We start from the raw sequence: 225,616 nt of genomic DNA, 5'->3' as shown, positions 1-225,616 counted from the left end.
GGTCGCGGCCGGCCTGTCCCCGTCGCTGGCGGTCCTGCTGGTCCTGGTCCTGCCCATGGCGATCGTGGAGTCCGTCTCCGACACGGCCGGCACCGCCGTCCTCCAAACGGACCCACCCGCTCACCTCCGAGGGCGCGTCCTCGGCGTGTGGAGCAGCATCGGCACACTCTGGGGCCTCGGCGGCCCCCCGGCCCTCGGCCTCCTCATGGAACAGGCCGGCGCCCGCGGCGCCCTGGTGACGGGCGGCCTGATCATCGCCGCCACGATCGGCGCGGGTTTCGCCCTGCGCTCCCGCCGGACACCGGCCCCGGTGGTCCTCCCGACGAAGGACGGGGACATCACGGGACGGGCGGCGCTGGACACGGCGGCCTGACGGGGCGGGGCGGGGGGCGCCGCGTGCGCCCGCGTCGTACGACCCTTTTCTCCCCAGGGCAGCGTGCGGAGCGGCTCTACGGGGACCACCACAGGGCGGGGCGGCGCTGAGCACAGCCGCCTGAACGGGCGGCACGACACTCGGACCCCCCACTTGTGCCCGAGGGGCACCATCCCTCGGCGGGTCGCGCACCGCGACTGCGCGGGGCGCCCGCACTTCCTTCAGGCGGGCAAACCAGAACACAGCGGGCGCTGACCTCGCTCGGACGCCGAGGTCGTACAGGTGCTTCCGTGACGCGCGGGCGCTCAGCATGGCTGTCTGAGGCCGTAGGCACGCGACTGCGCGGGGCGCCCGCACCACGTGTGGGCAGGTGAGGTGGACAAAGCACGCGGCGGACGCGCCCGGACGCCGAGGCGGCCGTGCAGCCGCCTCCCGCAACGCATGGGCGGCGCTCAGCACGGCTGACTGACGGCGCGGAGCGGCCACCGACGTATCGCGTGCCCGCCTCGTACGGCCCCCTTTCCCCAGGGCCGCGGCTCAGGCGATGAGCGCCCGGCCCGGGTCGAGGCGTTCGTGGAGGGCGGGGCGGTGCAGGGCGGCCACCGGGGCGAGGAGGTCGGGGTGGCGCAGGAGGGCCGCTGCCTGGCGGTCGCGGGCGTCGGGGGACACCAGGCGCCGGAACTCGATCGGCACCCCGGTCGCATGGCCGCCGTCGGCGATCGCGGCAACCGCCATCCGCGCCAGCCCGGCGTCGGTGAGCAGGCAGGCCGCCCAGCTCGCCACGACCTCGTCCACCCAGGTGCGCCAGGCGGCGGCGTCGGAGTCGTCGTGCGCGGTCGCGTCCGCGCCGGTGATCCAGTCCAGGCTCGCCGAGCCGCCGGGGCCGGCCATGCCGACCAGGGCGGCGTCCGTCGGCGTCGGGTAGCGCAGCCACGCGGCGACCGTGACGGCCTGCCGAGCCTGTACCTCACCCAGGGCGGCGGCAAGCGCGCCTCCGCAGGCCGGGTAGGAGCGCGTCAGCCACTGGGTGGTCGCGGCGATGAGCGGGGAGAGATCTGCGAGCACTGCCGGTCCGTCCGAGGTACGGGAGATGGACGGGAATCCATCGGATGTACGGGAATCCATCAAACGGTAGCCCGCCACCCCGGGCAGCGGACATGCCTGAGACCTCGTGAACGGCGTGGCCTCGCCCACACCGGGACCCACCGGGACCCCGGGCTCAACCCACCCGGCCGCCTGATGCGCCGGTCGTCGTCCGGCCGGGCCGCGCAAGGTGGTAGACGTGGAACGCCCGCCCGATGACCGGCTGTGCCACGTTGCGCACCTTCACTCCCCCGCTGGTCATGCCGTGCTCCGTGCCGAGGTGGGCGTGCCCGTGCACCGCGAGGTCGGCGCCTGCCGTGTCGATCGCCTCGGCCAGCAGATAGCTGCCGAGGAACGGGTAGATCTCGGGAGGTTCCCCGGCCAGCGTGTCCGGCACCGGCGAGAAGTGGGTGAGGGCGATGCGTACGTCGCAGTCCTGCTCCTGAAGTTCCTCCAGTGAGGCCCGCAGCGTGTCGGCGCGCCGACGCGAGTACCTGACGAACTCCTTCATGATCGGCTCACCGAACTCACCGGCGCAGCGGCCCACGAAGCCCCCGCCGAACCCCTTCGTACCGGCCACGCCGATCCGCGCGTCCCCGTCGCTCACCACCGTCGCCTGCCCTTCCAGCACCCGCGCGCCCGCGTCCTGGAGCACGGCGGTGACCTCGTCCGCACAGTCGGCGTGATGATCGTGATTGCCCAGCACCGCGACCACGGGGACCGCCAGGTCCTTGATCTCCCGTGCCACCACCTGGGCCTCCTCGCGGGTGCCGTGGCGGGTGAGATCCCCGGCGAGCAGCAGGACGTCGGCGCTCTCGTGCAGGGTCTCGAACGAGGGGCGGAGCATGCCCTCGCTCTCGGGGCCCATGTGGATGTCCCCGACGGCCGCGATCCGGATCATTCGACCTCCTCGGCATGGTCGGGCGCGGAGTTGTCCACGATCACGATGTCGCAGTGCACCGGGTGTCCCAGCAGCTCCGCGCGAGCGGTGCGCAGGACGTCGTCGCGGCACTGGACGGACGGCACGGTGCCGGTCAGCAGGACCGCCTCGCCGCGGATCTCGATGCGCACACCCAGCTCGCCGAGGGGCCCGGCGGCCAGGTGGTCGGTGAGATGGGCCACGAGGTAGTCCAGGTTCTGCGCTGCGCCCGCGTCGGCGGCGGACTGTGCGCCGTGACGGCTCATCGGTGCTCCTCCCGTGGGGCGATCACCTTCAGGCGCTCCAGGAGGTAGAAGAAGGCGTCGGGCATCGGCTCGTCCCCGCAGCAGCGCCGCACCTCTTCCCAGTCGACCTTCTCCCGCAGGGCGCGCGCCGCGGCGAGCACCGGCCCGAAGTCGCAGTAGTGCTCCGAGAAGGGCTCGATCAAGCCGCGCATCAGATCCGTCGGCGACAGGACGGGCATGTGCACCGAGTCGACCGAGACCTCCTGTGCCCGGTCGAGGACCTCCGTGGTGACCGGGCGGTGCGCCAGCTCGAAGAGGATGTCGACGTCCTGGCCGAAGCACGACGTCTTCATCAGCCAGTCCTCCGGCGGCGTACGGACCGCGAGACCGGCTTCGGTCAGCGTCCGCGCCACCGCCTCGGCGTCCGTGCGCCGCACGCAGAAGTCGGCGTCGTGCTGCAGATGACCGCTGCCGCCATGGGCGTACACGGCCACGCTGCCGGCCAGGGCGAACCTGTGCCCCGTCCGTTTCAGCAGCGCGCCGACCTGCTTCGCCGCCTCGAGGATCGCCTGACTGCGGTCACGGGGAAGTTCCTCGCTGCTCAACGAGAGGGTCTCCCCCGGCGACTGCTGCGCCGGGCCCTCGCCGACCGGGCGCAGCTGGGAAATCCCGGTTCGCGGAGCGGGCGTCGCGCTCTCCCGGTTCTGCGTCATGACGCCTCCGTTCGCCGTCCGGCCCTCCGGCGCGGGCACCTGCCGGGACCCGGTGCGGGTTCGAAAGCCTCCGAGTACCCGGCGCTCCCGAATTCGATACGGCACGTCTTGGCCTGACTCACCGCGGGCGAGGGCGCTCCGGCCGCACCGCCTGTCCACGGGGTGAGGATCCGGTTCCGGTCGCGCTCGGTCGGGGGGGTTCCGCCGCGCAGGGCAGGGCATTGCCGAGGCGGATCAGCTCGCCGTAGGGCGGCATCCACCTGCTCGGGGAAGACCGGGTCGAGCACCCTCGGCCACGCGGTCACCTCAGCGCCGCGGCCACCCCGACTCCTCGGCCGCCTCGTCGCGGATGGCGCCCGCGTCGGTTCCGTCCAGGACCGGCCTCGACCTCGGTGCGCGTGCCTGGCGTCTGCGCCGCCTCCCCCGCGGCGGCCCCGGAGCAGCGCCGCCCGCCCCTGGCCCGCCTCCCCCACCCACCGACCGAACCGGTCAGCCGCGTCGCCGAGGCGCTGCGCGTCGCGCCCCGGACAGCGGCTCCGAGGGAAGTGACGGCGAGTCAGGCGCCGAGGCGTCCGCTCACGCCGCCGTGTAGCCGAGCTGGCGTCGCATGAACGGGGTCATGAGCGTCTTCGCCTTGGCCAGCGTCGTGGTGCGGCCGCCGAGGACCGCAGTCTCGCCGCCCGGCACGGGCAGCAGGGTCACTCCGTCGGCCGGGCCGAACGGGACGATGAGCGGCGTGCGGTGGATCGGCCGGTAGAAGCGGGGTTCCTTGCGGTGCTTGCCGGCGCTGTTCAGGTAGGCGCGGATGTTGTGGGCGGCCAGGTCCGCCTGGGCGAGCGCGGCCGGGGTGATCTTGAGTTCGGTGGCGTCGTTCACGTCGCCGACCGCGAAGACGTCCAGCCATCCCTGGACGCGCAACGCCTGGTCGACCTTCACGTGTCCCGACGCGTTCAGCCAGTCCCCGTGGCCGGCCAGGCGCAGCCAGAGCGTGTTGGGTGTGGTGCCGGTCGCCCAGAAGGAGCGGTCGGCCTCGATGACGGTGCCCCGGGCGTCGCGATAGGTGCCGAAGTCGTTGGCAGGGGACATGAAGGCGTCGAGGCGCACCTCCACGTCATGGGACTCCAGCCAGGTTCGCGCCTTGCGCCCGGCACGGGTGCTGCCCGTGGAGTGCAGCAGTTCCGGGCCGGAGTGGGCGAGCGTGACGCTGGCGTCCGGCCGAGCGAGGCGGATCTCGGCGCTGAGCTCGACGCCGGAGGGCCCGCCGCCGACGACCAGGATGTGCTCGGCGGCGGCGATGTGCTGCTGATGTGTGGCGAAGGACTTCGCCGCCTCCTCGGCGGTGGTGCCGGTGAAGCGGGCCGGTTCGGGGTAGTCGGCGCCGGTGGCGATCACCAGCACGTCGTACGGGAGCCGCTCCCCCGTCGCCAGCACCACCCGGCGCTCGGCGGTGTCGATGCGTACCGCCTTGCCGACGGCCACGCGGCCGTTGGTCAGCAGCCGGTCGTACGGGATGAAGGGGGTGTACGACCAGTCCCGCCGCACTCCGGCGCGCAGGGAGGCGATGCGATGGAAGAAGACCTCCTTGCGGTCGACCAGCGTGACGCGTGCCGTCGCGTCCAGTCGCTTCGCCAGACGGACGCCCGCATAGCCGCCGCCGATCACCACTACGTCGCCTTCACGCACGCCGCGTCTCCTGTACTGGGTGGGGAAGGAGGAGCGAGTGGAGCGGCGGGTCGGCCGCCGTCGGCCCCTCCCCGCGGGGAGCGTATCCCTTGAAACTTAAAGAGGTCGCTGAGGTGACGTGTGCATTACGTGAAGGCTGTGACATGAGAGGTGGCCGCCGACGTGGCTGCCGACATGGCGCACAAACGCCGACGTCCAGGCCGGCCCCTGCGGGCCCGCCTGGACGTCAGGTGCGGGGCGATCAGACGAGGTCGAACCGGTCCGCGTTCATGACCTTGACCCACGCCGCGACGAAGTCGTTCACGAACTTCTCCTTCGCGTCGTCGCTCGCGTAGACCTCCGCGAGGGCGCGCAGCTCGGAGTTCGAGCCGAAGACGAGGTCGGCACGGGTGCCGGACCACTTCAGCTCGCCCGTGGCGGCGTCACGGCCCTCGAATGTGGTCTGGTCGGAGGACGTCGACTTCCACGTGGTGCCCAGGTCGAGCAGGTTGACGAAGAAGTCGTTGGTCAGCGCGCCCGGGGTGTCGGTGAGGACACCGAGCTGCGACTGCTGGTGGTTCGCGCCCAGGACGCGCAGGCCACCGACGAGGACCGTCATCTCGGGGGCGCTCAGGTTGAGCAGGTTCGCCTTGTCGAGCAGCAGGTACTCGGCCGGCAGGCGGTTGCCCTTGCCGAGGTAGTTGCGGAACCCGTCGGCGGTCGGCTCCAGCGCGGCGAACGACTCGACGTCGGTGTGCTCCTCCGTCGCGTCGACACGGCCCGGCGCGAAGGGCACCTCGATGTCGACGCCGGCGTCCTTGGCGGCCTTCTCCACGGCCGCGGAGCCGCCGAGCACGATCAGGTCGGCCAGGGACACCTTCTTGGCGCCGGAGTTCGCGTTGAACTCCTGCTGGATGTTCTCCAGGGTGCGCAGCACCAGGGCCAGCTGGTCGGGGTCGTTGACCTCCCAGCCGCGCTGCGGCTCCAGGCGGATACGGGCGCCGTTGGCACCGCCGCGCTTGTCGCTGGCGCGGAACGTGGAGGCCGAGGCCCACGCGGTGCTGACCAGCTGCGAGACGGTCAGGCCCGAGTCGAGGAGCTTGGCCTTGAGGGCCGCGACGTCCGCGGCGTCGATGGCCTCGCCCTCGGCCTGCGGCAGCGGGTCCTGCCACAGCAGCGTCTCCTCCGGGACCTCCGGGCCGAGGTACAGCGACTTCGGGCCCATGTCACGGTGGGTCAGCTTGTACCAGGCGCGGGCGAAGGCGTCCGCGAACTGGTCGGGGTTCTCGAGGAAGCGACGCGAGATCTCACCGTAGATCGGGTCGAAGCGCAGCGAGAGGTCGGTGGTGAGCATCGTGGGCAGACGCTTCTTCGACGGGTCGTGCGCGTCGGGGATGATCGCCTCGGCGTCCTTGGCGACCCACTGCTTGGCGCCGGCCGGGGACTCGGTGAGCTCCCACTCGTAGCCGAAGAGGATCTCGAAGAAGTCGTTGCTCCACTGGGTGGGCTTGGTGGTCCAGGTGACCTCCAGACCACTGGTGATCGCGTCGGCGCCCTTGCCGGTGCCGAAGGTGGACTTCCAGCCCAGGCCCTGCTCCTCCATGGAGGCGGCCTCGGGGTCGTTGCCCACGTGGTCGGCCGGGCCGGCGCCGTGGGTCTTGCCGAAGGTGTGACCACCGGCGATCAGGGCGACGGTCTCCTCGTCGTTCATCGCCATACGGCGGAACGTCTCGCGGATGTCGCGGGCCGCGGCGATCGGGTCCGGGTTGCCGTTGGGGCCCTCCGGGTTGACGTAGATGAGGCCCATCTGGACCGCGCCGAGCGGGTTCTCCAGCTCACGGTCGCCGCTGTAGCGCTGGTCGTCGAGCCAGGTGGTCTCGGGACCCCAGTACACGTCCTCGTCGGCCTCCCAGACGTCGGCGCGGCCGCCGCCGAAGCCGAAGGTCTTGAAGCCCATCTGCTCCAGGGCGACGTTACCCGTGAGGATCATGAGGTCGGCCCAGGAGATGGACTGGCCGTACTTCTTCTTGACCGGCCACAGCAGACGGCGGGCCTTGTCGAGGTTTCCGTTGTCCGGCCAGCTGTTCAGCGGCGCGAAGCGCTGCTGCCCGCGGCCGCCACCGCCGCGGCCGTCGCTGATGCGGTAGGTGCCGGCGCTGTGCCAGGCCATACGGATCATCAGCGGGCCGTAGTTGCCGAAGTCGGCGGGCCACCAGTCCTGAGAGGTGGTCAGCACCTCGGCGATGTCCCGTTTCACGGCCGCCAGGTCGAGGTTCTTGAACGCCTCGGCGTAGTCGAACTCCTCACCGAGCGGGTTCGCTACGACCGGGTCCTTGGCCAGGATCTTCAGATTGAGCCGCTCCGGCCACCACTGACGGTTGCCGCCGCCCTGCGTGGGGTGCGCGGCGCGACCGTGCGCGACGGGGCAGCCACCGGTGCCCTCCGCCTTCGCGTCGGTGACGATCGCATCGGGGTTCTCAGCCATGGGAAACCTTCCGAACTAGGTGGATCACAGTGCTCGGGGTGCACTGCCGGCAGTGGAACAGTCGGGGCACAGGCCCCAGTACGTGACCTCGGCCTCGTCGATGGAGAAGCCGTGGTGGTCGGACGCGGTCAGGCAGGGCGCTTCGCCGACTGCGCAGTCGACGTCGGCGACGGCACCGCACGACCGGCACACGATGTGGTGGTGGTTGTCGCCGATGCGCCCCTCGAACCGGGCCGGGCTGCCGGCCGGTTCGATACGGCGGACGAGTCCCGCCGCGGTGAGTGCGTGGAGGCCCTCGTACACGGCTTGAAGCGAGACATGACCCACGCGATCACGCACCCCGGAGGCGATGGCCTCGACGCCGAGGTGGTCACCGGCCCGCACGGTCTCGAGCAGCGCGACCCGCGCGGCGGTCACCCGCAGGCCGGCACCGCGCAGCTCCTCGGCGGGGGTCGGATTCGGGGATGCGGTCATGGCAGACAACCTACAGCCCTAAACACGAATGATTCAAGAAAACGAATGATGAAAGTTTGGTGCGACGCGCCGGCCAGGGTCCAGCGGGCGGAGTCGGTGCGCCGACCCGGGCACGGCAGGCCACGGATGCCCGCAGGACAGGGAGACGTCGCGCCCTGCGCCATGAGCACCCCACGAAAGGGCTCGACCGGCTTGGCGTGTCCTTCCCTCCTGGATCCGCTCGGAGTCGCCGCGGTCGCCACCGGCACGCCTCCCTCGTCGACGGACACCCGCTGAGCCGCCGCCCGACGGCTCCCCGATTCCGTCGGCTGGCGCACATGGCACCCCCAGGCGCCCCCCAAAGCGCGAAAAAACGTCTCTTCGGGCATTGCGGCATGCCTTTCCGTCAAGGACTTGACCTGGCCGACATCCCACTCGTACTCGATGGAGGTAATCGCATGCTCGGCAGACATACCGCGGCCGGCCGCCGCGCCGCCCTGACCGTTCTCGGCACTCTCGTCCTCTCCGGCGTCCCCTCGGCCGTCGCGGCCGAGCCGCCGCCCGCGTCCAACGCCGCACACACCGTGGGCGCCGACCGGCCGCCGGCAGTGGTACTGCGTGCCATGGAGCGCGATCTCAAGCTGAAGCCGGGTCAGGCGGCCGAGCGGCTGGTCAACGAGGCGGAGGCGGGCGCTCGCGCGGGCCGCCTCCGCAACGCCCTGGGCAAGCACTTCGCGGGGGCCTGGGTACGCGGGGCGACGTCCGCCGAGCTCACCGTCGCGACGACGCATGCCGCCGACGTCTCCGCGATCCGGGCGCAGGGCGCGAAGGCCGCCGTCGTCAAGCGGCCGCTGACCGAACTCCAAGCGGTCAAGAAGAAGCTCGACGCGGCCGCCACCCGCACCAAGACGCGCGACACGCCGGTCTGGTACGTCGACGTGCCGGCCAACAAGGTCGTCGTCCAGGCGACGAAGCGGGCGGCCGCCACCGCCTTCATCAAGGCCGCCGGCCTCCAGGGCAAGGGCGTGGGCATCCGCCTGTCGGAGCAACGGCCGCGGCTGCTGGACGACGTGGTCGGCGGCGACGCCTACTACATCGAGAACTCCGCCCGCTGTTCCATCGGGTTCGCCGTCACCAAGGACCAGCAGCAGGGCTTCGCCTCGGCGGGCCACTGCGGCGACCAGGGTGACTCGACCACCGGCTTCAACATGGCCGACCAGGGCACGTTCCAGACGTCCAACTTCCCCGGCAAGGACATGTCCTGGGTGGCCGTCAACAGCAACTGGACCGCCACGGCCGACGTGAAGGGCGAGGGCGGCCAGCGCACGCAGGTCACCGGCTCCGTCCAGGCGCTCGTCGGGGCGTCGATCTGCCGCTCCGGCTCCACCACGGGATGGCACTGCGGCACCATCCAGCAGCACGACACGAGTGTCAGCTACTCCGAGGGCACCGTCGACGGCGTCACCCAGACCACGGTGTGCGCCGAACCGGGCGACTCCGGCGGCCCGTACGTCTCCGGCTCCCAGGCGCAGGGCGTGACCTCCGGTGGCTCGGGCAACTGCACGAACGGCGGCACCACCTTCTACCAGCCGATCAACCCGATCCTCAGCGACTTCGGCCTCGTCCTGAAGACCGCGGCCGCCCAGTCCGGCGCTGCCGCCCCGCAGGACAACGCCGCGGACACCTGGGCCGCGGGCCACGTCTACGAGGCCGGCGCCACCGTGACCCACGCGGGCGTGCGCTACCAGTGCCTGCAGACCCACCAAGCGCAAGGGGTGTGGTCGCCGGCCGCCACTCCGGCGCTGTGGCAGCGGCTGTAGGAGTCGGTCGTACGGCTCTTCCGGTGCGGGGGGCGGCTCCCGCACCGTCCGCTCCCGCCGGCAACCACTCCCCCACCACCTTCTACTCCACCCCCACTTCCCCTCCTACTCCACCGACGCCTCCGCGAGGAGCGCGTACGCGGTGGCGACGAAGGCGTCGCGGGCGCGGAAGCGGCGGGTGCACACCGCGGCCAGGGCCGTTCCCGTGTCGGGCCGGAAGCCCAGGAAGGCCTGCTGGCCGAGGGTCGCCCCGCTGTGGAAGTACATCGGCCCGCCGTTCGTGGGGTGCCGGAACCACGCCATCGTGTGCACGTGCCGTCGGTCCAGTCCGCGCCGGAGCACGGGCGTGCGCACCGCCCGCAGCGCGTCGGCCAGCGGGGAACCGGCCGGGTCGAGGTGGGCTTCGAGAAAGGTCAGCAGGTCGTGCGGGGTGGCGCGGACGGCACCCGCGGCCTGGAAGCCGCCGGCGTCGAAGGGGAGGGTAGGCGTGCGGCCGTCCTTGCCGTACCCGACGGCGTCCGTCTTCGGGTCCTCCGCCGCCAGGGCGGTGCCGCTCAGGCCGAGCGGACGGAGCACATGGGCGCCGAGCAGTTCCTCCCACGCCGTGCCGGTCGCGGCGGCGACGGCGTGGCCGAGCACGGCGACGCCGAAGTTGGAGTAGTGCCACCGGGTGCCGGGACGGTGCCGGGGGTGATGGCGCAGGAAGGCCTCGGCCACACGCTCGGCCGGGTAGCGGCCGTAGGGGTTGGTACGCCACGCGGGAAGCGCCCGTAGGTAGAAGTCGGCCGGCAGGGCGGGCAGCCCGGCCGTGTGCGTGATGAGGTGGGCGAGCGTCACCGGGTCCGGGTCGGTGTGCCGGGCCGGGTCCAGGCAGGCGGCGGCCGGCTCGCCCCCGGTCAGCAGGCCGCGCTGGATGAGCTGGGCCAGCAGGAGTCCGGTGAACGCCTTCGAGGCCGAACCTATCTCGTAGCGCAGGTCCTGCCGGGGGACCGGCGGGGGCGGGCCGGTGCCGCCGCAGTGCAGGATGCGGCGGCCGGACCGGGATATCGCGAAGACGGCGTCAGGCGCGTCGACGGCTTCGACGGCTCTCTCCAGCCGCTTCCGCACCGCCTCGTCATCGGTGCCGACGACGCCGCCCGCACGGGCGTGCTCCATCTCGTCCGCGACGCCCGGCCAGGGCGTGGACCGGCCGGTCATGACGGGGCGTGCGTCAGCTCGGCGAGGGCACGGGAGGTGGCCAGCACGGAGGCGAAGGCGGCGACCAGCGTGGGGTGGTAGACCATGTCGAACACCTCGTCCGGCTCACCCTCCGGCATCGTGCGTACGGCGGGCATGGCGCCGTCGGGCTGCTGCGCGGCGGCGAAGCCCTGCCAGGCCCGTTCGTCCAGGGTGGGGCGGGGCAGACAGGCGTCGACGACGAGGAGTTCGCCGAGCAGGTCCCAGCGCTTGAGGTCCAGCCAGTCGTCGATCCAGACCGGCAGCCAGGTGGCGAGGTAGTCGGCGATGTCCGGCGGCAGGCCCTCGGGGCGCTCTCCCCAGTCGGTGAGGTGGAACACCGTGTGGGTGACGTCGTAGGCGATGTGCCCGCTGACCGTCCAGGGCTCGGGCGTGTGGCCGAGCCAGGTGGAGCCGACGATGTCCGCCTCGGGCGTGCGGGGCGTGAGACCGAAGCGGCGCTGGAAGGCGGAGAGCCCGAGGCGCCGGGTCGGGTCCAGTTCGAGGGCCGCCCAGCTGTCGAGCCGGTGGTAGAAGGCGGTGGCCCGCTCCACCTCGGGCTCGCTGTACCCCAGTTCCTTGTACGGGAGGTACACCTCGAACGGGATCGGTGAGAGCGGCTCGATGCGCTGGCCGCGCACCAGCATGCGACCGCCGTCCAGGGTGTGCCGCCACGTGTGGTCGAGGAGCTTGCGCGCCAGGTCGGCCTGGCGCGATCCGGCCACGCCTTCGCGGAACAGGACCCGGCAGATCAGGGCGAGTTCGCCGACCGGTTTGAAGCGTTCCAGGAAGCCCACTTCCGGATCGACGTCGGGCTCCAGGCGGAATCCGTCGCGATGGGCCCACAGCCACTCCAGGGCGCGGACGCCGACGGTGTGCATCAGACGGGGGTCGGTCATCCGGGCACTCCCTGTCCGCCGGTGAGGCACTTGACGGTCTGTGCCGCCGCGAAGGCGGCCATCAGGGTGGAGTGGTAGCAGTGGCGGAAGTCCGGCTCGGGACCGGCTTCTTCGTCGCCCCGGCGAGCCTCCGGGAGCGCTCCGGAGGTGCACTGCGCCTCCGCGATCCGAGTCCAGGCGTCCTCGAGGGTGGGGAGGTCGGGCGGATCCGGGAGGCTCGTGGCGACCACCAGCAGCTCGCAGCTGAGGTCCCACATCCCGGCGTCCAGGCAGGTGTCGAGCCAGGGCGGCAGCCAGTGGGCCAGGTAGGCGGCGAGGTCCGCGGGGACGTCCGCGGGGGTGCGGCCCCAGTCGGTGAGGTGGAAGACGACGTGGGTGAGCGCGTACCCCGAGGAGCGCTCGAACGTCCAGGGTTCCGGAAGTCCGCCCAGCCAGGTGCGCCGCAGCGCCTGCGCGGCCTGCTCGGACCGGTGGATGCCGCTGCGCCGCTCGGCTTTCAGGACGCCGAGCCGGCGGGTCGGTTCCTGCTCGGCGAGCCGCCAGCTCCGGGTGCGTGCCGTCGTCGCGGCGGCGGCCTCGTACCCGGCATGCCTGAACCCGGCCGCGGCGAACACGGAGTAGATCTCCAACGGGTACGTCGCGAAGGGCTCCAGCCGCTGGAGCCGGCGGAAGAGCTCGCCCTGGCCGGTCTGCTGCCAGGCGAACCGCAGCAGGTCGGCCGCGCAGGCGTGCAGCGGATCCCACGGTGCGGTGTGCGCGCGTACGCTCGCGCAGGTCTGGGCCAGCTCCCCGAGCGGTTTCCACGTGGCGTCCACGTGGCCGTCCCGGGTGAGGGCGTCCTCCCCCAGGGCGAAGTACTCGCGGTGCGCGGACAGCCACGCGAACGCGGCGGCTCCCACGTCCCGGATCTCCTCGGCGCCGATGGCGGTCACGCCCACGGCGGTCATACGAGTGCTCCGGCCGTCCGCATGACGCGTGCCGCCTGTACCTGGAGGGCCACGCGGGGGTCGCTGCCGCCCATCAGTTCCACGAAGTCCAGCCCGGCCTCGAGGCCGAGTGAGTCCGGTACCCCGTCGAGCAGGGTCAGCCAGCGCCCCGCCGAGGCTGCCTGCTGCCAGTCCCGGCGGCGCACCGCCCGTACGAAGCCCCGGGCCACGTCGACCGGGCGGCGCCGGGCCGCGCGGGCCACCGCGCAGTCTTCTCCGGGCACGGCGAGGGGGGCGAGGACTGCGAGTTGATGCGTCAGCACCTGCCAGGTCGCCTCGTCGAGCCAGCCGGCGTCGGGTTCTGCGGTCTCGTCCCCGAGGGGCGCGCCGGATGTGCCGGGTGCGCCGGTCGGGGGCGCGTCGAGCCGCCGCAGTGTGCGGCCCATGGCCCAGTGGCTCCACTTGACGGTGGGGGCCGCGTCGGCGCGGGGCGGGAAGGCCTCCACCGTCTTCCGGAACACCGCGAGTGCCTCCGGGTCGGGTGGAGTGGGGAAGAGTACGTGCGGCAGCAACAGGTCTGCTCCCACCACGCGTACGGCCGCGAGGTCGAGGCTTCCCCCGGCCTCGTCCACTGCTCCGGTGCCGGACATGCGCACGTGGTCTCCACCCCGGAGGGCGGAGACCACGTCGGACGCAAGGTCCTGCACCGCGCCCTGCAAGAGGGCGGAAGTGCCTGACTGCTCCATTCAGCCGCTCCTGTTGGTCCGTCAGCCCTTCTTGGGGCGAGGGGTCGGCGGGGACAGCAGCAGCTTGGTGTCCGCGGAGAGCAGCGCCAGGGCGGCGCACTCCCGGCTGTCACGGTAGACACCGTCGGGTTCGGCGGGGTCAAGTGCCGCGTCGAGGTCGCTCCGAACGCCGGTGAGGTCCTCGATCGCCTTGTCCATGGAAGGCATATCACCATCTCCTCTGGGGTCAGCCATAGCCTCCACAACCCAGAGCACCACACAGTCACAAAGCGCGCATCTTTTCCCAGAAACCCCATAGGCCACTGATTCAACATTCCAGCCGATACGACACGCCCTGAACGGCGGCCGTCGAACCCGCCGACCGGCGCGCAGGCGGCTCGCGGCGCACCACGAACGCCCGCATGCAGCCGCCCAGTTGTTCACGGAAGAGTGAAGGCTGGAGGGGCGTTGCTCGACTCATCACCCTGGAACTGGCACCGTAAACGCGCATGAAGTCGACTAAATCCGGGCAAACTGAAAGCTCGGTGCGCTGGAGGCTCGTGCTGGCCAGCACCACGATGCTCTTCGTCGAGCTGGCACTGATCAGATGGGCGGGCGCCAACGTCGTCCACCTCAGCTACTTTTCGAACTTCATCCTGCTGGGATCGTTCCTCGGGATCGGCATCGGGTTCCTGATCCCCGCCGCGCGCGGGCAGTGGCTCAAACGCTGGACGCCGGTCCCGCTCGCGCTTCTCGTCGTCCTGGTACGCGCGTACCCGGTGCAGGTGCGGCAGAGCAGCAGCGAGGTCATCTACTTCACCGCCGTGAAGACCACCGGCCTGCCCCAGTGGGTGACCCTGCCGGCCATCTTCCTGCTGACCGCGGTCATCATGGCCGGCATCGGCAAGATCACCGCCGATCTCTTCCGCCAACTCCCCTCGCTCGACGCCTACCGCTACGACCTGCTCGGCAGCATCACCGGCTCGGTCTCCTTCGCCGTACTGTCCTGGCTGCGCGCGCCCTCGGTCGTGTGGGGCGTGCTGGCCGCCGCGGCCCTGCTGGTCCTCGGCGGGCGCCGCAACACCCTGCTGTACGGGATCCCCCTCACCGCGATGGTCGCCGCGCTGTTCCTGGAGTCGACCACGGCCGGCATCTCCTGGTCGCCGTACTACAAGATCCAGCTCAAGCCCTCGCCGACCACCAGCCGGACCTACTACATCTCCGCCAACGGGGTCCCCCACCAGAGCACCGCGCCGCTCCCGGTGCTGATGCGGGAGAACTCGCCGTACCGGCAGGCGTACGACCAGACACCCGACAACCCGCACAAGCGCGTGCTGATCATCGGGGCCGGCAACGGCAACGATGTGGCGGTCGCGCTGGCGCACGGAGCCGAGCGGGTGGACGCGGTCGAAATCGATCCGCGGCTGCAGGAGATCGGCGCGACGTTGCACCCGGCGAGGCCGTACGACGATCCCAGGGTGCACACCTACATCGACGACGGCCGGGCGTTCCTTGAGCGGACCGACGCCAAGTACGACCTCGTCGTCCTGGCGCTCCCGGACTCCCTGACCCTGGTGTCGGGGGCGAGCAATCTGCGGCTGGAGAGCTACCTGTTCACCCGGCAGGCGTTCGAGGCCGCGCGCGACCATCTGGCGTCGGACGGCGCGTTCGCCATGTACAACTACTACCGCAAGAGCTGGTTGGTCGACCGCTTCGCCGGCGACCTCGACGCCCTCTACGGCCACGCCCCCTGTATGACGACGTTCAAGCGGAACGCGGCCGTGCTGGTGGCCGGGATGACCCCCGCCGACCAGTCCTGCAAGCAGGTCTGGCAGCCCGGCGGCCCGGTCCCGGCGGCCGCGAGCGACGACCATCCCTTCCCGTATCTGCTCCACCGGACCATCCCCACGCTCTACCTGGGTGCCCTGGGCGCGATCCTGCTGGTGACGCTGCTGTCGGTGCGCCTGACCGGGGTCCGGATCCGCAGCACGGTCCGTTACGTCGACATGTTCCTGCTCGGCGCGGCCTTCCTGCTGCTGGAAACGAAGAACGTGATCGGCTTCGCGCTCTACTTCGGTACGACGTGGCTGGTCAACGCCCTCGTCTTCTTCGGTGTCCTGCTCTGCGTCCTTGCGGCGGTCGAGGTCCGGCGCAGAATGCGGCGGGTCAACCAGCTGCTGCTGCAACTGCTCCTGTTCGGCTCCCTCGCGGTGGCGTGGCTCGTTCCGACGCAGGCCGTGCTCTCGCTGCCCTTCGCCGGACGGCTCGCGGCCGCCATCGCCCTGGCCTTCGCCCCCATCTTCTGCGCCAACCTCATCTTCTCGGACCGTCTCGCGCAGGCCCCGGACCCGACGGCCGCGTTCGGCGCGAACCTGCTGGGCGCGCTGACCGGGGGCGCGCTGGAGTACCTGGCCCTGGTGACGGGCTATCAGGCGCTGCTGCTGGTCGTCGCCGCGCTGTACCTCGGGGCGTGCATCGCCATGCGTTTCACCGGGCGCAGACCGGGCGAGGAGGCGACGCAGGTGCCGGGCGAGACGGTGGCCGCCAAAACCTGAGGGCGGTCCCGCAAAGGCATGGCCGGGTGCACAGAACGAGAAGGACCCGCCGGGCGCGCCCCCGGCGGGTCCTTCCATGGTCCGGCCGACTCAGGCAGCCAGCGTGGAAACCCTCTGCCCGGTGGGCTTCGGTTCGAGGACGCGCTCGGCCAAGTACCCGAAGAACAGCCCGAACGCCGTCCACAGCACGGCCTGGACACCGATGGCGGCCAGCCGGAACTCCCACAGGTCGGTCGCGGGGAAGCCCTCGGGCACGTTCTCGCCGGAGGGCAGGAACACCATCGCGACGGTCAGCACCGCGAGGAAGGCCGCGCCGGCGGCGACCGAGGCGTTCCAGTTGCCCAACCTGCCTGCGAGGCGGCGGCCGAGCAGGACCGCCGCGGTCGTCAGCAGGACGCTGAGCGCGATCATCAGGAAGAACAGGGCGGTCCGCTTGTCGAGGGTGTCGGGGTTGCCGACCGCGGGCGGATTCGCCGGGTACTTCAGCATCGGCACCAGATACCCGGCCCCGAACGCGGCGACCGCGGTCAGCGCCGCGGTGGCGCGCGCCCCGAACCGGCCGATGCGGCCCAGCGCGAAGCAGAACGCCAGGGCGGCGATGCCGCCCACGGCGACCCCGTAGACCAGGACACCCGTGGCCAGACCGGCCGTGGACTGCAGGCTCCGGCCGACCAGTTCCTCCCCTCCTGCCTCGTGATGGGAGTGGGCGGATTCGAAGGCGATGGCCGCGTCCACCGGTCCCTCACCCACCAGATACGCGAAGATCAGCGCCGGTATCCCGGCGACGAGCCCCGCGAGCATGCCGCGCACCAACAAGGTGCGCACAACAGTGGAGTTCATCGGTGCTCTCCCCGCCTCAGTGGCAGGGGAAGCCGAGCAGGTGGCGTGCGTCGTGCACCCACTCGTGGACGCCCTCACCGGAGAGGACGGAGGTGGCGCCCTGCTCGGCGCCGACGAAGTACAGCAGGACGAGCATCAGGATGCCGAAGAACACCGCCCACGGGGCGATGGCCCGCAGCGGCAGCGGGGGGAGGGCCTGGGTGGTGGGGGTGGGGGCAGCGGTGGACTGCGCCATGGCGAGACCTCCTCGGGAACACGCGTCCCGCATTGTGTGGAGCACTCGACGACGGCGTTTGGGTCTGACTCACCACCGCCTCTCGTCGAGGGGTGGCACACAGTGGCGCGACCGTGCCGGATTTGCACCGGGCTTCCGTGGCGCCGTCGTCCTGTCGCCCAGATGGTAGGGGCAATAACGGATCCGGCCAACATGGCGTACGCCACCTACGATGGTCGGCCGATGCCGTGGACCTACTGCTGAGGGGATGTCATGACCGTCCGGCTGATGCTGGTGTGCGCCGCCGCGCCGACAGGACGTGAGGTGCGGTTCGCCGACGCCGTCCCCGATGAGCGGGCGCTGCGGCAGGCGCGGGCACTCGCCGACGGCCTGCCCTCGGCCGAACTCCGGTGCACGGCGCCGTCGCAGCGGTGCCGCCTGACGGCCACGGCCCTGGGATGGGATGCCGTGCCCGTGGCATCCGAGCTGCGCGAGCTCGACATGGGCCGCTGGCAGGGCCGCACCCTCGACGAGGTCGCGGCCGACGAGATGGACGCGCTCGCCGCCTGGTCGACGGATCCCCGTGCCGCGCCGCACGGAGGCGAGTCCGTGGCCGAGTTGTGCCATCGGGTCGCCGCCTGGACCGACGCGCTCGCGCCGGACGCGGGGCGTGTGCAGGCCGTGGTCGATCAGGCCGTGGCCCGCGCCGCGATCGTCCATGCCCTGTCCGCCCCGGAGCGGTCCTTCTGGCGCGTGGACGTGCCCCCGCTGGCCGTCGTCCAGCTCACCGGCCGGGGCGGGCGGTGGAACCTGCGGATGGGAACGGTCTCCGGCACGACGACCGAGGACGGCGGCTGAGTTGCCTCGGGTGCCTCACGTCTGAGGCTGGGACACCGCACCCGGCGCGCCGCGGATCTCGCGCCGCGACCGCCACTTCCCCTGCCCGAACGGAGTGACACCCCGCGGCTTGTACACGGCGAGGACCATCGCGAGCAGCAGCACGCCCAGCGTGAGCACCGAGTGCAGCACGGGCGAGAAGTTGCGCACCGAGGACAGCTCGGCCTCCGGGTCGGCTGCCAGGTGCGCCATGGATCTGAACGTCCCCATGTAGATGAGCAGTACGACAGTGGCGGCCACGTTGATCAGGAGCTTGAACACGACCCAGTAGTGCCGCAAGAGGCCCCAGGGCGTCCCCAGGGACTGGACGATGCCGGTGAGCAGCGCGGCGAGGGCCAAGGGGACGAGGGTGTACCAGGCGGCCGGCTCCATGACGAGGTAGACACCCCGTACCGTCGCCGGATGCCGGCTGGTCAGGCCGATCAGCGCCAGGACGAGAAAGGCGAAGACCGCACCGAGCCAGCCCACCGAGAACGTGACATGGGCGATCAGGGCCGACTTGCGCAGACGGGGCGGCATGGTCATCCGCTGCCCCCCGCGGCCGGCCCGGCGGGTGCGGTGGCGAGCGGCTCCTGTCCCCCGAGGTGGCGGCCCGGACCGTGATGCCCCGTGGCCAGCAGCATGACCACGCCGAGCAGGACCACGGCCAGCGCGACGAGCCCGGCCCCCTTCACCCATCGCGGCATTCCCTGGGGCGGATCGGCCATGAGGGGTTCTCCTGTCTCGCCCGGACATGGGCGGCGTGCCGTTCAGCGGCGTGTCGTTCAACAGCGCCTCGTTCAAGAGACTCCAGATTTATCGATACATATTGTCGCCGTCAAGCCACAACGTCTCACCATGGGCATCACGTACGCTTACCACGTGCCGAAGCTGTGGAACGAGACGATCGAGGCGCACCGCCGCGAGGTGCGCGACGCCATCCTGGACAGCACGGCCGCCCTGGCGGCCGAGAACGGCCCGCTGTCGGTGACGATGTCTCAGATCGCGGAGAAGGTCGGTATCGGGCGGGCCACGCTGTACAAGTACTTCCCGGACGTCGAAGCGATCCTGCGCGCCTGGCACGCGCGCGAGATCGCCGGTCACCTGGCCCGACTGACGGGTGTCCGGGACAGCGCCGACGGGCCGCGGGCACGTCTCGAAGCGGTGCTGGAGGCGTACGCCGCCATCACCCACGCATCCCACGGCCACCACGACACGGACCTGGGGGCGTTCCTGCACCGGGACGACGGCGACCACCTTGCCCACGCGCATCAGCACCTTCACCACATGGTCCAGGACCTGGTGACCGAGGCCGCGAAGGGCGGCGACGTCAGGGACGACATCCCGCCCGCCGAACTTACGCGCTACTGCCTCAGCGCCCTCGCCGCGGCCCGAACCCTGCCGTCCAAGGCCGCCGTACGGCGCCTCGTCACGGTCACCCTGGCCGGCATGCGCCCTCCGCGGAACTGACGCCCGGCAGAGGACCGGCAGTGGTCACGGGTCGGCGGTCAGCCCGTTCGGTGCATGTCCCGTTCAGTGCACGTGCGGGCCGCCGGTCGACTGCGGTTTGCCCCGCGGTACGAGGGCCAGGGCGACGACGGTCCCGGCAGCGGCCGCCACGGCGCAGACCGTGAACGCGTCGGCGAAGCCGCCCGCCGAGCCTCGCTCGAAGCCGGAGGCGGCGACGGTGGAGACGACGGCGACGCCGATCGAACCACCCACCTCGTGAAAGGTGTTGACGACTCCGGAGGCGAGCCCCGCCTCCCGGTGCTCCACCATGGCCAGAGCGGTGGTCGTGGCGGTGACGAAGACCGCGCCGAGGCCGAGGGAGGCGATCACGAAGCCCGGCAGGAGCCCGGCGTACACGCTGCCGCTCTCCGAGAGCCACGTCAGCGGGACGGTGCCGGCGGCCGCGACGGCCATGCCGGTGACGGCCGTGGGACGGCTTCCGATCCGGCCGACGAGGCGGGAGCCCAGATGGGCGCCGATGCCGGTGGCCACGGCGACGGGCAGGAAGAGCGCTCCGGTCCACAGCGGGCTGAAGCCGCGGATGTGCTGAAGATAGACGGAGCCGAGGAAGAAGTACGCGATCAGCAGGGCCGTGGCGACCAGCATCAGGAAGGCGCCGGCGAGCACCGGCCGCCGGGTGAACATCCGCAGGTCCATCAACGGGGCGCGGGCTGCTCGTTCGACCGCCGCGAAGGCCGCGTACGCCGCCGCCGCACCGAAGAGCGGCAGCAGGGTCGAGGTGTCCGCCCAGCCGGTGTCCCCCGCCTTGACCAGGCCGTAGATCAGGGCCGCGGTGCCCGCGGTGACGAGCAGGGCGCCGGGGACGTCGAGCCGTGCGGGCCGCGGAGTGCGGGCCGGGACGAGGGCGGGCAGGGCGGCCAGCAGAAGCAGCCCGACCGGCACGTTGACGTAGAAGACCCACTGCCAGCCCGGTCCGTCGGTCAGGGCGCCTCCGAGGAGCACGCCTGCCGCTGAGCCGGTGCCGCCGATGGCCGCCCAGACGCCGAGCGCCTTGTTGCGTTCGGTGCCGTGGAAGGTGGTGGTGACGAGGGACAGTGCGGCCGGGGACAGCAGGGCCGCGCCGACGCCCTGGCCGATCCGGCCGCCGAGCAGCGTAGGGGCGTTCTGGGCCAGCCCGGTGACCAGTGAGGCGGTGGTGAAGAGCGCGAGTCCGGCGAGCAGGGTGCGGCGGGCACCGAGGGCGTCGGCCAGTCGGCCGCCGAGCAGCATCAGTCCGCCGAAGCAGAGGGTGTAGGCGGTGACCACCCAGGTCAGCGTCTGCCGGCCGAGGTCGAGGTCGGCCGCCATGTCGGGCAGGGCGACGTTCACGACGGTGACGTCGAGGATCAGCATGAACTGGGCGAGGCAGATCAGCGCGAGGGCGGCCCAGCGGCGCGGGTCGGCGGGCGGGTGGGGGTCGTGTTCGGCCATGTGCGGCGCACCGGCTGCGGAGTGGGTCATGACGAGTCCCTTCACAAGCATGGGGTGTGGTGGCACATCGCAACTGAACCATACTGTTCAGTTCATGTGAACTCAACCGTACAGTTCAGGTGGGTGCTAGGGTCGTTCCATGAGCGTGGACAGCGTCAAAAGGCCGCCGAGCGGGCCCCGCGCGGAGCTCAAGCGGCAGGCCATCGTGCGGGCCGCCCGCGTGTTGTTCCTGCGGGAGGGCTTCGGCGTGGGAATGGACGCCATCGCCGCCGAGGCAGGCGTGTCGAAGGTGACCGTCTACAACCACTTCGGCAGCAAGGAAGCCCTCTTCACGGCGGTCATCACGAGCGCGCTCGACGAGCCGCTCGCCGGGGAGTCGTCGGCCGCGCTGGAAGGCCTGGCCTATGCCGAGGACCTGCGGGCCGCACTCGTCGACGCGGCCCGCACCTGGGTGCACGCCGTCCGGACCAACCACGAGGTCACGGCCCTGCGCAACCTCGTCGCCGCCGAAATCCACCGCTTCCCCGAACTGGGCGAGGCCTGGCGGCACCGCGGCACGGAGAACCACCACCCGGCGGTCGCCGCCGCCCTTCGCGCGCTCGCCGGGCAAGGGCGACTGCAGATCCCCGACCTGCAGGTGGCGATCATCCAGTTCTACGGGCTGCTGGTCTTCCCCCACCTGGTGTTCAGCTCCTACGGCACGCACATCGACGAGGACCTGACGGACCGTCTCATCACCAGCGGCGTCGACATGTTCCTGGCCCACTACGGCCCACAAGGCACATAGCGGCGACGGACCGAGCACGGCAGAGGCGGGCACCGTGCGGTGCCCGCCCCTTGTTTCCGGACGGCCGGTGGGTCAGACGGTGGCGGGCAGCGGCCCGGAAGCGGGCGGTGCCGTCAGCCGGCCGGTGCGGTGCAGGCCGTACAGGGCCGCCGCGCACGCCAGGCCCAGCGCGCACAGTGTGATCCACGGCAGGGCGGGCATCCCGGCCGCGCGGGCGGCGTCGAGCGCGGCGCCCGTGCCCAGGTTCCCGACGGTGATGCCGATACCGCAGATCGTGTTGTACAGCCCGTAGTGGGTGGCGACGAGGCGGTCACCGGAGAGGCGGACGATGGTGTCCATCTCGAAGGGGTACGCGATCATCGTGCCGACGGCCAGCAGCAGCGCGGCGAGCGTCGGCGGAACCGCCGCGAGCAGCCACACCCCGATCCCGGACTCCGGTACGGGCACGGCGGTGGCCACCAGCAGGGGCACGAAGGCCAGGCCCATCGCCGTCAGCCCCCGCACGAGCGCCTGCCCGGGCGCGTACCGCGTCTTGCACCACGCCGTCACCCGCGTCTGCCCCAGGATCGTGCTCAGCCCGGACACGGCGAACAGCACCGCCACCGCCGCCGTGCCGAACTCCCCGTCGCCGCCGAGCCGGCGCACCTGGAGCGGCAGCGCCAGATAGACCTGGAAGGACAGGACGTACGAGCCGATCATGGCGAGGGAGAAGAACAGGAACGGCCGGTTGGCGAGGATGCCGCGCCACTGGGCGAGCACGCCCTGACCGCGGTCGCTCTCCTTCCGGTCGGTCTCCTCGGCCCGCCGGGCGGGCAGCGCGCGGATCTGTACGACGCTCAGCAGGGCGAAGATCCCGGCCGCCACCAGGCAGGTGACGCGGAAGTCCACCCCGGTCAGCACCATGCCCACCAGCGGACCCAGCAGGATCCCGGCCTGGTAGAAGACGTTGAACAGGGCGAACGCCTCGACCCTGCGCTCCCCCGCGTCGGCCGCGAGGTACGCCCGTACGGCCGGGTTGAACAGCGCTCCGGCCAGTCCGGTGGCCGCGGACGCGGCCAGCAGGGCGGGCAGCGAGTCCACCAGCCCGAGCGTCGCGAAACCGAGGGTGCGCAGCACACACCCGGCGACGATCATCGGCTTGTAGCCGATCCGGTCGGCGAGCGTGCCGCCGACCAGGAACATGCCCTGCTGGCTGAAGTTCCGTACGCCGAGGACGAGTCCGACGATCCAGCCGGCCAGGCCGAGGGTGCCGGAGAGGTGGGCGGCCAGGTAGGGCATCAGCATGTAGAAGCCGAGGTTGATGGTGAACTGGTTCACCATCAGCAGCTGGACGCTGCGTTCGTACGACCGCACCTGCGGGAGCAGCCCCTTCACCGGCCCTCCTCCGCGGTGAGGGGGTCGACCACGGTGGTGCACCGGCTCCAGCGGGTGACCTCCTTCTCGTCCGGGCGGCCGATCAGCTCGGGTTCGGGCGCCGGTGGGGCGTCCAGCAGGCCGTGGGCGGCGCAGTAGTCGTCGTCGTAGACCGTCCCCAGGTAGCGCTGCGGGCCATCGGGGAAGACGGCGACGATCCGTGCGTCCGCCGGCATCGTCCGGGCCAGCCAGCCGGCCACCAGCGCGACCGCACCGACGCTCCAGCCGCCGGTGGCGTAGTGGGAGGCGGCCAGCCGGCGGCACGTCCACACCGCCTCGTGCGGGGCGACCCAGTGCACCTCGGAGAAGTTCTCGTAGGCGACGTTGCGGGGGTGGATGCTGGAGCCGAGGCCGCGCATCAGACGGGGTCGGGCGGGCTGGCCGAAGATCGTCGAACCGGTCGTGTCCACGCCGACCACGGTCAACTCCGGGTAGAGCTGGCGCAGGACGCGGGAGACGCCCGCGGAGTGGCCGCCGGTGCCGACGCTGCACACCAGGACGTCGATGTGGCCCATCTCGGCGGCCAGTTCGAGGGCCAGCGGGGTGTAGGCGGCGACGTTGTCGGGGTTGTTGTACTGGTCCGGGCACCAGGAGTCGGGGCACTGCTCCAGCAGCCGCTGCACGCGGTCGCGCCGGGCCTGCTGCCAGCCGCCCGTGGGATGCGGCTCCGAGACGACGTTGACCTGGGCGCCGTACGCCGTGAGCAGCCGGGTCATGGACAGCTCCAGGCCCGGATCGGTGACCAGGGTGACCGGATGGCCGTACACCATTCCGGCCAGGGCCAGCCCCAGACCCAGGGTCCCACTGGTGGACTCGATGATCCGTCCGCCGGGCCGCAGGTCGCCACGGGCCCGGGCCCGCTCCACCATGTGCAGCGCCGGACGGTCCTTGATACCGCCGGGGTTGAACCCCTCGAGCTTCGCCCAGAAACCACGCCCGGCCGGGGCCAGCGGCTGCGACACCCGCAGCAACGGGGTGTTGCCCACCAGACCGGACAGGGCGGACCGGCCCGAGGCGTCCGTGGCCTTGGTCAATGACTGCATGTCTGTGTTGTCACTCTCGCTCGATGAATGCAGAGGAATGCACTTGCGGGTTCATCTCGCGCCCATGGCGACGGGGCGGACCGTGGGTCCGGGCTCATGCCATGGATGCGCGGCAGCCGACGAGGCCGGTCGGCTGCGAGCGAGTGGTCTAGATCCGCCACCGCGACGTTCGGACGAGCGCCACGCGGCCGGTGCGTGCGCGGCGACGTCTGCGGGATGGATGCCGTACGAGTCGTCCCGCCGGCAAGGACACGGCGATGAGGACGACGACGGCCATCGCGACGAGGGGAAGATCCTCGCTCGTCTGGGCCGCGGTACGGACCATCGCGTCCGCCGCACAGTCTTCGGCCCCGTGCGGTACATGAGGCCCGTGCGGGTCCTCACCCGTGGCCATCGCCGAGAATCCGGCGGACACGGGCGCCGACGCATGCGCCTCCTCGGGCAGACCGTGCATGACGGCGCACAGGATGAGCGCCATCACGAAGGCGCCGCGGATCGCCGAACCGAGTCGGCACGACAGGGGCGTCGGCGTGGGGGAATGCGTCGGCACAGGTCCTCCGTACTGCTGCCATGTCTCCGATGAGGACGGAGTCGGGCGCAGACATGGGGTGGTGGCAGGACGGCTTCGACGGACGTGACGGCCCATCATGGACACGGGGGACGACGCCCGTCGCGCGGTGCCGGCCGAACCGGTGACATCCGGCGGCCGGTTGGAGGACTCCGGGCTCCTAGACCTGCCGCACCACGGAGGCTGCTCTGAGAGCCGCCGGAGACGCACCGTCGTGGGGCGCACCGGTGGTCGGCACTCGTATGGTCGCGGCGTCGTCGGCACTGGTCGATGCGCGAACCGACGTTGCACCACAGGGCGGTGCAAGGAAAGAACTCTGCTGGGGCTGCCCCGCTACGCAGTGCTCACCAGGATGTGCCGGCCCATGCCCACCGCCCTCGGTCGACGGTGCGGCTGGGGCGGTCGCGCTGATGGAGAGGTGTCCCTGGACGCTCTCGCTGTGCACGCCGTGTGTGACGAGGACGCCGAACAGGAGCACGGCCAGGGCCAGCACGCGCAGCAACGGACCCGCAGCGGAGCGGGTCCTGACGATGCGCCAGGGCGACCGAGCCGTAACCATGCCGTGATCCTAGCGGCTCGCCGGACCTATGAGACCGGCGGGACGGGAGTCCGCCGCTCGGTCAGTCGGTGAACCCGTCCCGCACGGCGTCGAAGACGGGACGGTACGTGCCCCACAGGGCTTCCGGAGCCGACAGATAGATGTCGTACTCCCGACCGCCCGCCGTGCCGTATCCGAGGTCGATGGCGCGGAAGGCGCGGGCGCGGTCGTGGAAGGTGAACTCCCAGACCGCGGCCGGTTTTCCGCGGAACATGGTCTTCTGCAAGCGGAGCCTGCGGTACGTGGGGTAGTTGGCCTTGGTGTTCGCCTCGATGTCCTTGAAGTGTTCGACGGGGTGCGAGCCCGCCGGATCCACCATGCCGATCGTGACGCCGGCCAGGCCGCTCGGGTCGGCGTAGGTGACCTCGTCGCTCGGCCCCTTCTTCGGCTTCCAGCCGTCCGGCACGGGGAAGGAGACGCCGAGTTGCCGGTCCCGGGCCACGTGGCGTAGAGGATCGCCGCGGCAGCGGACGCGGCCAGGACGGTCACCGTCGACAGCAGGACGCGCCGCCTCCGCTTCCGGTCCCTGCGGCGATCCCGTGCGCCCTTGTCCGACGGCGTCGGCGGGGTATGCGGCGTCGGGGACGTCCGTGCCGCGTCCGGTGTGGCGTCAGGCCCGTGGTGGGCGAGGGCGGCTGAGGACAGGGTCGTCGAGCCGCCGGACCAGGTTGCCCGCAGAGCCCGTTCCGTCTGCTCGGCCGTGGGCCGGTCCTCGGGGTTCTTCGACAGCAGGGTCTCGATGAGCGGTTCCAGCGGACCGGCCCGCCGCATCGCCTCGAGCGGCTCGACCGCGATGGCGTACGCCGTCTCCATGGCCGTGTCGCGGCGGTACGGCGGGTGTCCCTCGACGGCCTGGTACAGCGTCGCGCCCAGTGACCACAGGTCGGAGGAGGGACCGGGATTCTGACCGCGGACGCGCTCCGGGGCCATGTAGTCGATGGAACCGACCATCTCCCCGGTCCGGGTGAGCGTCGAGGTCCCGGCGGTCCGGGCGATGCCGAAGTCGGTCAGGACGACCCGACCGCCGTCGGCCAGCAGGACGTTGCTGGGTTTGATGTCGCGGTGCAGGACACGGGCCGCGTGCGCGGCCCGTACGGCGGCGATCATGCCGAGGCCTATGCGGGCGGCCTCCTCGGGTGGCAGGGGCCGGCCGCCGTGGAGAACGTCGCCGAGGGTGAGCGCGGGGACGTACTCCATGACGATGCAGGGCCGGCCGTCGTCCTCGACGACGTCGTGGACCACGACCACGTTGGTGGGCGACCCGGGCCGCGCTGCGTGCCTCGCGGCGGGTCCGCTCGTAGAGCGTGGCGACCTCGGCGTCGGACAGATGTGGCTGCGTGTGGAGCCGTTTGAGTGCGACCTGGCGGGCGAGCAGCTCGTCCTCGGCCCGCCACACCGTGCCCATGCCGCCGCGGCCGATGCGCTCGACCAGCCGGTAGCGCCCGGCGACGAGCCGTCCCTCGTCCGACACAGCCCTGTCCTCCGCCTGCTCTGCCCCCCTTCGTGCCACTTGGCCCTGCACAGTAACCGACCTCGTCGACAGGCCGGTGGGCGATCCGGCATCCGGAACCGCACCTCCGCGCGCCCTCGGGGTGGTCGTGGAAGGGGAGGCGAGCGGCCGACAGGCGAGGCCGGCCCGGCCGTGATCGTGGGCCGGGGACGGGGCAGGTTTTCCGTTGCGCGGCCGTGTGCGCAGCACGTATGCCGGGCTCGGCGCGGCGTTCGCGGCGGCCTGGCCCTCCCCCGTCCCAGGCGGGCACGCATCGCTTGGACGGCCGAGGAACTCATCGGATACTGGGCCGTGCCAGGCCGTGGTCGGCGCCGGCCGCGTGGTTCGTGGAGACGTGCCAGGTGTCGGCCCGGGCGGGCAGGCATCGACGTGCTGGGGTTCGACATGATCCGACGTGATGCGCTGGCGGAGTACGTTCGCGGGTCGCTGTGGGTGCTTCCCACGCTGTCCGTGCTGGGCGCACTGGTCGCCGGAACCCTGCTGTCCTTCGTCGAGACCGGCTCGGGGTCGCCGCTGGCGTTCCAGGGGACCGCCGACGACGCCCGGACGTTGCTGATCGGGATCGCCGGGACGATGGTGACGGTCATCGCTGTGCTGCTGGGCCTGACCGTGGTCGCGCTGCAGTTGTCGTCCACCCAGTTCTCGCCGCGGCTGCTGCGCAACTTTCTGCGGGACCGGCCCAACCAGATCGTGCTCAGCGTCTTCGTGGCGACCTTCGCCTACAGCGCGGCCGGCCTTTACACGGTCGGCGTCTCGGGAGGGAGCCGCTCGGAGAGCTTTCCCCGGTTCGCGGTGAGCGGTGCGATCGTCCTGCTCTTCGTCAGCCTCGGTCTGCTGGTCTTCTTCGCCGACCATCTCGTGCACTCCATCCAGGTCGACGCGATCATGACCGTGGTGGAGCGCAACACGGTGCGGGTGATCCGCGACAGGGTGTTCGCCGGCGGCGAGAAAGTCGGTGGAGTGCCGGAGGGGGCCGTGCCCATCGCCGCCCGGCGCTCCGGGTATGTGCAGGTGGTGCGTCCGCGGCTGCTGCTGTCGGCGGCGGCCGAGCAGAAGGTCTGTCTGCGGCTGCGGCCCCGGGTCGGCGAACACGTCGTAGCCGGAACGACGCTGGCGTGGATCTGGTACGACCCACCGCGCGATCCGCCGCCTGACCCCCAGGGGTTCGTACGGGTGCTGGACGCCGGAGTGCGTATCGGATTCGAGCGCACCCTGGAACAGGACGCCGCGCTCGGCATCCGGCAGCTGGTGGACGTGGCCTGCAAGGCGCTCTCTCCGGCGGTCAACGATCCGTACACGGCGGTCCAGGCCATCGATCACCTGTCCGTGATCTTTTGCACGCTCGCGCAGCGCCCCCTGGGCAACCACGTCGTCCGCGACGACAGCGGGGCCGTCCTGATCATTCCGGGGCGGCGGTTTCCGGAATACCTCGCCGTGATGTGCGGGCTCGTCCGGCGCTACGGGGCTCGTGAACCGACCGTCGTCCATGCCCTGCTTCGGTTGTTGCACCACTGCGCCGCCGTGGTCGCCGACGATGCCGAGCGGTGCGCGGCGATCGAGGAACAGGCCCGCGCCGTCATCACCGACGCCGAGCGGCAGGTCGCCCAGCCGGCCGACCTCGCCCTCGCGTACGCGGAGGCGGAATCCGTGCATCAACAGGTGGCCAAGAACCGGCGGACCGCTCACCGACCCGACCACCGACCGGATGAGCCGCGCCTTCCTTGACCGGTCGGCCGGGAGGCAGCCGAGCAGCCGCCACAGCGGTCGTACTGCCCGACAGGCAGCGCAGTTCAGCCGAAGAACACCTCGAACTCGTCGTACAGCGACGGATCGACCTTCTTGGTCTGCGCCGTGGCCTCGGCGAGGGGCACGCGGACGATATCGGTGGCGTGCAGGGCCACCATCGTGCCGTAGTCGCCGTCCTTGACCGCGTCGACGGCGTGCAGCCCGAAGCGCGTCGCCAACCACCGGTCGAAGGCGCTGGGGGTACCGCCCCGCTGGACGTGGCCGAGGACCGTCGTGCGGGCGTCCTTGCCCGTGCGCCGCGAGATCTCCTGAGCCAGCCACTCGCCGATGCCGGACAGCCGTACGTGGCCGAACTCGTCCAGCGAGCGGTCCCTGAGGAACATCCGCCCTTCCTTCGGAACGGCCCCTTCGGCCGCCACGACGATCGGCGCGTAGTTGATCCGGAACCGGCTCCTCACCAGTTCACAGACCTGGTCGATGTCGAACGGCCGCTCCGGGATGAGGATCACGTTGGCGCCGCCCGCGACACCGGCGTGCAGCGCGATCCACCCGGAGTGCCGCCCCATCACCTCCACCACCAGGGTGCGCATGTGCGACTCGGCGGTGGTGTGGAGGCGGTCGATGGCCTCGGTCGCGATGCCCACGGCCGTGTTGAAGCCGAAGGTGCTGTCGGTGGCGGACACGTCGTTGTCGATGGTCTTCGGCACGCCGACCAGGTTCACGCCCTGACGGCTCAGCTCGGTGGCCACGCCGAGGGTGTCCTCGCCGCCGATCACGACCAGCGCGTCCACGCCATGCCCGGCGAGCGTGTCCTGAATGCGCCGCACCCCGTCCTCGTGCTTGAGCGGGTTGGTCCGGGAGGAGCCGAGGATGGTTCCGCCGCGGGGGAGGATCCCCCGCACGCTGCTGATGTCCAGCGGTACGATCTTGCCCTCCAGGGCGCCGAGCCAGCCGTCCCGCACGCCGACGAACTCGAAGGCGTACTCCTGGACGCCCTTGCGGACGACGCTGCGGATCACGGCGTTGAGGCCGGGGCAGTCGCCGCCGCCGGTCAGCACTCCGACCTTCATGGCTTCCTCCCTTCCGCCGGGACCCCACACGGATCGTCTCCCTCCAGCGTCCCTCCATACGATCCACAGCGCCCACTCCACGCCCTCCAGCGCCGCTCCCCCTGCATGTCCGCGGCCTGCCGTGGGTCTCGCGGGGAACCCTCGGCGCATCGCACGGCTCCCGGCGACTTCCGCCGTACGGCATCAAGGCCCTCGCGCGCTTCGCCCGCGAGGGCGCACCGGACCCCTCGGCCGTGACCGTTCCACCAGAGCCGGCGGACCCTGGCAGATCTTCCTTCCCGTACGGCGAAAGCCCAGGTCAGCGAGGTATCCGGCGATGCGTCAGGTGGCGCAACACTTCCGCAACACCACTTTCCCTACCGGATGAGTATGGTTCCGGCCATGTCTCCGACCGACCGCATCCGCGAACACGCCGGCCAGGGCGCGACCACCGTCGCCGCCCACCGTGCGCGGCGCCGGCTGCGCGCGGACCGGGCACGTCAGCTCGCCGACCTGCTCCGCCACCAGATCCTCACCGGCGGCTTCCCGGCCGGCGCCCTCCCCCACGAGTCCGCCCTCGCCACCGACTACCGCGCCTCCCGCAACACCGTCCGCCAGGCCCTCGATCTGCTGCGCGCCGAAGGCCTCGTGGAACGGCTCCCCGGCGTCGGCACGGTCGTCGTGGCCCAGAAGTACCCCCATGGACTCGACCGACTGATGGGCCTCGCGGAAACCCTGCGCGAACACGGGCGCGTCACCAACGAGGTCCGCACGACGGTCCCCGTCCCCGCCCCGGCCCCGGTGGCCGACCGCCTCCACCTCCCGCCCGGTGCCGACGTCCTCTACATCGAGCGCCTGCGCCGGCTGGGCGGCCTTCCCCTCTCGCTCGACCTCACCTACATCCCCCTCGACATCGGCACCGCCCTGCTCGGTGAGGACCTGGAGAACACCGACATCTTCCGGCTCCTGGAGACGCTCACCGGCAGCCCGCTCGGCCACGCCGAGATCAGCCTCGAGGCGGTGAACGCCGACGCCCACTCCGCCGCCGTACTGGATGCCCCGCAGGGCGCCGCCGTACTCATGCTGGAACGCCTCACCCACCTCGCCGACGGCCGCCCCGTCGACCTGGAGTTCATCCGCTTCCGCGGCGACCGCATCACGATGAGCGGCCTGCTGCACCGCTCCCTCTGACACCCGCTCTCTGACATTTCCTCACTGACACCTCCTCACCGACACCTCCTCTCCCAAGAGCTCGACCTTCCCGGAGACAGCCATGCCTTTGGCGCCCCAGCGGGCCGACGTGCCCGTGACCATCGACGAGTCGAAGTGCATCGACGGCTGCACGCTCTGCGTGGACATGTGCCCGCTGGACTCCCTCGCGATCGACACCAGCAGCGGCAAGGCGTACATGCACGTCGACGAGTGCTGGTACTGCGGCCCGTGCGCGGCCCGCTGTCCCACCGGAGCCGTCACGGTCAACATGCCCTACCTGCTCCGATGAAAGGCCTGAACTCCCATGAAACGCACCGCACTTGCCGCATCCGCCGCCCTGCTCCTCGCGCCGCTCACCGCCTGCGGCGGCAGCGCCGCCGCCGGCGGTGACGGCTCCACCGTCACGGTCACCGTCGGCTATCAGTCCAAGACCATCAACACGGTCACCGCGGGCACCCTCCTGCGCTCCCTCGGCTACTTCGAGAAGCAGCTGAACTCCCTCGGCGACGGCCGCACTTACAAGGTCGACTGGCAGGACTACGCCACCGGCGCCCCCATCACCGCCCAGATGACCGCCGGGAAGATCGACATCGGGTCGATGGGCGACTTCCCGCTGCTCATCAACGCCGCCCGCGGCAAGCAGCTCGGCCGCCCCACCCACCTGGTCTCCGTCACCGGCTACAACCTCCGCGGCGGCCTCAACACCATCGTCACCGCCCCCGGCTCCAAGCTCGCCTCCCTGAAGGACCTGAAGGGCAAGAAGGTCTCCACGAGCGTCGGCTCCGCCGCCGACGGCACCCTCGTACGGGCCCTGCAACGCGCCGGCATCGACCCGAACGACGGTGTCGAGAAGCTCAACCAGCAGCCCGCCGTGGGCGCGTCGGCCCTGACCGCGGGCAGCGCGGACGCGCTCTCGCAGTTCGTCGCCTGGCCCGGCCTGCTCACCTACCAGGGCAAGGCGAAGGCCCTGTACGACGGCGCCCAGCTGAACCTGCCCACCTTCCACGGGGTCACCGCCCGCGAGGACTTCGCCGAGGACCGGCCGGCCGTGCTGGGGGCCTTCCTCAAGGCCCAGGCACAGGCCACCGACTACCTCAACACTCACCCCGTCGCCGCCGCCGAGAAGGTCGCCGAGGCCACCGGCCTGCCCGCCGAGGTCGTCTACCTCTACAACGGCGCCCACGGCATCTCCACCTTCGACCCGGCCGTCAAGCCGCAGCTCGTCTCCGCGCTGAAGCAGGACGTGTCGGTCCTGAAGGCGGCGAAACTGACCGGCGACGTGGACGTGGACTCGTTCGTCGACGACCAGTACGTGAAGAAGGCGCTCGGGGCGTCGTACGAGAAGCAGCTCGCGGCCACGCCGCCGGCCGCCGCGAGCGAGGTGTGGCCGAAGGGCGCCCAGGAGACCAGGACCTTCAAGTCCCCGGCGGAGCTGCTCGGTTACCTGGCCACCCACCCCGACGGGTTCCGCGCCGCCTACGTCCCCGACGCCACCACCGGCACCCTCTGGTTCGCCGACAAGGCGGTGTGGGTCGCCGACGGCGAGAAGCTGCTGCCGTTCGTCGCCCCCGCGACCGCGCAGGCGTACGCCGACGGACACGACGGGGCACGGGTCATCACGTACGCCGACGCCCTGGAGCGTGCCACGTGAGCCGGACCGCACCACGAGCCGCCCGCTACGCCCTGCGGGTGGCCGCCCTCGCCGCCGCTCTCGGCCTGTGGCAGCTCCTGACCAGCCTGGACGTCGATGTCTGGCTGCGCTTCTCGCAGTTCCCCACGGTCACCGACGTGGCCCACGCCTTCGCCGACCGCCTCGCCGGGGCGGACTACTGGACGGACCTCACCGACAGCCTGACCCGCATCGTCACCGGCTTCCTGCTGGCGGCGGTGCTCGGCGTGGCAGGGGGCGTGCTCGTGGCGCGCTCCCGGCTGGCCGAGGACCTGCTGGGCCCGCTGCTGGAGGTGGTCCGCCCGATCCCGGCGATCGCCCTGGTGCCCGTCGCGATCCTCCTGTTCCCCTCCAACGAACAGGGCATCGTCTTCATCACCTTCACCGCCGCCTTCTTCCCGGTCCTGGTCTCCACCCGGCACGCCGTCCGCGCGCTGACCCCGGTGTGGGAGGAGGCCGTGCTCACGATGGGCGGCGGCCGGTGGCGGATCCTCGGCTCGGTCGTGCTGCCGGGCGCGCTGCCCGGCATCTTCGGCGGCCTGTCGGTCGGCATCGGCGTCTCGTGGATCTGCGTGATCTCCGCCGAGATGATCTCCGGCCAGTACGGCGTGGGCTACCGCACCTGGCAGGACTACACGATCGTCAACTACCCCGGTGTCTTCGTCGGGATGCTCACGATCGGCGTCCTCGGCTGGCTCACCTCCACGGCCGTGGAGCTGCTGGGCCGCCGCCTGACCCACTGGCTGCCACGCACGTCGTACGTCCCCGGAACCCGGCCGGCCGCGACCGCACCGCGCGCGCTCGCGCCCGCCCGGCCGGCCCCCGCCGCCGTCCGCACCGAACGGCCCTCCGACCCCGAGGAGGCACGCGATGAGCACCTCGTCTGACACCCGGTCCACCCTCCGTGCGGCGGGACCCGAGTCGGCCCTCCATACGGTGGACAAGGCGCCGTCCTCCGTCCGCGGCACCCGGCTCACCCTCCACGCCGCCACGCTCGGCCGCCCCGACGCCCCCGTCCTGGCCGACGTCGACCTGGACGTCGCGCCGGGCGAGATCCTCACCGTCGTCGGCCCCTCCGGATGCGGCAAGTCCACCCTCCTGCGCAGTCTGGCGGGCCTGCTGCCCCCGCTCGCCGGAGAAGTCGGCCAGGACGAGCGCCCCCTGGCCGGCCCCTCCGCCGAACGCGCCCTGATCTTCCAGGAGGACGCCCTCCTCCCCTGGCGCACCCTGCGCGCCAACGTCGAACTCCCGCTGGCCATCCGCCGCGTCCCGCGCTCCGGGCGCCGCGTCCAGGCCGAGGAGTGGCTGGCCCGAGTCGGACTCGCCGACCATGCCCGCCAGTTGCCCCACCGGGTCTCCGGCGGGCAGCGCCAGCGCGCCCAGCTGGCCCGCGCCCTGGCCGGGCGCCCGCGCGCCGTCCTGATGGACGAGCCGTTCGGCGCCCTCGACGCCCAGACCCGGGCCGGCATGCAGGACCTACTGGTGCAGGTGCTGCACGGCACGGGCGCGACCGTCGTCTTCGTCACCCACGACGTGGACGAGGCCCTCTTCCTCGGCGACCGCGTGGCCCTGCTCGGCGCCGGCCGCCTCCTCGCCGTACGGGACGTACCGCGCCCGCGCGACCGTACGGCCCTCGGCGACCCGGCCCGCGCGGCCCTTCGCCGCGACGTCCTCACCTCGCTCGGCACGTGAAAGGCACCACGGTGAACACCCGCGCCAACCCTCCGTCGGAGGCCCTCCGGATCCCCGCCCTCGCCGACGCCGAGGAGCTGACCTGCGACGTCCTCGTCATCGGCGGCGGCACCGCCGGCACCATGGCGGCCCTGACCGCCGCCGAGCACGGCGCGGACGTCCTCCTCCTGGAGAAGGCGCACGTCCGTCACTCCGGCGCCCTCGCGATGGGCATGGACGGCGTCAACAACGCGGTCATCCCCGGCCGCGCCGAACCCGACGACTACGTCGCCGAGATCACCCGCGCCAACGACGGCATCGTCGACCAGACCACCGTCCGCCAGACCGCCACCCGCGGCTTCGCCATGGTGCAGCGGCTGGAGTCCTACGGCGTGAAGTTCGAGAAGGACGAGCACGGCGAGTACGCGGTCCGCCAGGTCCACCGCTCCGGCTCGTACGTGCTGCCGATGCCGGAGGGCAAGGACGTCAAGAAGGTCCTGTACCGGCAGCTGCGGCGGCGCGCGATGCGGGAGAGGATCCGCATCGAGAACCGGGTGATGCCGGTGCGCGTGCTCACCACCGAGGGGCGGGCCGTGGGTGCGGTCGGCTTCAACACGCGCACGGGCGCGTTCGTCACCGTCCGCGCGGGCGCCGTGATCCTGGCGACCGGCGCCTGCGGCCGCCTGGGCCTGCCCGCCTCCGGCTACCTCTACGGCACCTACGAGAACCCCACCAACGCGGGCGACGGCTATGCGATGGCGTATCACGCGGGCGCTGAGCTGACCGGCATCGAGTGCTTCCAGATCAACCCGCTGATCAAGGACTACAACGGTCCGGCCTGCGCCTATGTCGCCAACCCCTTCGGCGGCTACCAGGTCAACCGGCACGGCGAACGCTTCGTCGACTCCGACTACTGGTCGGGCCAGATGATGGCGGAGTTCGCGGAGGAAGTCGCGAGCGACCGGGGCCCGGTCTACCTGAAGCTGAGCCACCTCCCGGAAGAGTCGATCTCGGCCCTGGAGTCGATCCTCCACTCCACCGAGCGCCCGACACGAGGCACCTTCCACTCCGGCCGGGGCCATGACTACCGCACCCACGACATCGAGATGCACATCTCGGAAATCGGCCTGTGCGGCGGCCACTCGGCCTCGGGCGTACGGGTCGACGACCACGCCCGTACGACCGTCCCCCGCCTCTACGCCGCCGGTGACCTGGCCTGCGTACCGCACAACTACATGATCGGCGCGTTCGTCTTCGGCGACCTGGCAGGGGCGGACGCCAGCCGGTACTCGGCGTACGAGGGAGAGCTCCCTGCCGATCAGCTGCGTGAGGCACACGAGCTGATCTACCGTCCGCTGCGCAACCCCGACGGCCCGCCGCAGCCCCAGGTCGAGTACAAGCTGCGCCGCTTCGTGAACGACTACGTGGCCCCGCCGAAGTCCGGTGCGCGGCTGTCGTTGGCCCTGGAGGCCTTCGAGCGGATGCGCGACGACATCGCGGCCATGGGCGCCCGCACCCCGCACGAGCTGATGCGCTGCGCCGAGGTCACCTTCATCCGCGACTGCGCGGAGATGGCAGCGCGCGCCTCCCTGGCCCGCACGGAGTCCCGCTGGGGCCTCTACCACGACCGCCTCGACCATCCGCGGCGCGACGACGCGTCCTGGTTCCACCATCTCGATCTGCGCAAGTCCCCTTCAGGTGCGATGGAGTTCACGGCTCGTCCCGTCGCTCCCTACCTGGTTCCGGTCGACGGCTTCACCCCGGTCGGCGGCTCCTCCCGGAGCCTCGGCGAGGTCCACCCCGAACAGGTGGCGACGGCGGGAGCCCGGGAGGCGGCGCCGGTGGCGTGGGGACAGGAACCCACCGTGGCCGGCGCAGCCGTCCAGCCCCGCGCCGACGCGGACACGCCGGGCTCGCCTCGTCTGCTCGAGCTCCTCTCCCTCGCGGAGGACGAGCCCGAACTCTCCGTCCTGGCCCCCTACTTGGCGGACGCCGAACCCACCGTCCGCCGTACGGCCGTGACGGTCCTGACGGAGACCGTGCCGCCGGGAACCGGACCGGCCCTGGCGTCGGCGCTCGCCGACCCCGACGCGGGCGTCCGCGCCGCCGCGGTTGCCTCCCTGCGCGAGCTGGTCGAGACGCTGCCCCCCGAACCGGCCCTGCGGGACGGCCTCGCCACAGCCCTGTCCGAGGCCGACCCCGCCGTCCGTACCGCCGCACTGGACGTCCTGCGCGCTCTGCGGCTCGGCGACGCCGGTCTGTTCGCGGCCTCACTGACGGACCCCGACATCACCGTCCGCATCTCGGCCGTACGGGCCCTCGTGTCCGTCGACGCCGTCGCGGAGTTGGCCCGCGCGGCGGCGGCCGACCCGTCCCGCGAGGTCCGCGTCACGATCGCCAAGGCCCTCGCCACCGTGGGCCCGGGCTCGGGCCTCGTCCACTCGGCCCTCACCGAGCTCGTCGACGACCCCGACGCCCTGGTGCGGGGGGCCGCCTATGAGGCTCTGGGTACGACGGGCTGCCCGGCCGCCCTGATCCCACTCGCCGAGGCGGCCCTGTCCGACCCTGCCTGGCAGGTGCGGGCCGGCGCCGCCGCGGCGCTGTCCGCCGCCGATCCCGACCGTGCCGTACCCGCGCTCGCCAAGGCCGTCGCCGACCCCAACGCCGACGTCCGCAAGGCCGCCGTCCTGGCCCTGACCCGGCACCGTGCCACCGCGGACGCCCGAGCGGCCCTGTCCGCCGCGACGGCGGATTCGGACGCGGACGTCAGGGCCTATGCGGCGCGGGCACTGTGACCGGGCCCTCCGCCGACGCCCCGGATCAGCACGGCAGGGCTGCGGTGCACGCCGGAAAACCGCCTCTTCGAGCGCCGTGTGGTCATCAGCGGTCGGACGGCGGGACCGAGGGCCGTACGCCGAACCACTGCTCGGCGCCGTACTCCTCGAACCGCTCCACCTCGGTGAACCCCAGCTTCTCGGCGAGGCGCAGCGCGCGGTCGTTGGCAGTCCGGGTGCAGAGCACCACCGGCTCGCCGGGATGCGCGCCGGCGAACCAGTCGAGCACCGCTGCGCACGCCTCGGCGGCGTACCCGTATCCCCACGCCTCCGGCAGGAACAGGTAGCCGAGCTCGGCCTCTCCGGCATCCGGACGCACGTGCCCCGGACGTTCCGCGTCGCGCCGGTCGAGCGTGATCATGCCGATCATCGCTCCGTCGAGTTCGATCACGAAAAGGCCAGGGCGCCGCCCGGGCACCTCAGGCACCCCACGTTCCAGCTCATCACGCGGTCGAGGGCCACCGATGTAGGTGCCCACTTCCGGCGATGCGAACAACTCGATGAATGCCGCACGGTCCCGGGCCTCGGACTCGCGGAGCACGAGCCGTTCGGTCCTTGTCGGGGCGGGTGGCCAGGCCACGGGTCCGGGATCAGTCATGGCGGGCAAATTATCCGACCGTTCCGCGTTGCCCAAGCCGCCGCTTGCAGGCAGAAGTGCTCCCGGCACGCCGGGAGTTCGATCGTTCAGAAAGCGGTGCCCGTCTCCTCGGCCAACGCCTGCAGGAGACGGTCCTGGAACGCCTCGTCATGGACCGCGCGATGCGGCTGCTGCCGTTGGCAGTGGTACCAGTACCCGCCGGTCGTCAGGGCCTCGGGTTCGTCGCTGACAGCAAGCCACTCCTGCGTGCGGTGGCCGAGTTCCAGATCGTCCGGTGCACCTGGTCCGCCCATCTTGGTCGGCACCCAGCCCGGATCCACGGCGTTGCTCAGTACCCCGGGGCGCAGGCGGGCCACCGCGGCGGCGAGCGTCGTGACGAACAGCTTGCTGTCGGCATACGAGCCCGCGCTCTGCCCCCGCCAGTCCACTCCGGCAAGCGAAGGGCGCCCGCCCAAGTGCGAGCCGCTGCTCAGGTACACCAGCCGGCGCGGGCCCCGGAGCAGGGCCGTCAGCAGATACGGTGCGACGATGTTGACCGGCATGACCGCCGGTCCGCTCCACACGCCGGCGTTGTGGATGACCGCGTCGAGAGGCTTGGCGTCGTTCAGTTCGGCTGCGATGCGCCGTACGGCGTCACGGTCCGTGAAGTCGCCCATCACGAGGTGTGCCCCACGGTCGACGAGCGCCTTGAGGCCGGCCGCGCGCTCCTGGTTGCGGGCGTGCACCACCACCTCGTGTCCGGCGGACAGCAGCGAATCGGCCGCGGCACGTCCAAGGCCGTCCGCGGAACCGGTCACCAGGATCCGGCTCACGATCGCACCGCCTTCCGTACGCGCGATGTCCGGGTGAGCGCCGCAACCGGGAGCGTGAGGGCCGCGCCGGCACCGTGCATGGCTGCTCCTCGCATGGGAGTGCCTCCTTCCGTTCGGGCCGGCCGGTCCCCGGGTTCGTCCGGTGTGCCGAGCCCCTGCTTGGAACATGCTGCCGGTTCAGGCTACGAAGACCTGCTTCGCGGTCGTATGCGCCGCCATGGCCTTGGGCCGGCCGGCGTAGAAGGCGAGGGGGGTGATCACCTCGATGAGTTCGGTCTCGGTGACGCCTTTCTCCTTCGCGCACCGGCAGGTGAGCCCGGCGGCACCCGAGGGCATCGACGCCGAGATCGACCGCCTGCCCCGCCTGCGCGCCCGCCTGGCACGGCGGACGGGGTGGGCTTGAGCCTTGGTTCAAGGCGGGGCGGAGCGCATGTGCCTTCTCAGAACGCGGAGTTGGCGAACCAGTGGGCCAGCAGGTGCTCGTCCCCCTCGTGGGCCAGGGCCTCGGCCTTGTAGGGCAGTCGGCCGTAAACGAGCAGGAGCAGGTCGGCCGCGGTTCCCTGGACGGTCGCGTCGGTGACGGCCGTGGGCGGGTGGGCCGTGTCGACCCCGAAGCCGTCGGGCCGCAGGCGGACGACCCAGGCGTCGTCTCCGTCGGTCGTGCGGAAGCGGATGGTCCTGTCGGGGCCGCGCAGGTCGGCCACCTTGGGGGCGAAGAAGGTGGCGAAGGGCAGGTTGACGAGGAACTCGTCGATCCCGTCGACCGCGAGGGGGCGGTCGATGGCGGGCCGCAGGCCGAGTGCGAGCTCGGCGTCGGCCCGGTGCAGCAGGGTCTCGAAAAGCATCCGGCGTGCCCAGAAGCGGGCGTACTGGTCAACGCCCCAGGCCCACATCGGCAGGTCCGGGTCGGTGTCCGCGAAGGCGTCCGCGGCCACGGTGGCGCTCTCGGCCAGCCAGTCGGGGTATCCGTCCTTCTGGTCCGGTAGCCGGAGGTCCACCTCCCGCGTGCGCGGGGGCTCCTGGATCCGCGCTCGCAGCAGGGCCGAGAACCAGCGCTGGACGCTGCCTGTGTGCTTGACCAGGTCGGCCAGCGTCCAGCCGGGACAGCTGGGCACCGCTGTCGCCAGGTCGGCGTCCTTGACCGCGGCGACGAACCGGGCGGTCTCCGCCGCGACCGCCGTGCGGTGATCGACCGCGGTGAAGACGGGCGCGGGGTGGGTGTGGTCGGGCGTCGTCATCGTGCCATGCCTTTCAAAGGGACTGCGGATTCGAGCGGACGGCTGGTGAGGGGCGGCTTTGTCGCTGCTGGACCTGTCGACGGCCACAGGCGGGCGCTGTTCCATCCGCCTGCGACCTACACGCACATCGAGAGGGGCTAGGCGATCCATGCGCCGGTCAGGGCCTGCACGGCCGAGCCGTCGCGATCCGTGAGCTTCACCGCGGTGAACGCGCGCGCGGCGTCCGAGGTCTGGACCCGGAAGGCGGGCTGTCCGGCTTCGAGCAGTTCGACGATCGCCGCCGCCGCGTCCGCCGGTGTCTGTGCGGCGGCGAAGGCGTCGCGGGTGCGGGCCAGGTAGGCGGTCAGTGCGGGTGCGTACGGGCCGGCTTGCTCGACCACGGTGTCGCGGCCGGCGACGTTGCTGACGAACTCGCTGGCCACCGCGCCCGGCTCGACCACGCTGACGGATACTCCGACCGTCGCTGCGACCGGGGCGAGCGACTCCATGAAGCCCTCGACCGCGAATTTGGCCGCGCAGTATGCCTCGTTGAACGGTTGGCCGACCACGCCGCCGACGCTGGTGACGGTCACCACACGGCCCTTGCTCGCACGCAGCATGGGCAGGGCCGCCTTGGTGACATGCAGGACGCCGAAGAAGTTGACCTCCATGACGGCGCGCACGTCCTCGACGCTCTCCTGCTCGAGCGTGCCGAGGTGGCCGGCGCCGGCGTTGTTGACCAGCGCGTCCAAACGGTCGAGGCCGGCCAAGGAGGCCGTGACGGAGACCGGGTCGGTCACATCCAGCGCGCGGACTTCGACGCTCACTCCGGCTGCCTCCGCCGCCGCGAGCAGCGGGCCCGCCTTGGCGGTGTCGCGCATGGTGGCGATCACGCGCCAGCCGCTTTGTGCAGCGGCGACGGCGGAGGCGAGGCCGATGCCGGAGGAGGTGCCGGTGATCAGGACGGTCTTGAGGCTCATCTGTCGACCCTTACTTATGGATCATAATCAATATTTTTAATAACTATGTGCTATGGCATTTCAGGCTGTCAAGTACATTGCTAGGCTGATCTCATGCCCAAGCCATCCGATGAGCTGACCAGGGAGGTTGTCGGTCTCTTCGCGGCCATCAACCGTCGCTACGCGCAGGAGTCCGAGGCCGCAGCCACCGCGCACGAGTTGACCCCACTCCAGGCCAAGGCACTGCTCGCCACCGAGGATCCGGTCCCGATGCGCCACATCGCCGACCGCCTGCACGCGGAGCCCTCCAACGTCACCGCGATCATCGACCGCCTGGAGGCCCGCGGCCTGGTCGAGCGTCGCCCGAACCCGGGTGACCGCCGCGTCAAGCTCGTCGCCGCCACCGCGGCCGGTCGCGCCGTCATCACCGACCTCCGCACCCGTATGCCCTTCGCGGCCGCCCCGCTGGACCGGCTCAGCACGGAACAGCGCGAGTCCTTGCGCGAGCTGCTGCAACTGATGCTGGAGGCCTGACGGCGGCTGGGGTCAGGCGGTCGTATCCGGTTCCGACGTGGGGAGGTCGGCCGGGCTGGTGCGGAGCATGGCCTTGCGAAGGGCGTCGTGCTCGGGTGAGGCGGGCAGGGGGCCGCGGGCCGGGGCCTCGAAGGACTGGATGAACAGGGCGACGACGCGGCGCCAGGCGTCGGGGGCGGCGCCGGCGGTGGCGTTGACGACCCCGGCGTTGGCCATGTGGAGCAGCACGATGTCCGAGGGGTCGAAGTCCTCGCGCAGCCGGCCCGCGGCCTTGGCCCGGCCGATGAGTCGCACCATGCCCTCGTACGCCTCGTTGCGGCGCTGCTCCATGGCCTTGGCGGTGGGAAAGGACGTGGTCAGCACGTCGGCGAAGCCGTAGTCGGCGGCCTGCATCGCGCAGGCGGTCTCGAGGTAGCCGACGAAGCCGTTCCAGGGGTCGGGGTCTTCGAGGGCGGTGGCGACCGCGTCGGCGTAGGCGTCCATGCGGTCGGCGAAGACGGCGGCGACCAGCTCTTCCTTGGTGGGGAAGCGGCGGAACATGGTGGCGATGCCGACGCCTGCTTCGCGGGCCACGGAGGCCATGGAGGCGTTCAGGCCGTCGCGGGCGAACACCCTGCGCGCGGCAGCGATGATCCGGCCCCGGTTGCGCTCGGCGTCGCTGCGCAGCCGCTGGGCGGCGGTGTCGTCGGGGTGCCGGGAGCCAGGGGTCATGCCGGCCAGTCTAGCAATCGGATTGACCTATCCACTTTTGCTGCTAGCGCGACACCGGCAAGACGGATAGCCCTCCGCTTCTTGGTCCGGATAGGGCTATCCGGATCAAGAACGTGCTGCTCCACTCCCGAGATTGGTTCGAAAGGATCGCTGTGACCAGCATCGCCATCGTCGGAGCCGGCCCCCCGCTGGGCCTGGCCATCGCCCGCACCTTCGGCGGCCAGGGCATGGACGTCGCCCTGATCTCCCGTAGCCGTGAGAAGCTCGACGGCCTCGTCGGCAACCTCAGCGCCGGGGGCATCACCGCAGCCGCGTTCCCCGCGGACGTCCTCGACCGAGACGCGCTCACCGAGGCCCTCAAGGACGCCGCCGCCAGGTTCGGCCGCATCGACGTCCTGGAGTACTCCCCGCTCGCCATCGAGTTCCAGTTGTACGGGGCCATGGCCGCCACCCAGGCGGTACTGCCCGCGATGCGCGAGGCCAGCACGGGCACGCTGCTCTACACCACCGGCGCCGGCTCTCTCGACCCGCTGCCGGTCGTCGGTAACGTCAACGCCGCCGCGGCGGCACTGCGGGCTGCACACCACCAAGCGCGACCAGGCCGAGATCGTCTACAAGGGCTGAGACCGTTTCCCCATCCCCGCCAGGTTCACTGGAAGTACGCGCACGCCAGCCAGGTCACCGCCAACCGTGCCCTGGAGCTCCTCAGCCACCCTCGCGGCTGGCAACCGCGGGCCAGAGCACCAACGACGCCTACCCCGCAGATCCACCGCATCCTCCACCGCAAGTTCTCCACCCTGCTCGGTGGCCGCAACACCATCGAGCACCACGACCAGCTCATCGACGTCTGCGCCGGCGGCGACGCTCGCGCCGCCGCGGAACTGTCCGGACAGCACTGGTCCGAACTGGGCGGCCACATCAACCAGCTCTTCGACAACAACCAGTTCACGGAATCCGCGCTCGCCTGACCGTCCCGCATCTCACCCCATCGCGTCGGCGGCGTGCACTTTCTCCAGCCGGCGCTGCCGGTGCCGTGCAACCGGCTGACCCTGCGTGATCGCACCACCGCGAGCCGCGTCCGCCGGGCCACACCTTCGCGCAGACGGTTCATCGACAACGGCGCACACGACGGCACCGGGAGGGTCAGGTCGGCTCTTCGCCGACTTCCGCTGCGGCCATCAGCGCGGTCTCGTAGACGTCGACGACCTGCTCCACGGTCCGGTCGGTGCACTGCGCAAGGTCAGAGATCGCCGCGACCGCCCAGTTCGCCAACGACAGCGCGAAGGCAAGCAGCTCGTCGTCACCACGACCTCGCTTGACCCCCAGCAGGTAGGCCAAATTGAGATAGGGCACGAGGTCGGGATCCGAGACCTGCCCCCCACTCGTCCTCACCATCTCGATCGTGGTCCGCGTCGCCTCTCCGCGCAGCGGCAGCAGTCGGTCCCGTTCGGCCTGAACCTCGGCGATCACCCACTGGCGCTCATGCTTGTCCACGCTGTTCCTCCCGGACGTCGTCCCACCCAATGTGGCTGATCGGACGCCTTCTTACACCCCGTTAGGGCCCAACCGCGCAGAGTGTTGCCCTCCTTCGACCGCGCACTGGCCTTCGACGGCTTCGAGAGGTCCTTCCAAGCCGACACGCGGAACGGCTGCGCGCTGCATGCACACCAGTTGATCCCGCTCGTCCCATGACTCCGTGACGGTGAAGCCGAGCCGTTCGTACAGGGCGATGGCCCCGGTCCGCCATTTCCACACCGACAACCGCACGGTGCTCGCGCCGCTTTCCGCAGCATGCGCGAGCGCCGCGCCGGCAAGGTCGGACGCGACGCCCCGGCCCCGGAATGCCGGATCCGTCCAAAGTCTCTTGATCTCCGACCGCCCCTCGGCGGGGGCGGTCACCACCAGACAGCCGACAGCGGTGTTCCCGCTCAGGGCCAAGAGCACGACATCGTCGGCGAACGCTGTCCGCGGGTCCAGGACTTCTGCCCGGTAGCGCTCCGGCAACCCGTCCACGTCGGCAACGGCCTCGCCCTTCTCTGCCTGCGTCCGCAGATGATAGGCCGCCAACAATCCGGCCAGTGCGTCCTCATCGGCAGAGGTCCGGCCCGGCCAGCGGACGACGGCGACCTCGGGTTGATCAGTCATGACGCCAGCATCACATGACTTTCCCAACGGCTGGGAGACGGCTCCCCACGGCTCCCCCCTCGCCGTCTCGGAGGATGCTCAGTCGAGACAGAACTCGTTACCCTCGACGTCCTGCATCACGATGCACGACTCATTGACGCCATCGGCACGCAGTAGTCGCACGCGTACCGCGCCGAGCGCGACCAGTCGGGCACATTCGGCCTCAAGCGTGGCCAGGCGCTCCTCCCCCACGAGTCCGGTACCGACCCGCACGTCAAGATGCACCCGATTCTTGACGACCTTGCCTTCAGGGACGCGCTGGAAGAACAGTCGCGGGCCGACACCTGTGGGGTCACTGCAGGCGAACCATGAGTCCTGATCCTCCGGGGACTGGGAGCGGTTGAAATCGTCCCAAGAGGCGAACCCCGCCGGTGGCGGCGGTACGACGTACCCCAAGACCTCGCACCAAAAGCGAGCGACGCGCTCAGGTTCCGCGCAGTCGAAGGTGACTTGGAACTCCTTGATCGATGCCATCGGGCCACCGTAGCAAGGGGGCTCTGTGGCTCAATTCACGGTCAGCCGCCGCATGTTCACGAGAGGATGACTCTGGCGGGGCAGTGGTCGTGCTCGTACCAGATGCGCCGTTGCCCGATGCGAGTGGCTATGTGCCGGATGCGGTGAACCGCTGGTACGGCCGCTGTTGCGAGGGCAGCCCTGGGTGCGCGGTCATGCGTGTGGCTCTCCTTCCGGAAGTCGACCGCCCCTCGGCGCCCGCGCCGGTTTGACCCGCCGCGGGCGTCGACGGCGGGTCAGCCGGGCCAGGCGCCGGTCAGACGGCGGGTGGCCGTGGCGCCTCCGCGGTCGACGGCCGCTTTGACGCCGGCGAAGATCGCGCCCTGCAGGACGGCTGCCGACAGAACCTCGCGCCAGGTGCGGTGCTCGTCGGTGGCATCTGGGGCGTCCTCCTCGTGTCCGAGCCTTTTCCAGACCTGCTTGAACACCGTGCCGGCCAGCACACCGCTGACAGCGCCCATGGCCAGGCCGACCGGCTTGTAAGCGACCTTCGAGGCCTTCATCGGTGCCTCCTGGCACGTCGGACGAGCAGCAGCGCGATGAGCGCGCCGCCGGCGGCGGCGAGCAGCGGGGCGCGCTTGGCCCGCGCCGCTTCCATGCCCTGGCCGGCCTTCTCACGGACCGGTTCCGGGGCCTTGTCCCGGGCAAGCTCTGCGACGTGCACGGCCTTGTCGCGGACCTGCTCCCTGGCCGCGGCGGCCTTGGCGCGCACCGGTTCCGGGGCCCGGTCCTGCACGGCGTGCGCGACGTGCGTCGCCCTGTCCTTCAGCTGGGTCCTGACCTGTGTGGTCTTCGCGGCGACCTGCTGCTTGACGGCCGCTGTCTTCTCCTGGGCGCGGGTCTTGACGTCGGTCTTCGCCGCGAGCGCCTCGACGGTCTCGCCGAGTTCCTCACGGGTCGCCTCTACCTGCTCGCGCAGTTCCTCCGGGGAAGATGCGGCCTCATCGCCTTTGTGCGGCTTGTCCGGGGTCATCGCTGTGCCTTCTCCTTGATCTCGGCCACATCGGCCTTGACGCTGTCCATGGTCTGCTCGGGCGACGGCGGGGATGCCTTGCTGATCTGCTGCTTGCCGAGAGCCGCCATCAGCGCGGTCACGGCGGCCAGGACGCCGGTGACGATCAACGCCGCCACCCATACATCCATGGCGAGCGACAGCGCGGCGATCACGGTGGCCACCAGTGCCTGCAGGGTGAGAACACCCACCAGGCCGGCACCGCCGAACAGGCCACCGCCCTTGCCGAACCGCTTGCCCTTCTCGGTCATCTCGGCCTGCGCCAGGCGCATCTCGTCACGTACCAGCTGCGAGAGCTGCTGCGAGGCACGCTGCACCAGATCGCCCACCGGTTCCTGCGCTCCGGCACCAGTGCGGTGGGGGCTGTCTGCTGTCATGGATGCTCACCTGCCCTTCGTCGACGTTCCGGCAGGCGTGGCGGCCTGCGTTCGTGCTCGCACAGCCCGTGGCCTGCCCCATTGATCCGGTCGGCTTCCGTGTACCCCCGCATCAGCGCCTCACCGCCCGTCAGAACACGCGCCGACACAGCACATGCGGTGCGCCCCGGACCAGGGCAGCCGCGACCAGCCCGATCACGCCTCCGGCGGCCACGTCGGAGGGGTAGTGCGCCCCGCTGTGCACCCGCTCCGCGGCCACCATCACCGCCGACACCCCACACGCGGCACCGGCGGCGGGCCACAACGGCGCGACGGCCCCGGCGAAGGCGAAGGCCGCGGCGGTGTGCCCGGAAGGGAAGGAGGAGCTGTCCGGGCGCTCCTGGAGTTCCTCCTCCGGGACCCATTCCGGTGGCGGGCGGCGCCGTCGGTACAGCGGCTTGGCAACCGCGTTGGACAGCACTTGGGCCGTCGCCATGGCCGCCACTCCGGCGGCGGCGGCCGCACGGCCGCGCCACCCACCGAACGCGACCATCGCCGCGGCCGCCGCCCACCACAGCTTGGTGTGCTCGGCCGCCTCCTGCACCGCGGGCGCGACCTGCCGCACCCAGGGCGGCCCCCACCCGATCGCCCGTCTGGCCAGCCGGTGATCCCCGTCGTGCAGCTCAGCCATCGTGCCCATGACCAGCCGACTTCCCACCCGGGGGCCTCTCACACCGATGCCGTGGTCGATTCCGCTGTCCCCGCTGCCAGGACCCGCGGAGAGTGCCTTGGAGGGGCCAAGGAGGTGGCCCGCAGCGATCCCTCCGCCACCTCAGGATTCAGTGATCCTCCGCCACCTCAGGATTCAAGGCGGCGGCGATCCTCCTCGTCCCACTTCCGCGTGTCGCGCGGCTCGACGTACGGCTCCTCCTCGGCCGCGTGACCGCCGGCCACTGCGCGTTGCCGGGCCAACTCCGCATCGCACTCCAGGCCCAGCAGGACCGCCAGATTCGTGATCCACAGCCACACGAGGAAGATGATCACGCCGGCGAAGGTGCCATAGGTCTTGTTGTACGAGCCGAAGTTCGCCACATACAGCGCGAAACCCGCCGAGGCGATCATCCAGATCACCAGCGCCAGGAAACTGCCCGGAGTGATCCAGCGGAATCCGCGCACCCTGGCGTTCGGCGTCGCCCAGTACAGGATGGCGATCATGATGGTCACCAGGAGCACCAGCACCGGCCACTTAGCGATCGACCACACCGTCAGGGCCGTGTCACCCACCCCCAGCGCCGCGCCGATCTCCCGCGCCAGGCCGCCGGTGAACACGACGATCACCGCGCTGACCACGGCCAGGACCATCAGCACCACCGTCACACCGACGCGCACCGGCAGCACCTTCCACACCGGGCGGCCCTCCGGGACGTCGTAGACCGCGTTGGCGCTCCTGATGAACGCGGCGACATAGCCGGAGGCCGACCACACCGCCAGCAGCAGACCCACGATCGCCATGACCGAACCGATGCCGGCATTGCCCTGCATCTGCTGCACCGCGTTGCTCAGGACATCCCGCGCCGCGCCCGGGGCCAGGTTCTGGATGTTGTCCAGCACCTGCTGCGACGCCGACTGCCCGACGACCCCGAGCAGCGAGATCAACGCCAGCAGCGCCGGGAACAGCGCCAGGATCCCGTAGTAGGTCAGCGCCGCCGCCCGGTCGGTCAGCTCGTCCTTCTTGAACTCCTTCAAGGTGCCTTTCAGCACCGCTACCCAGGAGCGTTTGGGCAGATCCGTCAGTGCGTCCGGCGCCTGCCGCTCCACCTGCTCATCCGGCCCGGCCTCAGGTGCCCGCGCGGTCTCGGCCTTCTGGTCGGTCCCGCCGTGCCCGCCGTGCCTGCCATGCCGTTTCAATGTCCGTACCATTCCGCCCGAGTAACCGGCGGAACACCACCCATAACAGCATTGACGGCATATGTGGACGATGAGGAAGACCACGGCAGAACGGGCCGTATGCCGGGCGCGGGCGGGCCTTCACCAGGTGTCGACGCAGCGGCGTGAGCCGCGCTGCCGGGGCTCAGGGTCGTGCAGCAGCGTGCTGATCCAGCGTCGGGACTCGGCCGGGTCGATGACGTCGTCGATCTCGAAGACCGATGCGACGTTGAGGGCCTTGCCGTGCTCGTAGGCGGCAGCGACCCTGCGGGCGAACTCCCGTTCGCGCTCGTCCGCGTCCTCGATGGCCGCCAGCTCCCGGCGGTACCCCAGCCGCACCGCACCCTCGATGCCCATCGGCCCGAACTCGCCCGTGGGCCACGCCACCGTGAACCGGGGGATGCGGAAGCCGCCGCCGGCCATGGCCTGGGCGCCCAGCCCGTAGCCTTTGCGCAGCACGATCACCCCGAAGGGCACCGTGAGCGCCGAGGCGTGGACGAACATGCGGCTGACATGCCGGACGGTCGCGGTCTTCTCCGCCTCGGGGCCGACCATGAACCCGGGTGTGTCGCACAGAGAGACCACCGGCAGCCCGAACGCGTCGCACAACTGCAGGAAGCGGCTCGCCTTGTCGGCCGCGTCGGAGTCGATGGCGCCGCCCAGATGCCGCGGGTCGTTGGCGAGGATGCCGCACGGGCGGCCCTCCACCCGGGCCAGAGCGGTGATGACGCCGCGCCCGAAGTGCCGTCGCAGCTCCAGGACGGAGTCCGCGTCGGCGAGGGTGGCGATGACCGCACGTACGTCGTAGGCCCGCCGCCGGTTCTCGGGGAGGAGGTGACGCAGTCGGCGCTGGTCGGGGCACTCCCATTCCGTCACCGGGCCCTGGAAGTAGGACAGGTACGTGCGTGCCAGCCGGACGGCGTCCGCGTCGTCCTCGGCCTCGAGGTCGATGACGCCGTTCGCCCGCTGGACCTCGACCGGCCCGATGTCCTCCGGGGCGAAGCTGCCCAGTCCCCCGCCCTCGATCATCGCCGGGCCGCCCATGCCGATGGTGGCCTCGGGCGTGGCGATGATGACGTCGCAGCAGCCGAGCAGCGCGGCGTTTCCGGCGAAGCAGCGCCCCGAGCCGATGCCGACCAGCGGCACCTTCCCGCTCAGGGACGCGAACAGCGCGAAGGCCATGCAGTCCAGGCCGGAGACCACCGTGCCGTCCACATCGCCCGGCCGGCCCCCGCCCCCCTCGGCGAACAGGACGACGGGCAGGTGCGCCTGTTCGGCCAGCGCGAAGAGCCGGTCCTTCTTGCGGTGGCCCATCATGCCCTGGGTGCCGGCCATCACGCTGTAGTCGTACGACATCGCCACCACGCGGGCGGCCTGAGGGCCGAACCGGTCGGCCCCCACCGTGCCGACTCCGCCGACCAGGCCGTCGGCGGGGGTGCGGCGGATGAGGTCGTCCAGGGACCGGCGGCTGCGCTGGGCGGCGATGGCCAGGCCGCCGTACTCGACGAAACTGCCCGGGTCGCACAGGTCGGCGATGTTCTCGCGGGCGGTGCGCCGCCCCTCGGCGTGCCGCCGGGCGACCATCTCGGGGCGGTCGGCGTCGTCGCCGAACCGCTTGCGCGCCCGCACCTCCTCCAGATCGGCGCGTGGGGCGTCCGGATCCAGCCGCTCCTCGGGATGCGGCTCACCGTCCGCCGCACCGGTGGCCTCCATCACCACCAGCGGCTGACCGTGCTCGGCCAGATCACCCAGCTCCGCCCGTACGGCGACGATCACGCCATCGCCCGGCGCCTGGAGCAGGTGCTCCATCTTCATGGACTCCAGGACCACCAGGGTGCTTCCGGCCGGAACGCGCTCGCCTTCGGCGACGGCGACGTCGACGACGGTGGCCGTCATGGGCGCGGTGACGGTGAGCGTGCCCTGCGGTTCGCAAGCGTCGGAGGCCTCCGCGCCCTTCTCCGGGTCTGTGTCCGGGGCTGTCACCTGCGGGACCAGCTCAGGCAGGAGTTCGTCGAAGAGTGCCGTGTGCAGCCGCCCGGCGACGACCTCGGGTGCCTCCAACAGCCGCCGCAGCACCTCGGCGTTGGTGGCGACTCCCTCGACCCTCAACTCCGCCAGGGCGCGGCGGGCGCGGGCGAGCGTGTCGGACAGGCTGCCGGAACCGTCGTGGGCGACGAGCTTGGCCAGCAGAGAGTCGAAGCGCGGGCTGACCCGACCGCCGGGAAACGCGGCGGTGTCGACGCGCACACCCGGCCCGGCCGGCGGCCAGAAGACGTCCAGTGTGCCGGCGGCGGGCAGCACCGTCCCGTCGGGGCGGACCGTCTCGGCGTTGACCCGCACCTGCACCGCGCAGCCCCGGGGAGCGGGAGCCTGCCCCGCCCCGATGCGGTCGAGGCTCTCGCCGGAGGCCACCCGCAGCTGGGCCTTGACCAGGTCGATGCCGGTGACCTCCTCGGTGACGGTGTGTTCGACCTGGATGCGCGGGTTGGCCTCGAGGAAGTAGAAGCCCGGGGAGCCGTCGCCGGTGTCCACGAGGAACTCGAACGTGCCGAGACCGGCATAGGCGACCTCCCGGGCCATGCGCAGCGCCGCATCGCGCAGCCCGGCCCGCACCGCCTCGTCGAGGCCGGGTGCCGGCGCGATCTCCACGATCTTCTGCCGGTGCCGCTGCAGGCTGCAGTCGCGGTCGCCGTAGCCGACGACGGCGCCCGTGCCGTCGCCGAGCACCTGCACCTCGACATGGCGGGCACGCTGCAGCAACTGCTCGACGTAGACCGCGCCGTCGCCGAAGGCGTGCGAGGCCTCGGAACGGCAGCGCCGGACGGCCTCCTCCAACTGCCCTGCCTCGTACACCGCCCGCATGCCGCGCCCGCCGCCGCCGGCGACCGCCTTGACCATCACCGCGGCACCCTCGCCGAGGCCGGCCATGAACGCACGCGCCTCCTCGATGCCGGTGTCGCCGTACGTCGCCGGCAGCACCGGCACGCCGAGGCGCGCGGCGAGTTCACGGGCCGCGGTCTTGTCGCCGAGCGTCCGCAGCACCTCGGGGCGCGGCCCGACCCAGGTGAGTCCGGCGTCGGTGCACTGCTGTGCGAAGTCGGCGTTCTCGGCCAGCAGTCCGTAGCCGGGATGGACCGCGTCGCAGCCCGTGCTCACCGCCGCGCCGACCAGGGCCGCCGCGTCCAGGAAGGCACCCGGTCCCTCGCCGTCGAGCACCACGACCTCGTCCGACATGCGGGTGTGCAGCGCGTCCGCCTCGTCGCGGGAGTGCAGGGCCACCGTCAGCAGGTCCAGTTCGCGGGCGGCGCGGATCACCCGTACCGCGATCTCGCCGCGGTTGGCGACCAGCAGCTTGGCCAGACCCATCGTCACCGGTCCTTTCCGTAAGTATCGGCAGCGGCCGGGGACACGGCGAGGCGCGCGGCCTGCTCCAGCAGCTCGCCCTTCTTCACCTTGCCGGTGGTGGTCATGGGCAGGGCGTCGACGCACCTCACCACGGGCACCTTGTACGGGGCCATGTTCGCCCGCGCCCACACGCGCACGCCCTCGGCGTCGAGCGCGGCACCGGGGCGGGGCTGGACGAACGCCAGCGGCACCTGGCCCCGTTGGGGATCGTCCATCGGTACCACCGCCGCCGTCAGCACATCCGGGTGCCGGGCCAGCAGCGCCTCCAGCTCGGACGGGAAGACGCTCATACCCGAGACCTTGATCATCTCCTTGGTGCGGCCGAGGTAGTGCAGGCACCCGTCCTCGTCGATCATTCCGATGTCGCCGGTGTGCAGCCAGCCGTCACGCAGGACCCGGGCGGTGGCCTCCGGCTGCCGCCAGTATCCGGTCAGCAGGGAGGGCGAACGTACGAGGATCTCGCCGCGCTCGCCCAGCGGCAGCGGCTCGGCGCTCTCCTCGTCGACCACCATGAACTCCGTTCCCGGCACGGGCAGTCCGCAGAAGACCGGCTCGGTCAGCAGGTCGTGGTCCCCGTCCTGGAACCCGGTGGTGAAGGAGTCTGCGGTGTGCGTCTCGGTCATGCCGTACGCCGCCTCCTGCAGCACGCTGTGCTCGCCGGCCAGGGAGCTCCACCGGGCCCGGATCGCCGGCGTCAGCTTGCGCACGAACGACATGGCCCGCGGCTGCGCCAGGCTGGACAGGTCGGTGCCGGGCAGGCTCGGGTGCTCCATCAGCTCGACGTAGTTGTCGACCGTGCCCAGCATCAGCGTCACGTGGTACTGCTCGATGGCCTGCAGTACGGCTTCGGGGTCCCAGCGGGTGAGCAGCACGATGCCGCTGCCGGTGAGCAGCGGCAGCAGGATGCCGAAGTCCTCGCCGGCGATCCAGAAGACCGGCACGTAGATCAGCAGCACGTCGGGGTTGTCGCCGGAGAGGTCCATGCCGCCGGCGGCCGCCGCCGTCGCCGCGGTGTAGAGCATGTGCCGCTGGGTGTGTTCGCACCCCTTGGGCAGGCCGGTGGTCCCTCCGGTGTAGTTCAGGGCGGCGAGCGCGTCCAGGTCGGCCGGCTGGTCCTGGCCGCGGGCGCCGCCGACGGCCTGCCCCCACCCGCTGCCGGCCGAGCCGGCACCGGCCAGGCCGGGCGGCAGCGGCAGCACCGGATCGGTGGGGAGCATGTCGGCGAGGCCGGTGACGAGTACGGTCCGTACGGCGGTGTCGGGCCGCACCGTCTCGACCAGCGGTCGCAGGGTGTCAAGGGTGATCAGGATCTCCGCCCCGGCGTCGGCCAGTTCGTGCCGCAGCTCGTACTCCCGGAACATCGGGTTCACCGGGACGTGCACGGCTCCGGCGCGCAGGATGGCGAGCATGGCGACGATGAACTGCGGGCAGTTGGGCAGGAACACCCCGACGCGGTCTCCGGGACGTACGCCGCTGCGCTGTAGCCAGCCGCACAGGCGCGCCGTCAGGTCCTCCAGCGCCGCGTACGTGATCTGCTCGCCGTAGAAGGTGATCGCGACGCGCTCGGGATGGCGCCGGGCCCAGTGCCGCAGGTGGTCGGTGAGCGGCCGCTGCCCGAGCGGGTACACCACCTCCCTCGGCATCGAGGCAGGCCATACGCGCTGCTGACGGGCCCGTACATCGGCCAAGTACTCCTCCACGCGCGCGTTGTCCGCCACGACGGCCTCCACCTGACTCTGGGATACCAACCGGTCGGCATGTGCCGCATCACCGTAAGGGAGCCCGCGGGCCGGGACAAGGGTCCGGAGCCCGCCGCCGCTTGGCCATGCCGGCGGAAAACCCTGTTCACGAACCTTGGATCCCGGTCAACTAATTGAATGCGCTACAGGTGAATCGTTAATTGACACAGCCGGGCCCGTGTATTCGGCAATGGCGCTAATTCGGCTACAGGACGGCTTCACATCCCGGCATGCTCTGGGTGCCCAGACACCAAGGTCGATCATCGTGCCCTCACTACCTGCCTCATCCGGTTGTTCCGGTGATTGAAGCAGAAAGAAATTCGCACGGCTGCGAGATCGAAATTCAGCATCCATTGTCAGGAGCGGGTCATGAAGACAACGCATCATCGCACCGTGGCACTTCTCGCCACTGCGTGCGGTTTCACTCTGTGCCTCGCGGGCGTGGCCCACGCGGCCGTCGCACCGACGCCACACATTCTCGCCACGACGCTGGTGAACAAGACCGGCACCACCATCACGGTCACCGCCGGAGTCGGACGGGGCAACACGATCAGCGTCTGGCAGTCAGGCAGCAGCATCAGAATCAGAGACACCGGAGACACGGTCGCGCCGTCCGGCGACTGCACCGCCATCAGCACGACCGAAGTCGCCTGCAGAGCCGCCGACACCACCGAACTCGTGGTCAACGCCGGCGACCAGGACGACAACGTCACCTCCTCGCTGGCGGCCCTCGGCGTCACCCTCATCGGCGGTGCCGGCAACGACAACCTCTACGGCGGATCCGCCAACGACACCCTCGAAGGCGACGAGGGATCCGACTTCCTCTCCGGCGGCGCAGGCAACGACACGCTGACCGGGGGAGCCGAGCCGGACAGGATCTTCGGCGGTTCCGGCAATGACTCCATCGAGGGACGCGGCGGCTCGGACATCGTGGACGGCGGCGGCGGCAACGACGTGATCTACGGCGGCGGTGGCAACGAGCAGATCGTCGCCGGCGCCGGCAACGACTACGCCGAGGGCGGCAACGGCCGGGACTCCATCGACGCCGTGGACAACGTCAGCGGCAACGACTACGTCGAAGGCGGCGCCGACATGGACGACTGCCGCGCCGACCTGGGCGACAACGTCAGCGGATGCCCCTGATCAGCGCGAGTGATCAGCACGCCAGTACCCGTACACGGCGAGACAACACGAAAAGGCGGGCACCGATGAGAACACGAAACATCAGCACCACGGTGGTGGCGATCGGCGCACTCACCTGCGCCCCGCTGACCGCCGCCTCGGCCGCGCCCGGTGCGGCCCCCGGCGCAAGCCTGGCCGGCACCACGGTCGTGCAGGAGGTGGGCGACGCCCTGGTCGTCATGGCCGCCCCGGGTGTGGCGAACGACATCACCATCCGGCGTCAGGGCAACGTTGTCGTGGTGACGGACGCGGGGGACACCGTGTCCGCCGTCGCCCCGTGTCAGTCGACGGGGACGCACACGGCAGAGTGTCCGCTGCCCGTCACCTCGATACGGGTCAACGCCGACGACGCCGATGACAGCGTCACCATCTCCCCGAATCTGGAGGCCGTCGGAACGGTGATCGGCGGTGCGGGCGACGACCGCCTCAACGGCGGCCCACGGGCGGACCGGCTCGTCGGCGACGACCCGGCCGCCACCGGACTGCGGGCGACGCCGGGCAACGACACCATCAACGGCGGTCCGGGCAACGACACGATCTCCGGGCTGGCCGGCAACGACACCATCAACGGCAATGCCGGCAACGACACCCTCAATGGCGACGACGGCAATGACACCCTCGGGGGTGACCAGGGCAACGACACCCTGACCGGGGGCCGCGGCAACGACACGCACCTCGGCAGCGAGGGCAACGACACCCTCAACGCCGTGGACAGCGTGATCGCCAACGACAGCCTCGACGGCGGCCTCGGCTTCGACACCTGCAACCGCGACACCGGCGACACGGCCACCAACTGCCCCTGATCAACCACCCTTCATGCGGCCCGACATGGATCGGGCCGGAGGCGTCGCCGGACAGCCGCACCGGCTGTCCGGCGGCAGGTCCGTACGCGCCTACCGCACTGGTTGTGGCGCGTGTTGTGCGCGCCTGAAGCGTCCGGGAGCGACGCCGAAAGCGCGCTTGAAGGCGTTGGCGAAGGCGAATTCGGAGGTGTACCCGACCTGTTGGGCCACCGCTGCGAGCGGATCGTCTCCGTCGCGCAGGATCCGAGCCGCGGTGCTCAGCCGCCACCAGGTCACATAGGCCATCGGTGCCTGTCCCACCAAGTGGGTGAACCGCCTCGCGAAGACCGTCCTCGACATGCCGACGCGATGGGCGAGTTCCTGCACCGTCCACGGGTGCGCCGTGTGGCGGTGAATGTGGTTGAGCGCCGCGGCGATCGCCGGATCGGTCAACGCGGCGCACCAGCCGGCGGAGGGGCTGCGCGAGGTCTCCTCATCCAGCCACGCCCGCAGGACGTAGACCAGCAGCAGGTCCAGCAGGGCAGGCAGGGCGGCATCCGCTCCCGGCCTTGAGTCCCGCACGTCCGCGCCGAGCAGATCGACAGCGGCCCGCAGCGCCGGGTGGCGGCCTGGTCCCGCGGGGATGTGGATCACCTCGGGCAGCGCACGCAGGAAGGGGTGCACCTGTCCCCGGTCGAGCCGGTACGCACCGCACAGCAACACCGCCCCGCCCGTGCCGTGTTCGGCCCGCGGATCACTTGCGCCACCGTCCCTGCGCTCCGGGTCCGCCTCGGGCGGCAGGAGAGCCGGAACCTGGTGGGGATCACTGCTGACACCGTGCATGGCCCCGTGCGGCAGGAAGACCACATCACCGGCGGTCAGCAGCAACGCCGCGCCGTCGGGCGGCAGGAGCCAGCAACTGCCGTCCAGCACGATGTGGAACCCCGCGCCCGGGTAGGGACCGAACCGGTTGCCCCAGTCGCCGACACGGCGGGAGTGGGTGAACTTGGCACGGCCGACCCTCATCGTGGCGATCACATCGCTGACAACGTCCACGCGACGACAGTACCGGTCCGCCGCGGGCCGGGACGATGACGTATGTTCTGGCCCACCACACGTATGGGAAAGGCCAGTTGGGTCTCCGTATCGTCGAGATCGACAGATCCCGACCTCGACACGCAGGAGCATCGATCGTGCCCGCATACGTCGTCATAGACCTTGATGTTTCCGATCCCGCCGGATTCCAGCAGTACATCGACGGTGTCACTCCGCTCATCGAGCAGTCCGGCGCCCGCAACCTGCTGATCGACGACAATTCCGTCGTCCTGGAAGGAGACTGGGAGCCCGCCACCCTGGTCATCCACGAGTTCTCGTCCAAGGCCGCGCTGCAGGCGTTCTGGGACTCGCCGGAGTACCAGCCGCTGAAGGAACTGCGCCGTAAGTACTCCTCGGTGAAGGTCGTCGCGGGACAGAGCCCCGACGTGCCCTGACAGGACATCGCCGAGCCCACTCCGAGCGGAGAGATGCGGCTGTCAGCCGACGGCGGATTGAGACAACGCCGTACGGACTGCGTATCGCTCCACAAGGAAACCGTGAGCCCCCTGGCGGCCCGGCTCCCCCAACACGCGACAACGACCCAACACTCCTGACGTTGGTCGAGGAGGACTGCCGATGGCATTCGACGAGGCCGAACCGCTTCGAGCCCGCACGCCGGGGGGTGACCCCGCGCAAGAAGTCCAGGACTCCTTTCAGACGGTTCTGGACGCACTGGATGCCGCACGCGCCGACCTGTACGCGATGGAGGAGGAGTACCGGCGGACCGCGGACCGACGGACACCGGGCGTGGAGGTTCGATCCGAGCTGGTTCCGGTCCGTCCGCAGGGCCTCTTACCGTCCGTCGCGGACCCGCCGCACCCCGGTCGCGTGCACCGGGCCCCGCAGGCTGCCGCGGTCGAGCCGCTGTGGTCACGCGGTATGCGACCGGAGGCAGTCCCGCCACCAGAGGCGGCAATGCCTCCCGCCACGAGCGACGGCGACCCGACGCGCCCCGAGCCGGACCACCTCATCGCCCCGCCCTCCCTCGCGCCACAGCGCCCCGACCCCGTACGCACGTTTGAGCCAAAGGGAAGCCGAGGACATCGGCGCGTCACCGGCCGGCGGCACACCCGTGTGGCCGGAGTCTTCGGGCTGGGTGCCGTGAGCGGATTGATCGCTGCCTCTTGGCTGCTCGGCAACGGCCATTCCGCGCCGGCGGTGCCACCCGCCTCACTGGGACAACCGGACCTGCCACTGCCCGAGACGCCCACACCCGCAGTCCCGTCCCCGCCTTCCGGGCAGCCGGGCCGGCCGACGCCCGGCGACACCTCTCTTCCCGAGATCCCGGGCACCGGGGTACTGCGCCACGGCGACAGTGGCCATGGGGTGTACGAGTTGCAGGTACGTCTGCTCCAGATCCCGCACGCCTACCCGGGCGGTGCCATCGACGGCCGCTTCGGCACCGAGGTGCAACAGGCCGTGGCCCGATTCCAGGAGCGGTACGGCATTCGCGGGGACGAGACCGGTGTCTACGGCGACAACACCCGTCACGCCCTCATGCTGCGCACGAAGTAGTCGCGAACAGTCCTGCGTGGGAAGCCGGGCAAGGCCTGGGCGGACCTGCCCCGTCATCGCCGCTTGCGGCGCAGGACCTTCGCCCCGTGCCAGTGGCACACGTTGAGAAGTGTGCCGTTCCGGCTCTGCCCGTCAGCCGCGGCTTGCGGTCTCCGGCCGAGGCCGATCAGCCGAGCAGTTCCGCACTGCCGGCCGGTTCGCGCCGCTGTTGTCCGTTGATGCGGTGCCGTTCGACGGACGAGCGCCGGTAGACCTCCTGCCGCACCCGCTGGATCTCACCGATGGGCCGGTGCTCCTCGCGTGAGCGCCACGGTGTGATCGACGTGGCGTCGGCGGCCGCCACGTTGGCGTCCCCGCCGATGTCCTGGCGCGGGAGGTCCACCCGGGCGACGGTCACCCACGGGGACAGCTCCTCGGGCCACTTCACGGAGGTGTTGTCCACCGGCATGCGGGCCAGATCGGTGTTGAGCTGCACCTGGAGCTCGAAGGAGTGGTCGCGCTCCGCCACCTCGGCAACGAGGGTGCGCCGGAACGCCTCGTTGTCCGCGTGCACGTCCACGATCTGGTGCGTGAGGGAGGCCATGGAGTCGGCCGTCGGGACGGTGCGGATCTTGGCGATGTGATCGCCGTACCGGAAGGCGCCCATGCTGTTGTAGGTGTACGACAGCAGGTTCCTGCGCGGGACCGTGGTGAACGACAGCATGGCGAACAGTTCGTCCCACAGCCAGCCGTCGGGGTCGGTGAGCGTGCCGCGGCGGGTCAGGAACTCCGCCATCCATGTCTTGCGGCGGGCGGGGTTCGCCAGACCCTCGGGCAGCTCCGCGAACAGCTCCTCGATGACCATGTAGTCGTAGGCGGTGTTCGCGAAGAAGACCTCGTTGTTGATCAGGTTGAGGTCGAAGGTGCCGGTGTCCGGTTCGTCGGCCAGCAGTGAGGGGCCGGGGACCCCGAACAGCTTGATGCCCATCCCGCACGCCGCGCCCAGCTGGTGGTCGGGACGCTGGTGGCCCAGACCGTTGGAGTAGCGGACGACGGCGTCGTACACGGCGGGCCGGGCGAAGATGCCCTGCCCGTGGAAGCCCCGGTTGTCACCGACCGTGACGGTGGCCTTGAGGAGGCCGTAGGTCTTTCCGTGAGCGGTCCGGACGGCACGGCCGACGGCCTCGCGCTCGACCGAGGCGCCGGTGCGCCGCGCCACCTGGGCGACCACTGCATCCAACTCCTCTTGATAGGACGGGCGTTCAACGGGGTGGTAATCCTCGTAGCGGACGGGATCCATGGTGCTGCCTCCCTGTACTGGTGCTGTTCCCTCCAGACGCTAGCCAGCAATTAAATTGTGCACAACATAACTGGTTGTGATGAATCACACGTTGCCGGGGGCAACCACATCAGGGGCACCCCCTGACGCGGCACCCTCTCCACCACCGACCGCAGCGGCTCAGAGTCCCTTCGCGATGCTGCTCACGCATCGCGCGCGCGTGCGGGAAGGCTCTTGGAACCTCGGCCATACCGAAGGCGAGGCGCGGAACAACCTGTAACCCAGCAAGGTGACATGCGGGCCGGGATGCGGTCGTGTGGCGCGCCGGTGCCTCCCGTCACCAGGGCCGGGTGTTTTCGTCGGTGCCGGGAATGCCCCCCTCCGTGCGGCGCCGTCGAATCACCGAAGGAGAGATCGTCGTGGCAGGAAGTGTCGCCGAGAACCGCGGGACGGTGTACGCGCAGCTTGTCAGGGGTCAGAAAGCGCTGGTGACCGGTGCGAACTCGGGTATCGGCAAGGCGACTGCCATTGCTCTGGGCCGGGCCGGAGCGGACGTCGTGGTGAACTACGTCGTCGGTGCGGACGAGGCCGAGAAGGTCGTGACGCGGATCGAGGGCTTCGGAGTCCGCGCCTATGCCCACGAGGCCGATGTGTCCGACGAGGACCAAGTGGTCGCCATGGTCGAGCGGATGGTGAAGGAGTTCGGCACCATCGACATCATGGTGGCCAACGCCGGCCTTCAACGGGACTCGGCGGTGACGGAGATGACGCTCAAACAGTGGCAGAAGGTCATCGACGTCAACCTGACCGGACAGTTCCTGTGTGCGCGGGAGGCCGCCAAAGAATTCGTGCGGCGCGGTGTCGTACCGGAGGTTTCCCGGGCGGCAGGGAAGATCATCTGCATGAGTTCGGTCCACCAGATCGTCCCCTGGGCGGGCCACGTCAACTACGCCTCTTCCAAGGGCGGAGTGGGCATGCTGATGCAGACCCTCGCCCAAGAGCTGGCCCCCCACGGGATCAGGGTCAACGCGGTTGCGCCCGGCGCCATCCGCACGCCGATCAACCGCGATGCCTGGTCCACCCCTGAGGCCGAGTCCGAGCTCCTCAAGCTGATCCCGTACCGCCGCGTGGGCGACCCGGCCGACATCGCCAACGCCGTCGTCGCCCTGGCATCCGATCTGCTCGACTACGTCGTGGGCAGCACGCTCTTCGTCGACGGTGGAATGACGCTCTTTCCCGGCTTCGCCACGGGAGGCTGAGCGCCGGTGGAGGACCATGTCACACCCCGCCGGGTGGTGATCCTCGGCGGGGGTTTCGCCGGGCTGTTCGCCGCCCGGGCCCTGCGCCGGTCACCGGTTGCGGTGACCGTGGTCGACCGTCGCGCCCACCCCCTCTTCGAGCCGCTGCTCTACCAGTGCGCTGCCCGAATCCTGTCGGAGGGCCAGGTCGCGCAACCGCTGCGCGCGGTCCTGCCACGCCACCACCGCGTGAGCTGCCTGCTCGCCGAGGCCACCGACGTGGATACCGGCGCCCGCCCCGTGCACGCCAGGCGGGCCGACGGCGAAGCCCTCACGCTGCCGTACGACGATCTCATCGTCGCGGTCGGCATGCGCCAGTCCTACTTCGGACACGGCGAGTTCGCCGCGCACGCACCCGGCATGAAGACCCTGAACGACGCGCTGGACATCCGCCGCCGGGTCTACCAGGCGTTCGAGATGGCCGAAATGGAGTTCGAGGCACGCACCGTGCTGTGGAGGGCGGGTATCGAGGCGCCGCCCATCGCCGCCGCGCCGGCCCGGGCAACCGGCGCCACCCAGGGCCGGGCCGGACGCATCGCCGTCGAACCCGACCTCACTATCCCCGGCCATCCGGAGATTCGTGTGACGGGGCGACGTCATGAGCCTCCGCAGCGTGGTAGGGGCGGTGCTCTGCTGGTCCGTCCTCGTCGCCTCCGGCTCACGACGCGAGCGCGCGTGCACCATGTCCGGTGCCGACGCGGCTGTCGGCCGCGACCGCGGACGCAAGGCGTCCTCGCCTCCTTTCTGAAGACAGCCCGGGCCATGCCTCCCCCCGCCCTCGCCACCTGTCCCAACTCAGCCCGCCCCCTCACGCGGGGGCGCAGACCAACGAGGCGCACATGCTCAGCACAGCGATCCACTTGGCGAACACTCCGCCACAACTCCTGCCGGCTCGCGAGCTGATGGCCTTCACCCTGGCCTCGCACATCCTGCTGGTCCCCTTCGGCGTGGCGCTTCCGTTCATCACCCTGCTGATGCACTACCGGGCACTGCGCCGCAACGATGCCGTCGCCCACCTGCTCGCCCGACGCTGGTCGGCGGTGATGGCAGTGCAGTTCGCCATCGGCATCGTCACCGGCACGGTGCTGTCCTTCGAGTTCGGCCTGCTGTGGCCCGGCATGATGGGCCGCTGGGGTGACGTCTTCGGCCTGGGGTTCGGCGTCGAGGCATGGGCGTTCTTCCTGGAGGCCGTCCTGATCGCGATCTACCTCTACGGCTGGCGTCGGCTCAAGCCCTGGACACACTTCTGGCTGGGCGTTCCGCTGCCGTTGGCCGCGCTGTTGGGGTCGTTCGGCATCGTCGCGGCCAACGCGTGGATGAACACACCGCAGGGGTTCCGCCTCGACGCCCAGGGCAATCCTGTCGAGGTCGACGTGCGGCAGGCAGTCTTCACACCGATGTTCGGACCGGAGTACTGGCACTTCGTGGTTGCGATGTTCATGACCGCCGGCTATGTGGTCGCCGGTGTGTACGCGGTCGGCTGGCTGCGCGGGCGCCGCGACCACTACCACCGGCTCGGCTTCACGTTGCCCTTCACCGTTGCGGCCGTCCTCACACCCGTCCAATTCGTGATCGGTGACTCCGCCGCTCGCGCCGTCTTCCACAAGCAGCCGGTCAAGTTCGCCGCCATGGAGCTCGTCTGGAAGACCGACACCCACGTACCCGAGTACATGTTCGGACGCCTGAACAGTGACGGGACGATCTCCGGCGGACTCAAGATCCCCCAGCTGGACTCGATCCTCGCCGGCTTCAAGCCCAGCACCCAGGTGACAGGGCTGACGTCGGTGCCGGCCGCCGACCGCCCCACTGCCGTCCAGGCCACCATCGCCCACTGGGCCTTCGACATCATGGTCACCGTCGGCAGCGTGCTGATCCTGCTCGCACTCTGGTACGGCTGGTGTTGGCTGCGACGCCGGGACCTCCCGCGCAGCCGCTGGTTCTTCCGCTGCGCCGCGGTCGCGGGAGTCGCGTGCCTGGTCACCGTGGAGTGCGGCTGGATCACCACCGAAGTCGGCCACCAGCCCTGGATCGTCTACCACCACATGAGGGTCTCGGAGGCGGTGACCACCACCCGCGCCGGATCCCTGTGGGCGATGCTCGGCATCGTCATCGTCGTGTACGTGGCCGTCTTCGGGGCGTTCCTCGCGGTCGTCCTGAAGATGCGCACCCGCTGGCGCATCGCGGACGAGGGCTCGGCCACCGCGGGGGCCGAACCGCCCCCGGAGACCGACACCCCCTACGGGCCCAGAAGCGAGCCTGAGCCCACAGCCGCCGGCGCGGCGCCCGGTGGCGGGTCCGACCACACCCCTGGGGGTGCGTCGTGATGGCCGATCTCATCGCCTGGGTGATGGTGCTCGCGATCGCCGCCTACGCCTGCGCCGGAGGCACCGACTACGGCGCGGGCTTCTGGGACCTCCTGGCCGGAGGCGCGGAGCGCGGCAAGCGGCCCCGCCGGCTGATCGACCACGCCATGGCACCGGTCTGGGAGGTCAACAACCTCTGGTTGATCTTCCTCTTGGTCATCATGTGGACCGGCTTCCCCACCCTGTTCCAGGCCGTCTTCGCCGCGCTGTGGCTGCCGCTCGCCCTGGCCGCCGTCGGCCTGGTGCTCCGCGGTGCCGGATTCGCGCTGCGCAAGCAGGCCCACCGACTCGCCCAACGACGGATCTACGGCGCGGCGTTCGCCGTCTCCTCGCTGCTCACGCCCTTCTTCCTCGGGACGGTGCTCGGCGCCATCGCCTCCGGTCGGGTCGCGGTCGGCACCACCGCCTCCGCGGAAGCCTGGGCCAACTCGACATCCGTCCTCGCGGGCCTGCTGGCCATCGCTGCCACCGCGTTCCTCGGGGCGGTGTTCCTGTGCTCCGACGCCCGCCGGTTCGGCGCGGACGACCTTGTCGACTACTTCCGCCGGCGGGCGCTGCTCGCTTTCGCCGCCGTCGTCGTCCTCGCGCTCATCGGCTTGCCCGTCACCCACGACGACGCCCGCTACGTCTGGGAGGGCCTCACCGGGGGCCCGGGCCTGCTCCTGATCATCTTGGCCGCAGTGTGCGGTCTGGCCACGGTGCTGCTTCTGCTGCGCCGGTCGTACGGCTGGTCCCGCCACACCTCGGCGGCGAGTGTCGCGCTGACCGTCGGTGCCTGGGGCTTCGCACAACGGCCCTACCTGCTGCCCACCTCTCTGACGGTGACCGAGGCCGCGGGCGCCGCTCACACCCTGCGCTGGCTGGCGATCGTCACGGTCGTCGCGATCGTGCTGGTCGGCCCGGCGCTGGTACTGCTCTACCGGCTCGACACACAGGGCGCGCTGCAGCCGCTCACCGACGTCGACACCCGGGTTGCCAGAGCACCCGGGGACAACGTGTAACCCCATCGGTCAGCCGAGGAGCCTGCGCTTCTGTTCCTCGAACTCGGCTTCCGTGATGACGCCTTGTGACTTGAGCTCGCCGAGCTGTTTGAGTTGGTCGAGCATGTCGGCCATGTCGTCGGCCCGCGTCGCGGATTGCTGGGGCTGCGACTGCGGCTGCGGCTGCGCGGAGTAGAGGGGCTGCGACTGGGGTCCCAGGTAGCCCTGCTGGGCGGCCCACCGGCCCCGCTGACGGCGCGTCACGCGGTTGGAGACGGCGGTCGCCGTTCCCGCGACGGCGGCAGTGCGGGCGATTCCGCGAAGAAGACCTGGCATGGCGATCCTTTCCCACTCGGAATCGATGAATGACTCACCGAACCGGAGCACAGTACGCGCCTCCATCGCACCATTGATCGGATTCCGCTGCATCTCGGCGGGATCCGATCCGACGTGAATTTCCGCCGATCTGCCGGACGCTGTGACTCGTGGCAGGCTGGAAGCGTGTGCGTCGTCGGCCATTCCGTCCGGCGATGAGACCCAGCCAACAGGAGCTCGAAATGGCCACGCACAATGCAGGAATTCGGCGAACCAGCACAGGTCGGGGAATGGCTGTAACCGGCTGGACGGCATTCGCCGGGATCATGATGATCTTCGGCGGCATCATGGCGGTATTCCAGGGAATAGCCGCCATAGCGGACGACGATCTGTTGGTCGCGACCCGTAATTACACCTTCCAGTGGAGCCTCACCGGATGGGGCTGGATGCACCTCGTCATCGGCATCGTGGTGACGCTGGCAGGCTTCGCCCTCTTCAGCGGGCAGCTGTGGGCCCGCATCGTCGGCGTCACCGTTGCAGGACTGTCGATGCTCGCCAACTTCGCGTGGCTCCCCTGGTACCCGTTCTGGGCCATCACGCTGCTCGTCGTGGACGGCTTCGTCATCTGGGCCCTGTGCGCCCGCACGGGTACCGACGCCTAGCCCGACGGACCGACGGGGGTCGCACCCACCCGTCATCCTCCTCCCAGCAGCACCGCCACGTCCCCGTCCTGCGGTGCGGGGGCGGCCGCGCGCGTGACCGGGAGCAGTCGGCCGTCGCCGCGCACCAGGAAGAGCAGATCGGTGCCGGCGGGGAGAGGACCGCTCACGCGGTGCGTCAGGACGCGGGCGCCTCGGTCGTATCGGCGCGCCAGCTCGGCTCCGGTCAGTGCCGCGCCGAAGAGCACCTCGTCGTCCGAACCCGAGTAAGGGGCGAAGACGCCTTCGCCGTCCATGGGCGGCCCCAGGCGGTGGACCGGGCCCTCGATGCCGGCGAGATTCGCGGCGGCCAGGGCGTTGAAGTCGTCCTCCTCGGTGAGCAGCAGAACCCCGGTGAGGCCTTCCAGCTCCGCACCGGCCCCGGTGGCTGCCGCGAACAGTTCCCCGCGGGCGAGTTCGAGGCCGGCGGCGGTGATCCTCTCCCGTTCGTCCTCATGTCCCGCCCACAGGACGACCTCCAGCCCCGCCGACCGCAGCGCCTGCCCCAGATCGACCACCCAGGGGGCGCCGCCCACCAACAGCGGCCGGGAGCGTGCCGAACGCACCACGTGCAGCCGTCGCGCCATGGGCGCTGCGGTCAGCCCGTACAGCGTGACCGTGGCCACGATCACCACGAACGTGGCGGGCAGGATCTTCGAGGCGCCGCCGATCCCCTCGTCGACAAGCGGCATCGAGAACGTCGAGGCGGTGGAAGCGGCCACGATGCCGCGTGGCGCCATCCACCCGAGGAAGCCCCGCTCCCCGCGCGTCAGGTCCGTACGCAGGGACGACACGAGCGCCGCCACGGGTCTGGTCACCAGGACGAGGCCGGCGACGATCCCGAGCGTCGGCAGCACGACGTGCCGCAGTGAGTTCGGGGTGACGGTGGCGGAGATGGAGACGAACAGCAGCCCGATGACCAGATGGACGAGCCTTTCGAAGAAGGGCTTGTGGGCACGGGCGTCGGCGCCGGGCAGGTTCGCCATGGCCAGCCCCATCAGGACGGCGGCGATGAGCCCGGTGTCGTCGCGGACGATGTCGCAGGCGGCGGCGACCCCGACCACCGCCGCCAGTTGCACCGTGGTGCCCAGCACCTCGTCCAGCCGCAGTCTGCGCAGCAGCAGGAACAGCACGGCGGACCCGACGGCACCGCCCACCACGCCGACCGCGGCACTGGCGAAGAAGGCCGCGAGTTGGCTGCCGAGACCATGGCGCCCACCCGCCACCACCGCATGGAAGACCAGTGCGCCCAGGATGCCGCCCACCGGGTCGATCAGGGACCCCTCCCAGACGAGGATCCGCTGGACGCGGTCCGTGGGGCGTACGAACTTGAGCAGCGGACCCACGACCGTCGGTCCGGACACGACCACGATCGCGCCGAGCATCACCGCCGCGCTCCATGACATCCCGAGCAGTGGAGTGGCGAGCAGCGCCGCCGACAGCCACGTGACGAGCACACCGAACCACAGCAGGCGCACCACGACCCGCCGGGTGTGGGCGGCAAACCGGCGCAGATCGAGCCCCAGGCCCGCGTCGTACAGGATGACAGCGACGGCCAGTGAGACCAGCGGCGAGAAGGTGCTGCCCAGCAGCCGCTCGGGGTCGACGTCGTCCGTCAGAGCGCCGGCGGTGAAACCGACCGGCAGCAGGACGACCAGCGCGGGGATCCGCAGCCGGCTTGCCAGCACCTGTGAGCCCACCGCCAGTACGACGATCAGGCCGAGGCCCGTGAGCACCTGGTCGGTGCTCACCACGGTGCCTTCCGCGCTACGGCCGACGGGGCCCGCGACAGGTGGCGCTGACGGGTTGTCACCGCGGCATGGGCCGAAGAGCCCGCAGGCTTCTCTGCCTCGGGACGCAGACTTGTCACGTCACGACGCGGCCTCGGCCGCTTCGAGCGAGGCCAGGACGGCCTGTACGGGGAGCCGCCCGGAGGCGACCAACTGGGCTCCGCCACGCCGCAGGGCGGCGGCGAAGGGCGCGGCCCACAGGTTCTCGTAGATCAGCAGGCCGGCGGAGTTGCCGGGCTCCACGGCGGCGGCGGCCTCCTCGAGGTCGTCCTGACCCAGGAGACCGGAGTGGACACCTTCGAAGACGGCGAGGTCGAGTCTGCCGTCACCGGTGAGATCGGCGATCTCCAGGGCGGTCACCGAGCCGTCCTCGTCCTTCCTGATGAACACCAGATCGAGGATCCGTATGAGGCCGCGGTCCACCAGATCGACCAGCAGCGGGAAGCCCTCGCCTGTCATTCGGTTGCCGGGAAACTCCACCACCACGTAGTCGATGGGTCCCATCTCGTCGATCGTGTCACTCACGGCGTCACCTCTGGTGCTCAGGGCCCCCTGAACGCCATTGCATCACCGGACACCAGTCGTCGCACCCGGTACGAATGTCACCCCGCCAGCCCCTCCCACCTCGCTCGACGACCCTCACCGGGATCTCCTCGAAGGCATGACAGGCAGCGACACGCCCTCACCGGAGCCGGAGCGCCCCCGTGCGACTCCTTCCGGCGATCAGCGCCTTTCACCACAGCAAGGCGACGAACTGGACGAGCTGCGCCGCCGGGTCAGCCAGTTGGAGAGCGTCCGACCCGAGCCGAGGCACCGGCTCCGGTCGCTGGGCTCGGCCCTGCTGATCGTCCTGGCGTCGGTGCTGGCGCTGCTCGCCGTGGTCGCGGTCTGGGCGAACAGCATCGTCCGGGACACTGATCGTTACGTCGCGACCGTGGCGCCGCTGGCCTCCGATCCCGACATCCAGCAGGCGGTCACCACCCGCGTCACCGACGCCGTGCTGCGGCAGATCGACGTGGACGCTCTGGTCGCGGAGCTGAGCCGGGCTGCGGCGCAGGAGGGCGTGCCCCCCAGGGCCGCGAGCCTCATCGGCGACCTCGGCGGTCCCATCAAGAACGGTCTGAAGGAGCTGGTGAGTTCCACCGTGATGCGGGTGGTCTCCAGCAGCGCCTTCGAGACGGCCTGGACGAACGCCAACCGTCGGGCCCACACCGCGGTGGACAAGGCGCTGACGGGCTCGGCCGACGCCACCGTGTCGCTGAAGGACAATCAGGTCGCCATCGACGTCGGGCCCATCGTGGCCCAGGTGAAGGAGCGACTGGTCAGCTCGGGTTTTGCGGCGGCCGCGAAGATCCCGGACGTCCACACGGACTTCGTCGTGGTCCACGGGAAGGACGTCGGCAAGATCAAGTCGTATCTGAGGGTGCTGCAGGTCATCGGCACCTGGCTGCCCGTCATCGCGGTGCTGATCGCCGCCGCGGGCGTGTTCCTGGCGTCCCATCGACGACGGGCATTGATCGGGGCGGCGCTCGGGGTGTTCGCCGCCATGGTGGTTCTGGGTGTGTGCCTCACTGTCTTCCGTGCGGTGTATCTGGACCATCTGCCGCCGGGAACGAACGCGGGCGCCGCGGGCGCCGTCTACGACGCGCTGGTGAGGTTCCTGCGTGCCGGCGTACGGGCGGTCGGGGCGCTGGCCCTGGTCACGGCCCTCGGGGCGTTCTTCATCGGCCCGTCTCGAGTCGCCGTGTTCACCCGTGACTTCTGCGGCAGGGGCATCGGCGCGGGGCGCGACGTCGCCGCCTCGGCGGGGCTGCGCCTGGGTGCGGTGGGCCGGTTCGTGCACCGCTTCAAGAGGTGGATCGGGGCCGCGATCCTGGCGGTGGCCGCGATCGTCCTGTTCGTCTGGAGCTACCCGACCCTGATGGTCGTGATCTGGACGGCGGTGATCGTGCTGGTGGCCTTCGCCGTCCGCGAGTTCCTGGACTCGGCGCCCGCCTGACACCCTGTCAGGCCGCTGGTGTCCGGTGTGCCGCGTGCTCGTCCCGGCGCTTGCGCACGCCGCGCCAGATCGCCCGCTGGCATTTGAGCGCGGCGGTGCCGACCACGATCAGGATGCCGACGTTGAGGAGCAGTTGCAGCAACGAGCCCCGCGCCTCGTCCCAGCTGGCGAAGGCGCACGAGACACCGATGTCGGCCCCCGCCGGAATGGTGGTGACCGAGATGAAGACACCGAGCAGTGCACTGGTACGGGCCTCCGCCAGGGACACGATGCCGACGATTCCGGCCAGCACGGCGACCGCCACCGAGAAGAAGTTCGGCGTGTCGATCAGGCTCGACACCGGCCTGATCCCCAGGTCGAACGCCCGCGGCTGCAGACCGAAGCCCCGGACGAGGAGGCCGAAGAGGAGGGTGGCGGCGACGGCCAGCAGGAACCCGACGAGCAGGGCGGCGAGCCCCCGCCGGATCCGGTCACCCGCGCGCCGGTCGATGCCGAGCGCGACGCTGGTGATCGCCCCGTACTCCGGTCCGACGACCATCGCCGCGACGATGAGGATCTGGGAGTTGGTGATGATGCCCACCGCAGCGATCAGGCCGGCGATCACCAGGAACAGGTAGAAGCTCGGCGGATAGCGGCCTTCGGCCCGGATCCTGGCCTCCACCTGCTCCCACACCGGTGCTCGCAGCCGCGCCCCGAGCTCCTGCGCCCCGACGGTCGCCGCGCGGTCGGAGAAGGCGAAGTCGACCGGCGCCAGGACGATGGATCCACGGTGCTCGAGCTCCAGGTCACGCAAGCCCCTGAGCACCTCGTTCGCGGCCCCGGTCAGCACGTCGCATTCGATGGAGTCACCGTCGGGATTGCGGACGCTGCCGGGATGCAGGACGAGATTGAGGACACACGGCTCGCTGCCGAGCAGTGCCATCGCCCGTTCCGTGAGATCCGGCGGGGACACCGCCCGGACGTGCAGCATGTCCATCGCAACCTCCGAGTCTGTGGTCGCCCGTCCATTAGGGCGGCGGCATCGGACCCCCGCAAATCGGGACGACCCGCGCCGAGCGGCTCCACGCGCGAGGTCCGGGCCCCTGCCGGATGGTGGGAGCATGCCGACCTCCCACGAGCTCAGCGAGGCGGACTTCCGGTCGCTGTACCGGCGTCTGCGCTGCGCGGCCCCCGGTGCGGCGTCACCCCGGGGCCCCCTGGACACCCTCACGCCCGAGCGGGTGCTGGCCGCCGTACGCGAGGTGCGTTCGGGCCGTACGGTCTCGCTGGCCGCTCCGGTGAACACCCTCGCCGGGCCTGACGACCCGGAGCCTGCCGAGCACCGGCTCACAGCTCCGGCGGGCGGCGTTCCACGGCCGGGCAAGGGCCTGGACTTCGCCAGAGACCGCTTCGCCATGGACGTCCACAGCGATGTCAACAGCCACATCGACGCCCTGTGCCACGTCATCCGCAACGGCACTCTGCACGGCGGCGTCCCGGCAGCCGACGTCCTTTCGCCCGACGGGGCGAGCACCCTGTCACTCGACCTGGCCCGGGACGGCATCGTGGGACGCGGTGTGCTGCTGGACATCCCGGGACTGCACGGCCTGCCCTGGCTCGAACCCGGTTCCCACGTCACCGCGGAGGACCTCGCAGCCGCCGAGGCGCGGCAGGGTGTCCGGGTCGGCCCCGGCGACATCCTGCTCTACGGGTCGGACACCGGCGGCGCCGCGAGGAGCGGGGGCCCTGGGCCGCTGCCGGCGCACGGGCCGGGCTGCATCCGGCCGCCATGGAGTTCCTGGCCGAGCGGGAAGTGGCGGTGCTCGGCAGCGACGGCAACAACGACACGGCGCCCAGCACCACACAGGGCGTGGCCTTCCCCGTGCACGTGCTCGCCGTGCACGCCATGGGGCTGCACCTGCTGGACTACCTGCGATTCGAGGACCTCGCACCGGTCTGCGTACGACAGGGGCGCTGGTCCTTCCTGTGTGTGATCGCGCCGCTGCGGCTGCCTTCCGCGACCGGCTCCCCGGTCAATCCGCTCGCCGTGCTGTGAAACTACGGCCACCTCGCGTTCAGGACGTCAGCTGGTAGATGCTCCTGCCCACCAGATACAGCCCCAGCAGCAGCGACCCGCCGATGAGCGCCTGGTCCTGGTGGGCCTGCATCCAGGTGCGCAGCTGTCCCAGCCGTGCGCGGGCGGAGTCGGGGGCGAACGTCGCGTAGATCTCCATCGCCAGCAGGCTGCTGGTGGCCAGCAGGCAGTAGCCGGCCAGGGCCACGTAGGAGGCGGTGTGGGACAGGTCGGCGTGCACCACCGTCGCCGCGCCCGCCGCTGCGAGCCCCCACGGCTGCAGGAGCGGCGCCAGTCCCGCCGCGGTCCACAGGGAGATCCGATCGAACCGCGTCATCATGCCGCCGGAGGGCTTGGGCCGGCGGCGAGACCGGTGGCCGGACCGGTGGCGGTGCTCGGCGTACCAGACCAGCCCCACGCCGATGGCGAGCCTGACAGCGAGCGACGCCGTGGAGGGCGGGGACTTGGGAGCCGGAGGCTCACCGCCGGTGGTGAGCAGCACCGCGGCGAGTACGGCGACGAAGGAGGCAAGCCAGGCGAGGAGGAATACCAGCCCGTTCCAGATCCCGCGAGGTGCCGACAGCACCAGGACGAACGCGGTCAGAGGCAGCGGATCGGCGGCGATCGCCAGGCCGATGAGCATCAGGTCGAGCACCATCGCTGCCCCCCGTGGCTCCATCCGGGCCCCGCCGCGTGGCCGGTCTCGCTCATGGCCTCATCGTCACCGCCCCGCCAGGGGCGCACAAATCCTCCGCGCCCGCAGGTACCGGCCCGGCGGCCGCCCCGCCGTCACCCGTACGGCCGCCGCCACGCGCCCGCCACGGGCCGCGTGCCCGCTGCGACGGCACCCTGGCAGCATGCAGCCAGGCAAGGGACCCGGACAGGACGGCCCGCCTTCGCAGGCGGGCCGGCAGCCCGGGCGCCGGCGGGCCGCGTCGGTCCGGTCCTGGATCCTCGGGCGGCGTGCCCGCGCCGAGACACGGTTCCCGGTGATCACGCGTCTCATGGCGCAACTGTTCTCGGTGAATGTGCTGGACTCCGCGACCCGGCTGGCCGCCCAGACGTTCCTCACGGCGGTACCACTGCTCTTCATGGTGGCCGCCTACGCCCCGCAGGGGCTGCGCGACCAGTTCGTCAGCTCCCTGCACGACGTCTTCGGACTGACCGGAAGCGCGGACGCGCAGTTGAAGGCGGTCTACCAAGGGGATACGTCCGAACTGCGCCAGAGCACCGGGGTCGTCAGCGGGCTGATGGTGCTGATCTCGGCGACCGCGTGCAGCCGTGCCATGCAACGGCTCTGCCAGCGTGCCTGGAGCCTTCCGGCGGCGAGGGTGCGGGTGGCCGCCTGGCGTTGGATCGCCTGGCTCGCCGCGTGGCTGGTCATGATCGGGGTGCAGGGGGCTCTGCGGGACGGCTTCGGCCACGGACTGTGGCTCGGCGTGCCGCTCCTGCTGGTCACCGAGGTCGGCATGTGGTGGTGGACGCAGCACCTGCTGCTGACCGGTCGCGTGCCGTGGCTGCCGCTGCTGCCGGGCGCTCTCCTGACGGGAACGGCCCTGAGCGTCCTCACCGCGGCTGCGAAGTTGTACGTGCCCAGGGCTCTCAATCACAGCCTCGACAAATACGGTTCGCTGGGCGCGGTGTTCACCCTGCTGTCGTGGCTCATCGCCCTGTGCGTGGTGGTGACCCTGTGCATCACCGTCGGTGCGGTCATCGCACGCGAACCCGCGTCGGCGCGGCGCCTGGGCACTCCCGGGTCGCCGGGAGCATCTTCCAGCGATACGGTCGTAACCGGATAAGGGCCCGGCGATACACCCGCAGGACCGGAGCGTGCTCCGAGGACGGGGGCCGGCATGAGCGACGCGCAGCACTACGACGTCATCATCATCGGAACCGGCGCGGGCGGTGGCACTCTCGCCCATCGGCTGGCGCCCAGCGGCAAAAACATCCTCATTCTCGAACGGGGTGACTACCTCCCCCGTGAACGAGACAACTGGGATTCCACGGCAGTCTTCGTCAAGGGAAAGTACCGCGCTCCGGAATTCTGGTACGACAAACACGGAAACCAGTTCCCGCCAGAGGTCAATTACTACGTGGGCGGAAACACCAAGTTCTATGGAGCCGCACTGTTCCGGCTGCGACCCGAGGATTTCGGTGAGCTCCGCCACCACGACGGCATCTCGCCCGCCTGGCCGCTGCGGTACGAGGACCTGGAGCCGTACTACACGCAGGCCGAGCACCTCTACCTGGTGCACGGCCGGCACGGCGAGGATCCCACCGAGGGGCCCACGAGCGCGCAGTACGCCTATGAGCCGGTCCAGCACGAGCCGCGCATCCAGCAGTTGAGCGACGACCTGGAGAAGTGGGGGCTGCACCCGTTCCATCTCCCGATCGGGGTGAACCTCACACAGGACGACCGGGGCCGGGCGACCCACGGCAGCGTGTGCATCCGCTGCGACCGCGTCGACGGCTTCCCCTGTCTGGTGGGCGCGAAGTCCGACGCCCAGGTCATCTGCGTCGACCCCGCGCTGCGCTACGACAACGTCGAGTTGGTCACCGGCGCCGAGGTCCGTCGCCTCGTCACGGACCCGGCCGGCCGGAGCGTCACCTCGGTCGTCGCGGCTCTGCCGGACGGTTCGGCCACGGAGTCCAGCGCCGACATCGTGGTCGTCGCCTGCGGTGCGGTCAACTCCGCGGTCCTTCTGCTGCGTTCGGCCGACGACCGGCACCCGGACGGGCTGGCCAACAGCTCGGGAGTGGTGGGCCGTCACTACATGCGGCACAACAACCTGGCCCTGATGGCCGTGTCCAAGGAGCCGAACGACACCAAGTTCCAGAAGACGCTGGCCCTGCACGACTGGTACCTGGGATCCGATGACTGGGACTACCCGCTCGGCGGCATCCAGATGCTCGGCAAGTCGGACTCCGATCAGATCCACGGGGAGGCGCCCCGTTGGGCCGGGACCGTCTCGCCGGACATGCCCTTCGAGGTGCTCGCCCACCACGCCGTCGACTTCTGGCTCTGCGGTGAGGATCTGCCCGCGGCCGACAACCGCGTCACCCTCGACCGGGACGGCGCCGTGCATCTGGCCCTGGACGAGAAGAACAACATCGCCGGGCTGAAGCGTCTGCGGCACAAGCTGCAGGGGATGCTCGGCCACCTCGGGATGCACGAACACCATCTGCTGCCGCACAGCATCTACCTGCACAAGGGGATGCCCATCGGCGCCACGGCACACCAGGCGGGCACCGTCCGCTTCGGCGACGACCCCGCAAGCTCCGCGCTCGACGTCCACTGCAAGGCCCACGACCTCGACAATCTCTATGTCGTCGACACGAGCTTCTTCCCGAGCATCGGGGCGGTCAATCCGTCGCTGACGGCCATCGCCAACGCTCTGCGTGTGGGCGATCACATCGTGGAGCGCCTGCGGTGAACGGGAGCAACCCCACCGGCCACGACCTGCGGCACCGCACCCACGCCGCCTGATGTGGAGCAGGCCCGGGAGCGGGCCGCGCGAGCCGCGTGATGACGAGGCCGACGTCCACACCAGCCACCAGCAGCAGCGGACCCCCCCCCCGGCCACCAGGGATCCGGCCGTCGGTCGACCACCGCGACGAGCTCGCGGTCGGCCGGTGCCGGCCGGTGCCGGCCGACGGCAGTGGCGCACCACCACCGCGGCCCTGCAACATCGCCGTGCGCCGTCCGGGCGCCCTGGATATGGTGGACAAGAAGGGCAAAACGCCAAAACGCATCGCCGATGGGTTAGTGGTCGACGGTGGGACGGATGGCAACCATGACCGCATCGACTGTCGCGCCACAGGACGCCCGCCCCGGCCGGCTCGGCGCCCCGGGCGCGGACGCGAAGACGGCAAGTGGGGCGGCTGAGCGCGCGGTCACCCACAACGCCGTGACCCTCGACGTGTTCGGCGTACGCGTTGAACTGCTCCCTCCCGAGCAGCTCGCTTTCCTCGCCGGCGTTGGCGTACTGGCCGCCGCGGAGATCATCGAGTGGCCGGTGGCGCTGGTCCTCGCGATCGGACACCAGCTCGCCCACAGCCATCACGGCCGGGTGCTGCGCGAGTTCGGCGAAGCGCTGGAAGAGGCCTGATCGTGATCCTCGGACGCCCACCTGCCGGCGTCCTACCTCCGGCCGACCCTGCCCCGCCGCCTCGACCCGGACGGCCTCCCGACCTACCCAACCTGGGACCTGCTGCTGCGGCCCTGGACGATTCTCCGGTCGCGGTCATCTGGCACTTCCAACTCGACGACACCCCGAAGGGCTGAGCAGGCGGACCAGATCGTTTGAGACGGGACAGCAGTGTTCCTCCGCGGAGGGTCGCTCTCTCATGAGACCGCGTGCGCCGGGCCGTGGAACAGCGGTTACTGACGCTCCATCAAGTAGGTGTGGAGCTCCACTGCTGAGCCGTTCTCGCTGTTGACCTGCCCGTACGTGGGAACGAGCTAGCCGAGCCTCTGAGCGCGCCGTTCGGCGCCGAGGCGGGCGTAGTGGTCGATCAGGTCGGGGTTGTCCACGGTGGCCGGGTTGACGACCTGCTCGACGGGGGCACCCTGGAGCAGGCGTTTGACCGGGACCTCGAGCTCCTTCCCGGTGCGGGTGTGCGGGATGGCCGGGACCTCGATGATCTCGTCGGGGACGTGGCGGGGTGAGGCGCCGGTGCGGATGGCCTCGCGGATGCGGTCGCGCAGGGCGTCGTCCAGCTCGGCGTCGGCCGTGAGGACCACGAACAGCGGCATCCAGTAGCCGCCGTCCGGCTCCTCCGCCCCGATGACCAGCGCCTCGGTGATCTCCGGGAGGCGTTCGACGACCTCGTGGATATCGGCGCTGCCCAGCCGTACGCCGTTGCGGTTCAGCGTGCTGTCGGAGCGGCCGTGCACGATCACCGAGCCGTGTTCCGTGACCGTGATCCAGTCGCCGTGCCGCCACACGCCGGCGCACGCCGAGAAGTAGGCGGCGCGGTAGCGGCTGCCGTCGGGGTCGTTCCAGAAGTACAGCGGCATGGACGGCATCGGCCGGGTGACGACCAGCTCGCCCACCCGGTCGACGACCGGGAAGCCCCCCTCGTCGTACGCGGTCAGCGCCACGCCCAGGTAGGGCGCTGACAACTCGCCCGCCCGGACGGGGACGGTGGGCGCTCCGCCGGCGAAGCCGGAGACGACGTCGGTGCCGCCGCTGATGGAAGCGAGCTGGACGTGTGCGCCGAGGTGCTCGCCGACCCAGGGGTAGGCGGAGGCGGGCAGGGCGGAACCGGTGCAGCCGACCGCGCGGATCGACGACAGGTCGTGCGCCGACGGATCGATGCCGAACTTGGCCATGCCCAGCAGGTACTGGGGGCTGGTGCCGAACAGGGTGACGCGGTGCCGGGCCGCCAGCTGCCAGAGGATGTCGGGCTGGGTGAGCGGGGCCGGGCTGCCGTCGTAGGTGCAGGTCGTGGCGCCGGTCAGGAGGGTGGAGGCGACCAGGTTCCACATCATCCAGTGGGTGGTGGTGTACCACAGGAGGCGGTCGCCGGGGCCGAGGTCGGACTGGAGGCCGAGGGTTTTGAGGTGCTCCAGCAGGACATCGCCGTGGCCGTGGACGATGCCCTTGGGCAGGCCGGTGGTGCCGGAGGAGAAGACGACCCACAGGGGGTGGTCGAACGGCACTGGCACACAGGTGAGTTCCTCGGTGCGGGTCGCCGCGTCCTCCCACGGCAGGACCAACGACGGGCAGTTCGACGCGAGCCCGGGCAGGCCCACGTGGTCCACCAGCACGGTCGCCTTCAACGTCGGCAGCGCCCGGGCCAGTTCGAGGACGGCCTCGCGGCGGTCGTGGGTGGTGCCGTTGAAGAGGTAGCCGTCGGCGGCGACCAGGACCGTGGGTTCGAGCTGGGCGAACCGGTCGGCGGCGGCCTTCGGGGCGTAGTCCTGTCCGCACACCGACCACACGGCCCCCAGGCTGGCGGCCGCGAGGAACGCGACGATCGCATGCGGCGTGTTGGGCAGGTAGCCGACGACGCGGTCGCCCTCCCCGACGCCCGGGTCGCGCAGGGTCGCGGCGACGGAGGCGACCTGGGCGCGCAGCCGGCTACCGGTCAGTTCGTAGCCGGAGCCTGTCTCGTCCAGGGCGATGATCGCCGGGGCGTCGTCCGTGAGGTTCCGCAGGGCGTGGTGGGCGTAGTTGAGGGTGGCGCCTGGGAACCAGCGGGCGCCGGGCATGGTCTCTTCGGCCAGGACCCGCTCGTACGGGGTGTCCGCGTCGATGTCGAAGTACTCCCAGACGGCGCCCCAGAATCCTTCCAGGTCGGTGACCGACCAGCGGTGCAGGAGGGGATAGTCGGTGAGGTCGGCCTCGACGCCCCAGCGCTGTGCGGCCCAGCGGCCGAAGTCCGCGATCCGGCTGCGCGCGGCGGACTCCGGGTCGGGGGTCCAGAAGGGGTTTGGGTACGGCGTGGTCATCGCGCGGTGCTTCTCGGCAGAGGGGTGGATGCGGGCTGTTCGGCGGGCCCGCGGGTGGTGCAGAGCAGGGGCGCCCAGGCGGCGGTGTCGGTGAAGTCGCCGCCGCCCGCCGGGACGACGTCCAGGACGACGCGGTCGGGGCGCAGCAGGACGGCGTCGGCACGGCCCGCGCGCAGCCATGCGGCGAGGGTGCCGTCGTCACCGGACCCGTGTACGTCGACGACCCGGGCGCCGAGTCCGTCGGTGAGCGCGCGCAGTGAGGGCGACAGCGGCACCGCGGTCAGTACGGCGAAGGAGTCCCCGAGGACGTCGTCGAAGCGGACCTGCGGTCCGTCCGTCGTCACCCGGGGCTGCGGGCAGTAGGTGCCGCCGAGTCGGCTGCGGCGTATCAGCGGACCGACGGGCAGCGGGCGACCGAGGTCCCGGCTCACCCGGCCCGTCACCCCCGGTATACGGCAGGCCGCGGCGACGGCGGTGCGGCGCAGTGCGGCCGCGCGGTCCTGGCCGCCGGTCATGGCCCAGCCGGTGGCGACCGCGAGGCGGATCACATGGCGGGCGTGCGGCTTCCGTTCCCGCTCGTAGGTGTCCAGCAGGCGCTCGTCGCCACCCTCCTTGAGGACGCGGGCGAGCTTCCAGGTCAGGTTGTAGGCGTCGCGCAGACCCGAGCACAGGCCCTGCCCCACGAACGGCGGGGTGAGGTGGGCGGCGTCGCCGAGGAGGAAGACGCGGCCCCGGCGCCAGCGGTCGGCGATGCGGGCCCGGAAGGTGTACTGGGCCTGCCGGATGACGTGGAAGTCGTCGACGCGGGAGATGTCCACCCAGGGGGCGACCAGCTCGCGCAGCCGCTCGCCGTCGAGGTCCTCTCCCTCGCGCAGGCGGAACTCCCAGCGGTAGCGGTCCTCGCCGATGCGCATGAAGGTCGCCGGGCGGTGTGGGTCGCAGACCTGGTCGACGCCTTCCCAGCAGCGGACGGCGGCTTTCGTCGTCACGTCGATGACGGTCCAGTGCTCCTCGAAGCGCAGGTCCTCCCACTCGGCGCCGATGGCGGCGCGGGTGAGGCTGCCCGCTCCGTCGCAGCCGAGGACGGCATCCGCGAGAAGGGAGTGTTCGCCCTCCTCGTCGTGGTAGGCGACGCTGACCGGTCCGTCCGCACGCTGTTCGACTGCCGTCACCTCCGCCCCGGCCCGCAGCTCGCACTCCGGGGTGCGGGCCAGGGCGTCGCGCAGCAGCCGCTCCAGCTCGGGCTGGTCGAACATGCTGGTCTGTGGGAAGCCGTGGTGTCCGTGCGGAGACCGCCGGAACTCGGCGATCACGCGGTGCCGGGCGTCCAGCAGCCGCAACCCCGCGCGGGACGGGCGACGGCGGCGAACTCCTCGTGGATACCCGCGGCCTGGAGGATACGGCGGACCTCGTCGTCGGTGGCGACGGCACGGGGCAGGGGGTAGACCTCCAGGTGACGTTCGAGGACGACGGTCCTCACGCCACGCCGGGCCAGTAGTAGGGCAGCGGTCACGCCCACAGGGCCGGCGCCGACGATCACCACGGGAACGTCTGCCGAGTCGTGCTCGACTGTCATGTGCGGCTCACTTCGGGGTCTCAGTTCGCGTCGGCCACAGGCGTGCGCTGCTCGCCCAGGTCGATCCGGCCGTCGGGGGTGGCGATGGTGGCGGTGACGACGTCGCCCTGGTGCAGGTAGTGGGGGTTCTTGGCCTGGGTCTTGAAGAACGCTTTCCACTTCACCGCGGGCGGCAGCAGCGCGCCGATCTTCTCGAGGGCCTTGGGCGGGGCCTTGAGTGCCGTGCCGCCGGGGGTACCGGTCAGCAGCAGGTCTCCGGGGTCGAGGGTCTGGAACCGGGCCAGCAGTGTGAGGACCTGCGCCGGGCGGACGATCATGTCGGCGAGGGTGCGGTCCTGCCGCAGCTCGCCGTTGACGCTCAACCTCAGCCGCAGATCGAGGAGATGGGCGAAGTCCTCCGGCTCCAGCAGCGCCAGGTAGGGGCCGGTCGGTGTGAAGGTCGGGTAGGACTTGCTCTCATAGAACTGCGTCTTGGTCAGCTGTACCTCGCGGGCACTGACGTCGTTGGTGATGACGAGCCCGGCGACGTACGACGCCAGGTCCCGCTCCTCGACCACGGTGCCGATGGGCAGGGGGGAACCCATGACCAGGCCGAGTTCGACCTCGTAGTCCAGGAATCGCACGTGGGAGGGCCGGACGACGGCCTCGCCGGGGCCGCTGACCGAGCCGGATGCCTTGCGGAAGAAGGCGGGCGGGATGTCACCGGTGAAGCCCGAATCGCGGGCGTGGCTGCGGTAGTTGACCATCTGGGCGACCACCCGGCAGGGGGTGGTGACCGGCGAGAGGGCGACCAGGTCGGCGACGGGGGTGCCCGCCTCGCCGGAGCCGGCGGCCTCGCCGACGGCGGCCCGGTCGGCCAGCAGCTCGGCGGTGGTGACGGCCTTGGTGTCGATACGGACGGCTCGCGCGTCGCGCACCACCCACCAACCGTCGGCGGTGCGCAGGACGTTGGTGCTCATGAGTTCATCGCTTTCATCAGGCCCAGCAGACGTGCGGGGTCGAGTTCGTTGTCGCCGCGCAGGGCATGCAGCACCTCGCGGACCTTGGCGGGGGACGGACTGGCGCCGAGGAAGTCCCGGGTGACCGGCGGCCCCCACTGGGCCAGCCCGCTCGCCGACATGGGCGCCCAGCCGGGCTCGACGTCGCAGGAGAACAGGTCGCCGTCGGCGGAGTGCTCCAGCATGAAGTGGTCGGGGTCGCGCCAGTAGTCGAACAGCTGGCTGCCCTGGATGTGCCGGCCGATGCCCCAACTGCGCTGGTAGCCACGCTCGTTCAGGTATTCGCCGCCGGCCGCGATCGAGTCGAGGTCGGTGACCTGGTACGCGGAATGGACATAACCCGTCCCCGGCCCCAGGTGCATGGCCAGCGTGTGATGGTCGGCCGGCACGCTGCCCAGATCACAGCGGATGAAGGCCATCGTCGGGCCGCGTCCGCGCTGCCCGTCCAGGAACAGGAAGTCGGACACGATCATCCCGAGGGTGTCCAGATACCAGTCCAGGGCCCGGCCGAACACCCGCGTCTCCAGCACCACATGACCCAGGCGCTGGATGCGGGACGGCTCGCGCGGCGGGCGCTGCGTGACGTTCCGGCGCCGGTGCTCGGTGCCGAAGTTGAGGAGCAGCGGCTGCTGTCCGGGCAGCGCGGGCAGAGTCTCGGCACAGTGCACGACACGCACCGGGAAGCCGGACGGGTCGAGCAGGCCGACCGCCCTGCCTCCGCCGGGCACGTCCGCGTCCCGTACGGCCGCCCCGGTAGCCCGCGCCAGCCGGTCCAGGTCGGCCCGCTCGGCCGCCCGGAACGCCGGGCCTGTGAACCGGGACGTACGACCACGCCGGATCACCATGCAGGGCGGGCCGGCGAACGTGCCCCGCAGCCACAGTTCGTTCTCAGTGCGAGCGGCGATCTGGAAGCCGAAGTCACGGGCGAAGACCTCGGCCCGGTCCAGGTCCGGCTTCTCGAACTCCAGCCAGGCCAGGTCCGCCACCTTGATCACCGGATTCCGGGAGCGGCCGGGATGCTCGCCCCGCAGGGCGCCCTGCTCGCTGTGCAGGTCCTGGTGCGGCGTCGCGACAGCGGCTGCGGGTGCGGCTGCGGGTGTTTCAGACATGGTGCCCTCCGAGCAACATCGCCATAATGAGGAAATCATCAGCTTTGACAGAAGTCTCGTCAATAGGGAAGCGCCAGAGACTGATGTATTCATCAGAACTGTGGTGGCCCTGGAAGCCGCCGCTAGACTCGGCCCATGCCCACCTCAGCCCCGCCCAGCAACCGGTTCGAACGGCGCCGGGCCGAGACCCGCGGAGCCCTCGTCCGCGCCGCCCGGCAGATCCTCGCCGAGACCGGGGACACCAGCGCCAGCATTCAGGCGATCGCCGAACGCGCCGACGTCGGCTTCGGCTCCTTCTACAACCACTTCGAGTCCAAGACAGAGCTGTTCGAGGCAGCAGTGGTGGACGCCCTGGAGGAGTTCGGCCAGACCTTCGACGAGCACCTGACCGGGATCGACGACCCCGCTGAACTCGTCGCGGCCGGCTTCCGGCTCAGCGCCCGGATGGCCGAGTCCCACCCGGAACTCATGCAGGTGCTGCGTCGGCGCGGCCTCGGCCACCTCCACTCGGACAACGGCCTGGCGACCCGCGCACTGCGCGATCTTCAGATCGGCATCGCCTCCGGCCGCTTCACCGACGTCGAGCCGGTCGTCACCCTCTCCGCGCTGGGCGGGACCCTGCTGTCCCTGGTGGAGCTGCGGTTCGCCCGCCCCGAACTGGACGGCGACGAGGCCGCGGCCAACCTCGCCGAAATGGTCCTGCGCATGCTGGGTGTACCGCCGGACGACGCCCACGAGGTCGCCCGTCGCCCGCTGCCCGACTTGCGCTGACGAGTCGACACCACAGAAGGGCACGTCCATCGCGGTGGTCAGCGCCAAGTGCGGCCTGCCCGCCGGCTCGATCCACTGCGCCTTCAGGGACAAGGACGACCTGATCGCCGCGGCCCTCGAGCGCGTCTTCGAGACCCGGCTCGCGGCCGTGGAGCTGCCCGGCGAGGAGGCGGGAACGCCGCTGCAGCGGGTCGCCGCCATGGCAGCGATCGCGGCGAAGCCGCTGGTGGACGCCCCGGACTTCCTCCGCCTGGGCCTGATGATGGCCTTGGCCGCCCGTCGAGCCGCGCGGCAGGACGGTCTTCCTCCAGGTCCGTGACATCGCCCCGGCAGCGGATCACCGAGGCGATCCCGCCCCTCTTCCCGGCGCTCGACGAGGATGCCGTCCGCACCCTCACCGCCTATGCCGTGGCCCGTGCGGACGGCCTGGTCGTGCACCGGAAGGTCAACGGCGACACCGTCGACCTGGTGGCGATGTTCGAGCTGCACGCACAACTCGTCCACGACGCTGCCACCCTGATGGCGGCGAGGAGTAACGAACTTCACTGACCGAGCTGAAGAGCCGAAACACTGCGAACCACAGTGCCGGACCCTCCGGCGTCGTCCTGTGACGCGTCATCCAGCACCGCGCTCCCTGGGGCGGACAGTGCACCGCCGGTGACCTTGGAAGCCTTGAGGGCGATGCGGTTGCCGGAGGCCGCAGTGACGGTCGCCGTCACAGCAACCTCTTTCCTCGTCGCCCCAGCCCTCGACACCTGGCTTCGCGCCAAGGGATACCCGCCCGACCTCACTCCGCCCCAGGCAGAAGCGCCATGATCAGGCAGCCAGATCAATTGCCCGTGGCTCCCTCGCTACTAAGGCTCCGTGCCACACCGGGAGCACTCAGGCCGAGGCGTACGTTGTCCTCATCGCTGTCGGCGACGGGTGCGACGCCGCGGCACGGGACCGCCAGTGCGAGTACGACCGACGCCGTCGTGGGGATCAGCTCGGTGAACACGGCGCCCAGGCCGGTCAGGGCTCCGTCGCCGCGTCGGCTCGGCCGGACGGTCGGTCCGGCACTGTGACACACGAACAGCCGCACGCTCAGCGGCACTTGGGTCCGCCGCCGTGGCCGGGCTCTTCAGCGGGCCGGGCGCCGAGTGGAGCGCCACATGGAGCGGCCCGCCAGGTAGAGCAGATCGGCGATGAGGAGTAGTACGCCGACGGACGACACATAGAGCATGCCGTCGACGGCCGCTCCGATGGCGAGTACGGCGGGACACGCTGTGACCGTGCTCGGGTGTCGCGTCGGCCGAGGAGCGGCAAGTGGCGGCGTCCGCCGACAGCGTGCCCCACCGATCCCAGGGTCCACAGGCTGATACCAACGACAACGTCATCCTCGGGCTCATGAGCAGCCCCTCGGCCGCAGGGCCGTCCTCGGCGCTGCTCGCCGCACTCGTCACCGGCATGGCCGGTGTCTTCGACCTCGCCGACAGCGCAACGAATACGCGCAGGCGACGTACAGCTCGTCCGATCCTCTGCAGGCCAGAGTGCTCGGGTTCCAGAATCCGGGACGCCTCACAGGTGGTACCCCCATAAGACTTCGGCCCACGGGGGCCTAGGCGGCGCGTTGGGCGCGGTGGCGGACTTCCTGGAGTCGGACCTTCGACGGGAGGCGGTCCAGGCCGGCCGAGTCTCGTGCGTGGGCGAGCGTTTCCCGGCTCAGTCGCCCCAGAGTCCGCGCTGGATCCGCGTGAGGCTCCAGCAACAGCCGTACGCGTACGGTCGGAGCGGTACGTCGGCCCGTCAGCCGTACATGAGCCCGCGAGACCCCGTCCAGGGCCTGCGCCTCTTCCTCGATCACGTCTTCCAGCGTGCGGAGGTCGAGTCGGGCCGCCGCGCCGTCTCGGCTGTCGACGAGGACCCGGTCCAGGCGGTGTCTGCGCTGTGCGAGGAGCCACCACAGGAGCAGGACCAGCAGCACGGCGAGCACCGCGATGAGGGTCGGCCACCACCAGCCTTCATCCCGCCATCGGGTCCGTCCCTCGGCGCCCAGCACCACATCGTCCGGCCCGCGGAAGGGCCACCAGCCCGGCATGCCGAAATCCCAGTGGCGCTGCAGATCCAGCCCGCCCAGCAGCACGCCGCCGCCCAGGGCGAAGAGTCCGAGGCCGAGAAGCCCCAGCAGCACCCGGTTCACTGTCTTGAGCATCGGGATCACCTCAGCCCTTCGGGCGCCGGACGTGCACGGTCAGCGTGGGTGTCCGGGCGAGACCCAAGGACCTCACGGCTTCGTCCAGCGTGGCGTCCAGGTCCGCGCGGACCTCCTCGAGACTTTCCGCTCCTCACGCTGGAGGGCTTCAACCTGCACGTGTCGAGCGTGAAGGCGCTGGCCAATCGCTCACTCAAGCACCGAACGCTCGACGGCACCCTGCTGTTCGCGCACTTCGCGGCCTACCTGGCCGTCCTGCTCTGGCTGCTGCCGCCCGGCATGGCGATCGCCTTCCTCGCCGTCCACCAGGGCCTGTTCGGCGTCTACCTCGGCGCCCTCTTCGCGCCCAACCACAAGGGCATGCCGATCCTGACAGGCGAAGAGCGCCCGGACTTCCTCCGCCGCCAGGTGCTCACGTCACGCAACGAGCGCGGCGGCAGGTTCACCGACATCGCACTGGGCGGGCTGAACCGTCAGACCGAGCACCACCTGTTTCCCAGCATGCCCAGCCCCAACCTGCCCAAGGCCCGCACCATCGTGCGGCGCTACTGCCAGGAACTGGGTCTGGACTACGTGGAGACCGGGCTGATCACGTCCTACCGGCTGGCCCTCCCAAGTCTCCATCAGGCCGGAGCACCACTCCGGCACGCCCGCGTCCCTGCCTAGAGACGTGCCGCAGCCATCGGCGGCAGTCAGGTGGTCACGGACGACACGCACCGGTCCAGGAGCACGGCGAAGAACACGTCGGCTCGTCCACGTCCGGCGTTTCCGCAGTTCGCAGCCCCTCACGGCGGACTTCACGGCGCCATCCGGCACGGTTCCCTCGCCGGAGTCCTCTCGGGCCCGTCGGGCTCGCGCCCCTCTTGCGGGACGGGGTTCAGTGGTGGGGGATCCACGGGATTGATCGTGTGTGTGCCCCGACCTGCTGCTTTCGTGGATTGACTGATGCCTGGTCAGTTCCGGCTACTCGTGAGTGCGCGAGGGAAGCGCGTCAGTGCCTCAGGGGTGCGGTAGGCAGGGTATACGGCGGTCGAGCGAGCGGCATATGCCAGGCGTGCTCAGGTTGTTGATGTCGGACAGAACTTGCGAGCTGACGGCAGCCGCAACAAGTGGCGGGGAGCTCCCGTTTCCGCCTGTGGGTTTCGTACGGTCTGAGGCGGCGCGGTCAGGCGATTCCGGTGCCACGCAGCAGCAGTAACGTCACGTCCACCGCCGCCACGGCGACCGCCGCCGCGAACGCCAACCGCTCCCAGCGGCGTCCCAGCACCGTCCCCACCGTCGCGATCAGAGCGGTCACCACGAGCACTGCCAATCCCCCCCTGCCGGGTGGCCCGGCAGGACCCAGCACCAGAACCGCGGACGCGGCCACCAGCGGCACCGGCAGCAGCAGCCGGGTTCCGTCCGGGCCCAGCCGGTGCGGCCATCCCCGTATGCCCGTCGCCAGATCCCCGCGGATGTCCGGCAGTACGTCACCCAGATGGGCGCCGACCCCCAGCAGCGCCCCGGCGGTGACGATCCACCAGGCCGGCCAGGGGTGCCTCGGCAGCCCCAGCGCCACGAATGCCGGGAGCGCGGCGAAACCCACCGCGTACGGCGCCCAGGACCATGCTGTCGCCTTGAGCCGCAGGTCGTAGGCCCACGCCGCCGCCACCCCGGCCAGGTGAACCGCGCCCGCCCACAGGCCACAGGCGAGCGAGAGCGGCACGCACAGCGCCAGCGCGGCATAGGCGGCCACCCACACCTCCGTCACGCCGACCGTGCCGTCGACGACGGGTTTGCCCCGACGGCCGAGCGCGATGTCCCGGCGCGCGTCGAACGCGTCGTTGCACCAGCCGACGGACAACTGCCCGGTCAGCACGGCGGCGCCGGTCAGCACACAACGCTCGGCGGCCTGGCCGGCGGTGACGGCCAGCCCGGCCATCAAGGCGGTGACCGCCACCACAGGCCCCGGGTGGCACGACCCGGCCAGACCAGCCACCCGACCGGCCCAACTCGCCTCGGGGCCGCCGGTCGTCAACTGCTCGGGAGTGCCCACCCGGCCGATCGTAGGCGCCCGGGACCCACCCGGCCTGCACACGCGCCCTCAGGGCGAACGGCCGGACGGGCGATTCATGGTGTCCGAAACTCCGGACAGGGGAACACGTGGAAAGCAACTCACCCGAGTGGTAACCGGACGGGAACCATATGACGCGGATCGCCGCCGTTCACGGTGCCCTCGCACCGCACCGCCGCACCCAGTCCGAGATCACCGACATGGTGGCCCGCACCTGTCTGCCCGAGGGAACTGACCGCGGGGTCCTGGACCGGCTGCACCGCGGCGCGAAGGTCGGCTCGCGTCACATGACGCTGCCGCTCGAACGGTACGGGGAACTGGACGGATTCGGTGCCGCCAACGACGCCTTCATCGCCGCCGCCACCGGCCTGGGCGCCAAGGCCGTCCGGGGCGCTCTGCACACGGCCGGCCTGATCGCCGCCGACGTGGACCTGCTGATCTTCACCTCAGTCACCGGCATCGCCACCCCCTCGATCGACGCACGGCTGGTCGGCCGGCTCGGACTGCGGCCGGACGTCAAACGACTGCCCCTGTTCGGCCTGGGCTGTGCCGGCGGCGCCGCCGGCCTGGCCCGTATGCACGACTACCTGCTGGGCCGGCCCGACCACGTGGCGGTGCTGCTGTCGGTCGAACTGTGCTCGCTCACCTTCCAGCGCAACGACGCCTCCATGGCCAACCTGGTCGCCACCGCACTGTTCGGCGACGGCGCCGCCGCGGTCGTCGCCTGCGGCGGGAACCGCCCGGGCCGCCCGGACGAGACCGTCGGCCCGACGATCGTGGACACCCGCAGCCACCTGTACCCGGACACCGGACGCGTCATGGGCTGGGACATCAAGGACACCGGCTTCCAGGTCGTCCTCGACCCGCAGGTCCCCGATGTCGTACGCCGATACCTCGCCGATGACGTCGAGGGGTTCCTCGAAGACCACGGGATCAAGCCGAAGGACGTGACCGCCTGGGTGTGCCACCCCGGCGGCCCCAAGGTCCTGGAAGCCGTCGCCGAGACCCTCGACCTGCCCGACGACGCACTCGATGTGACCTGGCGTCACCTGGCCGATGTCGGCAACCTGTCGTCGTCATCGGTGCTCCACGTACTGCGCGACACCTTGGCCGAACGCCGCCCGCCGCCGGGCACGCCGGGTCTGCTGCTGGCGATGGGGCCTGGCTTCGCCTGCGAACTCGTCCTGCTGCGCTGGTAGTTCGGACCGCCGAAGGACACGAAGGACATAGGGACACATGATGTGGTACGGACTGCTGGTGGCCGCCGTCGCCGCCGAGCGCCTCGCCGAACTCGGCGTCGCCCGCCGCAACGAGTTGTGGAGCACCGCCCGCGGCGCGACCGTGACCGGGCAGGGCCACTACCCGGCGATGGTCGCCCTCCACACCGGCCTGCTCATCGCCTGCCCGGCCGAGGTCTGGCTGGCCGACCGGCCCTTCGTGCCCGCCCTGGCCTGGCTGATGCTGGCGGTACTGGCGGGCGCCCAGGCGCTGCGGTGGTGGTGCATCCACACCCTGGGACCCCGGTGGAACACCCGGGTGATCGTCGTACCCGGCCTGCCGCTGGTGACGGGCGGCCCCTACCGGTGGCGGTGGCTGCGGCATCCCAACTACGTGGCCGTCGTCGCCGAGGGCGTGGCCCTGCCACTCGTCCACACCGCCTGGGTCACCGCGGCCGTGTTCACGGTGCTCAACGCCGCTCTGCTCACCGTGCGCATCCGCTGCGAGAACCGGGCGCTGGCCGCCGCGACCACCTCGACCACGACCGTTCCGGCGTGATCGACGTACTGGTGGCCGGCGGTGGGCCGGCCGGTCTGGCCGCCGCGATCCACGCCGCGCTCGCCGGCCTGGAGACCGTCGTCGTCGAACCCCGTTCCTCGCCCGTGGACAAGGCCTGCGGGGAAGGAGTCATGCCCGGCGGTGTCGCCGCGCTGCGGGCACTGGGCGTCGAGGTCACCGGCCGCGAACTGCGCGGCATCCGCTACATGGACGGCACCACCCGCGCCGAAGCGTCCTTCCGTGGCGATAACGGGCTGGGAATCCGCCGTACGACGCTGCACTCCGCACTGCACCAGCGCGCTCTCGACCTCGGCGTGCGCATGCTGCCGGGCAAGGTCGGCGAGGTGCGCCAGAACGCGGACACGGTCACCGCCGCCGGAACCACGGCCCGCTGGCTGATCGCCGCCGACGGCCTGCACTCCCCGGTGCGCCGCGGCCTGGGGCTGGAACTGCCGGGTCGTCCCCACGGCCGCTACGGACTGCGCCGGCACTACCGCGTCGAACCGTGGACGGACTTCGTGGAGGTCCACTGGTCCCGGCACGGCGAGGCCTACGTGACACCGGTCGGCGACGACCTGGTGGGCGTCGCGATCCTCAGCCGCAGCCGCCGCGGGTACGACGAGCACCTGGCCGCCTTCCCGGCCCTCACCGCGTCGCTGCGCGGCCCGGCCGCGACGGAGGTACGCGGCGCCGGACCACTGCGGCAGCGGGTGCGGCGCCGAACCGCCGGCCGTGTCCTGCTCGTCGGCGACGCCGCGGGCTACCTGGACGCCCTCACCGGCGAGGGCATCGCCCTCGCGCTGGCGACCTCCGGGGCCGCCGTCCACTGCCTGGCCGCCGGGCGGCCGGACGAGTACGAGCGCACCTGGACCCGGCTGACCCGCCGCCACCGACTGCTGACCGGAGCCCTGCTGGCCGCCGGCCGCCGTCCCGGCACCGCCCGCCTCATCGTCCCCGCAGCATCCCGCATGCCCTCGGTGTTCTCAGCCGCCGTCCACGCACTGCAGTAGCGGCCGATTCCCCACCGCGACCGGACGCCTCCCGACGGCCGCCAGCACTGTTCACGCGACCCGACTGCGGCTGCACTGTGAGCACGCGTCCGGCTTGCGGTACGGCAGGCCCTTGCTTGTCCCTGCTGGTCAACGCTTGTTACTGACGCCGGTGGGAAGGCCGATGGAGAAGAGGCCAGGAGCAGACCGTTGACTGGCCGCCTTCAGATACCCCAGTAGATAACTCACGAAGGATGGCGGACGACGAGTATCGCCAAGAAGATCGCGCACAAAGCCGAAGCCATCAAGGGTGGTGCCAAGAAGACCATCGGTCGCGTCACAGGTAGCCGGCGTCTGCAGGCGGAAGGACGCGGCGACCAGGTCAAGGGCAACACCAAACAGGCTGGAGAACGGCAACTGGGGCGCCGCTGACCCCCTATGCATGGGATGACTGCCTGTGAGGCACGCACCATGCGCCGACTGACCACGCCCCGCGCGGCAGGGCCTGGGACCTGCTGGTGGACGTGTGACAGCACTGCAACATCAAGCTCCGGGACGTGGCCGCCGCCTGGTCGCCACGACGACGGACGAGGCGCTCCCGGAACCGATACAGCGGGAGCTGCGCCGGGGGCTGCGGTGCCTCCATCTGGCAGACCGGCGGTGACGGCATGCGTGCCCAGCGGACGGCACCGGGAGCTGTGAGCTCAACTCTCCGGTGCTTCGTCCCGGACGGCCGTCGGACGGCTCCGTTGTGCAGCCCACCTCGCGGAACTCAAACTCCGGCCTGTCCCTTCCCTGCCCCCGAAGCCGTTGAGCAGGCAGAACGCTCGAGGAGCGCCACCCCGCCGACGGCGTCACCGCGGTGGCGGCAGGTAGACGGTGAGCGTATGTGTCGCCATGTCTGTCCCGACCAATCTGTGCCATCCGACGCCCGCCCTTCGCGACCACCCAAGGCAACCGGCTGAAACGGAACCACCGCGAGCACCCAGGGCACGCACAGCACCAGGTACGCCGACCGAGGAGAGGTCGCCAGCCGCGACTTCTTCACCCTCCGGTGCGCACGCAGCGCAGTCCACCGCATCACCAAGGCCACCAGGAAGGCCCCAGACCACACCGCCGCAGCCCGGGGTGACGCATAGGTCACGCCCGCGGCCACGAGCAACAGGCCGACCCGCCGGAGCCACCTTCGCCGCCGTACACGCAGACTGTGCGCGACCACCGGCACAAGGTCGAACCCGTACGACGGCACAGGTTACGGGCCGCCCGTGCAGGACGTGATCCAAAACCCACTGCGCCATGGGCTCGCCCAAGGGCGGGCAGTCGTCGCTTCCCTCCAGGTAGGTGCGTCTGCGCGTGCTGCGGCGGGGTTTGTCCGGCGCCTTGTCCTTGCCGCGGAGCCGCCGGGAACTCCCGGGAAATCCAGGGAATCGGAAGGAAGTCCTCCGCATCCCTCAACGCAACTCCCAGGCCAGCAAGGGCGTAGCTCAGCCCCACGCCCCCACCGGCACGAACGAACTGTCCTGCCGGAACAAGTCCGTCCCGTTCGATCGTTCCACTCGCAGCTCGTAGCTGTAGTGCCGCAGGTAGTACCCGGGGTAGTTGTACGACTCGAAGCGGATCGAGCCGCTCGCCGTTCCGGTGCGGGCGACGAACGTGGCGTCCTTGGCGAACGTCGACGTGCCGTCGTTGGTGTCGAAGCGGGCCCGGAAGTCCCAGTGGCGCAGATAGCGGCCGGAGGCGTCGCGGAAGGAGTAGCCGTTCGCGTCCGCGAGGCCGGGCACGACCGTGAACGTCGAGGCCTGCTTCTCGGCGGTCGTGCTGGAGCCGCTCACCACCGGGAGGTTGAGCAGGGAGGACTGCACCTGCCAGTAGCGGGTGGCGTAGTTGGCCGACTGGAAGGAGCGGGTGACGTTCTTGGGCAGGGTCGGGCCACCCGAGACCGTTTCCTTGATCACCGTGAAGTGGCGGGCCGTTCCCGAGACGGCGGGCAGGGCCGCCGGGGCCGACCAGTTGGCGAAGGTGTCGTAGCTGTCGCTGTAGTAGTAGGTGCCGTCGCCGTAGCCGTCGAAGAACAGGCGCCAGGCGCCGTTGTCCAGTTGCACCAGCGCCGGGCCCTCGCGGTAGCTGCCCCAGCCCGCCCAGTTGCCCGTACGGGAGATCGTGTACGGGCCGGTCAGGCTGGACGCCGTCGCGTACTCGATGTACTTCGTCGTCTCGTTCTTCGTGAAGGCGTGGTAGGTCGAGCCGATCTTCACGATGAAGGTGTCGATGTGGTTCGCGCCGATGCCGGACAGCGCCACCGGTGAACTCCACGCCGTCAGCGAGGAGTTCGTGGCCTTCAGCAGATACGGCGTGAAGATCCACTCGTCGTTCGTCGTCGAGCAGGAGACGATCACGTTCACGCTGCCGTCGCTGTCGACGAACCACTCCGGCGCCCAGGCGCGGGAGAGGTTCGCGATCGGGACCGTGTAGTCGTACAGGAAAGTCCAGTTGACCCGGTCGGTGCTGCGGGCGAAGCCGATGGTGGTGCTGGTGTCCTGCCAGGTGTGGGTCGTGTAGGTGATGTAGTAGTAGCCGTTGGTGTGCTTGAAGATGCTCGCGTCCCGGATGCGGTTGCTCGGCGGCGTGTACGCCGAGGACTTGAGCAGCCGGAAGTCCGTCGCGTCGTCCGACTGATAGACGTTCACGGTCCCGTCGTTGCTGTTCAGGAACGGCACGATCGTGTAGCGGGTGGCCGAGCCGCTGGGCGGTGCGGCCGCCAGTGCCGTGCCGAGCAGGCCGGGGACCTCGCCCAGGGCCAGCGCCGAGGCGGGCAGGACGGCCATCGCACGCAACAGGGTGCGGCGGGACGGGGTGTGGGGGCGTCTGGTCACGTGCGGCTCTCCCTACGGCTCAAGGGACCATCCCGGCATACACATGCGCGGCCCAGCATGTGTTCGGAATGCCGAACATGGTTCGGAAATTCGATCAGAAGGTAGGGGTGCGGTCCGGGCTCGTCAATGGTTCATGCATGAAGAAGCGTGACCTGGGAGAAACCTGTGGTGAACCTGGGAGCACACCGGGCGAAAACGTTCCGCCGTCGGGCCACCGGAGGTTACCGTTCGGTAGACAACGTCGTCCCGGAGGTGCCCGTATGACACCCGACCGTGCCGCAGGCCTCGCCGAGTCCGCCCGTGCGCTGGCCGACGGGGAGGTGACGTCGCAGGCCCTGGTGGCGGCGGCGCTGGCGCGGATCCAGGCGACCCAGGGGTCGCTCAACGCCTTCCGCGTGGTCCGGGCCGAGGCCGCCCTGGCCGAGGCCGAGGCCGCGGACAAGGAGCTCGCCGCCGGGGGGCGCCGGCCGCTGCTGGGTGTGCCGGTCGCGGTCAAGGACGACATGGACGTGGCGGGCGAGCCGACGGCGTTCGGGTGCGGCGGGGAGTTCCCGCCCGTCGCCGAGGACGGCGAGGCGGTACGGCGGCTGCGCGCGGCGGGGGCCGTGATCGTCGGCAAGACCAACACCTGCGAGCTGGGGCAGTGGCCGTTCACCGAGGGGCCCGCCTTCGGCGCGACCCGCAATCCGTGGAACCCGGAGCACACTCCCGGTGGCTCGTCCGGCGGTTCGGCCGCCGCCGTCGCCGCCGGGCTCGTGCCCGCCGCGCTCGGCTCGGACGGCGCCGGCTCGGTGCGGATCCCTGCGTCCTGGACCCATCTGATCGGCATCAAGCCGCAGCGCGGCCGCATCTCGACCTGGCCGCGCGGCGAGTCGTTCCAGGGCATCACCGTCAACGGCACCCTCGCCCGTACGGTGGCCGACGCGGCCCTCCTGCTGGATGCGGCCGCCGGCAATCACGACCTCGACCCGCACCGGCCGCCGGCCATCGATGCCTCCGGAGCCGTGGGCCGCGACCCCGGCCGGCTGCGCATCGCGCTCGCCCTCAAGCCGCCGTTCACCGCCGTGCCCGCCCGGCTGCAGCCCGAGGTGCGGGCCAGGGTCGTCCGACTCGCCGAGAAACTGAGCGCGTTGGGGCACGTCGTCGAGGCGGCCGATCCGCCGTACGGCCAGATCGGGCTGACCTTCGTGCCGCGCGCCACGGCCGGTATCGCCGAGTGGGCCGGCGAGGTGCCGTTCCCCGCGCTGCTGGACCCGCGCACCCGGAGCGCCGCCCGGCTGGGCCGGTTCCTCGGCGGGGTGCCGCTGCGGGTGGCCCGGCGGGCGGAGGCGGTGCTGCACCGTCGTATCGGCGCGTTCTTCGAGTCGTACGACGTGATCCTCGCGCCCACCACGGCCACTCCCCCACTCCGGATCGGCGCGATGCTCGAACTCGGCGGTTTCGCCACGGACCGTGCGATGATCGCCGCCTGCCCCTACGCCTGGCCCTGGAACGTGCTGGGCTGGCCCGGCGTCAACGTCCCGGCCGGATTCGTGGGCGGTCTGCCCGTCGGCGCCCAGCTGCTCGGGCCGGCCAACAGCGAGCCCCTGCTGATCTCGCTGGCCGCGCAGTTGGAGGCGGAGCTGCGCTGGCACGAGCTGTGGCCACCGCAGCAGGGCGAGACGGCACCCACCGCCGTGGTCTGAGGCGACACCGACTCCCCGGGCCAGGGCCTACCCTGTGGCCATGGGCGATGCGTCGATGGTCGGGCTCATGGGGCGGGTCACGGGGACGATCGGGCCGGGACTGGTCGGCGAGGTGATCGCCCGGGTGCGTGGCGGCGCCGAGCACTTCCTCGCCTATCCCGCACCCGGCACGGACCGCATCGAGCGGGGCACGGTGGTGATGGTGGTGGAGTACCAGCCGCCGAGGACCGTCTACGTCCAGGCCGCATACGACAGTTGAGCCCGCTCGGGCGCAGGTGAGAGCCGTCCGCGTCAAGGTTTCGACAAGGATGCGCCGGCGTCTGTACCGCGGCCGCGCGCAGGCGCACACTCCCTTCGTTCGGTGCCGAAAGGGCACCATGCAAAGGGGGCGTATGCCGGATGGTCATCGGCGTCGTGGCGGGGGCGGCGGTTGCCGCCGTCCTCGTGCTGATCGGTGTGTTCAAGATGATGTGGCGGGTCGCTGAGCCGAACGAGGCGCTCATCATCTCCGGTTCCAAGCACCGTACGGAGGGCCTGGAAGAGGGCATGGGCTTCCGTATCGTCACCGGGCGCGGCACTCTGGTGCTGCCCGGTGTGCAGGCGGTGCGCAAGCTGTCGCTCGATCTGAACGAGACCGAGTTGCACGTGGACTGCGTGACCCACCAGGGCATTCCGCTGAAGGTGCGGGGCGTGGTCATCTTCAAGGTGGGCGACGACTTCGTGTCGATCGCGAACGCGGCCCGCCGTTTCCTGGACCAGCAGAAGCTGATGGCGGAGCGGGTGCACAACGTCTTCGCCGGTCATCTGCGGTCCATCGTGGGCGGGTTGACGGTCGAGGACATGATCCGTGACCGGGAGAAGCTCACCGGGCAGACCCGGGCGGCGTGCGGTACGGAGATGGAGAAGCTGGGGCTCATCGTCGACTCGTTGCAGATCCACGAAATCGAGGACCCGACCGGGTACATCCAGAACCTCGCCATGCCGCACGCGGCCGCCGTCCAGCGGGACGCGCGGATCGCGCAGGCGGAGGCGAACCGGCTGGCCACGGAGGCGGAGCAGCAGTCCTTCGCGCGGATGGCCGAGGCGACCCGGGACAGCGAGATCCTCCAGGCCGGCTACCAGGCCGAGCGCGACAAGGCCGCCGCCAAGGCCCAGCAGGCCGGACCACTCGCCGACGCCGCAGCCCGGCAGGAGGTCGTCGTCCAGATGACCCGGGTCGCCGAGTTGGAGGCGCAACGGCGCGAGCAGCAGCTCCAGGCGGATGTCCGTAAGCCCGCCGACGCTCAGGCGTACGAGAAGCGCACGCTGGCCGAGGCCGAGCGCGACGCCCGGATCTCCGCGGCGCAGGCCAAGGCGAAGGAGACGGAGCTGGCGGCCGCGGCCGAGGCGACCCGGGTCAAGACGGCCGCGGGTGCCGAGGCGGAGGCGACCAAGGCGCGCGGCGCTGCCACGGCAGCCGCCACCCGAGCCACCGGTGAGGCCGAGGCGGCCGCCGCGCAGGCCAAGGGGCTCGCCCAGGCCGAGGCGACCAAGGCCAAGGGCCTCGCGGAGGCGGAGGCCATCAAGGCCCGTGCCACCGCCCTCGCCGAGAACCAGGAGGCCGTGGTCGCCCAGCAACTCGCCGAGAACTGGCCGGAGATCGTCCGGGCCGGCGCGTCCGCCTTCGGCAGCGTCGACAACATGGTGCTGCTCAACGGCGCCGACGGGATGGCCGACATGTTCGCCAAGGCGCTCACCATGGGCGGCACGGGGCTGGGGCTGGCCCGGCAGTTGCTGGCCTCGATGAACCAGAACGGACAGGCTCCGAACGGGACTTCGTCGCTCAACGGCCTCGCGTCGCCTCCCCCGGCGCAGAAGGTTCCGATGGACGAGAAGTAGGCCCGTCGGGTGTGTTCACGGGGGCAGCCTCTAAGGTGCCCCCGTGAGCACGTACACCGACGAGAACGTCCCGGGCCGTTTCGGTCCGTCGGCCACGACCGAAGCCGACCCACGCGCGGTCGGCAAAGTCCGCACCGAGTACTCCCCCGCCCACGACGGCGACCCCGACCCCGGGGAGGTCGTCTGGACCTGGGTGCCCTTCGAGGAGAACGACGGGCGCGGCAAGGACCGCCCGGTGTTGGTCGTGGCCCGGGAGGCCGCCGGCACCTTCCTCGCCGTGCAGCTCTCCAGCAAGCGGCACGACGGGGACCGCGAGTGGGTCGCCATCGGCAGCGGGCCGTGGGACCGGTCGGGACGCGACTCGTGGGTGGACGTGGACCGCATCCTCCGCCTCCACGAGGAGGGCATGCGCCGGGAGGCGTGTGCGCTGGACCGTGGGCGGTTCAACCTGGTCAGACACCGGCTGCACGAGCGCTACGGCTGGACCTGAGCGCTACCGCTGCAGCTGACGCTCCGGAAACGCCCGTACGAACGCCTCCCGCACCACACTCCCCGGCGTGCGGTCCAGGATCCCGAACACCACGTGCTCGAAGGCCGAGGCGAATCGCCCGCCGGGCCCGAGCAGCCCCCGGAACGCCCCCGCCACCTGCGCCGGATCGTTCTGGAACACCCCGCAGCCCCACGCGCCCAGCACCAGCCGCCGGTACCCGTGCGCCGCGGCCGTCTCCAGCACGCGCTCGGCCCGTGTCGCGAGCGCCCGGGACAGCTCGGGCACGCGCTCCGGTGCCGTACGGCGGACCACGCCCGCGTTCGGGGCGGCGGCGGTCAGGAAGCCGGTGGTGTACGGCTCGTCCAGGAGGCTGCCGCGGTCGTCGCGGAAGACGGGCACGCCGGGTGAGTGGATGACACGGTCCGTGTAGAACGGGTCGCGGTGGGCGCGGTGGTGGTCGTAGAACTCGCGGGCCTGGAGCAGGCACGTGTACAGCGCCGACGCCCGGCACAGGGCCTCTTCCTGGGCCTGGGCGCCGTTCAGATAGCCGCCGCCCGGGTTGCGGGCCGAGGCGAAGTTCAGTACCGCCGTCTCCGCGCCGAGTCGGCTGGCGGCCTCCAGGCTGCTCTCGCCCGTGACCTCGAAGCACGTCTCCGCGCAGCGCATCTCCGCCACGGAGATCCGCGGTACCGGCACCGGGTCCGGCCCGTGCATCCGGGTGCCGTCCCGTGCCGCCTCGATCGCTGCCGCGACGGTCATCTCGCGGCCGTCCGGCGCGCGGTAGGTGCCCGCCGCCACGATCTGTTCCGTCTGCTGTGCGATGCCGCGCAGACGCGCGCTCACGGCGCCACCCCCGTGCGCGCCATGACCGCGCGCCGCGCGATCTCCCCCGTCGTGCTCATGCACCGATCCTGGGCGATGCTGGTGATGCGGTGCAACGGAGTTTTTCCGGGGCTCCGTCGGCCTGCGCAAACGACCGGGAAAGCCCCTGGAAACGCCTGGAGTGCGGAGATTGTTCAACCCATTACCGACCCGGAACGCACCGGAACGCACTCTTGTGCGAAACGACGCGAGGGTCTTGGGTGGAACGAGTGCGCCGGCCCGGACGGTCACTCCGGACCGGTGACATTGTGGACTCTCAGGAGGATCCCGACATGTCCGATTCGCTAAGTGACTGTACGGAGCAACCACGCACCGCAGTCACCGAAGCCGAGGTGGAAGCCCTGGTCAAGGGCATCTGCTTCAAGACCGGCCCACCCCGCACCGTCGGGGTCGAAGTGGAATGGCTCGTCCACGAGCTGCGCAGCCCGCAGCTCCCCGTGACACCCGAACGACTCGAAGCGGCCTACGCCGCACTGCGGACCGTGCCCCTGAGGTCGGCGCTCACCATTGAGCCCGGCGGCCAGCTGGAGCTGAGCTCGCCGCCCGCCGCCTCACTGATGGAGTGCATCGGCACCGTCTCCGCCGACCTCGACACCACCCGCGGGGTCCTGCGCGAGCACGATCTCGGTCTCGTCGGCATCGGCAACGACCCCTGGCACTCGCCCCGCCGGTTCCTGCGCGAACCGCGCTACGACGCCATGGAGGCCTGCCTCGACCGCACCGGCCCGGCCGGCCGCGCCATGATGTGCACCTCGGCCTCCGTGCAGGTCTGCCTGGACGCCGGTTACGAGGAGCCCGGCCCGCTCGGCCACGGGCGGCGCTGGTGGCTGGCGCACCAGCTGGGCGCGGTCCTGGTCGCCGCCTTCGCCAACTCACCGCTCGCCGGGGGCGAGCCCACCGGCTGGCTCTCCACCCGGCAGCTGCTGTGGATGGAGATCGGCGCGGGCCGCGCGGGCGCGCCCCCGCTGGACGGCGATCCGCGGGCCGCCTGGGCGCGGCACGTGCTGGACGCGCCGGTGATGTGCGTACGGCAGGACGGCGGCCCGTGGGACGTACCGGACGGTCTGACCTTCCGGGACTGGACCACCTCGGGGGTCCCCAGGCCGCCGACGCACGAGGACCTCGACTACCACCTCACGACGCTGTTCCCGCCGGTCAGACCACGTGGCCATCTGGAACTGCGCATGATCGACGCGCAGCCCGGTGAGGACGGCTGGATCGTGCCGTTCGCCGTGGCCACCGCGCTCTTCGACGACCCCGAGGCCGCCGAGACCGCCTACCGGGCCGTGAAGCCGCTGGCGGAGCGCGCCCTGTCGCTGCCCGCGCCGCACAATCCGCTGTGGATCGACGCCGCCCGGTCGGGGCTCGCCGACCCCGAGCTGCAGGAGGTGGCGGTCAGCTGTTTCGCGGCGGCGCTGGAGGCCCTGCCGAGGCTGGGGGCCACGACCGAGGTGGTGGATGCCGTGGCGGCGTACCGGGACCGCTACGTCGTCAAGGGCCGCTGCCCCGCCGACGACCTGCTGGACGAGCTCTACGGCACGGACCGCACCCTGCACGGGAAGGACGACTGGACATGACCGACCCCGCCCTCGATGCCGACACGCTCCGCGAGCGGGCGCTGACCACCCTGACCACCGCCCGTGCCCGGACGACCCTGCTGACCTCTTGCGTCGACGAGCCCGACCTCACCGCCCAGCACTCACCGCTGATGTCCCCGCTGGTGTGGGACCTCGCGCACATCGGCAACCAGGAGGAGCAGTGGCTGCTCCGGGCGGTCGCCGGGCGGGAGGCGATGCGGCCCGAGATCGACGGTCTCTACGACGCCTTCGAGCACCCGCGTGCCGAACGCCCGTCGCTGCCGCTGCTGCCGCCGGCCGAGGCCCGTCACTACGCGGCCGAGGTGCGCGGCCGCGTCCTGGACCTGCTGGAGAGCACCGCGTTCCACGGGACGCGGCTGACCGAGGCGGGCTTCGCCTTCGGGATGATCGCGCAGCACGAACAGCAGCACGACGAGACGATGCTGATCACCCATCAGCTACGGAAGGGCCCGCAGGCCCTGACCGCCCCCGATCCGGAACCGGCTCCGCTGTTCACGGGGCCGTCCGAAGTCCTGGTCCCCGGCGGCCCGTTCACCATGGGCACGTCCACCGAGCCGTGGGCGCTGGACAACGAACGGCCGGCGCACCGGCGTGAGGTGCCGCCGTTCTATATCGACACCACTCCGGTGACGAACGCCGCGTACCAGGCGTTCATCGAGGACGGCGGCTACGACGACGACCGCTGGTGGACGCCGGAGGGCTGGGCGCACATCCGGCAGCACTCGATCCACGCCCCACTGTTCTGGCGCCGGGACGGCAAGCAGTGGCTCAGGCGCCGCTTCGGCGTCACCGAGGTCGTACCGCCCGACGAGCCGGTGCTGCACGTGTGCTGGTACGAAGCCGACGCGTACGCCCGCTGGGCCGGGCGGCGGCTGCCCACCGAGGCCGAGTGGGAGAAGGCGGCCCGGCACGACCCGACCACCGGGCACTCGATGCGCTACCCGTGGGGCGACGCCGACCCGGCGCCGGAGCACGCCAACCTCGGTCAGCGGCATCTGCGCCCGGCCCCGGCGGGGAGCTACGAGAAGGGCGAATCACCGCTCGGCGTACGGCAGTTGATCGGCGACGTGTGGGAGTGGACGGCGAGCGACTTCCTGCCGTACCCGGGGTTCCAGGCGTTCCCGTACAAGGAGTACTCGGAGGTGTTCTTCGGGTCCGAGCACAAGGTGCTGCGGGGTGGTTCGTTCGCCGTGGACGCGGTGGCCTGCCGGGGTACCTTCCGCAACTGGGACTATCCGATCCGGCGGCAGATCTTCTCCGGGTTCCGCACGGCCCGCTCCGCGGGGGACGTCTGATGTGCCGTCACCTTGCCTATCTGGGCCCCGAGGAGCCCCTCGGCAGGCTCCTCGCGGAGCCCCCGCACGGGCTGTACCGCCAGTCGTGGGCGCCCCGGCGGCAGCGGTACGGGACCGTCAACGCCGATGGTTTCGGGGTCGGTTGGTACGCCGAGGGGGACCCGGTGCCGGCGCGGTACCGCCGGGCCGGGCCGATCTGGGCGGACCTGTCCTTCGCCGATCTCGCCCGCGTCGTACGGACCACCGCGCTGCTCGCCGCCGTGCGGGACGCGACGGTGGCGGGCGCCGATCAGGAGGCCGCGGCGGCGCCGTTCGCATCGGGTCCCTGGCTGTTCAGCCACAACGGGGCCGTGCGGGGCTGGCCGGGATCTCTGGCGCCGCTCGCCCCGTCCCTGCCCGCCGTGGACCTGCTGTCCATGGAGGCCCGCAACGACTCCGCGTTCGTATGGGCGCTGCTCCTCGCGCGGCTGCGCGGCGGGGACGAGATGGGCCAGGCGCTGGCCGACACGGTCCTGGAGGTCGCCGAGGCGGCCCCGGGATCCCGGCTCAACCTGTTGCTCACCAACGGCGAGACCATCGCCGCGACCGCCTGGGGCGACACCCTCTGGTATCTCACCCGGCCCGGTGGCGGCACCGTCGTGGCCTCCGAGCCCTACGACGACGATCCGCACTGGCAGGAGGTCCCCGACCGCACCCTGCTGGCGGCGAGCCGCACCGATGTGCTGCTCACCCCGCTCAAGGAACCGAGCGACACCCTGGCCCCCGTACCTCCCAAGGAGCCCAGCACGTGAGTCCGTTCCTTCTCACCCGCACCCTGCCCGAGGACGCCACCGACGCGGCCCTGCGCGCCGACGTCCTGAAGGGCCTGACGAGCACTCCGAAGACGCTGCCGCCGAAGTGGTTCTACGACGCGCGGGGCAGCGAACTCTTCGAGCAGATCACCGAGTTGCCCGAGTACTACCCCACGCGCGCCGAGCGCGAGATCCTCGTCGACCGGGCCGGCGAGATCGCCGCGGCGTCCGGCGCCCGCACGCTCGTCGAGCTGGGCTCCGGCTCCTCGGAGAAGACGCGGTACCTCATCGACGCGCTCACCGGGCTGCACACGTACGTCCCCGTCGATGTCAGCGAGAGCGCGCTCAGCCAGGCCGGGCAGGCGCTCATCGAGGAGCGGCCGGGGCTGGACGTGCACGCGCTGATCGCCGACTTCACGGCGGGGCTCTCCCTGCCGGACACACCGGGCCCCCGGCTGCTGGCGTTCCTCGGCGGCACGATCGGCAATCTGCTGCCGGCCGAGCGCGCGGCGTTCCTCGCCTCGGTGCGCGCCCTGCTCTCCCCCGGTGACGCGCTGCTGCTCGGCACGGACCTGGTCAAGGACGAGAGGGTCCTGGTCGAGGCGTACGACGACGCGGCCGGGGTGACGGCCGCCTTCAACAAGAACGTCCTGGCCGTGATCAACCGCGAGTTGGGCGCCGATTTCGATCCCGGCGCCTTCGACCACGTGGCGCTGTGGGACGCGCGGAGCGAGTGGATCGAGATGCGGCTGCGCTCGCGTACGGCGCAGACGGTGAAGGTGCCCGCGCTCGATCTCGCCGTCGACTTCGCGGCGGGCGAGGAGATGCGCACCGAGGTGTCGGCGAAGTTCCGCAAGGAAGGCGTGCGTACGGAACTGTCGGCGGCCGGGCTGGAGCTGGCGCACTGGTGGACGGACGGTCAGGGGCGCTTCGCGTTGTCACTGAGCGTGGCGCGGTGACGGACGGCTCGCGCGATGCTCCGGCTTGGGGCACGGTGGAGTGACGCGTGACCGATCCGCCACGGCGGAGTCACGGGAGAGGAGCACACCCGCATGACGAACCACACCTACCGGGTCACGGATATCGTCGGCACCTCGCCCGAGGGCGTGGACCAGGCCATCCGCAACGGCATCGACCGTGCCTCGCAGACCCTGCGCAACCTGGACTGGTTCGAGGTGACCGAGGTGCGCGGCCAGCTCGACAACGGGCAGATCGCGCACTGGCAGGTGACCATGAAGGTCGGCTTCCGCCTGGAGGACGCCGGCTAGCACGCCGGGTCGTCAGGTCCGCCCCTCCCGCTCCTGCGCCACCTTCAGCGCGGCGGACGGGGCGGTCCAGCGCGCCCGTACGACGGTGAAACCGGCCCGTTCGGCGTCCTCGCAGACCAGCTCGTCGTCGTCCACCAGAACCCGGATCTCCCGGCTCTGGGCGAGGCGGCGCAGGATCTCCAGCTTGGTGCGCCGGGCGGGCCTGCGGTCGTCGTTGCGCCGCATGTACACCCGCCCCTCGGGCAGCCCGTGCGCCGCGAGCCAGTCGAGCGTGTCCCGCCGGCACCGCTCGGGCCGCCCGGTCAGATAGCGGACCTCGCACTCCTTCGCGCTCTCCCGCACGAGCGCGATGCCCTCCGCGAGCGGCGGGTCCTGCGGGGCGGCCGCGAAGAAGGCGTCCCAGTCACGCGGTTTGCGCTCGAGGAAGTGCTGCCGGTGTGCCGTGTCGGCGAGGGTGTTGTCCAGGTCGAATACGGCGAGCGGGAGTCTGCTGCTGTCGGTCACGCCCCTCACCCTACGACCACGCTTCTGCCGGCCCGGAGAAAATCGGCTGCTCGCCGACAGGGGCGGCACTAGGGTCCCGTGTCATGCGACTGACGGTTCTCGGCGGCTGCGGTGCCTGGCCGACTGCAGACCAGGCCTGCAGTGGCTACCTCGTCGAGTACGCCGGATTCCGCCTGCTCGTCGACCCCGGATACGCCACGCTGCCGCGTCTGCTCGACCATGTCACCGTCGACGCGGTCGACGCCGTGCTGATCAGCCACGGGCACCCCGACCACTGCGCCGACCTCAACCCGTTGCTCCGGGCCCGAGGCCTCAGCGACGACCCGCCACCGGCCTTGCCCGTCCATGCCCCGCACGGCGCGGTCGACGCCGTGCTCGCCCTCGACAGACCGAGCATGCTCGCCGATGCGTACCGCCTCCATGAGTTCGCCCCCGGCGACCGGTTCGACATCGGCCCCTTCACCACGGACACCTGGCTGCTGCCGCACTTCGTGCCCAACGCCGGCATCCGGCTCGCCACACCCGGGTCCGTGCTCGCCTACACCGGCGACACCGGCCCCAGTCCCGACATCCCGCGCCTCGCGCAGGGCGCCGACCTGTTCCTGTCGGAGGCCACGTACACCCACCGGGTACCGACCGCCGACGCACCGTACCTGCTGACCGCACGGCTGGCCGGCCAGTACGCCCACCGGGCGGGCGCCGCCCGGCTCCTGCTCACCCACCTCTGGCCGGGCACGGATCCGGCCATCGCCCGGGAAGCAGCCGCAGAAGCCTTCGAGCACCCCGTCGGCGTCGCGACCCCTGGCCTCGTCGCCCAACTCGGCTGAGAGGGCTCCACACCCCGGCAACCTCCGCGCGCCGGGCGGCCACTGCTGTGCGACACGGCACGCGGCGGAGGCGGGAGGCCCCATGCGCAACACGGTGAGCGGCATGCGCGGTACGGCGATCTGGACGGCGGCGGTGAGCGTGGCCCTGCTGACGGTGTGGGGTCCGGCGAGCGAGGCGTACGGCGCGACGACGCTGGTCGTGGCGGCCAACGGGAGCGACTCGGCGCCCGGCACCGTGACCCAGCCCCTGCGGACCATCCAGCGGGCGGTGGACCTGGCGAAGCCCGGCGACGCAATCGCCGTACGCGGCGGTACGTACGCCCTCACGGACAACATCACCATCACCACCTCGGGCACCGCGTCGCAGCCCATCAGTCTCGCCGCCTACCAGGGCGAGCGGGTGGTCGTCGACGGCGAGCAGCTGCCCGCCAGTCACACGCCGGTCGGCGGCAGCATTCCGCGGGCCGAGCGCGGGGCGGTCCACATGGAGGCCTCGTACTGGCGGATCTCCGGCATAGAGGTGGTCAACGGCCCGTACGGCGTCTATTGCGACGGCTGCGACAACAACGTCTTCTCCCGGCTGTCCACGCACGACAATTACGAGTCCGGCTTCCAGCTCCAGGGATCGTCCGGCAACGACCAGATCCTGAACCTGGACAGTTACGGCAACCGCGACCCCCGCAAGAACGGTGAGAGCGCCGACGGCCTGGCCATCAAGGAGGGCAGCGGAACCGGCAACGTGGTGCGCGGCGCCCGGTTGTGGAACAACGTCGACGACGGGTTCGACGCCTGGAAGTTCACCTCGCCGATTGTCATCGAGAACACCATCGCGTACGGCAACGGCTTCAACCGCTGGAACTTCCCGGACTTCGCGGGCGACGGCAACGGCTTCAAGATGGGCGGCGGCAGCCCGGCCCCGGCGGTGGCCCACACGCTGCGCAACTCGATCGCGTATCGGAACGCCGCGCACGGCGTCACCGACAACGGCTATCCCGGCGCCCTTGCCCTGACCCGCAACACGACCTGGGCCAACGCCGGCACCGGCTTCGACGCCGACGTCTCGGGCGGCACCGCCACCCTCACCGGCCCGCGCTCGGGCGACGGCTCGCTGCCGCCGGCCCCGCACTTCCTCGTGCCGCGTAACGGCGCTGCCGTCGGCGCACGGTTCTGAGCCGCTCGGCCAGGCTGTCCCGAGCGAAGGGCGTTTGAGACAGTCTGGCCGAAAGAATTGGTCCGGACTATTTCCCGGAGGGCTTTTCTCCGCAGGCTGCACAGGATCACCGACGGGTGTTCAGGGGCGTGAATGCGCCACCCGGGTGCGGCAATTCATCGTGGCGGTTGATTGTTGAAAGAGCCCGCTGTCATACTCCGCCTTCCGGCCTCACTGCCGCCCCCCTTCCCCAAACGCAAAGACCGCCCCCCTGTGTCCGGCATGCCGCAGCAAAGAAGGTGCGCCTGTGCCCGAGTTTTCACCATGGCACGACAATTCCCTCACATACGGTTCCCCGAATAGTGAACCCGCGCCGACCCGGCGCATATCCGAAGACCCCGAATTCCACTCGCTGCGCCGCGCTCAGCGCAGGTTCGGAGTCCGTGCGACGCTCCTGTCGGTCGGCGGGTTCCTGTTGTACGTGCTTCTGTCGCACACCGTCCCCGGTCTGATGAACCAGCGCCTGCTCGGCCACCTCACCCTCGGCCTCGCCCTGGGTCTAGGGCAGTTCGTCGTGATGGGCGTGACCGCCTGGTGCTACGTCCGCTACATGCGCACCCGGATCGACCCGCTCGCCCGCGGCCTCGGCTCGCGGCTGAACCAGCACGAGGCCAACTCGCTCCGCACCGCCGCCCAACGCGGCGACGCCGGCCAGACCGTCCCGCCCGGCTCCAGGGGGTACCGCACGTGGTGACCATGTCCGAAGGCATCGTCGACCGGTTCAGCCTGAACCTGACGTTCGTGCTGTTCCTGTCGGTGGTCGTGGTCACGCTGTTCATGGCGCTGCTGACGGCCCCTCAGCGCGACGAGATCAGCGAGTTCTATCTCGGCAACCGCACCATGTCCCCGCTGCGCAACGGCCTCGCCATGTGCGGCGACTATCTGTCGGCCGCGACCCTGCTGGGCAGCACCGGGCTGGTCGCCCTCAACGGCTACGACGGACTGCTGTACCTCGGCGGCACCGTCGTCGCCTGGATGATGGTGCTCCTGCTGATCGCCGAACCCCTGCGCCGCACCGGCAAGTTCACCCTGGGCGACACGCTGGCCCTGCGGCTGACCCGGCTGCAACGGCCGGCGCGACTCGCCCTGGCCGTGTGCACCCTGGTCATCACGACCCTGTACCTGGTGGCCCAACTCGTCGGCAGCATCGCCCTGTTGACCCAGTTCACCGGTGAACCAAGTGCCGCGACACGCACCCTGTGCGTGATCGTGATCGGCACCATCGTCATCGTGTACGCCGCCATCGGCGGCGCGCCCGGCGCCACGGTCATCCAGATCATCAAGGCCGTGATGCTGGTGGCCGGCGTGACGGTCACCGCGGTCATGGTGCTCAACCACTACGACTGGAACCCGGGCGCCCTGCTGTCCGCGGCGGCGAACAACAGCGGCACCGGCACCCAGTTCCTCGAACCCGGACTGCGCTACGGCGTCAGCACCACCAGCAAGCTCGACTTCTTCAGCCTGGAACTGGCGATCGTCCTCGGCCTCGCCGCACTCCCCCACGTACTGATGCGGCTGCTCGCCCCGCGCAAGGTCGACGTGCTGCGCTCCTCCCTCGTGTGGGCGGTGGGCCTGGTGGGCCTGGTCTGCCTGGCGGCCGGCATCCTCGGCCTCGGCGCCACGGCCATCGTCGGCCGCGAGACCATCGCGGAGACGGACCACAAGGGCGACGCCGCCGTCCTGCTCCTCGCCAACGCCCTCGGCGGCGGCATCCTCACCGCTCTGCTGTCCTGCCTGGCCTTCGTCACTCTGCTCGCCGTCGCGGCCGGCCTCACCCTCGCCGCCGCCTCGTCCCTCGCCCACGACCTGTACGGCGAGGTGATCCGCAAGGGACGCGCGAGCGAGACCGAGGAACTGACCGTCGCCCGGCTGTCCGCCGCCGTCATCGGCATCCTCGCCATGATGCTGGCCCTCGTCTCCTGGGGCGCCAACACCGCGACGCTCGCCTTCCTCGCCTTCGCCATCGCGGCGTCCGCGATCCTGCCGACGATCGTGTACACCCTCTTCTGGCGCCGCTTCACCGGCCAGGGGGCGCTGCTCAGCCTCTGGGGCGGCCTGGTCTGCTCGGTCCTGCTGGTCCTCTTCTCCCCCGTCGTCTCCTCCACCCCGGGCTCGTTCTACCCGGACTCCGACTTCGCCTGGTTCCCACTACAGAACCCCGGCATCGTGTCCATCCCGGCGGGCTTCTTCCTCGGCTGGCTCGGCACCGTGCTCAGCGACCGTCAGGAGCCGCAGGAGGAGGCCGCCTACGAGGAGTTCGAGGTACGGATGCTGGTGGGCGCCAAGGAGTAGGAGATGCTTCTGCCATGCCCACTCACACCTTCCTGATCGGCGCCGCCCGCCAGCGCCCCTGCACGCTCGTCGTCTGCCGGGGCTGCTGTTGCGGCGATCCCCGCAAGCACCCCGGCACCGATCACGCCGGGCAGGTGGAGCGGCTGCGCGCTGCCGGGGCCGAGCACGGCTTCCAGGTCCGTACGACCGACTGCCTGGGCCCCTGCGACCAGGCCAACGTGATCGTCGTCCAGCCGTCGGCCGCGGGGCGCCGGGCCGGCGGGCGGGCCACCTGGGTGGGCTTCGCGATGGACGACGACTGCACCGAGGAGATCGTGCAGTGGGCGGCCGCGGGCGGGCCGGGCCTCGCCGAACCGCCCCTCACACTGGAGTTGCAGTTCATCCGGCCGCCGCGGGACGCCCGGGTGCGGTCCCGCCGCTGACCGGTCATTCCGCCCCCAGCAAGTTGTTAATGGGATCCATTTTCATATAGCGTCCTCGGTGTTCACCCACCGAGGAGGTCCCGTCATGGCTGTCCCCAAGCGGAAGATGTCCCGCAGCAACACCCGCCACCGCCGCGCCCAGTGGAAGGCGAGCACGCCGCAGCTCGTGCCCGTCACCATCGATGGCGTCAGCCACCTCGTGCCGCAGCACCTGGTCAAGGCGTACGAGCGCGGGCTGCTGCGCCCCGAGGGCTGACCGGGAATGCCGTACGAGAGCCGTCTGCCCGTCACCGTCCTGTCCGGCTTCCTCGGGGCGGGCAAGACGACCCTGCTCAACCACGTCCTCGCGGGCCGCGAGGGGCTGCGCGTGGCGGTCATCGTCAACGACATGAGCGAGATCAACATCGACGCCGCGCTGGTGCGGGGCGGCGAGGCCGCGCTGTCGCGGACCGAGGAACGCCTGGTCGAGATGACCAACGGCTGCATCTGCTGCACCCTGCGCGACGACCTCCTGGAAGAGGTCGACCGGCTCGCCCGCGAGGGCCGCTTCGACCATCTCCTCATCGAGTCGTCCGGCATCTCCGAGCCCATGCCGGTCGCGGCCACCTTCGCCTTCGCCCGCGACGACGGAGCAACCCTCGGCGACCTCGCCCTCCTGGACACCATGGTCACGGTCGTCGACGCCGCCAACTTCCTGGCCGAGTTGGACAGCGGCGACGAACTCGTCCAGCGCGGCCTCGACCAGTACGAGGACGACGAGCGCACCGTCAGCGATCTCCTCGTCGACCAGGTCGAGTTCGCGGACGTCCTCGTGCTCAACAAGCTCGACCTGGTGGACGACGCGGCGGCGGACCGGCTGCGGGCGGCCCTGCGCCGGCTCAATCCCGCCGCACGGGTCGTCGACGCCGTACAGGGCCGCGTGGCGCTCCAAGAGGTGCTCGGCACACGGCTGTTCGACCTGGAGCGCGCCCAGCAGGCCCCGGGCTGGGTGCGGGAACTCAACGGCGACCATGTGCCGGAGACCGAGGAGTACGGCATCTCCTCCACGGTGTTCCGCTGGTCAGTGCCCTTCCACCCCGGACGGCTGTGGACCTTCGTCACCGAGGAACTCGACAGCGGCGCGTTCGGAAAGGTGCTGCGGTCCAAGGGGTTCTTCACCCTCGCCAGCCGCCCGCAGGTCACGGGGCTGTGGTCGCAGGCCGGTTCCGTGGCCCGCTTCGAACCCAGCGCCGCGCGGGACACCGACGCCCCGTACGCGCAGGAGCTGGTCTTCATCGGCACCCACCTGCACGCGGAGGCGCTGCGTACCGCGCTGGCCGGCTGTCTGATGGCGGACGGCGAGGAGCCGCCGGCCGACGACCCGTTCCCGGCCTGGGACACCTACGGCATCGACGACGTCTGCGAGCACGAGCACGCGGCCGAGCTCCACGTGTCCGCTCACTGACCCGCCCGGCACCTGGCCTGCCTATTCTGGTGAGGGGCCGGTCCTGCTCGCAGCGCGCGAGAAGGGAGCCGCGGGTGACCGAGCGGACGATTGACAGGGCGGCCGCGGACACCCTGCGGCGGGCCAGGGACGCCGCCGCCCGTGAGGCGTGGGCCGAGGCGTACCGGCTGCTGGGCGGCCTGGACGCCGGCTGTCTCACGCCCGACGACTGCGCCGCGTTCGCCGACGCCGCCTGGTGGACGAGCCGGATCGACGAGTCGATCGTCCAGCGGATGCGGGCCTACTCCGGATATGTGGCGCAGGGCGCGGCCCGGCAGGCGGGGCTGATGGCCTGGCTGCTCTTCTACGAGCACCAGCTCGCGGGCCGCACGGCCTTGGCCGCCGCCTGGCTGCGCCGGGCACGGCGGCATCTGCGGGGCGAGCCGGAGTGCGTCGAGCAGTGCTACCTCGCCTGGGTCGACGCCGAGGACGCTCAGGAGCGCGGTGCGTTCGACGAGGCGATGGCCGCGGCCCGGCGTATGGCGGGGATCGCGCGGCGCTGCGGCAGCCCGGATCTTCTGGCCATGAGCGTGCAGGCACAGGCGGGCGTCCTGGTCGCGCAGGGGCGCCTCGGGGACGGACTGGATCTGCTGGACGACGCCATGTGCTCGGCCATGGCAGGTGAGCTCAGCTCCTTCTTCACCGGCTGGACCTACTGCCTGGGCCTCCAGCAGGCCATGGCGTGCATCGACCTGGAACGCGCCGCCGAATGGACCGACGCGGCCATGCGCTGGTGTGCGGCGATGCCCAAGGAGAACACCTTCCGCGGGCTGTGCCGGGTGCACCGGGTCGAGGTGCTGGAGCTGCGCGGCAGCTGGTCCGAGGCACTGGCCGAGGCCGGACATACCTGCGAGGAACTGCTGCCGTTCGAGCCGCGGATGGCCGCCGAGGCGGTCTATCTGGTCGGCCAGATCCAGCGGCGTCGCGGAGAGCTGGCCGCCGCCGAGGAGTCGTACGACCGCACCCACGAACTCGGCCGCGACCCGCAGCCCGGTCTCGCCCTGCTGCGGCTGGCCCAGGGGAAGGCCGACGCCTCCGCCACGGCGCTGGCACTTGCCCTCGCGTCCGGAGCCGATGCCGGTGGTCTCGAGCGGTGCCGGCTGCTCGCGGCCCAGGTGGAGGTGTGCCTGGCGCTGGGCCGGACGGCCGAGGCACGCGCGGCTGCCGAGGAGCTGCGGTCCCTGGCCCACGACTGGCAGCGGCGGTGCGGCTCGACGGCGACCCTGCTGCACGCGAGCGCCGCCGCGGCCTGCGGCGCGGTGGCCTTCGCCGCCCGTGACCTCGACCGCGCACTGCCCCTGCTGCGGCGGGCACTGGCGCTCTGGCTGGAGCTCCGGGTGCCGTACGAGGCGGCCCAGGTGCGGATGACGCTGGCCGCCGCCGACCGGGCCGCCGGGGACGGCGAGGGTGCCCGGATGGAGCTGCGGGCGGCGGAGCAGGCCTTCCGGCAGCTGGGTGCCGTACCCGACGCGCGGCGGGCGGCGGCCCTGCTCGCCGATGTGCGCCGCCGGCAGCCCGGCGGGCTCACCGAGCGCGAGATCCAGGTGCTGCGGCTGGTCGCGGAGGGCCGCACGAACCGGGCCATCGCCGCCGAACTGGTGATCAGCGAGCACACCGTCGCCCGGCACCTCAACAACATCTTCGCCAAGCTCGACGTGTCCTCGCGGGCGGCGGCGACGGCGTACGCGTACGAGCACGGGCTCACCTGACGCGTATGGGCCGTTTCACCCATGCCCGGTTCAGCCAAGATGGGCGATTCCGGCGATGAACGCGCCTCCGCTCCGTGCGTACACCAGTGGTGTACCCCTTTCCGATCGAGGACTGGAAAGCAGGTGGGAGGCCATGACCACCTACACGCCGACCTTCGACCACAAGCTGCTGGAGCGGCTGCGTGGGGCCGTACGCGGTGACATCGTGGAACCCGGCGACCCGGGCTACGACGAGGCCCGCAGGGTCTACAACGCGATGCACGACCGGCGGCCGGCGATCATCGTGCGGGCGGTCGACGTGGGCGATGTCATCGCCACGGTGGACTTCGCCCGTGACCAGAACCTGCCGCTCGCCGTGCGCGGCGGCAGTCACAGCGTCCCGGGCTACGGCACCTGCGACGGCGGTGTGGTCCTCGACCTCGGCCTGATGCGCGGTATCCGCGTCGATCCCGAGACCCGTACGGCCTGGGTCGAAGGCGGCTGCACCTGGGCAGACGTCAACCACGCCACGCACGCCTTCGGGCTGGCCACCACGGGCGGGGTCGTCTCCACCACCGGGGTGGGCGGGCTGACCACGGGCGGCGGCATGGGCTATCTGGTCCGCCGCTGCGGTCTGGCCTGCGACAACCTGGTCTCGGTCGACCTGGTGACAGCCGACGGCCACTTCGTGACCTGCACCGACGACCACAACAGCGACCTGCTGTGGGCGGTGCGCGGCGGTGGCGGGAACTTCGGGGTCGTCACGTCGTTCGCGTACCGACTGCACCCCATCGCCGACATCCTGGGCGGGCCGACCTTCTTCCCGCTCGACGGCGATGTGATCCGCCGCTACCGGGAGCTCGTCGCCGAGGCGGACTACGACCTCGGCGCACTGCTCGTCGTCGGGCTCGGTCCGCCGGTGCCCTTCCTGCCCGAGCGCTGGCACGGCCGGCCTCTGTGCGGCGTGATCGCCTGCTGGACCGGGCCGGAGGACGAGGACGACCGGATCCGGGACCGCCTCGCCGCGCTCGGACCGGTGCTGGGCCGGCACCTGGAACGTATGCCCTACCCGGTGATCAACACCCTCTTCGACGACCTGGTGCCCGCGGGGCTCTACCACTACTGGAAAGGCACGTTCACCCAGGGCCTTCCGGACGGCGCGGTCGACGCCTTCATCGAGTACGGCGCCACCACCCCCTCCATCGAGAGCGTGGCCGTCGTCTACCCGCTCGACGGCGCCTTCGACCGGGTCGCGCCGGAGGAGACCGCCTTCTCCTACCGGGACGCCGACTACTCGATCGCCCTGAGCGGAACCCTCACCACCCGCGCGGACTGCGAGGCCCAGAAGGGCTGGGTGCGCGGCTTCCACCAGGCGCTCGAACCGCACTCCATGGAGGGCGGCTACGTCAACTTCATCGACGGCGACGACCAGCACCGCGTCCAGGCCAACTACCGCGGCAACCACGCGCGCCTGACGGCCCTGAAGCGGCGCTACGACCCGGGCAACCTGTTCCGTCTGAACCACAACATCGCGCCATGAGGAGGATAGGGAGGAAGACAGCGAGGAAGACAGGGAGGAATCCTGCGGCGGCGGCGTTGTTGAACCCCATATGAGCTCCGTGATCGCGGCGACCCGCTTCTCCGTCCTCGACCGCTCCCGCACCCGGGAGGGCCACACGCACGCCGAGGCCCTGCGCGACACCGTGACGCTGGCGCGGGAACTGGAGGAGCTGGGCTACCACCGCGTCTGGGTCTCGGAGCACCACGGGGTACCCGGCGTCGCCGGTTCCGCCCCGACCGTGCTCGCCGCCGCCATCGCGTCCGCGACCCGCACGATCCGGGTCGGGACCGGCGGGGTGATGCTGCCCAACCACCAACCGCTGGTCGTGGCCGAGCAGTTCGGGGTGCTGGAGTCCCTCTTCCCCGGCCGTATCGACATGGGGCTGGGACGCTCGGTCGGCTTCACCGACGGGGTGCGCAAGGCACTCGGGCGGGACAAGGGGGACGCTGAGGACTTCGCGGCACAGATCCAAGAGTTGCTCGGCTGGTTCCGCGGCACCTCGCCGACCGGGGTGCACGCGCGGCCCGCCGAGGGCCTGACCGTGCCGCCGTTCGTGCTGGCCATGGGCGAGGGCGCGGACATCGCCGCCCGCGCGGGCCTGCCGATGGTCATCGGTGACCTGAGGAACCGGGCCAGGATGCAGCGCGGCATCGACCACTACCGCGACCACTTCCGGCCCTCCCCCTGGGCGAGCGAGCCGTACGTCGTGATCTCCGGCACCGTCGCCGTGGCCGCCACGCCCGAGGAGGCGCGGCGGCTGCTGGTCCCGGAGGCCTGGTCGATGGCCTACTCGCGCACGCACGGCACCTTCCCGCCGCTGGCGCCCGCCGAGCGCGTCGAAGCGCTGACGATGACCGGCAAGGAGCGCGGCTTCTTCGAGGGCGGCCTCGCCGGGCACATCGCGGGCACGGAGGAACAGGTCGCGCACGAGCTGGAGACGCTGCTGAAGGAGACGCAGGCGCAGGAGGTGCTGGTCACGACCAGTACGTACGACCGCGCCGCCCTCGTGGACTCCTATCGGCGGCTCGCCCGGGTCATCGCGGCGTGATCCGGGCGAGTGTGCGACCGCGGATCAGTCCGTGTCGCGCGGGTCGAAGGACTTGGTGTCGATCGTCAGCGGCTTCGGGAACGCGCCGGCCACCGACTCCCAGCCCGTCAACTTGAAGTTCGTGCCCTCCCGGTCCCCCTCCGCGGGCGTGGCCTCGCCGTCGTGGGTGACGAGCAGGCCCTTGGGGAAGGACCGGCCCAGCGGGACGTTGACCACGGTGGAGCCGTCGGAGTGCTGCACCCCGTCGGTGGCGGCGCTGTCGGTGACGGCGAAGGAGCCGAGGTAGGCGTTGCGGCCCTGGCGCTCGTACACGGCGAAGGTGTCGTCGCCCTGGCTGGAGGCGAGCAGGTATCCCTTGCCGTCGGCGGCGTGGTAGATCGTGGCTCCCTCGGCGTCCGCGCTCAGGTGCTCACCGCCGAAGCCCGGGTCGTGGGCGGTGTCGAGGACGCACTCCTCTTCCTCGGCGTCATACGTCCACGCAGTGCCGTACTCCCGCACCCGGTCGATCAGTTCCGGCCGCTCGAACTCCTCGTCGTCGAGACCGACCCGCCACAGCCCGACGTCCTCCTGGGCCGCGTACAGGACGTGCTCCTCCTGGTCGACGACCATGCCCTCGACCTGCGGGCGGTCGCCGGGGTCGGCGCACGGCGTCCAGTCGGTCCCGTTCGGCAGCCGGAAGGAGGCGGGCAGATCGAGGGTGTCCTCGGCCTTGTAGCCCACGCGCCCGTTCCGGTCCTCCAACTGCAGCAGTCGTACGCGGGTCTCGGAGCGGCGCGACACCACCGCGTACGCGTTGTCGTCGTCGCTGAAGGCGGCCAGCCCGTAGGCGGTGCGCTGGTCGTCGACCTCGGCCTCGCTCGCGGAGAAGACCGGCGCGGCGTCGGCCGCCGTCACGTCCTTCAGCGGGGGCCGGCCCGCCGCCACGGCGGCCGGGTCGATGGCGTAGGCCCGGACGCGGTCCCGGCCGCGGTCGCTGACCAGGGCCAAGTCGGTCTTCTCGCCGGCCAGTTCGAAGCCGTAGACGACGTCGACGTTGTTGAAGCGGCCGGGCGCCGCGTCCTCGCCCGGCGCCGCGGGCGCGGCGATGTGCTGCAGACGCCTGCCGTCGAGGCCGTAGACGTTGAGGCCGGCCTCCTTGAGGGTGCCGATCAGGAGGCTGCGCCCGGCGTCATGGGGGTCGACCCAGACGGCCGGGTCGTCGGCGTCGGCGTTGCCGCCCGCCTCGTCGTCGTACACGGCGGGTGTCTCGACGCGTGCGGAGACGGCGACCGGCTGCGGGGCGGCTGCGCCCGAGACCATCAGCAGCGCGGCGGTGAGAGTGCTCAGAGCAGAAGCGCTCACGATACTCCTCGGTAGGAAGAGAGACTGGCGAGACGCTATGGGCGACCGGTGTGGGTGAGCCGACGGCGCCATGAACATCAGGTGGCTCCTACGGGCCGCGCGTCCCGTTCGCTTAGAATCGCGGGGTTTGCCCACGACCCCGATGCGCACCTCCCGGAGCCCTTACCCCCATGCACTCCCCGCACGACCCCTACGTCCGCGTCCGCGGCGCCCGTGAGCACAACCTCAAGGGCGTGGACGTCGACATTCCGCGGGATGTGCTGGCCGTGTTCACGGGCGTGTCCGGGTCCGGGAAGTCGTCGCTCGCCTTCGGCACGATCTACGCGGAGGCCCAGCGCCGCTACTTCGAGTCGGTCGCACCGTACGCCCGCCGACTGATCCACCAGGTCGGCGCACCGAAGGTCGGCGAGATCACCGGGCTCCCGCCCGCCGTGTCCCTCCAGCAGCGCCGCTCGGCGCCGACGTCCCGTTCCTCCGTCGGCACGGTCACCAACCTGTCCAACTCCCTGAGGATGCTGTTCTCCCGCGCCGGCGACTATCCACCCGGCGCCGAACGGCTCGACTCAGACGCCTTTTCGCCCAACACGGCGGCCGGAGCGTGCCCGGATTGCCACGGACTCGGCCAAGTGCACCGTACGACAGAGGAGTTGCTGGTCCCCGACCCGTCGCTGTCGATCCGCGAGGGCGCGATCGCCGCGTGGCCGGGTGCCTGGCAGGGCAAGAACCTGCGCGACATCCTCGACGCGCTCGGGTACGACGTCGACCGGCCCTGGCGTGAGCTGCCCGCCGAGCAGCGGCAGTGGATCCTGTTCACCGACGAGCAGCCGGTCGTCACCGTCCACCCGGTGCGCGACGCCGACCGCATCCAACGGCCGTACCAGGGCACTTACATGAGCGCCCGGCGGTACGTCATGAAGACGTTCTCCGACTCCAAGAGCCCGACCCTGCGGGCCAAGGCGGAGCGGTTCCTCGCGTCCGCGCCCTGCCCGGCGTGCGACGGCAGCCGACTGCGGCCCGAGGCACTGGCCGTGACCTTCGCGGGCCGTACGATCGCCGAACTGGCGGCGCTGCCGCTCACGGAGCTGGCGGCCACGCTGGACGGCGGCGCCTCGGAAACCGCCCGTGTCCTCGTCGAGGACCTCAAGTCCCGTATCGCACCCGTCGTCGAGCTCGGCCTCGGCTACCTCAGCCTCGACCGCGCCACCCCCACCCTCTCGGCGGGCGAACTGCAGCGTCTGCGGCTGGCCACGCAGCTCAGGTCCGGGCTGTTCGGCGTGGTGTACGTCCTCGACGAGCCGTCCGCGGGCCTGCACCCGGCGGACACGGAGGCGCTGCTGAGGGTGCTAGAGCGGCTGAAGGCGGGCGGCAACACAGTGTTCGTGGTCGAGCACCACCTGGACGTCGTGCGCGGCGCCGACTGGCTGGTCGACGTGGGTCCGCGTGCGGGCGAGCACGGCGGCCGGGTGCTTCACAGCGGGCCGGTGGCGGAGCTGGCGGCCGTCGCGGAGTCGGCGACGGCGCGGTTCCTGTTCGACGACTCCCCCGCCGTCGTACGCCCAGTGCGCACGCCGCGCGGCCAGGTGAAGGTGGGCCCGGTCAGCCGTCACAACCTGCGCGGCGTGAGCGCCGAGTTCCCGCTCGGCGTGTTCACGGCCGTCACCGGGGTCTCGGGATCGGGCAAGTCCACGCTCATCGGCGAGATCACGGAGGACCTGGCGGGCGTGGGCCGCCTCGTCTCGGTCGACCAGAAGCCGATCGGCCGCACCCCGCGCTCCAACCTCGCCACCTACACCGGCCTCTTCGACGTCGTCCGCAAGGTGTTCGCGGACACGGACGAGGCGCAGGCGCGGCGTTACGGCGTCGGGCGCTTCTCCTTCAATGTGGCGGGCGGGCGGTGCGAGACCTGCCAGGGCGAGGGGTTCGTCAGCGTGGAGCTGCTGTTCCTGCCGAGCACGTACGCGCCGTGCCCGGACTGCGGCGGGGCCCGCTACAACCCCGAGACGCTGGAAGTGGCGTACCGGGGACGGAACATCGCGCAGGTGCTGGACCTCACGGTCGAGGCGGCCGCGGAGTTCTTCGCGGACACCCCGGCCGTGGCCCGCAGCCTCCGCACCCTGCTCGACGTGGGCCTCGGCTACCTCCGCCTCGGGCAGCCCGCCACCGAGCTGTCCGGCGGTGAGGCACAGCGCATCAAGCTGGCGAGCGAGCTGCAGCGTGGCCGTCGCGGGCACACCCTGTACCTCCTCGACGAGCCGACGACCGGACTCCACCCCGCCGACGTGGAGGTGCTGATGCGCCAGTTGCACGGGCTCGTCGACGCCGGGCACACCGTCATCGTCGTCGAGCACGACATGTCCGTCGTCGCGGGCGCGGACTGGGTGATCGACCTGGGGCCGGGCGGCGGTGACGCGGGCGGGCGGATCGTGGCGGCGGGGCCGCCCGCTCAGGTGGCCCGGGCGGAGGCGAGCGTCACGGCGCCGTATCTCGCGCGCACCTGCCTCAGCCGCGCTTGATCCTTCCGCGCACGGCGAGCACCGCGAGGCCGAGGAACACCGGTTCGGTGAAGCGGCTCACCATCTCGATATAGGTGCCCCACGTGGTCAGTTCCTGTCCGCTGGACCGGAAGATCACCGAGTTGAGGACGATGCGCAGGGTCTTCTCGAAGCGTTCGGAACTGAACCGGTCGGCGAGGGGCAGCGTGAGCACCGGGCTCGGTTTGTCCACCGCGAGCGTGACATGGCCGCCACCGCGGGGCAGGTCGCCCGAGACGGTCTGGTCGGGGCTCCGGTCCGGCAGACCCAGCCCGAGCATCAGGACCGTCGTGACGCACATGGCCAGCAGCAGCCAGGCGAGGGCGCGCGAAGCCCGCAGACCGTATCCCGAAAGCAACCAGTAGGCGTGCAGGAGCCACCGTTCGGCGCGGGTCGTCTCGTTGCGGTCGAGGCGGCGCATCTCCATCTCGCCGTAGTAGAAGTCGGCGGCGCCGGGTTCGTCCTTGTTGTCCTCCAGCGCCTTGCGCAGCTGGCGGTAGAGCTGGGCCACATGGGCGGGTTCCATGACCGTGCCGGGCAGGTTGTCGGTGACCTCTACCCAGGCCTCGCGGTTGCGCTCGCGGCGCTCGACTCCGCGTCTGAGCAGGTGCTCGTCGGCGATGGCCCGGCGTTGCGCCCAGCGCAGCGGCACACCTCCGTGCACACCCCAACTACGGCTCGGGGAGGCGAAGTAGCACTCGCCGCTGATCCGTATCTGGTCGAGGTGGTGGGCGCCGAAGAACACGCACCGCCGTAACCACATGTCGACCAGGGTGAGGTAGGAGACGTCCACGCCCCGGACGGAGACCAGTTCGGACAGGGGGCGGCGGGGCAGGCGCCGCCGGAGCCACACTTCGTCCATGTGGCTGCCGTCGGGCAGCTGAAACCTGCCGTAGTGCTGGAAGAGGGACAGCTGGGCGGCGAGATTCGCGTCGGTCAGGTCGACCTCGGCCAGCTGCATCAGCAGCTCGGACGAGGCCAGGAAGGTCGCCTCACGGCAGTGCAGCCGCGGCACGGCCAGTTGCAGCCGTACCGGCTGCTCCATGAGCGTGCCCCTGAGGCGGACCTCGTCGGTGCAGAAGACCATGCCCTCGACGGGACCCGAACAGCGCGCCCGGGACAGGTCCAGCCGCCCGGTGACGTAGCCGCCGTTCATGACCAGCGCCCCGCGGAACTCCGCCCGCGAGAAGTCCACCGACTCCTCGAAGCTCACGTCGTCGAAGCTCGCGTCGTCCTCGAACACGGCCTTGGCGAACTCCGCCCCACCTCGGAAGCAGGCCCTGTCGAAGTTCGCCGCGCCCTTGAAGCGCGCGTCGCGGAACTCGGCACGCCCCGAGAACACGAACCCGCCGAAGTCGACGTCGCCCGAGAACACGGCCTGGTCGAAGCGGGCCTCGTAGAGCAGGCCCTGGGTCCAGCGGCGCAGTTCGACGACCAGTTCCGACGTGAAGGGCACCCCGCGGTAGTCGGCGCGGTTGCCGGCGGCCACCGACAGCAGGGCGCTCTGGCGGTCGCTGGCGCTGAGGTGGGCGAGGCAGCGCCCCCGTTCCCGCACCACCACCCCGTGGCAGTCGGCGTGGCCGCAGACCGGCCAAGTCGGTGTCGGCGCAACGGTCATGAAGGAATGATCGCCGAACACAGGAGCGCATGCACTCAGTTGGAGTGAATCAAGGGCCGCCGTCGTTCCGGTGGTGCCGACGGGTCACGAGAGACCGGCCCTTCCGACGCCCACCGTCGCCTGCGCCGCCTGCGCCAGCGACCGCCGATCGCGGCAGCTGCCCGGCTCGATCGCCTCCAGCACCTGGACCTCGGCCGTCAGCCCACGTGTCGTCGCCACCCGCCACACCGAGGTGAGCAGCGAGTCCTCGCCGACGAAGGCCGCCGCAGTGCTGGGCGCGCCTCCGGCCACGCGGTACTGCAGGCGCACCGGCTGCACGGGCACGTCCGCGTCCAGGGCGGCCTGGAAGGCGGCCCGGCGGAAGGGGCCCTGGGCACGGCCGCACCAGGTGCTGCCCTCGGGGAAGACGGTGACCGCCTCGCCCGCCCGCAGCGCCTCGGCGATCCGGGCCACCGTCTCGGGCAGGGCGCGGATCCGGTCCCGGTCGATGAACAGGGCGCCGCTGCGGGCGGTCAGCCATCCCGCCACGGGCCAGTCCCTGATCTCCGACTTGGCGAGCATCCGGGCCGGGCGTACGGCGGCGAGCAGCGGGATGTCCAGCCACGATATGTGGTTGGCGACGAGCAACACACCGCCGGCCGGGGCGGCGCCGCCGTCGATCCGGACCCGGACTCCCGCGGCCCGGACGACCCAGCGGCACCAGCGCCGGACCAGGTCCGCGGGGAGCCGCGCGCCGAGCGGGCTCATCAGGAAGCCCAGCACCAGCAGGAACAGGACCGCCGCGACCCGCACGACGGCCAGGGGTATCGCCTCGGCGCGGCGCGCCGCGTCCAGGCACGCCTGCGGGGTGCAGGGCGCGGTCGGCCGCCAGAGGGTCCCTGCCCCGCCGGGCGACGCGTGGGCGGTCCTGCCGACCGGCGCCTCGGCGGGCGACTCGCTGACCGTGCCGCCGGCCGCCCCGGCTGTGGGAGCGGGCGCCGTGGGGACACCCACGGCGCCGAGGGAGGAGGTGGTCATGACGGCCCCGTCCGTCACGCCGGGACGAGGGAGAGGAAGTGCCGCAGATAGCGCGGGTTGACCCGGCGCATCGACAGCAGCACGTACAGGTCGGCGACCCCGAACTCCGGGTCGTGCGCGGGCTCACCGCACACCCAGGCGCCGAGGCGGATGTAGCCGCGCAGGAGCGCGGGCAGTTCCATACGCGTGGCCGGGACGGGGGCGGTCGGCTGCCAGGGGCGCAGCGGTCGTACGCGGTACTCCTCCGGGGCCAGGTGCTTGGCTTGTACCCGGTCCCAGGTCGCGGCGGCGAGCGTGCCGCCGTCGGCCAGCGGGATGGAGCAGCAGCCGGCCAGCCATTCGTGACCGTGGTCGACCATGTAGCGGGCGATGCCGGCCCAGATGAGGCTGATGACCGCGCCGTCGCGGTGGTCGGGGTGGACGCAGGAGCGGCCGACCTCGACCAGGTTCGGGCGCAGCGCGTCGATGCGGCTGAGGTCGAACTCGCCCTCCGAGTACAGACGTCCCGCGACCGCGGCGCGCTCCGGCGGCAGCAGCCGGTAGGTGCCGACGACCTGGCCGGACACCTCCTCACGGACGAGCAGATGGTCGCAGTACGCGTCGAAGGCGTCGATGTCGTGACCCGGCTGCGGGGTGGTCAGCAGGGCCCCCATCTCGCCGGCGAAGACGTCGTGCCGCAGCCGCTGGGCGGCGCGCACGTCCTCCTCGTTGCGGGCGAGCCCGACGGTGTACCGGGTGGGGGCCGTGGGCTGCGGGGGACGGTCGACGGTCAGTACGCCGGTCATGGCTTACTCCTGGTCACGGGCCGGGGACGGCGAGCGGAGGGCGGTTGCGAGCGGTGCGAGGTGCCGCCCCTGTTCTTCCGATGCCGGTTGGCGTATGCGTGACCTGTGCCAGGAGAGCGGATGTGCGGATGTTGAACGGCACGGGCCGGTACCGGCCGTCCACATTCCGGTGCCCGTCCGGTCAGCCGGGCGCTCCGGTGCTGTTCACCTGGCCGGTGCGGAAAGCGAGACGGGGCCGGGGAGCACCCTCCCAGCCCCGCCCGTCCGCACCTTTCGGCGAACGTTCACTGAAGCGCCCGAAAGGGGCGCGGGGAACCGCGCGACAAGCCACGACGAACCCGCAGCCGCCGAACGACCGTCCACGCTACGGCGCTACCGCTTCGCAACCTTCCGCGTGGCCCGCAGCCACTCCTTGTTCATGCTCGTGATGGACATGAGCGGGATGCCCTTGGGGCAGGCGGTGGCGCACTCCCCCGTCAGCGTGCACCCACCGAACCCCTCTTCGTCCATCTGCGCCACCATGTCCAACACCCGCGTCTCCCGCTCGGGCGCACCCTGCGGCAGCACGTTCAAGTGGTTGATCTTGGCGGACGTGAACAACATCGCCGCGCCGTTGGGACAGGCCGCCACACACGCCCCGCAGCCGATGCACTCGGCGTGCTCGAAGGCGAAGTCCGCATCCGGCTTCGGCACCGGCGTCGCGTGCGCTTCGGGAGCCGCCCCCGTCGGCGCGGTGATGTATCCACCCGCCTGGATGATCCGGTCGAACGCGGACCGGTCGACCACCAGGTCCTTGATCACCGGGAACGCCGACGCCCTCCACGGTTCGATATCGATCGTGTCGCCGTCCTTGAAGGACCGCATGTGCAGCTGACAGGTGGTCGTCCGCTCGGGCCCGTGTGCATCGCCGTTGATCACGAGCGAACACGCACCGCAGATGCCCTCGCGGCAGTCGTGGTCGAAGGCGACCGGGTCCTCGCCCTTGAGGATGAGCTCCTCGTTGAGGGTGTCGAGCATCTCCAGGAAGGACATGTCGGAGGAGATCCCGTCCACCTCGTACGTGGACATGGCGCCTTCGGTGTCGGCGTTCTTCTGCCGCCAGACGCGCAGGGTGAGCTTCATGCGTAGCTCCGCTGGGTGGGGTGGACGTACTCGAAGACCAGGTCTTCCTTGTGCAGGGTCGGAGCCTCGCCGGTGCCGGTGAACTCCCAGGCGGCCGCATACGAGAACTCGTCGTCCTTGCGGGCCGCTTCACCGTCCGGCGTCTGTGACTCCTCGCGGAAGTGACCGCCGCAGGACTCGGTGCGGTGCAGCGCGTCGAGGCACATGAGCTCGGCGAGCTCCAGGTAGTCGACGATGCGGTTGGCCTTCTCCAGCGACTGGTTGAACTCCTCGCCGGTGCCGGGGACCTTGATGCGCCGCCAGAACTCCTCACGAATCTGCGGGATGCGCTCCAGGGCCTTGCGCAGCCCCGAGTCGGTGCGGGCCATCCCGCAGAACTCCCACATGAGCTCGCCGAGTTCGCGGTGGAAGGAGTCCGGCGTACGGTCGCCGTCGACGGCCAGCAGAAGGTTGAGCCGGTCCTCGGTCTCGGCCACCACCTCCTGGACGGCCGGGTGCTGCGCGGTGACCTTCTCGTGGTGCGGGTTGCGGGCGAGGTAGTCGTTGATGGTGGCCGGGAGGACGAAGTAGCCGTCGGCCAGCCCCTGCATCAGGGCCGACGCCCCGAGGCGGTTCGCCCCGTGGTCGGAGAAGTTGGCCTCGCCGATCGCGAACAGGCCGGGGATGGTGGTCTGGAGGTCGTAGTCGACCCACAGCCCGCCCATCGTGTAGTGCACCGCGGGGTAGATCCGCATCGGCACCTCGTACGGATCCTCGTCCGTGATCCGCTGGTACATGTCGAAGAGGTTGCCGTACTTGGCCTCGACGGCCTTGCGCCCCATGCGCTTGATGGCATCGGCGAAGTCGAGGTAGACGCCCTGCCCGCCGGGCCCGACGCCCCGCCCCTCGTCGCAGACGTTCTTCGCGGCGCGGGAGGCGATGTCACGCGGGACCAGGTTGCCGAAGGACGGGTAGATGCGCTCCAGGTAGTAGTCGCGCTCGTCCTCGGGGATCTGGTTGGGCGGCCGGGTGTCGCCCTTGGCCGTCGGCACCCAGATGCGGCCGTCGTTGCGCAGCGACTCGCTCATCAGCGTCAGCTTGGACTGGTGGTCGCCGGTGCGCGGGATGCAGGTCGGGTGGATCTGTGTGAAGCAGGGGTTGGCGAAGTAGGCGCCGCGCCGGTGGGCCCGCCAGATGGCGGTGGCGTTGGAGTTCATGGCGTTCGTCGACAGGTAGAAGACGTTGCCGTAGCCGCCGCTCGCCAGCACCACCGCGTCCGCGAAATACGTGTCGATCTTGCCGGTGATGAGATCCCTGGCCACGATCCCGCGCGCCCGCCCGTCGACGACGATCAGGTCGAGCATCTCCGTACGCGGGTGCATCTCGACGTTCCCCGCGGCGATCTGCCTGCTGAGGGCCTGGTAGGCGCCGAGCAGCAGCTGCTGTCCCGTCTGGCCGCGGGCGTAGAAGGTCCGCGACACCTGGACGCCGCCGAAGGAGCGGGTGTCGAGCAGGCCGCCGTACTCGCGGGCAAACGGTACGCCCTGGGCCACGCACTGGTCGATGATCTCCACCGAGATCTGTGCGAGCCGGTGCACGTTCGACTCGCGCGCCCGGAAGTCGCCGCCCTTGACGGTGTCGTAGAACAGCCGGTGGATCGAGTCGCCGTCGTTGCGGTAGTTCTTCGCCGCGTTGATGCCGCCCTGCGCGGCGATCGAGTGGGCGCGGCGCGGGGAGTCCTGGTAGCAGAACTGGACGACGTGGTAGCCCTGTTCGGCGAGGGTGGCGCCGGCGGAGCCGCCGGCCAGCCCCGTCCCCACCACGATCACCGTGTGCTTGCGCCGGTTGGCGGGGTTGACCAGCTTGGCCTCGAAACGGCGCTTGTCCCAGCGTTCGTTGACGGGACCGGAGGGGGCCTTGCCGTCCACGACCGGCTCACCGGTCCGGTAGTCCACGTAGGAAGTCATCTTCAGCTCACCACTCCGGTCATGACACCCACGGGTACGGCGATGAAGCCGGCCGTGAGCAGCAGCGCGAGGACGTTCGCGACGGTCCTGAGGGCGCGGTCGCGGGTGCGGCTGCCCGCGCCGAGGGTCTGGGCGGCGCTCCAGAAGCCGTGCCGGATGTGCAGGCCGAGGGCGAGCATCGCGACGATGTAGATGACGTTGCCGTACCAGGTGGAGAAGGTGTCCACGACGTTCTGGTACGGGTGGCCCTCCTGGAAGCCGCCGGAGTGCACGGTGCCGGTCGTCAGGTCCAGGATGTGCCAGACGATGAACAGGCCGAGGATGATGCCGCCCCAGCGCATGGTGCGGGTGGCGTAGGAGGCCCGCGGCTTCTTGTGCACGTACCTGCTGGGGCGCGCCTTGATGTCGCGGCGGCTGAGCTGGTACGCCGAGACCGCGTGGGCGACGACGGCGACGACCAGCACGACGCGGATCAGCCAGAGCGTCCACTCGTAGTGCATGAACGGCTCGCCGACCGTGCGCAGCCAGTGGCCGTACGCGTTGAACTCGCCCGCGCCGAAGTAGATCTTGAGGTTGCCGATCATGTGGGCGACCAGGTAGAGCAGCATGATCAGCCCGCTGACCGCCATCACGGTCTTCTTGCCGACGGTGGAGTCCCACACCGTGCGTGCCATGGACGGCCGTCGGTCCGTCCGCGTTGCCAGAGCCATGGCACATGACGCTAGGGCCGGACCACCGCATCGGTCCAAGACATGGTCCGGCTCGTTTCGATAGGCATCCCCTATGGAGGCCTACGCTGAGGCCATGCAGTTCCAGCAGCTCCAGTACTTCGTGGCGGTCGCCGAGACCCGGCACTTCACCCGGGCCGCCGATCTGGTGCATGTCGCGCAGCCCTCGCTGTCGCAGCAGATCAAGGCGCTGGAGCGGGAGTTGGGCGCGGATCTGTTCCTGCGGGCGCGCGGCAACATCACGCTGACGGACGCCGGGGAGGCCCTGCTTCCGCTGGCCCGGCGCATCCTGGCCGACGCGGACACCGCCCGGCACGAGGTGCAGGAGCTGGTGCAGCTGCGCCGAGGCCGGGTCCGGCTGGGCGCGACGCCGAGCCTGTGCACGGGCCTGCTCCCGGACGTGCTGCGCGCCTTCCACGACCGCTACCCCGGCATCCAGCTGCTGATCGAGGAGGGCGGCTCCCACGACCTGGTGCGGGAGCTCGCGCGCGGCGCCCTCGACCTCGCCCTGGTCGTCCTGCCCCTGCCGACCCCGTCCCCCGCGCTGACCACGGTGGAGCTGCTGCGCGAGGACCTGGTGGTCGTCTCCTCGCCCGAGGCCCCCCGCCCGGGCGGCGGCCGGCGCACCGTGCGCATCGCCGACCTGGAGGGCGAACGCCTGGTGATGTTCCGGCACGGCTACGACCTGCGCGAACTGACCGTCGCCGCGTGCCGCGCCGAGGGCTTCGAGCCGGACCTCGCCGTCGAGGGCGGGGAGATGGACGCGGTGCTGGGCTTCGTACGGGCGGGGCTCGGCCTCGCCGTCGTACCGCGCATGGTGGCGGCCCGGTCGGGTCGGGGGCTACGGGTCACCCCGCTGGCCCGGCCGGGACTGCACCGGACGATCGCGCTGGCCCACCGCAGCGATGTGGCTCCGCCGCGGGCCGCGCGGGAGTTGCAGCGGATGCTGCTGGAGCGGTGAGCTTTTGGCCACGGTGAGCTGTGAGCTTCACCCATCGTCTCCTGACCGGAACTCGGGCAGGGGGCCGGCCGCTAACCAGCCCCTCCCCGTCCCGTACCGACCCGCCGCTCAGCCCGTCGCGTCCACCAGCGCCAGTTCGTGCAGCCGCTCCGGTGGGCCCGGCCGGGCGTAGTACCAGCCCTGGGCCGTGTCGCAGCCCAGGATCCGCAGCTGCTCGGCCTGGGCGCCGGTTTCCACGCCCTCCACGGTCACGGCGAGGCTCAGGCTGTGGGCCAGGGAGACGATCCCCTCGACGATCTTGAGGTCGACGGGGTCGGCCGGGAACTGCTGCATGCTCTGGGTGAAGGAGCGGTCCAGCTTGAGGATGCTCACCGGCAGGCGCCGCAGGTTGGCGAGGTTGGAGTAGCCCGTGCCGAAGTCGTCCAGCGCGATGTCGACGCCCATCTCGGCCAGCCGGCGCAGGGGTTTGAGCAGGTCGTCGTCGGCGCCGATGAGGGCCGACTCGGTGACTTCCAGGCAGAGCGAGTCCGGTGTCACGCCCGCGCGCTCCAGGATGTCCACCGTGTCCTGGACCAGCCCGGGATGGGTGAGCTGGCAGGGCGAGAGGTTGACGTTGATGCGCAGCGGGCCCGCATCGTCGTGGCGTTCTCGCCACTCGCGCGCCTGACGCACCGACTGTTCCAGGACCCAGCGGCCGAGCGGAACGATGAGGCCCGTGTGCTCGGCGAGCGGGATGAACCGGTCCGGGCCCAGGACGCCGTGCTGCGGGTGCAGCCAGCGCACCAGGGCCTCCGCGCCGCGCACGCTGCCGTCGCCGAGATGGACCAGCGGCTGGTACTCGATGAAGAACTCGCCCCGGTCCAGGGCCGTCGGCAGCGCCGTGGTCAGCCCGTGCCGGGTGATGGCGCGGGCGTCGGCCTCCGGGTCGGCCAGCTCGAAGCGGTTGCCGCCCGCCGACTTGGCCCGGTACATGGTGATGTCGGCGCTGCGCAGCACCTCCGCCGGGCTGCGCTCCCCGGCCGGCCCCTCGACGATGCCGATGCTGCCGCGGACGGTCAGCTCCCGGCCGTCGATGCTGATCGGGGCGATCAGCGCGTTCATGATCCGGGCGGCGAGTTCGTCGACCTCGCGCTCGGTGTCGGGGCCGGTGGTCAGCGCCACGAACTCGTCGCCGCCGAGCCGCGCGACCATCTCGCCGGGCGCGGTGGCGCAGGACTGCAGCCGGTCGGCGACCTCCACGAGCAGCCGGTCGCCGGCCGCGTGACCGAGGCTGTCGTTGACGGTCTTGAAGCCGTCCAGGTCGAGGTAGCACAGCCCGAACCGCTGTCCTTCGCCGGCACCCAGTGCCTTCTCCAGGCGTTCGAAGAAGAACGTGCGGTTGGGCAGGCCCGTGAGGGCGTCGTGCGTGGCCTCGTAGCGCAGCCGCAGGTTGAGCAGGCGCCGCTCGGTGGTGTCCTCCATCAGGGCCAGCTGGTACTGCGGGTTGCCGTCGGGGTCGCGCAGCAGGGAGACCGTGAGGTTGGTCCACAGGACGGTTCCGTCAGGGCGGTAGAAGGCCTTTTCGAGGTGGTAGTGCTCGCGCTCGCCGCGCACGAGTTCGTCGTAGAGGTGCCAGGTCTGCGGCGCGTCCTCGGGGTGGGTCCACTCCTTGACGTTACGGCTGCGCAGCGCCTGCTCGGAGATGCCGAACATGCGCAGCAGCGCGCCGTTGACCTGGAGGATGTTGCCCTCCAGGTCGGCGATGCCGATCCCTATCGCGGCGCCCTCGAAGACCGCGCGGAAGCGGGCCTCGGTGGCGTGCAGCGCCTGCGCGACGACGCCCTGCGCCTTGAGGGCGGCCGCGGAGATCGCCTCCTGCTCGGCCAGCGTGCGCTCGCGCAGCGCCTGGGCGAACCCGGCGGCCATGGCGTGCTGCAGCCGCGAGGAGCGCGCCCGCAGGTCCTCCTGGTCGCCGTCGGCGCCGCAGTAGAGCACGAGGTAGGCCTCGACGCAGTCCAGCGAACGGCTGAGCGCCTCGGGGTCGGTGCAGTGCGCGGCGACGAGTGCGGCGCCGACCGCTTTGCCCTCGTTCGCGTCGAAGGTCCTGGCCCTGAGCGCCTCGCTCAACCGCCGGGCCAGCGGCAGCAGTTGCTCCTCGAACTCCGGCCGGGTCGACGACGTCGAGGTCACCGGGAAGACCGCCCGGCTCCAGATCGTCGCGAACCGGCGCAGTCTGTCCTCCGGCCCGTCCGGCCCCGCGCTCACGCCGTACGCCCCACGCCGGCGAAACCGGAGAAGGCATACGGATCCTCGTCCTCCGATGCGGTGTCCGGCCGCCAGCGCGGCATCGGCACCAGTCCGGGTTCCACCATGTCGTACCCCTTGAAGAACCGCGCGATCTCGTCGCGCGAGCGCATGATCAGCGGGTTGCGAATGTCCCTGTATACGTCGACCGTGCCCTTGGCCCGCTCCTCGGGCAGCGGGATTCCCTCGTACGAGGCATGCGTGAGCACCAGCATGCTGCCGGGTGCGAGCGCGTCGCGCAGCTCGGCCACCGCCCCGTACGGGTCGTCCTCGTCCTCCACGAAGTGCAGTATGGCAACGAGAAGCAGGGCGACTGGCCGGTTCAGGTCGATGAGTCGCTCGACCGCGGAACTGCTCAGGATGTCCTGGGGCTTGCGGAGGTCGGCGGCGACGACGTCGGTCCTGTCGTTGCCCGCCAGGACGGCCTGGCTGTGCGCGACGGCGACCGGGTCGTGGTCGACGTACACCACATGCGCGTCGGCGCTGGCCTTCTGGGCCACCTCGTGGACGTTGCCGAAGGTCGGGATGCCGGAGCCGATGTCCAGGAACTGGGTGATGCCCTCGTCGATGGCGAAGCGCACCGCGCGGCGCATGAACGCCCGGTTGGCCTGCATGATCTTGGGGAGTCCCGGCATGAACTCCATGGCCTTGCGGGCCGCTTCCCGGTCGACCTCGAAGTTGTGCGATCCGCCCAGGTAGTAGTCGTAGATCCGCGAGACGCTGGGCACCGAGATGTCGATGCTCCGTGGGGCCCAGGCGGGACGCTCCATCTATCTCTCCAAGGCTCAGGCGATCCGGTGTTCGAGCTGAGGCTACTGATCGCCCGCCAAAGGAGCGAGCGGAAACGGAAATTGACCATCCGTTCCCGGTCACTGCCAGCGGCACGTGCCGAATTGATGCCCCCGCGCACCCTCTGCGAAAAGCTTCCGAAGAGTTCCGCAGAGTGCCGAACGATGCTGAAAGAGGGTGAAGAATACCGGTGAATGACGGCAAACCGGTCCGCCCCCTGCGCGTGGAGCTCAGGGGGCGGACCGGTGGGTCGGGCGCGCCGTCCGTTCGTCCGGCACTCTCGCTGTCTTCGTCCCTCCCTTCCGTGGTCGGTACTCGGCTGGGTGAGGCGATCAACCCTGGGGAGGTGTGATCTCTACTGCTCCGGCGCGCCGACCGGCTTGCCGTCGGGGCGGATGGCGAACCAAGTGCCGCCGACGCCCTGACCGTTGGTGTCGCCGGGCTTCTTGTCACCGGCGAAGGTGTAGATCGGCACACAGTCGATGGTCTGCTGCTTGATGCCGTCGGGGCGGTCGAAGACCACGTAACCCTGCCCCCTGGGACCGGACCCCTTCAGATCGATGCCCTCGGTGTCGTCGGCGTCGACCGGGGCGATGACCGGCCACTTCTCCAGGCACTCGCCGGTGCACGCCGTCTTCATCGGCCAGGGCGAGTCCTTCATGAAGCGGTAGACCGTGTGGCCGTTCTTGTCGATGACGATCTCGCCGAGCTTGGGGTCGTTGCGCGTGGACAGACCGGGCAGATCGGCGGCCTCGGCGCCACCGCCGCCCTGGGCCTTCTTGCCGGTGGGGGCGAGCGCGTACCAAGTTCCGCCCACGCCCTGGCCATTGACGTCACCGGCCTGGGTGTCCTTCGCGAAGCGGTAGGCCGGCCAGCCGTCGATCGTCAGCTGCTTGGTGCCGTCGGACCGGGTGACCGAGCCGAGCAGCGACTCGTCGATGCCGGCACCGGCCGTGGCGTCGTCCGCGGGGACCGGCGGCCACTTCTTCGCGCAGTCGCCGTCGCAGTTCGACTTGGGCGGCTCGGCGGTGTCCTTGTCGAAGCGGTAGAGCGTCAGACCGGAGCTGTCGGTCAGCACCTTGCCGAGTTCCTGGTTGGTGGAAACGGAGAGTTCACCGGCGGAGGCGGCCCCCGCGGCCGCGCTCTCCTGGCCGGCCGCGCCGGCGTCGTAACCGGATCCGTTCCCGAGGCCGGTGCCGGCGCTTCCGTAATCACCGGCCGCGGCCGTGGCACCCACGTTCTGGCTGCTCGCCGGCGGCGCGGTTTCCGAGCCACATGCCGTCGTCAGCGCCAGCACAGCCACGGCGCTCACCACGAGCGAGGCGCTCCGCCACGAGGTCTTCATCGTCAACTCCCCATAATCACAAGGGTGTTGCAGCGCCCTGCTGCGCCGCCGCACGACATGGGGTACGCACGGGAGCCACGTGCGTGTTCAATCGACGCACAAATTTCTTTCGGAAAGCTGTGAAGACCACGCGTATCAGGCCTGTGATTCGCACAGGCATACGCCTCGACGGTCACACCCGCGCCCACCGATCAAACCTTTCGAGGGCCGTACGTCGCCCGTTCGAGGCAATCCGCCCGCGCTCCGGCGTGTGGGACCCGGACGGGGCTCAGGATCTTCGTCGTGCATGGACTCGAACCGACCCAATCCAACCTGGCAGCAAGGTGGTTGTCGGTGGCCGCGCTGACCTGGCTCCTGGTGGCGGCGCCGGCGGGTGCGGCATCGGCCACCGTCTGCGCGTACGCCGACACGGGCCCGGACGGTGCCACGGCCGTGGCGGTCGTCGGGAACCTCACCTGGCCGCCACCCACCCAGTGCCCGGTGCCGACGCCCAGCCCCACTCCGACCCCGACCCCCACCCCGGACCCCGCCCCCACGCCGACGCCCACACCCACGCCCACCCCGAAACCCGAGCCCCCGCCACTCCCACCCCCGCCGCCTCCGCCACCCCCTCCGCCACCGGCTCCCCAGCCCGCGCCGCCTCGCGCCCAGCCGGCCCCACCCCCCGCACCGACGCCGACACCCACCCCGCCCCCCACGCCGAAGCCGTCGGCCGAACCCACCCCGAGTCCATCCATGACCCCCGTGCACTACCCGCCTTACCGCGCCACCCCGCACCGGCGGGCGCCGCACGACGCCCCCTCACCCCTCACCTTCGTCCTGCTCATCGCGGCGCCCGCGATCGCCGCCGTCGCCGCACTGCGGCCGCGCTGACCCTGGAGGCTTCTGTTGCCGGAATGGCTTGTTCTCACCCTCGCGATGCTGGCCGCCTGCGCCGTGGTGGTCCTCATCACCCTCGTACGGCACCGCACGGCCCCCGAGGACGAGGATCCCTCCGAGACCCCGGACGTCATCGAGTACATGACGATGTGGATCGGTGTGGTGTACGCCATCGTCCTGGGCCTGGCCATCGCCGGCGTGTGGGAGGGCCGCAGCGCCGCCCAGGACCACGTCCAGGCGGAGGCCGTCGCGCTGCACGAGATCTCGGAACGGGTCAGGGTCTATCCGGACGACGTCCGTGAACGTATTCGGGACGATGTCAACGCCTATGTCGGACACGTCGTCACCACCGAGTGGAAGACGATGGCGGACGACGGCCGGGTCACCGACCGCGGCGCCGAGCTCTTCCAGCGCATCCGCGAGGACGTCACCGACTACGAGCCGAGGAACGACTTCGAGGCGCAGTCCTACCAGCCGCTCGTCGACCAGGTGACCGCCGCCGACCAGGCACGCAACGCGCGGGCGAACTCGACCGGGGAGACCATGCCGGGCGTGGTGTGGTTCGGGCTGCTCGCCGGCGGAATCGTCACCATCGGAATGGTGTTCGCCCTGCAGATCCGGCGCACCCCCCGCGAGCTGGTCCTCGCCGGGCTGTTCTCGGCGCTGATCGCTTTCCTGCTCTTCCTCATCTGGGACTTCGACGCACCGTACAGCCGTGGCGTCACGGCATCGGCGGAGCCGTTCCTGGACCTCTTCCCGCACGTCAAGGGCTGACGGGCCCTCACCTGACGGGACGCCGGGGGACGGCAGCGCACGCCGGCCGTGGCGCTCGGCGCACGGCCGCCACGCCGCTGCCGTCCCCCGGTCGCGGGAACACCGTCCCCTGAGCGGCCCACACGCTTGCCCCATTCGTACGACAGCGATCGCGCAGGTGTGCGCACCTTTTTAGCGTTCCGATCATCGAGGTGCATGTCAGGCGCAAGCGGAAAAGGTCCGCAGCTGCTCCTCGGGGACCCGGAGGAAACACCATGCGCGCGATACGCGTCGCTTCGGCCGCACTGCTGGGCGTCAGCGCCCTCGCCCTGACCGCCCCCACCGCCCAGGCCCGCGGGGACACCGAAGGTTTCCGGGTCGATGTGCTGCCCTCCACCATCGCCCCCGGTGGACAGGTCACGCTGCACGCGACGGGCTGCGAGCAGAGCGTCAGCGTCTCGTCGGGGGTGTTCGACACGGTCATCATCCCCCGCGGGCGTACGTCGGCCAGGGCCGTGGTGGACTGGGACGCCAAACCGGGTGCCGTGTACGAGGTGTCGTTCCACTGCGGCACGTTCTGGCAGGACGTCGACCTCACCATCGCCGGCGGCCGGCACGTCACACCTCCGCACTGGGACAAGGGCGTGCAGGCAGGTGACGGCGGCAGCCTGGCCGACCTGAACCTGAAGGAGATCGGCCTCGGCGCCGCGCTCATCTCGGCCACGCTGGCGACGGCGTACCACCTCTCCCGGCGCCGCGGCGGCGAGGAAGGCGACGGCGCCTGACAACACCGCCCGCACACAGACCTTCGCCCCGGATCCCCTCAAGGGGCCGGGGCGAAGGTCTGTGAACGTGCGACCTGTCTGAAGAGGGGCAGCGGTTCAGGTCCGCTTCTCCGCCCGCCGCCGCATCCAGAACACCCCACCACCGATGACGGCCACGGCAATGAGCCCACCTCCGATGGCCATGTCGGTCGGCGTCGCGCCGGTGGCCGTGCTGCCGCCCAGACCGCCGCGGACGCCGCCGATGACGGTGAAGGCGTTCGGGTGGGTCAAGGGCCGGCCGGCGCCGGTGCAGTGGACCGTGATGCTGTGCGCACCCGTCCGCGCGTGGCGGTCGATGATTGCAGTGCCTTTGGCAGTGCTGCCGCCGACTGGGGTAAGCGTCGTGGCGGGGAACGCGTCCGAGGTCGCGGTGCCGCCTCGTGGGCAGCCGTCGACGGTGATGGTCAGCTGCGCGCCGCGCGCGATGACGCTGGGCAGGGCGACGATGTTGCTCGGTCCGACGGGCGGCATGCCGTCCCGCGCGACGGCCGCCGGGGCGGCGAGTCCGAGAGCGGCGACCGCGGTGGCGGCGGCCGCCAGGGCACGAGTTCTACGCATGTGATCCTCCGCGGAAGACGCCCCGGGACCCGTCCCCGGTCGATCGGCGAGAAAGCGCCTCCCAGAAAGACCCTCAGATGCGGTGCCCGAGGCCGCATTTCGGCGATGGTCCGTCCTGGTGAGAGGACACGCCGACCGATGAGCCCACAATCGGAATTGCCGCAGGTCACACACCGTCAGAATTTTCAGGCCGGTGGCAACTCGGATGGCGCACGGGAAGAATGCGGGCCACCCGTTCGCACCCGCCCCGTCGCCGGTTGCGCGCACCGGACTTAGCGTTTTCGTATGCGCGAACGGCGTGGCGACGGCCGCGTCGAGAGGGGAAGGCGAATGTACGGGTCCGAGCTGGCCGAAGAGGAGGAGCGGCGGAAGAAGCGCGCTCCTTGGGGCGTGATAGCGCTTGTTCTGCTGACCGGTCTCGCACTCGTTCGCAATGGCTCGGGCGAATTCGACGTGGGGCCGCCGCAGCCCGCGTCGGCGGCCGCCCCCGACAACGGCCAGGTGCGCGGCAGCGTCTTCGCCGGTGCCGTGCAGCCGCTGCCGTACGCCATGCCGGAGCGGGTCCGGATCGACTCGATCCAGGTGGATGCGCCGATGATCCCGGTCGGCCTGGACGCGGACGGCTGGGTCGGCGCGCCACCGCCGGAGGACCCGAACCTGGCGGGCTGGTTCACCGGGTCCGTGTCTCCCGGTGAGAAGGGCACGGCGGTGGTCGTCGGCCATGTCGACAACAATCAGGGCCCCGCCGTGTTCTACGGTCTCGGGGCCCTCAAGCCGGGCAATCGCGTCGAGGTATCCCGGCAGGACGGAAAGACGGCCGTGTTCCAGGTGTACGGCGTCGAGGTCTTCGAGAAGAACAACTTCCCCGGTGACCGGGTCTACGCCTCGAAAGGGAGCGCCGAATTGCGGGTCATCACCTGCGGCGGCGGCTTCTCCAAGCAGAACGGATACGACGGGAACGTCGTCGCTTTCGCCAGTCTGGTCGAGGTCCGCTAGGTGTACTTCCGCTCAGGGACGGTGACGAAATACCCGGAGTCCAGCAGCTCCGGCAGATAGGTGCGCAGGGCCAGGACGCTCTGGGAGCGGTCGCCCCCGGCGTCGTGCGAGAGCACCACGACGCCGGGGGCGGCGCCGTGCTCGACCCGATGAATGATCGTGCGGGTGCCGGGGCTCATCCAGTCGAGGGTGTCGACGGTCCAGGCCAGCGGTTCCATGCCCAGTTCGGCGCCCAGTTGGAAGGTGGCACGGTTCCAGGCGCCGTAGGGTGCGCGGAACCAGGCGGGGCGTTCGCCGTACGTCTCCTCGACGATGTCGCAGGTGCGCTCCATCTCGGCGCGGATCCGGGCGCGGCTGAGCCGGGTGAGCAGCGGGTGGGACCAGGTGTGGTTGCCGACGACATGGCCCTCGTCGGCCATCCGCGCCACGAGGTCCTTGTTCTCGGCGACCATCTCGCCGCACACGAAGAACATGGCGCGCACGTCGTAGTCGCGCAGGGTGTCCAGGATGTGCGGCGTGTAGCGGGCGTCGGGTCCGTCGTCGAAGGTCAGCACGATGGTGCGGCCCCGCCCGGACACGCGCAGAAACGGCCGGTGCCGTACGAGGGGCCGGCGGGGCGCCACGCGGGGCGGGCCATAACCCGTCAGGGGCTCGAGGCGGTAGGTGGAGGGCTTGAGCGCCCGGTGCGGCTGGGGGCCCGTGGCAGGGAGGGCGGGCCGGACCGGCTCCTCGCCCGCGAGCGTCGCGATCACTCCGGCGATGCCCGCGGTGCCGGCGGCTCCGGCGGCGACGGCACCGGCGAGCAGCGCGCGGCGCCGCGTGAGCGGACGGGTGAGCGACTGATCCTTCGTCATGAATGATGAGTCGCCCGGCGGAGGACCGTCGCACCACGTCGACACCGGTACGGCGGCAGGAAAACGCCCGGGCGGGCCAGCTCCGGTTGCGCCGGCCGCAAGTCCTCTGACGTGGTGTCAGCGGCGGCGGACGAGCGGGAACGGCAGGGTCTCGCGGATCGTCAGGCCGGTGAGGAACATGACCAGCCGGTCGACGCCGACGCCGAGGCCGCCGGTGGGCGGCATGGCGTACTCGAGGGCGTCGAGGAAGTCCTCGTCCAGCTCCATCGCCTCGGGGTCTCCGCCGGCCGCGAGCAGGGACTGGGCAGTGAGGCGCCGGCGCTGTTCGACGGGGTCGGTGAGCTCGGAGTAGGCGGTGCCGAGTTCGGTGCCGAAGGCGACGAGGTCCCAGCGCTCGGCGAGCCGGGGGTCCTCGCGGTGCTGGCGGGTGAGCGGGGAGACGTCGGTCGGGAAGTCCTTGTAGAAGGTGGGCAGCTGGGTCTTCTCCTCGACGAGCCGCTCGTACATCTCCAGCACGATGTCGCCATGGCCGTCGTCGGCGGTGTACGGCACGCCCGCGCGGTCGCAGTGCCGGTGCAGCCTGAGTAGTTCCGTGTCGGGGCCGATCTCCTCCCCCAAGGCCTCGGAGATGGCGCCGTACACCGTCTTGACCGGCCACTGCCCGGAGATGTCGTACTCCGTGCCGTCCTTGCGGGCGGTAGGCGAGCCGAAGGCGGCGGTCGCGGCGCCCTGGACGAGTTCGCGGGTGAGGTCGAGCATCACGTCGTAGTCGGCGTACGCCTGGTAGGCCTCCAGCATCGTGAACTCGGGGTTGTGCTTGTAGGAGACGCCCTCGTTACGGAAGGTGCGGCCCATTTCGAAGACCTTCTCCAGGCCGCCGACGCACAGGCGCTTGAGGTACAGCTCGGGTGCGATGCGCAGGTAGAGGTCGAGGTCGTAGGCGTTGATGTGGGTGTGGAAGGGGCGGGCGTTGGCGCCGCCGTGGATCTGCTGCAGCATCGGCGTCTCGACCTCGAGGAAGCCGCGCTCCAGCAGGCCCTGGCGCAGGGCCTGGACGGCGGTGGAGCGGGCGCGGACCACGTCGCGGGCGGCGGGGCTGGAGACCAGGTCGAGGTAGCGCATGCGGACCTTGGCCCCGGGGTCGGCGAGGCCGCGGCGCTTGTCGGGCAGGGGGCGCAGGCACTTGGCCGTCAGCTGCCACGAGGTGACGAAGACGGTCGGTTCGCCCTTGTCGCTGATGCCGGCCAGGCCGGTGGCGGTGATGAGGTCGCCGATGTCGGTGTCGGCGGTGAAGCGGTCGAGTCCGGCGTCGGAGTCCTTGCGGGTGAGGGCGAGTTGGTGGTCGCCGGACCAGTCGCGCAGGACGGCGAAGACGATGCCGCCGAAGTCGCGCACCAGCATGATCCGGCCGGCGACGGTGACCCGCTCGCCCTCGCGGACGTCGGCGAGGGCATGGGTGCGGGCCGGGATGCCCACCGGGTAGGGGTCGGTGCCCTGCGCCCGCAGCCGGTCGAGGGTGTGGTGCCGGATGCGGACCTGCTCGGGCAGGCCCGCATCCGGCCCGGCCGCCCCGGCCTCGTCCCCTCCGGCGAGGCCGAGTGCCGCCAGCGAGGGCAGTCCTTCGGTGGTCGCGGGACGCGGTCCGTTGCGCGAGTGCCCCTTTCTGAGGAGTTTGCGCAGCGACGGTACGGAGACGAATCCCTCGGCGATGCCGGAGGCGAGGCCGATCCGGGCCAGGGAGGCGGCCTCGCCGTAGCAGAGGAAGCGCGGGAACCACCGCGGCCTGTACTTGGCGTTGGAGCGGTAGAGGGCCTCCAGCTGCCACCACTTGGAGAAGAACAGCAGCAGACGCCGCCACAGCCGCAGCACGGGTCCGGCGCCGATCCGGGCGCCCTCTTCGAACACCGAGCGGAACACGGCGAAGTTCAGCGAGATCCTGCGGATGCCCGTCTTCGGCGCCGCCGCGCACAGCTCGGCGACCATGAACTCCATGACGCCGTTGGGGGCGCCGCGGTCACGGCGCATCAGGTCCAGGGAGATGCCGTCCTTGCCCCAGGGCACGAAGGAGAGCAGAGCGAGCAGCTCGCCGTTCTCGCCGAGGGCCTCGACGAGGAGACAGTCGCCGTCGGCCGGGTCGCCGAGGCGGTCGAGGGCCATGGAGAAGCCGCGTTCGGTCTCGGTGTCGCGCCAGGCGTCGGCCTTGCCGATCACCTCCTCCATCTCCGTCTCGGTGAGGGCGCGGTGGCGGCGGATACGACAGTGGGCGCCGGTGCGGCGGACGCGGTGCACGGCCTGCCGGGTGACCCGCATGTCGCGGCCGTCGAGGTCGAAGTCCGGCACGTGCAGGATCGCCTCGTCGCCGAGCTGGAGGGCGCCGAGCCCCCCGCGCGCGTAGGCCCGGGCACCGTCCTCGGAGGCGCCCATCGCGGCGGGTACCCAGGCGTAACGGCGGGCCAGGTCCAGCCAGCCGGCGATGGCGTGCGGCCAGGCCTCCCGGTCGCCGACCGGGTCCCCGCTGGCGAGGCACACCCCGGCCTCGACGCGGTAGGTGACGGCGGCCTTGCCGCTGGGTGAGAAGACGACGGCCTTGTCGCGCCGGGTGGCGAAGTAGCCGAGGGAGTCCTGGTCGCCGTACGCGTTGAGCAGGGCGCGGATGCGGGCCTCCTCGTCGTCGTGCAGGGCGGCCTCCATGCGCTGCGAGCGGAACAGCGTCGCGGCGGCGTTGAGGAGGGCGAGCGCGCCGAACAGGCCGAGCAGGAAGTACAGGGGGCGGGGTGGCCGCCCGTCGTAGGTGGCGCCGGAGACGAGGCCGCCGCAGACCCGGTCGGCGGCCCACGCCAGGCGCTGGCCGCGCGGCAGCGTGCCGGGGAACAGCTCGACCAGTCCCCAGCCGACCAGGATGCCGATGACGAGCCCGACGGCCAGGACGCCGAGGGCACGGCGCAGGGCGGCGCGGCGGGAAGCGGCGTAGAACTCCTTGCGGGCGACGATCAGCAGGGCCAGGGCGAGGGCGCACACGACGAGGGAGGGGACGGAGTCGGCGTAGTAGCCGAGGGCCGCGCCGAGGGCGTCGGTCAGGACGAGCAGGCCCAGATAGACGACGACCAGCCACCAGGCGACCTTCTTGCGGGCCGCGGTCGCGGCGGCGAGCAGGAAGAGGAAGACGGCGTACGCGAGGTTGGCGCTGACCGGCACGATGATCTGGTCGAGGGCGCGCACGACCGGGCGGAGCGCGGTGCGCAGCGGGGGTATGAGGGCCAGCAGGGCGCAGAGCAGTCCCAGGGCCCCGAAGAAGGTCGCGAAACCCTCCGGCACCCTGCTGAGAAAGCCGTTCCCGGGCGGCCGTGTCCGGCCCGCGGTGTCCTTCGCCGGGGCGGCCTCCACGGTGGCACTCATGTTCCGAGGGTAGGAAGCCCCCGGCCCGCTCGCCCGTCGAGCGCCCTGCCCGGCGGCGGGACCTGCGGGTTCCGATAGCCTCCGTGCCGTGACGGAACAGCACTCGCACCAGTTCGAGCGGGGCACGGACGGGCCCAAGGTCATCGTGGTCGGGGTGGACGGCTCCGACTCCTCGCTCCGTGCGGCGGCCTACGCCGGTGGCCTCGCCCGGCGGCAGCACGCGCTGCTCGCCGTCGTGTACGTGCAGCCGGTGATGGGGGCGGGCGCGGCCCTCGGAGCGCCGGTCGCGGAGACCACCAACGAGATCGCCGAGGACCTGATCGCCCAGATCCGGGACGCGACCGAGCGCGTCAAGGGGATATTCGACGTCCGCTGGGAGTTCCACACCTTCCAGGGCGACCCCTACAGCGGCCTGGTGAAGGCGGCGGACGACCTGAAGGCCGACGCCGTGGTGGTAGGCGCCTCGGAGCAGGCCGGGCACCGGATCGTGGGTTCCGTCGCGGTGCGGTTGGTGAAGGCGGGGCGGTGGCCGGTGACGGTGGTGCCGTAGTGGCGTACGCGCGGTTCGTGCACTGCCTGTACGACGACCCGGCGGAGCGCGGCACGGTGTGGCTGCGGCTGCGGCTGCGGCTGGAGCCTGCGTCGCTCAGCGTGCGGGACCTGAGTTCCGCGGTCGCACGCTGAGCCGACAGACGTCAGAGGGTGCGCAGGAAGTCGAGCAGGATGCCGTTGAATTCCTCGGGCTTCTCCAGGTTCAGGTAGTGCCCGACGCCGTCGATGACCTCGGCGCGACCCTTGCTGACGGTGCCGGCGAGCCGTTCGGCTGCCGCGAGCATGTCGTCGGGTTCCAGGCCGCCGTTGAGGGTGAGCAGCGGAACGGCGATCTCTGCCGCCCGGGCGAAGGTGTCGGTCACGGGCACGGACCAGTCCTTCTCGTCGGGCGTGTGCTTGGCGAGCGTGTGGCGGCCCATCTCCCGCACCCTGCCCAGGATGTCCGGGTCGATGTCGTCGACGGTCCGGTGTTCGCCGGGTACGTACCGCACGAAGGCGTCGAGCCAGCCTTCGATGTCGCCGGCGGCCAGGGTGCGCGCCAGTTCGGCCTGGATCCCGCGGGTCCAGGTGTCCGTGTACTGGAATTCTCCGGTCGCGGCGCCGCAGGTGACCACCGCTCGGACGAGGTCGGGATGCTCCAGCACGGTGTTGGTGGCGATCAGCCCGCCCATCGACACGCCGACCAGGACCGCGGGACCGGCCTCGAGGTGCCGCAGCAGGCCGGCGAGGTCGTCGGCCCAGCGGAAGGGCTCGCTCGCGTTGGCGGACCAGCCGTGGCCGCGGACGTCGGCCGCGATCACTCGGTGCCCGGCGTCGACGAGGGCCGGTATCTGGCCATCGAAGAGGCGGTGGTCGACGTAACCGGCGTGGAGCAGCACCACGAGGTCGCCCGCGCCGCTCTCGCGGTAGGCGAGCTCGCCGTCGGTGGACGTGAAGTAGCTGAGTTCCGAAGCAACTGTCATGACAACCAAGGTGTCATCTTCGGGGCAGTTTGGCAACCGAGGTGTCATGATGGTCCGGTGAACGACTCCGCCAAGCCCCTCTCCCCCGACGATCTCGGCCACCGGGTCAGCGAGGTGTTCGACCTGATCGGCGCGCTGTACCGACGCGGCCTGCGCAAGCTCGAACAGGGCGAGGAGATCGAAGGGGTGTCCGTCGGCGTGCGCTCCGTCCTGGGGCTGCTGCACAGATACGGCCCCATGACGGTCCCTCAGATGGCCCGGGTCATGGCGCTGACCCGGCAGTTCGTGCAGCGCATGGTCAACGACGCGGCAGGCAGGGGCTGGGTCGAGGCCACCCCCAATCCCGCGCACCAGCGGTCCTCGCTGATCCGGATCACGGATGAGGGCGAGGCCGTCATCACCGCGATCCTCGCGCGCGAGCACGCCCTGAACCGGCAGGTCGGCGGCGATCTGACCGACGGAGAGCTCCGGGCGTGCGTGCGCGTGCTGAAGGAGATGCTGAAGACCTTCGACCACGTGGAGATGGACTGACCGCCCTCGGCGCTACTTGCCCATCACAAGCCCGTCGTCCCCCGCCCCCCGGCTCAGCACGACCTCCCGGATCCGGTCCCGCACCCCGCGCAGCTCGGCGCCCTGGGCGAGGGCCCGGTTGAGGTTGACCACTCGGCCGGCGTCGATGTCGAACAGCTGGGGGATGAACTCGGCCTTCTTCACCTCCCAGCGACCGCCCTTCTCGGCCGGCGGGGTGAAGGTGAAGCGGGCGAGAGTGGACTGGTTGCCGCGGGGGTCCTGGACGCCCTGCTCGTTGTACATCGCGCCCGCGACCTGGTCGCCCATGCCGTAGACCACCCAGGTCCCGTTGACCTTCTCGTACGCCTGGGGCACATGGGCGTGGGTGCCTAGGATCAGGTCGATGTCGGGGCGGTCCCCGGTCTTCGCGGCCGTGAGCTCGCGGGCGAGGGTCACCTGTGTGTCATCGGGGGCGTCCTGCCACTCGGTGCCCCAGTGCATCGAGACGACGACGACGTCGGCGCCCGCCTTCCGGGCGGCGCGGGCGTCCGCCAGGATCTTCTTCTCGTCGATCAGGTTGACCGCCCAGGGCTGCCCCGGCGGCAGCGGGAAGCCGTTGACTCCGTAGGTGTACGCGAGATGCGCGACCTTGGCCCGGCCCGCGCGCAGCACCGTCACCGAGCGCGCCTCGCCCTCGGTGCGCGCCGTGCCCGCGTGCCGTACGCGCGCCTCGTCGAGGGCGTTCAGGGTGCGCAGGATGCCGGCGGCTCCGTCGTCGAGACTGTGGTTGGAGGCGGTCGAGCAGCCGTCGTAGCCGGTGGCGGCGACCCCCCGGGCCACCTCCGGCGGGGACTTGAAGGTGGGGTAGCCGGTGTACTGGCCGTCGGCGCCGTAGACGGTCTCCATATGACACAGCGCCAGATCGGCGCGGGAGACGACGGGTTCCACGCCGGCGAGCATCGGGCGGAAGTCGTAGCCGGAGCCACCCGCGTCGAAACGCGCACGGTCGATGACCGAGGTGTGCGGGAGGATGTCGCCGGAGGCGACGAGCGTGAAGTCGCGGGGGCCGGCGGAGGGGCCTTCTTGCCCCGGAGCCTTGCGGTTGTCGGCCTGGCAGGCGGCGCCTGCAGCGAGGACAGCCGTCAGAGCGAGGGCCACAAGTCGACTGCGTGCAATCATCTGCTCACCCCGTGTGGTCGTATTACCCACCAATACGTATGAAACCGGGCACGACCGCAAACAATCAGACCGCCTCCGTTAGCCCGTCTGGCGTGCCCCGAATAGGCGGAAGGGACCGTTCGTCGTACCGTTCGCCGACGCGATCGACCGTCCGCCGCAGATCCGTGTGTGTGCTCTGTCCCACAACGGCCGCCTGCGATGCCATACGGCCATGACGGCCGGAACCACCCTCATGACTGGGACGACGACCGCCGAGCACGAGCTCGCCGCGCTGCAGCGCGAGCACGGCCGGCCCCTCTTCGCGCTGCTGCTCCGGCTCTGCGACGGCGACCGGCAGCGCGCCGAGGACCTCGTGCAGGAGACGCTGGTGCGCGCCTGGCAGCATCCCGAGGCGTTGCGCGCGGACGACTTCGACTCCGTACGACCGTGGCTGCTGACCGTCGGGCGGCGGCTCGCGATCGACGCGCGGCGGGCCCGGCAGGCGCGGCCGCCGGAGGTCGGGGACGCGATCCTGGAGAACGCGCGGGTGATCTCCGACCACGCCGAACGGGCCGCGGAGATGCTCGATGTGCGCGAGGCTGTGAAGACACTCACTCCGGAGCACCGTGAAGTTCTGGTGCTCGTGTACTTCCAAGGGGCGAGTGTTGCGGAGGCCGCGGAAACCCTGGGTATTCCGCCCGGTACGGTGAAGTCCCGCGCTTACTACGCGCTGCGCGCCCTGCGCAGAGTGCTTCCGGGATACGCGGCCGACCTGCGGTGAAACCAATGGCTTAGTCAAACCTCCGTAAAGCGCCTTGCTGCGGACCCCGGTTGAGTAATCGGCTGTCCTCATCCGTGTTCCGGACTGGGGCCCGGGCGCTCGGGCGATGCGCACGCACCGGAGGAAGGCAGGAAGGGATGCTGCACAGAGGTCAAGAGAGCACGGACGGCACCGGCGGCGGTGAACTCACCGTCCCCATGGCGTGGTTGTACGCCGAGTACATCGCCGACGAGCTGCTGCGGACCGGCGATCTGATGCCGCCGACGTCCTTCGAGTTCCGCGCCGGGCGCGACGCCCTGGCGCTGACCATCTTCCTGTCCGACACCGAGGGCGAGCTCTCCGGCATCCGGGTCGTCACCCAGCTGGAGACCTGGCTGTCGCTGACGGCGTACGACCAGCCGTGGCAGGACTGGGTGCGCGAGCGCATGGCGGGCCTCGCGGCCGAGGCGGTCGAGTCGGGCGGGCCCGCACCCGACCTGGAACTGGCCGAGGCGGCCTGGCGCTGGCTGCAGGAGACCGAGCTGCTCGCACCCGATCTGAACGCGGTGCCGGGCGGCGGTGCGCTGATCGGTGAGGACGAGGGGCCGAAGGTGTGGACGCCGGCGTGGCAGCTCGGGCTGCCGCTCGGGCATCTCGCCATCCATCTTTTTTGAGTTCTTCTCTCCCCGGACCAATCCTCGGCGCCGACCGCTCCGAATCCTCTGGTTGCGATTCTGCGCGGGGCTTGAGTGATTCGACTGTCTGGTGCGTACCAGTGGGTGCACGGAGTAACCCACCCCGCACCCAACGGCACGAGGATTCGGCATGAGGTCCCTGGAGAGGCATCGCGACGTCGCCGCGTACGCGCTCGGCGTGCTGAACGAGGCGGAGGCGTTCCGCTTCGAGGACCACCTCATGGAGTGCCCGCGCTGCGCGGCACACGTGACCGAGTTCGGGCCCGTCACCCGCCAGTTGATGCTGTACCGGCGGTCGACGCCCCAGTTCGTGCACCCGATGGCCAAGCCCGGCCCGCAGATGCTGAACCGGCTGCTCGAAGCGGTGGCGGCCCGCCATCGCGCGCTGCGCCGGCGCACGCTCTACGCCGTGGCGGCCTCGGTCGTGATCGCCCTCGCCGGGCCCGCGGTCGCGATGATGGCGGGCGGCGGCGACGCGGCTACACAGGTCGTCGAGGCGACCGACGCACGGTCGGGTGTGTGGGCCCAGGTCACGACCGAGAACGAGGCCTACGGCAGCCAGGTGGAACTGAAGGTCAAGGACGGCGCCGGTCCGCGCGCCTGCCATCTGATCGCCGTCGGCCGGGACGGCTCGGAGGAGACCGTGACCAGCTGGTCCGCCGCCCACCACGACGCCCGGGAGAACACCATGACGGGCGCCTCGGCGATGCACGCCGACGAGATCGTGCGGTACGAGGTGCGGACGGCGGGCGGGGAGCATCTGGTGACGCTGCAGGCGCGTTAGGGCTCCTACTTCAGAAGTCTGGACAACCTGCGGTCGGCCAAGGGCTTGCCGCCCGTCTGGCAGGTCGGGCAGTACTGGAGCGAGGAGTCGCTGAAGGAGACCTCGCGGATGGTGTCGCCGCACACCGGGCACGGCTCGCCGGTGCGGCCGTGGACGCGCAGGCCGCTCTTCTTCTCGGCCTTCAGGCGTCCGGCCGCCACCCCGCGTGAGCGCTCGACCGCCTCGGTGAGGGTCGTCCGCAGGGCCTCGTACAGCGTCTGCGTCTCCTCGGGTGTCAGTGACGCCGCCAGCTTGAACGGGGACATCTTCGCCGCGTGCAGGATCTCGTCGCTGTAGGCGTTGCCGACCCCGGCGATGAGGCTCTGGTCCCGCAGGGCGCCCTTGAGTTGGCGGCGCTCGTCCTTCAGCAGGGCCGCGAAGCGCGCCTGGTCGAAGTCGTCGGCGAGCGGATCCGGTCCGATCCGGGCCAGGCCCGGAACCTGCTGCGGGTCCGCCACGACGTACACCGCGAGCCGCTTCTGCGTGCCCGCCTCCGTCAGGTCGAAGCCCGCGCCGGTCTCCAGGGCCACGCGCATCGCGAGGGGGCCCTTGCCGGGGCGGGGCAGGCCGCTGGGGAGCTGGTCCTTCCAGTGGAGCCAACCCGCGCGGGCCAGGTGGGTCACCAGGTGCGGGCCGTCCGCCGTGGCGAGGTCGAGGAACTTGCCGTACCGGTGTACGGCGGTGACCTCGTGGCCCTCGACGGCCGTGACCGGGGGTCGTACGTCTTCAGGACACTGATCGCGACGGGCAGCACCCGGACGATCTCGTGGCCGACCAGGTGCTCGGTGAGGAAGTCCTTGAGCGCTTCGACCTCGGGGAGTTCCGGCATACGTCAAGAGTGCCACCGGGGACGGCTGTGTTCAGCTGCTCTCCGGCACCAGGAACTCGCACCACACCGCCTTGCCGCCACCCCGGGCCTCCACGCCCCACACGTCCGTGAGCAGGTCGACGAGGAGCAGGCCGCGGCCTGAGACGCCGGACTCTCCCGCCTCGCGGCGGCGTGGCAGGGCGCTGGAGGAGTCCTCGACCTCGACGCGGAGGCGGCGTTCGGAGCCGGTGAGGACCCGCAGGGTCACGATGGCGGAGCCCTCGGTGTGCATCAGGGCGTTGGTGATGAGTTCGTCGGCGACCAGCTCTATCTCGTCGGCCCGGTCGGTGGCGCCCCAGGCGCGCACGGCGGCACGGATCATGTGCCGGGCTCCGGTGAGGGCCTCGGGGTCGCCGGGGGCTACGTGCTGCTGGAGGCGGCCGCCGGACTGCGGGGCATCCAGGACGCGGCGGCGCAGCAGGAGCAGGGCCACGTCGTCGTCGCCGCCGCGTTCCTCGGCCACGTCGATGAGGCGGTCGGCTAGGTCCCGTACGTCGTCCGGGCCGGTGGCGATGAGCGCGGTGAGGGTCTGCATGCCGTCGTCCAGGTCGACGCCGGGCTGTTCGACCAGGCCGTCGGTGCACAGCAGCAGGGTGTGGTCGGGGTCCAGCTCGATGGTGCCGACCGGGTATTCGAGCCGTCCGAACTCCGCGGACAGGCCGAGCGGCAGCCCGCCCTCGACCGCGACGCGACGGCAGGCGCCGCCGGGCTCCCGGATCAGCGGGTCGATATGGCCGGCGCGGACCACCTGAACGACTCCGGTGGACAGGTCGGCCTCCGCGTACAGGCAGGTGGCGAAGCGGTCGGTGTCCAGTTCGTGCAGGAACACGGAGGCGCGGGCCATCACGGTGGCCGGGGTGTGTCCCTCGGCGGCGTAGGCGCGCAGGACGATCCGCAGCTGGCCCATGACGGCGGCGGCGTGGGTGTCGTGGCCCTGGACGTCGCCGATGACGGCGCCGACTCGGCCGCCCGGCAGCGGGATCAGGTCGTACCAGTCGCCGCCGATGTCCCGGCCGAGGGAGCCGGAACGGTAGCGGACGGCGACGTCGGCGCCGGGCACGCTGGGGATGGTGCGCGGCAGCATGGCCTGCTGGAGGCCGGTGGCGAGGTCCTTCTCCTGCTCGTAGAACATGGCCCGCTGCAGGCTCTGCGCGATGCTGCTGCCGAGGGCGACGAGCACGTTGCGCTCCTCGGTGGTGAAGCCGCGCCGGTCGCTGTAGAGCAGGCCGATGGCGCCGATCGGCCGGGCCTGGGCGATCAGCGGCATGTAGGCGGCGGACGTGATGTTCAGGTCGGTGATGTGCGGCCAGAGGACCGGGTAGCAGTCCGCGAACTCCTCCGGCGACTCGATGAAGCGCGGGGTGAGGGTCCGGACGACCTCGCTCATCGGGTACTGCTCGTCGATCCGGGTGACCATGGTCCCGGGCACGAAGCTGCCCGCGGGGCCCTCGGCGACCAGCCGGATGCGGCCGGCCTCGACCAGGCCCATGACCAGGCTGGTGGCGCCGAGGTGGGTCAGGCCGTGGGTGTCCTTGAGGACGTCGATGACGTCCTGGACGGTGCGGGCATGCGCCAGGGCGGCCGTGGTGAGCTGGACGACGTTGGTCTGGTGACGGCGGGCCTCGTCGTCGGCCGCCTGCTCACGGCGCTCCTCGCTCTCGGCGAGTTCGTCGGTGGCGTCGCGGACGATGCCGATGATGCGGCGCGGGCGGCCCGTCTCGTCGCGGCGGATGTAGCCCTGGGTGTGGGTCCAGCGCAGGGTGCCGTCGCGGCAGCGGATGCGGAAGTAGGCGCCGTAGTTCTCGCTGCCGTCCTTCATGGCCTGGGAGACCAGACCGTCGAGCCGGTAGGCCTCCGGCGGCGGCACCCGTATCGCCAGGGTCGCGGGGTTTCCGTCGTATTCGTCGGGGCGCACGTCGAAGACCTCGTGGGCCTGGGCGTCCATGTGGAACAGGCCGCTGTCCAGGTCCCAGTCGAAGGTGCCCATGTGGTTGAGCGCCAGGATCGGATCCGGGTGGGCGGGCCAGTCGTCCGGGAGTGACAGGGCGCTCGCTCCCCGATCAACCATGGGGCCACCTTGCCAGGGTTTGCCGGATTCTTCGACTGGGGTGACAGAACCGGTTTCGTTCGGTGCCCCGGACCGCGTCCCGGACCTCGCTCAGCTGTGGAAGACGTCGGTGGGGCTGCCGAAGACGGCGGTGTCGGAGGTGCCCGGCTCGTCGGGGATCAGCCCACCGCCGTCGGGGAGGTCGGGGCTGTCCGGGACGGCCTCGGGGCCGGTCTGCTCCGAGGAGCCCGGGGAGGTCTCCGGTTCCGTGCCGGAGTCGGGAGCGCTGGGCTCTTCGGGCGACTCGGGCGTGCTGTGGGGGTCGACGGTGGGGGGCGACGCCGTGGCGGTGGCGCTGGGGCAGTCGAGGGGACCGGTGCCCGGTGTGTCCGACGACGGCTTGGTCAGCGTGCCGTCGGTGGCGCCCGGGGTGAGGGTGGCCGCCGGGGTCACGCAGTCGGCCCGCGATGTGCCCGGAGAGGTACGCCCACCGGATGGGGCCGTGCCCTCGTCCGTGGGGGACCCGCTCTCCTCGCCGGACGAGGTGCTGTCGTGCGGGTGCGGGACCGGGGTCGGCGTCACCGGCTTCGGTCGCGGCAGGACGTGGTCGCGGTCGTGTCCCTGATGGCCGACCGGCCGCTCGATCCACGTGTTGTCGGCGACGTTGATGATCGTGATGTCGGTGATCACCTGGACCGTCGGGGCCACCACGACCACCTGGTCCGGCCGGTATCCGGCCCAGGACCGACCCCTGGTGCGCGCGCTGCCCGGCAGGTGGGCGGCCGGGGTGAGCGGGTTGCCGCAGGCGCAGCGGACGCGGGGCACACCGTGGTCGTCGACGAGGACGGCGGTGCCCGCCTGCAGGACGGACTGGTAGCCGGTCCCACGGCCGTCGCGGAACCCGTGGTTGGTGACCCGGGTGTCGGCGCGCAGGACGACCGAGGTCAGGCCGCGCAGATAGCCGGGGATCGACGCCTGGGGGATGCCCGCGGCCCGGGCGAAGACGCGGGCCCGGGCCCGGTCGGAGGTGAGGTGGTCGATCTGCCGCCGCACGTCACAGCTGCTGGTTCCCCGGGTGCCGCCGTAGAGGCCGGGCGTTCCACCGGACAGGGCCTGCGGCCCGGTCCGCCGCGACTGCGACGGCTCGGGCGTCCGGGTGACCGGGGACGGGACGGCCGTCGAGGTCGCCGTGGAGTCGGTGAAGGGATCCGGCCCCTTGGCCGCCGCGGGCTCGAGGAGGACTTCCCCGCTCGATTCCGTGCCCTGGCTCTCGTCGCCGCCGCATCCGGCGACGAGGAGCGCCGCCGAGAGCGCGCCGGCCGTGACGATGGCTCCGGTGGATGGCCGCACCACGGTCCGCATCACGTCCTCCCGCCGGTTTTGGGCAGTTCGCCACCATTGTCTGCTTCACCCGCTCGGGTTACGCAAGTGGAGAGGTGGTATACGGAGAGTCACGCCGGTCCGAGTCGCATGAGCCTCCGGCGCGACAATGAAGAAGGGAGGACTCGGTCGTGGACTGGTTCATCGCACCGGAGTACTGGACGAGCCGGCTGGTCTTCCAGCGGGCTCTGGCCGGCGTGTATCTCGTCGCGTTCCTGACGGCGGCCCTGCAGTTCCGGGCGCTGATCGGGGAGCGGGGCATGCTGCCCGTGCCGCGCTTCGTGGAGCGGGTGCCGTTCAAGGCCGCCCCGAGCCTGTTCCAACTCCACTACTCGGACCGGTTCTTCGCCGTCTGCGCCTGGTCGGGGTGCGCGGTGTCGGCGGCGCTGCTGGCCGGGCTGGACTCCGTCGTGCCCCTGTGGGGCGCCATGCTGCTGTGGCTGGTCCCGTGGGCGCTGTATCTGTCGATCGTCAACGTCGGCCAGACCTGGTACTCGTTCGGCTGGGAGTCCCTGTTGCTGGAGGTCGGCTTCCTCGCCGTCTTCGTCGGCAACGACGAGGTGGCGCCGCCGATCGTGGTGCTGTTCCTGCTGCGCTGGATCCTGTTCCGCGTCGAGTTCGGCGCGGGCCTGATCAAGATGCGCGGCGACGCCTGCTGGCGCAAGCTGACCTGCCTGGACTACCACCACGAGACCCAGCCGATGCCGGGCCCGCTGAGCTGGTTCTTCCACCATCTGCCCAGGCCCCTGCACCGGGTCGAGGTGGCCGCCAACCACGTCACCCAACTCGTCGTACCCGTCCTGCTCTTCACCCCGCAGCCGATCGCGACGGCCGCCGCCTCCCTGATGATCGTGACACAGCTGTGGCTGGTCCTGTCGGGCAACTTCTCCTGGCTGAACTGGATCACCATCGTGCTGGCCCTGTCGGCGGTGGAGTTCCCGAGCGATCCGCCGTCGGTGCCGGACGCGCCGCTGTGGTACGAGATCGTGGTGCTGGCGGTGGCGGCCCTGTTGCTGTTCCTGAGCTACCACCCGGTCGCCAACATGATCTCCCGTCGCCAGATCATGAACCGCTCCTTCGACCCGCTGCACCTGGTCAACACCTACGGCGCGTTCGGCAGCGTCAGCCGGATCCGCTACGAGGTGGTGATCGAGGGCACCGCCGACGACGTACCGCGGGAGGACTCGGACTGGCGGGAGTACGAGTTCAAGGGCAAGCCGGGCGATCCCCGGCGCTGGCCGCGCCAGTTCGCGCCGTACCACCTCCGGCTGGACTGGCTGATGTGGTTCGCCGCGCTGTCGCCCGCGTACGCCGGGTCGTGGTTCGGCGCCCTGGTGGAGCGGCTCCTGGAGAACGACCGCGACACGCTGAAGCTGCTGCGCCGCTCGCCGTTCCCGCCGGACGAGCCGCCCCGCTACATCCGCGCCCGGCTGTTCCGCTACCAGTACACGACCTGGCGTGAGCTGCGGGAGACGGGCGCGTGCTGGGAGCGGACGTATGTGCGGGAGTATCTGCCGCCGACCAGGCTGGCCGGGGTGGCTCAGAGGTCGTAGACGCGGGTGGCGGTCGCCTCGAAGATCTGCTCGCGGTCGGACTCGCCGGTCAACTCCCGTGTCGCGGCGACCACTTGGCCGTACGACGCCGCCAGCGTGCACACCGGCCAGTCCGAGCCGAACATCAGCCGGTGCGGGCCGAAGGCGTCCAGCACCACGTCGGCGTACGGACGCAGGTCGTCGACGGTCCAGGAGGCGAGGTCGGCTTCGGTGACCATGCCGGAGAGCTTGCAGATGGTGTTGGCAAGGGCGGCCACGGAGCGGACTGCGGTTTCCCAGGGTTCGAGGGCACCGGAGGCGATCGGGGGTTTGCCCAGGTGGTCCAGGACGAAGGTTATGCCGGGGTGGTCCGCGGCGGCCTTCACGCAGGCCGGCAGCTGGTGCGGGAGGACGACCAGGTCGTAGACCAGGCCCGCGTCGGCGACGGCGGCCAGTCCGCGCCGTACGTCCGCACGCAGCAGCCACTCCGGATCGGGCTCCCCCTGGACCTGGTGCCGGATGCCCTTCAGGTACTGCCCGCCGGGCAGCTCCCGCAGCCGGGCCAGTTCGTCGGCGACGTCCGGGCGGGTGAGGTCGGTCCAGCCGACGACGCCCGCGATCAGCTCGTGCTCGGCGGCGAGGGCGAGGAACTCCGGGGTCTCCTCGGCGACCGTGACCGTCTGGACGAGGACCGTGCGGTCGACTCCGGCCGCCCGTGCCTCGGGGGCGAAATCGGCGACGGTGAAGTTCCTTCTGAGCGGCTGGAGTTCGGGACCCGTGATCCAGTCCTGGTCCCGCACCGACAGGTCCCACACATGGTGATGGGCGTCCACGACCGTCACGGCAGCTCCCACACGACGGGCAGGCCGGCGTCCGCACCCGCGCCGGAGTAGTCGTGCACCACGTCGAGCAACTCGGCCATGCGGGCCTGCCAGGCCACGTTGACCGGGAGTTTCTCCAGCTCGGCGAGGAGACGGGCGTAATCCTCGCACTCCAGGACGTGGAAGAGGTCGGTGCCGCTGCGCCAGATCGTCCAGGAGGAGGCGCCGGCGGCCCGGATGGCGTCGGTGAGCTCCTCGGGGACCTCACGGTGGGCCGCCTCGTACTCGGCGATGCGATCCGCGCGGACCTCGGTGTGCAGGGCGACTCTCATCACGGCTCCTCGGCGGGCACGGGGGCGTCGGGCGGCAGGAGGCCGGTGTCGCGCAGTTCCTGCCAGAGGGCGGCGGGCACGGGGGCCGCGAACTGGTGGGCGCAGTCGACGACTTCGGCCGCCGAGCGGGCGCCGACCAGAACGCTCGCGACCGCCGGATGCGCGGCGCAGAAGGCCAGGGCGGCGGCCCGCAGGGTGGTGCCGTGGCGGTCGGCGACGGACTTCAGCCGCAGGGCCCGGTCGAGCAACTCCGGTGACGCGGTGGCGTAGTTGTAGGTGGCGCCGGGCTTCGGGTCGGCCAGGAGGCCGGAGTTGAAGGCGCCGCCGATCACGACCGACGTACCGCGTGCCTGGGCGGCGGGCAGGAGCTCGGCGAGTGCGCGCTGGTCGAGCAGGGTGTAGCGGCCGGCGCACAGCACCACGTCCACGTCGGTGTCGTGGACGAAGCGGGTGAGCATCTCCGCCTGGTTCATGCCGGCGCCGATCGCGCCGACGACGCCCTCCGAGCGGAGCTTCTCCAGCGCCGGGTAGCCCTCGCGGAAGGCCCACTCGGCGTGGTCGTCGGGGTCGTGGAGGTAGACGATGTCGACGCGGTCGAGACCGAGCCGCTCCAGGCTGCCCTCCAGGGTGCGTCGGACGCCGTCCTCGCTGAAGTCCCAGACGCGGCGGTGGGTGGCGGGGACGGCGAAGCCGTGGGCGAGGTCGTCGCCGCCCTGGTCCGAGGGTTCCAGGCGGCGGCCCACCTTCGTCGAGATCGCGTACTGCTCACGGGGCCGCTCGCGCAGGGCGGCGCCCAGGCGGCGTTCCGACAGGCCGAGGCCGTAGTGCGGCGCGGTGTCGAAGTAGCGGATGCCGCGCTGCCAGGCGGCGTCCACCGCCTCGTACGCCTGCTGTTCGGGGACCTCGGTGTAGAGGTTGCCGATGACGGCGGCGCCGAAGGCCAGTTCGCTGACCTCGACCCCGCTGCCGCCGAGCCGCCTCATTGGTTCACCGGCCGCAGGCGCAGGCCTTGCATGCCGCCGTCGACGGCGAGGGCGGTGCCGGTCGTGGCCCCGGAGAGCGGGCTCGCCAAGTAGGCGATGGCGCCCGCGACCTCGGCGGCCGAGACGAGGCGGCCGGTGGGCTGGCGGGCCTGAAGGGCGGCGCGTTCGGCGGCCGGGTCGGCGGCGGCGTCGAGCAGGCGGCCGACCCAGGGGGTGTCGACCGTGCCGGGGTTGACGCAGTTGACGCGGATGCCCTCGCGGACGTGGTCGGCGGCCATGGCGAGGGTGAGGGAGTACACGGCGCCCTTGGTCGCGCTGTACAGCGCCCGCTGCGGGAGCCCGGCCGTGGCCGCGATGGAGCAGGTGTTGACGATCGCCGCGTGCGACGACCGGCGCAGGTGCGGCAGGGCGGCCCGCGCGGCCCGCACCATGCCGACGACGTTGACGTCCATGACCCGGTGCCACTCGGCGTCGTCGTTGTCCTCGACCGTGCCCTGGGCGCCGATACCGGCGTTGTTGATCAGTACGTCCAGTCCGCCGAGGTCGGCCACCGCGGCCGCGACGGCCTCGCGTACGGAGGCGTCGTCGGTGACGTCGGCGCGGAAGGCGAGCAGCGGCTTGTCGACGGACGACGGGTCCAGGTCGAGGACGGCGACCTGGGCGCCGCGTGCGGCGAGGAGTTCGGCCGTGGCCCGGCCGATGCCCGAGGCGCCTCCCGTCACCAGCGCCTTGAGACCGTCGAAGTCGCTCATGCCGCGTGCCCCTTCTTCTGCGTCTGGAGGTCGGCGGCCCAGAAGGCGCCGTCCGGGAACGTGTACCGCGCGATCGACTCGGGCCGCATGGCGGCCGAGAAGCCCGGCGCGGTGGGTGCCGTGTAGTGACCCTCCCTGATCACCACCGGGTTCAGGAAGTGGTCGTGCAGATGGTCGACGTACTCGATGACGCGGTCCTCGGTGGTGCCGGTGACCGCCACGTAGTCGTACATCGACAGGTGCTGGACGAGTTCGCACAGCCCGACGCCGCCCGCGTGCGGGCACACCGGCACGCCGAACTTGGCGGCGAGCAGCAGGATGGCGAGGTTCTCGTTGACGCCGCCGACGCGGGCCGCGTCGATCTGGACGACGTCGAGGGCGCCGGCCTGGAGGAGCTGCTTGAAGACGACCCTGTTCTGCACGTGCTCGCCGGTGGCCACCTTCACCGGGGCGACGGCCTCGCGGACGGCCGCATGGCCGAGGACGTCGTCCGGGCTGGTGGGCTCCTCGATCCAGTACGGGTCGAACTCCGCGAGGGCCTTGGTCCAGCGGATCGCCTCGGCCACGTCCCAGCGCTGGTTGGCGTCGATCGCCATGCGGACGTCCGGCCCGACGACCGACCGGGCGACGCGGCAGCGCCGTACGTCGTCCTCCAGGTCGGCGCCGACCTTCAGCTTGATCTGCCGGAAGCCGTCGGCGACGGCCTGCGCGGCGAGCCGGGTCAGCTTCTCGTCGTCGTAGCCGAGCCAGCCGGCGGAGGTGGTGTAGGCCGGGTATCCGCGCTCCAGGAGCCGCGTCGTGCGCTCCTGTGCCCCCTCCCGGCCCCGGCGCAGGAGTTGCAGCGCCTCCTCGGGTGTGAGGGCGTCGGTGATGTACCGGAAGTCGATCTGGCGGACGATCCACTCCGGGTCGGCGTCGGCGAGGAGCCGCCACAGCGGCTTGCCGGCGCGCTTGGCGGCCAGGTCCCATACGGCGTTCATGACCGCGCCGATCGCCATGTGCATCACGCCCTTCTCGGGGCCGAGCCAGCGCAGCTGGCTGTCGCCGATCAGGTCGCGGTTCAGGGTCCCCGGGTCGGCGCACAGCTCCTCGACGGACCGGCCGACGACATGCCCGCGCAGTGCCTCGATCGCGGCGACCTGGACCTCGTTGCCCCGCCCGATGGTGAAGGTGAATCCGTGCCCCTCCAGCCCGTCGGCGCCTTCCTGACTGTCCGTGCGCAGCACGACGTACGCGGCCGAGTAGTCGGGGTCCGGGTTCATGGCGTCGGAGCCGTCGAGCTCGCGCGAGGTGGGGAAGCGGATGTCGTGGGTGTCGACCGCGATGATGCGGGCGGCGGCGCCGGGGGTGCCGGGGGTCGGGGACACAGAGTGCCTTTCGGTCGGTGACGTCGATGAGAGGGTCGGCGCGGGTCAGTCCTGGGCCCGGCCCGTCGTCACGCGGGCGATCATGAGGGCGATCAGGATGATTCCGCCGTAGATGGCCTGGATCCAGAACGACGGCACCTGGGCGAGGGTGAGCAGGTTCTGGACGACACCGAGGAGGAGTACGCCGGTCAGGGCGCCGAACATGGTGCCCTTGCCGCCGTCCAGGCTGATGCCGCCGATCACCGCGGCTGCGAACACCGTGAAGATCATGTTGTTGCCCTGGTTGGCGCTGATCGCTCCGACGTAGCCCGTCTGGATGATCCCGCCGACGGCGGCGAGGGTGCCCGCGACGACGAACACGCCCAGCATCACCCGCTCGACGCGGATGCCGGCCGCGCGGGCGGCGTCCGCGTTGCCGCCGATGGCGTACAGGGCGCGCCCGATGCGGTGGTACTTCAGCACGAACCCGGCGATCGCGAAGGCGGCCGCCGCGAGCCACACCGACATCGGGATGTTCAGGAAGGTGGTCGTGGCGAGGGAGTAGAAGCTGTCGGGCATCCCGAACAGCGTCTTGCCCTTGGTCGCGCCGACCAGCAGCCCGCGCAGGACGATCAGCATCGCGAGCGTCACGATGAACGCGTTGAGCTTGAACTTCACGACCAGGATGCCGTTGAAGGCACCTACGGCCGCCCCCACCACGAGGACGGCCAGCAGAGCGAGCGCGGCGGGGAGTTCGGTACCCCAGCCGGACTGGGCGGCGGGCAGCACGAGGAGGGCGCCGACGGCGGGCGCGATGCCGACGACCGATTCGAGGGACAGGTCGAACTTGCCGGTGATGAGCACCAGCGACTCGGCCAGCACGACCATCGCCAGTGCGGCGGAGGCGCCGAGGATCGAGATCAGGTTGCGCTCGGTGAGGAACGAGTCGTTGACCACCGCGCCGAGCACCATGAGGAGCAACAGGGCTGGGACAAGGGCGAGTTCGCGGGCTCGGCGGAGCAGGACCGTCCTTGCGGCACGGGCATCGGGGACCTTGACGGGCATAACCGGTGGGGCCTTGGTGTCAGCCATGATCCACCACTCCTTCGATGGAGGCGATCAGCTCGTGGTCGCGCCAGCCCGCCGGGTGCTCGGCGACGACACGGCCGTGGAACAGGACGAGGACGCGGTCGCAGCGGCGCAGGTCGTCGAGTTCGTCGGAGACGACCAGCACGGCGATGCCGTCCTCGCGGGCACTGTCCACGCGGGCCAGCAGGGACTCCTTGGACTTCACGTCGACGCCGGCGGTGGGGTTGATCAGCACGAGCAGCCGGGGGTCGGAGGCGAGGGCGCGGGCCATGACGACCTTCTGCGCGTTGCCGCCGGACAGGTCCGAGACGGGCTGGTCCGGGCCCTCGGTGTGGATGTCGAGGCGTTCGATGAGGGCGGTGGCGAAGACGCGCTTGCGTTCGGTGCCGACGAAGCCGAAGCGGCCGAGCCGGTCCAGGACGCTCATGGTGGCGTTGTCGCCGATGGTCATGCCGGCGACGAGGCCCTGGTCGTGCCGGTCGCGGGGGACGCAGGCGACGCCGGCCTTCAAAGACCTTTGGACATCGCCGAACGGGAGCTTCCCGCCGCCCAGTTGAGCCGTTCCGCTCGTCGGGGTGTGCAGCCCCGCGAACGACTCGGCGAGCTCCACCTTGCCGCTGCCGCTGATCCCGGCGAGTCCGACGACCTCGCCCCGGCGGACGGTGAGGTCGATGTTCTCGTACGCCGGTGAGGTGAGCCCGCGGGCTTCCAGGAGGACGGGGGCGTCGTGGTCGACGTCCCCGGGGTCGACGGCCTGTTCGGCGATGGCCTCGATGGACTCGCCCGCCATGGCCTCCACCAGGGCGCGGCGCGGGAGTTCGGCGACCGGGGCGGTGGTGATCCAGCGGGCGTCGCGCAGGACCGTGACGGTCTGGCAGACCTCGTACACCTCCTGGAGGTGGTGCGAGATGAACAGGAAGGTGACGCCGGAGTCCTGCAGCGCCCGCATCCGCGTGAACAGCCGCTCGATCTCGCGCTTGTCGAGCTGGGCGGTGGGTTCGTCGAGGATGATGAAGCGGGCGCCGAAGCTGAGCGCCCGGGCGATCTCCACCATCTGCCGGTCCTCGACCTTGAGGTCGGCGGTGCGGGCCTCGGGGTCGACGTGCACGTCCCAGGTGGCGAGGAGTTCGGCGGCCTCGAAGCGCAGCCTGCGCCAGCTGATGAATCCGCGTTGCAGGGGCTGCCGGTTGATGAACAGGTTCTCGGCGACCGTCAACTCCGGGACCACCGTGGGCTTCTGGTACACGCAGGCCACCTTGCGGCGCCACGCGTCACGGTCGGCCAGTGGGGGCGCGGGCTCGCCGTCGAAGCGGACCTCGCCCTCGTCGGGGGCCTGGAGTCCGGTGAGGATGTTGACCAGGGTCGACTTGCCGGCGCCGTTGCGGCCGACGAGGGCGTGGGACTCGCCGGGCAGGACGGTGAGCCGGCCGTCGGCGAGGGCGGTGGTGGGGCCGTAGCGCTTGACGATGTCCCGCGCCTCTACGAGTGGCGTCGTCATTTGACCGTGTTGCCCCAGAGCTTGGGGTCGTCGACGTTGTCCTTGGTGACCAGCGGTGCGGGCAGCTGGTCCTCCAGGATGCCGCTGGGCAGCTTGACGATGGTCGAGTCGTGGTCGGTCGGGCCGGGCTTGAAGGTCTTCCCCTCCATCGCCGCCTTGATGTAGTACATGCCGTACTTGGCGTACAGGTCCGCGGGCTGGGAGACGGTCGCGTCGATCTCGCCCTTGCGGATGGCGTCGTACTCCTGCGGGATGCCGTCGTTGGAGACGATCGTGATGTGACCGGCCTGTCCGGCCTCCTTCAGCATGCCCTTGGACTTGAGGGTCTGCAGGGTCGGCGCGAGGTAGACGCCGCCGGCCTGCAGGTAGATGCCCTTGATGTCGGGGTTGGCGTTGAGGAGGGTGTCCAGCTTGGAGGCCGCGGTGTCGGACTCCCACTTGGCCGGTATCTCCAGGACCTTCAGCTTGGGGAAGTTCTTCTTCACGCAGGCGCGGAAGGCCTCGGAGCGGTCACGGCCGTTGACGGAGGCCAGGTCGCCCATGATCTGCACGACCTTGCCGGAGGGGATCTGCTCGCCGAGGTACTGGCACGCCTTCTCGCCGTACGCGACGTTGTTGGCGCGTACGACCATGGCGACCTTGCCCTTGTCCGGCGCCACGTCGACCGCGACGACCGGCACGCCCTTGCGCTCCGCCTGGTCGAGGCCCGCCTCGATGGCGGCGCTGTCCAGCGGGGCCACGACCAGACCCTTGACGCCCTGGTTGAGCTGGTTGTTGATGTCGGTGATCTGCTGGGAGGGGTCGCTGTTGGAGTTGACCGTCTTCAGCGCCTCGACGCCTTCGGAGTCGGCCATCTTCGGTACGTAGTCGTTGTACGACTGCCAGAACGGCGAGGTCAGCAGGGGCAGGATCACCCCGACCTTGCCGGAGCCGCCGCCCTCGGCGCTCGCGGCGCCCGTGTCCTTGGTGCTGCCGCACGCGGCGAGCGCGAGCGAGGCGCCGGCGACCGCGCACACCGCCCTGACCATCCGTGACCTGTTCTGCTTCCGCGCTGTCGTGCCGGGCATCTGGCGGCTCCTCGTTGAGCGTGTTCGAGCACATGGGTCGAGCAGATGCCCGCATATTTATCAGACCACTTCGGCGATACAACACCCTCCGGAGACAGATTTTCGCCGTTTCCAGCCGTAGTGGTCCGACCAACCTGGTGATTACACTGCCGCTCACGAGGCGCCCTCAGGTGCCTCGGGCGACGGGAGGAACGGCGTGGACGAGACAGGCCCTGAGAAGGGCACCGCCGAGACAGCCCCGCAGAAGGGCACCGTGACGCAGCGCGCCATCGAGGCGGTCAAGGCGATGATCGCGGAGGGACGGCTGGAGCCCGGCCAGCGGCTGCCGACCGAGCGTGATCTGGCGGCCCGGCTCGGCATCTCCCGCAGCTCGATGCGCGAGGCGATCCGTGCGCTGACGGTGCTGGGAGTGCTGGAGGCCCGGCACGGTTCGGGCATCTACGTCACCCAGCTGGAGGCCGGCGATCTGCTGGAGACGTTCGGCGTGGTCGCCGACCTCTCCCGGGGCCCGCGCCTGGTGGAGCTGCTGGAGGTGCGCCGCATCCTGGAGTCGACGGCTACGGCCCTGGCGGCGGCGCGGATCACGCCGGACCAGCTCGCGGAGGTCGAGAAGCACCTCACCGCGATGAACGCCACGGACGACCCCGAGGAGATCCTCGCCCACGACCTGGCCTTCCACCGCGAGATCGCGGCCGCCGCCGGCAACGAGACCATGGCGGCGATCCTGGAGGGCCTGTCCTCCCGCACGTTCCGCGCCCGCGTCTGGCGCGGCTACCAGGAGGAGGGCGCCTTCACCCGCACCCGCCGCGAACACGCCGCCATCCACCGCGCCCTGGTCGCCCACGATCCGGAGGCGGCCCGGGCCGCGGCGGCCGCGCACGTGGGCGAGGTGGAGCAGTGGCTGCGGACGCAGCTCGGCGGATGAGCGCACACGCCGAGGGCCGTTCCCCTCACCTCCCGTGCGAGGGGAACGGCCCTTCTCATGGCTGAGTCACGGCTCCCGAGCTCTACCGGCTCTACGGCTTCACGTCGAAGCCGTGCTCCTTTCCGAGCTTTTCCAGTGACACCTGGCCGGGGATGCCGTTGGCGTCGTCGCCGCTGAAGCCGCAGCGCCGCTGCCAGGCGGCGTACGCCTTGAGGGTCGTCGTGCCGAAGTGGCCGTCCGCGAGCTTCGATTCGAGGAGGCCCTCCGCGACGAGCGCCTTCTCCACGGTCTTCACGCCCGGGTACGACACCGGTGTGCCCGACTTGGCCGGGTCGTGCTTGGCCGCGGCGACCACGCGCGACACGTCGATCACCGGGCGCGGGCCCGGAACGGTCGGCGAGCCACCGGGCCGCGGGGCCCCCTTCTTCACCCAGGCGTACAGATGCTCTCCCGGGCACGCCGTGGCGTGGCCGTCCCGGTGCCCCTTGATCTCCTTGCCGGCACCGTGCTTGCGCAGCAGCTCGATGCCGTCGCGGATCGCGCCGAGCATCGCGTCCGTCGGCTTGGTGAGCCCCTTGTTGCCGACCAGGCCGACGATCGCGTAGTGGCCGCGGTTGAGCTCCTGGTTGCCGTTCGCACCGGTGCGTCTGCCGAGGCCGCGGCCTTCGAGGAGGTAACCGTGCGGGCAGGCACCGTAGTTGTAGGCGATGTCCGAGTAGTTCTCCTTCTCGTTCGCCAGGTGGGCGGCTCGGATCTTCTTCCATTCGGCGATGCACAGATCGTGGTCGTCGAGGAGTTCGGCGCTGACCGGCGAGCCTTCGTAGTGGACCTTCACGCCCTTGGCCGAAGTTTGCGTGGGCGCGGCGGATGCGGGCCAGCCGAGCTGGGCTCGCGTGACAAGCTTCAAGTGTGCCTCCAAGGCGCGATTGAAACGCCAACCACCTTGAGTGTGGGGCCAGTTGTCGTCCGCCGCACGTCGGCGCGCCGCATTCGCCGTCAGTGGACCTCAGTCCGCCGCAGCCGCAAGGTCACCAGCTCGAACGGCCGTAGCCGCAGGGCGACTTGGCGGCCTTCGTGCGACGGCCTTTCGGGCAGCGGGCGTTCCAGCAGGTCCGTCGCCGTGACGTCCGTGACCTCGAAGTCCGCCGTCAGCGTGGCCCGGGCCCGGCCGCCGTGGGCCTCGTGGAGGCGCACCACCACATCCCCGCTGCCGTCGTCGGCCAGCTTGACGGCCGTGATCACGACCGCGTCCCGGTCCACGGTCACCAGCGGGGCCACCTCCCGGGCACCGGTGATCCGCCGCTCCGGCAGATTGATCCGCCAGCCCTCCCGCACCGCGTCCCCGATGCCCGCGCCCGGCACGAGGGCGTGCCGGAAGCGGTGGACGCCCTGGTCGGTCTCGGGGTCCGGGAAGCGCGGGGCGCGCAGCAGGGAGACGCGGACGGTGGTCGTCGTACCGCGGTCGCCGTCGGTGCGGACCGTGCGGGTGACGTCGTGGCCGTACGTCGAGTCGTTGACGACGGCGACTCCCCAGCCCGGCTCCTCCACGTGGACGAAGCGGTGGTTGCAGGCCTCGAACTTGGCCGCCTCCCAGCTGGTGTTGGTGTGCGTGGGGCGGAAGAAGTGCCCGAACTGGGTCTCCGACGCGTACCGTTCCGCGTGCACGTCGAGCGGGAAGGCCAGCTTCAGGAACTTCTCCGTCTCGTGCCAGTCGACCTCCGTGTCGATGAGCAGCCGCCGCTCCCCCGGCGCGAGCGACAGCTGCTGGGTGACGCGGGAGACGCCGAAGGACCGGACGATCCGCACCGACGTTCCGTCCTCGCCGGCGGCGATCTCGTCCGCCTCGGTCAGGTCGGTGACCGTGTGGCGGTAGAACGCGTCGACATCCCAGGCGTCCCACATGTTCGGGAAGTCGGGGTGGAGCTGGAGGAGACCCGCCGGCCGGTCCGGGGCGATCGTCTCGCGGTCCGCCTCGATGTCGTACGCCGACACGACCAGACCCTGCGCGTCGATCTCGATCCGCAGCAGGCCGTTGTCGAGGACGAAGCCACCGCCCGGGCGTTCCGTGAGCGCCGTCCGGCCCTCGCTCACCGGGGTCCGTGCGCCGCCCGCCGGGATGCCGGCGCGCGGGTGCGGAGCCGCGTTGAACACGAGCGCGGTCTCGCCGTCGCCCGCCAGGGCCCGCTGAGCCGACTCGATGATCTCGGTCAGTTCAACGGCAAGGCGCTCGTACGTGGCGCGTGCCTCCCGGTGCACCCAGGCGATCGACGACCCCGGCAGGATGTCGTGGAACTGGTGCAGCAGCACCGTCTTCCAGATGCGGTCCAACTCCTCGTACGGGTAGAGGAATCCGGCGCGTACGGCGGCCGTCGCGGCCCACAGTTCGGCCTCACGCAGGAGGTGTTCGCTGCGGCGGTTGCCCTGCTTGGTCTTCGCCTGGCTGGTGAGCGTGGCGCGGTGGAGTTCGAGGTAGAGCTCGCCGACCCAGACGGGCGGGTCGGGGTATTCGGCCTCGGCCTTGCGGAAGAACTCCTCCGGGGTCTCCCAGACGACGGTGGCGGAGCCTTCGAGGTCCCGCAGGCGTGCCGCCTTGCCGATCATCTCTCGGGTCGTGCCGCCGCCTCCGTCGCCCCAGCCGGTGGGGGCGAGGGAGTGCCGGGCGACGCCCTTGTCCTTGAAGTTGCGGGCCGCGTGGGCGATCTCGCTGCCCTTCATGGAGCAGTTGTAGGTGTCGACGGGCGGGAAGTGGGTGAAGATGCGGGTGCCGTCGATGCCCTCCCACCGGAAGGTGTGGTGCGGGAACTTGTTGGTCTGCGACCAGGAGATCTTCTGCGTCAGCAGCCACTTGGAGCCGGCGGCCTTGATGATCTGGGGCAGTCCGGCGGCGAAGCCGAAGGTGTCGGGCAGCCAGGCCTCGTCGTTCTCGATGCCGAACTCGTCGAGGAAGAACCGCTTGCCGTGCACGAACTGCCGGGCCATCGCCTCCGAGCCCGGCATGTTGGTGTCGGACTCCACCCACATCCCGCCGGCCGGCACGAACCGCCCGTCCGCGACCGCCTTCTTCACCCGCGCCCACACCTCGGGCCGGTGCTCCTTCACCCAGGCCCACTGCTGGGCCTGGGACATGGCGAACACGAACTCGGGCTCGTCATCGAGCAGTGCCGTCATGTTCGAGGTCGTACGCGCCACTTTGCGGACCGTCTCGCGCAGCGGCCACAGCCACGCCGAGTCGATGTGGGCGTGGCCGACGGCGCTGATGCGGTGCGCGGAGGGGACGGCGGGCTCGGACAGGACCGTCTCCAGCCGTGCCCGCGCCTGCGCCGCCGTACCGTTCACGTCCTGCAGGTCGATCGCGTCGAGCGCCTTGTCCACCGCCCGCAGGATGTCCCAGCGGCGCGCCGACTCCACCGGCAGCTCGGCCATCAGCTCGCCCAGCACCTCCAGGTCGAGCACGAGCTGCCACACCGTCTCGTCGAAGACGGCGAGGTCCATGCGGGTGAGCGTGTACTGCGGTGCGCTGCCCGCGGTCTCCTTGTCGCCGAGCTGCGTGGGCAGAAAGGGGTGGTAGTCGAGGATGACGGGGTTGGAGGCGGCCTCGATGTGCAGCCGCACCTCCTCGCCGCCCTCGACGGGCGCGCCGATGCGGACCCACTGGTTGCGCGGGTTGAGGCCCTTCACGGGGGTGCCGTCGGGCCGGTACACCAGGCCCTCGCACTGGAAGCCGGGCATGTTCTCGTCGAACCCGAGGTCGAGGAGCGCCTCGACCGTCCTCCCGGCCCACGCCTCGGGCACGGTCCCGGTGGCCCGGAACCAGCTGGTGCCCCAGGGAGCGCCCCAGCGGGCGCCCACCTCGATCGGCTCGGGTGCCGCCGCGAGCCCCTCGGCGACCGGCACCGGCTCGCCGGGCGCATGCCACACCGCCACCTGCAGCGGCACGGACTCCGGATACACGGCGGGGCGGACGCGTTCGTCGAGGACGCGCTTGAGACGGGCTTCGACCAGGCTGCGGTCGTCATGCATGCGGGTGCTCCGTAGGTCGTCGGGGACGGTGACTACCAGGTGTGGGTGACGGTCGCGGGGGCCGACGTGGTGTACAGCTCCCCTACGGCACGCAGTTCGAACCGTGCCGCCTTCTCGCCCTGTTCGGGTCGCAGGCCGCCGACGAAGTAGGCGCGCTGGCAGGTGGCGCCGAGGAAGCGCCGGGTGCCGTCGGGGAGGACGCGGTGGAGGGTGTGATGCCGTACGTCGCCGGATGCCGGGTTCCAGGCGAAGCGCAGGTCGCCGCCACTGGCGCCGGTGATCCGCAGCGCGGTGGGCACCGCGGGCGTCTGCGTCGCCTTCCGGACGGCGATCCCGCCCAGCCGCCACCGCACGGGCCCGTCGACGGCGGTGAGCCGCACGCCCAACGCGTGTGCTGTGCCGGCCAGGCCGGTGAGCCGTACGGTCGCGGCCCGCCAGCCGTCGGCCGAGGTCACGGGGTAGTAGGTGTACGGCGGTGTCGCCCCCGGAGCGGTGGGCTCGGCGGTGGCGACGGCCAGCTCGACGTTCACCTTGCCCGCGTCGGTCCGGTGGGTCAGCTCGACCACCGTGTCCGCGGTGATCGGCAGCCTTGTCGCATACAGGTCCAGGATCGCGGGCCGGTTCAGATCCCCGGCGACGAGCACACTGCTCCCGCCTCGCCACGCATCCGCGAAGTCGAAGGTCACCGCGGGCCGCTGCCCGTCGGTGTGCACGACCCAGCGCCGGGACGGCAGCCGGTCCTGCAAGCCGAGATGGTTCCACGGCGCGTCCGACGTCACCGCGCCGTCCTCGTACCACCGCAGCCCGTGCCCGGTGTTGAACACGCTCGCGAACGGCACCGAGGTCACCGTCGACCGGTCGGCGACCGACACCGCCGGCGCCCGCCAGCCGTCCGTACCGTCCGGCTGCGACGGATCCAGTGACCGCCCGGTCCAGAACCGGTCGTCGGCGGCGTGGAAGTCCTCCGGAGCCCGCCCGTCCGCCGGCAGGTGGTTGCGCGTCCACTCGGGCCGGTAGAAGCCGAGCGACACGACGTGCGCCTTGTCGCGCGGCACGATCGCGTCCCAGTTCACGGCCGCGTTCCAGCCGTTCGCCTCCAAGTCGACACCCGCCCACAACTCGTAGCGGCTGCGCCCCAGTCGCTCGGCCCGCTGGCCCGACGACGTCAGCTTCGCCGCCGTCCACCGGAAGTCGAGAAACATGTCGTCGGCGGCCCGGAAGAACGCCTCGTTCTGGGAGTTGAGCGCGCCCTGCCAGCTCACGGTGCCGCCCATGGTCATCGAGTCGTACCAGGTCACCCGCTGCCCGGCGGCCCTCGCGAGCGACTTCAACTCCCGCATGAAGCCCAGCATGTCGGCCCCGAGGGCCGCGTCACCTCCCCCGGTCTCGGCGTTGACGAACCACCCGTCGAAGCCGTACGCCGAAGCCACCGCCACGAGTTGGGCGGCGAGCGGATACCGCCCGGCCGCGTCCTTCTGCACCAGGTCACGCGTCCACCGCAACTGTCCGCCGTAGGCGACGGGCGGCAGGAAGATGTTGCCGAGGACGGGCACGCCGTGCCGGTGGGCGGCATCCACGATCGGGGCGTTCGGCGCGAGGATCAGCCCCTCGCCCGACGAGCCGCCCCAGAAGACGAGTTCGTCGAGGTACGCCCAGTGGGTGAGGGCGTAGTAGTCCGCCGTCGCCGACCCCTGTGAGGGGTTGCTCGACGTCGGCCCGAAGGAGACCAGCGCCTGGATGCGGGCCTGGCCGGAGCGGGCGGTCGTGTTCGCGGGCATCGGGGTGAAGCGGGCGGCGAGCGGTACGGAGGCCGCATTGAAGGCGAGGTCGGCGTCCTGGGCCGCCCGCCAGGCCTTGAGGCTGCGCCAGGTGATGCCGGGGCCAGGGGTGCCGGAGGGCAGGGAGTCCGGATACCAGTAGGAGGCGTACGGCTGGAGTGCGGCGGGTGCCGCGGCCGCCGCCGGCGAGGGAAACAGGGCTGCCCCTGTTGCGGCGAGCAGGACGGTGCGTCTGGTGGGGTTCACGAACGGGCTCCTCCTTGCGGGGTGGGGAGTACCTGATCGGGAGTGACGACCTCGGTGATGCCGCGCGCCGAGAGGTGGTCCTGATCTGCGGCGCGCGTGTCGAGGACGGTGGTGGGGCGGGCGCCGTCGGCGACCAGCCGGAACCAGGCGTCGAAGACCGGGCCGCCGGGGGCGCAGAGCGAACGGGTGGACGGGTCGGCCGGGACGACGAGCGCGGTGGTGCGGAGCGCGGGCGCCTGCGTGCGCTCGCTCGCCGCGCGCTCCAGCACCCGGGCCGTCTCCTTCGGTTTCCGGTCATTGGTCAGCAGTCCGAGCCCGTACTCCAGTTCCGGGAAGTCGGCGAGGCCCCGGGAGACGTCGTGGGAGCACCACCAGGTGATGCCCCACAGGTCCGGGCAGTCCAGCGCGTTGGTCACCGTCGCCTCGGTGAACGCGGCGGCGTGCTCGGGCGGGATCAGGGGCGCGGGCGCGCCGACCTCCTGGAGCCAGACGGGGCGGTGCGGGTCGTCGGCCCAGGCCTTGCTCAGCTCGACGAGGTACGCGGCGTGGTGCTCGACCGGGACGGAGGTACGGCCGTGGCGCTGGGCGGTGCCGTTGAAGACCCAGGAGTGCACGGCGGTGACGGCACCGTGCCGGGCGGCCTGGGCCGGCGTGAAGGGCTGGTCGTCCTGGTACCAGGTCGCGTCGTACTCGGCGTGCAGGTGCAGTCTGCCGGGTGCGCCCGCCTCGCAGGCGGCGAGCATGCGCGCCAGCCAGCGGTCGATCTCGGCCTCGGTCGCGCGGTCGGGGTCGGGATGCGGGCCCGCCGAGAACTGGTTGACCTCGTTGCCGAGGGTCATGCCGAGGAAGTTCGGCCGGTCGGCGAGCGCGGCGGCGAGGGTGCGCAGGTAGGCGGCCTGGCCGTCGAGGACGTCCGGGTCGGTGAAGAGGTTGCGGCGGTGCCAGGTCCGGGTCCAGGCCGGGAGGAAGTCGAAGCTGCTCAAGTGGCCTTGCAGACCGTCCACGGTGACGTCGAGGCCGCGTGCGGCGGCGGCGTCGACGAGCTGGAGCAGCTGTTCGACTGCCCGTCCCCGGATCAGCGAGCGGTTCGGCTGGAAGTAGGGCCACAGCGGAAAGACCCGGATGTGGTCGAGGCCCAGCGCCGCGATGGAGTCGAGGTCGGCGCGCACGGAGTCGAGGTCGAAGTCGAGCCAGTGGTGGAACCACCCAACGCTTGGGGTGTAGTTGACGCCGAAGCGCACGGCAGGAGGCATGCGTGTCCTTGTGACGGAGGTACGGGGTCAGCCCTTTGAATCAGCCCTGGAAGGTCAGCCCTTGACGGCGCCCTCGCCCACGCCGCGGAAGAAGTACCGCTGCAGACAGGCAAAGAGGAAGATCAGCGGTGCCACGGCGATGATCGTGCCCGCGGCGACGAGGCGTTCGTCGTTGGCGAAGGTGCCGTGCAGATAGTTGAGGCCGATGGTCAGCGTGAACTTGGACGGGTCGCTCAGCACGATGAGCGGCCACAGGAAGTCGTCCCAGGCGCCCATGAAGGCGAAGATCGCGACGACCGCAAGGGTCCCCTTCACGGACGGCAGCGCGATGCGCAGGAACCGCTGCCAGACGTTGGCGCCGTCGACGTAGGCGGCCTCGTCGATCTCATAGGGCAGGTTGAGGAAGGCGTTGCGCATCAGCAGCACGTTCAGGGCGCTGATGCAGCCCGGCAGGACGACACCGACGAGGGTGTTGTTGAGGCCGAGCTCCCGCATGGTCGTGAACTGGGCGATGATGATGCCCTCCACGGGCACGAGCATCGCGAGGATGAAGGCGAGGGTGGCGGCGCGGCGGCCTCGGTAGCGCAGCCGGGCGAGGGCGTAGCCCGCGAGTGCCGAACCGACGCAGTTGGTCACGACGTTGGCGGTGGCGACCTTCAGCGAGTTGAGGGCGTAGTCCCAGACGGGGATGGTGTCGGCGACCCGCTCGTAGTTGTGCAGGGTGGGATCACCGGGCAGGAACTTGGGCGGGGAGCTGAAGATGTCCTCGGTGGGGCCCTTGAGCGAGGTCGACAGCTGCCAGAGGAACGGGCCGACGGTCAGGGCGAGGACGGCCAGCAGCAGTACGTACCGGAGCACCAGTTCTCGCGCACGCGTGACCCTCATGACTCGCCCCTCCGGTCGACCCGCAGCACGAGCAGCATCAGCGCGACGGTGACGACGAAGACGACGACGGAGATCGCGGAGGCGTAGCCGACACGGCCGGTCAGCCCGGTGCCGGTGCGCTGCACGAGCATCACCAAGGTGGTGTCCTCACCGGCCGGCCCCCCGCTCGGGCCCGCCATCAGGTACACCTCGGAGAACACCTTGAAGGCTGCCACCGACGACAGCGCGCCCACCAGCGCCATGGTCGAACGGACGGCGGGCACCGTGACGGTCAGGAACCGGCGCACCGCACCCGCCCCGTCGACCGCCGCCGCCTCGTGCAGTTCACGCGGCACATTGGCCAGCGCGGCCAGATAAATGATCATGTAGTAGCCGAGGCCCTTCCACACCGTGACGGCCATCGCGCTCAGCAGGAGCAGCCACTGGTCGCTGAGGAAGCCGACGCGACCGACGCCGATGGTCTCCAGCAGCGAGTTGATCAGCCCCCGCTCGTCGAGCAGCCACACCCAGATCAGCCCCACCACGACGATCGAGGCGACGACCGGGGTGTAGAAGGCCGACCGGAAGAAGGTGATGCCGGGGATGTTCTTCTGCACCAGCAGTGCGAGCAGCAGGGGCAGGACGACGAGGGCGGGGACGACGCCGACGACGTAGAGCGTGCTGTTGCGCAGGCCGATCCAGAACATGTCGTCGTTCAGCAGCTCGCGGAAGTTGGCGAGGCCCACGAACCGGCCCGGGATCAGGGTGCGGCGGTCGGTGAAGGCGTTGACCAGGGTGGAGACGAACGGGTACAGGATGAAGGCGCCGGTGATCAGCAGGCCCGGTGCGGCGAACAGCCAGGGGCTGGTCGGCAGCTGGCGCCGCACCTTCACCACCGGACGCCGCACCTTCGCTGCCGGACGTCGCACCCGGGAGACGGTCGAGCTGGCCATGGCGCACTATCCCTGCTGCTGAAGGAGCCGGTTGCAGGCCTCGACAGCGTTGTCAAGAGCTTGCTTCGGGCTCTCCTTGCCCTGCAACGCCTTGGCGACCTCGTTGCGCAGCTCGGTCTTCATCTGCTCGCTGAACAGCACGGGCGTGTAATTGACGGCGTTCTTCAGCGACTTGGCGGCGGCGACCCTTACGCGCGTCTCGTCGGTGCCGTCCTCCTTGGTGAAGTACGGGTCGTCGAGTGATCCGGCGGTGCTGGGGAAGATGGCGACCTGCTTGGCGAACGACATCTGGTGCTCGGCGTCGGTGACGTAGTGGGCGAAGGCGACCGCGGCGGGTGTGCGCTTGGTCTGCGCGTTGACCATCACGCCCATCACGTACATGTTGACGTGGCCGGTGCTGGTGATCTGGTCGGTGATGCCGATGTTCCGGTACAGGTTCGGCGCCTGCTTCTTGAAGTTGCCGAGGTCGAGCGCGCTGCCGGGGTTCATGGCGACCGCCCCGGTGAGGAACTTCTTGCCGGACGACTCGGGGGTGGCGGTCAGCGCCTGCGGGTCGAGGGCTTTGGCGTCGTACAACTCCTTGTACTTGGTGAGGAGTTCGACCCCCTTGGTGTCGTTGAAGGTGAAGGCGGTGCCCTCCTTGTTCATGAGTTGGACGCCGTAGCGGCCGAAGTCCTCGATGGTGGGGACGTTGGCGAGGGTGGCGACCTTGCCGTCGGTCTTCTTCGCCATCTGCAGGGCCGCGGTGAAGACTTCGTCGTACGTCTTCGGCGGCTGGTCGGGGTCGAGTCCCGCCTCCTTGAAGAGGGACTTGTTGTAGAAGAGCGGGCCGGTGTTGAGATACCAGGGAAAGGCGTACGTGCCCGTCATGCCCGGTATCCGATGGCTGGCCCAGGCGCCTTCCAGATACTCCTTCTTGTACTGCCCGGCGGCCTTGTCGAGGTCGAACGCGAGGCCGGCCTTGGCGAGCGGGGCGACCAGGTCGGGCGAGACGTTGACGACGTCCGGGAGCGTGCCGCCGGCCGCGTCCGCGCTGATCTTGTCGGCGTAGCCCTCGGCGGGCTGGTCGACCCACTTCACGTGCGTGCCTGGGTACTTCTTCTCGAAGTCGGCGATCAGGCCCTCGAAGTAGTCCTTGAAGTTCGCCCTCAGGTTCCAGGTCTGGAAGGTGATGTCACCTTCGATCCTGCCCGAGGCGTCAGTGGGACCACCGTCTTCGCCGGAGCCGCAGCCGCTCAGCGGCAGGACGACACAGACGGCGGCGGCAGCGAAGGTTCTGCGGGATACAGGCACGGCGAACCGGTCTCCTTTGCGGCGGAGTTGGCCAACGACGCAGACCTTGCACGCCTTTCCTCGGGCCCGTCAATGCATCTCGCGCAGCTAATTTGTTTAGTGACTAATGCGTATTAGGTTGACGCAACTGAACCGCATTAGTGCATACTGGCGCGGAAAGTTCGGGGGATTGGGAAGGGGATGGGGGAAACAGCGTGTCAGGCAAGCGGTCACCGGTTCGCCGACCGACGATGAAGGACATCGCACGGCATGCCGGTGTCTCCCAGAGCGCCGTCTCCTTCGCGTTGAACGGCCGGCCCGGGGTCTCGGAGGACACGCGCGACCGGGTGCGCCGGGTCGCCGAGGAGCTGGGCTGGCGGCCCAGCACGGCGGCCCGCGCACTGTCCGGCGAGGGCGCCGCCACGGTCGGCTTCGTCCTGGCCCGCCCGGCCGAGACGCTGGGCGTGGACTCCTTCTTCCTCCAGCTCGTGTCGGGCATCCAGGAGGTGCTGGCGGAGCGTCATCTCGGGCTGCTGTTCCAGGTGGTGGAGGGCATCGACGACGAGTGCGCGGTCTACCGGCGCTGGTGGGCCGAGCACCGGGTGGACGGCGTCCTCGTGGTCGACCCGCGCACCGACGATCCCCGCCCCGGCCTCCTCGACGAACTCGGCCTGCCCGGCGTGGTGATCGGCGGGGCGCCCGACGAACGCCATCCGGGGCTGTCCACCGTCTGGGCGGACGACGCGGGTGCGATGGCCGCGGTCGTGGACGAGCTGTACGCGCTCGGCCACCGGCGGATCGTGCACATCGCGGGGCTGCCCGGGCTCGCGCACACCGAGCGCCGTATCCGCACCCTGCGTGCGGAGGCCGCGCGGCGCGGGCTGACCGGCGTCGAGTCGGTGACCACCGACTACTCGGACGCGGAGGGCGCGGCCGTGACCCGCCGGGTCCTGGGGGCGTCCGCTCCCCCGACCGCGCTGATCTACGACAACGACGTGATGGCCCTCGCCGGAGTAGCCGCCGCGACCGAACTGGGCTACTCGGTGCCCCGGGACGTCTCGGTGGTGTCCTGGGAGGACTCGGCGCTGTGCCGCATGGTCAAGCCGTGGCTGTCCGCGCTGTCCCGGGACAGCGTGGAGTTCGGGCGTACGGCGGCACACGAGCTGACCGCTCTGCTGGACGGGGGGTCGGCGCGGGCGGTGCGGGTGCCGGTGCCGCGGTTGATCGAGCGGGGCAGTACGGGGGTGGCGCGGGGCGTGTGACAGCCCCGCGCCACCCCCGCCGGACGGAGGGCGTCGCGCGCTCCGACGCCGGAGCACGTCGCGCCACCCCGTCGAGCACACGTCTCTGCGCGCCTCCACCGGGCGGAGGCCATCACGCGCCCCGACGGCGGAGCACATCGCGCCACCCCGCCGCGCAGACAACACCACGCAGCCCACCGGACACAAACCATCACGCCCCCGACAGCAGACGCCATAACACGCCCCCCATCGGGCGAACGTCATCGCACGCCCCAACGCCGGAACACATCACGCCACCCCGCCGAGCAGACAACACCACGCGCCCCACCGGAGGGAGGCCGCCGCGCGCCCGGAACAGCGGCGGGCATCGCGCCCCGCGTCGAGTGGAAGGCGTCGGTCCACCCGCGTCAGATGGTCAGGCGCGCAGTCCCTGAAGCCCCTCGTAGGCGGACATCACGATGTCCAGTCCCCGCGTGTCGTCCGCGGGCTCGCGCATCTGGTGGGTCACGTACGCCACGACCATCCGGCTGTCGGGGTCGATCATCACGAGGGAACCGCCCCAGCCGCCCCAGCCGTACGTGCTGCCGAACAGGCCGTAGCCCAGGCCCCACCGCATCGGCATGCCCAGTACGCGGTCGTCGCCGTCGAACTGCTCCTCGCTCGCCCGGTCGCAGCCGGCCCGGGACAGCAGCCGCACGCCGTGCACCTCTCCCCCGCAGGCGAGCAGGGACTGCACGAGGGCCACCGAACGGGCGTTGCCGAATCCGCTCGCCGCGGGGATCTGCGCGCGGCGCCAGGCCAGGCTGTTCCCGTCCCGGACGCTCACCCCGTTGCCCGCCTCGGAGCCCGCCGGATTGCCGGGCGCGCTCGCGGCGTAGTCCTCGTCCCGGCCCGCGGGCGGGATCGCGGGCGCGACCCGATGGTCGTGCTCGGGCGACAGCCCGATGTGGAAGTCCGCGCCCAGCGGCCCGGTCACCTCCTCGGCGAGGAACTCCCCCACGCTGCGGCCGGTGATCCGGCGCACGACCTCGCCGACGAGGAATCCTTGAGTGAGCGAGTGATATCCGGCCGCGGTGCCCGGCTCCCACCTGCCCTCCCGCGCGGCGAGCCGTGCCGTGGCGGAGGGCCAGTCGTAGAGCTCCTCGACCGAGCCGTCCCAGTCGGGCAGGCCGGCGGTGTGCGCGAGCAGATGCCGCACCAGCACCTTCTCCTTGCCTCCCGCGGCGAACTCCGGCCAGTAGCGGGAGACCGGCGCGTCGATGTCGAGCTCGCCCCGGTCTGCCAGGACGAGCGCGCACAGCGCTGTCATCGTCTTGGTCACGGACCAGACGTTGACGATCGTGTCGCGCTCCCACGGAATCGTGCGGTCGGCGTCCGCGAACCCGCCCCAGACGTCCACCACCGGCTCGCCGTCCACGAGGACCGCGACGGAGCCGCCCACGTCCCCGGCGTCCAGCGTGGCGGCCAGTGCGTTCGGCACGGCGGTGAACAGGTCGTCGTACGATCCCTGGATGTCGGCCATGGGCTCTATCCAGCCCGCGCCGGCCCGTCCCGGTCAACCGAATTACGACGCCCGTGACCGGTACAGCCCGAACTCCACGAGCCGTGCCGCGGCACGCGAGCCGGTCACCCGTACCCGCCACCGCCGGGCCCGTACCGGAGCCGCCAGCAGCAGAATCCGGCTCGCGCCGATCGTCCCGGCCCGGGTCACCTCCGTCCATGCACCGTCGCGGTGCGCCTCGACGACGAAGCTCTCCACCTGCTGCCCGTACCCGATGTCCTCCGCCAGCCGGATCCGGTCCACCTCCCGCTCCCTGCCCAGGTCGACGGTGACACGGCCCGGCGAAACGGTGGTCCGGGCGCCGCGCGTCAGGTCCTCCGGGAGCTCGCGGTCCACGCGCTCGCGGAACTCCGCAACCGCGCCACGTCGGTGGCGGGCAGCAGACCGTCCGTGTCCGGTGGGATGTTGAGGAGGAGCAACTGGTTGAGCTTGTGGTACGCCATCTCGCGGACCAGGTTCTCCAGCCAGGGCAGCGAGATGTGGATGTAGCAGGCGCAGACGCCGACCCCCCGCTCCCGGTAGCGCGGTACGTCGACCGTGCGGCCCGCGGGGATACGGTCGCTCCGGGCGAGGAGCTGCAGGAAGGTGCGGGTGCCGTAGAAGGCACCGGTCTCGGTCGCCGCGGTCACCGACAGGCGGCTGCCGGGGCGGAGTTCGTAGCCCTCCGTGCCGAGGGAGGTCCGGGAGGGCCGGACGTCGATGACGATGTCGCCGGGACGGGCGCCGCCTCGCACCACGAGTACTGTGCCGCGTCCCGCCTCGCGGAGGTCGTCGGCGAGGGTGTCGGCGACGCGCCGTTCGGTTGCGCTGTCGGCCACGAGGCGGGCGGAGCGCTCGTAGGCGTAACTGTCGGATGCCGGTGTCCAGTCGGTCAGGGCAGGCACCGTGACCGGCGCCGCCTGCTGCTCCCGCGGCTCCTGCGCGCTCGCCGGCACCGGGGCCGTGAAGAGCAGCGTCAGCGCCGCCAGCACACCGGCCGCTCTCAAGCGTCTCCTCATGAGGCACATGAGACACCCCTATTCATCGGATGTCTGATGATTGAGCGGGCCTCAGGGGCTGTCAATGGACCGTGACGTGGGCGGAGTTGACTCATTGATCGGATGATGCGCAGGTCAGGACGGCTGTGTCAGCGAGTGGCGTGGCGAAAAGTCCAAGAGGACCCACCTGAATATCCAAGCCGAGCGTCCTCTCGACTCCGGGCCCGCCGCCCGGCAGAGTTCTCCTACATACTCGCGAGTAAGCCCTGAGGAGCGCCCGTGACCAGCTGGGTCGGCCGGACCGCCGCCGAGATCGCCGCCGCCGTACGCGAGAAGCAGGCCACACCCCGTGAGGTGGTGGCCGAACACCTGGCCCGCATCGAGCGGCTCGACGGTCGCATCGGTGCCTTCCGCGTGGTCCGGGCCGAGGCGGCGCTCGCCGAGGCCGACGAAGTGGGCTCGCGTGCCGATCTGGCCGAACTGCCCCTGGCCGGTGTGCCGGTGGCGGTCAAGGACAACCTCGCGGTGCGCGGCGAGTCCAACCGCCTCGGCTCCGCGGCGACGGCGGACACCCCGGCCGACCACGACCACGTCACCGTGGCCCGGCTGCGGGCCGCCGGCGCGGTGGTCGTGGGGCTCACCAACGTGCCGGAGCTGTGTGTCTTCGGCACCACGGAGGGCGTGCACGGCACGGCCCGCAACCCCTGGGACACCTCGCGTACGGCGGGCGGCTCGTCCGGTGGCAGCGCGGCCGCGGTCGCCGCGGGCATGGTGCCGATCGCCCTCGGCAACGACGGCATGGGCTCCCTGCGCATCCCGGCCGCCAACTGCGGACTGGTCACCATCAAGCCCGGTTTCGGCGTGGTCCCGGCCGGCATCGGCGAGGGCGACTGGTTCGGCATGTCGGAGAACGGCCCGCTGGCCACGACGGTCGAGGACGCCCGCCTGATGCTGTCGGTCCTCGCCGACACCGAGGTCGCCCTCCCGGACGCGCCCGGCACCCACAACATCGCCGTGTCCCTGCGCAGCCCGCTCGCCGGGGTCACCATCAGCAAGCCGTACGCGACCGCCGTACGCGAGGCCGCGGGACTGCTGATCAAGGCCGGCCACCAGGTACGGCGCGCCGACCCGCCGTACCCGATGTCTCTGGGCGTCACCGCGCTGACCCACTGGACGGCGGGTACGGCGGTGGACGCGCAGGGCCTCGATCCGCGGCAGCTCACCCGCCGGACCCGGGTCCACGCCGCAGTCGGCAGGCGCTTCGTGGCCCGGGCGCGCAGCGGCGAGAGCCGGGAAGACCTGCGCCGGCGTCTGGAGCCGTTCTTCGCCGAGTACGGCATCCTGCTCACCCCGGCCCTCGCCCGCCGCTCCCCCAAGTCCCAGCCCTGGCACGAGTGGGGCTGGCTGCGCAACGTCATGGCCAACACCAACTACTCGCCGCTGACCCCACCGTGGAACCTCACCGGCTGGCCCGCGATGGCCGTCCCGTTCGGCACCCTGCCCTCCGGTGCCCCCTGCGCCGTACAACTGGTGGGGCGCCCCGGAGCGGAAGCGGACCTGCTGGAGCTGGCGCGGAGGATGGAGGAGCTGCGTCCGTGGCGGCGGACGGCACCACTGGACTAGGCCGGCTCCTCGTGCTCAGTACACGTGCACCCCGTAGGCGTTGAGGGCCTCGTTGACCGGCTGGTAGAACGTCGTGGCGAAGAACGGGAAGCTGCAGCTGCCCGAGCCGCCGGAGGTGAGGCCCAGCCCCTGGCTGCCTGCGTAGAGGGGGCCGCCGCTGTCACCGGGGTTGGCGCAGATGTTGGTGCGGATCAGACCGGTGACGGTGCCTTGCGGGTAGCGGACGGTCCAGTTGAGGCCGGTGACACGGCCGCAGCGGGTGCCGGTCGTGGAGCCGCGGCGGCAGACCTGCTGATTGAGCTGGGCCTCGCCGGCGCCGGCGATGTCCTGGCCGCCGACCGTGCCGGGCGGGACGGGCTGTCCGCTGTCGTACCGCACGATGCCGTAGTCGTTGCCGGGGAAGCTGGACCCGGCGGTGCTGCCGATGTGCGTGACGAACCGGTCGGAGTACCAGTCGGTGATGCCGTTGGTGCAGTGGCCGGCGGTCAGGAAGAAGTAGTTCCCGGCCCCGTCCTGGGTGTTGAAGCCGAGGGAGCAGCGGTACTGGCCGGCGGAGCCGCTGCCGTAGACGGCGTCGCCTCCGGAGAGGTACGCGGTGAGTGTGCCGCGCAGGCGCTCGACGCGCAGCGCGCCGGCGTTGGCGCCCGCGCCCCGTTTGATGGCCTCGATCGTGGCGGCGGACACGGTGCTGTCGGCGGCGAGCAGCACCCTGCCGGAGGTGTCGTCCACGCTCCAGGCGGTGCCGACCACATCGGCGCTCGCGACCGCCTTCTCGACCGCGGCGAGCTGCGCCGTGGTGTACGTGGTGGTCGGGCCGGGGTCGACGGCGCCTGCCGGGGCTGCGGTCCCGGCGAGGACCGTCGCCGCCAGGGCGGTCAGTCCGGCCGCCAGGGCGACCGGGCGGGTACGGCGTCTCGCGCCTCGGGGTGCGGGGCGTCTGATCCTCATAGGGGTCTCCAGGAAGGGTCGGGCCACGCGCCACGGGACGGGAACGGCCGTTGGGTGATCCGTTCCGGACGCTAATCGCGCCCCAAGCCTCCGGCGACCTGGACACCTCGTACGGGTGACGGCCCGACAGGTCCCCGCGTGCGGGCGGCGGCGCCGGCCCGGCGGAGTGCGTGGCGCACCCCGTCAGCGGCCATTCGCGGCGAACCGGGCCCACCAGTCGGTCCCACCGTCATCCGCGAAGTGGTCCTCGCCCGGCTCTCCCGGCCCTGCCTTCAGTCGGGCAGGTCGACGTCGCCGAGAGAGCGAAGGGCCCGTCGGCGCCGAACGCGAGCCGTGCGAAACGTTCGCCGATGCGGCGGTGGGTGGCGGCATCGGGGTGGAGCTGGTCGGGCAGGGGCAGTTCGGCGGCGTCGGTCTCGCCATAGAGCTCGCGACCGTCGAGGTAGTGCAGGTTCGGGTCGTCGGCCGCGCGCTGCTTCACGATGCGGGAGAGCTCGTCCCGGATGACGCCCAGGGTCAGCTTGCCGCTCGCGCGCTCCGCCGGGTCGCCCATGGCGACGAACCGCAGCTGTCCCTTCGCGAGACCGGTGAAGTCCGGGGCGCAGGGACCGGGTGTGTCCTCGTGGATCGGGCACAGGATGGGCGACACGACCAGCAGCGGTGTCGTCGGATGCCCTTCCCGGACGGTGTCGAGGAAGCCGTGGACCGCGGGGCCGAAGGCGCGCAGCCGCATCAGGTCGAGGTTGACGAGGTTGATGCCGATCTTGACGCTGATCAGGTCGGTCGGCGTGTCGCGCAGGGCGCGGGCGGTGAACGGGTCGAGCAGGGCGCTCCCGGCCAGGCCCAGGTTGATCAGCTCCACGCCGCCGCGGGAGGCGGCGAGCGCGGGCCAGACGCCGGTGGGGCTCGCGGCGTCGGAGCCGTGGCTGATCGAACTGCCGTGGTGCAGCCAGACCCTGCGGCCCGGATCCCGCGCGGGCTCGACGGGGGCGTCGGTGCGCAGGGCGATCAGCTCGGTGGTCTCGTTGTGCGGCAGCCAGATCTCGACGTCCTTGTCGCCGTCGGGCAGCCCGGTGAAGCGCAGGGTCCCGGGCCGGCCGGGCCGCTGCTCCGCGGTCCCGGACATCATGTCGACGGTCACGACGTTTCCGTCGGCCACGCTGCCCTGCCCCGCCGGGCGGCCGTCCACGATCAGGTCGTATACACCGTGCGGCCGGGGCGGTGCCCCCACATAGGCGCGTTTGGTGGGCAGCGTGTCCAGTTCGACGGCGGTCGCCCGGGTACGGAAGGCCAGCCGCACGCCGGACGGCTGGGACTCGGCCATGGCCAGCTGCCCGTCGGTGTTCTGGGCGCGCGCCCGGGCCGGCAGCCGGTGCGGCAGCACGCCGAGTTCGGTGCGTTCGACGTCGAGGGCGCCCCGCAGGAGGTCCGCGGTGACGGGCGTGGTGATCCAGTCGTGCTCGGTGTCCATGTCCTCAGCCTGTCGATCGGGGGGTGGGCTCGGTCGGCCAGTTGCGCAGCAGGGCGTCGAGGGCGTCCAGGATCCGCGTCCAGGTCTCCTCGGAGTCGGGAGCGCTGTGGCTGAAGCCACCCGCCGTCTCCAGGCTGGCGTAACCGTGGAAGACGCTGCCCAGCAGCCGTACGGCATGGGTGGCGTCCGGCTCCGTCAGGTCGTAGCCGCGCAGGATCGCCCGTGTCATCTGCGAGTGCCGGCCACCGGCGCTGCCGGCCGCCGTCTCGGGGTCGAGCCGCATCCGTGCGGCGGCGGCACGGCCGGGGTGCTCGCGTCCGTAGTCGCGGTAGACGTTCGCGAAGGCGACCAGGGCGTCCTTCCCGGCTCGCCCGGCGATGGCGTCGGCGGCCCGGTCGGCCAGTTCCTCCAGCGCGAACAGGGCGATCCTCGTCTTGAGGTCCTGGGAGTTCTTCACGTGCGAGTACAGGCTCGCGACCTTGACGTCGAACCGCCGGGCGAGCTCCGACGCGGTCACCTGCTCGAAGCCGATCTCGTCGGCCAGCTCCGCCCCCGCCCTGACCAGGCGCTCCGTGCTCAGTCCTACGCGTGCCACAACGACCCTCCCGTTCGCCAGAAGCGATTATGCATTTACCTAAAGCATTTAGGCAAACGGGATGATCGATAAGCCGGGTGGCTACAGCGCTCGATACATGATGTGCAGCCCGACCCGCCCGTGCCGGGGATGGTCGTACGCCTCCGGAACCGTGCCGAGGATCGTGAAGCCGAGGGAGGTCCACAGGCGTACGGCAGGGTTGGTCTCGACGACGGCGTTGAAGACCATGCCCCGGTAGCCATCGGCCTTGGCCTCGGCCAAGACGTGGTCGGCGAGGGCGCGGCCGATGCCGCGGCCGGCGTGGTCGGGGTCGACCATGAAGCCGGCGTTGGCGATACGGGCGGCGGGGCCGCCGTAGTTGGGGGTGAGGTAGGCGGAGGCGACGACGACTCCGGCGTCCTCCTCGACGACATAGACGCGCTTGGCCGGGTTCATCCACAGGGCCCGGGCGGCGCCCTCGGAGGTGTCCGGATCCCATGCATAGGTCTCGCCGGCGGCGACTATCCGGTGCCAGAAAGACCAAATCCGCGGCCAGTCGTCGGCCGCGGCTTCTCTGATCAGCATGGGCGTGAGTCTCGCACGCCCATGCTGTCGGCGATCGCGAAGGGTTCTGCCCCGTCCGTCGACCCGTCAGTCGACGCTGGGCAGGATGTGGGGTTCGGCGAGGTCGTCTTCGTAGCCCGCGAGGCGAATGGGGGCGGACCTGGCCCACACATCGAGACTGCCGATCTCCTTCGACCGGCGGCCCGCGCGCTCCGTGCGTTCCTTGGGGCGCTGTTCGCGATTCGTCTTCTCAGGTGTCACCGCGCACTCCTTCTGTGTCGGATCACCCTCGGGGCGGGGCCGGCCCAGTCTGCGGTCCGGTACCTGACGCCCGCTCGGGTCTTACTCAAAAGTCGGTTCGGACGCGGTGGCGCCGGTAACTGGTGTGCAAGCAGGCCGTTGTGCACCGGCTTGTCCCGGGACGGACCATGGGTGTGGGTTGGGACCCGGTAATTCTGTCCGTCCGCTACAGACTAACCAAATGAGCGGGTACCCGCTCGATGGGGCTGCAAACAAGGTGTAACTATCCGGAGTCGGCCGGTATTCGACCCATGCGTTGTTCATGTGTTTGTTACGGAATGAGACGTTTGCCCGTCACTCGTTCGGCTCACCATCGCCTGCCTGTCCGACCCGCGCCCTCGGCACGCCGCGCAGTTCAAGTCCCGTTGGCCGATTCGCAAGGCGGCCATGATCTGCTGACGGACGGCAACGGCTTGTCCGGCGGGAGGACTGGCGCATGGAGCTGCGCAGTGTCGAAGAGCTGATGGATCTGCTGTACGCCTGCCGGGGCACCCGGGACACCCCGGGCCTGGCGAACACCCGAGTCGATCTGCACCAACACGCGCTGCAGACAGCCGCCCTGCTGCGCCGCGTCCGCCCCGCCGACAAGGAACTCCAGGTCGCGGGGCTCGTTCATGCCATCGGCCCGCTGCTCAGCCCGGCCGACGTACACCGCCACTCCGACTGCGCGGCGGACGCGGTACGCCCCCTTCTCGGCGAACGGGTCTCCCGCCTCGTCCGGGACCGGTGCCGGGCCCCGGAATCAGCCGACGACGACCTGCTGCGCCTGCGCCAGGCGGACGAGGAGGGCCGCAGCGCCGAGTTCGACGCGGGGGTCCTGGAGGACTGGCGCGCGGTACTGGAACTCGTGGCAGCCAGGAACTCCCCGCTCGGCGCTGTCAACTGACGCCCCGTCATGAGACGGTACGACGATGACGTCGCCGCACGGTCTCCAGGGCAAGGACACCGGGCTCCAGGGCAGGGCCGCCCTCGTCACCGGCGCCACGCGCGGCATCGGACACGCCGTCGCCCGGCAGCTGGCCGCCGCCGGCGTACTGGTGTGCGTGACCGCGCGGGACGCCGACGAGGTGCGGCGGACGGCCGCCGAGCTGGGCGGCGTCGGGGCGGCGGGCAGTGTGGCCGACCCGGATCATCTGCGGGCGGCCGTCGACCTCGCCCTGCGCGAGTTCGGCCGGCTCGACATCGTCGTGAACAACGCGGCCACCAACCGGCCGTACGGCCCCCTCATGGACGTCGCCCCGTCGGCGTGGCGCGAGGCGTTCACCGTGAACGTCGAGGCACCGCTACGGCTGGTGCAGCACGCCTGGCGGGCCTGGATGCGCGAACACGGCGGCGCGGTGGTCAACGTCTGCACGGAGGGCGCCGCCCATGTCGGCCCCCACATCGGCGCATACGGCACCAGCAAGGCGGCCCTGCTTCACCTCACGCAGCAGCTCGCGGGCGAGCTGGCACCGAGGGTGCGGGTCAACTCGGTCTCCCCGGGGCTCGTACGGACCGAGATGGCACGGTTCGTGTGGGAGCCGGGCGAGGAGGAGGCGGCCGCAGGGCTGCCGCTGGGGCGGATCGGGGAGCCGGAGGACGTGGCGCGGGCCGTGCTGTGGCTGGCGTCCGACGCGGCGGAGTGGGTGACGGGAGCGGACCTTCTGGTGGACGGCGGGACGCGGGTGCGGGCCGCGTATGCCTCTCCGGCGTATGCGGTTCATGCACACCTACGGGCGCACCGGCCAACCCAGGGGCGCGGGGAACTGCGCGACCAGCCACACTCCACCCGCAGATCACCACCGGCCTGAAGACACTCGCACCCGGAGCTGCTACCACTTACCCGGCGCGTAATCCTTCAGGAATACCCCGTACAGGTCCTCCCCGTGCTCACCCCGCACGATCGGGTCGTACACACGAGCCGCCCCGTCGACCAGATCCAGCGGCGCATGGAACCCCTCCTCGGCCAGCCGCAGCTTGTCGTAGTGCGGACGCTCATCCGTGATCCAGCCGGTGTCGACGGACGTCATGAGGATGCCGTCGCTGTCGAACATCTCCTGCGCACTGGTCCGCGTGACCATGTTCATCGCAGCCTTCGCGGCGTTCGTGTTCGGATGCCCCGCACCCTTGTAGCCGCGCCCGAAGACGCCCTCCATCGCCGAGACGTTCACGACGTACGCGCGCCCGCTCGCCGCCTTCTTCGCGGCCTCGGCCATGGCCGACCGGAGCTTGCTGATCAGGATGAACGGCGCCGTGTAGTTGCACAGCTGGGTCTCGAGGAGCTCCACCGGGGAGATCTGCTCGATGGTCTGCACCCAGGTGTTGGTGTCCACGACGTCCGGGACGAGACCGCCCGCGTCGATGGCGGTGCCGTCGAGGTGCCGGGCGACGCTGGCGTTGCCCGCGACCAGGGCGAGGTCGGCGACCTTCTGGGCGTCGAGGCCGCTGGTGCCGAGCGGCAGGGCGGCGAGGCCGTCGACCGCGCCGGAGTTGAAGGCGCCGATGACGTGGTGGGCGGGCAGCTCACCGGCGGGCAGCGGGGCGCTCTCGCCCTCGACCAGCGCGGCGTAGGCGGAGGGCAGACGGCGTACGGTCTGCGTCGCGTTGTTGACGAGGATGTCGAGCGGGCCCGCCTCGGCGACCTGATCGGCGAGGGCCACGGCCTGCGCCGGGTCGCGCAGGTCGATGCCGACGACCTCCAGGCGGTGCATCCAGTCCGCCGAGTCGTCCATGGCCTTGAAACGCCGGATGGCGTCCTTCGGGAAACGCGTGGTGATCGTGGTGTGCGCACCGTCGCGCAGCAGGCGCAGCGCGATGTACATGCCGATCTTGGCGCGGCCGCCGGTGAGCAGGGCGCGCTTGCCCGTGAGGTCGGCGCGGGCGTCGCGCTTGGCGCGGTTCACGCGGGCGCAGTCGGGACAGAGCTGGTGGTAGAAGTAGTCGACTTCCACGTACCGGCTCTTGCAGGTGTAGCAGGAGCGGGGGCGCTGGAGTATCCCGGCGATCCTGCCCTCCTCGGTCCGCGACGACGGCAGCAGGCCCTCGGTCTCGTCGTCGATGCGCTGGGCGGAGCCGGTCGCCGTGGCCTCCGTGACCGCCTTGTCGTGGGCGGTCTTGGCGGCCCGGCGCTCCTGGCGGCGGCGCTGCTTGACCGTGCGGTAGATGTGCGAGGTGGCCCGGCGCACCTTGATCGCGTCGGGGTGGTCGACCTCCAGCTTGTCGAGCTCCTCGAGCACGCTGAGGCAGACGGCGAGCCGCTCGGGGTCGATGCCGGGGCCGTATACGACCTCGCCACCGGGCTCGTGCGCGACCTCGTCCGTGATCGCCGTCGCGCCGTCCTCTGTCACCGTCATCGCCGCTGCCGTTTCCCTGCTCACCCGCGGCGCTCCGGTCGCGCCCGCTTTCGAACGGGGAATTGTACGGAGCGCCGGGCCACTCCTCCAAAACCGGCGAAGGAGCCCGAGGGGAAGGGCCTCAGGGACCGCAGGCGGTGATCAGCTCCGCGACCTCCTCGGAGACGGCCCGAGCGAGCACGTCGAGGTCCGGTACGGCCTTGGCGTCGGCGACGAGGCCGTAGTGGACGCGTCCGCGGTACGTCGAGATCGCGATCGCCAGGGACTGGCCGCGGGCGAGCGGGGCGAAGGGGTAGACCTCCGTGACGGGGTGGCCGCCGAGCTTCAGGGCGATGCCGGGCAGCGGCACGCTGGTGACCAGGATGTCGAACCAGAGCCGGGCGGCCTGGCCGACCAGCGGTCCGCCGAGCCGGTGGCCGAGCGCGGGGACGTGGTCGGCGAGCAGGGCGACGGCGCCCGCGCCCCGGTTGGGGCCGGCGTCCTTGTTGCGGTCCATGTCGGTGCGGACCGCGGCGAGGCGGCGCAGCGGGTCGGGGTCGTCCACGGGGAGCCGTATCAAGTACCCGGAGAGCCGGTTGCCCTGAGGGTGCGCGGTGCGCGGCCGGCGTTTGGAGACGGGGATCAGGGCGCGGGGCGCGACGCCCTCGCTGCCGTCGCCGCGTTCGTCGAGCCAGCGGCGCAGGGCGCCCGCGACGACCGCGATGAGGACGTCGTTGACGGTGCCGCCGACGGCCTTGCGGATCACGTGCACGTCGTCGATGTCGACGATCACCCCGGCGGTACGGCGGGTGCCGCTCGGCTCGGCGGTCAGCGCGGCGGACGAGCGCACTCCCAGGGTCGACACGGCGACGGAGGCGCCGATGTCGAGGGCCCGGCCCACATCGGACAGGGCGCCCCGCACCAGCCCCGGCAGCCTGCGCACATCGGGCAGGCGGCTGCGCGCGGGCTCCTCGGGGCGGGGCTTGCGGGCGGGCAGGTCCATGGGGTCCAGGACGGCGGCGGCGAGCGTCAGCGCCCGCAGCCCGTCGGCGAGGGCGTGGTGGAACTTGAACAGCACGGCGAACGACACACCGTCCTCCCCCGGCAGCACATGCGCCTCCCACGGCGGCCGGCCACGCTCCAGCGGACGCTCCATGAGCCGGCCCGCCATCGCCTGGAAGTCGGCGGTCGGGGCGTGCAGCCGGACGTGGTCGAGGGGGTCGAACTCGGGTGCGGGCTCACGGGCGGCGCCGCCGAAGGAGAACGGCTGCAGCGGCTGCCAGGCGTCACGGATGCGCATCCGCAGCCCCGGCACGGCTGCGGCGCGCGCGGCGAGCAGGTCGGCCGCGTGGGCGCCCGCGGTGGGCGAGTGCGCCGCGAAGACGCCGAGCGCGCCCAGGTGCATGGGGTGTTCGGCGGACTCGATGTTCCAGAACGCCAGGTCGAGAGGTGCGAGCAGGTCAGAAGTCAATGGCTTGCCTCGCGTCGACGAAGGGTGGACCAGCAGTCAATCGCCCGCGGGCGATTACAGTCAAGTACGATCAAGCTACGCACAGTTAACGGCAGATTAAGTCCCGCCCCTCGTGAAAGGGGCGGGACTCATGGTGCATATGAGGTCAGTGCAGCACGGGTAGCGGCACCGGGCATCCCGTGGGTGTCACCCGGGAGGCGTCATGGATCAGCGCCTCGTGAGCTGCCCTGAGCCGTGCCGCGTCCGGTTTCAGTACGGCGCGGTCGTAGGTCAGGAGCCCGTTCAGCTCCCCCTCGACGTCCGAGATCTGGGTGTAGACGGCTCCGTTGCCGCCCCGGCAGACCAGGGCGCGTACCTCGTCGAGCTTCGTGAGGTAGTCGTCCGTGTAGGTGGCGGGGTCGACGTCGACGTACGACTGCTGCACCGACCAGGCGTGCCCGGGCACGGCGAGGCCGAGGCCGCCGTACTCGCCGCTCACCAGTGCCCGTTCGCCGTCGGGGCGCGGCGGCAGGGCCGGGCTCGGGTAGCCGTGCTCGTCCATGATGTCGCCGGTGCCGCCGTCGGCCCCGAGGTTCAGCCCGGACTGGCCGTTGACCAGCCGGGTGGGATCCCAGGCCTGCGCCTGCTCGGCTATGCGGCCGACGTCGTACTGGCCCCAGCCTTCGTTGAAGGTGACCCACATGATCACCGACGGGCTGCTGATGTGCTCGTCGATCATCTGTTTCATCTCGCGCTCGTACTGGGCACGGGCCTCGGCGCCCGGGTTCACCCCCGCCGTCATCGCGGGCATGTCCTGCCACACCAGCAGGCCCAGCCGGTCGGCCCAGTGGAACCAGCGGTCCGGCTCGACCTTGATGTGCTTGCGCACGGCGTTGAAGCCCAGCTTCTTGTGCGCCTTCAGGTCGTACGCGAGGGCCTCGTCGGTCGGGGCCGTGTGCAGGCCGTCGGGCCAGAAGCCCTGGTCCAGAGTGGCCATCATGAAGATCGGCTCACCGTTGAGGACGGTGCGCGGGACGCCGTTCACCTTCTCGACGGAGATGGAGCGCATCCCGAAGTAGCTGCCGACACGGTCGGCGCCGACGCTCACCTTCAGGTCGTACAGGAAGGGATCGTCGGGTGACCACAGATGCGGATCCGGGAGGGTGAGGGTCAGCGGCCGGCCGGTGCGGCCGGTGGCGGTGGCGACCTTGCGCCGTCCGTCGTACGCCGTCGCCGTGACGGGTACGCCGTCGCGCACGCCCTGCGGCTCGACGGTCAGGGTGTCCGCGTGGACGTCGGGGGTGAGCTTCAGGGCGTCCACGTGATCGGGGGCGACCGGCTCCATCCAGACCGTCTGCCAGATGCCGGAGGACGGGGTGTACCAGATGCCGCTCGGATCGAGGCGCTGCTTGCCGAGCGGCGGGTTCTCGCCGTTCGCCGCGTCCGTCGGGTCGTACACGCCGACGATCAGCTCCTGGGTGCGGCCGGGCTTCAGCGCGTCGGTGATGTCGGCGCTGAACTTGTCGTACCCGCCCGTGTGTTCGGTGACCTTGGTGCCGTTGACGTACACCTCGGCCCGCCAGTCGACGGCGCCGAAGTTGAGCTTCAGGCGCTTGCCGGAGCCGATGCGCCAGTCGGCGGGGACCGTGAAGGTGCGGCGGTACCACATGCGGTCCTCGTGGCGTTGGAGGCCGGAGAGCTGGGACTCGACCGGGTACGGGACGAGGATGCGTTCGGGGAGGTTCTGGCCGACCGGGGGCCGCTCGCCCGCCTCGGCCGCCGCGAACTGCCAGCGGCCGTTGAGGTTGCGCCAGGCGCCCCGGGTCAGCTGGGGGCGCGGGTACTCGGGGTGGGCGTTGTCCGGGCCCACCTCGTCGGCCCACCTCGTGCGCAGCTCGTACGTCGACCGGTTGGGGCCGCTGCTCCAGAAGGCTTTGACAACGTTGCCGTCGGTGTTGGCAAGGCCCCCGGCACCGTCGTAGCGGATGTCGGCCGTGCCGCGTGCCGTCCCGGTCTTGTTGCCGACCACGGGCTCCTTCAGCGCGACGAGGAGGGCCTTGGGGTCGGCGGGGTCGAGCGTGGCCGTCCCGAGCGGCCATGCGGCGCCGCCGATCACCGCGTCCAGGTGGTCGGTGACGTCGGCCGCGGGTGCGGCGAGGTCCCGGGCGAAGTCGAGTTTGAGCGTACGGCCGTCCGCGAGGACCGTGGCCGCGATCGCTCCGTCGTAGTCGAAGCCGTCGGGGAGGCGGAACGCGGACTGCGGGACGGGCTCCTTGCTGCCACCGGGCTCGGTCCAGCGCAGGTGGAGGTTGGAGCCGCCGTAGTGCTCGAAGTACTCGACCTTGATGTCGTACGCGGTACCGGCGGACAACTCCACGGGCGCGGCGGTCTGTTCGCGGTCCCAGTCGTCGACCCAGTGGTCGATGGCGAGCTTTCCGTCGATCCAGAGACGGAAGCCGTTGTCGCCGGTGATCGAGAAGGTGTGGGGACCGGACTTCTCCGGCACGATCTTGCCGGTCCAGCGGACGCTGACGTCGTCCGAGCGGCCGGTGGCGAAGGCCAGGCGCGGCTCCAGGTTGCCGAAGTCGAGGTCGGGGTCGAAGGCGGTCGCCTTGAGCTCGTGGAAGTCGAAGGCACCGGGGGCGGACTGGGTGTAGTACTCGCCCCGCAGGCCGTGGATCTCGATGGGATCACCGCCCGCCGCCGGGGCGGGTGTCGTACTCAGGCCCGCGAGGCCGAGGGCCCCGGCGAGGAGTAACACGAGTCGGTTTCTGAGACGTCGTAGGCGCACGGATTCTCCATAACAACGTTGTCATGGACAGCAGTTGGCATGACAACACGGATTCGGGCGTCCGTCCAGGAACACGACTGGAGTCCGGTAGAACCAATTGGCCTTGTCCGAAAGCTGATTGACGGTGCATCGGTTGCGGAATCAAGTACAACTTTGCGAGTTCTTGGTGTAGCTCGGCCGATGATTGCGTGAGCCTCGTGGGCACCACGCGGTGACTGCAGGCCCAGCGAGAACAGCGGGCCGTGTCACCGACCCCCCACGTACGGCGAGAGGCAACAACGATGACGAGGAACCGCGCACTGCGGTACGGCGGCCGCACTCTGGTGCTGGCGGCGACGGCGTTCGGGATGATCGCGGCAGCTGTGCCCGCAGGGGCCGAGGAGCAGCCCACCGCGGAGCAGATCATGGCCGACTGTGCTTCCGGGGAAGGCAAGTGCAGCTTCAACTCCCCGGAGATCGGCCCGGCTTACCTCGGTGAGCCCCGTCAGGTGTCCGAGCTGCTCTACAACTGCACCGCCTCACCCGCCTCCCAGTCGATGTCGTGGGCCGACACCGTGGGTTCCTCCCACTCGGTGGGAGGCTCGGTCACCGTCGGTGGGGGCATCGAAGGGATCATCAGCGCCAGTGTGACCGCGACGTACAACTACACATGGCAGAGCTCGCACACGGAGACGAGTTCCTTCACCGTGAACGTCCAGCCGGGAGAAGTGGGCTGGATCTCCCGTGCCCAGGTGATGCAGCGGATAACCGGCACATGGCAGACCCACTACGACGACCCCAAGTGGGGCCACTACTACTGGTTCGTACCCGACGTGATCACCGGCCCCGCCCCGAACGGCACGGACGGCAAGCACAGCGCGGTCGTGGTCAAGTCCCGCAAGATGACGGCCGACGAGAAGAAGCTCTGCTCCACCGGCTCGACCCGGGGCGAGGTCTTCACCCGCAGCGGCTGAGCCGGGCAGGGCGGGGCCGTCGAACGGGAAGGGGCGGCCGGCTAGGGCACCTGCTGCCCCTTCCCCAGCGCGATCACCCCGCCCTTGGAGACGGTGTACAGCTCCGCGTCCCGCTCCGGATTGACGCCGATCGTCGCGCCCGGGGGCACCTCGACGTTCTTGTCGAGCACCGCGCCTCGCACCACCGCGCCCCGCCCGATCCGCACGTTGTCGTGCAGCACCGCCCCCTGCACCACCGCCCCCGGGTCGACCACCACCCCCGGCGAGAGCACGGACCGCGTGACCTGCCCCCGGATCAGGCAGCCGGCGCTGATGATGGACTCGCTGGCCATGCCGCCCGCGTTGAAGCGGGCCGGGGAGAGCTGGTTGGAGTGGGTGTAGATGGGCCAGCTGCGGTTGTAGAGATTGAAGGCGGGGCGCTCGGCGATCAGGTCCATGTGCGCGTCGTAGTACGCGTCCAGGGTGCCGACGTCCCGCCAGTAGCCCTGATCGCGGGTGGTCTCGCCGGGGACGTGGTTGGCGCTGAAGTCGTAGAGCTGGGCCTCGCCCCGGTCGGTGAGCTGGGGCAGGATCGAACCGCCCATGTCGTGCACGGAGTTCTCGTCCTCGGCGTCCCGCTGGAGCGCCTCGATGAGGGCCTTGGTGGTGAAGATGTAGTTGCCCATCGAGGCGAAGACGGTCTCCGGGTCGTCGGGCAGGCCGGGCGGGTCGGCGGGCTTCTCCAGGAAGCGTTCCACGGTCAGGCCGTCCGAGCCGGGGCTGATGACGCCGAAGGAGGAAGATTCGCCGCGCGGGACGCGTATGCCCGCCACCGTCACGCCCGCGCCGCTCTCGATGTGCTGGGCGAGCATCTGGCGCGGATCCATGCGGTACACGTGGTCGGCGCCGAACACCGCGACGTACTCGGGGCGCTCGTCGTAGATCAGGTTGAGGGACTGGAGGATCGCGTCCGCGCTGCCGAGGTACCAGCGGGGGCCGAGCCGCTGCTGGGCCGGGACCGGGGTGACGTAGTTGCCGAGCAGGCTGGACATGCGCCAGGTCGTGGTGATGTGCCGGTCCAGCGAATGCGACTTGTACTGCGTGAGGACGCAGATGCGCAGGATGTCGGCGTTGACGAGGTTGGAGAGGACGAAGTCGACCAGGCGATACGTTCCTCCGAAGGTGACCGCGGGTTTCGCGCGGTCCGCGGTCAGGGGCATCAGGCGTTTGCCTTCTCCGCCCGCCAGGACGATTCCGAGCACCGAAGGTCCGCCACGACGCATGGCCGCTCCCCTCACCGTGGTTGATCCCAGCCTGCCCCTGAGCAATGCGCGCTAAGCCTGTTTGAGGATCTCCCCGTAGAGCCGGACCGTCCGCCGCGCCACGGTGTCCCAGCCGAACTCCCCCACCGCGCGCTCCCGTCCGGCCTCGCCCATCCGGCGGGCGGTCTCCGGGTCGCCGATCACCGAGTCCAGTGCCCGCGCCAGTCCTGCCTCGAAGGCCTCGATATCGTCGTCCAGCGGGACGAGCAGGCCCGTCTTGCCGTCGTCGACGACCTCGGGAATGCCCCCGACCTGCGAGGCGACCACGGGAGTTCCACAGGCCATGGCCTCGAGGTTGACGATGCCGAGGGGTTCGTACACCGAGGGGCAGACGAACACGGCCGCGTGCGTGAGGAGTTGGATCACCTCCGGGCGCGGCAGCATCTGCGGGATCCAGTGCACACCCTCGCGGACGCGGCTGAGCTCCTGGTAGAGGTCGCGGAACTCCTGGTCGATCTCGGGAGTGTCGGGCGCGCCCGCGCACAGCACGACCTGCGCGGCCGGGTCGATGTCCCGCACCGCGCGCAGCAGATGGGGCACGCCCTTCTGGCGGGTGATGCGGCCGACGAACAGCACGTACGGGCGGTCGGCGTCGAGGCCGAACCGGCGCAGGACGTCGGTGCCGTGGTCGGGCCGGTAGAGGGTGGTGTCGATGCCGTTGTGCACGACGTGGACGCGGTCCGGGTCCAGCGCCGGGTAGCAGCCGAGGATGTCCTCACGCATGGCCCCGGAGACGGCGATCACCGCGTCGGCGGCCTCGATCGCGGTGCGCTCGGCCCAGCTGGACAGGGCGTATCCGCCGCCGAGTTGCTCGGCCTTCCAGGGGCGCAGGGGCTCCAGGGAGTGCGCGGTCATCACATGCGGGATGCCGTACAGCAGCTTGCCGAGGTGGCCGGCGAGGTTGGCGTACCAGGTGTGGGAGTGGACGAGTTCGCGGCCTTCCAGACCGGCGGCCATGGCGAGGTCCACGGAGAAGGTGCGCAGCGCGTCGTTGGCGGTGTCCAGCGCGGACCAGGGGCGGTGCCTCACCACGCCCACCCCGCGGCCCTCGCCCCAGCAGTGCACCTCGAGGTCGACGAGATCCCTCAACTCCCGGGCGAGGAACTCGACATGGACACCCGCGCCGCCGTACACGTCCGGCGGGTACTCCCGGGTAAGCAGTCCCACTCGCACCCGGAACCCCCTGTTCTCAGCGGCTGGTTGCCCTTTCATGGTCACCCAGATGGGGCGCGTGGGGAAGAGCGCGGGGCTCGTGTGAAGCAACAGTCACCGCATACGCCCCCGCCGGGCACGCGGTAGTAGAGGCAGCAGCTGCGGCGCCGGAACGCGGCTCCGGTGAGGGTGCCCGTGCCGGCGAGGAGGGGATGGTCGAGGAGTTCCGCGGTCAGGGCGCGGGCCTTTGCGGCGGCGTCCGTACGGCCGTTCGCGCGCGCCCACTGGTCCAGTTGCCGGGCGGCGCCCGCGAGGGCCGACGCCGCGTTGCCCCACAACAGGCCTTCCGCGACGCGGTACCGGACGCGCAGGGCGGCGGTCAGGGGTTCCAGGTGGCCGTGCAGGACGGCGTCCGCGAGGGTCGCCGGGTCCGCGGGCAGCGGGCGCACCTCGGTGAGCCACAGGTCGTCGGGGGCGCCGGCGTCGGGGTCCCAGTGCAGCAGACGCGGATCGAGGTCGGGGACCCGGTCGTGAAGGGCGGCGCAGCCGAGCGTCACCGACCACAGGCGGGCCGCGAGTCCCTGCTGGGCCACGGAGGCGGCGATGCGCGGCTCGGGGGCGCGCAGGGCGTGCGCGACTTTCTGCACGCGGAACGTCAGGGGGTCTTTGCCCGTCTCTGCGTACGCCTCCGTCAGGGTCGCGAGCGGCCCAAGTGCTGCCCTTGCTGTGCGTAGTACGAAGAAGCCGCCGAGCGGCCGGAGCGCGGCGAGATCAGGGTCGAGGTCCACGAAGAGCAGTAGTACCAAGGCCCCTCGGGGTTCTCACCTGGGGGTCTCCACCCTGGGTCACCCGACCAGAGGATGAGGCGGCCCTCTCCGTACTCCATCGGCAGTACGACACGGTCGGTGCTCTGGTACGACGACGGGAAGAACATTTCGCGGCATCGTGTTGGTTATGACAGCCGACCGTTCGCCGCGCAGGGGCCACCAGCCCCGCTTCACGCAGAGGAGCAGCTCATGAGCGCCCTCGCGTTGTCCGTGCTCCTGTCGCTCGTCTCCGCCGTCGCGTACGCGGGCGGGGCGATCGTGCAGGAGCGTGTCGCGGTGTCCTCCCCGGGACAGCAGTTCGCGCCGATGCGCCGGCCGGGCTGGTGGGCGGCGGTCGCGCTGAACGGCCTCGGTGGCCTGCTGCACGTCGTGGCGCTGGCCTTCGGTCCGCTGAGTCTGGTGCAGCCGCTCGGTGCCCTGACGATCGTGTTCGCGCTGCCGATGGCGGCGCTGTTCGTCGGCCGCAAGGCCGGGTCGACGGCCTGGCGGGGCGCGATCATGGCGACCGTGGGTCTCGCCGGACTGCTGTCCCTGGTCGGCGCCTCCGAGTCGCAGTCGCTGGGCACGGCGGAGCGGGTGGGCGTGGCCCTGGTGACCGGCGGCATGGTCGTGGCCCTCATGATCGCGGGCCGGGCGGCCCACCGCCACCCCGCGGTGCGCAGCATGCTGCTCGCGACCGGGTCCGGCATAGCCTTCGGCATGTCGTCGGTGTTCACGAAGGTCGTCGCGGTGGACTGGAACGGCGGGGTGTCGGTCGCGGATCTGCCGTCCCTCGCCACGATAGGCGTCTTCGCCACGGCCGGTCTGCTGCTGTCCCAGGCCGCCTACCGGGGTGCGGGCCTCGCGGCACCGCTGGCCACGCTGACGGTCGTGAACCCGGTGGTGGCCGCCGCGGTCGGCATCACGATGTTCGGAGAAACCTTCCGGTACGGCACCACCGGCACCGTGCTCGCCCTGGGCTGTGGTGTGGTGGCGGCGGGTGGCCTGATCCTGCTGACCACGGAGCGGATCGCGCGCACGGCGGCGGAGCCCGGGACGGCCCGGCCCGAGGAGGCGGTGGCGGCCCTGCCCACGGCGGACGTGCTTCCGGTGGACGCCGAGGAGCTGCTCGCCGGGCTGCCGGAGCCGGCCGCGGCGATGCCGCGCGAGGAGCTCGTCGTACCGGACAGGATCGAGGACATCCTCATACCGGCCCAGGTCGCGGAGAGCGCCTACGACGACGCGGAGGCGTCGCGTCCCGACGGCAAGCCCCCGAACCTCTACGGCCCCTTCTACGGCGGCCCGTACGTCCCGATGCCCGTCCTCGACCGGCACCGCACGCGCGTCAAATCCTGACGCCACCGGCCCGGAGATAGGCGACCGGGTCGATGTCCGAACCGAAGCCGGGCCCCGTCCGCACCTCGAAGTGCAGATGCGGGCCCGTGCTGTTGCCCGTGGACCCGGAGCGCCCGATGCGCTGCCCCGCGCCCACCGACTGCCCGGCCTTCACGGAGATCGCCGAGAGATGGGCGTACTGGGTGTAGCGGCCGTCGGCGTGCCGGATCACCACCTGGTAGCCGAAGGAGCCTTCCCACCCGGCGCTGACCACCTGACCTGCCCCGACGGCCTTCACGGAGGTACCGGTCGGGACCGGGAAGTCGACGCCCGTGTGGTAGCCCTTCGACCAGTTGCCACCGGCCTTGCGGTACGGAGTGCCGGTACCGGAGCTCACCGGGGCGACCAGCGAGCGGCTGCTCGTCGTGGCCTGCTCCTGCCGGTCCGAAGAGGTCTTCTGCGGCGAGGGCTTCTGCGGCGAGGGCTTGGGGGCGGACTTCGTCCGGGTCGTCGTCGTGGCGGCCTTGCCGTGCAGCGCGAGCCGCTGCCCCGGCAGGATCAGGTCGGGGTCCGCTCCGACGGTCTTCCGGTTCGCGGCGTACAGGCCCCGCCAACCGCCCTTGACCTGCTGCCGCTCGGCGATCCCGGAGAGGGTGTCGCCGCGGACGACGGTGTACATCTCGGCCGTGCCCGCCCGCGACTGGGGTGGGGTCTGCGGCTGGACGTCCTGGACCGCGGTCTTTCTGACCGAGGGCGTGCCGACGGGGGCCTTGCTGCCGGTACCGGCGGGGTGGATGTCGGGCGTGTCCCCACCGCGGCTCAGCCCGGCCCGCACCGAGCACACCGGCCAGGCGCCGGGGCCCTGTCCGTCCAGCACCTTCTCCGCTATGGCGATCTGCTGGTCCTTGGTGGCCAGATCCGCGCGCGCCGCGTACCGCGTGCCGCCGTACGCCTCCCACGTCGACTGGGCGAACTGCAGCCCGCCGTAGTAGCCGTTGCCGGTGTTGACATGCCACCTGCTGGTCGACTCGCATGCGGCGACCTTGTTCCAGGTGTCCACGTCGGCCGCCTGCGCGGCGCCGGTGCCGATGAGCGGGAGCGCCATTCCGGCGCCGCCCGCGGTGACGGTGAGTGAGGCGCGGTTGATCCTGTTCGGCTGGTACCGGCGGTGCCGGCCGCGTGCGGCCATGTCGGAGCCCCCCCCATGGACATGCGTCAGGAGGGGCAAAAGTAAGCGCTGCGAACAGGCCATGACAAGACAGCAATTCAGCCGCCTGTTCACGCCAAGTGGCGAGGAACCGGCGCACGTTGCCCGGTGTCCGGAACGGTGCTCGGCGCGGGGGTCGGAGCGTCGCTCGGGGCGGAGGTCGGGACGGTGCTCAGCGCAGCGCTCGGGACGGCTGAGTGCGGCGGGGCCTTCCGTGCGTATCTGCCTGCGACATCGCGCCACCCCGGATGTGCGGCCGGAGAACCGGCACGTCAGGATGGACGATGGGGCAATACTGGCGGGCATGACCGGCACCGCTGATATATCGAGGTCACTAGGAGCCAACGCATGAGCAGTTCGGCGCAGATCGGCGTCACGGGTCTCGCGGTCATGGGCCGCAACCTCGCCCGCAACTTCGCCCGCAACGGCTATACGGTCGCGGTGCACAACCGGACCCCCGCGCGCACCCGCGCGCTGGTGGAGGAGTTCGGCGGTGAGGGCGAGTTCATCGCGGCCGAGACCGCCAAGGAGTTCGTGGCGGCGCTGGAGCGGCCGCGGCGGCTCGTCATCATGGTGAAGGCCGGTGAGCCGACCGACGCGGTGATCCAGGAGTTCGCGCCGCTGCTCGAGCCCGGCGACATGATCATCGACGGGGGCAACGCGCACTTCGCCGACACCCGGCGCCGCGAGCGGGACCTGCGCGAGCAGGGCATCCACTTCGTCGGCATGGGTGTGTCCGGCGGCGAGGAGGGCGCCCTGCTCGGGCCGAGCATCATGCCGGGCGGCCCGAAGGAGTCGTACGACTCGCTGGGCCCGATGCTGGAGAAGATCTCGGCGAAGGCGGCGGACGGGGCGCCCTGTGTGACGCACGTCGGTCCGGACGGTGCCGGGCACTTCGTGAAGATGGTGCACAACGGCATCGAGTACGCCGACATGCAGCTCATCGGCGAGGCGTACCAGCTGCTGCGGGATGTCGCCGGGTACGAGCCCGCGCAGATCGCGGAGATCTTCCGGACCTGGAACACGGGCCGGCTGGACTCCTACCTGATCGAGATCACGGCCGAGGTGCTGTCGCACGTGGACGCGGCGACGGGCAAGCCGTTCGTGGACGTGGTGGTCGACCAGGCGGAGCAGAAGGGCACGGGGCGGTGGACCGTGCAGATCGCGCTGGACCTGGGCGTGCCGGTGTCGGGCATCGCGGAGGCGGTGTTCGCCCGCTCGCTGTCCGGGCACGCGGCGCTGCGGGACGCTTCGCGGGGGCTGGCGGGACCGAAGGCGTCGCCGCTGAGCGAGTCGGAGGCGGGTGCCTTCGCCGACCGCGTCGAGCAGGCGCTGTACGCGTCGAAGATCGTGTCGTACACGCAGGGCTTCCACGAGATCGCGGCCGCCCGCGAGGAGTACGACTGGGACATCGACCTGGGCGCCGTCTCGGCCATCTGGCGTGGCGGCTGCATCATTCGCGCGGCGTTCCTGGACCGGATCCGCGCGGCGTACGACGCCCGGGCCGATCTGCCGAGCCTGCTGTCGGACGACACGTTCGCGCAGGAGATCGCCGAGGCGCAGGACGACTGGCGTGAGGTGATCATCGCGGCGACCCGCCAGGGTGTGCCGACGCCCGGCTTCGCGGCTGCGCTCGCGTACTACGACGCGTTGCGTGCCGAGCGGTTGCCTGCGGCGCTCACGCAGGGGCAGCGGGACTTCTTCGGTGCGCACACGTATCGGAGGGTGGACCGGGAGGGGTCGTTCCACACGTTGTGGGGTGGGGATCGGTCGGAGGTGTCCGCCTAGGAACTCGGGCGGGTCGGTCGTCTCGCGAGTCAGGTGTGTGGGGGCTGGTCGCGCAGTTCCCCGCGCCCCTCAGGGATGTTGCGGTGGGCGGCGTTTTTCATGCCGCCCACCGTTCTTCGTTCACCGCCTGCCGCGTTCCCGTCGGCCGCTCACGTGAGGGGTGGGCCGGGCTCCGGGTTCGGTACTGGTTCCGGGCCCGGGGGGATCGGGGACGGGGGCTGCGGGGGTGCGGGGGGAGTCGGGGGTGAGGGTGGGGGTGGTGTCGGGGCGGGTGGGGGTGGGACCGGGGTGGGGGGCGGCTCTGGCGTCGGGGGTGGTTCCGGGGGTGGGACCGGGTGGGGCTCCGGGTGCTGTGGGTCCGGGCCCGGGGGCGGTCCCGCAGGGACTCGGTCCGGATACGGGTTCGTCATGGCGTCCTCCAGCCAATCGGTGCGCGTCGGCTCTGGACTACTCCCCCGCGTACCCGACGGCGGCGCCACCAGTCACTCACCCGCGTCACCGCGGGCGTCCAGGTGGGCCCATCCCGCGCCCGGAGCTAAGCGGGCCGCGTCGCCTCCGCCCCGGCCGCAAGTCCCGGCCGCGGGCTGGACAGGACCGGAACCGCGGTCGTCGTCAGGTGCTGGGCCGGGGTCATGGAGGCCTGGGCGAGGAGGATGACGTCGGCGTCGGTGACCTCGTCGGCGGCGCGGGCCACCAGCCGTGCGCAGCCCTGCGTGTCGCCGGCCTCGAAGCGGGCGAAGGCACCCTCGACCAGTCGGGTCCGTACGTCGACGGGGCGCCCGGCGCGGTGCGCCTCGTCCTCGATCAGGGTCACGGTCGGTCCCAGCGTGCTCTCGGCCGTGGCGAGGACGACGACCCGGGCACCCATGGCCACCGCTGCCGCCGCCATCGGGCGGTCGACGCGCAGCACCGGCACTCCGGCCTCGGCAGCGGCCGCCTCCGCGACACCGCCGATGGTCGAGCAGGTGCACAGCACGGCGCGCGCCCCCTCGGCGACGGCCCGGTGCAGGGCTTTGCGGACGTCGTCCGTGACGGCTTCGGCTCCTTCGCGGCGGGCCCGGCTCAGCAGGTCCTCGTCGACGAAGTGCCGTAGGTCGAGACCCCGGTGGTCCTCGTCGCGCAGGGCGTCGAAGACCGGGATGTGCAGGGGCGAGGTGTGCAGGAGGGCGAGCATCAGAACCGGCCGGGGTGCGCCCGCAGCCAGTCCGTGGCCGCCTCCAGCAGCTCGGGAGCGGCCGCCGGGGCCTCATCGGGGTGGCGTTCGGCCCACTTCACGACGTACGGGCACAGCGGCGCGACCACGACTCCCTCGCGCGCCGCCATGCCGTACAGCTCGCGTGCCAGAGAGCCCGCGATGCCCTTCCCCTCGTGGGCGGGTTCCACGATGGTGTGGACGGGGACGAGAGCGCGTGCCGGGGATTCGAGGACGAAGTACTCGATGTGGCCGACGACTTCGTCGCCCTGGAGGGCCTCCAGGCGACCCGCCGCCCGGTCGTCGCGGATCTCTGTCTCGCTCATGGCACGCTCCGTCGTCCGTCTTGTGTTGTTGGTCCGGGGCCGGGCGCGGTTGGTGTCGCGGATCCGGGCCCGGGCGCGGTCAGGCCGTCGGCACGGCCTGGGGGCTGCGCTCCTGGTCGGAGCCCGGCACCGGCTCGGACGGGTCGGCACCCAGGGCCACGATGCGGTTGGCGCCGTCCACGTGCACGACCCGCGGCTCGAACTCCCGCGCCTCGGCGTCGGTCATCTGAGCGTAGCTGATGATGATCACCAGGTCGCCGGGGTGGACGAGATGGGCGGCGGCGCCGTTGATCCCGATGACCCCCGAGCCGCGCTCGCCCTCGATGACGTAGGTCTCCAGGCGGGCGCCGTTGGTGATGTCGACGATATGCACGAGCTCGCCGGGCAGCAGGTCGGCGGCGTCGAGCAGGTCCGCGTCGATGGTCACCGATCCCACGTAGTGCAGGTCGGCCTGGGTGACGGTGGCGCGGTGGATCTTGGACTTGAAGAGCGTACGCAGCATGAAGCGCTCCGGTGTTCGGCTCCCTGCCTGCCGAGGCAGGTCAAGGGCTCTTGGGGCACGGGCGGGTCCAGGGTACGAAACGGCGTCCTGGACCCGCACCGAGATCCACGTCACTCCACGGCGGTCGGCCGGCGCGAGGCCGCCATCGCCTCGTCCACGTCGGTCAGCGGGCGCAGCCGGTAGGTGTAGGAGTAGTCGCGGCTCGCGAACAGCTTGTACTCGTCGTGCGTGTGGGCGCCCCAGCTGTTGTCGCCACCCAGGCCCATCTGCCGGTGGTTCACCCGAAGGACGACCTCGTCGCGCGGGGTGAGCTGGTAGTCGTGGCGCACTCCGGACGACAGGTCCTCCGGGGTGAAGTGCGAGGCGTTGAACTCCACCAGCGGCTCTCCGGAGACGAGGAGGCCGGTGCCGGTGGCGTCGGTCAGGGCGACCCAGCGGACGTCGGTCTTGTTGCCGTTCTCCTGGGGGCGGATGTATGGCGTCCACTGCTCGGAGACCGTTCCGGAGTACACGCCCACGTCGGTCGCGTCCTTGCGGTCGACGTAGTTCTCCTCGGGCCCGCGGCCGTAGTAGCGCAGGCGCTCGAAACGCCCGGGCAGGAGCAGCAGCGTGCCGACCTCCGGGATGTACGGCAGTGACGCGGCGCCGGGGTGCAGGGTGTTGTCGACCTTGATCTCGCCGTTGCCGAACACCGTGTAGGTGGTGGTGTACGTGGACTCCACGGTCGTCGGCAGCGAACCGCTGACCTTGATCTCCACGGCCTTGTCGCGCAGGGCGCGCACGCTCACGGCCGACACCTTGCGCTTCGTGCCCGCGTCGCGCCAGGTCTGGTTGCGCGTGTGCTGGCCGTTGCCGCGGTCGTTCTCGGTGGGCGCCCGCCAGAAGTTCGGCACGGGCCCGGAGGTGATGAGGCGGGTGCCCCTCGCCTCGTACGAGGTGATGACGCCGGCGGTCTTGTCGACGGTGACGGAGAAGCCCTTGCCGTTCACCGTGACGGCCTTGTCGCCGTCCTCGTATCGCAGCGCCGGGACGCTCTCCAGGGGTACGGGTGTCACGGCCGGGCTGTCGGTGTCGACGGGGAGCTGCTGCTTGGCCACCTGGAAGCCGGCCTTCGCCCACGGGGTGGATTCCTTGGTGGTGAAGGACAGGTGGAGGAAGTACTCCGCGCCCGGAGCCGGGTCGTCCGGCAGCCGGACCGGCAGCGTGATGTCCTTGCTGCTCAGCGGAGGGACGTCCAGTTGGGCCCGGCTCAGCTTCCCGCGCTGCACCACCTCACCGTCGGCGACCAGCGACCAACGGCCGTCGAACTCACGGAGGTTGGTGAACAGGTACTCGTTGGTGAGGGTGATCGCCGCGTCGGCGGTCGGTGCGTCACCCGATGCCGGTGCCGCGTGGACCGCCTGGTAGATCTGCTTGATCTCGGCTGCCTTGCCGGTGTGACGGCGGTCGGCGGTGACGATGCCGTCCGCGTTGGAGGTGCCGTCGTTGGGGTTGTCGCCCCAGTCGCCGCCGTACGGGAAGAACGTCTTCTCGCGGGGCCGCTTCTCGGTGAGGCCGACGGTGGCCGCGTCGAACCAGAACCGTACGCCCTCGCCGCCGGGTCCGCGGCTGTCGGAGCCGAGTTCGCCCGCGCTCAGCGCCCGGGCGTACACCCGCGCCCGGCGGATGGTGCCGCTGAACTCCCGGGTGGGGTTGTCCACGTCGGTGGCGAGCGCGAGGGGCGCGGTGTTGCTGCTGGGCTTCCGTGTGGTGGTGCGTGTGGCCTTGACCGCGCCGTCGGCGTAGAGGGTCAGCGTGCCCGCGTCCGCGTCGAAGACTCCGGCGATGTGGTGCTCGGTGCCGGTCCAGTCGTCCGGGAGGGCCCAGCTCGCGGTGATCCACTGGCCCCCGCCGTAGATGAAGAACTCCAGCGTCCTGTTCGTCTGCTTGAGGGCGTACTGGGTGTCGCCCTTGGCGAGGATCGGCTGGTGGTAGCCGGTGTAGTGCGGGGTGACCCAGGCCTCCAGGGTGAGCGAGCCGGTGAGGTCGAGGCGCTCGTCGCGGGCGAAGACGGTGGCACCGGAGACGCCCTTGGCACGGTCGAAGGTGCCGCTCGCGGTGAGGACCTCACCGCGCAGTGAGTACGGCCCGGACTCGGTGAGGATCTTGCGCGGGGGGACGGGCCAGCTCAGCGACTGGTCGACGAAGTCCCAGATCCAGCCGCCCTGGAGGACGTCGTAGCGGCGGACGATGTCCCAGTACTCCTTGAAGTTGCCGTTCGAGTTCCCCATCGCGTGGGCGTACTCGATCATGACGTACGGCCGGGTGTCGGCCGTGTCCTTCGCGCGCTGCTCGACGCGGGACGGGCTGTCGTACATCTCCGACCGGATGTCGCTGATCGTCGGCCGGTCGTCGCCCTCGTACTGGATGACGCGGGTCGGGTCGTACGACTTGATCCAGTCGTGCATGGCGACGAAGGTGCTGCCGCCCCCTGCCTCGTTGCCGAGCGACCAGATCACCACCGAGGCGTGGTTCTTGTCGCGGTGGACCATGCTCTGGGCGCGGGCCACGCAGGCCTTGGTCCAGTCTGCGTGGTTGCCGGGGTACTCGCCGCGGATGCCGTGGGTCTCCAGGTTGGTCTCGTCGACGAGGTACAGGCCGTACTCGTCCGCGAGTTCGTACCACAGCGGGTTGTTGGGGTAGTGGGAGGTGCGGACGGAGTTCATGTTCATCCGCTTGATGATCTCGATGTCCTTGACCATGTGCTCCCGGGTGAGCGCCATGCCGCTGTCGGGATGCATCTCGTGCCGGTTCGTGCCGCGGAAGGACACGGGCTTGCCGTTGATCCGCATCAGGCCGTCCTTGAGCGCGAACTCGCGCAGGCCGACGCGGTGCGAGAGGGTCTCGATCACCTTGCCGGACGGGTCGCGGAGGCGGAGGACGGCGGTGTAGAGGTTCGGGTGCTCGGCGGACCACAGTTCGGGAGAGGGTACGGCCTTGCTCGCCCGCACGGTCACGTCGTCACCGGCCGGGGCGGACGCGAGGTCGACGGCCTGCTGAAGGGGCCTGGACCAGACGGCGTGGCCTCGGGAGTCGTACAACTGCGTCTCGACGGAGTAGCCGCCCTCACTCCGGTCCCCGTACGAGCGCACGCTCGCGGTCACGGACAGCTCGGCGGCCGTGCAGTCGTCGCTGAGCGGGGTGTCCAGCTTGAAGTCGCGCAGGTGGACGTCCGGCGTGGAGTAGAGGTAGACCGAGCGGAAGATCCCGCTCAGCCGGATCATGTCCTGGTCCTCCAGCCAGTCCCCGTCGGAGAAGCGGTACACCTCCACGGCGATCTGGTTGGTGCCGGGCTTGAGGTGCGGGGTGATGTCGTACTCGGCGGGGGTGAACGAGTCCTCGGCGTACCCGACCAACTGCCCGTTGATCCACACGTAGTGCGCGGACTTGACGCCCTCGAAGTGCAGGAAGGTGCGTCGCCCCGCCCAGCCGCGCGGCACAGTGAAGGTGCGCCGGTACTGCCCGACCGGGTTGAAGCGGGTGGGCGCGGCCGGGGGCTGTGCCTCCTCGCCGAGGCCGTTGGGTCCCCACCAGGGGTAGGTGATGTTGACGAAGATCGGGCGGTCGTGGCCGTGCATCTGCCAGACGGAGGGGACGGGGATGCTGTCCCAGTCGCTGTCGTCGACGTCGGTGCGGTAGAAGTCGGTGTCCCGGTCGTCGGGCCGGTCGGCGTAGGCGAACTTCCACGTGCCGTCGAGACTCAGCCGGTACGGCGAGCGGGTGCGGTCCCCGTCCAGCGCCTGTCTGAGGTCGGCGTACGGCATGAGCGTGACGTGGGGCGGCTGGGTGCCGATCCGGAAGACATCGATGTGGCCGTTCCACTCCGGGGTGCCGGCCACCGCTCCGGCCCCGTCGGCCGCGTGCACCGTGGCGGACGATCCGGAGACGGCGAGCGCGCCGAGCAGGGCGGCTCCCCCCTCCAGGAGACGGCGGCGGCTGACCGGCATGCCCAGCGGGCGGGACGGGCCGGCGGGAGACAGAGGGGTGTCCGGCATGACCATGGCCTTCCTCGCAGCGACAGTGCGCTGCACGGCTTGAGGGAGCGTCAGATCTTGTGCGGTGCTGTCGGTAAACCGAACGGAACCCTAGGATGCGAACCCAAGTGAAGCAATGATGCTGTCGGTCTTTGTTTGTTCCTGAGGGGCGAGTTGGCGCTCGAACTGCGTCCGGTACAACTCGGCGTAGCGTCCTTCGGCCGCCAGCAGCTCGTCGTGCGTGCCGCGTTCGACGATCCGGCCGGCCTCGACCACCAGGATCAGGTCCGCCGTCCGCACGGTGGACAGCCGGTGGGCGATGACGACCGCGGTCCTGCCCTCCAGCGCTTCCGTGAGTGCCTCCTGGACGGCGGCCTCCGAGGTGTTGTCGAGGTGGGCGGTGGCCTCGTCGAGGATGACGACACGCTGGCGGGCCAGCAGCAGCCGGGCGATGGTCATCCGCTGGCGCTCCCCGCCGGACAGCCGGTAGCCGCGCTCGCCGACGACCGTGTCGAGGCCCTCGGGCAGGGACCGTACGAGTTCGTCGAGGCGGGAGCGGCGCAGGGCGTCCCAGAGTTCGGCGTCGGTGGCGGTGGGGCGGGCCAGGAGCAGGTTGGCGCGGACGGTGTCGTGGAAGAGGTGGCCGTCCTGGGTGACCATGCCGAGCGTGGCGCGCAGGGACTCGGCGCTCAGATCGCGGACATCGACGCCGCCCACACGTACGGCGCCCTCGTCGACGTCGTACAGCCGCGGCAGCAGCTGGGCCACGGTCGACTTGCCGGCGCCGGACGAGCCGACGAGCGCGACGGTCTGGCCGGGTTCGGCGCGGAAGGAGATGCCGTGCAGCACCTCCGCGCCGCCGCGCGTGTCGAGGGTCGCCACCTCCTCCAGGGAGGCGAGGGAGACCTTGTCGGCGGACGGGTAGCCGAAGCGGACGTTGTCGAACTCCACCGCCACCGGACCCTCGGGGACCTTCTTCGCGTCCGGCCTGTCCTCGATCAGCGGCTTGAGGTCGAGCACCTCGAAGACCCGCTCGAAGCTGACGAGGGCGCTCATGACCTCGACGCGGGCGCCGGCGAGCGCGGTGAGCGGCGCGTACATACGGGTCAGGAGCAGGGCCAGCGAGACGACGGCGCCCGGCTCCAGCGTGCCGCGCAGGGCGAACCAGCCGCCGAGGCCGTAGACCAGGGCGAGGGCCAGGGCGGACACCAGGGTGAGCGCGGTGATGAACACGGACTGGGCGGTGGCCGTCCGCACACCGATCTCGGCGACCCGGCGGGCCCGGGTCGCGAACTCCTCCGACTCCTCCTCGGGACGCCCGAAGAGCTTGACCAGCGTGGCGCCGGGCGCCGAGAAGCGCTCGGTCATGCGGGTGCCCATCGCCGCGTTGAGCGCGGCCGCCTCCCGCTGCATCCGGGCCATACGGTGACCCATGCGCCGGGCCGGGATCACGAACACCGGGAGCAGGACGAGGGCGAGCAGGGTGATCTGCCAGGACAGGGTGAGCATGACGGCGAGGGTGAGCAGCAGCGTGACGAGGTTGCTGACCACTCCGGACAGCGTGTTGCTGAAGGCGCGCTGGGCGCCGATGACGTCGTTGTTGAGACGGGAGACGAGCGCTCCCGTACGAGTGCGTGTGAAGAACGCGACCGGCATGCGCTGCACATGATCGAACACAGCCGTACGGAGATCGAGGATGAGCCCCTCCCCGAGCGTCGCCGACAGACGCCGCGCGAGGATCCCGAGCACCGCCTCCGCCACCGCGATCAGGGCGATCAGCAGGGCCAGGCGGACGACGGTGCCCTCGTCGCCGCCCGTCACGATCGCGTCGACGACGTGTCCGGCCAGGACGGGGGTCGCGACGGCGAGCAACGCGGTCATCACCCCGAGCACGACGAAGAGCGCGATCCTGCGGCGGTGCGGGCGGGCGAAGGCGGCGATGCGGCGCAGCGTGGCGCGGGCGAACGGGCGGCGCTCCCGCTCGGCGTTCATGACGCTGTGCAGCTGGGTCCAGGCTGTGGTCTCCATGCTCATGGGAGAGAACGTAGAACCTCGAGCAATGTTGAGGTCAAGGCCGACGGGTGCGCCGGTGTGGATATCCGTCCGCAGCCGGTCCGTAAGGCGCCGTCTCCGCTGTCGCAACCCGCCGTTGTCGCGGCGCGGAGAACCTCTCCGGATGTGACAGCCGTACGACTCGCCCCGGGACGCCTGCTCCGGCGCGTCCCGATCCGCCAGGTACTGGTCCTGCTTCCGCTCGTCCTCGTCGTCGTGGTCGCGGTGCGGCACCGGGCCGTGCTCGCCGAGGGCATCGGCCATCTGGCGACGGCCAAGTGGCCGTGGCTGCTCGCCGCGGCCTGTGCCACCTGCCTGACCTGGGTCGCGGCGGCGGTGACCCGGCAGGGCGCGGTGGTCGACCGGCTGCCCAAACTGCGGCTGCTGGTCACACAGTTCGCGGCGGGCTCGGCCAACCACCTGCTGCCCACCGGGCTGGGCGCGAGCGCGGTCAACCTGCGCTTCATGACGGTGTGCGGGCTGCCGCTCGCCCGCTCCTCGGCCGCGCTGGCGCTGTATCTGCTCGCGGAGAGCGTGGCCCGGGTCGGCCTGCTGGCCGCGCTGCTCATCGCCTTCCCCGACGCGCTGCGTCTCGGGCCGCTCCTGCCCGAGGGGGCAAGGGGCCCGCTGCTGATGGGCATCGGCGCGGCGGCGGTCGTGGCCGTGGCCGTCTTCGCACTCGTACGCCGGCTGCGCACCGCCGTGCTGTCGTTCCTGCGCACCGCGCTGGGCGAGGCGCGCTCGGTGCACACCCGCCCGTCCCGGGCGCTGGCGCTGTGGGGCGGTTCGCTGGCCTTCCCGGTCCTGCAGGCGTCCGGGCTGATCCTGGTCGGGCTCGCCCTGGGGCTGGACGTGCCGCCGGCCCACATGGCGCTCGCGTACCTCGCGGCGACCGTCGCCGTGGCCCTGGTGCCCACGCCGGGCGGGCTCGGCTCCGTCGATGCGGCGCTGGTCGTGGCCCTGGTGGCGGCGGGCGGCCCGGTGGCGGTGGCGACGGCGGTGGTGCTGGCGTACCGGATCATCACGGTGTGGCTGCCGCTGCTGCCGGGGGCGTTGACGCTGGGGGCGCTGGTGCGGTGGAAGGTCATCTGACGGCTCAGTAACGTGCGGGGTGCCATCCAGGGAATTTCCGACCCAGGAAGAGGGCCCCGCCATGCCGGTCCGCGTCGAGCGCCAAGGACACGTCACCACCGTCGTCCTCTCCCGCCCCGAGGTACGCAACGCGGTCGACGGTCCGACAGCCGCCGAACTCGCCGCCACCTTCCGGGAGTTCGAGGCGGACGACGTGGCGCGGGTGGCGGTGCTGTGGGGCGAGGGCGGCACCTTCTGCGCGGGCGCCGACCTCAAGGCGCTCGGCAGCGAGCGGGGCAACCAGGTCACGGAGGAGGGGGACGGTCCGATGGGGCCGACCCGGTTGCGCCTGTCGAAGCCGGTGATCGCCGCGGTCGCCGGACACGCCGTGGCGGGTGGCCTGGAGCTGGCGTTGTGGTGCGATCTGCGGGTGGCCGAGGAGGACGCCGTCTTCGGGGTGTTCTGCCGCCGCTGGGGCGTGCCGCTCATCGACGGGGGCACGGTGCGGCTGCCCCGTCTGATCGGCACGAGCCGGGCGCTGGACATGATCCTCACCGGACGGCCGGTGCCGGCGAGCGAGGCCCACGCCATGGGGCTCGCCAACCGCGTCGTGCCGACCGGACGCGCCCGCGCCGAGGCCGAGGAACTGGCCGCCGAGATCGCGCGGTTCCCGCAGGGGTGCCTGCGCGCCGACCGTGCGTCCGTGCTCGGCCAGGAGGGGCTGGACGAGGAGGCGGCGCTGCGGGGTGAGCTGGGGTACGGGATGGGCGTGTTGGCGGAGAGCCTGGAGGGTGCCGCGCGGTTCGCGGCCGGGGCTGGGCGGCATGGGGCGTTCGGGGACGGGTGACGCGTGGGGCTGCCGCCGGTGTGCGCGGGCGCCAGCGCCGCTCTGCGTACGCGCGTTGTGAGCGTCACATGACCCTCTGCCAACCGGCTGTCGAGGGAAAACGTCCGGAAACCTGCCCAAGACGCCGTCCGGCCAACGATCCTGGCACGAACACGTGTACCCGATACGGCAGGATGAGCCCTCGCGCCGGTCTCGGGGGACGGGTTGGCCGGCGCGACGGCACATCGCGGAATTCGAGCAGGTGACAACGTGACGAGACTTCACATCCGGCCGTCGGCGAAGGGATTCGCCGCAGCTCTTGTCCCCGGAGGTGACCGGTGAAGCGGGAGCTCACTGTGGACGACCTGGTCATCGCGGGGATCGCGCTGGCGGCGGGGCTGCTGGCGGCCTTCCTGCTGCGGATGCTGCTGCGCTGGCTGGGCAAGCACGCCGACCGCACCCGCTGGAGCGGCGACGACCTCATCGTGGACGTGCTGCGGACCGTGGTGCCGTGGGCGGCCTTCCTCGGCGGCGCGGCCTCCGCGGGCGCGGCGCTGCCGCTGACGAAGACGGTCCAGCACAACGTCAACCAGATCCTCACCGTGCTGCTCATCTTCGTGGTGACGCTGGCGGCGGCCCGCGGGGTCGCCGCACTCATGCGGACGGTCACCCAGTCCCGCCCCGGCGTCGCCGGCTCCGCCACGATCTTCGTCAACATCACCCGGATCCTGGTCCTGGCCATCGGCTTCCTGGTGGTGCTGCAGACGCTGGGCATCTCCATCGCGCCGCTGCTCACCGCCCTGGGTGTCGGCGGTCTCGCGGTCGCGCTCGCGCTTCAGGACACCCTCGCCAACCTCTTCGCGGGCATCCACATCCTCGCCTCCAAGACCGTCCAGCCCGGCGACTACATCCGGCTGGCCAGCGGCGAGGAGGGCTACGTCGAGGACATCAACTGGCGCCAGACGACCGTGCGCGCGCTCTCCAACAACCTGATCGTCATCCCCAACGGCGAGCTCGCGAAGACGAACATGACCAACTTCATGCGTCCCGAGCAGGAGTTGACGATCCTGGTCCAGGTCGGCGTCGCCTACGACAGCGACCTGGACCATGTCGAGCGGGTGACGAACGAGGTCATCGGCGAGGTGATGACCGAGGTCGAGGGCGCCCTCCCGGACCACGAGCCGATCATCCGCTTCCACACCTTCGGCGACTCCCGGATCGGGTTCACCGTCATCCTCGGTGTCGGCGAGTTCAGCGACCAGTACCGGATCAAGCACGAGTTCATCAAGCGCCTGCACAAGCGCTACCGCCAGGAGGGCATCCGCATCCCGGCGCCCACGCGGACGGTGGCGATCCAGCAGGGGACGGTGTCGATACCGTTGCAGCGCGTCCCCGGTGAGGCGGACGAGGTGGCCCCCGTCCGCCTCGACTGACCTGCCCGGACGTCCCTACAGGGTGGCCGAGTTGTCGTGGGAGCGGCTGCGCTTACGGCTGTGCGGCGCGGCGAGCGCCGGGTTCACCGGTGTGACCGTCCAGTCCGGGTGCCCCGGCATCCGCGGCGTCTTCGTGCCGTACAGCCAGTCCCGGAGGAATCCGGACAGATCCTGACCGGAGACCTCCGAGGCGACGGCGATGTAGTCGGCCGTCGACGCCGAGGAGTTGCGGTACCGGTCGAGGAAGGCGCGCTCCAGCGCGTTGAAGGCGCTCTCGCCGACGAGGTTGCGCAGCGCGTACAGGACCAGCACGCCGCCCAGGTAGCGCTGGCCGTCGAACAGGTTGGCCGCGTTGGGCGCGGCGACCGGCCCGGAGTCGCGCCGCCACTGGTCGCCCTGCGCGTAGGTGTGCTTCATCCGGGCTTCCAGGGTGGTCATGCCCAGGGAGTCCGGCCAGCCGCGCTCGTAGCGGTAGAGCAGCCCGTAGAAGTCGGCGTGGCCCTCGTTGATCCACAGGTCGGCCCAGGAGGCGGGGCTGACGCTGTTGCCGAAGTAGGAGTGGACCAACTCGTGCATCATGTGCGAGCCGATCTTCGGCTCCGCCTGGAGCAGATAGTTCGGCTTGTAGATGGTCAGGGTCTGGGTCTCCAGGCCGGTGAAGTCGAAGGCGTTCGGGGCGTCGGAGTTGCAGGGCAGCAGGCCGTACGTCTCGAAGGGGTAGGCCCCGAGCCGCGCCTCCAGCCACTCGACCAGGTTCGGCGTCAGCGCGAGCGCCGGTTCCAGTGCCTCGGCGCGCGCGACCGGGACGACGTCGCGCAGCGGGAGGCCGTGTGGGCCCTGCCGGTCCTTGATCACGTAGTCGCCGACCGTGATCTGCACCAGTTCGGTGGCCATGGGCTCGCGGGAGCGGTACATGTAGGCGGTACGGCCGCCGGAGAGGCTCTCGGTGCGTACGAGCAGGCCGGTGGCCACGCCGCGCAGGCCGCCGGGGACGGTTATGCGGAACGTGAAGTCGGCCTTGTCGGAGGGGTGGTCGTTGCACGGGAAGACGGTGTGGGCCAAGTTCGGCTGGCAGCAGACCGCGAACCCGTCCAGCGTGTCGACCCAGCCGGTGTGCGGCGGCGGGATACGACGCGGGTCCGCCGAGTACTCGACGCACACGGTCACCCAGGACTTGTTCGGCAGCGTCCGGGCGGGCGTGACGCGCAGCTTCTCGTCCACCTGCTCGAACGTCGCCGTACGACCGCCTACCCGGACGGAGCGGATGTCGAGGCCGAGGGAGTCGAGGGAGAAGCGGGACAGGGCCTGGGTGGTGCGGATCCTCAGGGTCGCGGTGGCGTCGACCAGCCGCGTCGTGGCGTCGTAGGAGAAGTCGAGGTGGTAGGCCGCGACGCGGTAGCCGTCGTTGCCGAGGGCCGGGTAGACGGTGTCGCCGAGGGTCTCGGGGCCCGGGCTGCCGGAGGTCCTGGGGGCCGACGTCCCCGTGTGCGCCGGCGTGGCGTGGGCTGAGGGCGCGGTGGTCAGGGCCGCCGCGGTTCCTATGAGGGCGGCCGCGGGGGCCGTCACTCGGGTGCGATATCTCATGGTCCGCTTTCGCTGGGGCGGGCCGGGTGGTCAGGACCGGCCGCCGGATCGGTGATCTCCCTACATGACTGCGGGACCGGGGGATCAGGTTGCACGGAGGCGATAGCTCCGTTTGCGCGGATCCGAGATCTCGGCCTACGTCCTCCCGTACCGGTGGGCGGACCCCTGTCGAGCCGAGGTCGATCACGAGATATCTTGATGTCGAGCAATGTTGCAGACGTGGAGCGGAGCACCCGGTGACTGACTCGACCATCATCTATACGCACACTGACGAGGCCCCGGCCCTGGCGACGTATTCCTTCCTGCCGGTGGTCCAGGCATACGCCTCGCAGGCGGGTGTCGCCGTGGAGACGCGGGACATCTCGCTGGCCGGCCGCATCATCGCGGTGTTCCCGGAGTACCTGACCGAGGACCAGCGCATCCCGGACGCCCTGCACGAGCTGGGCGAGCTGGCCAAGACGCCCGAGGCCAACATCATCAAGCTGCCGAACATCTCGGCGTCGATCCCGCAGCTCAAGGCCGCGATCGCCGAGCTGCAGGGCCAGGGCTACGCGCTGCCGAACTACCCGGACGACCCGAAGACCGACGAGGAGCGGGAGATCCAGGCCCGCTACGACAAGGTCAAGGGCTCCGCCGTGAACCCGGTCCTGCGTGAGGGCAACTCCGACCGCCGCGCCCCCGCCTCGGTCAAGAACTACGCCAAGACCCACCCGCACCGCATGGGCGCCTGGACCGCCGAGTCCAAGACGAACGTGGCGACCATGGGCCAGAACGACTTCCGCTCCACCGAGAAGTCCGTCGTGATCTCCGAGGCCGGCTCCCTCAAGATCGAGCTGGTCGCCGAGGACGGCTCCACGACCGTGCTGCGCGAGTCCGTACCGGTCCTCGAGGGCGAGGTCGTCGACGCCTCCGTGATGCGCGTCGCCGCGCTCAACGAGTTCCTCAAGGCGCAGGTCGCCCGCGCCAAGGAGGAGGGCGTGCTGTTCTCCGTGCACCTGAAGGCCACGATGATGAAGGTCTCCGACCCGATCGTCTTCGGCCACGTGGTGCGCGCCTTCTTCCCGAAGACCTTCGAGCAGTACGGCGAGACCCTCGCCGCCGCCGGTCTGTCCCCGAACGACGGTCTGGGCGGCATCCTCAAGGGCCTGGACGCGCTGCCGAACGGCGCCGAGATCAAGGCGTCCTTCGACGCGGAGCTCGCCGAGGGCCCCGCCCTGGCGATGGTCGACTCCGACAAGGGCATCACCAACCTGCACGTGCCGTCCGACGTGATCGTCGACGCCTCGATGCCGGCCATGATCCGCACCTCCGGCCACATGTGGGGCCCGGACGGCCAGGAGGCCGACACCCTCGCGGTGCTGCCGGACTCCTCGTACGCCGGTGTCTACCAGGCCGTGATCGAGGACTGCCGGGCCAACGGCGCCTACGACCCGTCGACGATGGGCTCGGTCCCGAACGTCGGCCTCATGGCGCAGAAGGCCGAGGAGTACGGCTCCCACGACAAGACCTTCGAGATCGCCAAGGCCGGCACGGTCCGCCTGGTCGACCAGGCCGGCAACGTCGTGATCGAGCAGCCGGTCTCCGAGGGCGACATCTTCCGCGCCTGCCAGACCAAGGACGCGCCGATCCGCGACTGGGTCAAGCTGGCCGTCACCCGTGCCCGCGCCACCGGGGACCCGGCGGTGTTCTGGCTGGACGAGACCCGCGCCCACGACGGGCAGCTGATCACCAAGGTCAACGAGTACCTGCGGGAGCACGACACCGAGGGCCTGGACATCCGGATCCTCGCCCCGGTCGAGGCCACCAAGCTGTCGGTGGAGCGCATCCGCCGCGGCGAGAACACCATCTCCGTCACCGGCAACGTGCTGCGTGACTACCTGACCGACCTGTTCCCGATCCTGGAGCTGGGCACCAGCGCCAAGATGCTGTCGGTCGTCCCGCTGATGGCGGGCGGCGGCCTGTTCGAGACGGGCGCCGGCGGCTCCGCGCCGAAGCACGTCCAGCAGCTGGTCAAGGAGAACTACCTGCGCTGGGACTCCCTCGGTGAGTTCTTCGCGCTGGTGCCGTCCCTGGAGCAGTACGCGACCGCCACCGGCAACACCCGCGCGAAGGTCCTCGCGGACACGCTCGACCGCGCCACGGCGACCTTCCTCAACGAGGACAAGTCCCCGACCCGTCGCGTCGGCGGCATCGACAACCGCGGCAGCCACTTCTACCTGTCCCTGTACTGGGCGCAGGAGCTGGCCCAGCAGACCGACGACGCGGACCTGGCGAAGGCCTTCGCGCCGCTCGCCGAGACGCTCACCGCCAACGAGCAGAAGATCGTCGACGAGCTGATCGCCGTCCAGGGCAAGCCGGTCGACATCGGCGGCTACTACCAGCCCGACCCGGCCAAGGCCGCCGCGGTCATGCGCCCGTCGGCCACCTGGAACGAGGCGCTCGCCTCCCTGAGCTGACGCACTGCGCTCCCAGGCTCCGCCCCGGCCGGCATTTCGTCCGCGCCGGGGCGCAGTCGCGTCCGCCCACTTACTCGGGCAGCACGAGCTCCAGCTCCAGCCAGCGGGCCAAGTCTTCGATCTCCCCGCCGATCTCGGCGCTCATGGTCTTCGTGAACGGCACATCCTCGTGGACGGCGTTCACCCGCAGCACCCCCGCCTTGCGGTCGGCGGTGGCGTCGAGCTTGCCCACCAGCCGGTCGCCGTACAGGATCGGCAGCGCGAAGTATCCCCAGCGGCGCTTGGCGGCCGGCTTGTACATCTCCAACTGGTAGTCGAAGCCGAAGAGTTCGGTGGTCCGCTTCCGGTCGTGGAGCAACCGGTCGAAGGGCGACAGCAGAGCAGCCCGCCCCGCGAACGGCTGCCCCACCTGGGCCGGATCGACACGCCACTCACCCCGCACCCCCTCGACGACGGCCGGCTCACCGGCCTCCCCCACGTCCGCCGGCTCGACCTGGCACTCCGGCCCCCGCGCCCGGGCGATGCCCAATGCCCGCAGCCGTCGCTCGTCCCGGAGGCGCAGTGCCTCCTCGACGGGGACCGCGGGAGCGTCGGGGTAGACCCGCTCGGCCAGGTCCCACAACCGGTCCCCGCCTCTGCGCCCCGCCACGGCGACCTCGCCGCGCTGCACCATGAGCTCCCCAGCAGCTTGGTCACATTGCGGTTGTCGCTCCACCCGCTCGACTTCCACGGCAGCGCGCAGGTGTCGGGAAGCTCGCGGGAGGACAACGGCCCCGCGGCGCCGAGCCGGTCGAGGATGTCCCGGCGGCAGGCATCGTTCGCGCCGACCCACTTGCGGTGATACTCGCGCCAGGAGGACGGCGTCCCCCGCTCCGGCCACTCGGCCATCTCGGCACGGTACAGCGCGAGATCCTCACCGGGCCGGACCATCGCCTGCAGCTCCAGCAGCGTCCGGTCGGCCAGCGCGGCGGTCAGGTCGGCCGGTGAGTACACCGAGGACCCGAGCCGGCTCCACGCCACGAGGTCGGCGTTGGGCGCGATGGCGGAGGTCGGGTCGATCTGCAGCAGGGTGAGCCGCCGTACGACGTCCAGCAGCCCGTCCAGCCGTGCTCTGTCCAGCAGTTGGGCGCGGACGGCTATACTGCACGTGGGCCATGAACCCGGCCTCGAGGGCGTCGAAGCCGTCAGCGGCGGCATGAGTGAGGGTGCGGGACGCGGTCAGGTCGGCGGGCCGGTCGTACGCCGGCTTCCTCGGGAATGAACGCGCGGTGCCGTGTTGGTGGCTGATCGGCATGCTGCTCCCCTGCCCCCTCGCTCTCGTCGTCCTTCGATATGGCACCTTGATCCTGCCGCACGCCACTGACAACGCCCCCTGTGGAGCAGCCTCATGACCGACGCCCCGCACTCCTTCGAGGTGCTCCCCGGCGCCGACGACTCCCCCGTGATCCTCCATGTGCCGCACTCCGCACGGGAGATACCGCCGGCGGTCCGCGAGGGCCTTCTGCTGGACGACGCGGCGCTGGCGCGCGAGCTCGACCTCATCACGGACGCGCACACGGCGGAGCTCGCCGCAGCCGCGGCCGAACGGGCGTCACTGACGCCCTGGCGCTTCGTCAACCGTCTCTCCCGGCTGGTCGTCGACCCGGAGCGGTTCCCGGACGAGCGGGAGGAGATGCTCGCCGTCGGCATGGGCGCCGTCTACACGCGGACCACGCATCTCGCGGATCTGCGGCCCGCGGACACCGACCCGGAACCCCTCATCGAGCGGTACTTCCGGCCGTACGCGCAGGCCATGACGGACGCCGTGGCCGATCGGCTCGCCGTCGCGGGGCGCGCCGTGATCATCGACGTCCACTCCTATCCGACCGCCCCGCTCCCCTACGAGCTGCACGGCGAGGGCCCGCGGCCGCCGATCTGCCTGGGCACCGACCCCTTCCACACGCCGCCCGAGCTGCTCGCCGCGGCCCGGGAGGCGTTCGCCGCGTGCGGGGAGACGGGGCTCGACAGTCCGTTCAGCGGTACGTACGTGCCGCTGGAGTTCTACGGCACCGAGCCCCGCGTCGCCGCCCTGATGATCGAGATCCGCAGGGACACGTACATGACGGAGCCGGGCGGTCCGGCCGGTCCCGGACTCACCCGGCTCGCGCGGGCGTTGGCGGCGCTGGTGGACGCCGCCTCACGCTGACCCGATGGCTCAGGCCCGCAGCCACTCCGTCACCACGACTTCCCCGCCGGTCCGCAGCCGCAGGGCGAAGGGGCCGCTGGGCGGTGCGTCGCTGGTGAAGCGGCCCATGTCGTCGGCCACGACCGGGGTCGCCGTCTGCGGGCCGCCCAGCACCTCGATCCGCGCCTGCTGCGGGGGCAGCACCTGCCCCATCAGCCCCTGTGCGGTCACCTCCACGTCGACGGTCACCTCGCCGGCGCGGAAGGTCAGCATCCGCGGTACGTCCGTCGCTCCCCTGACCGGAATGGCGTCCACGACCGAGTCGAACGTCAACTCCGCGATACGGGCGTCGAGGTCGTGCAGTGCGAACGCCTCGACGGCGATCTGCCGCAGCTGGGCCGGCACGGGGTCCAGGATCGCGGCGGCCTGCCGGAGTTCCTCCTCCAGCAGCTCGACGTCGAACCCGTCGTCCCCGGGGCGCCCGTCCTCACCGAGGGACCCGTCGTCACCGAGGGGCTGCCCGCCCGTCACTTCGTCGTGCATGTCGTCGTTCACAGCGCCCCCCGTGCGTCGAGTCGGGCCCGAAGGCGGCGCAGACAGCGCTGGCGCAGCGGTCCGATGCTGCCCACGGCGATGCCCAGTGCGGCGGACACCTCCTGGTAGCTGGGCGGCGGCGAGGCCATCAGGACGCGCAGCAACTGGCGGCAGCGCTCGCCGAGTTCCTCGAACTCCTGCCACATCCAGCGGATGCGTTCGGACTCGGCGGCCGCCTCCTCCGAGTCCAGGACCGACTGTTCGGGCGTACGGTCCTCGCTGACCCGGTCGAGCAGCTGCGGATCGCTCGTCACGGTCAGTCGCCTTGAGCTCTTGAGCACCTTCAGACACTCGTGCCGTGCGGTGCTCGCGAGCCATGACCCGGCCTTCTCGGGTTCACGGATGCGCCCGAGGTGCTGGGCGAAGCGGAACCAGACGGTCTGGTACACCTCGTGGGCGTCGGCGTCGCCCAGCCGGTGCGCGCGCACGACGGACCACACCAGTGGGCTCAGCCCTTCCACGAGCGCCTTCCAGGCCGCCGCGTCGCCGTCGACGGCGGACTGGACCAGCGCGCCGACATCTGCTCGGTCCACAGCCCCACCCCTCGTGTACGGCAAGTCATCGTACGCCGCGGAGGGGACGGTTCCGACCCTCATGACCGAGGAGCCGGCTGCATGACGGGGACAGGGCGCCAGGTCGGGGGGCGAAGTGCCGGCACGTGCGCCCCGCGCACCTCCGCGAACCCGGAGTTCGCCGCAAGCATCTTGTACCGGGCGACACGCGGATCGGACTCCTGCTGCGCGGTCATGTGCGCGGCGATCATCCCGGCGACGACGGGCGTGGCGAACGAGGTGCCGCTCCAGTGCGCGAACCCCTCGAACATCACCTGGTCCGGCTTGGTGGTGCGGCCCTCCTCGCTCAACACGCCGGTGTGGCGCGGGGACTGGCAGCTGCAGGAGTAGCCGAAGCCGTACCGGCAGGCGTCGTAGGTGGAGTGCTGGTAGATGTACGGCACGGGCGCGTCGAAGCCGGTGAGGACGCTGGTGAGCCGCTCGCCGGGCGCGTACGCCTTCACCCAGGCGCCGTGGTTGCTGAAGCAGGCGCCGAACTCACCGTCGCTGCGCAGCGCGCCGACCGACAGCACGACGTCCTGGTAGTCGGGCAGGTCGGCGTAGGCGGCGGGCCAGAACGGCGTGGCGCTGCCGTTGTTGCCGGCCGCCGCGACGAGCAGGGTGCGCTGTTCGCGCAGCTCCCGCATGAAGGCCTCCACGCCGAGCAGGCCGTCGGTGCGGCCGTTGGAGGTGCCGGCGGAGAGGCTGAGGATGTCGGGCCAGCCGCCCGCGTCGACGGCCTCGAAGAGCTTCTCGCCGAACTCGGACTCCAGGATGGCGCCCGCGTCGTTGAGGGAGTTGCGGACCGTGACGTTCGTGTTGGGTGCGACGGCGGCGACGAGCCCGGCGATGAACGTGCCGTGGCCGACGTACTGCTGGAGGACGCCGTCGTCGTCGCACTCCTTGATCTGCGCGTCGCCGTCGGTGTGGGCCAGCAGCGGGTGGGACCGGTAGTCGTGCATGAGCCCGGTGTCGACGACGAGGACGCCGACGGCGGTGTCCGGGTCGTAGGTGCCCTCGGCCGCCGCGGGGTTGAGCTCCTCGGTGGCCGGGACGGGAACGGGCTCGTCGCCGGGGCAGGAGTTGACCGCGATCGTGACGAGGTGGTTGCGGCTGACCAGCCGGCGCCGGGCCCGGCCCTCCGTCTCCCGCAGGGCGCGCAGGGCGTGCGCGACAGGACGGTCGCCGCCCCGGTCGCCCTCGCCGGGGTCGCCGACCTGGATGCGGGTGATGCCCGAGCGGTTGGTCTGCGGGCTCGCGCGGCGCACGTGGTCCTGCACCAGGTCCGGTTCGGCGGTGAAGTGGGCCCGTACGGTGTCCTCGACGAGGCGGGCGTCCTCACCGTCGCGGACGAGTACGTAGCCCTTCTCGTAGATGAACTCCGCGGAGTCGTCCGGTCCCATCGCGAGCGGTACGTCGGGCATGGAACGCTGGATCTGCTCGAACTGCTCGTGGAATCGCTGTGGTGCCATGGCGTGTCCTCCCCCTGAGACGACGGTCTCCAGTCAGAGCCGTGCGGTCGCTCATTGATACAGCGACAAACCGGTGTGGCACGGTTCCGCGGCAACTACCATCCGTGGAGTGACAGCGGGAAGCGACTCGGTTCTCGAACTGCTGCCGATGGTGTTCGCCGCCCCGAACGACGCGCTGGCGAGGGCGGAAGGGGTGCTCGACGCCGATCCGTCGCCGTTGCACGCCTCCGTCGCCCACCAGGTGATCGGCATCTGGCAGCGGGACTGGGGCGACATGCGCATCGCCCTGTACCACCTGCGCCGTGCCCGGGATCTGGCGGCGCGCGCGGAGTCGGCCGACCGGGAAGCCGACGTGCTGGCGGCGCTCGGGGTCGCGTTGGTGCACGCGGGGCGCACTCAGCAGGGGCTGGCCGCGCTGGAGCGCGGGGTCGAGCGCGGCAGCGGACACACGCGCGCCCGGGTGCTGTTCCGCCGCGCCTACGCGCGCTGGGTCCTGGGCCATCACCGGGAGGCGCTGGAGGACGTACGCCGGGCGATACCCGTGCTGCGGCAGATGGACGACGTCATCTGGACGGCGCGGGCGCTGACCCTGCGGGCCACCGTGCATCTGGCGCTCGGCGCCGTGGAGCGGGCCGATGCCGACTTCACGGCGGCCGAGGCGCTGTGGGACACCACGGGCCAGGAGCACGACAAGGCCGACGCGGTGGAGAGCCGGGGGCTCGCGGCGTTCCGGTCGGGCGACATACCGGCGGCGCTGCGGCTGCTCGACGAGGCGGAGGAGCGGTACGCCAAGCTCGGCACACCCACCTTCATGCTCAACATCCGCCGCTGCGAGGTGCTGATGGCCGCCGGCCTGGCCCCGGAGGCGCTGGCCGAGGCCGACGCGGCGATCGCCGTGCTCGACGGCATCGGCGGCCAGTCCACCCGCAAGGCCGAACTGCTGCTGGCCGCCGCGCGTGCCGCGTTGTCGGCGGGCGACGCGCACACCGCGATCGCGCGCGCGGACATGGCCGTACGGCTGTTCGCGGGGCAGCGGCGCAGCTGGTGGGAGACGCATGCCCGGCTGGTGCTGATCGAGGCGCGGGTCGCCGCCGGGCGCAGTTCGGGGCGGCTGGTGGCCGACGCGGCCGCGGTCGCGGAGCGGCTGGCCTTCTTCGGCGCGCCGGCCGCGCCGGAGGCCTCGCTGCTGGCGGGCCGGATCGCGCTCGGCCTGGGCTGGCGGGCCGATGCCGAGCGGCATCTGGCGGTCGCCGCCCGCAGCCGGCGCAGCGGGCCGCCGCTGGCGCGGATGACGGGCTGGGCGGCGCAGGCGCTGCGGGCCCGGGCGGCGGGGTCGGGGCGGGGCGTGCTGGAGGCCTGCCGGCGCGGCCTGGACGTGCTCGACGACCACCGGATGACGCTGGGCGCCTCGGAGCTCAGGGCCCGTGCCACCGCGCAGGGCGCGGAGCTCGCGGCGCTGGCCCAGCAGGCCAGCCTCGACTCCGGCAGCCCCCGGCGGCTGCTGGTGTGGAGCGAGCGCTGGCGGGCCACCGCGCTGTCGACGCCGCCGACCCGGCCGCCGGCCGACCCGGAGCTGCAGAGCGACCTGACCGCGTTCCGGGAGATCGCGGCCCGCGCGGAGGCCGCCCGTATGGAGGCCCGGCCCGTTCCGGCGCTGGAGCGCGAACAGCGGCGCCTGGAACGGGAGATACGGTCCCGGACGCTGCACCTGCGCGGCGAGACGCCCGGCGACGGCTATCGCTTCGACCCGGGCCGGCTGCTCCAGCGGCTGGGCGACGACGTACGGCTGGCCGAACTCGCCGTGCTGGACGGGCGGGTGCAGGTGCTGCTGTGCGGGCAGGGCCGGGTGCGCCGGTTCGAGGCCGGGCTGCTGGCGGAGGCGGAGACCGAGGCCGAGCACGTCCAGGCGGGGCTGCGGCGGCTGGCGCATCCGGGCGCGGAGGGGCGGCTGCCGGTGGTGGAGGCCGCGGGGCGGCGCCTGGAGGAGCTGCTGCTCGGTCCGGCCGCGGCGCATCTGGGCGACGGCCCCGTGGTGGTCGTACCGCCGGCCCGGCTGCACCGGGTGCCGTGGGCGCTGCTGCCGTCGCTGCGGGAGCGGGTGCTCAGCGTGTCACCGTCGGCGAGCGGCTGGCTGCGCGCCCGGGAGACCGAGCCGCCGCCTGGTGGCCGCCACGTGCTGGTGCGCGGGCCGGGATTGGCGACGGGCGGCGCGGAGGTGCCCCATCTGGCCTGCCGGTACGGCGGTGCGGTCGTCCTGGAGCACGCCGACGCGCGCGTGCCGCGCGTACTGGAGGAGCTCGACGGCGCCGCGCTGGCCCATATCGCCGCCCACGGCACGTTCCGCACGGACAGCCCCCTGTTCTCGTCACTGCGGATGGCGGACGGGCCGATCGTCGTGCACGACTTCGAACGCCTGGACCGCAGCCCGTACCGAATCATCCTCTCCTGCTGCGACACCGCCCGCTTCGCCTCCGTCGGCGCCGACGAGCTGCTCGGCCTGGTCACCGCGCTGCTGCCCCTCGGTACGGCGGGCGTGGTGGCCTGCACGGCACCCGTCAACGACGCCGCGGTGGTGCCACTGATGCTTGCGCTGCACAAGGGCCTGAGTGAGGGGCTCTCCCTGGCGGAGGCGCTGCGCGACGCGCGGGCGGCGCTGCCGGGCGACGCGCTGCATCAGGCGACGGGGTGGGCGTTCTCGGCGTTCGGGGCGGCCTGAGCAATCGGCTTGTTCTGTGCGGCCTGCTGGATGGGGGAGGCCTGCTGGACGGGTCTGTTGGGTGCGGTCTGATCGCCTCCCTCACGCCGGCTGCGCGTCCGGCAGTTCCACCAGCCACGGCAGGGCCCTGCGGTCGCCGGCGCCGAGGCGGGTGTAGGCGCTGTACAGGTGGTTGCCGACCGTGCGGACGGACAGGGTGAGCTTCTCGGCGATCTGCCGGTTGCTCAGTCCCGCGGCCGCCAGCGTGACGATCTGCCGTTGCCGGGCGGTCAGTTCGCCCAGGACGAGCCCGGACAGCGCCGGGGTGCGGGCGCCCTGGCAGCGGCGGGCCAGGGCGACGGCACGCGTGCGTGCGGTGCGGGCGGCGCGCGGGTCGCGGTGGGCCCGTACGGCCTGGGCGTGCGCCTCGGCGGCGAAGAGCAGGAAGCCGCGCTCCTGAAGCTCTTCGGCCGCCCGGTCGAGCGCGGGACCGTCGCCCTGGGCGAGCGCGTCGGCGTGCGCGGCGAAGACGCCCGTGAGCCGACCCGCGGCCAGCTCGGGCGTGCCACGGCGGACGGCGTCGTACGGGTCGTACGGGTCGTACGGGTCGTACGGGTCGTATGGGTCGTACGGATCGCCGGTGAGCGCCTCGACAGCCCCGTCGGCGGCGTCGCGTACCGTTGCCGGCCGGGTGACCGCCCCACCCCCGTGGGGGCGGCCACCCAGGATCTTGTGCGCAGCCGTCGTATCGCCCGACTGCACTGCGGCGAGGGCGAGTTCGAGGCGGCAGGAGTGGTCCTCGGTGCCGTCCCGCAGCCCCTCCCGCGCCCACGCCGCGGCCTCGCGCAGCTCTCCGCGCAGCCGTGCGAACCGTGCGCGTACGGCCGCGTATCCGGCCGGCACCGGTACGCCCTCCGCGACCAGCCACTCCCCCACGGGCGTCGGCGTGGCGCGTACGTCCGCCCGCTCGATGCGGCGGCTCAGGTCGGCGCGCTCGGCGTCGAGGGCGGGCCCCCACCGGTCCGGCGAGCGAAGCGAGATGGAGGTCCCGCCGGCCGAAGACCGACGGAGGGACAGCCGCCTCGCCCGCAGCCTGCCGGCTGCGGCCCGCAGCACCGGGCCGTGCAGGGGGTGGGCGAGGCGGACGGCGCCCCGGTCGTCGATGCGGACCAGGGCGTCGGCCTCCAGTTGTTCGAGGGCGCGCAGGTCGAGTCGGTCCAGCTCAGGGTCCAGCGGCAACGGCTCGGCGAAGGCGAGCCGGTCGAGGGTCTCGCGCTCTTCGGGGCCGGTGCGGTCGAGGACCTGCGCGGTGCGCTCCCGCAGGGCCGGCGTGACCGGCACGGGGCCGCGCCACGCCCACTCGTCCGAGTCCGGGACGCGGGTGAGCAGCCCACGCTCGCGCACCGCGTCCACCAGGTCGCGCAGCAGCCGCAGGTCTCCCTGGCACAGTCGGTGCAGCCGGTTCACGGTGAGCGGCTCAAGGGCCTCGCCTGCGGCTGCACCCGCCAGGAGCCGGCCGGTCTCCTCGCGGTGCAGCGGCTCCAGGGCGAGGCGGGGCAGGAGTTCGCCGGTCCACAGGCGGGAGATCGCGCCCGGGACGGGGGCGCCGTCGGTGGTGACGACCAGGAGACGGGTGCGTCCGTGCACGGCCAGTTGATGGACCAGGGCGGCGGAGGCGTCGTCGAGCAGGTGCGCGTCGTCCACCAGCAACAGCCGTACGCCGGACAGGTGCTGGAGCGCGGCGTGCAGGGAGGCGGTCTCGGGGACATGGTGTGCGAACGCTGCGAAGCGGATCCCACGGGTCTCGGGGGTGCCGGTCACCCTGGCGCAGTCGGTGCCGCGGACGGCCTCGGTGACGAGGCGGGTCTTGCCGTAGCCCGCCGGTCCCGTGATCACGATGCCGTGCCGGCCGGCGGTCAAGGAGCCGCGGGCCAGGTCGAGTTCGTTCTCCCGTCCGGTGAACGGCCAGGGCAGTTCCCGTGTCTTCGCGTCCCGTTCGAAGGTCGTCACGGCAATAAGAGCGCGGTGACTCACCCCTGATACACAGGTACTTGAGTAGCCCCCGACTCAGGCGCCCGCGACGGGCCGACGGCACTCTGTTCGCATGACCGCACGCTACTGCTCCCTCGCGCAGGCGTCGGCCCCCGTCTTCGCACCGGGGCTGGGCGCCGAGCGGCTCAGTGCGCTCATCAGCGGTCGCCGGATGTGGGTCAACGGCACCGTGCTGCACTACTACTTCTTCGACCGGGACTCCGACGGCTCCGCGACCCCGGACCCGGAGACCGGGCACGTCCGGCAGGTGTCGTGGGTCGGCAGCAAGGAACAGCAGGACCTCGTGCGCGAGTGCTTCCAGGAGTGGCACGGCCTCGGCGTCGGGCTGTCGTTCGTGGAGGTGCGCGACCGGTCGGAGGCCGAGCTGCGCATCGGGTTCCAGCGCGGCGACGGCTCCTGGTCGACCGTCGGCAAGGACGCGCTCCAGGTCGGCCTGAACGACCGCACGATGAACTTCGGCTGGGATCTGACCGCGCCCGGGGAGCGCGGAACGGCCCTGCACGAGATCGGGCACGCGCTCGGCATGCTGCACGAGCACCAGAGCCCGTTCGCCGGCATCCACTGGGACGACGAGGCCGTGTACGCCGATCTGGCGGGCCCGCCGAACTTCTGGAGCCGGGACAAGACGTTCTTCAACATCCTGCGCAAGCTCGATCCGGACGAGGTCAACGGCTCGGTCTGGGACCCGCACTCGATCATGGAGTACCCGTTCGCGGCCGGGATGATCCTGGAGCCGGAGCAGTTCCGGGCAGGCCTGAACCCGCCGGGCCTCCTGTCCAGGGCCGACAAGGAGTTCGTCCGCCGCTGGTACCCGCCGGCCGAGACGCCGGGGCCGCGGGAGCTGGTGCCGTTCCGTTCGGCGCCGCTGCGGCTGGGGCCGGCCGAGCAGGCCGACTTCGTCGTCGAGCCGCCGGAGACCCGCGAGTACACGGTGGGCACGTTCGGGGACGGTGACGCGGTCGTCGTGGTCTTCGAGGAGCGGGACGGCGAGCCCCGCTACCTCACCGCCCAGGACGACGGCGGCACCCCGCACAACGCCACCGTCAAGGCCCGCCTCGTCAAGGGCCGCCACTATGTCGTCCGGGTGCGTCTGTACTCCAGCTGGGGGTCGGGGGAGACAGCGGTCATGTGCTGGTGACGGCACGGATCCGCTGCCACGCGCGGACGCGACAAGTCCACAGTCCGGCGCCGGGGGAAGCGGCCGGGCCGTAGGCCGCCTTCGGGGGAGGGCGACGTGCGGCCCGGCCGCGCCGACGCCGGCGACCGGCGGTCGCGCCGGCTACAGCTCCCGGTTGAAGACCACCATCGGCCGGCCGGGGCCGTCGTAGTCCTCCTCGACGCGCGCGTCGAAGCCGAGGGCACGGTGGAAAGCGATGGAGCCCTTGTTGCCGACCGAGGTGATCGCCTTGAGGCGGACCGCTCCCTGGCCTCGGGCCGCCTCGGTGAACTCCGTGTAGAGCCGGCGCCCCAGACCGCTGCCGCGGGTGTCGTCGCGGGTGGCGATGAGGTGGACGTATCCGGTGCGGTCCGGGGTGACGAAGCCGATGACGTATCCGCGGATGCCGTCCTCGGCACGGGCGACGAGACACGTGGCACCGAACTCCTGCACCAGCACCGGCTGATGGAGCGCGCGCAGGTCGCGCTCGCCCCAGTAGCGCGCGTGGTCCTCCACCACCTGGCGGAGGACCGTGACGTCGGCGGGGACGATCTCGATCGGCATGAACCCGATCATGACACGGGCCGATCGCGGGTCGCCGTGCGGCGGACCGTTTCGGCCAAGGCCTCGCGCACGCCGGGCGGTTCGAGAAGCCGGGCCGGTCCGTTCACCTGCGTCGCCACTCCTGCGCCAGGAGCTCGTACGACCGCACCCGGTCCGCGTGGTCGTGGGTGATGGTGGTGATCAGCAACTCGTCGGCGCCGGTGGCCTCCTGGAGCTGTTCCAGCTGGTCGGCGACTCGGCCCGGCGATCCCACGAACTGTGTGTCGACGCGGTCCTGCACCAGCACTCGTTCCTCGTCGCTCCACGCGTGGGCGCGGGCCTCGTCGGGGGTCGGGAACTCGATGGCGCCCTCGGCGGTGCGGATGCTGCGGACCCACAGGCCGTAGCCGGTGGCCAGTTCCCGGGCGGTCGCGTCGTCCTCGGCGACGACGACGTCGGCGGAGACACTGACGTACGGCTTGTCCAGGAACTCGGAGGGCTGGAAGAAGGAGCGGTAGCCCTCCACCGCTTCCAGGACCGTGGCAGGGCTGACGTGGTAGTTCGCGGCGAAGCGCAGGCCCCTGGCGCCCGCGGTCTCGGCGCTCTCGCCGCCGCTGCTGCCGAGGATCCACACCTCCACGTCGGCGCCCTCGCCCGGCACGACGTGTGCCTCGACGCCCTCCGGGGAGCGATAGGTGCCGGCCAGCAGGGCGAGGATGTCGTCGATCTGCTCGGCGTAGCCCTGCGACTCGGCACCGGGGGGGAGGAGCAGCCTGCGCTGCAGCGCGATGCGGGGTGAGCCGAGCAGGTGCTCGAAGGAGAAGCGGGGCGGGATGAGCAGGCCGTTCGGGGCGCGGCCGTCGATGACCGGGGTGGCGGTCGCGACGGTCGCCTTCTGCCCCGGCGGGCGGCCGCCCGAGCGGCCCAGGCCCAGGTCGAGCCGGCCGGGGTGCAGGGCGTCGATCAGGCCGAACTCCTCGACCGCGGACAGCGCGGTGCGGTGACCGAGCTGCACGGCCCCGGAACCGAGCCGGATCGTGGAGGTCGCCGCGGCGGTCAGCGCGAGGACGATCGCCGGGGACGTCCCCGCGACACCGGGGTTGAGGTGGTGCTCGGCGAACCAGTAGCGGGCGTAACCGAGTCGCTCCGCCTGCTGGGCGAGGTCGATGGAGTTGCGCAGGGCGTCGGCGGCCGTCGATCCGGAGGAGATCGGGACCAGGTCGAGCACGCCGAGGGGGATGTCAGACATGGACCGGCTCCTCATCGGTCGGTGATGCCGGAAGCACCGGGCCCCATGCGAACGGCGGATCCGGGATGTCCTTGCGCAGCACCGGCGCCACCGCCGACTGGAACAGTTCCAGCGAGTCGCGGTGCTGGGTGTCGGTGAGGCCGCTCGCGTCGGCGTGGACGTGGACCGCCGTGTGGCCGAACTGCTCGTGGTAGCGGTGCACCTTGTCGATGACCTGCTGCGGACTGCCGATCAGGGCGGAGCTGCGCTCGACGAAGTCCTCCAGGGTCTCGAACACGACGGGGAGTCCCGTCTGCCGGTAGAAGGCGAGGTTGGCCTCGAAGACCGGCCGGTACGCGGCCAGGGCCTCCTGGGAGGTCGGCGCCACGTGAATGCCTGCCGTGCCGGCGCCGATCGCGATGTCGGCGGGGTCGTGGCCGTAGTGTTCCCAGCGCTCGCGGTAGTGGCGGATCAACTCGGCGTACGGCTCCATGGGGTGGGTGACGTTCGCGGAGAACAGCGGGTCGCCGTAGCGGGCGGCGAGGTCCACCGACTCCTTGCTGGTGGCGCTGCCGTGCCAGACCCGGATGGGCCGCTGGTACGGTCGCGGCCACACCTCGGCGTCCGTCAGCGGCGGGCGGAAGCGGGTCGCCGCGGTCACCTTGTCCTGGCGCCAGATCCGCCGGAAGACCTCGTAGCTCTCGGCGTTGCGGTCCCACTGGTCCTCGGGCGTGACGTGGAACAGCTCGCGCTGGGCGGCGCCGTTGCCCTTGCCGATGATCAGGTCCAGCCGACCCTCGGAGAGGTGGTCGAGGGTGGCGTAGTCCTCGTAGGCGCGCACCGGGTCGAGCAGGCTGAGGGTCGTCACGGCGGTGAAGAGCCGGATGCGCTTGGTCAGCGCGGCCACGTGGCTGAGGACGACGGTCGGGGACGAGGAGATGAACGGCCGCTCGTGCCGCTCCCCCACGCCGAAGCCGTCGAAGCCCAGCTCCTCGGCCAGCAGGGCGTTGCCGAGGACGTCGCGGAAGCGGTCGTGGGTCGTCTTCTGCACGCCGGTGACCGGGTCGGGCCGGTGCACGATCAGGGTGATGGCGATGAACTTCACGACGCGACCCGCTCGTCGCGGGCACCGTCCGGGTGGGCGAGCCCGAGATGATCGCGCAGGGTCGTGCCCTCGTACTCGGTGCGGAACACGCCCCGTTCCTGGAGCAGCGGGACCACCTTGTCGGCGAACTCGTCGAGGCCGGTCGGGGTGATGTGCGGGACGAGGATGAAGCCGTCACTGGCGTCGGCCTGGACGAAGTCGTTGATGGTCCGGGCGATGGTGGCCGGGGAACCGACGAAGTTCTGCCGGTTGCCGGTGTTGATGACCAGGTCGCGGATGGACCAGTTGTTGGCCGCGGCCAGTTCGCGCCACTCGCGGGCGGTGGCCAGCGGATCCCGGTACATGCGGACCTGGGCGCGGCCCTGGGAGATGTGGTCGTCGCCGACGTCCGGGTCGATGTCGGGGAGGGGCCCTTCCGGGTCGTACGCCGACAGGTCCTGGTTCCAGACGAACTCCAGGTGCTTGAGGGCGGTGGCCCCGCTGACCTGCCGGCGGCGTACCTCGCGGGCCAGTTCCTCGGCCTCGGTGTCGGTGTCGGCGAGGGCGAAGGTCGCGGCGGGCAGGACGAGCAGCTGGTCGGGGCGGCGGCCGTACTTGGCCAGGCGGGACTTCACGTCGGTGTAGAAGGCCTGGCCCGCCTCGAGCGTGCCGTACCGGCTGAAGATGGCGTCCGCTTCCGCGGCGGCGAACTCGCGGCCCTCCTCTGAGTCGCCGGCCTGGAAGACGACGGGGCGGCCCTGCGGTGAGCGTGGGACGTTGAACTGTCCGTGGATGTCGAAGTGCTGTCCGGTGTGGACGAAGGCACCGGCCTTGGCGTCCCGCAGGAAGGTGCCGGTCTCCTGGTCGGCGAGGATCTCGTCGCCGTGCCAGGAGTCGAAGAGTTCGTTCGCCGTGGCCAGGAACTCCTTGGCGCGGGAGTAGCGCTCCTCCTGGGGCAGGAAGCCGCCGCGGCGGAAGTTCTCGCCGGTGAAGGCGTCCCAGGAGGTGACGACGTTCCAGGCGGAGCGGCCGCCGGAGAGATGGTCGAGGCTCGCGAACTGGCGGGCGACCTCGTAGGGCTCGTTGAAGGTGGAGTTGATGGTGCCGGTCAGGCCCAGGTGCTCGGTGACCGCGGCGAGAGCGGCGAGGACGGTGAAGGTGTCGGGGCGGCCGACGACGTCCAGGTCGTAGATCTTCCCGCCCTGTTCCCGGAGCCTGAGTCCCTCGGCGAGGAACAGGAAGTCGAACTTGGCGCGTTCGGCGGTCCGCGCGAAGTGCGCGAAGGAGCTGAACTCGATGTGGCTGCCCGCCCGCGGGTCGCTCCACACGGTGGTGTTGTTGACGCCGGGGAAGTGGGCGGCCAGGTGGATCTGCTTGAGCGGCTTGGTCATGGCTGCGGTTCCTTCCGGCTCAGACGGTTGCCGCGGCCGCGGCTGCGTAGCGGTTGGCGGGGCGGGCCAGGCCCAGCAGACCGCGCAGGGTGTCGGCCTCGTAGGCGCGGCGGAAGGCGCCCCGGCGCTGCAGTTCGGGGACCAGTCCCCGGGTGATCGCCGGGAGGTCGTGGCCGGCGACGGCGGGCCGCAGCCGGAAGCCGGACAGGCCTGCGCTGTGCAACTCCTGGAGCAGGTCGGCGAGTTGGTCGGGCGTGCCGGTGAAGACCAGGGCGTCGCTTCGGTACGGCTGTCCCGCGAGCGCGTCGAGCCGTTCCCGGCGTGCCCTCGCGCGGGCGGGGTCCTCGTCGAGGAAGACCACGAGGTCGCCGAAGATGTGCAGGGGTTCGGCCGTCCGCCCGGCGGCGTTCCGCTCGGCGCGGATCTGGGCGACGACGGCGCGGGCCTCGTCGGCGTCGTACGGGGTGACGTAGCCGATGTCGGCGGCGCGGGCCACGAGCCGGTACGGGACGGTGTCGTGGGCGAGGGCGCTGACGATCGGCTGGCCCTGGGGTGGGCGGGGCGTGATGGAGGGGCCCTTGACGCTGAAGTGCCTGCCCTCGAAGTCGATGTAGTGCAGCTTGTCGCGGTCGATGAAGCGGCCGGTGGCGGCGTCCCGGATCTCCGCGTCGTCCTCCCAGCTGTCCCAGAGCCGGCGCACGACCTCCACGTGGTCGGCGGCCTCGTCGAAGAGGTCGGTCACCACCTCCCGGGCGGCCGGGCTGTCGTAGGCCTCGATGCGGGCGATGGTGCGGCGGCCGAAGTGCGCGGCCTCGTTCGGGCGGGCGGTGATCTGCACGCGCAGGCCTGCGCGGCCGGAGCTGACGTAGTCGAGGGTGGCGATCGCCTTGGAGATGTGGAACGGCTCCGTGTGGGTGGCGACCACCGTCGGCACCAGGCCTATGTGCCGGGTCAGCGGTGCCACGCGGGAGGCGATGAGGACGGCGTCGAGGCGGCCGCGGACCTGGTCGGTGCGCTCGTCCGGGTCCAGCCAGTGGGAGGACTGCGGGCCGAGGCCGTCCTCGATGGTCACGAAGTCGAGCAGCCCGCGCTCGGCTTCCGCGACCAGGTCGGCCCAGTAGGCGGCGGTGAACAGGTCCCGGGGCCGCGCCACCGGCTCGCGCCAGGACGCGGGATGCCAGCCGGTGCCGTCCAGCGCGACGGCAAGGTGCAGGGAAGAAGAAGGAGTTGAGGACACGAGTGGGTGCCTTCCTGGAAGCCCGCGAGGGGAGGGCGGCCGGCCCCCGTGATCGGTGACCGGCACCCGACGACTGTTCAGGAGTTGTCCAGCGGCAGGCCGGGCGGATTGACCTCCGACTTGGCCACGGCCTCACCCGAGAGGTTCCAGGCGGCGAGCCACCTCGCGTACTGGCCGTGGTCGATCAGGTAGTTGATCGCGGCGGCGAGAGGCTTGGCGAGGCCGCTGTCCTTCTTGGCGGTCGCGGCGATCAGGCCCTGGAGGGTCGCTCCGGCCCCGGAGAACCGGCCCGCGATCCTGGTCGGGTCGGGTGTGCTCGCGCTCTGGGTGACGTGGTAGGAGAGGTTGGGGCTGGGGCCGAAGTAGGCATCGATCTTGCCGCTGCTCAGGGCCAGGTAGGTGCTGTTGCTGTCCTGGAAGTACTTGACGGTGAGCTTCTTGCCCTCGCTCTGGAGCTTCTTCTGCCACTCCAGCAGGATCCGCTCCTGGTTGGTGCCCGCGCCGACCGAGACGGTCCTGCCGGCGAGGGCCTTGTAGTCGCCGTCGAAGGCGAACTTCGAGGACTTGAGCGTCTCGAAGGCGAGGTCGTCCTTGCGGTAGGAGGCGAACTCGTACTTCCGCTTGCGCTCCTCGGTGTCGGTGATGTTCGAGAAGCCGACGTTCACCTTGCCGCTGTCGATACCGACGAAGAGGTTCTCCCAGGTGAACCGCTTGACCTCGGGCTCCAGGCCGAAGACGGCCGCGACCAGCCGGGCCAGGTCCACCTCGGAACCGGTGAGTGTCTTCTGGTCGCTGCCCGTGAACCCCAGCGGCGGTGCCCCGGAGGGAAGGGTGCCGGAGCCGATCACCAGCTTGCCGCTCTTCCTGACGGCGTCGGGCAGATCGTCGCTGATGGACTTCACCTCGGAGACCTTGAGGGTGGCCTCCTTGGCGGCGCCGTTGGACAGGCGGCCCACGGTGACCGTGCCGGCGGTGTCGGTCCGGGTGGCCGCGTCGCTGTCACCCCCGCAGGCGGCGAGGCCGGCGGCGAGGGTGGCGACAGCGGTCGCCGCGGTGATGCCGCGGAACAGGCTGTGTCGGGAGATGTGAGTGGGCATGGCTGTCCTTGTCGTTCAGAGTTCTTGATGAAGGGGGTTCAGAGGACCTTGCCGAGGAAGTCCCTGGTCCGTTCGTGCCGGGGCTTGTCGAGGACTTCGGAGGGCGGGCCCTGTTCGACGATCCGGCCGCCGTCGATGAAGACGACCTGGTCGGCGACCTCGCGGGCGAAGCCGATCTCGTGCGTGACGATGACGAGGGTGGTGCCGCTGGTCGCCAGGTCCTTGATGACGGAGAGGACTTCCCCCACGAGCTCGGGGTCGAGGGCGGAGGTGGGCTCGT

The 225,616-nt window shown here is 71.2% G+C and carries 196 protein-coding genes and 8 pseudogenes (2 of these 204 running past the window's edge); 84 read left to right on the top strand and 120 right to left on the bottom strand.

Annotated features, from left to right (window positions below):
- On the top strand, positions 1 to 373 hold the 3' portion of the coding sequence (locus ACQEV2_RS38125; protein WP_433055097.1) for an MFS transporter. It extends 890 nt beyond the left edge of the window; only the last 373 of its 1,263 coding nucleotides appear in the window; its start codon lies beyond the left edge, outside the window; its stop codon occupies positions 371 to 373.
- 537 nt (positions 374 to 910) lie between these two features.
- Here the strand turns inward: ACQEV2_RS38125 and ACQEV2_RS38120 are convergent.
- The 7 genes from ACQEV2_RS38120 to ACQEV2_RS38090 all read right to left on the bottom strand — a co-directional run bounded on the left by ACQEV2_RS38120 (position 911) and on the right by ACQEV2_RS38090 (position 7,954).
- Positions 911 to 1,438: a hypothetical protein gene (locus tag ACQEV2_RS38120; RefSeq protein ID WP_433052429.1), complete on the bottom strand. Its 528-nt coding sequence runs from the start codon at positions 1,436 to 1,438 to the stop codon at positions 911 to 913.
- A gap of 154 nt (positions 1,439 to 1,592) precedes the next feature.
- Positions 1,593 to 2,357, bottom strand: a complete 765-nt coding sequence (locus ACQEV2_RS38115) for a metallophosphoesterase family protein (RefSeq protein ID WP_433052426.1) — start codon at positions 2,355 to 2,357, stop codon at positions 1,593 to 1,595.
- Positions 2,354 to 2,641, bottom strand: coding sequence for a hypothetical protein (locus ACQEV2_RS38110; protein WP_433052423.1), 288 nt, complete (start codon positions 2,639 to 2,641; stop codon positions 2,354 to 2,356). Before ACQEV2_RS38110 ends, ACQEV2_RS38115 begins: the two co-directional genes overlap by 4 nt.
- Complete coding sequence (locus ACQEV2_RS38105; protein WP_433052421.1) at positions 2,638 to 3,333, bottom strand: hypothetical protein; 696 nt, start codon at positions 3,331 to 3,333, stop codon at positions 2,638 to 2,640. The genes ACQEV2_RS38110 and ACQEV2_RS38105 overlap by 4 nt, the downstream gene beginning before the upstream one ends.
- A gap of 576 nt (positions 3,334 to 3,909) precedes the next feature.
- Positions 3,910 to 5,016 carry an NAD(P)/FAD-dependent oxidoreductase gene (locus tag ACQEV2_RS38100; RefSeq protein ID WP_433052419.1) on the bottom strand — a complete coding sequence of 369 codons (1,107 nt, stop codon included), beginning with the start codon at positions 5,014 to 5,016 and terminating at the stop codon, positions 3,910 to 3,912.
- Between the two features lie 241 nt (positions 5,017 to 5,257).
- The gene (gene katG / locus ACQEV2_RS38095) at positions 5,258 to 7,480 is read right to left on the bottom strand and encodes a catalase/peroxidase HPI (RefSeq protein WP_433052417.1); all 2,223 of its coding nucleotides are present in this window, start codon (positions 7,478 to 7,480) and stop codon (positions 5,258 to 5,260) included.
- A 24-nt stretch (positions 7,481 to 7,504) separates the two neighbouring features.
- Positions 7,505 to 7,954 carry a Fur family transcriptional regulator gene (locus tag ACQEV2_RS38090; protein WP_433052414.1) on the bottom strand — a complete coding sequence of 150 codons (450 nt, stop codon included), beginning with the start codon at positions 7,952 to 7,954 and terminating at the stop codon, positions 7,505 to 7,507.
- Positions 7,955 to 8,391: 437 nt separating this feature from the next.
- Between ACQEV2_RS38090 and ACQEV2_RS38085 the strand changes: the two genes are divergently transcribed.
- A complete protein-coding gene (locus ACQEV2_RS38085) occupies positions 8,392 to 9,753 on the top strand; it encodes an alpha-lytic protease prodomain-containing protein (RefSeq protein WP_433052411.1) in 1,362 nt (453 codons plus the stop codon).
- A 105-nt stretch (positions 9,754 to 9,858) separates the two neighbouring features.
- Here ACQEV2_RS38085 and ACQEV2_RS38080 read toward each other — a convergent pair whose 3' ends face one another.
- The 5 genes from ACQEV2_RS38080 to ACQEV2_RS38060 are packed head-to-tail and all read right to left on the bottom strand — an operon-like array spanning position 9,859 to position 13,746.
- Positions 9,859 to 10,950: a serine hydrolase domain-containing protein gene (locus ACQEV2_RS38080; RefSeq protein ID WP_433052409.1), complete on the bottom strand. Its 1,092-nt coding sequence runs from the start codon at positions 10,948 to 10,950 to the stop codon at positions 9,859 to 9,861.
- A complete protein-coding gene (locus tag ACQEV2_RS38075) occupies positions 10,947 to 11,867 on the bottom strand; it encodes a DUF6895 family protein (protein WP_433052407.1) in 921 nt (306 codons plus the stop codon). The genes ACQEV2_RS38080 and ACQEV2_RS38075 overlap by 4 nt, the downstream gene beginning before the upstream one ends.
- Complete coding sequence (locus ACQEV2_RS38070) at positions 11,864 to 12,814, bottom strand: DUF6895 family protein (protein ID WP_433052404.1); 951 nt, start codon at positions 12,812 to 12,814, stop codon at positions 11,864 to 11,866. Before ACQEV2_RS38070 ends, ACQEV2_RS38075 begins: the two co-directional genes overlap by 4 nt.
- Positions 12,811 to 13,539, bottom strand: a complete 729-nt coding sequence (locus tag ACQEV2_RS38065; RefSeq protein ID WP_433052403.1) for a hypothetical protein — start codon at positions 13,537 to 13,539, stop codon at positions 12,811 to 12,813. Before ACQEV2_RS38065 ends, ACQEV2_RS38070 begins: the two co-directional genes overlap by 4 nt.
- Positions 13,540 to 13,560: 21 nt before the next feature.
- On the bottom strand, positions 13,561 to 13,746 hold the full coding sequence (locus ACQEV2_RS38060) for a hypothetical protein (RefSeq protein WP_398810098.1): 186 nt from the start codon (positions 13,744 to 13,746) through the stop codon (positions 13,561 to 13,563).
- A 332-nt stretch (positions 13,747 to 14,078) separates the two neighbouring features.
- Between ACQEV2_RS38060 and ACQEV2_RS38055 the strand changes: the two genes are divergently transcribed.
- Complete coding sequence (locus ACQEV2_RS38055) at positions 14,079 to 16,073, top strand: spermidine synthase (protein WP_433052401.1); 1,995 nt, start codon at positions 14,079 to 14,081, stop codon at positions 16,071 to 16,073.
- Positions 16,074 to 16,163: 90 nt separating this feature from the next.
- Here ACQEV2_RS38055 and ACQEV2_RS38050 read toward each other — a convergent pair whose 3' ends face one another.
- Together ACQEV2_RS38050 and ACQEV2_RS38045 are read right to left on the bottom strand one after the other, a co-directional pair.
- A complete protein-coding gene (locus ACQEV2_RS38050) occupies positions 16,164 to 16,913 on the bottom strand; it encodes a CbtA family protein (RefSeq protein WP_433052399.1) in 750 nt (249 codons plus the stop codon).
- Between the two features lie 16 nt (positions 16,914 to 16,929).
- Entirely contained in the window at positions 16,930 to 17,148 is a 219-nt protein-coding gene (locus ACQEV2_RS38045) for a CbtB domain-containing protein (protein WP_433052397.1), read from the bottom strand.
- Between the two features lie 252 nt (positions 17,149 to 17,400).
- Here ACQEV2_RS38045 and ACQEV2_RS38040 point away from each other — a divergent pair, with 252 nt between their 5' ends.
- Positions 17,401 to 17,985, top strand: a complete 585-nt coding sequence (locus ACQEV2_RS38040) for a histidine phosphatase family protein (RefSeq protein ID WP_433052394.1) — start codon at positions 17,401 to 17,403, stop codon at positions 17,983 to 17,985.
- Between the two features lie 15 nt (positions 17,986 to 18,000).
- On the opposite strand, the gene ACQEV2_RS38035 is transcribed toward ACQEV2_RS38040, so the two are convergent.
- On the bottom strand, positions 18,001 to 18,549 hold the full coding sequence (locus tag ACQEV2_RS38035) for a hypothetical protein (RefSeq protein WP_433052392.1): 549 nt from the start codon (positions 18,547 to 18,549) through the stop codon (positions 18,001 to 18,003).
- Positions 18,546 to 18,731, bottom strand: coding sequence for a hypothetical protein (locus tag ACQEV2_RS38030; protein ID WP_433052389.1), 186 nt, complete (start codon positions 18,729 to 18,731; stop codon positions 18,546 to 18,548). The genes ACQEV2_RS38035 and ACQEV2_RS38030 overlap by 4 nt, the downstream gene beginning before the upstream one ends.
- A gap of 130 nt (positions 18,732 to 18,861) precedes the next feature.
- On the opposite strand from ACQEV2_RS38030, the gene ACQEV2_RS38025 reads away from it, so the two are divergent.
- Positions 18,862 to 19,473 carry a TetR/AcrR family transcriptional regulator gene (locus tag ACQEV2_RS38025; RefSeq protein WP_433052386.1) on the top strand — a complete coding sequence of 204 codons (612 nt, stop codon included), beginning with the start codon at positions 18,862 to 18,864 and terminating at the stop codon, positions 19,471 to 19,473.
- Positions 19,474 to 19,536: 63 nt separating this feature from the next.
- Here the strand turns inward: ACQEV2_RS38025 and ACQEV2_RS38020 are convergent, their stop codons facing one another.
- A complete protein-coding gene (locus ACQEV2_RS38020; protein WP_433052385.1) occupies positions 19,537 to 20,973 on the bottom strand; it encodes an MFS transporter in 1,437 nt (478 codons plus the stop codon).
- A 109-nt stretch (positions 20,974 to 21,082) separates the two neighbouring features.
- Between ACQEV2_RS38020 and ACQEV2_RS38015 the strand changes: the two genes are divergently transcribed.
- On the top strand, positions 21,083 to 21,730 hold the full coding sequence (locus tag ACQEV2_RS38015; RefSeq protein ID WP_433052383.1) for a TetR/AcrR family transcriptional regulator: 648 nt from the start codon (positions 21,083 to 21,085) through the stop codon (positions 21,728 to 21,730).
- A 72-nt stretch (positions 21,731 to 21,802) separates the two neighbouring features.
- On the opposite strand, the gene ACQEV2_RS38010 is transcribed toward ACQEV2_RS38015, so the two are convergent.
- The 4 genes and pseudogenes from ACQEV2_RS38010 to ACQEV2_RS37995 all read right to left on the bottom strand — a co-directional run bounded on the left by ACQEV2_RS38010 (position 21,803) and on the right by ACQEV2_RS37995 (position 26,823).
- On the bottom strand, positions 21,803 to 23,104 hold the full coding sequence (locus ACQEV2_RS38010; RefSeq protein WP_433052380.1) for an MFS transporter: 1,302 nt from the start codon (positions 23,102 to 23,104) through the stop codon (positions 21,803 to 21,805).
- Complete coding sequence (locus ACQEV2_RS38005) at positions 23,101 to 24,186, bottom strand: PLP-dependent cysteine synthase family protein (RefSeq protein WP_433052377.1); 1,086 nt, start codon at positions 24,184 to 24,186, stop codon at positions 23,101 to 23,103. The genes ACQEV2_RS38010 and ACQEV2_RS38005 overlap by 4 nt, the downstream gene beginning before the upstream one ends.
- 148 nt (positions 24,187 to 24,334) lie before the next feature.
- Positions 24,335 to 24,736, bottom strand: a complete 402-nt coding sequence (locus tag ACQEV2_RS38000; RefSeq protein ID WP_433052374.1) for a hypothetical protein — start codon at positions 24,734 to 24,736, stop codon at positions 24,335 to 24,337.
- Between the two features lie 638 nt (positions 24,737 to 25,374).
- Positions 25,375 to 26,823 (bottom strand): annotated as a pseudogene (locus tag ACQEV2_RS37995) (serine/threonine-protein kinase).
- Positions 26,824 to 27,246: 423 nt separating this feature from the next.
- Between ACQEV2_RS37995 and ACQEV2_RS37990 the strand changes: the two are divergent.
- Entirely contained in the window at positions 27,247 to 28,587 is a 1,341-nt protein-coding gene (locus tag ACQEV2_RS37990; RefSeq protein WP_433052372.1) for a DUF2254 domain-containing protein, read from the top strand.
- Between the two features lie 65 nt (positions 28,588 to 28,652).
- Here the strand turns inward: ACQEV2_RS37990 and ACQEV2_RS37985 are convergent, their stop codons facing one another.
- Positions 28,653 to 29,678 (bottom strand): 6-phosphofructokinase, encoded by a 1,026-nt coding sequence (locus ACQEV2_RS37985; RefSeq protein WP_433052369.1) that lies wholly within the window; start codon positions 29,676 to 29,678, stop codon positions 28,653 to 28,655.
- Between the two features lie 381 nt (positions 29,679 to 30,059).
- Here ACQEV2_RS37985 and ACQEV2_RS37980 point away from each other — a divergent pair, with 381 nt between their 5' ends.
- The 6 genes from ACQEV2_RS37980 (at position 30,060) to ACQEV2_RS37955 (ending at position 37,004) form a co-directional block, all read left to right on the top strand.
- Complete coding sequence (locus tag ACQEV2_RS37980) at positions 30,060 to 30,848, top strand: GntR family transcriptional regulator (protein ID WP_433052366.1); 789 nt, start codon at positions 30,060 to 30,062, stop codon at positions 30,846 to 30,848.
- Positions 30,849 to 30,930: 82 nt separating this feature from the next.
- The gene (locus ACQEV2_RS37975) at positions 30,931 to 31,158 is read left to right on the top strand and encodes a 4Fe-4S dicluster domain-containing protein (RefSeq protein ID WP_018568287.1); all 228 of its coding nucleotides are present in this window, start codon (positions 30,931 to 30,933) and stop codon (positions 31,156 to 31,158) included.
- A gap of 15 nt (positions 31,159 to 31,173) precedes the next feature.
- Entirely contained in the window at positions 31,174 to 32,520 is a 1,347-nt protein-coding gene (locus ACQEV2_RS37970) for an ABC transporter substrate-binding protein (protein ID WP_433052362.1), read from the top strand.
- The gene (locus ACQEV2_RS37965) at positions 32,517 to 33,425 is read left to right on the top strand and encodes an ABC transporter permease (protein WP_433052359.1); all 909 of its coding nucleotides are present in this window, start codon (positions 32,517 to 32,519) and stop codon (positions 33,423 to 33,425) included. Before ACQEV2_RS37970 ends, ACQEV2_RS37965 begins: the two co-directional genes overlap by 4 nt.
- Positions 33,409 to 34,230, top strand: coding sequence for an ABC transporter ATP-binding protein (locus ACQEV2_RS37960; protein WP_433052356.1), 822 nt, complete (start codon positions 33,409 to 33,411; stop codon positions 34,228 to 34,230). The genes ACQEV2_RS37965 and ACQEV2_RS37960 overlap by 17 nt, the downstream gene beginning before the upstream one ends.
- Positions 34,227 to 37,004 carry a fumarate reductase/succinate dehydrogenase flavoprotein subunit gene (locus ACQEV2_RS37955; RefSeq protein WP_433052353.1) on the top strand — a complete coding sequence of 926 codons (2,778 nt, stop codon included), beginning with the start codon at positions 34,227 to 34,229 and terminating at the stop codon, positions 37,002 to 37,004. The genes ACQEV2_RS37960 and ACQEV2_RS37955 overlap by 4 nt, the downstream gene beginning before the upstream one ends.
- A gap of 85 nt (positions 37,005 to 37,089) precedes the next feature.
- Here ACQEV2_RS37955 and ACQEV2_RS37950 read toward each other — a convergent pair whose 3' ends face one another.
- The 5 genes from ACQEV2_RS37950 to ACQEV2_RS37930 form a co-directional block, all read right to left on the bottom strand.
- Positions 37,090 to 37,641: a GNAT family N-acetyltransferase gene (locus ACQEV2_RS37950; RefSeq protein ID WP_433052350.1), complete on the bottom strand. Its 552-nt coding sequence runs from the start codon at positions 37,639 to 37,641 to the stop codon at positions 37,090 to 37,092.
- 86 nt (positions 37,642 to 37,727) lie between these two features.
- Complete coding sequence (locus ACQEV2_RS37945) at positions 37,728 to 38,453, bottom strand: SDR family NAD(P)-dependent oxidoreductase (protein WP_433052347.1); 726 nt, start codon at positions 38,451 to 38,453, stop codon at positions 37,728 to 37,730.
- Positions 38,454 to 38,630: 177 nt separating this feature from the next.
- Positions 38,631 to 38,789 (bottom strand): carboxymuconolactone decarboxylase family protein, encoded by a 159-nt coding sequence (locus tag ACQEV2_RS37940; RefSeq protein WP_433052344.1) that lies wholly within the window; start codon positions 38,787 to 38,789, stop codon positions 38,631 to 38,633.
- Positions 38,790 to 38,893: 104 nt separating this feature from the next.
- Positions 38,894 to 39,691 (bottom strand): maleylpyruvate isomerase family mycothiol-dependent enzyme, encoded by a 798-nt coding sequence (locus tag ACQEV2_RS37935; protein ID WP_433052341.1) that lies wholly within the window; start codon positions 39,689 to 39,691, stop codon positions 38,894 to 38,896.
- A gap of 137 nt (positions 39,692 to 39,828) precedes the next feature.
- The gene (locus ACQEV2_RS37930) at positions 39,829 to 40,650 is read right to left on the bottom strand and encodes an SDR family NAD(P)-dependent oxidoreductase (protein WP_433052338.1); all 822 of its coding nucleotides are present in this window, start codon (positions 40,648 to 40,650) and stop codon (positions 39,829 to 39,831) included.
- Positions 40,651 to 40,743: 93 nt separating this feature from the next.
- Here ACQEV2_RS37930 and ACQEV2_RS37925 point away from each other — a divergent pair, with 93 nt between their 5' ends.
- Positions 40,744 to 41,163, top strand: coding sequence for a MarR family winged helix-turn-helix transcriptional regulator (locus ACQEV2_RS37925; protein WP_433052335.1), 420 nt, complete (start codon positions 40,744 to 40,746; stop codon positions 41,161 to 41,163).
- A gap of 12 nt (positions 41,164 to 41,175) precedes the next feature.
- Here the strand turns inward: ACQEV2_RS37925 and ACQEV2_RS37920 are convergent, their stop codons facing one another.
- Positions 41,176 to 41,874, bottom strand: coding sequence for a TetR/AcrR family transcriptional regulator (locus tag ACQEV2_RS37920; protein ID WP_433052332.1), 699 nt, complete (start codon positions 41,872 to 41,874; stop codon positions 41,176 to 41,178).
- A 152-nt stretch (positions 41,875 to 42,026) separates the two neighbouring features.
- Here ACQEV2_RS37920 and ACQEV2_RS37915 point away from each other — a divergent pair, with 152 nt between their 5' ends.
- Positions 42,027 to 42,842 carry an SDR family NAD(P)-dependent oxidoreductase gene (locus tag ACQEV2_RS37915; protein ID WP_433052329.1) on the top strand — a complete coding sequence of 272 codons (816 nt, stop codon included), beginning with the start codon at positions 42,027 to 42,029 and terminating at the stop codon, positions 42,840 to 42,842.
- A gap of 175 nt (positions 42,843 to 43,017) precedes the next feature.
- Here ACQEV2_RS37915 and ACQEV2_RS37910 read toward each other — a convergent pair whose 3' ends face one another.
- From ACQEV2_RS37910 to ACQEV2_RS37865, 10 genes and pseudogenes are all read right to left on the bottom strand, one after another.
- Positions 43,018 to 43,368, bottom strand: a complete 351-nt coding sequence (locus ACQEV2_RS37910) for a hypothetical protein (RefSeq protein ID WP_433052326.1) — start codon at positions 43,366 to 43,368, stop codon at positions 43,018 to 43,020.
- Positions 43,369 to 43,524: 156 nt separating this feature from the next.
- Positions 43,525 to 44,019, bottom strand: a pseudogene (locus tag ACQEV2_RS37905) (GNAT family N-acetyltransferase); the annotation flags it as partial.
- A gap of 78 nt (positions 44,020 to 44,097) precedes the next feature.
- Positions 44,098 to 44,532: a VOC family protein gene (locus ACQEV2_RS37900; protein WP_433052323.1), complete on the bottom strand. Its 435-nt coding sequence runs from the start codon at positions 44,530 to 44,532 to the stop codon at positions 44,098 to 44,100.
- Between the two features lie 275 nt (positions 44,533 to 44,807).
- A complete protein-coding gene (locus ACQEV2_RS37895) occupies positions 44,808 to 45,074 on the bottom strand; it encodes a DUF4235 domain-containing protein (RefSeq protein ID WP_433052318.1) in 267 nt (88 codons plus the stop codon).
- Entirely contained in the window at positions 45,071 to 45,544 is a 474-nt protein-coding gene (locus ACQEV2_RS37890; protein ID WP_433052315.1) for a DUF3618 domain-containing protein, read from the bottom strand. Before ACQEV2_RS37890 ends, ACQEV2_RS37895 begins: the two co-directional genes overlap by 4 nt.
- Positions 45,541 to 45,960, bottom strand: coding sequence for a phage holin family protein (locus tag ACQEV2_RS37885; RefSeq protein ID WP_433052312.1), 420 nt, complete (start codon positions 45,958 to 45,960; stop codon positions 45,541 to 45,543). The genes ACQEV2_RS37890 and ACQEV2_RS37885 overlap by 4 nt, the downstream gene beginning before the upstream one ends.
- Before the next feature lie 130 nt (positions 45,961 to 46,090).
- Entirely contained in the window at positions 46,091 to 46,630 is a 540-nt protein-coding gene (locus tag ACQEV2_RS37880; RefSeq protein WP_433052309.1) for a phosphatase PAP2 family protein, read from the bottom strand.
- 167 nt (positions 46,631 to 46,797) lie between these two features.
- Entirely contained in the window at positions 46,798 to 47,859 is a 1,062-nt protein-coding gene (locus ACQEV2_RS37875; RefSeq protein WP_433052306.1) for a YihY/virulence factor BrkB family protein, read from the bottom strand.
- Between the two features lie 108 nt (positions 47,860 to 47,967).
- A complete protein-coding gene (locus ACQEV2_RS37870; protein WP_433052303.1) occupies positions 47,968 to 51,231 on the bottom strand; it encodes a carboxyl transferase domain-containing protein in 3,264 nt (1,087 codons plus the stop codon).
- A gap of 2 nt (positions 51,232 to 51,233) precedes the next feature.
- Entirely contained in the window at positions 51,234 to 52,988 is a 1,755-nt protein-coding gene (locus tag ACQEV2_RS37865) for an AMP-binding protein (protein WP_433052301.1), read from the bottom strand.
- A gap of 390 nt (positions 52,989 to 53,378) precedes the next feature.
- Here ACQEV2_RS37865 and ACQEV2_RS37860 point away from each other — a divergent pair, with 390 nt between their 5' ends.
- Both ACQEV2_RS37860 and ACQEV2_RS37855 read left to right on the top strand, forming a co-directional pair.
- Complete coding sequence (locus ACQEV2_RS37860; protein WP_433052298.1) at positions 53,379 to 54,152, top strand: calcium-binding protein; 774 nt, start codon at positions 53,379 to 53,381, stop codon at positions 54,150 to 54,152.
- 65 nt (positions 54,153 to 54,217) lie between these two features.
- Positions 54,218 to 54,994, top strand: coding sequence for a calcium-binding protein (locus tag ACQEV2_RS37855; RefSeq protein WP_433052296.1), 777 nt, complete (start codon positions 54,218 to 54,220; stop codon positions 54,992 to 54,994).
- A 90-nt stretch (positions 54,995 to 55,084) separates the two neighbouring features.
- Here ACQEV2_RS37855 and ACQEV2_RS37850 read toward each other — a convergent pair whose 3' ends face one another.
- Positions 55,085 to 56,029, bottom strand: coding sequence for an AraC family transcriptional regulator (locus ACQEV2_RS37850; RefSeq protein ID WP_433052293.1), 945 nt, complete (start codon positions 56,027 to 56,029; stop codon positions 55,085 to 55,087).
- 137 nt (positions 56,030 to 56,166) lie between these two features.
- Here ACQEV2_RS37850 and ACQEV2_RS37845 point away from each other — a divergent pair, with 137 nt between their 5' ends.
- Entirely contained in the window at positions 56,167 to 56,463 is a 297-nt protein-coding gene (locus ACQEV2_RS37845) for a DUF1330 domain-containing protein (protein ID WP_433052290.1), read from the top strand.
- 706 nt (positions 56,464 to 57,169) lie between these two features.
- Positions 57,170 to 57,583, top strand: a complete 414-nt coding sequence (locus ACQEV2_RS37840; protein WP_433052287.1) for a peptidoglycan-binding protein — start codon at positions 57,170 to 57,172, stop codon at positions 57,581 to 57,583.
- A gap of 166 nt (positions 57,584 to 57,749) precedes the next feature.
- Here ACQEV2_RS37840 and ACQEV2_RS37835 read toward each other — a convergent pair whose 3' ends face one another.
- A complete protein-coding gene (locus ACQEV2_RS37835) occupies positions 57,750 to 58,862 on the bottom strand; it encodes a catalase family protein (RefSeq protein WP_433052284.1) in 1,113 nt (370 codons plus the stop codon).
- Positions 58,863 to 59,260: 398 nt separating this feature from the next.
- Between ACQEV2_RS37835 and ACQEV2_RS37830 the strand changes: the two genes are divergently transcribed.
- Genes ACQEV2_RS37830 through ACQEV2_RS37815 form a run of 4 tightly spaced genes read left to right on the top strand, consistent with a single transcriptional unit; the run spans position 59,261 to position 63,503 of the window.
- Positions 59,261 to 60,100: an SDR family oxidoreductase gene (locus tag ACQEV2_RS37830; RefSeq protein WP_433052281.1), complete on the top strand. Its 840-nt coding sequence runs from the start codon at positions 59,261 to 59,263 to the stop codon at positions 60,098 to 60,100.
- Between the two features lie 6 nt (positions 60,101 to 60,106).
- Positions 60,107 to 61,042: an NAD(P)/FAD-dependent oxidoreductase gene (locus tag ACQEV2_RS37825; protein ID WP_433052278.1), complete on the top strand. Its 936-nt coding sequence runs from the start codon at positions 60,107 to 60,109 to the stop codon at positions 61,040 to 61,042.
- Complete coding sequence (locus ACQEV2_RS37820; protein WP_433052275.1) at positions 60,979 to 62,463, top strand: cytochrome ubiquinol oxidase subunit I; 1,485 nt, start codon at positions 60,979 to 60,981, stop codon at positions 62,461 to 62,463. Before ACQEV2_RS37825 ends, ACQEV2_RS37820 begins: the two co-directional genes overlap by 64 nt.
- Positions 62,463 to 63,503: a cytochrome d ubiquinol oxidase subunit II gene (locus ACQEV2_RS37815; RefSeq protein WP_433052272.1), complete on the top strand. Its 1,041-nt coding sequence runs from the start codon at positions 62,463 to 62,465 to the stop codon at positions 63,501 to 63,503. The genes ACQEV2_RS37820 and ACQEV2_RS37815 overlap by 1 nt, the downstream gene beginning before the upstream one ends.
- A 9-nt stretch (positions 63,504 to 63,512) precedes the next feature.
- On the opposite strand, the gene ACQEV2_RS37810 is transcribed toward ACQEV2_RS37815, so the two are convergent.
- Positions 63,513 to 63,818, bottom strand: a complete 306-nt coding sequence (locus tag ACQEV2_RS37810; RefSeq protein WP_433052269.1) for an SHOCT domain-containing protein — start codon at positions 63,816 to 63,818, stop codon at positions 63,513 to 63,515.
- A gap of 269 nt (positions 63,819 to 64,087) precedes the next feature.
- Between ACQEV2_RS37810 and ACQEV2_RS37805 the strand changes: the two genes are divergently transcribed.
- The gene (locus ACQEV2_RS37805; RefSeq protein WP_433052266.1) at positions 64,088 to 64,459 is read left to right on the top strand and encodes a DUF7144 family membrane protein; all 372 of its coding nucleotides are present in this window, start codon (positions 64,088 to 64,090) and stop codon (positions 64,457 to 64,459) included.
- 32 nt (positions 64,460 to 64,491) lie between these two features.
- On the opposite strand, the gene ACQEV2_RS37800 is transcribed toward ACQEV2_RS37805, so the two are convergent.
- Positions 64,492 to 66,246: a cation:proton antiporter gene (locus ACQEV2_RS37800; RefSeq protein ID WP_433055094.1), complete on the bottom strand. Its 1,755-nt coding sequence runs from the start codon at positions 66,244 to 66,246 to the stop codon at positions 64,492 to 64,494.
- Positions 66,247 to 66,366: 120 nt separating this feature from the next.
- Positions 66,367 to 66,789: a DUF6325 family protein gene (locus ACQEV2_RS37795; RefSeq protein WP_433055091.1), complete on the bottom strand. Its 423-nt coding sequence runs from the start codon at positions 66,787 to 66,789 to the stop codon at positions 66,367 to 66,369.
- Between the two features lie 157 nt (positions 66,790 to 66,946).
- Here ACQEV2_RS37795 and ACQEV2_RS37790 point away from each other — a divergent pair, with 157 nt between their 5' ends.
- Positions 66,947 to 68,284, top strand: a complete 1,338-nt coding sequence (locus ACQEV2_RS37790) for a hypothetical protein (RefSeq protein ID WP_433052263.1) — start codon at positions 66,947 to 66,949, stop codon at positions 68,282 to 68,284.
- 7 nt (positions 68,285 to 68,291) lie between these two features.
- Here ACQEV2_RS37790 and ACQEV2_RS37785 read toward each other — a convergent pair whose 3' ends face one another.
- Complete coding sequence (locus ACQEV2_RS37785; RefSeq protein ID WP_433052260.1) at positions 68,292 to 69,260, bottom strand: DUF389 domain-containing protein; 969 nt, start codon at positions 69,258 to 69,260, stop codon at positions 68,292 to 68,294.
- Between ACQEV2_RS37785 and ACQEV2_RS37780 the strand changes: the two are divergent.
- Together ACQEV2_RS37780 and ACQEV2_RS37775 are read left to right on the top strand one after the other, a co-directional pair.
- Positions 69,253 to 69,927: pseudogene (locus ACQEV2_RS37780) on the top strand (hypothetical protein); the annotation flags it as partial. The gene ACQEV2_RS37785 and the pseudogene ACQEV2_RS37780 sit on opposite strands and share 8 nt — an antisense overlap.
- Positions 69,928 to 70,052: 125 nt before the next feature.
- On the top strand, positions 70,053 to 70,319 hold the full coding sequence (locus ACQEV2_RS37775; RefSeq protein ID WP_433055265.1) for a hypothetical protein: 267 nt from the start codon (positions 70,053 to 70,055) through the stop codon (positions 70,317 to 70,319).
- Between the two features lie 19 nt (positions 70,320 to 70,338).
- Here the strand turns inward: ACQEV2_RS37775 and ACQEV2_RS37770 are convergent, their stop codons facing one another.
- Entirely contained in the window at positions 70,339 to 70,995 is a 657-nt protein-coding gene (locus ACQEV2_RS37770) for a GAP family protein (protein ID WP_433052257.1), read from the bottom strand.
- Positions 70,996 to 71,194: 199 nt separating this feature from the next.
- Here ACQEV2_RS37770 and ACQEV2_RS37765 point away from each other — a divergent pair, with 199 nt between their 5' ends.
- The 3 genes from ACQEV2_RS37765 (at position 71,195) to ACQEV2_RS37755 (ending at position 74,446) form a co-directional block, all read left to right on the top strand.
- Positions 71,195 to 72,136: a YhjD/YihY/BrkB family envelope integrity protein gene (locus tag ACQEV2_RS37765; RefSeq protein WP_433052254.1), complete on the top strand. Its 942-nt coding sequence runs from the start codon at positions 71,195 to 71,197 to the stop codon at positions 72,134 to 72,136.
- 54 nt (positions 72,137 to 72,190) lie between these two features.
- Complete coding sequence (locus ACQEV2_RS37760) at positions 72,191 to 73,771, top strand: GMC oxidoreductase (protein WP_433052251.1); 1,581 nt, start codon at positions 72,191 to 72,193, stop codon at positions 73,769 to 73,771.
- Between the two features lie 360 nt (positions 73,772 to 74,131).
- On the top strand, positions 74,132 to 74,446 hold the full coding sequence (locus ACQEV2_RS37755; RefSeq protein ID WP_433052248.1) for a hypothetical protein: 315 nt from the start codon (positions 74,132 to 74,134) through the stop codon (positions 74,444 to 74,446).
- A 353-nt stretch (positions 74,447 to 74,799) separates the two neighbouring features.
- Here ACQEV2_RS37755 and ACQEV2_RS37750 read toward each other — a convergent pair whose 3' ends face one another.
- The 4 genes and pseudogenes from ACQEV2_RS37750 to ACQEV2_RS37735 all read right to left on the bottom strand — a co-directional run bounded on the left by ACQEV2_RS37750 (position 74,800) and on the right by ACQEV2_RS37735 (position 80,477).
- Entirely contained in the window at positions 74,800 to 76,794 is a 1,995-nt protein-coding gene (locus ACQEV2_RS37750) for an acetoacetate--CoA ligase (protein WP_433052245.1), read from the bottom strand.
- Positions 76,791 to 78,370: pseudogene (locus tag ACQEV2_RS37745) on the bottom strand (bifunctional 3-(3-hydroxy-phenyl)propionate/3-hydroxycinnamic acid hydroxylase). Before ACQEV2_RS37745 ends, ACQEV2_RS37750 begins: the two are co-directional and overlap by 4 nt.
- A gap of 20 nt (positions 78,371 to 78,390) precedes the next feature.
- The gene (locus tag ACQEV2_RS37740) at positions 78,391 to 79,329 is read right to left on the bottom strand and encodes a fumarylacetoacetate hydrolase family protein (protein WP_433052242.1); all 939 of its coding nucleotides are present in this window, start codon (positions 79,327 to 79,329) and stop codon (positions 78,391 to 78,393) included.
- Entirely contained in the window at positions 79,326 to 80,477 is a 1,152-nt protein-coding gene (locus tag ACQEV2_RS37735) for a VOC family protein (protein WP_433052239.1), read from the bottom strand. Before ACQEV2_RS37735 ends, ACQEV2_RS37740 begins: the two co-directional genes overlap by 4 nt.
- 135 nt (positions 80,478 to 80,612) lie before the next feature.
- Here ACQEV2_RS37735 and ACQEV2_RS37730 point away from each other — a divergent pair, with 135 nt between their 5' ends.
- Both ACQEV2_RS37730 and ACQEV2_RS37725 read left to right on the top strand, forming a co-directional pair.
- Entirely contained in the window at positions 80,613 to 81,248 is a 636-nt protein-coding gene (locus ACQEV2_RS37730; protein ID WP_433052236.1) for a TetR/AcrR family transcriptional regulator, read from the top strand.
- A gap of 16 nt (positions 81,249 to 81,264) precedes the next feature.
- A pseudogene (locus tag ACQEV2_RS37725) lies at positions 81,265 to 81,797 on the top strand (TetR/AcrR family transcriptional regulator); the annotation flags it as partial.
- Positions 81,798 to 82,845: 1,048 nt separating this feature from the next.
- On the opposite strand, the gene amaP reads toward ACQEV2_RS37725, so the two are convergent.
- Entirely contained in the window at positions 82,846 to 83,439 is a 594-nt protein-coding gene (gene amaP / locus ACQEV2_RS37720; RefSeq protein ID WP_433052233.1) for an alkaline shock response membrane anchor protein AmaP, read from the bottom strand.
- Here amaP and ACQEV2_RS37715 point away from each other — a divergent pair.
- Positions 83,338 to 84,105 (top strand): fatty acid desaturase family protein, encoded by a 768-nt coding sequence (locus tag ACQEV2_RS37715; RefSeq protein ID WP_433052230.1) that lies wholly within the window; start codon positions 83,338 to 83,340, stop codon positions 84,103 to 84,105. The two genes, amaP and ACQEV2_RS37715, sit on opposite strands and share 102 nt — an antisense overlap.
- A gap of 499 nt (positions 84,106 to 84,604) precedes the next feature.
- Here ACQEV2_RS37715 and ACQEV2_RS37710 read toward each other — a convergent pair whose 3' ends face one another.
- Positions 84,605 to 85,474, bottom strand: coding sequence for a UbiA family prenyltransferase (locus tag ACQEV2_RS37710; RefSeq protein WP_433052227.1), 870 nt, complete (start codon positions 85,472 to 85,474; stop codon positions 84,605 to 84,607).
- Positions 85,475 to 85,623: 149 nt separating this feature from the next.
- Between ACQEV2_RS37710 and ACQEV2_RS37705 the strand changes: the two genes are divergently transcribed.
- The 4 genes from ACQEV2_RS37705 (at position 85,624) to ACQEV2_RS37690 (ending at position 88,689) form a co-directional block, all read left to right on the top strand.
- A complete protein-coding gene (locus tag ACQEV2_RS37705; protein ID WP_433052224.1) occupies positions 85,624 to 86,691 on the top strand; it encodes a type III polyketide synthase in 1,068 nt (355 codons plus the stop codon).
- Between the two features lie 37 nt (positions 86,692 to 86,728).
- The gene (locus ACQEV2_RS37700) at positions 86,729 to 87,268 is read left to right on the top strand and encodes an isoprenylcysteine carboxyl methyltransferase family protein (protein ID WP_433052221.1); all 540 of its coding nucleotides are present in this window, start codon (positions 86,729 to 86,731) and stop codon (positions 87,266 to 87,268) included.
- Positions 87,265 to 88,278: an NAD(P)/FAD-dependent oxidoreductase gene (locus tag ACQEV2_RS37695; RefSeq protein ID WP_433052218.1), complete on the top strand. Its 1,014-nt coding sequence runs from the start codon at positions 87,265 to 87,267 to the stop codon at positions 88,276 to 88,278. Before ACQEV2_RS37700 ends, ACQEV2_RS37695 begins: the two co-directional genes overlap by 4 nt.
- A 219-nt stretch (positions 88,279 to 88,497) precedes the next feature.
- Positions 88,498 to 88,689: a CsbD family protein gene (locus ACQEV2_RS37690; RefSeq protein ID WP_433055088.1), complete on the top strand. Its 192-nt coding sequence runs from the start codon at positions 88,498 to 88,500 to the stop codon at positions 88,687 to 88,689.
- Positions 88,690 to 89,741: 1,052 nt separating this feature from the next.
- Here ACQEV2_RS37690 and ACQEV2_RS37685 read toward each other — a convergent pair.
- Positions 89,742 to 91,130, bottom strand: coding sequence for a glycoside hydrolase family 43 protein (locus tag ACQEV2_RS37685; RefSeq protein WP_433052215.1), 1,389 nt, complete (start codon positions 91,128 to 91,130; stop codon positions 89,742 to 89,744).
- A gap of 260 nt (positions 91,131 to 91,390) precedes the next feature.
- On the opposite strand from ACQEV2_RS37685, the gene ACQEV2_RS37680 reads away from it, so the two are divergent.
- The 4 genes from ACQEV2_RS37680 to ACQEV2_RS37665 all read left to right on the top strand — a co-directional run bounded on the left by ACQEV2_RS37680 (position 91,391) and on the right by ACQEV2_RS37665 (position 95,183).
- Positions 91,391 to 92,815 (top strand): amidase, encoded by a 1,425-nt coding sequence (locus ACQEV2_RS37680; protein ID WP_433052212.1) that lies wholly within the window; start codon positions 91,391 to 91,393, stop codon positions 92,813 to 92,815.
- A gap of 40 nt (positions 92,816 to 92,855) precedes the next feature.
- Positions 92,856 to 93,074, top strand: a complete 219-nt coding sequence (locus ACQEV2_RS37675; protein WP_433052209.1) for a hypothetical protein — start codon at positions 92,856 to 92,858, stop codon at positions 93,072 to 93,074.
- 140 nt (positions 93,075 to 93,214) lie between these two features.
- Positions 93,215 to 94,693 carry a flotillin family protein gene (locus tag ACQEV2_RS37670; protein ID WP_433052206.1) on the top strand — a complete coding sequence of 493 codons (1,479 nt, stop codon included), beginning with the start codon at positions 93,215 to 93,217 and terminating at the stop codon, positions 94,691 to 94,693.
- A 43-nt stretch (positions 94,694 to 94,736) separates the two neighbouring features.
- Positions 94,737 to 95,183, top strand: coding sequence for a type II toxin-antitoxin system PemK/MazF family toxin (locus ACQEV2_RS37665; RefSeq protein WP_433052203.1), 447 nt, complete (start codon positions 94,737 to 94,739; stop codon positions 95,181 to 95,183).
- A 3-nt stretch (positions 95,184 to 95,186) separates the two neighbouring features.
- Here the strand turns inward: ACQEV2_RS37665 and ACQEV2_RS37660 are convergent, their stop codons facing one another.
- A complete protein-coding gene (locus ACQEV2_RS37660) occupies positions 95,187 to 96,026 on the bottom strand; it encodes a TIGR02452 family protein (RefSeq protein ID WP_433052200.1) in 840 nt (279 codons plus the stop codon).
- A 311-nt stretch (positions 96,027 to 96,337) separates the two neighbouring features.
- Between ACQEV2_RS37660 and egtA the strand changes: the two genes are divergently transcribed.
- From egtA to ACQEV2_RS37635, 5 genes are all read left to right on the top strand, one after another.
- Positions 96,338 to 97,642, top strand: a complete 1,305-nt coding sequence (gene egtA, locus ACQEV2_RS37655) for an ergothioneine biosynthesis glutamate--cysteine ligase EgtA (protein WP_433052197.1) — start codon at positions 96,338 to 96,340, stop codon at positions 97,640 to 97,642.
- Positions 97,639 to 98,958 carry an ergothioneine biosynthesis protein EgtB gene (gene egtB / locus ACQEV2_RS37650; protein WP_433052194.1) on the top strand — a complete coding sequence of 440 codons (1,320 nt, stop codon included), beginning with the start codon at positions 97,639 to 97,641 and terminating at the stop codon, positions 98,956 to 98,958. The genes egtA and egtB overlap by 4 nt, the downstream gene beginning before the upstream one ends.
- Positions 98,958 to 99,749 (top strand): ergothioneine biosynthesis protein EgtC, encoded by a 792-nt coding sequence (gene egtC, locus ACQEV2_RS37645; RefSeq protein ID WP_433052191.1) that lies wholly within the window; start codon positions 98,958 to 98,960, stop codon positions 99,747 to 99,749. Before egtB ends, egtC begins: the two co-directional genes overlap by 1 nt.
- Complete coding sequence (egtD, locus tag ACQEV2_RS37640; RefSeq protein ID WP_433052188.1) at positions 99,746 to 100,708, top strand: L-histidine N(alpha)-methyltransferase; 963 nt, start codon at positions 99,746 to 99,748, stop codon at positions 100,706 to 100,708. The genes egtC and egtD overlap by 4 nt, the downstream gene beginning before the upstream one ends.
- A 93-nt stretch (positions 100,709 to 100,801) precedes the next feature.
- Entirely contained in the window at positions 100,802 to 101,017 is a 216-nt protein-coding gene (locus ACQEV2_RS37635) for a dodecin (protein WP_433052185.1), read from the top strand.
- A 12-nt stretch (positions 101,018 to 101,029) separates the two neighbouring features.
- Here ACQEV2_RS37635 and ACQEV2_RS37630 read toward each other — a convergent pair whose 3' ends face one another.
- Entirely contained in the window at positions 101,030 to 101,521 is a 492-nt protein-coding gene (locus ACQEV2_RS37630) for an LNS2 domain-containing protein (protein WP_433052182.1), read from the bottom strand.
- 83 nt (positions 101,522 to 101,604) lie between these two features.
- Here ACQEV2_RS37630 and ACQEV2_RS37625 point away from each other — a divergent pair, with 83 nt between their 5' ends.
- The 10 genes from ACQEV2_RS37625 (at position 101,605) to ACQEV2_RS37580 (ending at position 112,052) form a co-directional block, all read left to right on the top strand.
- Positions 101,605 to 102,348 carry an MBL fold metallo-hydrolase gene (locus ACQEV2_RS37625; RefSeq protein WP_433052179.1) on the top strand — a complete coding sequence of 248 codons (744 nt, stop codon included), beginning with the start codon at positions 101,605 to 101,607 and terminating at the stop codon, positions 102,346 to 102,348.
- A gap of 82 nt (positions 102,349 to 102,430) precedes the next feature.
- Positions 102,431 to 103,519 (top strand): right-handed parallel beta-helix repeat-containing protein, encoded by a 1,089-nt coding sequence (locus ACQEV2_RS37620; RefSeq protein ID WP_433052176.1) that lies wholly within the window; start codon positions 102,431 to 102,433, stop codon positions 103,517 to 103,519.
- A 286-nt stretch (positions 103,520 to 103,805) separates the two neighbouring features.
- Positions 103,806 to 104,252, top strand: a complete 447-nt coding sequence (locus tag ACQEV2_RS37615; protein WP_433052173.1) for a DUF485 domain-containing protein — start codon at positions 103,806 to 103,808, stop codon at positions 104,250 to 104,252.
- Between the two features lie 2 nt (positions 104,253 to 104,254).
- Positions 104,255 to 105,850 (top strand): solute symporter family protein, encoded by a 1,596-nt coding sequence (locus tag ACQEV2_RS37610; protein WP_433052170.1) that lies wholly within the window; start codon positions 104,255 to 104,257, stop codon positions 105,848 to 105,850.
- Positions 105,851 to 105,864: 14 nt separating this feature from the next.
- Complete coding sequence (locus ACQEV2_RS37605; protein ID WP_433052167.1) at positions 105,865 to 106,272, top strand: (2Fe-2S) ferredoxin domain-containing protein; 408 nt, start codon at positions 105,865 to 105,867, stop codon at positions 106,270 to 106,272.
- A gap of 85 nt (positions 106,273 to 106,357) precedes the next feature.
- Positions 106,358 to 106,528 carry a 50S ribosomal protein L32 gene (gene rpmF / locus ACQEV2_RS37600; RefSeq protein WP_003996023.1) on the top strand — a complete coding sequence of 57 codons (171 nt, stop codon included), beginning with the start codon at positions 106,358 to 106,360 and terminating at the stop codon, positions 106,526 to 106,528.
- A gap of 6 nt (positions 106,529 to 106,534) precedes the next feature.
- Positions 106,535 to 107,716, top strand: a complete 1,182-nt coding sequence (locus ACQEV2_RS37595) for a GTP-binding protein (protein ID WP_433052163.1) — start codon at positions 106,535 to 106,537, stop codon at positions 107,714 to 107,716.
- Between the two features lie 74 nt (positions 107,717 to 107,790).
- Positions 107,791 to 109,464 carry a response regulator transcription factor gene (locus ACQEV2_RS37590; RefSeq protein WP_433052160.1) on the top strand — a complete coding sequence of 558 codons (1,674 nt, stop codon included), beginning with the start codon at positions 107,791 to 107,793 and terminating at the stop codon, positions 109,462 to 109,464.
- A 133-nt stretch (positions 109,465 to 109,597) separates the two neighbouring features.
- Positions 109,598 to 110,983 (top strand): FAD-binding oxidoreductase, encoded by a 1,386-nt coding sequence (locus ACQEV2_RS37585; protein WP_433052157.1) that lies wholly within the window; start codon positions 109,598 to 109,600, stop codon positions 110,981 to 110,983.
- 70 nt (positions 110,984 to 111,053) lie between these two features.
- Positions 111,054 to 112,052, top strand: coding sequence for an LLM class flavin-dependent oxidoreductase (locus tag ACQEV2_RS37580; RefSeq protein WP_433052154.1), 999 nt, complete (start codon positions 111,054 to 111,056; stop codon positions 112,050 to 112,052).
- Between the two features lie 24 nt (positions 112,053 to 112,076).
- On the opposite strand, the gene ACQEV2_RS37575 is transcribed toward ACQEV2_RS37580, so the two are convergent.
- Complete coding sequence (locus ACQEV2_RS37575) at positions 112,077 to 113,393, bottom strand: phytase (protein WP_433052151.1); 1,317 nt, start codon at positions 113,391 to 113,393, stop codon at positions 112,077 to 112,079.
- A 170-nt stretch (positions 113,394 to 113,563) separates the two neighbouring features.
- Here ACQEV2_RS37575 and ACQEV2_RS37570 point away from each other — a divergent pair, with 170 nt between their 5' ends.
- On the top strand, positions 113,564 to 115,906 hold the full coding sequence (locus tag ACQEV2_RS37570) for an ATP-binding cassette domain-containing protein (protein ID WP_433052148.1): 2,343 nt from the start codon (positions 113,564 to 113,566) through the stop codon (positions 115,904 to 115,906).
- Here ACQEV2_RS37570 and ACQEV2_RS37565 read toward each other — a convergent pair.
- From ACQEV2_RS37565 to ACQEV2_RS37540, 6 genes are all read right to left on the bottom strand, one after another.
- Positions 115,893 to 117,542, bottom strand: coding sequence for a pentapeptide repeat-containing protein (locus ACQEV2_RS37565; RefSeq protein WP_433052145.1), 1,650 nt, complete (start codon positions 117,540 to 117,542; stop codon positions 115,893 to 115,895). The genes ACQEV2_RS37570 and ACQEV2_RS37565 overlap by 14 nt on opposite strands.
- Before the next feature lie 84 nt (positions 117,543 to 117,626).
- The gene (locus tag ACQEV2_RS37560) at positions 117,627 to 118,559 is read right to left on the bottom strand and encodes a lysophospholipid acyltransferase family protein (RefSeq protein WP_433052142.1); all 933 of its coding nucleotides are present in this window, start codon (positions 118,557 to 118,559) and stop codon (positions 117,627 to 117,629) included.
- A gap of 14 nt (positions 118,560 to 118,573) precedes the next feature.
- The gene (locus ACQEV2_RS37555; RefSeq protein WP_433052139.1) at positions 118,574 to 119,344 is read right to left on the bottom strand and encodes a GNAT family N-acetyltransferase; all 771 of its coding nucleotides are present in this window, start codon (positions 119,342 to 119,344) and stop codon (positions 118,574 to 118,576) included.
- Positions 119,345 to 119,716: 372 nt separating this feature from the next.
- On the bottom strand, positions 119,717 to 120,466 hold the full coding sequence (locus tag ACQEV2_RS37550; RefSeq protein WP_433052136.1) for a succinate dehydrogenase/fumarate reductase iron-sulfur subunit: 750 nt from the start codon (positions 120,464 to 120,466) through the stop codon (positions 119,717 to 119,719).
- A complete protein-coding gene (locus tag ACQEV2_RS37545) occupies positions 120,463 to 122,412 on the bottom strand; it encodes a fumarate reductase/succinate dehydrogenase flavoprotein subunit (RefSeq protein WP_433052133.1) in 1,950 nt (649 codons plus the stop codon). Before ACQEV2_RS37545 ends, ACQEV2_RS37550 begins: the two co-directional genes overlap by 4 nt.
- Positions 122,413 to 122,414: 2 nt before the next feature.
- Positions 122,415 to 123,086, bottom strand: a complete 672-nt coding sequence (locus ACQEV2_RS37540) for a succinate dehydrogenase (protein WP_433055085.1) — start codon at positions 123,084 to 123,086, stop codon at positions 122,415 to 122,417.
- A 130-nt stretch (positions 123,087 to 123,216) separates the two neighbouring features.
- On the opposite strand from ACQEV2_RS37540, the gene ACQEV2_RS37535 reads away from it, so the two are divergent.
- On the top strand, positions 123,217 to 124,101 hold the full coding sequence (locus ACQEV2_RS37535) for a LysR family transcriptional regulator (protein WP_433052130.1): 885 nt from the start codon (positions 123,217 to 123,219) through the stop codon (positions 124,099 to 124,101).
- 108 nt (positions 124,102 to 124,209) lie between these two features.
- Here ACQEV2_RS37535 and ACQEV2_RS37530 read toward each other — a convergent pair whose 3' ends face one another.
- From ACQEV2_RS37530 to ACQEV2_RS37520, 3 genes are all read right to left on the bottom strand, one after another.
- The gene (locus ACQEV2_RS37530) at positions 124,210 to 126,345 is read right to left on the bottom strand and encodes a putative bifunctional diguanylate cyclase/phosphodiesterase (RefSeq protein ID WP_433052127.1); all 2,136 of its coding nucleotides are present in this window, start codon (positions 126,343 to 126,345) and stop codon (positions 124,210 to 124,212) included.
- Positions 126,342 to 127,154, bottom strand: a complete 813-nt coding sequence (locus tag ACQEV2_RS37525; RefSeq protein WP_433052124.1) for an SAM-dependent methyltransferase — start codon at positions 127,152 to 127,154, stop codon at positions 126,342 to 126,344. The genes ACQEV2_RS37530 and ACQEV2_RS37525 overlap by 4 nt, the downstream gene beginning before the upstream one ends.
- Positions 127,155 to 127,528: 374 nt before the next feature.
- Positions 127,529 to 128,518: an SCO0930 family lipoprotein gene (locus tag ACQEV2_RS37520; RefSeq protein WP_433052121.1), complete on the bottom strand. Its 990-nt coding sequence runs from the start codon at positions 128,516 to 128,518 to the stop codon at positions 127,529 to 127,531.
- A gap of 333 nt (positions 128,519 to 128,851) precedes the next feature.
- On the opposite strand from ACQEV2_RS37520, the gene ACQEV2_RS37515 reads away from it, so the two are divergent.
- The 3 genes from ACQEV2_RS37515 to ACQEV2_RS37505 all read left to right on the top strand — a co-directional run bounded on the left by ACQEV2_RS37515 (position 128,852) and on the right by ACQEV2_RS37505 (position 130,935).
- On the top strand, positions 128,852 to 129,391 hold the full coding sequence (locus ACQEV2_RS37515) for a hypothetical protein (protein ID WP_433052119.1): 540 nt from the start codon (positions 128,852 to 128,854) through the stop codon (positions 129,389 to 129,391).
- A gap of 15 nt (positions 129,392 to 129,406) precedes the next feature.
- Positions 129,407 to 130,171, top strand: coding sequence for a DUF4239 domain-containing protein (locus ACQEV2_RS37510; RefSeq protein WP_433052116.1), 765 nt, complete (start codon positions 129,407 to 129,409; stop codon positions 130,169 to 130,171).
- A gap of 254 nt (positions 130,172 to 130,425) precedes the next feature.
- Positions 130,426 to 130,935, top strand: a complete 510-nt coding sequence (locus ACQEV2_RS37505) for a hypothetical protein (protein ID WP_433052113.1) — start codon at positions 130,426 to 130,428, stop codon at positions 130,933 to 130,935.
- A gap of 96 nt (positions 130,936 to 131,031) precedes the next feature.
- On the opposite strand, the gene ACQEV2_RS37500 is transcribed toward ACQEV2_RS37505, so the two are convergent.
- Positions 131,032 to 131,532, bottom strand: a complete 501-nt coding sequence (locus ACQEV2_RS37500) for a hypothetical protein (protein ID WP_433052110.1) — start codon at positions 131,530 to 131,532, stop codon at positions 131,032 to 131,034.
- Positions 131,533 to 131,862: 330 nt separating this feature from the next.
- Here ACQEV2_RS37500 and ACQEV2_RS37495 point away from each other — a divergent pair, with 330 nt between their 5' ends.
- On the top strand, positions 131,863 to 132,528 hold the full coding sequence (locus ACQEV2_RS37495; RefSeq protein WP_433052107.1) for a class F sortase: 666 nt from the start codon (positions 131,863 to 131,865) through the stop codon (positions 132,526 to 132,528).
- On the opposite strand, the gene ACQEV2_RS37490 is transcribed toward ACQEV2_RS37495, so the two are convergent.
- Positions 132,525 to 133,382, bottom strand: coding sequence for a polysaccharide deacetylase family protein (locus ACQEV2_RS37490; protein ID WP_433052104.1), 858 nt, complete (start codon positions 133,380 to 133,382; stop codon positions 132,525 to 132,527). The two genes, ACQEV2_RS37495 and ACQEV2_RS37490, sit on opposite strands and share 4 nt — an antisense overlap.
- A 117-nt stretch (positions 133,383 to 133,499) precedes the next feature.
- Positions 133,500 to 136,778 (bottom strand): bifunctional lysylphosphatidylglycerol synthetase/lysine--tRNA ligase LysX, encoded by a 3,279-nt coding sequence (lysX, locus tag ACQEV2_RS37485; RefSeq protein ID WP_433052101.1) that lies wholly within the window; start codon positions 136,776 to 136,778, stop codon positions 133,500 to 133,502.
- A gap of 88 nt (positions 136,779 to 136,866) precedes the next feature.
- Here lysX and ACQEV2_RS37480 point away from each other — a divergent pair, with 88 nt between their 5' ends.
- Positions 136,867 to 137,328, top strand: coding sequence for a universal stress protein (locus tag ACQEV2_RS37480; protein ID WP_433052098.1), 462 nt, complete (start codon positions 136,867 to 136,869; stop codon positions 137,326 to 137,328).
- Entirely contained in the window at positions 137,328 to 137,462 is a 135-nt protein-coding gene (locus ACQEV2_RS37475) for a hypothetical protein (protein ID WP_433052095.1), read from the top strand. Before ACQEV2_RS37480 ends, ACQEV2_RS37475 begins: the two co-directional genes overlap by 1 nt.
- An 11-nt stretch (positions 137,463 to 137,473) precedes the next feature.
- Here the strand turns inward: ACQEV2_RS37475 and ACQEV2_RS37470 are convergent, their stop codons facing one another.
- Entirely contained in the window at positions 137,474 to 138,292 is an 819-nt protein-coding gene (locus ACQEV2_RS37470) for an alpha/beta fold hydrolase (RefSeq protein WP_433052092.1), read from the bottom strand.
- Between the two features lie 57 nt (positions 138,293 to 138,349).
- On the opposite strand from ACQEV2_RS37470, the gene ACQEV2_RS37465 reads away from it, so the two are divergent.
- Positions 138,350 to 138,823 carry a MarR family winged helix-turn-helix transcriptional regulator gene (locus ACQEV2_RS37465; protein ID WP_433052089.1) on the top strand — a complete coding sequence of 158 codons (474 nt, stop codon included), beginning with the start codon at positions 138,350 to 138,352 and terminating at the stop codon, positions 138,821 to 138,823.
- A gap of 12 nt (positions 138,824 to 138,835) precedes the next feature.
- On the opposite strand, the gene ACQEV2_RS37460 is transcribed toward ACQEV2_RS37465, so the two are convergent.
- Positions 138,836 to 139,981 (bottom strand): CapA family protein, encoded by a 1,146-nt coding sequence (locus tag ACQEV2_RS37460; RefSeq protein ID WP_433052086.1) that lies wholly within the window; start codon positions 139,979 to 139,981, stop codon positions 138,836 to 138,838.
- Positions 139,982 to 140,192: 211 nt separating this feature from the next.
- On the opposite strand from ACQEV2_RS37460, the gene ACQEV2_RS37455 reads away from it, so the two are divergent.
- From ACQEV2_RS37455 to ACQEV2_RS37445, 3 genes are all read left to right on the top strand, one after another.
- Positions 140,193 to 140,741, top strand: coding sequence for a sigma-70 family RNA polymerase sigma factor (locus ACQEV2_RS37455; protein WP_433052083.1), 549 nt, complete (start codon positions 140,193 to 140,195; stop codon positions 140,739 to 140,741).
- Positions 140,742 to 140,878: 137 nt separating this feature from the next.
- Positions 140,879 to 141,394 carry a hypothetical protein gene (locus ACQEV2_RS37450; RefSeq protein ID WP_433052080.1) on the top strand — a complete coding sequence of 172 codons (516 nt, stop codon included), beginning with the start codon at positions 140,879 to 140,881 and terminating at the stop codon, positions 141,392 to 141,394.
- Positions 141,395 to 141,545: 151 nt separating this feature from the next.
- On the top strand, positions 141,546 to 142,199 hold the full coding sequence (locus tag ACQEV2_RS37445) for a zf-HC2 domain-containing protein (RefSeq protein ID WP_433052077.1): 654 nt from the start codon (positions 141,546 to 141,548) through the stop codon (positions 142,197 to 142,199).
- Positions 142,200 to 142,204: 5 nt separating this feature from the next.
- Here the strand turns inward: ACQEV2_RS37445 and ACQEV2_RS37440 are convergent.
- From ACQEV2_RS37440 to ACQEV2_RS37430, 3 genes and pseudogenes are all read right to left on the bottom strand, one after another.
- Positions 142,205 to 143,067: pseudogene (locus tag ACQEV2_RS37440) on the bottom strand (Fpg/Nei family DNA glycosylase).
- Positions 143,068 to 143,098: 31 nt separating this feature from the next.
- Positions 143,099 to 145,174, bottom strand: a complete 2,076-nt coding sequence (locus ACQEV2_RS37435) for a SpoIIE family protein phosphatase (RefSeq protein WP_433052074.1) — start codon at positions 145,172 to 145,174, stop codon at positions 143,099 to 143,101.
- 90 nt (positions 145,175 to 145,264) lie between these two features.
- Positions 145,265 to 146,515, bottom strand: a complete 1,251-nt coding sequence (locus ACQEV2_RS37430; protein WP_433052071.1) for a DUF6777 domain-containing protein — start codon at positions 146,513 to 146,515, stop codon at positions 145,265 to 145,267.
- 149 nt (positions 146,516 to 146,664) lie between these two features.
- On the opposite strand from ACQEV2_RS37430, the gene ACQEV2_RS37425 reads away from it, so the two are divergent.
- The gene (locus ACQEV2_RS37425) at positions 146,665 to 148,086 is read left to right on the top strand and encodes a lipase maturation factor family protein (RefSeq protein WP_433052068.1); all 1,422 of its coding nucleotides are present in this window, start codon (positions 146,665 to 146,667) and stop codon (positions 148,084 to 148,086) included.
- Here the strand turns inward: ACQEV2_RS37425 and ACQEV2_RS37420 are convergent.
- From ACQEV2_RS37420 to ACQEV2_RS37385, 8 genes are read right to left on the bottom strand one after another with little or no spacing between them, the layout of a single operon-like run.
- Positions 148,074 to 148,907 (bottom strand): amidohydrolase family protein, encoded by an 834-nt coding sequence (locus ACQEV2_RS37420; RefSeq protein ID WP_433052065.1) that lies wholly within the window; start codon positions 148,905 to 148,907, stop codon positions 148,074 to 148,076. The two genes, ACQEV2_RS37425 and ACQEV2_RS37420, sit on opposite strands and share 13 nt — an antisense overlap.
- Positions 148,904 to 149,218: an L-rhamnose mutarotase gene (locus tag ACQEV2_RS37415; protein WP_433052062.1), complete on the bottom strand. Its 315-nt coding sequence runs from the start codon at positions 149,216 to 149,218 to the stop codon at positions 148,904 to 148,906. The genes ACQEV2_RS37420 and ACQEV2_RS37415 overlap by 4 nt, the downstream gene beginning before the upstream one ends.
- Positions 149,218 to 150,201: an aldo/keto reductase gene (locus ACQEV2_RS37410; RefSeq protein WP_433052059.1), complete on the bottom strand. Its 984-nt coding sequence runs from the start codon at positions 150,199 to 150,201 to the stop codon at positions 149,218 to 149,220. Before ACQEV2_RS37410 ends, ACQEV2_RS37415 begins: the two co-directional genes overlap by 1 nt.
- Positions 150,198 to 150,953 (bottom strand): SDR family NAD(P)-dependent oxidoreductase, encoded by a 756-nt coding sequence (locus ACQEV2_RS37405; RefSeq protein WP_433052056.1) that lies wholly within the window; start codon positions 150,951 to 150,953, stop codon positions 150,198 to 150,200. Before ACQEV2_RS37405 ends, ACQEV2_RS37410 begins: the two co-directional genes overlap by 4 nt.
- A complete protein-coding gene (locus ACQEV2_RS37400) occupies positions 150,950 to 152,320 on the bottom strand; it encodes an L-fuconate dehydratase (protein WP_433052053.1) in 1,371 nt (456 codons plus the stop codon). The genes ACQEV2_RS37405 and ACQEV2_RS37400 overlap by 4 nt, the downstream gene beginning before the upstream one ends.
- Before the next feature lie 45 nt (positions 152,321 to 152,365).
- Positions 152,366 to 153,391 carry an ABC transporter permease gene (locus tag ACQEV2_RS37395; RefSeq protein ID WP_433052050.1) on the bottom strand — a complete coding sequence of 342 codons (1,026 nt, stop codon included), beginning with the start codon at positions 153,389 to 153,391 and terminating at the stop codon, positions 152,366 to 152,368.
- On the bottom strand, positions 153,384 to 154,886 hold the full coding sequence (locus tag ACQEV2_RS37390) for a sugar ABC transporter ATP-binding protein (protein WP_433052047.1): 1,503 nt from the start codon (positions 154,884 to 154,886) through the stop codon (positions 153,384 to 153,386). The genes ACQEV2_RS37395 and ACQEV2_RS37390 overlap by 8 nt, the downstream gene beginning before the upstream one ends.
- On the bottom strand, positions 154,883 to 155,953 hold the full coding sequence (locus ACQEV2_RS37385; RefSeq protein WP_433052044.1) for a sugar ABC transporter substrate-binding protein: 1,071 nt from the start codon (positions 155,951 to 155,953) through the stop codon (positions 154,883 to 154,885). The genes ACQEV2_RS37390 and ACQEV2_RS37385 overlap by 4 nt, the downstream gene beginning before the upstream one ends.
- A 196-nt stretch (positions 155,954 to 156,149) precedes the next feature.
- Between ACQEV2_RS37385 and ACQEV2_RS37380 the strand changes: the two genes are divergently transcribed.
- Positions 156,150 to 156,878 carry a FadR/GntR family transcriptional regulator gene (locus ACQEV2_RS37380; protein ID WP_433052041.1) on the top strand — a complete coding sequence of 243 codons (729 nt, stop codon included), beginning with the start codon at positions 156,150 to 156,152 and terminating at the stop codon, positions 156,876 to 156,878.
- 91 nt (positions 156,879 to 156,969) lie between these two features.
- Here the strand turns inward: ACQEV2_RS37380 and ACQEV2_RS37375 are convergent, their stop codons facing one another.
- The 7 genes from ACQEV2_RS37375 to ACQEV2_RS37345 form a co-directional block, all read right to left on the bottom strand.
- Positions 156,970 to 157,785 (bottom strand): N-acetylmuramoyl-L-alanine amidase, encoded by an 816-nt coding sequence (locus ACQEV2_RS37375; protein WP_433052038.1) that lies wholly within the window; start codon positions 157,783 to 157,785, stop codon positions 156,970 to 156,972.
- A gap of 89 nt (positions 157,786 to 157,874) precedes the next feature.
- Positions 157,875 to 160,898, bottom strand: a complete 3,024-nt coding sequence (locus ACQEV2_RS37370; RefSeq protein WP_433052035.1) for an alpha-mannosidase — start codon at positions 160,896 to 160,898, stop codon at positions 157,875 to 157,877.
- 32 nt (positions 160,899 to 160,930) lie between these two features.
- A complete protein-coding gene (locus tag ACQEV2_RS37365; RefSeq protein ID WP_433052032.1) occupies positions 160,931 to 162,922 on the bottom strand; it encodes an endo-beta-N-acetylglucosaminidase in 1,992 nt (663 codons plus the stop codon).
- Positions 162,919 to 164,175 carry a glycoside hydrolase 5 family protein gene (locus tag ACQEV2_RS37360; protein ID WP_433052029.1) on the bottom strand — a complete coding sequence of 419 codons (1,257 nt, stop codon included), beginning with the start codon at positions 164,173 to 164,175 and terminating at the stop codon, positions 162,919 to 162,921. The genes ACQEV2_RS37365 and ACQEV2_RS37360 overlap by 4 nt, the downstream gene beginning before the upstream one ends.
- Positions 164,176 to 164,229: 54 nt before the next feature.
- Positions 164,230 to 165,060, bottom strand: coding sequence for a carbohydrate ABC transporter permease (locus ACQEV2_RS37355; protein ID WP_433052026.1), 831 nt, complete (start codon positions 165,058 to 165,060; stop codon positions 164,230 to 164,232).
- Complete coding sequence (locus ACQEV2_RS37350; RefSeq protein WP_433052023.1) at positions 165,057 to 165,992, bottom strand: carbohydrate ABC transporter permease; 936 nt, start codon at positions 165,990 to 165,992, stop codon at positions 165,057 to 165,059. Before ACQEV2_RS37350 ends, ACQEV2_RS37355 begins: the two co-directional genes overlap by 4 nt.
- Before the next feature lie 6 nt (positions 165,993 to 165,998).
- Positions 165,999 to 167,285: an ABC transporter substrate-binding protein gene (locus ACQEV2_RS37345; protein WP_433052020.1), complete on the bottom strand. Its 1,287-nt coding sequence runs from the start codon at positions 167,283 to 167,285 to the stop codon at positions 165,999 to 166,001.
- Positions 167,286 to 167,515: 230 nt separating this feature from the next.
- On the opposite strand from ACQEV2_RS37345, the gene ACQEV2_RS37340 reads away from it, so the two are divergent.
- Positions 167,516 to 168,526 (top strand): LacI family DNA-binding transcriptional regulator, encoded by a 1,011-nt coding sequence (locus ACQEV2_RS37340; RefSeq protein WP_433052017.1) that lies wholly within the window; start codon positions 167,516 to 167,518, stop codon positions 168,524 to 168,526.
- Positions 168,527 to 168,920: 394 nt separating this feature from the next.
- Here the strand turns inward: ACQEV2_RS37340 and ACQEV2_RS37335 are convergent, their stop codons facing one another.
- Together ACQEV2_RS37335 and ACQEV2_RS37330 are read right to left on the bottom strand one after the other, a co-directional pair.
- Positions 168,921 to 170,027 carry a serine hydrolase domain-containing protein gene (locus ACQEV2_RS37335; RefSeq protein WP_433052014.1) on the bottom strand — a complete coding sequence of 369 codons (1,107 nt, stop codon included), beginning with the start codon at positions 170,025 to 170,027 and terminating at the stop codon, positions 168,921 to 168,923.
- Between the two features lie 42 nt (positions 170,028 to 170,069).
- Positions 170,070 to 171,064: pseudogene (locus tag ACQEV2_RS37330) on the bottom strand (glycoside hydrolase family 20 zincin-like fold domain-containing protein).
- Positions 171,065 to 171,322: 258 nt separating this feature from the next.
- On the opposite strand from ACQEV2_RS37330, the gene ACQEV2_RS37325 reads away from it, so the two are divergent.
- Complete coding sequence (locus ACQEV2_RS37325; RefSeq protein ID WP_433052011.1) at positions 171,323 to 172,666, top strand: amidase; 1,344 nt, start codon at positions 171,323 to 171,325, stop codon at positions 172,664 to 172,666.
- A 15-nt stretch (positions 172,667 to 172,681) separates the two neighbouring features.
- Here the strand turns inward: ACQEV2_RS37325 and ACQEV2_RS37320 are convergent, their stop codons facing one another.
- The 5 genes from ACQEV2_RS37320 to ACQEV2_RS37300 all read right to left on the bottom strand — a co-directional run bounded on the left by ACQEV2_RS37320 (position 172,682) and on the right by ACQEV2_RS37300 (position 176,484).
- Complete coding sequence (locus ACQEV2_RS37320) at positions 172,682 to 173,614, bottom strand: S1 family peptidase (protein WP_433052008.1); 933 nt, start codon at positions 173,612 to 173,614, stop codon at positions 172,682 to 172,684.
- A gap of 229 nt (positions 173,615 to 173,843) precedes the next feature.
- Positions 173,844 to 175,085, bottom strand: a complete 1,242-nt coding sequence (locus ACQEV2_RS37315) for a GDSL-type esterase/lipase family protein (protein WP_433052005.1) — start codon at positions 175,083 to 175,085, stop codon at positions 173,844 to 173,846.
- 4 nt (positions 175,086 to 175,089) lie between these two features.
- Positions 175,090 to 175,680, bottom strand: coding sequence for a TetR/AcrR family transcriptional regulator (locus ACQEV2_RS37310; protein ID WP_433052002.1), 591 nt, complete (start codon positions 175,678 to 175,680; stop codon positions 175,090 to 175,092).
- An 81-nt stretch (positions 175,681 to 175,761) separates the two neighbouring features.
- Positions 175,762 to 176,244 (bottom strand): N-acetyltransferase family protein, encoded by a 483-nt coding sequence (locus ACQEV2_RS37305; protein WP_433052000.1) that lies wholly within the window; start codon positions 176,242 to 176,244, stop codon positions 175,762 to 175,764.
- A gap of 66 nt (positions 176,245 to 176,310) precedes the next feature.
- A complete protein-coding gene (locus tag ACQEV2_RS37300; protein ID WP_107086874.1) occupies positions 176,311 to 176,484 on the bottom strand; it encodes a hypothetical protein in 174 nt (57 codons plus the stop codon).
- A gap of 475 nt (positions 176,485 to 176,959) precedes the next feature.
- Here ACQEV2_RS37300 and ACQEV2_RS37295 point away from each other — a divergent pair, with 475 nt between their 5' ends.
- A complete protein-coding gene (locus ACQEV2_RS37295) occupies positions 176,960 to 177,409 on the top strand; it encodes a hypothetical protein (protein ID WP_433051996.1) in 450 nt (149 codons plus the stop codon).
- A gap of 25 nt (positions 177,410 to 177,434) precedes the next feature.
- Entirely contained in the window at positions 177,435 to 178,313 is an 879-nt protein-coding gene (locus tag ACQEV2_RS37290; RefSeq protein WP_433051993.1) for an SDR family oxidoreductase, read from the top strand.
- Positions 178,314 to 178,334: 21 nt separating this feature from the next.
- On the opposite strand, the gene ACQEV2_RS37285 is transcribed toward ACQEV2_RS37290, so the two are convergent.
- The 3 genes from ACQEV2_RS37285 to ACQEV2_RS37275 all read right to left on the bottom strand — a co-directional run bounded on the left by ACQEV2_RS37285 (position 178,335) and on the right by ACQEV2_RS37275 (position 184,075).
- Positions 178,335 to 179,855, bottom strand: a complete 1,521-nt coding sequence (locus ACQEV2_RS37285; RefSeq protein WP_433051990.1) for an SDR family NAD(P)-dependent oxidoreductase — start codon at positions 179,853 to 179,855, stop codon at positions 178,335 to 178,337.
- 121 nt (positions 179,856 to 179,976) lie between these two features.
- Positions 179,977 to 181,305: a wax ester/triacylglycerol synthase family O-acyltransferase gene (locus ACQEV2_RS37280; RefSeq protein WP_433051987.1), complete on the bottom strand. Its 1,329-nt coding sequence runs from the start codon at positions 181,303 to 181,305 to the stop codon at positions 179,977 to 179,979.
- 145 nt (positions 181,306 to 181,450) lie between these two features.
- A complete protein-coding gene (locus tag ACQEV2_RS37275) occupies positions 181,451 to 184,075 on the bottom strand; it encodes a PA14 domain-containing protein (RefSeq protein WP_433051984.1) in 2,625 nt (874 codons plus the stop codon).
- Between the two features lie 281 nt (positions 184,076 to 184,356).
- Here ACQEV2_RS37275 and ACQEV2_RS37270 point away from each other — a divergent pair, with 281 nt between their 5' ends.
- Positions 184,357 to 185,028 (top strand): hypothetical protein, encoded by a 672-nt coding sequence (locus ACQEV2_RS37270; RefSeq protein ID WP_433051981.1) that lies wholly within the window; start codon positions 184,357 to 184,359, stop codon positions 185,026 to 185,028.
- 41 nt (positions 185,029 to 185,069) lie between these two features.
- Here ACQEV2_RS37270 and glgC read toward each other — a convergent pair whose 3' ends face one another.
- From glgC to ACQEV2_RS37255, 3 genes are read right to left on the bottom strand one after another with little or no spacing between them, the layout of a single operon-like run.
- Positions 185,070 to 186,290 carry a glucose-1-phosphate adenylyltransferase gene (gene glgC / locus ACQEV2_RS37265; protein WP_433051978.1) on the bottom strand — a complete coding sequence of 407 codons (1,221 nt, stop codon included), beginning with the start codon at positions 186,288 to 186,290 and terminating at the stop codon, positions 185,070 to 185,072.
- Between the two features lie 51 nt (positions 186,291 to 186,341).
- A complete protein-coding gene (gene glgA / locus ACQEV2_RS37260) occupies positions 186,342 to 187,502 on the bottom strand; it encodes a glycogen synthase (protein WP_433051975.1) in 1,161 nt (386 codons plus the stop codon).
- A gap of 41 nt (positions 187,503 to 187,543) precedes the next feature.
- Entirely contained in the window at positions 187,544 to 188,287 is a 744-nt protein-coding gene (locus ACQEV2_RS37255) for a (2Fe-2S)-binding protein (RefSeq protein ID WP_433051972.1), read from the bottom strand.
- 210 nt (positions 188,288 to 188,497) lie between these two features.
- On the opposite strand from ACQEV2_RS37255, the gene ACQEV2_RS37250 reads away from it, so the two are divergent.
- On the top strand, positions 188,498 to 189,643 hold the full coding sequence (locus ACQEV2_RS37250; protein WP_433051969.1) for a DMT family transporter: 1,146 nt from the start codon (positions 188,498 to 188,500) through the stop codon (positions 189,641 to 189,643).
- Here the strand turns inward: ACQEV2_RS37250 and ACQEV2_RS37245 are convergent.
- On the bottom strand, positions 189,633 to 190,811 hold the full coding sequence (locus ACQEV2_RS37245) for a peptidoglycan DD-metalloendopeptidase family protein (RefSeq protein WP_433051967.1): 1,179 nt from the start codon (positions 190,809 to 190,811) through the stop codon (positions 189,633 to 189,635). The genes ACQEV2_RS37250 and ACQEV2_RS37245 overlap by 11 nt on opposite strands.
- A 366-nt stretch (positions 190,812 to 191,177) precedes the next feature.
- On the opposite strand from ACQEV2_RS37245, the gene gndA reads away from it, so the two are divergent.
- The gene (gene gndA / locus ACQEV2_RS37240) at positions 191,178 to 192,617 is read left to right on the top strand and encodes an NADP-dependent phosphogluconate dehydrogenase (protein ID WP_433051964.1); all 1,440 of its coding nucleotides are present in this window, start codon (positions 191,178 to 191,180) and stop codon (positions 192,615 to 192,617) included.
- 535 nt (positions 192,618 to 193,152) lie between these two features.
- Here the strand turns inward: gndA and ACQEV2_RS37235 are convergent.
- From ACQEV2_RS37235 to ACQEV2_RS37215, 5 genes are all read right to left on the bottom strand, one after another.
- Positions 193,153 to 193,791 (bottom strand): aspartate/glutamate racemase family protein, encoded by a 639-nt coding sequence (locus ACQEV2_RS37235; RefSeq protein WP_433051961.1) that lies wholly within the window; start codon positions 193,789 to 193,791, stop codon positions 193,153 to 193,155.
- A complete protein-coding gene (locus ACQEV2_RS37230; protein WP_433051958.1) occupies positions 193,791 to 194,135 on the bottom strand; it encodes a GNAT family N-acetyltransferase in 345 nt (114 codons plus the stop codon). Before ACQEV2_RS37230 ends, ACQEV2_RS37235 begins: the two co-directional genes overlap by 1 nt.
- A gap of 79 nt (positions 194,136 to 194,214) precedes the next feature.
- The gene (gene panD / locus ACQEV2_RS37225) at positions 194,215 to 194,637 is read right to left on the bottom strand and encodes an aspartate 1-decarboxylase (protein WP_433051955.1); all 423 of its coding nucleotides are present in this window, start codon (positions 194,635 to 194,637) and stop codon (positions 194,215 to 194,217) included.
- 110 nt (positions 194,638 to 194,747) lie between these two features.
- The gene (locus ACQEV2_RS37220; RefSeq protein ID WP_433051952.1) at positions 194,748 to 198,671 is read right to left on the bottom strand and encodes a glycoside hydrolase family 2 TIM barrel-domain containing protein; all 3,924 of its coding nucleotides are present in this window, start codon (positions 198,669 to 198,671) and stop codon (positions 194,748 to 194,750) included.
- Positions 198,672 to 198,761: 90 nt separating this feature from the next.
- Positions 198,762 to 200,678, bottom strand: a complete 1,917-nt coding sequence (locus ACQEV2_RS37215) for an ABC transporter ATP-binding protein (protein WP_433055082.1) — start codon at positions 200,676 to 200,678, stop codon at positions 198,762 to 198,764.
- A 150-nt stretch (positions 200,679 to 200,828) separates the two neighbouring features.
- Between ACQEV2_RS37215 and ACQEV2_RS37210 the strand changes: the two genes are divergently transcribed.
- The 3 genes from ACQEV2_RS37210 to ACQEV2_RS37200 all read left to right on the top strand — a co-directional run bounded on the left by ACQEV2_RS37210 (position 200,829) and on the right by ACQEV2_RS37200 (position 204,032).
- Complete coding sequence (locus ACQEV2_RS37210) at positions 200,829 to 201,794, top strand: lysylphosphatidylglycerol synthase transmembrane domain-containing protein (RefSeq protein ID WP_433051949.1); 966 nt, start codon at positions 200,829 to 200,831, stop codon at positions 201,792 to 201,794.
- 61 nt (positions 201,795 to 201,855) lie between these two features.
- Positions 201,856 to 202,620 carry a crotonase/enoyl-CoA hydratase family protein gene (locus ACQEV2_RS37205; RefSeq protein WP_433051946.1) on the top strand — a complete coding sequence of 255 codons (765 nt, stop codon included), beginning with the start codon at positions 201,856 to 201,858 and terminating at the stop codon, positions 202,618 to 202,620.
- A 317-nt stretch (positions 202,621 to 202,937) separates the two neighbouring features.
- Complete coding sequence (locus tag ACQEV2_RS37200; RefSeq protein ID WP_433051943.1) at positions 202,938 to 204,032, top strand: mechanosensitive ion channel family protein; 1,095 nt, start codon at positions 202,938 to 202,940, stop codon at positions 204,030 to 204,032.
- A gap of 15 nt (positions 204,033 to 204,047) precedes the next feature.
- Here the strand turns inward: ACQEV2_RS37200 and ACQEV2_RS37195 are convergent, their stop codons facing one another.
- Complete coding sequence (locus ACQEV2_RS37195; protein WP_433051940.1) at positions 204,048 to 205,616, bottom strand: M1 family metallopeptidase; 1,569 nt, start codon at positions 205,614 to 205,616, stop codon at positions 204,048 to 204,050.
- 236 nt (positions 205,617 to 205,852) lie between these two features.
- Between ACQEV2_RS37195 and ACQEV2_RS37190 the strand changes: the two genes are divergently transcribed.
- Complete coding sequence (locus ACQEV2_RS37190) at positions 205,853 to 208,072, top strand: NADP-dependent isocitrate dehydrogenase (RefSeq protein WP_433051937.1); 2,220 nt, start codon at positions 205,853 to 205,855, stop codon at positions 208,070 to 208,072.
- Positions 208,073 to 208,142: 70 nt separating this feature from the next.
- Here the strand turns inward: ACQEV2_RS37190 and ACQEV2_RS37185 are convergent, their stop codons facing one another.
- Together ACQEV2_RS37185 and ACQEV2_RS37180 are read right to left on the bottom strand one after the other, a co-directional pair.
- The gene (locus tag ACQEV2_RS37185) at positions 208,143 to 208,787 is read right to left on the bottom strand and encodes a DNA glycosylase AlkZ-like family protein (RefSeq protein ID WP_433051934.1); all 645 of its coding nucleotides are present in this window, start codon (positions 208,785 to 208,787) and stop codon (positions 208,143 to 208,145) included.
- Positions 208,788 to 208,900: 113 nt separating this feature from the next.
- Positions 208,901 to 209,269 (bottom strand): annotated as a pseudogene (locus tag ACQEV2_RS37180) (DNA glycosylase AlkZ-like family protein); the annotation flags it as partial.
- A 190-nt stretch (positions 209,270 to 209,459) separates the two neighbouring features.
- On the opposite strand from ACQEV2_RS37180, the gene ACQEV2_RS37175 reads away from it, so the two are divergent.
- Entirely contained in the window at positions 209,460 to 210,257 is a 798-nt protein-coding gene (locus ACQEV2_RS37175) for an N-formylglutamate amidohydrolase (protein WP_433051931.1), read from the top strand.
- A 9-nt stretch (positions 210,258 to 210,266) separates the two neighbouring features.
- Here the strand turns inward: ACQEV2_RS37175 and ACQEV2_RS37170 are convergent, their stop codons facing one another.
- The 3 genes from ACQEV2_RS37170 to ACQEV2_RS37160 are packed head-to-tail and all read right to left on the bottom strand — an operon-like array spanning position 210,267 to position 212,853.
- Positions 210,267 to 210,779, bottom strand: a complete 513-nt coding sequence (locus ACQEV2_RS37170) for a hypothetical protein (protein ID WP_433055079.1) — start codon at positions 210,777 to 210,779, stop codon at positions 210,267 to 210,269.
- A gap of 8 nt (positions 210,780 to 210,787) precedes the next feature.
- The gene (locus ACQEV2_RS37165; RefSeq protein WP_433051929.1) at positions 210,788 to 211,363 is read right to left on the bottom strand and encodes an RNA polymerase sigma factor; all 576 of its coding nucleotides are present in this window, start codon (positions 211,361 to 211,363) and stop codon (positions 210,788 to 210,790) included.
- Between the two features lie 59 nt (positions 211,364 to 211,422).
- Positions 211,423 to 212,853, bottom strand: a complete 1,431-nt coding sequence (locus tag ACQEV2_RS37160) for a S8/S53 family peptidase (protein ID WP_433051926.1) — start codon at positions 212,851 to 212,853, stop codon at positions 211,423 to 211,425.
- Between the two features lie 148 nt (positions 212,854 to 213,001).
- Between ACQEV2_RS37160 and ACQEV2_RS37155 the strand changes: the two genes are divergently transcribed.
- The gene (locus tag ACQEV2_RS37155) at positions 213,002 to 215,569 is read left to right on the top strand and encodes a CHAT domain-containing protein (protein WP_433055076.1); all 2,568 of its coding nucleotides are present in this window, start codon (positions 213,002 to 213,004) and stop codon (positions 215,567 to 215,569) included.
- An 81-nt stretch (positions 215,570 to 215,650) separates the two neighbouring features.
- On the opposite strand, the gene ACQEV2_RS37150 is transcribed toward ACQEV2_RS37155, so the two are convergent.
- Entirely contained in the window at positions 215,651 to 217,558 is a 1,908-nt protein-coding gene (locus ACQEV2_RS37150; RefSeq protein WP_433051923.1) for a LuxR family transcriptional regulator AbsR2, read from the bottom strand.
- A gap of 94 nt (positions 217,559 to 217,652) precedes the next feature.
- On the opposite strand from ACQEV2_RS37150, the gene absR1 reads away from it, so the two are divergent.
- Complete coding sequence (gene absR1, locus ACQEV2_RS37145; protein WP_433051920.1) at positions 217,653 to 218,738, top strand: beta-glucuronidase AbsR1; 1,086 nt, start codon at positions 217,653 to 217,655, stop codon at positions 218,736 to 218,738.
- A 141-nt stretch (positions 218,739 to 218,879) separates the two neighbouring features.
- On the opposite strand, the gene ACQEV2_RS37140 is transcribed toward absR1, so the two are convergent.
- From ACQEV2_RS37140 to ACQEV2_RS37110, 7 genes are all read right to left on the bottom strand, one after another.
- Entirely contained in the window at positions 218,880 to 219,332 is a 453-nt protein-coding gene (locus tag ACQEV2_RS37140; protein ID WP_433051917.1) for an N-acetyltransferase family protein, read from the bottom strand.
- A gap of 91 nt (positions 219,333 to 219,423) precedes the next feature.
- Positions 219,424 to 220,548 (bottom strand): LLM class flavin-dependent oxidoreductase, encoded by a 1,125-nt coding sequence (locus ACQEV2_RS37135; protein WP_433051914.1) that lies wholly within the window; start codon positions 220,546 to 220,548, stop codon positions 219,424 to 219,426.
- Positions 220,541 to 221,632, bottom strand: a complete 1,092-nt coding sequence (locus tag ACQEV2_RS37130; RefSeq protein WP_433051911.1) for an LLM class flavin-dependent oxidoreductase — start codon at positions 221,630 to 221,632, stop codon at positions 220,541 to 220,543. The genes ACQEV2_RS37135 and ACQEV2_RS37130 overlap by 8 nt, the downstream gene beginning before the upstream one ends.
- Positions 221,629 to 223,002, bottom strand: coding sequence for an NtaA/DmoA family FMN-dependent monooxygenase (locus ACQEV2_RS37125; RefSeq protein WP_433051908.1), 1,374 nt, complete (start codon positions 223,000 to 223,002; stop codon positions 221,629 to 221,631). The genes ACQEV2_RS37130 and ACQEV2_RS37125 overlap by 4 nt, the downstream gene beginning before the upstream one ends.
- A gap of 19 nt (positions 223,003 to 223,021) precedes the next feature.
- Positions 223,022 to 224,239 (bottom strand): LLM class flavin-dependent oxidoreductase, encoded by a 1,218-nt coding sequence (locus ACQEV2_RS37120; RefSeq protein WP_433051905.1) that lies wholly within the window; start codon positions 224,237 to 224,239, stop codon positions 223,022 to 223,024.
- 77 nt (positions 224,240 to 224,316) lie between these two features.
- Complete coding sequence (locus ACQEV2_RS37115; RefSeq protein ID WP_433051902.1) at positions 224,317 to 225,336, bottom strand: transporter substrate-binding domain-containing protein; 1,020 nt, start codon at positions 225,334 to 225,336, stop codon at positions 224,317 to 224,319.
- 38 nt (positions 225,337 to 225,374) lie between these two features.
- On the bottom strand, positions 225,375 to 225,616 hold the 3' end of the coding sequence (locus ACQEV2_RS37110) for an amino acid ABC transporter ATP-binding protein (RefSeq protein ID WP_433051899.1). 544 nt of this gene lie beyond the right edge of the window; only the last 242 of its 786 coding nucleotides appear in the window; its start codon lies beyond the right edge, outside the window; the stop codon is at positions 225,375 to 225,377.

The sequence above is a fragment of the Streptomyces sp. CA-251387 genome (genome assembly GCF_050936625.1).
Lineage (GTDB): Bacteria > Actinomycetota > Actinomycetes > Streptomycetales > Streptomycetaceae > Streptomyces.
This window is presented reverse-complemented; position numbering and strand designations above follow the sequence as displayed.

What these genes read in the sequence shown, in the direction of transcription:
- ACQEV2_RS38115 (WP_433052426.1), bottom strand. Translation starts at nt 2,357, where the DNA reads ATGATCCGGATCGCGGCCGTCGGGGACATCCACATGGGCCCCGAGAGC.
- ACQEV2_RS38110 (WP_433052423.1), bottom strand. Translation starts at nt 2,641, where the DNA reads ATGAGCCGTCACGGCGCACAGTCCGCCGCCGACGCGGGCGCAGCGCAG.
- ACQEV2_RS38105 (WP_433052421.1), bottom strand. Translation starts at nt 3,333, where the DNA reads ATGACGCAGAACCGGGAGAGCGCGACGCCCGCTCCGCGAACCGGGATT.
- katG (WP_433052417.1), bottom strand. Translation starts at nt 7,480, where the DNA reads ATGGCTGAGAACCCCGATGCGATCGTCACCGACGCGAAGGCGGAGGGC.
- ACQEV2_RS38090 (WP_433052414.1), bottom strand. Translation starts at nt 7,954, where the DNA reads ATGACCGCATCCCCGAATCCGACCCCCGCCGAGGAGCTGCGCGGTGCC.
- ACQEV2_RS38085 (WP_433052411.1), top strand. Translation starts at nt 8,392, where the DNA reads ATGCTCGGCAGACATACCGCGGCCGGCCGCCGCGCCGCCCTGACCGTT.
- ACQEV2_RS38080 (WP_433052409.1), bottom strand. Translation starts at nt 10,950, where the DNA reads ATGACCGGCCGGTCCACGCCCTGGCCGGGCGTCGCGGACGAGATGGAG.
- ACQEV2_RS38075 (WP_433052407.1), bottom strand. Translation starts at nt 11,867, where the DNA reads ATGACCGACCCCCGTCTGATGCACACCGTCGGCGTCCGCGCCCTGGAG.
- ACQEV2_RS38070 (WP_433052404.1), bottom strand. Translation starts at nt 12,814, where the DNA reads ATGACCGCCGTGGGCGTGACCGCCATCGGCGCCGAGGAGATCCGGGAC.
- ACQEV2_RS38065 (WP_433052403.1), bottom strand. Translation starts at nt 13,539, where the DNA reads ATGGAGCAGTCAGGCACTTCCGCCCTCTTGCAGGGCGCGGTGCAGGAC.
- ACQEV2_RS38060 (WP_398810098.1), bottom strand. Translation starts at nt 13,746, where the DNA reads ATGCCTTCCATGGACAAGGCGATCGAGGACCTCACCGGCGTTCGGAGC.
- ACQEV2_RS38050 (WP_433052399.1), bottom strand. Translation starts at nt 16,913, where the DNA reads ATGAACTCCACTGTTGTGCGCACCTTGTTGGTGCGCGGCATGCTCGCG.
- ACQEV2_RS38045 (WP_433052397.1), bottom strand. Translation starts at nt 17,148, where the DNA reads ATGGCGCAGTCCACCGCTGCCCCCACCCCCACCACCCAGGCCCTCCCC.
- ACQEV2_RS38040 (WP_433052394.1), top strand. Translation starts at nt 17,401, where the DNA reads ATGACCGTCCGGCTGATGCTGGTGTGCGCCGCCGCGCCGACAGGACGT.
- ACQEV2_RS38035 (WP_433052392.1), bottom strand. Translation starts at nt 18,549, where the DNA reads ATGACCATGCCGCCCCGTCTGCGCAAGTCGGCCCTGATCGCCCATGTC.
- ACQEV2_RS38030 (WP_433052389.1), bottom strand. Translation starts at nt 18,731, where the DNA reads ATGGCCGATCCGCCCCAGGGAATGCCGCGATGGGTGAAGGGGGCCGGG.
- ACQEV2_RS38025 (WP_433052386.1), top strand. Translation starts at nt 18,862, where the DNA reads ATGGGCATCACGTACGCTTACCACGTGCCGAAGCTGTGGAACGAGACG.
- ACQEV2_RS38020 (WP_433052385.1), bottom strand. Translation starts at nt 20,973, where the DNA reads ATGACCCACTCCGCAGCCGGTGCGCCGCACATGGCCGAACACGACCCC.
- ACQEV2_RS38015 (WP_433052383.1), top strand. Translation starts at nt 21,083, where the DNA reads ATGAGCGTGGACAGCGTCAAAAGGCCGCCGAGCGGGCCCCGCGCGGAG.
- ACQEV2_RS38005 (WP_433052377.1), bottom strand. Translation starts at nt 24,186, where the DNA reads ATGCAGTCATTGACCAAGGCCACGGACGCCTCGGGCCGGTCCGCCCTG.
- ACQEV2_RS37990 (WP_433052372.1), top strand. Translation starts at nt 27,247, where the DNA reads ATGATCCGACGTGATGCGCTGGCGGAGTACGTTCGCGGGTCGCTGTGG.
- ACQEV2_RS37985 (WP_433052369.1), bottom strand. Translation starts at nt 29,678, where the DNA reads ATGAAGGTCGGAGTGCTGACCGGCGGCGGCGACTGCCCCGGCCTCAAC.
- ACQEV2_RS37980 (WP_433052366.1), top strand. Translation starts at nt 30,060, where the DNA reads ATGTCTCCGACCGACCGCATCCGCGAACACGCCGGCCAGGGCGCGACC.
- ACQEV2_RS37975 (WP_018568287.1), top strand. Translation starts at nt 30,931, where the DNA reads ATGCCTTTGGCGCCCCAGCGGGCCGACGTGCCCGTGACCATCGACGAG.
- ACQEV2_RS37970 (WP_433052362.1), top strand. Translation starts at nt 31,174, where the DNA reads ATGAAACGCACCGCACTTGCCGCATCCGCCGCCCTGCTCCTCGCGCCG.
- ACQEV2_RS37960 (WP_433052356.1), top strand. Translation starts at nt 33,409, where the DNA reads ATGAGCACCTCGTCTGACACCCGGTCCACCCTCCGTGCGGCGGGACCC.
- ACQEV2_RS37950 (WP_433052350.1), bottom strand. Translation starts at nt 37,641, where the DNA reads ATGACTGATCCCGGACCCGTGGCCTGGCCACCCGCCCCGACAAGGACC.
- ACQEV2_RS37940 (WP_433052344.1), bottom strand. Translation starts at nt 38,789, where the DNA reads ATGCCCTCGGGTGCCGCCGGGCTCACCTGCCGGTGCGCGAAGGAGAAA.
- ACQEV2_RS37935 (WP_433052341.1), bottom strand. Translation starts at nt 39,691, where the DNA reads ATGACGACGCCCGACCACACCCACCCCGCGCCCGTCTTCACCGCGGTC.
- ACQEV2_RS37930 (WP_433052338.1), bottom strand. Translation starts at nt 40,650, where the DNA reads ATGAGCCTCAAGACCGTCCTGATCACCGGCACCTCCTCCGGCATCGGC.
- ACQEV2_RS37925 (WP_433052335.1), top strand. Translation starts at nt 40,744, where the DNA reads ATGCCCAAGCCATCCGATGAGCTGACCAGGGAGGTTGTCGGTCTCTTC.
- ACQEV2_RS37920 (WP_433052332.1), bottom strand. Translation starts at nt 41,874, where the DNA reads ATGACCCCTGGCTCCCGGCACCCCGACGACACCGCCGCCCAGCGGCTG.
- ACQEV2_RS37900 (WP_433052323.1), bottom strand. Translation starts at nt 44,532, where the DNA reads ATGGCATCGATCAAGGAGTTCCAAGTCACCTTCGACTGCGCGGAACCT.
- ACQEV2_RS37895 (WP_433052318.1), bottom strand. Translation starts at nt 45,074, where the DNA reads ATGAAGGCCTCGAAGGTCGCTTACAAGCCGGTCGGCCTGGCCATGGGC.
- ACQEV2_RS37890 (WP_433052315.1), bottom strand. Translation starts at nt 45,544, where the DNA reads ATGACCCCGGACAAGCCGCACAAAGGCGATGAGGCCGCATCTTCCCCG.
- ACQEV2_RS37885 (WP_433052312.1), bottom strand. Translation starts at nt 45,960, where the DNA reads ATGACAGCAGACAGCCCCCACCGCACTGGTGCCGGAGCGCAGGAACCG.
- ACQEV2_RS37880 (WP_433052309.1), bottom strand. Translation starts at nt 46,630, where the DNA reads ATGGCTGAGCTGCACGACGGGGATCACCGGCTGGCCAGACGGGCGATC.
- ACQEV2_RS37875 (WP_433052306.1), bottom strand. Translation starts at nt 47,859, where the DNA reads ATGGTACGGACATTGAAACGGCATGGCAGGCACGGCGGGCACGGCGGG.
- ACQEV2_RS37870 (WP_433052303.1), bottom strand. Translation starts at nt 51,231, where the DNA reads ATGGGTCTGGCCAAGCTGCTGGTCGCCAACCGCGGCGAGATCGCGGTA.
- ACQEV2_RS37860 (WP_433052298.1), top strand. Translation starts at nt 53,379, where the DNA reads ATGAAGACAACGCATCATCGCACCGTGGCACTTCTCGCCACTGCGTGC.
- ACQEV2_RS37855 (WP_433052296.1), top strand. Translation starts at nt 54,218, where the DNA reads ATGAGAACACGAAACATCAGCACCACGGTGGTGGCGATCGGCGCACTC.
- ACQEV2_RS37835 (WP_433052284.1), bottom strand. Translation starts at nt 58,862, where the DNA reads ATGGATCCCGTCCGCTACGAGGATTACCACCCCGTTGAACGCCCGTCC.
- ACQEV2_RS37820 (WP_433052275.1), top strand. Translation starts at nt 60,979, where the DNA reads ATGCTCAGCACAGCGATCCACTTGGCGAACACTCCGCCACAACTCCTG.
- ACQEV2_RS37815 (WP_433052272.1), top strand. Translation starts at nt 62,463, where the DNA reads ATGGCCGATCTCATCGCCTGGGTGATGGTGCTCGCGATCGCCGCCTAC.
- ACQEV2_RS37810 (WP_433052269.1), bottom strand. Translation starts at nt 63,818, where the DNA reads ATGCCAGGTCTTCTTCGCGGAATCGCCCGCACTGCCGCCGTCGCGGGA.
- ACQEV2_RS37805 (WP_433052266.1), top strand. Translation starts at nt 64,088, where the DNA reads ATGGCTGTAACCGGCTGGACGGCATTCGCCGGGATCATGATGATCTTC.
- ACQEV2_RS37795 (WP_433055091.1), bottom strand. Translation starts at nt 66,789, where the DNA reads ATGGGACCCATCGACTACGTGGTGGTGGAGTTTCCCGGCAACCGAATG.
- ACQEV2_RS37790 (WP_433052263.1), top strand. Translation starts at nt 66,947, where the DNA reads ATGACAGGCAGCGACACGCCCTCACCGGAGCCGGAGCGCCCCCGTGCG.
- ACQEV2_RS37785 (WP_433052260.1), bottom strand. Translation starts at nt 69,260, where the DNA reads ATGGACATGCTGCACGTCCGGGCGGTGTCCCCGCCGGATCTCACGGAA.
- ACQEV2_RS37775 (WP_433055265.1), top strand. Translation starts at nt 70,053, where the DNA reads ATGGAGTTCCTGGCCGAGCGGGAAGTGGCGGTGCTCGGCAGCGACGGC.
- ACQEV2_RS37770 (WP_433052257.1), bottom strand. Translation starts at nt 70,995, where the DNA reads ATGGTGCTCGACCTGATGCTCATCGGCCTGGCGATCGCCGCCGATCCG.
- ACQEV2_RS37765 (WP_433052254.1), top strand. Translation starts at nt 71,195, where the DNA reads ATGCAGCCAGGCAAGGGACCCGGACAGGACGGCCCGCCTTCGCAGGCG.
- ACQEV2_RS37760 (WP_433052251.1), top strand. Translation starts at nt 72,191, where the DNA reads ATGAGCGACGCGCAGCACTACGACGTCATCATCATCGGAACCGGCGCG.
- ACQEV2_RS37755 (WP_433052248.1), top strand. Translation starts at nt 74,132, where the DNA reads ATGACCGCATCGACTGTCGCGCCACAGGACGCCCGCCCCGGCCGGCTC.
- ACQEV2_RS37750 (WP_433052245.1), bottom strand. Translation starts at nt 76,794, where the DNA reads ATGACCACGCCGTACCCAAACCCCTTCTGGACCCCCGACCCGGAGTCC.
- ACQEV2_RS37740 (WP_433052242.1), bottom strand. Translation starts at nt 79,329, where the DNA reads ATGAGCACCAACGTCCTGCGCACCGCCGACGGTTGGTGGGTGGTGCGC.
- ACQEV2_RS37735 (WP_433052239.1), bottom strand. Translation starts at nt 80,477, where the DNA reads ATGTCTGAAACACCCGCAGCCGCACCCGCAGCCGCTGTCGCGACGCCG.
- ACQEV2_RS37730 (WP_433052236.1), top strand. Translation starts at nt 80,613, where the DNA reads ATGCCCACCTCAGCCCCGCCCAGCAACCGGTTCGAACGGCGCCGGGCC.
- amaP (WP_433052233.1), bottom strand. Translation starts at nt 83,439, where the DNA reads ATGCTCAAGACAGTGAACCGGGTGCTGCTGGGGCTTCTCGGCCTCGGA.
- ACQEV2_RS37705 (WP_433052224.1), top strand. Translation starts at nt 85,624, where the DNA reads ATGACGCGGATCGCCGCCGTTCACGGTGCCCTCGCACCGCACCGCCGC.
- ACQEV2_RS37700 (WP_433052221.1), top strand. Translation starts at nt 86,729, where the DNA reads ATGATGTGGTACGGACTGCTGGTGGCCGCCGTCGCCGCCGAGCGCCTC.
- ACQEV2_RS37680 (WP_433052212.1), top strand. Translation starts at nt 91,391, where the DNA reads ATGACACCCGACCGTGCCGCAGGCCTCGCCGAGTCCGCCCGTGCGCTG.
- ACQEV2_RS37675 (WP_433052209.1), top strand. Translation starts at nt 92,856, where the DNA reads ATGGGCGATGCGTCGATGGTCGGGCTCATGGGGCGGGTCACGGGGACG.
- ACQEV2_RS37670 (WP_433052206.1), top strand. Translation starts at nt 93,215, where the DNA reads ATGGTCATCGGCGTCGTGGCGGGGGCGGCGGTTGCCGCCGTCCTCGTG.
- egtA (WP_433052197.1), top strand. Translation starts at nt 96,338, where the DNA reads ATGTCCGATTCGCTAAGTGACTGTACGGAGCAACCACGCACCGCAGTC.
- egtB (WP_433052194.1), top strand. Translation starts at nt 97,639, where the DNA reads ATGACCGACCCCGCCCTCGATGCCGACACGCTCCGCGAGCGGGCGCTG.
- egtC (WP_433052191.1), top strand. Translation starts at nt 98,958, where the DNA reads ATGTGCCGTCACCTTGCCTATCTGGGCCCCGAGGAGCCCCTCGGCAGG.
- ACQEV2_RS37635 (WP_433052185.1), top strand. Translation starts at nt 100,802, where the DNA reads ATGACGAACCACACCTACCGGGTCACGGATATCGTCGGCACCTCGCCC.
- ACQEV2_RS37625 (WP_433052179.1), top strand. Translation starts at nt 101,605, where the DNA reads ATGCGACTGACGGTTCTCGGCGGCTGCGGTGCCTGGCCGACTGCAGAC.
- ACQEV2_RS37620 (WP_433052176.1), top strand. Translation starts at nt 102,431, where the DNA reads ATGCGCAACACGGTGAGCGGCATGCGCGGTACGGCGATCTGGACGGCG.
- ACQEV2_RS37610 (WP_433052170.1), top strand. Translation starts at nt 104,255, where the DNA reads ATGTCCGAAGGCATCGTCGACCGGTTCAGCCTGAACCTGACGTTCGTG.
- ACQEV2_RS37605 (WP_433052167.1), top strand. Translation starts at nt 105,865, where the DNA reads ATGCCCACTCACACCTTCCTGATCGGCGCCGCCCGCCAGCGCCCCTGC.
- rpmF (WP_003996023.1), top strand. Translation starts at nt 106,358, where the DNA reads ATGGCTGTCCCCAAGCGGAAGATGTCCCGCAGCAACACCCGCCACCGC.
- ACQEV2_RS37595 (WP_433052163.1), top strand. Translation starts at nt 106,535, where the DNA reads ATGCCGTACGAGAGCCGTCTGCCCGTCACCGTCCTGTCCGGCTTCCTC.
- ACQEV2_RS37585 (WP_433052157.1), top strand. Translation starts at nt 109,598, where the DNA reads ATGACCACCTACACGCCGACCTTCGACCACAAGCTGCTGGAGCGGCTG.
- ACQEV2_RS37580 (WP_433052154.1), top strand. Translation starts at nt 111,054, where the DNA reads ATGAGCTCCGTGATCGCGGCGACCCGCTTCTCCGTCCTCGACCGCTCC.
- ACQEV2_RS37570 (WP_433052148.1), top strand. Translation starts at nt 113,564, where the DNA reads ATGCACTCCCCGCACGACCCCTACGTCCGCGTCCGCGGCGCCCGTGAG.
- ACQEV2_RS37565 (WP_433052145.1), bottom strand. Translation starts at nt 117,542, where the DNA reads ATGACCGTTGCGCCGACACCGACTTGGCCGGTCTGCGGCCACGCCGAC.
- ACQEV2_RS37560 (WP_433052142.1), bottom strand. Translation starts at nt 118,559, where the DNA reads ATGACCACCTCCTCCCTCGGCGCCGTGGGTGTCCCCACGGCGCCCGCT.
- ACQEV2_RS37555 (WP_433052139.1), bottom strand. Translation starts at nt 119,344, where the DNA reads ATGACCGGCGTACTGACCGTCGACCGTCCCCCGCAGCCCACGGCCCCC.
- ACQEV2_RS37550 (WP_433052136.1), bottom strand. Translation starts at nt 120,466, where the DNA reads ATGAAGCTCACCCTGCGCGTCTGGCGGCAGAAGAACGCCGACACCGAA.
- ACQEV2_RS37545 (WP_433052133.1), bottom strand. Translation starts at nt 122,412, where the DNA reads ATGACTTCCTACGTGGACTACCGGACCGGTGAGCCGGTCGTGGACGGC.
- ACQEV2_RS37540 (WP_433055085.1), bottom strand. Translation starts at nt 123,086, where the DNA reads ATGGCACGCACGGTGTGGGACTCCACCGTCGGCAAGAAGACCGTGATG.
- ACQEV2_RS37535 (WP_433052130.1), top strand. Translation starts at nt 123,217, where the DNA reads ATGCAGTTCCAGCAGCTCCAGTACTTCGTGGCGGTCGCCGAGACCCGG.
- ACQEV2_RS37525 (WP_433052124.1), bottom strand. Translation starts at nt 127,154, where the DNA reads ATGGAGCGTCCCGCCTGGGCCCCACGGAGCATCGACATCTCGGTGCCC.
- ACQEV2_RS37520 (WP_433052121.1), bottom strand. Translation starts at nt 128,518, where the DNA reads ATGAAGACCTCGTGGCGGAGCGCCTCGCTCGTGGTGAGCGCCGTGGCT.
- ACQEV2_RS37505 (WP_433052113.1), top strand. Translation starts at nt 130,426, where the DNA reads ATGCGCGCGATACGCGTCGCTTCGGCCGCACTGCTGGGCGTCAGCGCC.
- ACQEV2_RS37500 (WP_433052110.1), bottom strand. Translation starts at nt 131,532, where the DNA reads ATGCGTAGAACTCGTGCCCTGGCGGCCGCCGCCACCGCGGTCGCCGCT.
- ACQEV2_RS37495 (WP_433052107.1), top strand. Translation starts at nt 131,863, where the DNA reads ATGTACGGGTCCGAGCTGGCCGAAGAGGAGGAGCGGCGGAAGAAGCGC.
- ACQEV2_RS37490 (WP_433052104.1), bottom strand. Translation starts at nt 133,382, where the DNA reads ATGACGAAGGATCAGTCGCTCACCCGTCCGCTCACGCGGCGCCGCGCG.
- lysX (WP_433052101.1), bottom strand. Translation starts at nt 136,778, where the DNA reads ATGAGTGCCACCGTGGAGGCCGCCCCGGCGAAGGACACCGCGGGCCGG.
- ACQEV2_RS37470 (WP_433052092.1), bottom strand. Translation starts at nt 138,292, where the DNA reads ATGACAGTTGCTTCGGAACTCAGCTACTTCACGTCCACCGACGGCGAG.
- ACQEV2_RS37460 (WP_433052086.1), bottom strand. Translation starts at nt 139,981, where the DNA reads ATGATTGCACGCAGTCGACTTGTGGCCCTCGCTCTGACGGCTGTCCTC.
- ACQEV2_RS37455 (WP_433052083.1), top strand. Translation starts at nt 140,193, where the DNA reads ATGACGGCCGGAACCACCCTCATGACTGGGACGACGACCGCCGAGCAC.
- ACQEV2_RS37450 (WP_433052080.1), top strand. Translation starts at nt 140,879, where the DNA reads ATGCTGCACAGAGGTCAAGAGAGCACGGACGGCACCGGCGGCGGTGAA.
- ACQEV2_RS37445 (WP_433052077.1), top strand. Translation starts at nt 141,546, where the DNA reads ATGAGGTCCCTGGAGAGGCATCGCGACGTCGCCGCGTACGCGCTCGGC.
- ACQEV2_RS37435 (WP_433052074.1), bottom strand. Translation starts at nt 145,174, where the DNA reads ATGGTTGATCGGGGAGCGAGCGCCCTGTCACTCCCGGACGACTGGCCC.
- ACQEV2_RS37430 (WP_433052071.1), bottom strand. Translation starts at nt 146,515, where the DNA reads ATGCGGACCGTGGTGCGGCCATCCACCGGAGCCATCGTCACGGCCGGC.
- ACQEV2_RS37415 (WP_433052062.1), bottom strand. Translation starts at nt 149,218, where the DNA reads ATGAGAGTCGCCCTGCACACCGAGGTCCGCGCGGATCGCATCGCCGAG.
- ACQEV2_RS37410 (WP_433052059.1), bottom strand. Translation starts at nt 150,201, where the DNA reads ATGAGGCGGCTCGGCGGCAGCGGGGTCGAGGTCAGCGAACTGGCCTTC.
- ACQEV2_RS37405 (WP_433052056.1), bottom strand. Translation starts at nt 150,953, where the DNA reads ATGAGCGACTTCGACGGTCTCAAGGCGCTGGTGACGGGAGGCGCCTCG.
- ACQEV2_RS37395 (WP_433052050.1), bottom strand. Translation starts at nt 153,391, where the DNA reads ATGGCTGACACCAAGGCCCCACCGGTTATGCCCGTCAAGGTCCCCGAT.
- ACQEV2_RS37390 (WP_433052047.1), bottom strand. Translation starts at nt 154,886, where the DNA reads ATGACGACGCCACTCGTAGAGGCGCGGGACATCGTCAAGCGCTACGGC.
- ACQEV2_RS37385 (WP_433052044.1), bottom strand. Translation starts at nt 155,953, where the DNA reads ATGCCCGGCACGACAGCGCGGAAGCAGAACAGGTCACGGATGGTCAGG.
- ACQEV2_RS37370 (WP_433052035.1), bottom strand. Translation starts at nt 160,898, where the DNA reads ATGCATGACGACCGCAGCCTGGTCGAAGCCCGTCTCAAGCGCGTCCTC.
- ACQEV2_RS37360 (WP_433052029.1), bottom strand. Translation starts at nt 164,175, where the DNA reads ATGCCTCCTGCCGTGCGCTTCGGCGTCAACTACACCCCAAGCGTTGGG.
- ACQEV2_RS37355 (WP_433052026.1), bottom strand. Translation starts at nt 165,060, where the DNA reads ATGAGGGTCACGCGTGCGCGAGAACTGGTGCTCCGGTACGTACTGCTG.
- ACQEV2_RS37350 (WP_433052023.1), bottom strand. Translation starts at nt 165,992, where the DNA reads ATGGCCAGCTCGACCGTCTCCCGGGTGCGACGTCCGGCAGCGAAGGTG.
- ACQEV2_RS37340 (WP_433052017.1), top strand. Translation starts at nt 167,516, where the DNA reads ATGAAGGACATCGCACGGCATGCCGGTGTCTCCCAGAGCGCCGTCTCC.
- ACQEV2_RS37335 (WP_433052014.1), bottom strand. Translation starts at nt 170,027, where the DNA reads ATGGCCGACATCCAGGGATCGTACGACGACCTGTTCACCGCCGTGCCG.
- ACQEV2_RS37320 (WP_433052008.1), bottom strand. Translation starts at nt 173,614, where the DNA reads ATGAGGATCAGACGCCCCGCACCCCGAGGCGCGAGACGCCGTACCCGC.
- ACQEV2_RS37315 (WP_433052005.1), bottom strand. Translation starts at nt 175,085, where the DNA reads ATGGACACCGAGCACGACTGGATCACCACGCCCGTCACCGCGGACCTC.
- ACQEV2_RS37305 (WP_433052000.1), bottom strand. Translation starts at nt 176,244, where the DNA reads ATGCTGATCAGAGAAGCCGCGGCCGACGACTGGCCGCGGATTTGGTCT.
- ACQEV2_RS37295 (WP_433051996.1), top strand. Translation starts at nt 176,960, where the DNA reads ATGGAGCTGCGCAGTGTCGAAGAGCTGATGGATCTGCTGTACGCCTGC.
- ACQEV2_RS37290 (WP_433051993.1), top strand. Translation starts at nt 177,435, where the DNA reads ATGACGTCGCCGCACGGTCTCCAGGGCAAGGACACCGGGCTCCAGGGC.
- ACQEV2_RS37285 (WP_433051990.1), bottom strand. Translation starts at nt 179,855, where the DNA reads ATGACGGTGACAGAGGACGGCGCGACGGCGATCACGGACGAGGTCGCG.
- ACQEV2_RS37270 (WP_433051981.1), top strand. Translation starts at nt 184,357, where the DNA reads ATGACGAGGAACCGCGCACTGCGGTACGGCGGCCGCACTCTGGTGCTG.
- glgC (WP_433051978.1), bottom strand. Translation starts at nt 186,290, where the DNA reads ATGCGTCGTGGCGGACCTTCGGTGCTCGGAATCGTCCTGGCGGGCGGA.
- ACQEV2_RS37250 (WP_433051969.1), top strand. Translation starts at nt 188,498, where the DNA reads ATGAGCGCCCTCGCGTTGTCCGTGCTCCTGTCGCTCGTCTCCGCCGTC.
- ACQEV2_RS37245 (WP_433051967.1), bottom strand. Translation starts at nt 190,811, where the DNA reads ATGGCCGCACGCGGCCGGCACCGCCGGTACCAGCCGAACAGGATCAAC.
- gndA (WP_433051964.1), top strand. Translation starts at nt 191,178, where the DNA reads ATGAGCAGTTCGGCGCAGATCGGCGTCACGGGTCTCGCGGTCATGGGC.
- ACQEV2_RS37235 (WP_433051961.1), bottom strand. Translation starts at nt 193,791, where the DNA reads ATGCTCGCCCTCCTGCACACCTCGCCCCTGCACATCCCGGTCTTCGAC.
- ACQEV2_RS37230 (WP_433051958.1), bottom strand. Translation starts at nt 194,135, where the DNA reads ATGAGCGAGACAGAGATCCGCGACGACCGGGCGGCGGGTCGCCTGGAG.
- panD (WP_433051955.1), bottom strand. Translation starts at nt 194,637, where the DNA reads ATGCTGCGTACGCTCTTCAAGTCCAAGATCCACCGCGCCACCGTCACC.
- ACQEV2_RS37220 (WP_433051952.1), bottom strand. Translation starts at nt 198,671, where the DNA reads ATGCCGGACACCCCTCTGTCTCCCGCCGGCCCGTCCCGCCCGCTGGGC.
- ACQEV2_RS37215 (WP_433055082.1), bottom strand. Translation starts at nt 200,678, where the DNA reads ATGGAGACCACAGCCTGGACCCAGCTGCACAGCGTCATGAACGCCGAG.
- ACQEV2_RS37205 (WP_433051946.1), top strand. Translation starts at nt 201,856, where the DNA reads ATGCCGGTCCGCGTCGAGCGCCAAGGACACGTCACCACCGTCGTCCTC.
- ACQEV2_RS37195 (WP_433051940.1), bottom strand. Translation starts at nt 205,616, where the DNA reads ATGAGATATCGCACCCGAGTGACGGCCCCCGCGGCCGCCCTCATAGGA.
- ACQEV2_RS37175 (WP_433051931.1), top strand. Translation starts at nt 209,460, where the DNA reads ATGACCGACGCCCCGCACTCCTTCGAGGTGCTCCCCGGCGCCGACGAC.
- ACQEV2_RS37170 (WP_433055079.1), bottom strand. Translation starts at nt 210,779, where the DNA reads ATGCACGACGAAGTGACGGGCGGGCAGCCCCTCGGTGACGACGGGTCC.
- ACQEV2_RS37160 (WP_433051926.1), bottom strand. Translation starts at nt 212,853, where the DNA reads ATGGCACCACAGCGATTCCACGAGCAGTTCGAGCAGATCCAGCGTTCC.
- ACQEV2_RS37155 (WP_433055076.1), top strand. Translation starts at nt 213,002, where the DNA reads ATGGTGTTCGCCGCCCCGAACGACGCGCTGGCGAGGGCGGAAGGGGTG.
- absR1 (WP_433051920.1), top strand. Translation starts at nt 217,653, where the DNA reads ATGACCGCACGCTACTGCTCCCTCGCGCAGGCGTCGGCCCCCGTCTTC.
- ACQEV2_RS37140 (WP_433051917.1), bottom strand. Translation starts at nt 219,332, where the DNA reads ATGATCGGGTTCATGCCGATCGAGATCGTCCCCGCCGACGTCACGGTC.
- ACQEV2_RS37135 (WP_433051914.1), bottom strand. Translation starts at nt 220,548, where the DNA reads ATGTCTGACATCCCCCTCGGCGTGCTCGACCTGGTCCCGATCTCCTCC.
- ACQEV2_RS37125 (WP_433051908.1), bottom strand. Translation starts at nt 223,002, where the DNA reads ATGACCAAGCCGCTCAAGCAGATCCACCTGGCCGCCCACTTCCCCGGC.
- ACQEV2_RS37115 (WP_433051902.1), bottom strand. Translation starts at nt 225,336, where the DNA reads ATGCCCACTCACATCTCCCGACACAGCCTGTTCCGCGGCATCACCGCG.